This is a genomic window from Nocardia sp. NBC_01009 (genome assembly GCF_045208035.1).
Classification (GTDB): Bacteria; Actinomycetota; Actinomycetes; order Mycobacteriales; family Mycobacteriaceae; genus Nocardia.
The window spans coordinates 2120089-2350774 of the sequence record NZ_CP108695.1 but is presented as its reverse complement, the minus strand read 5'-3'; the positions used below and the strand labels follow the sequence as shown (position 1 = coordinate 2350774).

Below are 230686 nucleotides of genomic sequence, written 5' to 3'. Positions count from 1 at the left end.
AGCATCAACGGAAGTCGCGAGACTTCGCCTCGATACGCAGGTCCATGCGCTGCAGATGCTCGGCGACCACGCTGACCGCGCCTTCGGCGTTCTGGACGCGGCCGCGGATGAGAAGAGCAGGGGCGCCCTGGGCCAGGCGGCGGTAACGGGTCCACAGGCCCACCGAGCAGACGACGTTCACCATGCCGGTTTCGTCTTCCAAGTTGAGGAAGGTGACGCCCGCGGCGGTGGCGGGGCGCTGCCGGTGGGTGACGGCGCCGCCGACCAGGACTCGGGAGCCGTCGGGGACGGCGAGCAGGCCGGAGGCGGGGATGACACCGAGGGCGTCGAGTTGGGGGCGCAGGAATTCGGTGGGGTAGCTGCCAGGGGAGACGCCGGTGGCCCAGACGTCGGCGGCGGCGAGTTCGAGCTCGCTCATGCCGGGCAGGGCAGGGGCGGTGGTGGCGGCGCCGGTGCCGGGCAGACGGTCGGGACGTTCACCCGCAGCGGCGCCCGCCGCCCAGAGCGCCGCGCGGCGAGTGCTGCCGAGGCTGCCGAGCGCGCCCGCCGTGGCGAGTGACTCCGCTTGAGTGACAGTGAGTTCCACGCGGCCGGTGAGGTCGACGAAGGAGGTGTACGGCACCGACCCGCGGGCCGCGACAATGCGTTCGGCGAGGTCGGCGCCGATGTGGCGGATTGTCGCGAGGCCGAGGCGCACCTGGGTGCCGCGCTGCTCGAGAGTCGGTTCGGCGCGGCTGGCGTTGATGTCGGGACCGTGCACGAGCACCCCGTGCCTGCGGGCATCGGCGACCAGCGACTGCGGAGAGTAGAAGCCCATCGGCTGGGCACGTAGCAAACCGGCGCAGAAGGCCGCGGGATGGTGCAGCTTGAACCACGACGAATAGAACACGATCGAGGCGAAGCTCTGTGAATGGCTTTCCGGAAAGCCGAAATTCGCGAAGGCATAGAGCTTTTCGTAGATTCGGTCGGCGATCTCGCCGGTGATGCCGTGCAGCTCGCGCATACCCTCGTACAGCCGGTCCTTGAGTCGTTCCATGCGCTCCGGAGAGCGTTTGGAACCCATGGCGCGGCGCAGTTGGTCGGCCTCGGCTGCGGTGAAACCGGCGACATCGACGGCCATCTGCATGAGCTGCTCCTGGAACAGCGGCACGCCGAGGGTACGCGCGAGCGAATTCCGCAGGGCCTCATGGTCATAGGTCACCTCTTCGAGCCCGTTGCGGCGGCGGATGTAGGGGTGTACCGAGCCGCCTTGGATCGGACCCGGTCGAATCAGCGCCACCTCCACGACCAGGTCGTAGAATTTCCGCGGTTTCAACCGGGGCAGCGTGGCCATCTGAGCGCGTGACTCCACCTGGAAAACGCCCACCGAGTCGGCGCGCGACAGCATTTCGTAGACGGCGGCTTCCTTCAGGTCCAGCTTGTGCAGCTCGACCGTCTCCTCCTTGTGCTCGCGCACCATATCGATCATGTAGTGCAGTGCGGAGAGCATGCCGAGGCCGAGCAGATCGAACTTCACCAGATTGACCGCGGCGCAATCGTCCTTGTCCCACTGCAGCACACTGCGGCCGGGCATCCGCGCCCACTCCACCGGGCAGACATCGGCGATGGGCCGGTCGCAGATCACCATGCCGCCGGAGTGGATGCCCAGATGCCTCGGCAAACCCTCGATTTCGGTGGCCAACTCGAGCACCTCCGCGGGAATGTCGGTGCCGGTCTCGCCACCGACGCCGGTCCAGCGGCTCACCTGTTTGCTCCACGCATCCTGCTGGCCCGGTGAAAAGCCCAGTGCGCGTGCGGCATCACGCACCGCGGACTTGCCGCGGTAGGTGATCACATTGGCCACCTGAGCGGCATAGTCGCGACCGTATTTGGTGTAGACGTGCTGGATCGCCTCCTCACGGCGATCGGATTCGATGTCGACATCGATATCGGGCGGGCCGTCGCGCTCCGGGGAGAGGAACCGTTCGAACAGCAGATTGTTGGCGACGGGGTCGACATTGGTGATGCCGATCGCGTAGCAGACCGCCGAGTTGGCCGCCGAACCACGGCCCTGGCACAGGATGTCGTTGTCCTTGCAGAAGGTGACGATGTCGTGCACCACCAGGAAGTAGCCGGGGAACTCCAGCTTGTCGATCACGGCGAGCTCGTGCTCGATCTGCTGGTATGCCCGGGGATTTCCCGCTCGTGGACCATATCGGTCGGCAGCGCCCGCGAGTGTCAGCTCACGCAGCCACGACTTCTCGTCGTGTCCAGCAGGCACATCGAACGGCGGCAGCTTCGGTGCGATCAACTTCAGATCGAAGGCGCAATCGCGGGCGAGCGCCACCGCGTTCGCCACCGCCTGCGGACAGGCGGCGAACAGCTGCGCCATCTCCGCGCCGGAGCGCAAGTGTGCACCGCCGGTGGGAGCCAGCCAGCCTGCGATCTCGTCCAGGCTCCGGCGCGACCTGATCGCCGCGAGCGCCATGGCGCGGCGACGCTGGCCGGGTCCGGCGAAATGCGCTCCGGTGGTGGCCAGCACGGGTAGGCCGAGCCGGTCGGCCAGCGCGACGAGATGGGCGTTGCGCTCGTCGTCCTCCGGAATGCCGTGGTGGGTGAGCTCCACGCTCACCCGGTCGGCGCCGAACCGTGCCATCAGATCGCGCAGGGTCGCTTCCGCCTCGGCGAGGCGAGTGTCTCCCGCACCGAGGTCACGCTCGAGGGCTTGGCGGACATGGCCTTTGCGGCAACCGGTCAGGATGTGCCAGTGCCCGTCCGCCGCGGCGGTGAGCGCGTCGAGGTCGTAGCGGAGAATGCCCTTCTCCCCCGCGGCCATGTGGGCGGCCGCGATCTCACGCGATAGTCGCCGATACCCCTCTTGGCCCCTGGCGAGTACGAGCAGATGCGGACCGGCGGGGTCGGGCGAGCCGGTGCGCGGCGCCGAATCCGCGCCTACGGCCTGCGCCGCCGCCTGCCGCTGCGCACCGAGTGACAGCTCCGCGCCGAAGACCGTGGGCATCCCCCATTCCTTGGCCGCCTCTGCGAAGCGCACGGTTCCGTAGAAGCCGTCGTGGTCGGTGAGCGCGATCGCCGCCAACCCGAGCCGGACCGCCTCCTCCACCAGTTCCTCCGGCTGGCTCGCGCCGTCCAGGAAGCTGTAGGCCGAATGTGCGTGCAACTCCGCATACGGCACCACCGGCCCCTCGGCGGGTTCGACCGGCTCGGCCCGATACGCGCCGCGCTTGCGCGACCACGCCGGACTGTCGCCGCCGTCGCCGGGGTACATCGCCTCCGGGTTGGTCCGGCCGGGACGCCCGGACAGCACCCGCTCCAGCTCCGCCCAGGTTGGTGGACCATTGCTCCAACCCATGACATATCACCTCCTCAATTCTCGAACATACATTCGAAAGATTAAGAAGGGGCAACGGGCGGCAATCTCGGAGATTCACCCGTCGCCGCAGGTCAGCCAGCTGGCAGCGACTCTTTCGACGCGGCGGTCAGCGCGGCCCCGACCCGGTCGAGCTTGGCCCGGATCACGGCGCCGTAGGCGTCGTTGGCGAGGATGTCGAGATGGCCACGGGCGATGGCCAATTGCATACGGGCGGTGTCGAAGTCGCCGACGCGACGGTGACTGTCGGCCAGGCTGAGATACAGCGCGGGGAGGAAACCACGGAGCCCCTCGTCGAGCGGAACGCCGGGACCGAATACCGCGGCGAGCGCGCGCTGATCCCACAGCAGCGCCCCATCGGCGGCGTCCTGCAGATCGGCAAGATGATGCGCAATCAGGCAGCGGTGCAAGGGATCTCCGCCTACACCGATCTCGATCCACAATTCCTCGAGCAGCCGCCGGGCCACCTCCGGGTTCCCACTTCCGAGCCGCACCGCGGCAAATACTTCCGCCATCCGATCGTCCGCCATGCGCAGAGTATCGCACATATGTTCGAAGGATTCGAGATGCGTTCGAGCGTGAGCCCTGCTGTGACGGGGCCCACTTGGCAGGTAAACTTACTTAAGAGTAAGTTCGTGCCAAATCGACCTGCAAAGGAGCAGCGATGACCCGAGCATCCGCTGACGACACCAGCCCGCGCGGGCCGGCCCGGCGCAACCGCCGCGACCTCACCGGCCGACACATCCTCATCACCGGCGCTTCCTCCGGCATCGGCCGGGCGGCGGCACTTGCCGTCGCGGACAAGAAAGCCATCGTGTTCCTGCTCGCGCGCCGTGGCGACGAACTCACGACCGTGGTCGAAGAAATCAGGGCCGAGGGCGGCATCGCCTACGGATATCAGTGCGACATCACCGATTCCGAATCCGTCGACCAGGTCGTCAAGGCCATCCTCGACGAACACGGTCACGTCGACATGCTGGTCAACAACGCTGGCCGCTCCATCCGCCGCGCCATCCACCGCTCCACCGACCGGCTGCACGATTTCGAACGCACCATGGCGGTCAACTACTTCGGCGCATTGCGGCTCACGCTTGCCCTGCTGCCGCAGATGCGGGAACGCAAGTTCGGCCACATCGTCAATATCAGCAGCGCCGGTGTGCAGGTGGCCACCCCGCGCTTCGCCGCATATCTCGCGAGCAAGGCAGCGCTGGACAAGTTCACCGAGGTGGCTGCGGTCGAAACCATGGCCGACGGTGTCACTTTCACCACCATCCACATGCCGCTGGTGCGCACTCCGATGATCACCCCGAGCGGCGATCAGGGCCCGGCCGAGTCCCCGGAATGGGCGGCGGCCACCATCGTGCGCGCGCTCACCGAACGCCCCAAGCGCATCGACGTGCCGCTGGGCACCTTCGCCGAATACGGCGCCCTGCTCACCCCCAAGATCCGCGACCGCATCCTGCATCGCTATTACCGCGCACTGCCCGACTCGCCCGCAGCCAAAGGCGAGCAAACGGAATCCGACCCGGAGGAAATACCGGAAACCCTTACTCCCCAACGCGAGCCACGTCCGCAGTCGACGGCACGCCGCGTCACCGGCACCGCCCTGCGCCGCGCCGCCCGCTGGGTTCCCGGCACCCACTGGTGAGCGCTGCTGCGCCATCGCGCAGGGGGCGATGGCGCCGCAGCGATCAGCCCAGTACCAGGCACGGTTCCGGGAGATCGTTGCGCGCCTGCGCGCGGACGGCGCCCCACATAGCCATGCCGAAAAGGGGGTGTTGGCGGCAATGTGCAGCTGCCTGGCCTCCGCCCGTACGTTACCCGCCACTCGAGATTCGGCGATCTCGAGCGTTAATCGTCGGCGAGGAGCCGGATTTCGTCGGCGACCACCGCGGTCACCGGCTTCGGCGCCGCGCCACAACTGGCTTGACGTGGAGCGAAGGCCACCGAGCGTGCAGTCACACGCCAACGACGGCCATCACGGTGAGTGACCACTGCTGCGCCTGCCAGCGTCGGGGCGGCCGAGGCACTCGCCACCGTGGGGGTGGTCGTAGGCGCCACCGAGGCACCGGCCTGCGCGGAGGCCGACACAGACCCTGCCGAGCCCTCGACCAACGCAGAGGCCGACACAGACCCTGCCGAGTCCCCCACCGGCACAGAAGCCGACGCAGACTCCACCGAGGCACCCATCGGGCCGAAGGTAGTTGCGGTGGGCTCGAGTTGCACGGCGAGTTCGTCGGTAGCTGCGGAAATCTGTTCGCGCACAGCGAGTTCGGCGATCTGTTCAATGGGTTTGTAGCAGCTGCGGCCGCGAAGACCGGTCATCGAGACCTCGCCGCGAGTGGCGGCTTCGACCGCTTGCCTCGCACCGGCGGCATCGAGGCGGCCGTAGGTCAGGCCGGAGGGCAGCAGGACCACGGCGGGGGCGAAACGGTGGCCGCCGGTGTGCGAGCACTCCCACACGCGGCCGGGGTATTCGGCGGCCAGGCTCGCGGCGATCGGGCGGCCGAGCAGCGCACAGCATTGGTCGCGTTTTCCGTGGGCGCACACCAGGACAAGCGGATCGTCGACGGGTGCACCGATTCCCGGCGGCGGACCGTTGAGCAGGTGCAGATCCAGGTCGAGCAGCTGCTTCAGATCGGTGATCTCGAAGCGTTCGCACCACGAACCCTCTGGCCGTGAGCTTGCGATCAGAACCGTTCGGGCACCAGTGAATTCACTGCGCCCCGGCCGCCGGATCAGCGTCGGACGGACCTGCGCCGCCTTGGTGCGGGCCGCCAGTTCGGCAGTGATCTCCGGCCCGAGCACCTCGTCACCGATGACGTCACGGCCCCACGCGCCCGGCTGCTCGACGCACAGCCAGCCGGTCACCCGAGTCGCGGTGCCTGGCAATGGAATATCGACGGCGGCCGCCGCCGAACACGACATTCCCTCGAATCCGCTCATCGGCGCGTCACGACCCGTGCCACCTCAGCCCGGCTTCTGGCCATTAGTGCGCGGCGAGGAACGGGAGGACAGCAGCCTCGAATTCGCGGTAGCGGTCGCGGTGGATGCTGTGGCCGCAGGAGAACGCTGTCACTGTGCAGTCCGGGATGTCGGTGTGCACGATGGCCAGTTTCTCCGGGTCGACCATGCCGCCGGGGCCGCCGCGCAGCACCAGGGTCGGTGCGGTGATGTCACGCAACCGGTCCCACCATTCCGGGTTGGGTTTGCGGAATTGTTCCAGCGCGGTCCGCGTCATGGAACGGTCGAAGGCCAGCACCGCGCGCGGATGCCGGATCAGACTGGTTGTAGCGTGCCAGAGTTCGGGGATGGTCGGGAAGCGGCGGGTCAGCGTCACCTCTTCGTCGCCGGAGCGCAGCGGCAGCGGGCATTCCTCGATGACGAGACGTCGCACCAATTCCGGCCGTTCCTGCGCAACGCAGGACACCGCGTAGCCGCCGAGCGAATGTCCGACCAGGTCCACGGTGCTCAGACCGAGTCGGTCACACAGTTTCAGCACATCGGCGCCGAATTCGCCGAACAGGTAGGAGTCGGTGTGGGAACTGCGGCCGTGCCCGCGCAGGTCGGGGATGATCACCCGGCGGCCCGCCTGCACCAACGTGTGCGCGAACCGATCCCAGGTATGCCCATCCCCACCCATGCCGTGCACGAGCACTACCGGAACGGCATCGAGCGAGACCGCCCCCAAATCCCGGTAGGCGATCTGTACGTCATCGAGCACAGCCCGGCTCACGGTCAGATCCACGATCTCCGAGGATACCGAGGGCACCGGGCACCGACTCCCGACTTGTTGCAGGGATCACTCCCAGACGCACCATCGACCACACCGAGTCCCAGGAGCCCCTCCGCAACGGCCCGGGGCTTCGTCATCAGGATGAGTGCGGACTCACTACGCATGGCGATCGGTCGGCGCATCCGGCGGAAATCGGCTGGCGAGCGCTGCGCGGTCCAGGCAATACTTCGCTCCATGCCGTCCTTCGCGGATTTCGACCGCCGTAACTATCCCACCGTCGACGTCGCCACCGGATACGACGGGTGGGCTCCGACCTACGAGCAGACCGTCATGGACGAGATGGACCTCGCACTGCTGGCGCGGCTGCACCATCCGGATTGGGCGCGCGTGCGGCGCGCCGCCGATCTCGGCTGCGGGACCGGCCGCACCGGCGCTTGGCTGCGTGGTCGTGGGATCACGAATATCGACGGCGTCGATATGAGCACGGGCATGTTGGAGCTGGCCAGGACCCGCGGTGCGCACACCACGCTGGCGCAGGCAGACGTTCGTGATACCGGATTGCCCAGCGGTGCTTACGATCTGGTGATCTCCTCGCTGATCGACGAGCACCTGCCGAAACTCGAGCCCTACTACGCAGAGGCATGGCGGCTGGCCGCGCCGGGCGCTTCCTGCGTCATGGTCAGTTACCACCCCCAGTTCATGATGGTGACCGGGATGCCGACGCATTACACGACTGCATCGGGTGCGCCGGTCGCGATCAGCACCGAGTTGCATCTGGTAAGCGCGCACATGTCCGCGGCGCTGGCGGCGGGCTGGGTGCTCACCGAAATGGTCGAGGCACTTGTGGACGACGCCTGGCTGGCAGCCAAGCCCAAATGGGCGGACCTGCGCGGTCATCCCTTCACCATGGCCATGGTCTGGACGCGGCCCGGTCAGTCGTAAAGCCCTTCGGCGCGCCAGGTTTCGGAGTAGTAGATGAGGAGCAGAACGCGGACGTCGGCAGGTTCGCCTGCGAGTTGAGCCTGCGCGCGGGCCGCGACGCCGGCCGCGACGGTGGGCGATTCGGGCGTCCACCACTGCTCGTCCACCGGCCATGGTCCGGCCCAGCCCGCCAAGTGCCAATTCCGGCTCCCCCAGTGCAGGCGGGCCGGGTCCGCGGTGAACAGACCACGGTCGGTGACCTGGACCGGGGTACCGTCGGCCGCTTCCAGACGCACCGCGGGACGGTTCACCAGGATTACCGCGGGCGCGGGCTGGGGCATGCGGCCCGGCCAGGGCAGGGCCGGGTCGGTGGCGGGCACCGGCTCGTCGCCGAGCGCGACCATGGTGATGCGTTCCTCGGGGCCGCGACCACCGCTGAGCACACCGACCTGCACCGCCTCGCCGCCGAGCAGGCCCTGCACCCGGATCAGGGCGCGACGAGCCCGCTCGTCCTCCTCCCCGACCCCACCCCACAGCCCTAGCTGGAGCGCACCGGAGGCCACCACTTCGACGGGTTCCAGTCGCAGCAGCGTGATCGGCGCGGTGGGCCTGGCACCGTCGCGGCGAGTGAGCCAGCCATCCAATTGCCAGCGCACCCGGTCGGCGGTGCCCTCGGGAGTCAGCGGCTCCGCACACCGCCAGATACGCGAAAGTTGTTCGCCCGATTCAGTTTCCGCGAATACCGACAACCGGGTGCAGGACACCGAGGCCGCGGCGAGCACGGCGTGCAATCGGGTGGCGAGCATGCGACCGGCGAAGGCGGCCGCATCGATTCGATCGATCGGCGGATCGCAGCGGTACTGCACCGTCAGATCCGGCGGCGGACGACGAGCCGACGGCGGGCGCTCGGGCACGCCACGCGCGCTGCGGTGCGCGAGCACGGCGTCGGCGCCGAAGCGCGATCCGACCTCGACCGAGGTCAGCGCGGCAAAGTTACCGATCCGTCGTAGTCCCAAGCGGTGCAATAGATCGACCAGGTCGGCGCGCTCCGGCGCAGCCAAGCTCGGCTCGACGGCGAGCTCGGCTATCGGCAGTGGAGCAAGGTATCGCGCGCCGTCCCCCGGCGGCACGATCGCGCCGCGCCGTGCCGCGATCACCGCCGTGGACAGTTCGTCGGCGATCCCGACCTGAGCTTCCACCCCGACCGCGGCCACCGCATCGACCAGTCGCTCCGCGGCCACCTCCTCGGATCCGAAGAACCGCGCCGCGCCACGCGCACCGAGCACAAGCAGCCCGGGCCGCAACACCTCCACCCCAGGCACCGTCGCATCGACGGCCGCGACCACCGGCTCGAACAACCGTGCATCCCGATCCGGATCCGACTGCACGATAAGAAGATTCGGGCACCGCGCCTGCGCCTCGCGCCGCCGCAGCCCGCGCCGCACCCCTTCGGACCGCGCGATCGCCGAACACGCGACCACCTTGCCCGCGGCCAGCACCGCCACCGGGCGAGTCGCCGGAACCTGCGCCACGGCCGCCGCCGCAACCGCGGGCCAATCCAGGCACCACAGCGCCAGCACCCGCGAACCGCTCCGCACCCGGCCCGGCTGAATCACCGTGCCACGCCCCATGAATCGGCCGTATCGTCCGACCTCGCCCATCCGCGTCCGAGCGGCCCGACGCCCCGGTCCCGATGCGCCGGGCAGCGTGCGGGCCGGCACATCGGGCCGCGGCCATGCGTATCCGACCTCGCATCGGCGAGCGACACCACAGGCCCGCTCGGCTCACGGTGCCGCACCACGCACATCGGGCGTCACCTCACTTGCCGGATCTACCGCCCCGAATGACACACCCCCGAAGTACGCGCTCACGATGCCGCACCGCGCGTGTCCGGCGTTTCCACTGTCGCGTCGAGGGTTTCGAGCGACACCCATTCCACTCGGCCCGCGCGCGGGCGCAGCGCTATCCGACCGCGGCGAGGCGGTCCCGCCTTGCTACGGACATCGACTTCCAGGCATACCGAGCGGAGCCTGCCACGGCCCGCTCCGAGGCCCGCATATCCGGCGACCCTGGTGTCCAGACGAAGCGACGGATTGGCCCAGCCGCCATTGGTGACCACCAAAGTGGCTCCCTTATTGCGAGTGCGGGCGGCGATCACGCGAGCCCGAGCGGGCGGGACGGCGACGCCGCCGAGGCCGAGCACCACCAGATCGAGGCCGTCGAGCAACACTGCGGCCACCTCCACCGGATCGGGGCCGGGATCGGCGACGACCGCCAACCGCTGGAGCTGAGCGCCCATCTCGACCGCGGCGAGCAGACCGAGCCGTGGCACCCCGACCACCGCGGCGTGCCCACCGCCCTCGGTCACCGCGGCCAGCAAGCCCGCCAGCAATGAACTCGTCCCGTTGTAGGCCACGACCGAGCCCTTGGCCAGGCCGCCGTCGGGCAATAACTCCGCAAGAGCAGGCGGAACCGCAAGCGATTCACGGCGCAGTTCGGAGCCGAGCGGAATCCGCTCGGCCGCCGCCGCACCACGACCGGGTATCGCCGCCATTCGCCTGCGCAGCTCATCCAGCGTCGGCGCATCGCCACGCGCCACACCCGGTGGCGTCCGATCCCGCCCGACTCCCGTTCGGGATTCCGCATCCGCACCCATCTCTACCACCTACTTCCCACGATGGACCCGACGGCGAAGCATGCGGGGCAGCCCCCTTCCCGTCAGCGGAAGCAAGAGCCAGCACCGATCCAGCTATCGATCAGTATCGAATATACGTTCGATACCTTCTTAGTAGAAACCCACCCCTGGGATCCGTCAAGAGCACGCCGCGAGTACTGTCACGCGCACTGCGAGCCCGGCATAGACGAGCGCTGAAATCACCGTCCGTGGCTGGCGGACTCTCGACTCGAATCAGGCCAGCTACCACCGAATTCGGATACCCTGCACCCATGATCGATCGCCCCCGCCCCATTGTCGGCCCGGACTATCTGGTCGCCGGCCGTTACCGCCTGCAGTCGAAGCTGGGTGGAGGCGGCATGGGCGCAGTGTGGCTCGCGCACGACCGGCTGCTGAACCGAGAGGTCGCCATCAAGCAGGTGCTCTCCACCGCCGGCCTCGGCGAAGCGGAGGCGAACGCGATCCGCAGCCAGATCATGCACGAGGGACGGGTGGCGGCGAAGCTCTCGCACGAGCACGCCATCGCCGTCTACGACGTGGTGCTGGAAGCGGGTGAGCCATGGCTGGTGATGGAGCACCTGCCCTCGCGCAATGTCGCGAAGGCATTGTCGCTGGTCGACACGCTGCCGCCGATCGAGGTGGCGCAGATCGGCGCCCAGGTCGCCGATGCATTGGCCGCCGCGCATGCCGCGGGCATCGTGCACCGCGATATCAAGCCGGGCAATATCCTCGTCGCCGACCGCGGTCCGGTCGTCGGCATGGCCAAGCTCAGCGACTTCGGCATCTCGCGCGGCGCGGGCGAAGGCTCCGACGACCCGGACGGCGTGATCACCGGCACCCCCGCCTACCTACCCCCCGAGGTGGCGCGTGGCGCGCAGCCGACCGAGGCGAGCGATGTCTTCTCCCTCGGCGCCACCCTCTACACCGCGATCGAGGGGCAGCCGCCGTTCGGTCTCGACGACGATACCGATGTCCTCGTCACGCGCGCGGCGATGGCGCAGATCATTCCGCCGACCCGCAGCGGCATGCTCACCAACGCCCTGCTGCACATGATGGAACCCGCACCGCAGCGGCGGCCGACAATGGCCCAGGCAAGGGATGAAATCCTCACCGCCGCCTTCGGTCCCGGGACCGGGCCCTATATTCTCGGCGCTCCGGTGCGCACCGAGGACGGCACGATTCCGGCGTGGGCGGCGCGGAATTCCGCATCGGGACTGCGCAGTCCGCACTCGACGCCGCTGCCGCGGCCGCATCGCACCCAACCAGTGGGGGTGAGCGCACCGCCGCCGCAGCGCGCCAAGCCGCCGCAGCCGAGCATGGCACCGCTGGCGATCGCCGTCGGCCTCCTGATCGGCTTGATCATCATCATCGCCATTCTCATCGCGGTGATGTGAGCGCATTCAGTCGATGCGACGGCGGTGCGCCCAGCGGGTCAGCGCATTGCGATTGGACTGCTGGGTTTTGCGGAGCACGTTGGAGGCGTGCGTCTCCACAGTTTTCACCGAAATGAACAGGGTTTCCGCGATCTCGCGGTAGGTGTAGCCGCGCGCGAGCAGGCGCAACACCTCCAGTTCGCGCGGCGTCAGCGAATCCAGTTCCGGATCCAGCGGCGGCTCCGGGACCGGCGACTTGCCGGTGAACGAGTCCAGGACGAACCCGGCCAACCGCGGACTGAACACCGCATCGCCACCGGCAACCCGGCGAATGCCGTCGGCGAGTTCGGATCCCGAGATCGTCTTGGTCACATAGCCGCGCGCGCCTGCCCTGATCACCGCGATCACATCCTCGGCGGCGTCGGACACGCTCAGCGCCAAACACACCGGCCCATCCTCGATCCCGGAAAGCACCGCGACCCCGCCGCCCTCGGGCATGTGCACATCGAGCAGCACGACATCGGGCTTGGCGGTATTGATCCCGGCAACCGCCTCGGTCACCCCACCGGCCTCCCCGACGACCTCCATATCGGGCTCGCGGCTCAGCTCCGCCCGGACACCCGAACGAAATACGGCGTGATCATCGACGAGAAAGACCCGCACGGTCACCTACTTCTCCTCTAACTGTCGGTGGATCGCCCACCCTGACTGCCGACCGCCCTCGGGCTGCCCGCACTCAATCGGTACCACAAGACTCACCCGGAACCCCCGGGCTTCCTGATCCATCCGCGACAACCGACACACCAACCGCGCGGACTGCGTCACTTTCCGGGATGCACCGGCTGCCGAACCCGGTCTACCGTTTCGGCAGCGGTCGGCGCGGACGCGTCATCCTGATCGTCGTGACCACCGGAATCATTGCGCGGCATGATGATCCGCACCTCGGTGCCTCGGCCGGGGTTCGACAGAATCTCCACCTGCCCGCCGCGTCGTTCGATCCGGCCGCGGATGGATTTCGCCAGACCCTGCCGATCCTGCGGGATGGCCGCGATATCGAACCCGGTGCCGCGGTCGCGCACGAAGACGCTCACCTGGTGTGGCTCGGTCTCCGCGAACAGGTCGATATCCGGGACTCCGGCATGCTTGGCCGCGTTCACCAGGGCCTCCCGGCTCGCGCCGAGCAGGGCGGTGAAATGCTCCTTGGGTAGGCCCGCGCCGGTGTCGCCGGGATCCATCGAGACATCCCCGACGGTCACCGGGGTGACCTTCACCCCGTGCTGGTCCTCTACTTCACCCGCGATCGTGCGCAAGGCCGCGGCCAAACTCGACTGCGCGGGGCCGGCATCCTCGAAAAGCCACTTCCGCAGTTCGCGTTCCTGGCCGCGGGCCAGCCGGGCCACTTCCTGCGGGTCGTCGGCCTGCCGCTGGATGAGGGCCAGGGTCTGCAACACCGAATCGTGCAGGTGCGATGCGATCTCCTCGCGTTCCTCATTGCGGATACGGGCCGCGCGTTCGGCATTCAGCGCCCGCATCATGCGCAGCCACAGCGGCACCGTCAGCAGACCGGCCCCCACCAAGGTGACCGCCACCGCGATCAGCGCGGACCCGAGGGAACTCAGATCGATCCTGGCCAGCACCACCACACCGAGTCCGAGCACGATCAGCGTGACCCCCGCGACGATGCGCGACCAGGTCACCACCGACGGACGCGCGGGCAGCCCGAGCAGCGACCGCGGACCGTCGGTGTCGTATTCGCGCCACACCAGCGCCGCACCGACCGCAACCACCACGATCGGCATGATCACCTTCGCCGCGGTCCCGCTGAGCAGCCACGACACTGCGACCGCCAGCCCGATCCCGAGCAGCGCGAGCCCGATCCCCTGCCGGCGCTCCGCACCGGAAGGCCGATCCGCATCCGCACCGCCCGGGGTGAAGATCCACAACAACCCATAGCCGACGATGCCCGCCCCGGCCAGCGCAGACAGCAGCACAAACGCCATCCGCACCTTGAAAACGTCGATCCCGAAGTGATCGGCGATACCGCCCGCTACCCCGCCGACAATCCGCCCACCCGAGCGCCGCACCAGCCGCGGATACGGCGACAGCCCTGGATCGAACACCGGCATCGACCCCGATCCGCCGGGCACACCGAATCCCCGACCAGGGTCGAATCCCCGGGCAGGGTCATACCCCCGGGCAGCATCGAACCCACGGGCAGCATCGAACGCCGGCACAGACGGGTACATGCTTTCGATACTGACACGCCCCACCGACACCCGACCATCAGGAAACACCCTGATCTTCGCTGGTTGTGACTACAGGGCCGTTGCCGCATACCGGTCATATTCGTCACCAGCGGTGAGATCGACATGGTCGAGATGTGACAAGTGAGGTGGAAATCGACAGCGAGCTGCCCGCTGGGTCACGCTGTCGGCAGCTGGTCGCGGATATGCCTGGCCTGCCGCGAGTACAACGGCCAGCGCATCGCGACCAGATCGAGGATGGTCGTGATGAGCGTGGAGTCCTCCGGCAACGTCGGTGGTACCGGGGGCCGCAACAGATCCTCTAAATCGTTGAGGAAGCGGGCCGATTCGTCCTCTTCCATTCGAGCTGCGTCGCGAGTGATCCCCTCTAACTGCGATCGATCGCCCGACCGATAGGCGGCGATTCGCACCAGCACCGGACCGACAACCGGAACCAGCGCCACACCCAGGTATCCGATTGCCCGCACCGCTTCACTACGAACGGCGACATCACGCGAACCGACAAGCGGCAGAATGTCGGCAACAGCCGCACCATCACCGAGCTTGATCAATTCGATCAACGCACCGACCTGCCGATCAGGATCACCTGACATCAGCGCCGAATCGAGCGGGGAACTTCCGCCGTCCACCTGTCCTCACATTCTTCGATCACGGCCCGCCTCGTCATGATGTCCCGGTGGACAAACTTCTGGTGCTGATCAACGGATTGCCGGGCTCGGGCAAATCGACGCTGGGCCGGTCATTGGCCGCAGCGCTGGGGGCTCAGTTCCTGTCCAAGGACGTCGTGAAGGAAGCGCTGGCCGGCTGTGTCGACGATACGGTCGTCATCCCCGCAATCGGCGGGATCGCCATGGACGCGGTGTGGGCGCTCGCGCGGGCAACACTGACAACCGTTGTCATCGACTCGTGGTGGTTCAAACCACGCGACTTGCCATTCGCCGAGGCAGGCATCGAACAGACGCGGGCCGACCGCGCTGTCGAAGTGTGGTGCAACGTCCCAGCCGAGGTAGCAAGGGCCCGCTATGCGCGCAGACGCCGTCCAGCCCTGTATCAGGACCAGCAGCGCCTGGCCGACGACTGGCAGGTGTGGGCCGAGCAAGCCGAGCCACTCGGCATCACACCCACCGTCGTAGTCGACACGACTCAACCAATCGACTGCACCGCTCTTGCCCAGCGAATCGAGCTCGCAGCAAGTCCACGCCGGACGGGCTGAACGCAACCGGAGACCGATTTTCTCGACCGATCCGCAAGACAAAAGGCTGTCGGCACCGCGATGTATCGCCCTACCCGAACAGGGCCCGGCGTTGCCTGAACCGCTGTTTCGATTCGGCCCTGCCCACACAGGTGACGCGCTCGCCCGACGGTTCTACCGGGCCGTTTCCGTCCAGGTGACCGGCAGTTCGTGGACGCCGTAGATATTCATGTCGGTCTTGAGTTTGACCTCGTCGGCGGGAATGGCGAGCTCGAGGGTCGGGAAGCGACGCAGCAGTCCGTCGAAACCGGCGCGCATCTCGATGCGGGCCAGCTGCTGGCCGAGGCATTGATGGACACCGTGGCCGAAGGACAGGTGACCGCGGGCCTTGCGGTGGATATCCAGGGTGTCGGGGTTGTCGAAGCGCTGGGGGTCGTGATTGGCGGCCAGCAATGAGACAACGACAGTCGATCCCTTGCCGATTGTTTCACCGCCGAGTTCGATGTCCTCCGTGGCGTACCGATAGAAGATATCGGCAACGGACAGGTAGCGCATGAGTTCCTCGACAGCATCGGGGACCAGCTCCGGATCAGCGCGCAGTTCGGCCAGCTGCTCGGGGTACTCGAGGAGCGCGAAGGTGCCCAGTGCCAGCATGTTGGCGGTGGTCTCATGGCCCGCAAGCAGCAGCAGGAAGGCGATGCCGGTCAGCTCCTCGATGCTGAGGTCGTCATGGCGGGCCAGGTCGGACAGTATGTCTTCGCCAGGGGCGGCGCGCTTGCGCGTGACCAGTTCGGCCAGGTACGTGGTCATTGCGCCGAACGCGGCCATCTTCTCGTCGAGCGACTGGTCCTTGACCAAGAACTTGGCGGAGTTGACCTGGAAGTTCTCCCGGTCCGCGTAGGGGACACCGAGCAGTTCGCAGATCACGAGCGAAGGCACCGGCAGCGCGAACTCCTTGACCAGGTCGACCGGCGGGGTAAGGCGCGCCATCTCGTCCAGTTGCCGCTCGGCGATGTCGATGATCTGCTCTTCGAGCATTTTCATGCGTCTTACGGTGAAGGCGCCGGTGAGCTTGCGCCGCAGCCGGGTGTGGTCCGGCGGGTCCATGGCGATGAACAAGCCCGGCAGCTGCGGGGACGGCTCGGTGGCGACGGGCATACCGGGGGTCTCGTATGGCACGTGGACAACGCCGATGTCCCGGCGGGAGCTGAACCGGGTGTCGGCCATGAGCTGGCGGACCGCGTCGTAGCCGGTGACGAGCCAGCCTTCGTGACCGTCGGGGAAGACCATGGGACTGACAGGGCGAGCCTCGCGCAGCCGGGTGATCTCGCGGGGCGGGTCGAAGGGGCCCGCATTGCGCTCCATGGGGAGGCCGTTGGGGACGGGAACCGTTTGACTCATCGGGTTTTCCTAATCAGTTGGTAGGGATGGGTTTACCGGTCGTCGTGTCGGAGACGATGGTGATCGCGCCGGACGGACACACCTGGGCGGCCTCTCGGACGGCCGGCTCCCGCTCGGGCGCGGGTGTGTGGTCCAGCGGCACCACCCGGCCGTCCTCGGTGTCCTGGTCGAATACTCCGGGGGCGGTCAGTGCGCACATGCCGGCGCCGATGCAGCGCTCCCGGTCCACCTCGAGTTCCATCAGTTACCTCTGCTCCCGGGTGACCGGGAGGGAGCACACGCCGTAAATGCCATCGAGGATGGTCTTGTCCCTGTACGCCTTCCGCAGACCAGAGGCTGCAATTGCTGAACTATTCATATGAACACTGTCGCCAGCCCGGCTGATACCGACCTGATACCGACCTGACACGGTGTTCGACCCGGTCACATCGGGCATCGAATTGCTTGCCCGGCAACATGTTCCGCCTGGTGCCTCGGATGCGCTACCGCCGACTATCCGGCAGTGCAAGCAGCGGACAAATCGTTGGCCGCGACGCGTCTACTCTTCCGAGGCTGTGCTGGTCGTTGTTCGGAGCGGTTGTCATCCGAGGGGCGGCCCGCTGACTGCCCGTCGTCCACGGCAGAATGGTCCGGGTGCAGATCGGGATGCTTGGACCGCTCGAGATCCGAGTAGATGACGGCGGATTGATAGAAGTACCAGGTGCTCGATTACGGGCGCTGTTGATCGCCCTTGCGCTCGAACCCGGTCGCGTGGTCCCGAAAGCGACGCTGGTCGACTGGATTTGGGGTGAGGAGCCGCCCTCCGACGCGGCGAACGCCTTGCAGGCACTGGTCTCCCGACTGCGGAGGGTGCTGCCGGACGGGTTGCTCGACAAGCAGGCGGGCGGATACCGGCTGGCGGTGAAACCCCACGCTGTCGACGCCGTGCGGTTCGAACAGCTTCTCGACCAGGCCCGCGGCGGTGACGACGCGCAACGAGCCCAGCCGCTGCGCGAAGCCCTCGACCTGTGGCGCGGTTCGCTGATGCAGGACGTCGATGTGCGGGACAACGCGGCTGTCGACGCGGTCGTTGCCCGGTTCGAAGGGCTGCGCCTCGCCGCTCTGGAGGATCGATACGAAACGGAGATCCGCCTCGGCCGGGGTACGGAGATGGTCACCGAGCTGACCGAGCTGGTGGCCCGGCATCCGGTACGGGAACGGCTCGTCACCGCGCTGATGCGTGCGCTCGGCGCCGCGGGTCGTGGCGCCGAGGCACTGATCGTGTACCAAAGTGCACGGGAGGCACTCGCCGACACGCTGGGCGTGGATCCCTCACCGGAGCTGTCCGCACTGCACGTTGCGCTGTTGCGCGGCGAAGTGGGAGTGCGGGAGGAAGACCGCAGGACGAACCTGCGGGCCGAGTTGACCAGTTTCGTCGGTAAATACGCCGACGTCGCCGTCGTGCGCGAACTCATCGCCGACCATCGGCTCACCACGTTGACCGGGCCCGGTGGCTCAGGGAAAACCAGGTTGGCCCTGGAAACCGCGCGGACCCTGCTCGACGACCTGCCGGACGGGGCCTGGGTGGTGGAACTGGCGTCCGTCGGCGCGAATGGTGACGTGGCACAATCGGCGCTCGCCGCGCTCGGGCTCCGGGATGCGCTGCTCGGCGGCGCACCGAATGCGGAACCGATGGACCGGCTCATCGCGGCGATCCGCGAGCGCGAAACCCTGTTGATCCTGGACAACTGTGAGCACGTGATCGAGTCCGCGGCGGCGTTCGCCCACCGGGTGCTCGGGGAGTGCCAGCGGCTGCGGATCCTTGCCACGAGCAGGGAACCGCTCGGCATCACGGGTGAGGCATTATGGCAGGTCGAGCCGCTGGCGTTGCCGACCGAGGACGCGGACCCCGGCGAGATCGAGTCCTCCCCGGCCATTCAGCTGTTGTGGGACCGGGCCAGTGCGGTGCACAAGGATCTCGCGGCCGATGCCCGCACACTGTCGACAATGGCGCGCGTTTGCCGGGCGCTCGACGGGATACCACTGGCGATCGAACTGGCCGCGGCCAGACTGCGCACCATGTCCCTCGATCAGCTCGCCAACCGCCTCGATGATCGGTTCCGCCTGCTGACCGGCGGCAGCCGTACCGCGCTGCCGCAGCACCGGACGTTGCGAGCGGTGGTCGACTGGAGCTGGGAGCTGCTCACCGACGCCGAACGGATGGTCCTGCGCAGGCTCGCGGTGTTCGCCGGCGGCGCGAGCCTGGAGGCGGCCGAGCAGGTCTGCACGGGCGCGGGGGGCGGGCCCGAAGGGCAGGGGGACGGGAAGAACGCGGCGGTCGAGCAGTGGGAGGTGCTCGAGCTGCTGACCGCGCTGACCGAGAAATCGCTGCTGCGCACCGCGGGGGAAAGCGGGCCGCGCTATCGGATGCTCGACACGATCAAGCAGTACGCCCGGGACCGGCTCGTGGAGGCGGGGGAATCGGATTCGGCGCGCCATGCGCATCTCGCGTACTTCACCGGACTCGCCGACACCGCGGAGCCGCATCTGCGCCGCGCCGAGCAGTTGGAGTGGCTCGCCACGCTCGAGGTCGAGCACGACAACATCGCGGTTGCGATGCGCGGCGCGCTCGCGGCCGGCGACGCGACCGGGGCGCTGCGGCTCGCGGCGGCCGCCGGCTGGTACTGGTGGCTCGGCGGGCACAAGGCCGAGGGCCTGGAACTGATCACCGCGGCCGCCGACGCGCCCGGCGAGGTGGACGATGGGACCCGCGCGACGGTGTACGGGCTGGTCGTGCATTTCGTGAGCTCCGGACGGAATGACGAGTACCAGGTGGAGGAATGGATCCACAAGGCGTACCAGTTCAGCCGGGGCGGTCGGGCCGGCCATCCGACGTTGGGGTTCGTCGGCGCGTTGGAACGCATGTTGCAGGGGCCGGACGAGTATCTGCCCGCGTTCGAATCGCTGCTCACCGACGACGATCCCTGGGTGCGTGCACTGGCCCGGCTGCAGCTGGGCAAATTGCGGATTGTGCTCGGCCACGACGGGCGGGATGCGGACGCGTATCTCGAGCTGGCGCTTGCCGAGTTCCGGGCCCTCGGCGAGCGCTGGGGGATGTCGTTCGCGCTGACCGAGCTGGCGAATCGAATCGCCATGCGCGGCGAGTTCGCCGGTGCGTGCGAGCATCTCGACCAGGCGATCGCGGTGGTCACCGAGGTCGGCGCGATCGAGGATGTGGTCCGGATGCGGTCGCGGCAGGCTCAGCTGTACTGGCTGCTGGGTGATGCGAAGGCGAGCGCGGCCGCTATGTCCGAGGCGCAGCGCTGCGCGGATCAGGTCGCCTGGCCGAGCGCACTGGCCGAACTGGCCCTGGCGAAGGCGGAGCTGGCCCGCTGGAGCGGTGATACCGAGCAGGCATACCAGCAGATCGACGTCGCGACGACCATGCTGGGCAGCGACGCGGAGCAGGTGAACATCAGTGCGGTGATACATGACCTGCTCGGGTATCTGGCAAGCGGTCTCGACGAAGCCCGGGAACAACATGCCGCGGCCTTCCGGGCGGCAACCATGGCGGGGCACGCGCCTCTTGTCGCTCAGATACTTGTCGGGATCGCTGACCTGGCGCTCCGTGACGACCAAAACGAGCAGGCTGTGCGACTGCTCGCGGCGAGTGCCGGAGTACGCGGACTGCCCGATCGTTCCCAACCGGATGTGGCCCGGATCGAGCAGACAGCGCGACGTCGCCTCGGTGAAGCGCGCTTCACCGAGGCGACGAGGGAGGGTGCACAAGCGAGCTGGCGTGAACTCGTCGCGTCTACGCTCGCTTGTTGAACGTGGCACATGCGGTGTCCAGCCCGTCGGCTGTGCCGGCTAGGCCGCGTCGGCCGACCCGGCCTGCCCGCCGCCGAACACCTCCTCGACGAGTCGCTGCGTCGCCTTCTGGAACGCCGCTGCCAGCGACATTGCGGCGTCGTCCACATAGTTCAGCGACGCGGTCAGGGTCTTGGCGCCGTCGGGCGTGCTGTACATCAGCGCCGCGTGGCCCGCGATGCCGCCGTTGTGGGAGATGACGGTGCCGCCGTTCGGGCCCGCGTCCTGCACGAACACCCCCAGGCCGTAACCGACCTTGGATTCCGGCGTGCACATCTCGGCCAGCAGCGGGGCCGGCAGCAGCTCGCCGCCCATCAGCGCGGAGATGAACGTGTGGAGATCGCGGGTAGTCGAGATCATGTCACCGCCGCTGGAGATCCAGGAAGGGTTCTGGCGGGTGACGTCGACCGTCTGCTGCTCACCGGCGTCCTCGTACCGGTAGTAGGCGTGGGCGTGCGGCTCGGGGAGCTCCGGCTGGGTGGTCGGTGCCACGGTGTCCGACAGTCCGAGCGGCCCCAGAATCAGCCGCTGCATCTCCTCGGCCAACGAGCGGCCGGTGACCTTCTCGATCAGCAGCCTGGCCAGCACGTAGTTGGTGTTGGAATAGCTCCAGTCCGTCCCCGGCTCGAACCGTGCCGGCTTGGACAACGCCAGCCGCACCAACTCCTCGGGCCGGTAGGTCTTGAACCGGTTGTCCACCCACTCCTTGCCCGACCAGACGATCCCCGCCGCGACCGTCCCGTCGGGGTAATACTCGCCGGTGAAGTTGAACACCCCGCTGGTGTGCTGTAGCAGCATCCGCACCGTGATCCGCTGGTCCAGCCCGAACTCGGGCAGGTAGTCGGCCGCTGGTGTGTCCAGTGCGATCTTGCCCTCGGCCACCAGTTGCAGGACCAGGGTCGCGGTGAAGGTCTTGGTGTTGCTGCCGATCCGGATGTGCCCGTTGGTCGGCGGCTTCTCGGTCTCGCCCAGCTCGCGCACCCCGGCGCTGCCGACCCACTCGCCCTGCTCATCGTGCACGCGCAGCGACACCCCGGCGAAACCGGAATCGACGATCTCCTGGATGGCCTTCTGCAGCTCCGGGCGATCCTGTGCGGCGGTTGGGGATTGCATTTTCATGGTTCCGTTTCTCTCTGGTGTCACGCTCGGGCGAACAGCTCGCCGAGCACCTCGGGGTCGATGGAAGCTGGGTGCGTTAGGCGGCGGTGGCGTGCCGGATGATGATGTTGCCGAACGAGTTCCGTGCATCCACCCGCACGATGTCCGCAGTGTCCCGCGGTCGGTCGACCGGTCCCATCACGTTCTGCACGCTGCCGTGCAAGGTGTTGGTTTCCAACCGCACCGCACTACCCGGGCGGATACCCACCTCCAGCTCGCCCATCGAGGTTTCCAGCCGCAACACACCACGTGAGGCTTCGTCGATACGGATGTCGCCCTTGGCGGCCTTCGCGGTCACCGAACCGAGCGGGCGTTCGACGATGATGTCGCCGGCGGCGATCTCCAGGTCGCACTCACCGAGTCCACCGATGCCCAGCAGTCGGCCCACCGCGGCGGTGGCCTTCAGTCGAGAGCCGGTGGGCACCTCGATGGTCACCTCGATCGACGGGTTGCCACCGAACGGGGTGTAGGTCCGCCAATCCTTCGGCGCTGTCACCGTGAGGGTGCCGGCGGCGAAATCGACCCGGGTGTGCTCGGCGGCGCGCACGTCACCCTTCTTGGACTTATCGGCCGGTCGGACCTCGACGACGGTGTCGCTACGGTCGGAGGCGATGACCTGGACGTCAGCGGAGAGCACGTCGACGGTGAGGGTGATCGGTTCCGGGGTCGCGAATGCGGGCATGGCGGTACTCCTTCTAACGTGTGCAATGGGTGCGGTGTGTGAACTGGGTTCGTCCCGCATCGCTTCCGTAGCCCTGGGGGTTGCGGTTGCTGTGCTGTTGACAGGAGTTACTTTCACCGGCCGGGTTGACACCGACCTGACATCGACCTGACAGGCTCACTGACACGGTGTTCGGCCTGGTCACAGCGGACAAAGGCAGGGGTGGACAGGCACCGGTCCGTGTATTTCGCGGGATCATCGGCAGCGGTGCCGGCCCGACGCAACGCCCCACACCGGCGAAGGCACCTCATCGCAGAGGATCCGACCCTTCTCGACCGCGTTCAGCGCACGATGATGCCGCCTATTGCGTGTTTCAGTCGTTGGTTCAACGGGCGGGGATGCGGCCCAGGTCGCGGTCTTCGAGCCGGTAGCTGTCGCCTTTGAGGGACAAACCCGCTCCACCGCCCGAAGGGTTTGTTACTGGTCATGATCAGGGTGTTCGGGGATCCGATCATGCTCCAAGTACAGACCGGACGGTCCAAAAGGATCAGTGAATTTTTCAGGGTTACCCCCGATGTGCCGAAGTGCTGGTCAAGCCCACTATGGGAAACATGACGAAAACGAGCTTCGGCGATCAACTCCAGCAGATGTGGCACACGCGGCCCGTCCGCTTGCCGCGGCAAGGTCCGATCGCGGGCGTCGCGGCCGGTTTCGGGCGGCGCTACAACGTCGATCCGGTGCTGGTGCGGGTCGCGCTCGTGGTGTCGACGATCTTCGGTGGCGCCGGGATCGTGCTGTATCTGTTGGCCTGGCTGCTGCTGAGTGAAGACGGGGATCAGGCGTCGGCGGCGGAGTCGCTGTTCGGCAAGGGGCAGAGTTCGCAGTCCCAAACCAAGACCATCGTGTTGATCGTGGCGCTGGCCATCGCGGTGAGCACCATGGGCCCGGTCGGGGTCGGGCTGGCCGGCTCGGGGCTGATCAGCATGGCACTGATGCTGGCAGGCTGGTGGATGCTGCATATGCGACAGCCGACACCGCCGCCCGGCACCAGCGCATTCGACGGTTTCGTCGCCGACGGTGGCATCGCCGCGACCGGCTATCCCGGCACGGTGTTCCCCTCCGGATCCCCGCTGCGGACGAACACCGCTGACTTCTACTCCCCCGATGTCCCGTCGACCAGCGTGTACACGCCGTACACCAAGCTGCCGGACGCCTACGTCCCGGACACACCGGTTCAGCCCGAGACGACACCGGTTCCGCAGGACGAGGCGACCGCAACTCCGATTCAACGCAGCGCAGGCGCTCAGGCGCAGCGCGTAGCACCCGATGTGGTGCTGCTCGACAATGGCGATGCCGAGACTGTCCTGCTGGACAAGAACAACGCCGAGGCAGTGCTGCTGGACAAGACCACGACTGACACAGCGCAGCTCGACAAGAACGACACCGACACTGTCCTGCTCGACAAGAGCGGAGCCGAGACGGCCCTACTCGACAAGAGCGCCGACACGGCACTGTCCGACAAGAGCACGCTGTCACCACAGGGAGCGCCGTTCGCAGGCACATCTACGTCCGGCACCCAGTCGTCGAACTCCACGACACCCGAGGCGAACACCACGACCGAGACCCCGTCGTCCGACACCAGCGGTCCGGTACCTGAGACGAGGACGACGCCCGAAACAGGCGGCTCGCTATCCGGCTCGGGCGCAACGCCGTCGCTCGACAAGGACACGCCCGCCGACACCGACCACGCTTCGAACAGCGAGGTGCCCACCTCGGCACCCGTCCAAAAGAGCCTCGGCTCCGACGAAACTTCTTCCGGCACAAAAACTCCGAAGTCCCTGACCGGTCAGCTACCGACGAGGACCACGAGCGCACCGACCCACGCCGCCTTCGGCGACCGGACTCCGCCCTCCTGGGATCCGCTCGGCGTCGCCCCGCTCGCCTGGGATCTGCCCGAACCGACCCCCACCCGGACCATCGTCGCGCCGCCCCCGCAACGTCCACGCTCCCGACTGACACCAGTGGTGCTCGGCCTTGCCATCCTCGCCGCGGCGGGAGCAGGCGCGGCGGCAGCCTCGGGCGTGGACTGGATGACGCCGGGGCGAATCGCGGCGGTGGCGCTGGCAGTGATCGGCCTCGGCATGGTGCTCGGCGCGTTCCTGCGGCGCGGCTACGGCCTGCTGGTGGTGACCGCCCCGTTGGCCGGGTTCGTCATGCTGGCTTCGATGATCGGCCCGATCGAGTTCGACAACGCCACCATGGGTGAGCGCACCTGGGCGCCGGCCTCGATAACCGAGCTGAATGCGAATTACGCGGTGACCATGGGAGCCGGCACGCTGGACCTGCGGTCGCTGAATCTGACCGAGAGCCGCAGCGTAGATCTCGCGGTCAAGATGGGCGAGGCCAAGGTGCTGCTGCCCGCGGGCATGACGGTGCGCACCGTGTGCACCGTCAATATGGGGGAAGTCAACTGCCCCACCGGGATTACCGGCCCGAACACCCCCGGCGCACCGGTGCTCGATCTGAAGGTCAACGTCCGGGCAGGCAATGCGGAGGTGCGTCGTGGCTGACAAATCCGAGACCAACAACTCGACCGACCGACGCGGACCGTCCGCCTCGCTGCTGATCGTCGGCCTGCTCGCGCTCGCGGTCAGCGTCTGGGCCTTTGTCGGCCCGGCCTCGATGCCCGCGACCGGCGTGATCCCACTCGGCTGGATCGTGGTGATCGCCGCCATCGTCATCGGCATCCTGCTGGTGGTCTCCCCACGCAGACGCTGACCGACAACCGAACATGACCGACGACAATGACCCGTCCGCAAGACGGGTCATTCTTGTCGGACGACCGAGGAGAAAGCGATGACCCCAGACCCGTTCGACAGACCCGAGACCGACGACGAACCGACCGACCAGGGAACCCCGGTGGGACGGATCATCCCGCTGACGCCGACCCGGTCCTATCTCGGCGGTGGCATGCTGCTCGGCCAGTTCATCCTCGGCAGGCCGACGGGACCCACTGTGATGGAGTGAGGCGGCGACCGAACCACACGGTCGATCGGGCGCGACACCTTCGACGCGGGGAGTACGGCCGCCCCTCCCTCGACTGCGAACAGCCGTCACGCCACGCCACGAATTCTGCTGGGATCGAACGCGATCGGGACGGCGCGATCCACACGATCCGAACCCCATTGGGGTCGAACAGGATCAGGACCGCGCGGACCACACGATCCGAACCCCGCCGAGATCGAACAGGATCAGGCGCGCATCACTCCCACTCGATGGTGCCCGGCGGCTTGCTCGTCACATCGAGGACCACGCGGTTGACCTCCGCCACTTCATTGGTGATGCGGGTGGAGATCCGCTCCAGCACTTCGTAGGGCAGCCGAGTCCAGTCCGCGGTCATCGCGTCTTCGCTGGAGACCGGGCGCAGCACGATCGGGTGACCGTAGGTGCGGCCGTCACCCTGCACGCCGACCGAGCGCACATCCGCGAGCAGCACAACGGGGCACTGCCAGATCTGCCGATCCAGGCCCGCAGCCGTAAGTTCTTCACGGGCAATGGCATCGGCCTGCCGCAAGGTGTCGAGACGGTCCGCGGTGACCTCACCGACGATGCGGATGGCCAGACCCGGACCCGGGAACGGCTGGCGCGCAACGATTTCCTCCGGCAGCCCGAGCTCACGACCGACCGCGCGCACCTCGTCCTTGAACAGCAGCCGCAGCGGCTCGACGAGCTCGAACTCCAGATCGTCCGGCAGTCCGCCGACATTGTGGTGGCTCTTGATGTTCGCGGTGCCCGTGCCGCCACCGGACTCGACGACATCCGGATACAGCGTGCCCTGCACCAGGAACTCGACCGAGGGACCCGAGCCATCCGACATCGCGGCGCCCTCGGCGATCACCACCTCCGACACCGCATCCTCGAACGACCGGATGAACTCACGGCCGATGATCTTGCGCTTCTCTTCGGGGTCGGTGACGCCCTTCAGCTCACCGAGGAACTTCTCGACCGCGTCGACGGTCACCAGCTTGGCGCCGGTCGCGGCGACGAAGTCCTGCTGCACCTGCTCGCGCTCCCCGGCCCGCAACAGGCCATGGTCGACGAACACACAGGTCAGCCGATCACCGATGGCACGCTGCACCAGCGCGGCCGCGACCGCGCTGTCCACACCGCCGGACAGACCACAGATCGCGTGGCCGTCACCGATCTGCTCGCGCACCGCGGCGATCAGCGAGTCGGCGATATTGGCCGGGGTCCACGTCGCCGGGATGCCGGCCAGGTCGTGCAGGAACCGGCTGAGCACCTGCTGACCGTGCGGCGAGTGCAGCACCTCCGGGTGATACTGCACTCCCGCCAGCTTGCGGGCCCGATCCTCGAATGCGGCGACCGGGGCACCCGCACTGGTGCCGGTGACCTCGAAGCCCTCCGGCGCGTCGGTGACCGCATCGCCGTGGCTCATCCACACCGGCTGAATGGTGGGCAGGCCGCCGTGCAGCAGGCCGCCGTCGATACTGACTTCGGTGCGGCCGTATTCGCGAGTGCCGGTGTGCGCGACCGTGCCGCCGAGCGCCTGCGCCATGGCCTGGAAGCCGTAGCAGATGCCGAAAACCGGGATGCCGAGATCGAACAGCCTGGCGTCCAACTGCGGCGCGCCTTCGGCGTACACGCTGGAGGGACCACCGGAAAGGATCACCGCGAGCGGCTGCTTCTCCGCGATCTCCTCCACCGTGGTGGTATGCGGGATCACCTCGGAGAAAACACTCGATTCGCGGACCCTCCGGGCGATCAGCTGGGCGTACTGCGCGCCGAAGTCGACGACAAGGACCGGTCTCTGAGTAGCTGCCACCATCACAGTTTAATGAGGGCGCAAATCGTCCCGCGCACCCCCGCACCGCTGGTTATCCTCATGCTCGTGCCATTCGCCCGCGCGATCGACGCCGACATCCACTATGAGGACAGCGGCGGGCACGGTCCGGTGGTGCTACTCGCGCACGAATTCTTCATGGACCGAACGATGTTCGCGTCGCAAATGGCTGCGCTGGCACCGGAATTCCGCATTGTGTCCTGGGATGCGCGCGGCCACGGACGCACCAGGGACCAGGGATTGCCCTTCACCTATTGGACCGCCGCGCGCGACGCGCTGACGGTGCTGGATCACCTCGGCGCCGAACGTGCCGTGGTCGGCGGGACCGCGCAAGGGGGCTTCACCGCTTTGCGCACCGCGCTCATCGCACCCGAACGGGTGTCGGCGCTGATTCTCATCAGCACCGAAGCACACGGACCGACTCCCGAACAGTCGACGGCGACCCAGAAATTTCTGGACGAATGGTACGACGACAGCTCCAGGCAGGACGCGGTCGACCAGCTGGCGCACTGGTTGATCGGCGACGACGAGTGGTACCGATCGATCTGGACCAAACGCTGGCTGGTGCGCGATCGCCGTGGCATCGAGGTCGCGGCGGGCTGCCTGCTCGGCCGGGATTCGGTGCTGGACCGACTGCCCGAAATCTCCAGCCCCGCCTTGGTGATTCACGCCACCGACAGCGGCATCGCCCGCGACCGCGCCCAACAACTCACGCAGGGGCTGACCGGATCGACCTACGTCGAAATCGCGGGCGCGCGACTGGCCGTCACCATGACCCACCCGGAACCGGTGAACCATGCGATCCAGCAGTTCCTGCGTGAACGCACGGTTCCGACACGAGTTCGTTGAGCGCGACGCGCGTTCACCGCACCACACGGGGTCACCGGGCGAGTGGGGACGTCGGTGGTGATTGTCGCGGCTCTGTGGGTTGTGGCCGGCCGCGGCCGGTGTAGTCAGGGGCTCGCCGGCACCGAACCGGACAATCCGGTGAACACCGCGATGCGGCGGTTCCTGCGCGAGCGAGTGACCCCCGAGTCACGCACGCTGAACGAGCTTGACATTCGAGCAATCGAACCGCGCGTCCGATCAAGCGCGAACGCTGAGCCCGACCTTCTGGAATTCCTTGAGGTCGGAGTAACCGGCCTTCGCCATCGAGCGACGGAGTCCACCAACGAGATTCAGCGAACCGAACGGGTCGTCGGAGGGCCCGAACAGCACTCGCTCCAGGCTCGGCCGGACCACGTCGCCGTCCTCGCTGTCGACCCAGCTCTCGTCGACCGGCAACAGCGCGCCGCGCGGCACCGAAGGATGCGCGGCGGCCGAAGGCCAGTACCAGCCGCGGCCCGGAGCCTCGGCGGCGACCGACAACGGCACACCGAGCATGGCGGCATCCGCGCCACACGCGATCGCCTTGGCCAGCTGACCGGAGGTCGCGACGTCACCGTCGGCGATGACGTGCACGTAGCGACCACCGGTCTCGTCCAGGTAGTCGCGGCGCGCGGCAGCGGCGTCGGCGATCGCGGTGGCCATCGGCACCCCGATGCCCAGCACCTCCCCGGTGGTCGTCGCACCGGGGAAAGAGCCGTAGCCCACGATCACACCGGCCGCGCCGGTGCGCATCAGGTGCAGCGCCGTCCGGTGATCGCTCACGCCACCCGCGACGACCGGCACATCGAGCTCGGAGATGAAGGTCTTGAGGTTCAGCGGCTCACCGTCACCGACGTGCTCGGCGGAAATAATGGTGCCGTGCACGACCAGCAGGTCGATACCCGCCTGCACCAGCGCCGGAGTCAGAGCGCGGGCATTCTGCGGGCTCACCCGCACCGCCACCGTGACACCCGCGGCACGCACCTGCGCCACCGCGGCCGCCAGCAGATCCGGCTGCATCGGCGCGGCGTGCAGTTCTTGGAGCAACGCGACGGCCCGCTCGTAACCGCCCTTGCCGACCAGCTCGACCAGCTGATCGATCTTCGCCGCGACATCGGCGTGCCTGGCCCACAAGCCCTCGCCGTTGATGACGCCGAGCCCGCCGAGGCGGCCGAGTTCGATGGCGAACTCCGGCGAGACCAGCGCGTCGGTGGGGTGCGCGAGGAACGGGATCTCGAACCGGTAGGCATCCAGCTGCCAGGACAGCGATACCTGCTTCGACGAACGAGTCCGCCGCGACGGGACGATGTCGACATCATCCAGCTCGTAGGTACGCCGGGCGGTCCGGCCCATGCCGATCTCGACCATGTCGCGCACTGGCTGTTCTCCTTGTTTTATTTGCAGCGCCTGCGGCGCTGCGTGTTCGCGGCCCCCCTTGGTCTCGCTTCCGAGCGGCCGAGACTCGCGCCTTCGGCACATGCGCTTCGGCCGCTCGGAAGCGAGACCGGCCGCGAACTCTAGGGCTCGGTCTCGCTTCGCTCGGAAGACGTTGTCGTGGCGAGTGGGTGTGTTCGGGGTAATGCTCGCGACTTTGTTGGTTACTTGGGGGCGGTGGGTCCGGCGCTATGTCCTGACCCACCGTTTCGCTCGACTATTGGCTCGGCGCCGCAATGGCACGCGTGCCAGGTCCATCATGCACCGACCGACCGGTCCAGTACATTACCGTCGGGTCGACTAGCCGCGACCGGTGTAGTTCGGGGCCTCGACGGTCATCGTGATGTCGTGCGGGTGGCTCTCTTTGAGGCCGGCGGCGGTGATCTGCACGAACTGGGCTTCTTGCAGGTGTGCGATCGACTGCGAGCCGGTGTAGCCCATCGCGGCGCGCAGGCCGCCGACGAGCTGATGGATCACCTGGTTGACCGGTCCGCGGAACGGCACCCTGCCCTCGATGCCCTCGGGCACCAGCTTGTCCTCGGCCAACACGTCGTCCTGGAAGTAGCGGTCCTTCGAGAAGGACTTCGCCTGCCCACGCCCCTGCATGGCGCCGAGCGAACCCATACCGCGGTAGCTCTTGAACTGCTTGCCGCCCACCAGGATCAGCTCACCGGGCGATTCGGCCGTGCCGGCCAGCACCGAGCCGAGCATCACGGTGGACGCGCCTGCGGCGATCGCCTTGGCGATGTCACCGGAGAACTGGATGCCGCCATCGGCGATCACCGGAACGCCGTGCGGCTTGCAGGCGGCAACGGCCTCGAGGATGGCGGTGATCTGCGGCGCGCCGACACCGGCCACGACACGGGTCGTACAGATGGAGCCGGGGCCGACGCCGACCTTCACCGCGTCCGCGCCCGCCTCGACGAGCGCGGCAGCGCCTGCCCTTGTCGCGACGTTGCCGCCGACGATCTGGATGCGATCGCCGACCTCGGCCTTGACCTTGGTGACCATCTGCAGCACCTGTGCCTGATGTCCGTGCGCGGTGTCGACGATCAGCACGTCCACGCCGGCGTCGGCCAACGTCATCGCGCGCGACCACGCATCGTCGCCGACACCGATCGCGGCGCCGACCAGCAGGCGGCCGTCGCGGTCCTTGGTGGCATTCGGGTACTGATCGGTCTTGACGAAGTCCTTGACCGTGATGAGTCCGCGCAAGCGACCGCCGCCGTCGACGATCGGCAGCTTCTCGATCTTGTGCCTGCGCAGCAGACCGAGCGCGGCCTCCGCGGTGACGCCCTCCTGCGCGGTGATCAACGGCGCTCTGGTCATCACATCGGCGACGCGGCGGTTCTGGTCGACCTCGAAGCGCATGTCGCGGTTGGTGATGATGCCCACAAGCTCGCCGGTCTCATCCACGACGGGCAGGCCGGAAATGCGGAAGCGCGCACACATCGCGTCGACCTCTGCGAGGGTGTCGGTCGGGCGACAGGTCACCGGATCGGTCACCATGCCTGCCTCGGACCGCTTCACGGTCTCCACCTGCGCAGCCTGGTCGGCAGCCGCCAAGTTACGGTGCAGCACACCCATGCCGCCGGCACGCGCCATGGAGATTGCCATCCTGGCTTCGGTCACGGTGTCCATCGCCGAACTCACCAGCGGGGTGCGCAACCGAATCTCGCGGGTCAGCTGGCTGGAGGTCTCCACCGAGCTGGGGATGAGGTCCGAAGCGGCCGGTAGCAGCAGCACATCGTCGAACGTGAGGCCGAGCATGGCGATCTTGTTCGGATCGTCACCACCCGTATGGGGGCGGACTCCGATACGTTCGCCCGGTACGGGATTACTCATTCGGATCGACCCCTCCTGGACGTCGAAAGCGACCGACACCGATCGACCGGCGTCGCGCAGAACTGATGGGATGGATGGTGACGGCTCCGCCAATGGTCGGGTACTGGCCGGCGCCTTTCACCCATGGTATCTGTCCCGCAAACTCGCCCACGATCGCGGTGCGCGAGGGCGGCTGCGGCTCTGGTCAACTCGCGACGCGCACCCGCGAAACTCGACGCGCCGGCGAAACTGGCGTGGCGCATAGCTGGCGAAGACCCCCCTGTTCTGCGTACCGTGGGGGTGTGCGTGACCATCTACCACCTGGCTTGCCGCCGGATCCGTTTGCCGGAGACCCCTCCGACCCGTCCGCCGCGCTCGATGCCATCGAGCCCGGCGAGCCGCTGGATCCCCACGAGCGCCTTGCGGTCGAGGAGGATCTCGCCGATCTCGCAGTGTACGAGGCACTACTGGCGCATCGCGGTATCCGTGGACTCGTGGTCAGCTGCGAAGACTGCAGGCAGGATCACTACCACGACTGGGACATGCTGCGCGCCAACCTGCTTCAGCTGCTGGTCGACGGCACCGTGCGCCCGCACGAGCCCGCCTACGATCCGACGCCGGAAGCGTATGTCACCTGGGACTACTGCAGGGGCTACGCGGATGCCTCGATGAACGAGGCTTTCCACGGCGACGGATTCGACGGGTTCGACAGCTGACCCTTCCGTTTGCAACGGGGTCCGCACAGCCGAGCGAACAGCACGGGACTCGCACAGACGTGCTGTAAGCAACGACACAGACAAAAAGCCGACCGCCGGTCGGCGATCGGTTGATGTCTTTTATCGGTTGTTGTTCTCGAGCCTAGGTGGCGGGGCCTGCTCCGCCCGTTCCACCAGAACCTCCGGTTCCTCCTGTTCCGGTGGACCCGCCCGTTCCACCGGTTCCCCCCGTTCCGGTGGACCCGCCGGTTCCGGTTGATCCACCCGTCCCGGTTGATCCACCCGTCCCGGTGGGAACCACGACAGATCCGGGGTTGCTGGCCGACGGAGGCGTCGCGGGCTGCGTTGGCGGAACGGGCGGCTGGATGACCACCGTGGTCGGCACAACGGGGGGTGTTTGATCCTGCGTCGGTGGCGGATTCTGCGTGGGGGGCGTTGTCGGCTCGGCCGTGATCGGCGGAATCACCGGCGGCACAGTAGTCGACGGTTGGCCAGGAGCAGTTAGGTCCGCGCTCGTCGGCGGCTTGGTCCCCGAGGTATCCGGCGACTGCAGAATGGTCTGCTGCGGGTTGCCGGTCGTCGGCTTCGTACCGGAGGTGTCGGAGCTCGGCTTCGGCTCGGCGGGCCGCGTCGGCGTCGCCGTGATCGAGCTCGCGATATCCGGTGCCTTCTTGCGCAGCTCGGCGAGGACCGATTCCCAGCGCGCCGTCAGCTCACTCTGCTTATCGGTGTCGTTGACCTGAGTCACGTTCTGCCGAGCGCCCTCCAGCTTGGCCTTCGCCATTTCGGGATTACCCGAATCGAGCAGTGTCTGCGCCTCGGTCAGGTAGTCGCCGGCACGCTGAACCACGGTGGTCTGGGCCTGTTCGCTGAACACGACCTCCTTGACCCGCCATAGCGGATCACCGGGTTCGGCGTTGTAGGAGAACGCCGTCATACCGCCGATGACAAGTGCCAGTGCGGCAGCCGTCCCCGCGATCGGGCGAAGTAGCCGTAGTCGTCCGCCGGTCTGTGCGCCGATGCGGACTTGTCGAGCACCGATCTCCTGGTTGACCGCAGCCACGATTTCATCGAGGCTCGGTTCCCCCGGCATCGGCTCCGAGAACAGCTCGGCCCGCCAATCGGCCAACAGCGTCGCGAGCTGATACTCCTCCGCGCTGTCGGTCCGTACCGGACCATCGCTTGCGATGGCATCGATCAGCGCATCGTCGCGGCGTACCGCTGCGATGTCCACCGGACCGGTGTCACCGACGCTCTCGGCGTAGGGACCGCTATTTCGCGATCCAAGCCGCGCCTTCCAGTCGCCCCGACCGCGCTCGCCATCCCTAGCCATACATTTCACCTGCCCTCGCCACTTGTGACTTCAGTTTCGCGAGTGCCCTGTGTTGGGCCACCCGTATCGCACCCGCCGTACTGCCCACGGCGACTGCGGTTTCTTCCGCTGACAAACCCATGACCAATCGCAGGATCAGGATCTCCCGATGTTTCTCAGGAAGAGTCGCGAGCAGACTGTTCATCTGCCTGCTCGTCTCTGATTCGAGAGCTCGTTGTTCCGGACCATGGTCGGTGGATATGACATCTGGTACTTCGGCCATCGCCTCCGCCTTGTTACGGGCGGCGTTTCGATGAGCATCGGCGACCTTGTGCGAAGCGATTCCGTATACGAAGGCCATGAAGGGCCTGCCCTGGTCTTGATACCTGGGCAAGGCGGTCATCACAGCCAGACATACCTCCTGCGCAACGTCATCCGCAGAGAGTTGTCCTCGCTCCGCGGCGCCGATCCGCGCGCGGCAGTAGCGCACCACCAGCGGGCGGACCATTTCGAGTACCTGAGCTAAAGCGGATCTGTCGCCCTGCGCAGCCGCAGTGACGGCGAGGTCCAACTCTTCGCCCATGTTCGTCATCGTCAGAGAAATTCCTGGCGTTACAAGTGGCACGGTCGGGGATGACCAGTGCTTCCGCCGGTGGGGCGGAACGGATCTAACAATAGCTACACAATGCCGGGAGCCGGGCAACACGGGTCGCCTCCAGTGGAAGATCTAGGCAACACCTGCGAGCCGAAACCGCCCGCCACGCCGAGCAATAGCCGCGGCACATTCGGCGGCTTCGGTGCCGGCAGCGGTTGCTGCGTCGGCGTCGGCGGATACACCCGCACGCAGCATGGCGCATGCCCAGCGCAGCGGAAGCAACCCGTATTCGCGGCATTCGGCGGCGACCGCCTCGGCGAGGACGCACGCATGCTCGGCGTCGCCCCCGGCGGCGGCAGCCGCCGCGACCAGCAGCCTGGATTTGATCCGGTGCCGGATCGAGGGGCCACGCTCGGCCAATTCCACCGCGGCCTCGGCATGGGTGCGCGCGGGGTCGGCACGGCCCGAGGCAAGGGCGGTCTCCGCCGAAACCCAGTGCCAGCGCACCCAAGGCCGCCAGCGCAGCTGTTCGGGGTCGAGACCGTCGTGGCTGCGCCACAGCAAACGGGTGGCCAGCGTGAGCCTGCCGGTGCCGAGCGCATCGGCGGCGAGACCGGTCAGCGCATCACAGACAGCGTCGGTGCGGTCCGGGCCGACCCCGCTCCCGCCCTCGGCACGAGTGGGGAGGACGAGCGCCGCGGCCCGCCCGTCGGCGACCGCGGCGCGGGCATGCCAGCCGAGCTGGCGCAACAGCGAACCCTCGGTGCTCGCGGCGAGCGAAAGCAGCACCGGGTCGGTGGTGCGCGAGCGCAGTAACCGAAGTTCGGCGCGGGCTGCGGCGTAGTGGCCCCCGCCGCCGAGAATCACCGCCCGATGCCATGAATCGAGGGCGCTTCGCGGCACCGGCAACTCGGCAGCGCCGAGGGCACGACGATCGCCGAAAGCGGCGGCGGCGAGCGGTGTTGACTCGCTATATATAGGGATAGCTGGCGCGGACACGGCCGAACTCTATCGCGCGCCGCGAGCACGCCCGGGTCCCCGGAAACATCGCCGAGACATCCCGGCAACCATCCAGCATTTCGAATGCCAACATCATGTTTCCATCAGGTAAATCTCGTACGGGCAATCAACGGGCACGTGCGATAGGAATTCACATGCGTTTCGCGCAATTAACCTCAGCGCCCCGATTCCGCCATCTCCGATCCGCCGCCCCACCGGCCCCGATCGGCACTGTGACCGCCCCCACGACAGCCATAGCTCCCCAGGCATGGGGAGTCAGCCGCCGAAACCGCGCCCACCTGCGGATATACTCGCGAATCGAGCCAGACGGTTCGATGCGAGCCGTCGATCAACCGACCAGTATCACCAGAAGCAATGCAAAAAGTAAACACCGTAGAGGTTAAATTTCGCAGCCCAACATTTGGAAAACTACTGCGTCGAACTATTGACGGAATTTCGCGGCTGGACCTAACGTAACTCATCGCCACGGTCGGCGCCGCGCGAAATTACAGCGACCGCGAAGGGCGGGCCGATAGGCACGCCGCCGACCCAGCGCCGTGGCCACAACTGTTTGCAGAACAACTGCTCGACAACGCTGACGAGCTCGCACCACGAGGAGTTCACCATGCCCATGCCGACCCACCTTCCCGGACCGAACGCCGATGTCTGGGACTGGCAGATGAGAGGGTCTTGCCGCGGGCAGGATTCCGCGGTGTTCTTCCATCCCGACGGCGAACGCGGCCGCGCCCGCACCGCACGGGAGATGCGCGCCAAGGAAATCTGCCGGAGCTGCCCGGTACTGATGCAATGCCGCAGCCACGCCCTGAAAGTCAGCGAGCCCTACGGCATCTGGGGTGGAATGTCGGAAACGGAACGCGAGATGCACGCGCGCCGCAACCGCCGCCGCATGGCGGTATAGCCGAGTGCGCCACGCGGAATCCGATCCCATCCGCACGGCGCGGCGCGCCGAATCCCTAGCAAACGACCGACCAATACAACACCTTCGATCGCGTCGGCGCGCAAGCGGTAGCTGTCACCACCGATATGCCTGCCGCAGCAACGGCCAGAAGCCACCCAGCTGTCGGTTCGGCGTTTCGCAACACTTATCGGCGTGCCACGGCGTGGCCCCCTAGGAATCGCCCGGTGTGTCGAAGTCCCTGGACCACACGTAGATTGCCGCCACCCCACTAGAAGGGCAGTCATAGCGGCACGCTACGGTAGTGACCGATGACACAAAATGGAGCGTTGTGACAACGCGGCCGACGGCCGCAGAGGGCGACTCGTTCCGAAGAGAAGCCATCCCACCTCGTGTGGATTCTGCGGTATCGGCACGCGCAGCCGAAAGTATCGAGCTAGCCGCCCTTCTCGAGCGCTGCGGCCAGTCCGACCAGGAAGCTTTCGCCGAGCTCTACGACCGAACGTGTGCGCGCGTCTTCGGTCTGGTGCTTCGCGTTCTGCATGATCCCGGATATGCGGAGGAGACCACTCAAGAGGTCTTCCTGCAGATCTGGCGGACTGCGGCGAGTTTCGACTCGGCGAAAGGGTCGGCGGTGACGTGGCTGATGACGCTGGCCCACCGGCGAGCGGTCGACCGGGTTCGCGCCGAACAAGCCCATACCCAGCGCGAAGTCGCCTACGGGATAAGGGTTCTCGGCAACGAATTCGATGAGGTCACCGAAGAAGTCGAGCGAAGGCTCGAACAACAGGCCGTTCTCGAGGGTCTCGCCACATTGACACCGACCCAGCGAGAGGCCATCTCGCTCGCCTACTACGGCGGGCGAACCTACGCAGAGGTAGCCACCTATCTCGGCGTAGGGTTACCAACCGTTAAGTCCCGTATCCGGGACGGACTGACACGACTGAAAAAAAGTTTGGGGGTGACGTGAGATGAACGAAGTCCAGATCGATCTCGCGCACGCCGTCGCGCTCGCATCGATCGACGACGAAGACCATCACGCAGTACAAGACCTGCTCGATAGCGAGGACCCTGCCCTACACACGGAATTCCTCGCTGAAGTGCAAGAGACGAGAGACGTCCTCGCCGCATTTGCGGCGGTGACAGCTGTTCAGCCGCCCCCTGCCCTGCGTGGGCGGTTGCTCACGGCCATCGCCGCCGAGCAACCGCCCGTCGCCTCTTAGCGTTCATTCCCGGCGCCGCAGCGCATCGGGAAGAAGACGCGCGAACCAACGTTCGGTGCATAGTCGATTTCGGAAGCAACCCAGGAATTTCCCTGAACTCAACGTACGAAATCCATTGTTCTGTTCATAAAGTTCACAAACGAAGGCCCCCCGGAATGTTCCGGGGGGCCTTCGCATGTCGAACCGAACTCAGTGGCTGTGGCCGTGTCCATGACCGTGGTCGTGGGCCTCTTCGGCAGGCTTTTCCACCACGGCGCTCTCGGTGGTGAGGATCATCCTCGCCACCGACGCCGCGTTCACGACGGCGGAGCGGGTCACCTTGACCGGGTCGACGACACCGTCGGTGAGCAGGTCACCGTAGGTGAGGGTGGCGGCGTTGAAGCCTTCCTTCCCATCCGCGACCTTGCTGACCACCACGGAGCCGTCGACGCCCGCGTTGGTGGCGATCCAGAACAGCGGCGCCGACAGTGCGGTACGCACCACCTCGACACCGACCGCCTCGTCGCCGGAGAGCGAATCGCGCAGCTCGTCGAGCTTGGCGCTCGCGAGTACGAGCGCGGTACCGCCACCGGGGACGATGCCCTCGTCGACGGCGGCCTTCGCGGCGCTGACAGCGTCCTCGACCCGGTACTTGCGCTCCTTGAGCGCGGTCTCGGTGGCCGCGCCGACCTTGATCACCGCGACGCCGCCGGACAACTTCGCCAGCCGCTCTTCGAGCTTCTCGCGATCCCAGTCGGAGTCGGTGGCCTCGATCTCGCGACGCAGCTGCGCACTGCGGGCCGCGATGTCCTCGGCGGTGCCTGCACCATCGATGATGGTGGTGTCGTCCTTGGTGACGACGACGCGACGCGCCTTGCCGAGCACCTCGAGGCCTGACTCACGCAGCGTGATGCCGAGGTCCGGGTTCACCACGGTGCCCGCGGTGACGACGGCGAGGTCGTCGAGGAACGCCTTGCGGCGATCGCCGAAGAACGGCGCCTTCACGGCAACGGCCCTGATGGTCTTGCGGATCGAGTTCACGACGAGGGTCGACAGCGCCTCGCCGTCGACGTCCTCGGCGATGATCAGCACCGGCTTGCCGGACTCGGCGATCTTCTCCAGCAGCGGAAGCAGATCGGGCAGCGAGCTGATCTTCTCCCGGTTCAGCAGGATGAAGGCGTCCTCGAGCACGGCCTGCTGGCTGTCGGTGTCGGTGACGAAGTAGGGCGAGAGGTAACCCTTGTCGAACTGGACGCCCTCGGTGACGACGAGTTCGGTCTGCAGCGTCGAGGACTCCTCTACGGTGACGACGCCGTCCTTGCCGACGGTGGTCAGCGCCTTGCCGACCATGGCGCCGATCTCCTCGTCGCGCGAGGAGACGGTCGCGACTTGAGCGATGGCCTGCTCACCGGAGACCGGGGTGGCCAGCGCGAGCAGCGCCTCGGAGACCACGTCGGCGGCCTTGCCGATGCCAGAGCCCACCGCGATCGGGTTCGCGCCCGCGGCAATGTTCTTCAGGCCCGCGCGCACCAGCGCCTGCGCGAGCACGGTCGCGGTGGTGGTGCCGTCGCCCGCGACGTCGTTGGTCTTGGTGGCGACGCTCTTGACCAGCTGCGCGCCCATGTTCTCGAAGGGGTCCTCGAGGTCGATCTCGCGCGCGATTGTGACACCGTCGTTGGTCACGGTAGGGCCACCGAAGGCCTTCGCGAGCACAACGTGGCGGCCACGCGGCCCGAGGGTGACCTTCACGGCGTCGGCGAGCTTGTCGACACCGCGTTCCAGAGCCCGGCGAGCCTTCTCGTCGAACTCGATCTGCTTTGCCATAAGTCCTATTCCTTAGGGTTCCAGTGCTGAAACGACACTGCCCCGGCCCCGCTCAGGGGAACCGGGGCAGTGTCGTGACGACTCGATCCCGGCAATGGCCGGGCAGCACGGTCAGCCGACCGCGCGGAGCTCGGTCACTTGGTGACGACGGCCAGCACGTCGCGCGCCGACAGGATGAGGTATTCCTCGCCCTGGTACTTGATCTCGGTGCCGCCGTACTTGCTGTAGATGACGGTGTCGCCCTCCTTGACGTCGACCGGGATGCGGTCACCCTTATCGGTGACGCGCCCCTCGCCGACGGCGATGACGGTGCCCTCCTGCGGCTTCTCCTTCGCCGTGTCGGGGATGACCAGGCCGGAGGCCGTCGTCGTCTCGGCCTCGTTGGCCTGGACGAGGATCTTGTCCTCGAGCGGCTTGATGTTCACGCTCGCCACGTTGAGCCCTCCACTTTCAGGGGATATACGGTCGTCCGGAACTGTTGTCCCGGACCATCGGTGTCGTGTTGTTTCGCGCGACCTGCAAGCAGTCGCTAGCTATGTCGACCCCTGCGCATAGCCCCGTCGTCGCGGGTGCCGGGACACCTGCTCAGTGGTCGAACTGGCACTAAAGCACTACTCACAGTGCCGACTAGCACTCTATACATGAGAGTGCCAGCGCTCAAGGTTGGGTTGTGCCAATTCTGCCGGCGTGTCGGATCGGTGGCCGGTGTCACGCCATGCCGAAGGGCCTGAAGACTTCCCAAGAGATCAGCAAATCTGTAACGTTCGGGTAACGGATTGTGACACTATGGACGACGGTTGTTCTCCGCGCGCTGCGTTCATCACGAACCGGCGTCATCGGGGGCGCACGGAGAGCTATGAAACAACCAGCGTCACAGGGGAAGCCGAGCAGTACCCGGTAGTCCCAGCCGTCACAGTACAAGCGTTTGAGAGAACCAGCTTCACCAGAGGGCAAGACCACACGTGATCCATGGCTGGTCCCCGCGACCCATCCGGACGACGGGTCGGCCGGATCCCGAGTCCGAATCGCTCGCCATCCACGCGAGAAGTTCGGTAGTCCATTCGAGATGGTCAGCAGCACATGACCATCCGCTCGAAGGGAGGTGACATGCGAACATCACTCGGCATCTCCGCCGGGAACGAGGTCGTTTGCTCGGCGCTGGTCGCGACCGCGTCCAACGGCGCCCAGAATTTCGACTACCGCGTCGTTTCCGCCGACGCGGCCCACTCCGATCTCGGCGATCTGGTGGCGTCCTCGATCGAGCTCATGACGACCCAGCTACCGACCACGCAGCTGCCACACGACGTTGTGCACCCGGTGGGCGCACGGTTCGCCGGCGCGCACTCGATCGGGCTGGAATCGGCCTCCAGCCGGCCGCCGACCAGTGTCGCGGTCGCCTATCGCAGCAAGGAACAGGCCCAGCTGATCCGCGCGGCGACCGGCAAGCAGCGCGACCTGCGGCTGATCCCGGAGAGCACAGCAGCGCTGACCTACCTGCGCCACACCGGCCTGCTGGACCGCTATGAAACTGTCGCCGTCATCGACCTCGGCGCGTCCGGTCTCACCGTCACCGTCGCCGACCAGGCCGACGGCACCGTGCTCCGCAGCGAACGCACCACGGCGATCAGCGGCAATGCCGTCGACGAACTCATCTACCACCATCTGGTCGACCTGCACTACGCCCGGCGCGGCACCCGCCCGAACCGCGGCATGCTGACCAATCGCGGCCGCGCCGCCAAGGAACATCTGTCCATCGCGCCTGCTGTGACCATCGACCATGTCGCCGGGCAGCCACTCAAGCTGACACGAGCCGATTTCGAGGAGCTGATCGCTGATCTGCTGCGCGAGATCGGCGTCTACGCCGCGGCGGTCTTCGCGCGGGCGCCCACGTTCCCGCAGGCGGTCACGGTGATCGGTGGCGGGGCCAATATCCCCGCCGTGGTGTCCACGCTCTGCAATGAACTCGATATTCCCGTGCACACGGTCCCCGAACCGGAGGCAGTGATCGCCAAGGGCGCCGCATTGGTCGCCGACGCGGCACAGCCCGCGGTGTTCCCGGTCAACGCGCTCACCTCCGACGCGCCGGTCGGCACCTTCACCAAGGTGGTCGGCACCGTGGCCGGGGCCATCGTGGTGGTCGGACTGATCATCGGCTACGGCGTGAAGACCTTCGCACCGACCTCCGGCGACGACGTCTCCCCCGCGGGCACCACCAGCAGCACCCAGATGCCGTCGGCATCGGCGCCGGTTCCGCCGACACCGACCGGGCAAAATCGAGAGAGCACGAACCGGCCGAGCGGCAGCAGTCTCCCGTCCATCACCCAGGACCGCGGCCAGCCGACCACGCGAGCGAGCACCATACCGACACCCGCGAGCACCACGCCGACGCAGCCCACGCTGCGTCCCGATCCGAACCTGCCGCCGATCCCGTTCCCGGAGCTGCTCGGCCCGTTGTTCGGCAACCCGCTGGCCCCACCGGCAGGGTCCTCCTCGAACCCGGCGGAACACAGCCAGCCGGGAGAAGAGACCGCGGCACCGTCTACCGCGCCCACCCCACCGCCTCCGGCACCGACCCAGGACCCAGCGAAATCGCGGGTTCCGCTGCTGCCGCGAGCGAATTCCGGTTCCGCCGGCGGTAACTCAACGCAACAGTTGGTTCCAGCGCGCTAGCCGGATCCGCCGCGGCAGTCAGCCGACCTGGCTGACCGACACCGGCAGGCCGGGGTCCGTCGCCACCGTCAGCGGTGACGGCTTCGCGCCGCCGGCGATCACATGGGCGCCGAGCGCCGCGATCATCACGCCGTTATCGGTGCACAGCCGGGGTTTCGGCACCCGAAGCGTCAATCCTGCTGCCGCGCAACGCTCCTCGGCGAGCGAACGGATTCGGGAGTTGGCGGTCGCGCCGCCACCGAGGACCAGCGTGTCGACGCCGACATCCTGGGCCGCACGCACCGCCTTCATGGTGAGCACGTCGGCGACCGACTCCTGGAAGGACGCCGCGATATCGGGAATCGGCAGTTCGGCCGCGGTGAAACCATTGCGCTGGGCTGCCTCCACATAGCGGGCGACGGCAGTTTTCACACCGGAGAAGGAGAAGTCGTAGCGCGCATCGCGCGGGCCCGTCATGCCACGCGGGAACGCGATCGCCTTCGGATCGCCGCCGGCCGCCACCGCGTCGAGCGCGGGGCCGCCGGGGAAACCGAGCCCGAGCAGCCGGGCGACCTTGTCGAACGCCTCTCCTGCCGCGTCGTCGATGGTGCTGCCCAGCTCGACGATCGGCTCGGCCAGATCGGTGACGTGCAGCAGATGAGTGTGCCCACCCGACACCAGCAGCGCGACGCACGGCGGCATCGATCCGTGTTCCAGCGTGTCGACCGCGACATGTCCGCCGAGGTGGTTCAACGCGTAGAACGGCACATCCCACGCTGCCGCATAGGCTTTCGCGGCGGCCGCGCCGACCAGTAGGGCACCGGCGAGGCCCGGCCCGATGGTCACTGCCAGCGCGTCGGGCTTGGCGATGTCCGCGGCCGCGAGCGCCCTGCGCATGGCGGGCACGATGGCCTCCAGGTGCGCGCGCGAGGCGATCTCGGGGACGACGCCGCCGAATCGGGCATGCTGCTCGACACTGGAGGCGACCTCGTCGGCGAGCAGCTCACAGGTGCCGTCGTCGTGCCAGCGCACGATGCCGACTCCGGTTTCATCACACGAGCTTTCGACGCCCATGACGATCACGACAGCACCTCCCCGCGAGCCATGTCCCAGGCCGCACCCACGCCGGTCAGCGCGGGCCTGCGCATGGTGTAGGCGTCGGCACCGCTCGGGTGGTAGTAGTTCTTGCGCAGTCCGATGATGTGGAAGCCATGCTTGGCGTACATCGCGATCGCGGGGGCGTTGTCGGTGCGCACTTCGAGAAATACCGGTCCGCCGCGCTTGCCGGCCTCGGCGAGCAACGCCTCGAGCAGCACGGTGCCGATACCCGCGCGATGGCAGTGCGGGTCGACGCCGATGGTGTGCACCTCGGCCTCGGGGTGTTCCTCATCACCGAGCAGTGCGACGCCCGCGTAGCCGACCATTCGCCCGTCGTCGTCGCGGGCGACGATGTACCGGTTGTGTGGTGCGGCCAGTTCGGACCGGAACGACACCGCCTGCCACGGGTCATCTTCGGGGAACAGCAGTTGTTCGAGTTCGACACAACGCTCGATGTCGGCGCCGTCCATCGGTTCGATTCGGATCGACAGCACCATCACGCTCCCGTCCGGTCGAGCGTGCGGTAGCTGCGTTCGACCGCGTCCGGCCTGCGTAGATACAGCGGGACCAACGGTTCCGGCACAACATGCGCGAGCAACTCGGCAGCGGCCGCCTGCACCAGCCCGGCCGGGGAGGGGGTCTCCACAGGCAGCACCGGCAGATCGAAGAAGTCGACATGGGAGGCGGATCCGGCAATCACTGTGGCGTGCGCCGCATCCAGATCGCCCGGCTTGCTCACATCGGGTCCGGCGATGCGCACACCGTCGCGGTAGCGCGCCCAATACACCTCGCGGCGGCGCGCGTCGGTGACGACGAGCAGCTCACTGTCCGGCGTGAGGTCGGCCGCGGCGTCGGCGGCGATCGCGTCGAGGCTGCACACCCCGTACACGGGCAGCCCCAGCGCGTCACCGAATGCGGCGGCAGTTGCCATTCCGACTCGTAGTCCGGTGAACGGACCGGGACCGATGCCGACCACCACGGCGGCAATATCGGTCCTGGAACGGCCTGCCTCGGTGAGACATTCGAGGATCTGCGGCGTGAGCACCTCGGCGTGCGCGCGGGGATCGACCCGCACCCGGGAGGCGAGGGTGCGTACCCCAGCGGCAGTGTTGTTTCGAGCGACCTGCGACAAGTCGCTAGCGGCGACCTGCTCCAGTTCCACCAATCCCGCTGTAACGGCAGGTGTCGCGGTGTCGACGGCTAGTACAAGCATGATTGACCTAACGATACCGGTTGGTAAGTGCGGCCGGTGCGGAGCTACTCGAGAGCAACCTCGGCCGCCGGCTACGTATCAGTGCACCCATTCCCAGATCGCCGTGCGCACCTCGGAATCCGGTTCGCGCGACAGCAACACATACAGGTGATGCTCGGCCAAGTGTTCCACGACACCACTGCCCCACTCCACCACGACGACCGCCTGATGCAGATCCGTGTCGAGGTCGAGGGCGTCGAGCTCGTCCAGGTCGCCGCCGAGCCGATAGGCATCCACGTGCACCAGCGGCACCGGCGCGGCACCTTCGCGCTGCCCGGCACGGTGTTGCCTCGCGATGATGAAGGTCGGTGAACTGACTCGGCCCTGCACGCCGAGTCCGGCGGCGATGCCACGGGTCAGCGCCGTCTTGCCCGCACCGAGCGGACCGTCCAGCACCACCAGATCGCCTGCACCGAGTTGGGCCGCGAGTTCGCGGCCGAATGCCTCGGTGTCGGCGACGGTGGGCAAGACGCGCTGTTGCCGTTCAGCCACCGAGGACCTCCGATTCGGTTGCGGCTTGTTCGATAGCACCGGCGCGCACGAGCAGCCGGTCGAGTGCGGCGTTGACGATATCCGGGTATTGCAGGTGCGCCATGTGCGCGGCGTCATCCAGCCGGACGAGTTCACTATTGGGCAGCGCCGCGGCCAAGGCACGGGAATTGCGGAACGGGATCACCAGATCGTGGGTGCCGCCCAGCACCAGCACCGGTAGGTGCGCCAGCGTGGGCAGGGCCGCCGATTCGTCGTGCAGCTCGATCGCTTTCAGGAATTTCACGATCGTCTCGACTGGGGTCCGGTCGATCATCATCGTGGTGAACCGCGACAGCGTCGAGCTCACCGGCCCGTGATACGAGCTGACGTGCAGGATCGGGGCGATCACGTGCCGCGTGGTGGCGCGGCCCGCCTGGACCAGCGCGGGCGCGGTGTGCACGGCGAGTCGAAACCCGTCGACGGCCGGGTGGCGCAGAAGTTGAGCGATTCCTGCGGAGGTGACCTCCGCCGCAGCGGTGGACAGCAGCCCGATGCCGATCACCCGCGCCGCGAACAGCTCCGGGAACTGCGCGGCCGCGGCGAGTATCGCCATCCCGCCGAGCGAATGGCCGACCAATATGACGGGACCGGTCGACACGCGAGCCTCGATGACCGCCGCCAGATCGCGGCCGAGCTGGGCGACGGTGCAGCTCTCGGTGGTCGGGGTGCCGGAGCCGCCGTGCCCGCGCAGATCGAAGAACACCAGTCGGGCCCTTGCGCCCCAACGCTTTTCCAGATCGCGACGCTGGAAGTGGAAGGACTCCATGGTGTTGCAGAAGCCGTGCACGAAGATCACGGTGACCGGTGCGTCCGCAGGACCACATTCGCGGGTGGCCAGCCGCACACTGTCCTCGGTGAGCACGGCGCCGGAGCGGTCGTCGTCGAACAGCGCGAAGTTCTCGTCTCGGTATTCGTCGCGGCGCGCGGGCCAGAGCACTCTGGCGCCCATTCTGCGCAGAGCGTGCGTACCGGCGAGGGCGCCGACGACGCCCGCGGTCGCCAGCCCGCCACCCAGCACGGTGATGCGATGGCCCGCCGGCTTCTGCTGTCTCATCTGAGGCCGCCGACGTGTCGCCGGACCACGCGACCGCGCGGGGAGCACACGATCTCGTAGTGGATGGTGCCGAGCACGTCCGCCCAGTCCTGTGCATGTGGTTCGTCCCGGCCCGCTCCGAACAGGACGGCGGTGTCGCCCTCCACGACACCCGCCGCGTTGTCCCCCAGGTCGACGACGATCTGGTCCATACACACCCGCCCGACATTGGGGTATTGCGCGCCGCCGAGCGCGACCGCGAAACGGCCGCCGAGGTTGCGGAACACACCGTCGGCGTAGCCGGCCGGGATGAGCGCGACGGTGGTGTCCTGCGGCGCGACCCACTCGTGCCCGTAGGAAACGCCCTCTCCCGCGGCGACCTGTTTCACCAGGGCGACCCTGGCCTGGAATGTCATCGCGGGGCGCAACCCGAAATCGGAGATCTCCGGTACCGGCGATAGGCCGTACACCGCGATGCCGGGGCGCACCATGTCGAAAACCAGGTCGGGTCGGGTCAGCGCGGCGGCCGAGTTCGCCAGATGCACCAGTTCCGGTTCCAAGCCGTGTTCTTTGGCGGTCGCGATCGCCTCCAGGAAGCGGTCGCGCTGCACATCGATCATCGGATGCTGTGGCTCGTCGGCGTGCGCGAGGTGGGAGAAGATCGCCCGGAAGCGCACCACCTGCTCGTCGACAAGGCCGCGCAGCGCTGCGAGCACCTGTGGGTATTCGAGCGCCGAGACGCCGTTGCGGTTGAGACCGGTGTCGACCTTCACCGTCGCCGTTGCCGTCCGACCGGTGGCACGCGCCGCGGCCTCGACTGCCCGCAAATGCGCGAGCGATGTGACACCGAGCTCGATATCGGCGGCGACGGCGGCGCCGAAGTCGGCGTCGGAGTTGTTGAGCCAGCACAGAATCGGCGCGGTGATGCCCGCCGCACGGAGTTGAAGGGCCTCATCGATCGTTGTGACACCGAGTTCGGCCGCACCCGCTCCCAGCGCCGCCCGCCCGACCTCGACCGCGCCGTGGTTGTAGCCGTCGGCCTTGACCACAGCCATTACCGCGGCATCACCGGCATGCTCGCGCAGGATCCGCACGTTGTGCGCAATGGCACTCAGGTCGACAACCGCCTCCACTTGCGCATTCACGCTTGTCCGCCTCTCCGCGTCATCTGCCGGTCGTGGTGTGCATCGATCGTGCCATTGCGGGCCCGCGGTCGAGCACCTGGCCGAGTTCTCGACATATCAGCTGTGGATTACCCGCGTTCTGGTGATAACACGTGTCACTTTGGTCACCAGCGCAGCACGTGAACGACCCGCACGATCAACGTTCCTGATCGGCGTGTACGGGTTGCCCCATGATCACCGGCTCATCGGGGACTGGCGGACTGGGTCGTCGCTATGTGAGTAGTCGGAGTCCGACGTCGATGCGGCTTTGCCGCCGCGCCTCGTGGGCACGACGAGCACAGCGCACGGCGGGTGTGGGCGCGGCCGAACTTGCTGCGGCCGCGAGATTTCCGCAGCAGTCAGTACTCGCCGAGGGCGAAGGCGCGCAGGGTGCGGATGGCCGGTCGAACGTGCTGTAGAAGTGGGGTTGCCGAGGTGGGAGCTCCGGCGAGGTGGTTTTCGTGGGCAGCAAGGTTGGCGGCCAGGGCGTGTGCGCGGGCGGCGGCCGCGGCGGACCAGGCCGGGTCTCGGCCCGCGGCGAGGAGGGCGCCGATGATGCCGGAGAGGACGTCGCCCGCGCCCGCAGTTGCGGCCCATGAACCGCCTGCCTCGTTGACGAGCACTGGTGCGTCAGGGGCGGCGACGAGGGTAGCGCGGCCTTTCAGCAGGACGGTGACCTGCCAGGAATCGGCCAGCTCGTGGACTGCGGCAACCCGGTCCTGCCCCACCTCGTGTCCGGTCAGACGCGCGAATTCGCCAGCGTGCGGAGTCAATACGGTCGGTGCGGCGCGTCCGCGAAGCAGATCGGGATCGGCGGCAAGCAGGGTGAGGCCGTCGGCGTCGACGACGACAGGAAGGTCGGTCGCGAGTACTTCGGCGAGTCGTTTGTGTGCGTCGGTGTCGGTGCCCGCGCCCGGGCCGAACACCCAGGACTGGACCCGACCGGTGTCTGCGATGCTCTGGGCGGCAACCACTTCCGGGAAATGCGCAAGGACATCGGCCGAGCCGGTTCCGGCGTAGCGGACCATGCCCGAAGTCGCGGCGATGGCCGCGCCGGTGCACAGCACGGCCGCACCCGGGTACGTGCCGCTGCCCGCGCAGACGCCCGTGACGCCCTGCGTGTACTTGTCGTCGAGCGGTCCCGGTACCGGCCAGAGCGCACCGACCGACGCCGGATCCAGCGCCGCGAGGTTCGGCTCGGGCAGCCGTAAACCGATGGGCACCAGTTCGATTCGCCCGCAGTACGGCGCGGCGAGCACATGGACCGGCTTGTACGTGCCGAAGGCGACGGTGACATCCGCGCGGACCGCGGGGCCGGTGACGGCACCGGTGTCCGGGTCGACACCGCTGGGCAGATCCGCGGCGACAATCGGCGCGTCGAGCGCGGCAACGAGTTCCGCGGCGTTCGGACGCAGCGGACCACGGCCGGAGATCCCGACAATGCCATCGATCACCAGATCCGGTGCGCCGACGTCGCCGCGCAGACTCGACGCCGACGTTCTCGCACCACCGGCGTCGCGGACCCGACCGCCGGCCTTCCGAAGCGCAGCCAGCCCTCGGGCATGTGCCCGTTCGGGATTCAGCAACACAGCCGTGACGGCCACACCGCGACGACGCAGCATCGAGCCCGCCCACAGCGCGTCGCCGCCGTTGTCACCGGAACCGACCAGCAGCGTCACCGACCGCCCGGCGATCCCCCCGGTCCGCGCCCGCAACTCGCCCGCGACAACGGTCGCCAGGCCGTGCGCGGCGCGTTGCATCGGTACGCCGTCCGGGACTCGGGTGAACAGTTCGGCTTCGGCCGCCCGCACTTCGTCGGCGGTGAAGAATCCCCGCTGGGTGGACATGGATGCTCGCCTCCACTGCGTTGCTCGGGCACTGCTGCTGATCAGGCTCGGCCGCACAGGCACTGCGTAAGCCCGCACCGTCAGCAGACTACGCTTGGCCGTCATGCCGATGGTCAGCCGTGCGAGGTCCACTCAGGTCGTAGCCGGGCTCGGCCTGGCCGCGACGATGTTGCTGTCCGGCTGCGGCTCGGACGAGCCGAAATCCGCCACGGTGACCACAACGAGGTCGGCCAAGCCCGCCGCGTCGAGCACCGCGCCCGGCAAAAAGAAGTCCGCCGCGGTGACCGTCGATGCCGACAACATGAAGTTCTCCCCCACCGAGGTCACCATCAAGGTCGGCGACACGGTGACCTGGAAATTCAGCGACAGCGTGCCGCACAACGTGCAGGGCATCGGCGACCGGGCGATGGGCCTGAACAGCCCCATCTTCGACAAGGGCGAGTGGAGCTACACCTTCACCGCACCGGGCAACTACCGCTATCTCTGCTCCTTGCACCCGCAGATGCGCGGCAGCGTCACCGTCGAATAGCGCGAGACCCGCTCGCAGCGGACGCTTGTGGAGTAAGCAGGCCCGGCTGCCTATGTCGACTGCCCCAATTGAGCACAGCGATGCGAAAGGGCCGGCCGGATAGGCCGACAGCCCTGCCTACCGAACTCGGCTCGGAACTCGGCGAGCAGCCCGTCGCGCAAGCGCTGATCACACCGGCCTGGACACCCCGACTGTCCGGCCCACTGTCGACGCGGTGTTCATAGCCTCCACAGCGGCGACCAGTGGCGCGAGCTCCGGGTCGGCGGCGGCTTGACCCAATGCGGTCGACAATGCCGCGTCGTGGGTGGGGCGCGCCTGCTCGAGCAGTTCCTGGCCCGGTGGCGTGACATCGGTGTAGATGCCGCGGCGGTCGTCGGCGCACAGATAGCGCGTGAGCAGGCCGCGATCTTCGAGCCGGGACACCAGTCGGGTGGTCGCGCTCTGGCTGAGCACGACGGCGTCGGCGACTTGGTTCATGCGCAGATGGCCACCGGGCCCGTCGTGCTGACGGCTGAGCACGACCAGCAGTGAGAACTCGCGCACGCTCAGATTGTGACCGGTTTGCAGGGCGCGCTCGATATGCGCCTCGATCCGATCGTGCAGCAGCGACAGTGCGTACCAGCCATCTGCCAGGCCGGTCAGAGCGGCATCCGCGGTCATGGTGTTCCTCCTGCGTCGTGGTCGCAGTTCCAGAATAGACGAAATCCGCAATATCCCGCGCTTGCAATTAACACGCGTCTGCAACTATTGTTGACGCCTGTAAAGCTCAGGCGCAACAACAAGTGGAGGCTGCACCCATGCCACTCGCACTCCTGGCTCTGACCCTCGGGGCATTCGGAATCGGCACCACCGAATTCGTCATCGTCGGGCTGCTCCCCGACATCGCCGACACCTACGCCGTGTCGATCCCGACCGCGGGCCTGCTGGTCACCGGGTATGCCCTCGGCGTCGTGGTCGGCGCACCACTGATGACCGGGCTCGGCACCCGCGTCTCCCGCAAGCGCATGCTGCTGGGCATGTTGCTGCTGCTGGTCGCGGGCAACGTATTGTCAGCTGCCGCACCGACTTTCGGCCTCATGATGACCGGCCGGATCGTCGCCTCGCTCGCACACGGCGCCTTCTTCGGCATCGGCGCGGTCGTCGCGGGAAGTCTGGTGAACCCGGACCGCAAGGCAGGCGCGATCGCCACCATGTTCACCGGACTCACCGTCGCCACCGTCATCGGGGTGCCACTGGGCACCCTGCTCGGCCAGCATTTCGGGTGGCGGCTCACCTTCCTCGTGGTCGCACTGGTCGGGCTGGTCGGCCTGATCGGCGTCGCCGCGCTGGTCCCCGAGCAGCCGGCACCGCACGACGCCCGGCTACGCAACGAGCTCGCCATGTTCCGCAATCCGCAGGTCCTGCTGGCGATGGCGATGACGGTGCTCGGCTTCGGCGGCGTCTTCGCCGCGATCACCTATCTCGCCCCGATGACGACCGAGGTGACCGGCTACGCGGATTCCTCCGTCACCTGGTTACTCGTGCTCTTCGGCATCGGCATGTTCGCGGGCAACCTGATCGGCGGCCGCTACGCCGACCGCCACCTGATGCCGATGCTCTATGTCGCACTCGGCTCCCTCGCGGCCGTGCTCGCCCTCTTCGCCCTCACCGCCCACAGCAAGCCCGCCGCAGCCGTCACCGTGGTGCTGATCGGCGCCCTCGGCTTCGCGACCGTCCCGCCGCTCCAGAAACGTGTCCTCGACCAAGCCGCAGGCGCACCGACCCTGGCCTCCGCAGTCAATATCGGCGCCTTCAACCTCGGCAACGCACTCTCCGCCTGGCTCGGCGGCCTGGTCATCGCGGCCGGCTTCGGCTACACCGCACCCAACTGGGTCGGCGTCATCCTCGCCCTCAGCGCACTCGCACTGGCCGTGCTGTCAGGCAGTCTGGAACGCACCACCGACCGCCGGGAATCCACCACGCCGGCCGAAGTACTGGTGCCCGCCGGCCACCCCTGACCCATCTCATCTGCGAAAAGATCTGCGGCGGTGGCCTATTCGACGGTGACGGACTTGGCGAGGTTGCGGGGCTTGTCGACGTCGTAGCCGCGGGCCTGGGCAACCTCGGCGGCGAAGATCTGCAGCGGGACGGTCGAGAGCAGCGGCTGGAACAGCGTTGGCGCCGAGGGGATCTCGATGAGATCGTCGGCGAACGGGCGGACCGTGTCGTCGCCTTCCTCCGCGATCACGATGGTGCGCGCACCGCGGGCCTGGATCTCGCGAATATTGCTGAGCAACTTGGAGTGCAGCACGGCGCGCCCCTTCGGGGACGGCATCACCACGATCACCGGCAGCCCGTCCTCGATCAACGCGATGGGGCCATGCTTGAGCTCGCCCGCGGCGAAGCCCTCGGCGTGCATATACGCCAATTCCTTCAGCTTGAGCGCACCCTCCAGCGCCACTGGGTAACCGACGTGGCGGCCGAGGAAAAGCACCGTCGGCACGTGCGCGAGCTGCCTGGCCAGCGCCCGGACCTGCGGCCCCGTCTCCAACACCCGCTCGACCAGCTTCGGCATCGCCTCGAGCTCGGCGAACTCGCGGGCCACCTCGTCCGGATACTTGGTGCCACGCGCCTGCGCCAGAGCCAGCCCGACCAGGTAATTCGCGGCCACCTGGGCCAGGAACGCCTTCGTGGACGCGACACCGATCTCCGGGCCGGTCCTGGTGTAGAGCACCGCGTCGGACTCGCGGGGGATCTGCGCACCGTTGGTATTGCAGATCGCGAGCACCCGCGCCTTCTGCTCCTTCGCGTGCCGCACCGCCTCCAGCGTGTCGGCGGTCTCCCCTGATTGCGAGATCGCCACTACCAACGTCGACCGGTCCAAAACCGGGTCGCGGTAACGGAATTCGCTGGCCAGCTCCACTTCGACCGGCAGCCGGGTCCAGTGCTCGATCGCATACTTGGCCAGCAGGCCGGCATGGTAGGAGCTGCCGCAGGCGACGACGAAGACCTTGTCGAAGTCGCGCAGTTCCTGATCCGCAAGGCGCTGCTCGTCGAGCACGATCCGGCCGGAACCGGTCTCGTCGAGCGTGAAATGCCCGATCAAGGTGTCCGCGACGGCGCTGGGCTGCTCCTCGATCTCCTTGAGCATGAAGTAGTCGTGGCCACCCTTTTCCGCGGCGGCCAGATCCCAGTCGATGGTGAACGGCCGGGTGCGCCCGTTCGCGTCGTTGCCGTCGAAATCGGTGACCTGGTAGCCATCGGCGGTGATCACCACGGCCTGGTCCTGACCCAATTCGACCGCTTCGCGAGTGTGCTCGATGAACGCGGTGACATCGGAGGCGACGAACATCTCGCCCTGGCCGACACCCACCACCAGCGGGGTGGAGCGGCGGGCGGCGATAATCCGGTCCGGGTGGTCGGCGTGGGTGAAGACCAGCGTGAACGCGCCCTCCAGCCGGCGCAGCACCGCGAGCGCGCTCGCCACGAAATCACCTGCGGTCGGGCCCGCGGCGTACGCGCGGGCGACCAGGTGCACGGTGACCTCGGTGTCGGTGTCGCTGCGCAGCTCGACGCCTGCTTCCTCGAGCTCGCGACGCAGCGGCGCAAAGTTCTCGATGATGCCGTTGTGCACCACGGCGACCTTGCCGCTGTCGTCACGGTGCGGGTGTGCGTTGCGGTCGGTAGGCGCGCCGTGGGTGGCCCAACGGGTGTGGCCCATGCCGGCGGTGCCCGCGAAGCGCGCCACGCCGTTCTCGGCCAGTTCCGCCTCGAGATTCGCCAGGCGACCCGCCTTGCGTTCCACCGCGATCGCGCCCGACCCACCGAGGATCGCGACCCCTGCCGAGTCGTATCCGCGATATTCCATGCGGCGCAACGCGTCAACGACAACGCCGAGGGCGTCCCGGTACCCGACGTACCCCACGATTCCGCACATGGCTCACCAGAGTACTTATCGGATAACGTTCTCGTCGTGTCGGCGTCTGTGAAATCACTTCTGAGCACCCTGACCAGCAAAGGCCCGCATCGGGTGCTGCGCGGCAATCTGGCCATCGCAGGCCAGCCCGGGGTGGTGTACACGCCTGAATCGGGGCTGAGCCTGCCCGCTGTCGCGTTCGGCCACAGCTGGCTGACCAGCGCTTCGAACTATCGCGGGCTACTCGAGCACCTCGCGTCCTGGGGTTTCGTGGCGGCTGCCCCTGATACCGAGCGCGGGCCGATTCCGTCACATCTGGGCCTGGCCACCGATCTGCTCACCACGCTGGACATCTGCACTCGTGTCCGACTCGGTGACGGCACGATCAGCGTGCACCCCGACCGGCTCGCCCTCGCCGGTCATGCCATGGGCGCGGGCGCCGCGGTCATCGCCGCCGCGCAGCGCAAGGTCGCCGCGGTCGCCGCCCTCTATCCGGCGCCCACCGCGCCCTCCGCCGAGACCCTGGCCCCCGACATCGACACCCCTGCCCTGATCCTCGCGGGCACCGACATCGACTCCGTCAGCTCCAATGCCATTCCGCTCGCCACCGCCTGGGCCGGCCCCGTTGTCCTGCGCCAACTCGACGGCGCCTCCCATAACGGCATCATCGAAGGCCGCCGCGCCCTTGCCGCCCTCGGCGCGGGCAGGCACGAATCGAAAACCGCCCGCACCACCCGCGCCCTGCTTACCGGCTACCTGCTCCACAAACTCCTCGGCGACAAGACCTACGCTCCCTTCGCCGACCCCGAGGCGGTAATCCCGCACACCACAGTCATCGACCCCGACGCCCCCAGGAACGAGGAGAAGAAGCCGAAACTCTCGGTGGGTCAGATCAGCCAGCTCTTGCGGCGGTAGTACTCGCCCTCCGGATCGTCATCCTCGTCCACGGGGGTGACGAGTTCATGCGCTTTGCGAGCGGCGATCGACCGCGCGATCGCCTCCCGCTGCTCCCGAGCTTCGGCCTCGAGACGTTCCTTCTCTTCGGCCTCGGCGCGAGCGGCCTCTTCGGTTTCGGCGTACTCCTGCCAGAATTGACTCATCTCGGTGGCCAGGTTCGCCGAGAATTCCTGGTCCCGCCGAGCCGTCTCCTGCTTGATCTCCTCGAGTTCTTCTCGGAGCACCGACATCCGTCGAAGGCTCTCTTCGGCAAGGCGCTCGACCTCGGCAACGTAGTCAACCATCCCGACCCTCCTTGGTAATCACAGATTTTCGGTGCATTCGACCGGCATCACAGCGGCCCGGCCTCTGCCAATTCGGCACCGCTGTCGAATGGCGGTTGCGGCCCTTCGGACGCGGACATAGGAGGCGGGCGGTGCTCACCGTCTTCCTCCCGCCGCGGTGGCGGCGCACCGGCCGGAACACCGGGCTGATTCGGGTTCTCCGGCGGTGTACCACCTCCGGGAGCTGCGGGGCCGGCAGGAGCGCCGGGGCTGCCCGAGTTGCCAGGAGGGCTGCCCGGCGCACCCGGGCTGCCAGAGTTATCAGGGGGGCTGCCGGGGTTGTCCCCCGGCGGTGACGCCGGCTTCCCGTCTTCTCCCTTGGGCTCCCCGCTGGAGATGACCGGGTTTCCCTTCTCGTCCAGCTTCACGCTGTACTCGTGGGGTTTCCCGTCCGCGTCGGTCACGACCGCTTTCAATTGACCGTCCGGACCCATCTCGAACTTCAGGTGTTTGCCTGCCAGGTCGAATTCGGCAGCTGGTTTGCCGGCCTTCTTGTCGTCGGGCTTCTCGTCGGGCTTCCCGTCCCCGTCCTTATCTTCAGCCTTGGTCGGATCGATCGTCTTCTCGATCTGCTGCAGCGCCTGGTCGAGACCCTCTTTGATGGTGCCGCTCAGCGAGGTCAGTCCTTGACTTACCGCGCTGGCGAGCTGCGTCGCGATCGGCGACAGCGTGCTGGCGACCTGGCTGAGGGAAGCGAGACCTTGTAGCGAGTTGGTCGACGTCGGATTCGTAGAAGTCGGGGTGCTGGCAGGGGTCGTCGGAGTGCCCGGCGTACCAGGGGTGCCCGGCGTACCGGGAGTGCCCGGCGTACCGGGAGTGCCCGGCGTACCGGGAGTGCCCGGCGTACCAGGGGTGCTCGGCTTGTCCGAAGGCGCAGCAGCAGGCCTCGGATAAGCAACTTCGGCGACTTGATTCATTGCCTTCACGGCAATCTGATACTGATCCTTGAACAGCTTGTCGGTTGTCTCGCAGGCTGCGTTATAGCGGACAAGCTTGTCTTCTACGTCCTTCTTGAATACATCCTTGATCCAGTTATCACAAGCCTCCCAAGTCTTCTGCCCAATCCCTGTGCTTATATAGTTCTCATCCTTCAATTGACCGCTTCGGACGTCGAGGTCTTCGAAAACCCTACCCAACTTTCGGATCTGATCATCACTGATCCATTCGGTAGCACTGCGGACATCTATCATCAATTCGATGTCTTCGGGAGTCCTACCGCGAATCTTGATCTCACGCGTCCCACTTGCCCCGTTTTCAAGCAGCCCGAGCGTAATGTCGGCCTTCGTGTAGACAGACTTTCGCAACGGTTCCACCATCGCCGCGATAGCAACGGCAGCGACTCGCGCCTTGTTGATATCGTCGAGCGCAAGCTTCAGTTGATCGCCCATCATGGTTGTCGCCGCGGTGGCCGCTTCGCCCTGCCACATGTCGGTCATGCTCGTGAGTTGGCCTTGCTGGGCGTTGCGCTGTCCGTCCGCCTCGTTCAATGCCATGGTCAATTCCCACGCCGCGGTTTCCAGCTTGGGCAGATCCATACGACGCTGCTCGTCGTACTTTGCCTGCAGCTTGTTCAGATCGCCGAACTGCCCAGGCCCGCTGTTGAACGCTTTTTCATAGAGTGGAAGGAACTTGCGCCAGTACTCCAGACCGTGAACGCCATAGTCCAGGATGTCATCGATCTTCTTACCAGCATATTCGTATACCACAGTGCCGGCCCCTCACAATTCCGAGTTCGTCGGGGTGCTATTTCTTGTCGTCTGCAGCAGCGATCTGTTTCGCATGCTCTTCGACCGTGGTCGAGTAGACAACCACCGCAGCACCAACGGAGTCGGCAATTGCAGTCGCCGCCTCGGACCAGTTCCTGAGCCAATTACCGATCTTCTCGAAACCCCCATGAACGGCAATCCCCTCCTGTGAATAGTTTCGGCCGGCTTCGTCGTTACCGACACCGAACATTCGGTCGGTCACGCGCTTCGATTGGGTCTGCACCACGCCGGCCGATGTCCGAATATCGTTGGCCAAGTTCCCCAACTCGCCGGTGCTGACACCGAGCATGGATGCTCGGCTCGGCGTGCTGCTCATCTACACCCTCCATCTCGCTGCGCGTACACCGCGCTGCTGGATCCACCGCTGGTCGGCCAGTACCGCCATACTTCCTTCGACGCGTCCGGCCCACGTTCGGTTCCATCCAGTCCACCCCCGACCCAGACGAGGTCGCATCCAGCGAAACCTACTGGCAAGCACGGTCGCCTACAACCAGCCGAACCCCGTATGCATCTGCCCCATCGCCAGGACAACGAGCGGCTCCGGCTCTACTGACCGATCTTCCCGTGATCGGTGCGCACCCACCCCGAGGTGCCATCGGGGTTGTGGTGGAACTCCCATGCCGCATAGTCGCCGTCTTTTTCGACGACGGTGACCTGATCGGCGACGCCGTCGTGGTCATAGTCCGACCAGACCTGCATCGCTTCGGGACCGGAGGTGGTGACGGTGTCGAGAGCGCCGTCACCGTCGATGTCCTGGGTGGGGTGGTGCAGCTCTACCGGACCAAGTCCTTCCAGCGAGGAGGATGCGTCGACGCCCGGTAGATCCAGGCCCGGGAATTCGCCCGAGGTGACCATGACTCCTCCTCATCGAGACTCGCGTGATGGTGCGGCATTTCACCCGAATGGCGGGTATCGCTCCATCCTGTCATCCGCGAGTCCCGGTCGCAGCCCCCACGCCCTACTTGTTGAAGATTGTCACTTTTTGGGGATGATCAGCCACAGCACCAGATAGACGATGAACTGCGGGCCGGGCAGCAGACAGGACAGCACGAAAAGGAGTCGGACGACATTGGCGTTCCAGCCGAAGTATTCGGCGATGCCACCGCAGACGCCGGCGATCCAGCTGTTGGTGGTGGAGCGGGTGAGGCGGCGAGCGGGTGCGGTCATGGTCTTCTCTCTCTTGTGTCGATCTCGGTACTCTCCACTTTCCGCGCAATCGCCCGTCGGCACATCGGTCCCATGACCGATCCCGACCCTGATTTCTCCCCGGCCCACCCTCAGGGTCCACCCCGATCCGACCGAAAAAGCGGGCACGGCAGACTATGCAGGTGAGCACCACTCTGCATGCCCGCGGACTGTCCGCGGGCCACGGCGAACGCACCCTGTTCGAGGACCTGGATCTCACCCTGGCACCCGGCGACGTGATCGGTTTGGTCGGGGTGAACGGCGCAGGTAAGTCGACGCTGCTGCGCATGCTGGCCGACCGGACCAGCGCCACCGGCAGCATCACGCTGAGCCCGCCCGATGCCACCATCGGATATTTGGCGCAGGAACCCGAACGCGTCCCCGGCGAGACCGTGCTCGAATTCCTCGGCCGCCGTACCGGAGTCACCGCGGCGCAGCAGGCGATGGATTCCGCCGCCGAGCGCCTTGCCGACGGCGGTGCGGACGATTACACGCCGGCCTTGGAGCGGTGGCTTGCGCTCGGCGGCGCTGACCTCGATCAGCGCGCCGAAGAAGTCGCTGCCGACCTCGGCCTCGCCGACAGCCTCGCGAGCGGCCTCGACACTCCCATGACCGGGCTCTCCGGCGGCCAGGCGGCGCGAGCCGGACTCGCCTCGGTGTTGTTGTCCCGCTTCGACATTCTGCTGCTCGACGAACCGACCAACGACTTGGATCTGGACGGACTCGCGCGACTGGAGCAGTTCGTGACCGGCGTCCGCGAACCGCTGATGGTGATCAGCCACGACCGGGAGTTCTTGGCGCGCACGGTGAATCGGATCATCGAGCTCGATCTCGCGCAGCAGCAGGTCGGTGTCTACGACGGCAGCTACGAGTCGTACCTGATGGAGCGCGAGATCGCCCGCCAGCACGCCCGCGAGGCCTACGACGACTACGCGGACACCAAGTCCGGTCTCGAGGCCAGGGCACAGATGCAGCGCAACTGGCTCGAGCACGGCGTCCGCAACGCCCGCCGCAAGGTACGCGACCCGAAGAAGGTCGACTCCGACAAAGCGGGCCGCAAGATGCGCGCCGAATCCACCGAGAAGCAGGCCGCCAAGGCCCGCCAAACCCAGCGCCGCATCGAGCGACTGGACGTGGTGGAGGAACCGCGCAAGGAATGGGAGCTGCGGATGGAGATCGCCGCGGCGCCGCGCAGCGGATCGGTGGTCGCCACCCTGTCGAACGCAACCCTCACGCGCGGCGATTTCATGCTGGGTCCGATTACCACGCAGGTGGATTGGGCCGATCGCATCGTGTTGACCGGTGCGAACGGATCCGGCAAGTCGACGCTGCTCGCGCTGCTATTGGGAAAGATCCAGCCGGATAACGGAACTGCCGCACTCGGGTCCGGTGTAGAGATCGGCGAGGTCGACCAGGCCCGCGGCCTGTTCCGCGGAAACACGCCGCTGGCAGAGACTTTCGGTATCGAGATGCCCGACTGGCCGGACGCGGAGGTCCGCACCCTGCTCGCCAAGTTCGGCCTGCGCGGCGCGCATGTGACACGTGCCTGCGAAACCCTCTCCCCTGGCGAACGCACGCGCGCCGCATTGGCGCTGCTGCAAGCCCGCGGCGTCAACCTGCTCGTCCTCGACGAGCCGACCAACCACCTCGACCTGCCCGCCATCGAACAACTGGAGCAGGCCGTCGAATCCTTCACCGGCACCATGCTGCTCGTCACCCACGACCGCCGCATGCTGGACTCGGTCCACTCCACCCGCCGCTGGCGCATGGACAACGGCCGCCTCACCGAGGACTGACCAGCAGGAATTACGGCTTGCCGACTGCATAGGTATTCGAAGAAGCGATGCGCCGATGGTGCGGAATCGACCGCCCAGTGCGGCGCAGGCCGAGATCAGACCGACGCCACTCGCTTCGCGAGATCGTCGGCAAGCTGCTGTGCTCGGACCGGATCGGTGGCCTCGACCATCACCCGGACGAGTGACTCGGTTCCGCTGGGGCGCAACAGGACTCGCCCGGAATCGCCGAGAACCCGCTCGGCCTCCAACACTGCCTCGCGGACCTCGGCCGCGTTGGCGACGACCGACTTGTCGGCGACCGGGACGTTGATCAGAACCTGCGGCACCGTCTGGATCACCGATGCCAGGTCGGCGAGAGTGCGGCGGGTCCGTGCCATCCGCGCCATCAGTTTCAGGCCGGTGAGGATTCCGTCGCCGGTGGTGCCGAAGTCGGGGAAGACCACGTGGCCGGACTGTTCGCCGCCGAGGTTGAACCCGCCGCGGCGCAATTCTTCCAAGACGTAGCGGTCCCCTACTGCGGTGGTGCGCAGGGTGATTCCGGCCTCGCGCATGGCGATGTGCAGACCGAGGTTGCTCATGACGGTGGCGACGAGGGTGTCCTCGACCAGCTCACCCGCCTCGTGCATGGCAAGGGCCAGGATCGCCAGGATGGCGTCGCCGTCCACGATTGCGCCGGCGGCATCGACGGCCAGGGTGCGGTCCGCGTCGCCGTCGTGCGCGATGCCGAGATCCGCGCCGTGCTCACGCACCGCACGGCTGACCTGGTCCAGGTGCGTCGATCCACAACCATCATTGATGTTCAGGCCGTCGGGTTCGGCATTGATGGCGATCACCGTCGCCCCCGCCTCGCGGTAGGCAGCCGGCCCCACTTCGGAGGCCGCACCGTGGGCGCAGTCCACCACGACGGTCAGCCCGGACAGATCCTGCCCGGTCGCCTCGACCAGATGCTCGACGTAGCGTTCGTGGGTGCCCGCCACGCTGTACTGATCGGGAATGACCAGGCCGTGATCGCGCGCGCCGGATGCGTTGAGCACCCGTCCGATAGCGGCGCCGATCGGGCGCACCGGCGCCGCCTCGGCGATCAACGCTTCGATCCGGTCCTCGATCGCGTCGTCGAGCTTGTGCCCGCCCGCGGCAAAGATCTTGATTCCGTTGTCCGGCATGGGATTGTGCGAGGCGGAGATCATCACACCGAGGCACGCGTCGTACAGGCCGGTGAGATAGGCGACGGCGGGCGTCGGAAGTACCCCTACCGCAAGCACATTCACGCCCGCGGCGGTCAGGCCTGCGGTCACCGCGGCCTCCAGCATCTCGCCGCTGGCCCGGGGATCACGGCCGACCACTGCGAGCGCACGCTTCTTGCCGCGACTCAGGATCTGCGCGGCCGCGCCGGAAATCTGCAGTGCCAGTTCCGGACTCAACGACTCGTTGGCGAGCCCGCGGACTCCGTCGGTGCCGAACAAACGTCCCATACCTCGCCCCTCATCGGTTGCTCCGCGGCGTACGCGACGGGCCCCGGAGACGGTAGCCTGTGTCACCACGCCGGGCCCCGCAAACGCCGCAAGTTGTTGATACAGCACGAGAGCAGGCGCCCAGCCGTGCTGGAAGCCTGCTCTCGCACAGGTGCCGCGTCGACCGTACCGTCTCCGACATAACCAGGATGGCGGAAGACGGCGGCCGACGTAGCCAAAATCAGCGCTTCGAGTACTGAGGCGCCTTACGGGCCTTCTTCAGACCGTACTTCTTGCGCTCGACGGCACGCGGGTCACGCGTGAGGAAGCCGGCCCGCTTGAGGGCGGGACGGTCGTCCGGGGTGACCTCGATCAGCGCGCGGGCGATCGCCAGACGCAGTGCACCGGCCTGACCCGAGGGGCCACCGCCGACGAGGCGAGCGTAGATGTCGAAGGACTCCGCCCGCTCGACGGTCACCAGCGGCGACTTGACCAGCTGCTGGTGCACCTTGTTCGGGAAGTAATCCTCGATGGTGCGGCCGTTGAGCACGAAGTTGCCGGAACCCGGCACCAGACGCACGCGAACCACGGCCTCCTTGCGACGGCCGACGGTCTGCACCGGACGGTCGATCACGATCGGGGCGAAGGTGGCGGGCTCGGCCTCGTAGCCGTATTCCTCGTCGACGACCTCGACGTTGCCGTCTTCGGCAACGGTCTCCTCGGCGAATTCTTCGGTGTATTCCTCGGGCGCGGTCACTGGGCCACCTGCTTGATCTCGAACGGAATGGGCTGCTGAGCGGCATGCGGGTGCGTCGGGCCTGCGTAGACCTTCAGCTTGCTCGCGATGGCGCTACCGAGCTTGTTCTTCGGGATCATGCCCTTGATGGCCTTCTCCACGAGACGGTCGGGGCGGGTGTCCAACACCTGACCGACAGTGCGCGACTTGAGGCCGCCCGGGTGCCCGGAGTGGTGGTGGATCAGCTTGTCCGCCTTCTTGTTGCCGCTGATGGCAACCTTCTCGGCGTTGATGATGATGACGAAGTCGCCACCGTCGAAGTTCGGAGCGTAGGTCGGCTTGGTCTTGCCACGCAGCAGATTCGCTGCCTGGACCGAAAGACGGCCGAGCACTACGTCAGTGGCATCGATGACGTACCACTTGCGGGTCACGTCACCAGCCTTGGGGCTGTACGTAGGCACAGTGCTTCCCTGTCTGTAGTCGGTGTTGCCGGCCAAGCGTGCGGTCGAGGCGATTCCGGCGGCCGGTGGAGACCCGGACCTCGACGAACATTCCACACGCCAACGGGCCACGATACCAGCCGCGATAGCGCAAACCGAAACCGGTCAGATCGTGATGGGCGGGCCGGGGTCGGTGGCTCCCGGCGGGCCGGGCACCACGAAGCGCAGGGTGTCGATGCCAGGTTGTGCACAGTCCGGCTCGTCGGCGTCGCCCTCCGCGCCGCCGCGCTCCAGCGCACCGACCTGGTGTCCGCGCGCCGAGGCGACGCCCGGCCGGTGCTCGTTGGTGATCTGCGGGGTCAGCGTGCAGGAAGCCGATGCGAGCTGCACCGGACCGGCCTGCTCACCGTCGGACGGCATCGCCACGACGGCCAGCGCCACCGCACCCAGCACCACGTTCGCGCCGAACAGGTTGTCTTTGAGCTTGTTCCACCGCTTGCCCTTGCGCGCTTTGCCGTCGTCGTCCGATTCGGGCGGCGGCGGCTGCCACTGCCCGTGCTGGACCTGCTCCGGGCCGGTCTGCGGCGGCCTGTAGGGGTGACGCGGACCCAGCGGCGGCACCTGGGCACCGGATCCCGCACTGGGCGGCGGCGCGGGTGAGGGCGGCGCGCCCTGCGGGCGCTGTTCGTCGGGCTGCTGGCCGGGCGGCCTGGTGAAACGACTGCCGAGCTCGGCCAAACCCGGCGGCAGGCCGCGGGGAACATCCTCGCGCGGGACCCGGGTGGTCGCGTCTTCGCTCGGGTCCGGCGACCCGGCGGTCGGGTATCCGGCTCCGTACTGCACAACCGCGTCCCGTCGGGGCTGCGACTGGTCTGGACGGCCCTGCATCGCCTCGCCCTGGCGCTGCGCCGATTCGGGCTGACGCTGCGGTGGCTCCGCCTGACGTTGATGCTGCTGAGCCGCTTCGGCCTGATATTGCGCGGATTGCACCGGAGGCGGCGCCGACAGCTGCGGCCCGGCCAGCCGTTGCGGCCCCGGTTCCGCGTGCCTGCCCGCTGATTCCGGCTCCCCGTTTTCGTTGTCGGTTGCCAGCAGGTGCGCGGCGCCGAGCACCAGCGCGTGCATCGGATGATCGGCCACCTGCAACCGGTGCCCGAGATGATTCTGGAAGGCTAGCCGCAGCGCGTCGTTGAAGCACACATTGCCCGACAGCAGCACCGTCGAGGTGTCCGCGCCGATGGAGCGGGCCGCCGCCATCACCTCGATCACCACGTTGTCCGCAGAGCGGGCGTCACGCATCGATTCCGCGTTGACCATGACGTCGACCGATTCGGTCGGCTGCTCGTCGTCGCCGTGCACCGCGACAACCAGCATGGTCCTGCCGTCGGAGTACACGCCGGTGGCGCCGATACCGCGCGAGTTGCGCTCGTCGGGCGCGCGGACCAGCCCCAGCGCACGCACGTACCCCGACAGCGCGACACTCTCCGGCAGCGGCTCGACGGTGACATCGAGCTGTTCGACCAGTTCGGCGAACACCTCGACCTTCTCGTCGGGCCAGCCGTCCGGGAAGGGCAGGGCCACCACGTCGGGCTTACCGCGCAGGTATTTGCCGACGGCCGCGAGCGGGTTGTACATGCGAGCCCGCATCACCAGTTCCGCGGGCCAGGTCGCGCCCGCGATCACGATCTGCGGATGCCCGAGGATGTCGCGCACGTCGGCGATGGCCATCCCCAGATCCGGTCGCTGCCGCTCCACCCCGGCGGTGTGCAACCGCCCCGACGCATCCGCCAGCAGATACGCGGGCGGCGTATACGTACCTTCCACCTGCACCGGGCGGATCGGCGTGCCACCGCCGCCCGCAGCCACGGACACCACATCCCAACCGAGATGTACCGCCCCTACTCGCACCGTCACAGGCATAAGTGTGCCTGGTGCGCGTCCGACATGCGCGGCGCGTCGGCGCCGGCACGGGTACCGGCGGGATTCACGCCGCCGACTTCTTCAGCCGCAGCCTGCGCCAGGTGAAGATCGCCAAGATCACCGTGATCGCCACGAGCAGCGCGACGTCCAGTCCCCAGATGTCGGACTTGTGCTGCCAGAGCGTGTCCGGTTGCGCGTTGAGGAAGACCTCGCGAACATTCACCGTCGACGCCCCTGCGGCATATCCCCAGCGGGCCGGGAAAAGCCACGACAGCTGCTCCAGCACCACGCGGCCGGTGACCGGGATCAGGCCGCCCGCCATCACGAGCTGGGCCATGATCATCACCACGAGCATCGGCATCACCTGCTCGTTCGACCTGGCCAGGCTGGAGAGCAGCAGGCCGAAGACCACACAGCAGACCGCGGTCAACGAGATATCGATGTACAGCTCGACGCTGCCGTTGGCGATCACCGAACCCTCGGCGGGCGCCTTTTTACCCGCGAGGGTGATGCCGACGAGCACCGCCGACTGCAGGAACGCCGTGACGCTGAAAACGGCGATCTTCGCCATCAGGTACGCGGAGGGCTTCAGTCCGACCGCACGCTCCCGGAAGAAGATGGTGCGCTCACCGACCAGGTCGCGCACGGTGAGCGTGGAACCCATGAAGCAGGCACCGAGGATGAGCACCACCAACAGCTGCTGGGTCTCGCTACCTCCGGTCGGGGCGAAGGTGCCGTCCGGCAGCGCCGCGAGCGCGCCGCGCTGGAAGCCGTTCTGGCCGGGCACTACCAGCGACAGCACACCGAGAATGAACGGCAGGATCACCAGGAACGCCAGATATCCGCGGTCGGCGAAGATCAGGCGCACCTGCCGTCGCGCCAAGGTGGAGAACTGTTTGCCACCACTGGATTGGGGTGGGCTACCCGCATGCCCGGTCTGCGCGGGCGGCGGTGGCGGCGGCACAGCGGCCTGTCTGGAGCGGTAGGCGGCGAACGCCTGGTCCGGGTTCGCGGCGACCTTGGCGAAGATCTCCGCCCAGTCGCTGGTGCCGAGCGCGCCACCGACTCCGGCCGGGTGGCCACAGAAGGCCGTCTTGCCGCCGGGTGCGAGCAACAGCACCTGATCGCACATGTCGAGGCAGGCCACCGAGTGGGTCACCACGATGACAACGCGACCGGCGTCGGCCAGCTCACGCAGCATCACCATCACCTGGCGATCGAGGGCCGGGTCGAGACCCGAGGTCGGTTCGTCCAGGATCAGCAGCGACGGACCGGTCAGCAGTTCCAGCGCCACCGAGGCACGCTTGCGCTGACCGCCGGAGAGCCGGTCGACCCTGGTGTCGGCGTGCTCGGTGAGCGAAAGTTCTTTCAGCACACCGTCGATCACCTGCTGGCGATCGGCCTTGCTGTTGTCGGGCGGCAAGCGCAGTTCCGCGGCATAACCGAGCGCCTGACGCACAGTGAGCTGCCGATGCAGCACGTCGTCCTGCGGCACCATGCCGATGCGGGAACGCAATGCCTCGTACTCGGCGTGCAGGTTGCGCCCTTCGAAGGTGACCACACCGCCGGAGGGGTTGGTGGTGCCCGCGATCAGCTTGGACAGCGTCGACTTGCCCGCACCGGAGGGTCCGATCAGCGCGGTCAGCGTGCCGCGCCCGGCCTGCATATTGACATCGACGAGCAGCTGCTTGTTGCCCTCGACGGTGAACCCGACGCCGTGCACGTGCAGGCCCTGCTCGGCGACCGGCTTCTGCCGATGCACCAAAGTGCCCTGCTGGACGACGAAGTCGATATTGCCGATGGTGATGATGTCGCGCTCGCGCAGCACCGTGCGCTGCTCGCGGCGGCCGTTGACGAAGGTGCCGTTCGCCGAACCGAGGTCCTCGATCGTCAGCCCCTCCTTGGCGGCGACGAGGCGGGCATGCTTGCGCGAGGCCAGTGGGTCGTTGACGACGATCTGGTTGTCGGTGGTGCGGCCGATGTCGAGGCCGCCGGGCGGCAGGCGGTCGCCGCGGGCGATCTGCGAGGTGGACGGTCTGGCCCGCATCGGCGGCAGTGAGGAGGTGTCGGCCCTGGTCGTCATATTGATATTGAGCTGCTGCGACGGCACGTTCTGTGGCAACTGCCCCGACTGCGGCAACTGCGGGGACGGCGGCAGCTGCCCCGACTGCGGCGGTTGCCGCTGCTGCTGCTGGTGGTGGTGGCCCGGCGGCGGCGCCAAGTGGGTACGCGCCTGTCGGGGCGAGGGGACAGCGGGAAGCAGATGCAACAGTGGGCCGCTGATGGCATCACCGAGCCGAACCTGAGTCGGCCGATCGATCGAAACGGGCTGGCCGAGCCTGCGCGCATCCACGAAAACGCCGTTCGTGCTGCCGTTGTCGGTCAGCACCCAGGCACTCCCCTGCCAGGTCAGCGTCGCGTGCACTCGTGAGACGAGCGGGCTGTCGACGAACAGCGTCACTTCCGGCGCGCGGCCCATCGTGATCGGATTGCTCGAATCGAAAACCCGTTCGGTTCCATCATGGCGCACGGTGATGGTCTGCGCCCCCGGTGAAGACATGCAGCGGATACTATTCCATCACCCGGACATCGGCGGTGCCCCCGATGCGCCATTACCCCGATCCGGCGACCGATGTGAACGTCTTTCCGGCCGACCAGGGGGAGCCTTGCCGAAACTCCAAGCGACCGCGCTCTTTACGGCCGTCCTGTGCGCGGTGACGCTGTTGGCCGGCTGCACCCGTTCGGTGCAGGGCAGGGCGGTCTCGGTCTACGACGATCCATTCAAAGTGGCGGGGCTGCCGACCACCAGCGGACCGAGCGGACCGCGCGCCGGCGTCCCCGATACCGGCCTCACGGCAACCAACGGTGACGGCAGCACGACCGACACCCTCGCCCTCAACGCCGTCGACGATATCCAAACCTATTGGCGCGGCGAATTCGGCAAAGAATTCCAGGGCGAGTTCAAGCCGGTCGACAAGCTCATCTCCTGGAGCGCGAAAGCGCAGAAGAGTCAGGCTCCCGAGTTCTGTAAGGAAACCACCTTTCACCTCGTGAACGCCGCGTACTGCCGACTGGACAACTCGATCGGCTGGGACCGTTCGGTGTTGCTGCCGACCATGGAGGACACTTTCGGCAAAATGTCGGTGGTCATGGTGCTCGCCCACGAATACGGGCACGCCATCCAGAGCATGGCGAAGATCGTCGCGCCCAAGGACCCGGTGATCGTCAAGGAACAGCAGGCCGACTGCTTCGCGGGCGCGTTCATGCGGCATGTGGCCGAGGGCGGCGCCGCGCATTTCACCATCAACACCTCCGATGGCCTCAACTCGGTGCTCGCCGCAACGGTCGCGATCCGCGATGCCGACCCCGACGATCCGGAGAGCGTGCACGGCTCGGCCTTCGAACGGGTCACCGCGGTGCAGGTCGGTTTCACCGACGGACCCAAGGCCTGCAAGGCTATTGATATCAACGAGATCGCGCGGCGGCGCGGCAATCTGCCACAGAGTTTCACCGGCGACCAGGGCCGCGGCGAATACCCGATCACCAAGGAAAACCTGATCGAGCTGAGCAAGGCGCTCGCCGCGATCCTGCCGATCGGGCAGACGCCGACCTACAACTACTCCGGCGCGAAGATCGACTGCCGCGACGGCGTCACCACCGAACCCGTCTCCTACTGTCCCGCCGCGAACACCATCGCGACCGATATCCCGGAACTCGCGCAGCGCGGCACCTCCAACGCCGACATCGACAATCCGTTGCCATTGAAGGTGACCGGCGACTACAACGGCTATGTCGTCTTCATCTCTCGATACACCCTTGCCGTGCAGCAGAGCAACGGCCAGCAGCTGGTCGGCGCCAAGACCGGATTGCGTGCGGCCTGCCTGTCCGGGGTGGTCACCGGGAAACTCGCCCAAGCGGGGCGTCCGATCTCACAGGGCGATATCACCCTCGCTGCAGGCGATCTCGACGAAGCAGTATCAGGATTGCTGACAGACGGACTGGCAGCAAGCGACGTCCAGGGCCAGACCGTGCGGAGTGGGTTCTCTCGTGTCGACGCGTTTCGCGCGGGCGTCATCAACGGCGAAAAGACCTGTATGTCGCGATATTCGTGACCGCAGAACCGAGCCGCTGACCGTCCTGGCCGCCGGTCGGGGTGTGGCAGTACTCGTACGCGCAGTGGGCTAGCCGAAGGGCGGCGGGGCGGCGGGTTCGAATCGCAGGACGCGGTTGCCGATCAGGATCTCGGTGCCCGGCACCAGCACCAGCGGCTGATTCGGTGGCAGCCGCACCCAATCGCGGTAGCCGGGCAGGCGGGTGCGGGTGCCATTGGTGGATCCCCGATCCACCACGGACACATCCCAATTCACCAACATGATCTCGGCGTGCGCGCGGGACATGCCGCCGGAGGAGTCCTTGACCTCGAGCGGAATCAGGCCGCGCTGTGCCTGTTCGGAATGCTCGGGGTCACGCCCGAGCACGGCGTCTGCGGCCAGCATGTAGGTCATGCCGTCGTCGAGGATCAGCATGCCGAGCGGCGGACGGACCACCTCGATCAATTGCTGGGTCTGGTCGACCGGCATCCCGCACACGGTGCAGAACGCCGAGCGCGGATCGCTGGGATGGGCACGCGCACACTTGAATCCGAGCACTTTCACGGTGAGGACGGTGGCTTTGGCGGTGGCCTCCAGCCTGCGCTGCAGATCCGGATCCGGTAGCGGCGCCGGGTTGGTGCCACCTGCCTGAGTCGGCGCGTGGTGCGGGTCGATGCCGTGCTGATCTTGGGCGGCATCGAGCATCGCCGTCGACGCCTGTGTGCCGGTCGGATACGGGTCCGCATCCGATTCGGAGGCAGGCGCGGGCGCCGCATCGATGTGCGCGGTCGGCGGCGCGATGCGCCGATGGTCGGCGGTAGGTCCGACCCCGCCGGACCTACCGCGCACCGGATCCGACCAGACGATGGCGCCGCCTGCCTGTGCGATGCCCTCCACCAGCCAGCCGATCCCCCGCTCGGCGGGCAGCTCGGGGACGCGACCCTTGGCATCGTCGACGAACAATGCGACCGCCCGTGCCGGGACGCTCGCGACCCGATCGACGGTGAAGGCCGCGTCGCTGCCTCGATATCGCTCGACCGTGCCGTCTCCGGCGAGCACCGCAGTAACCGAACCGTGCAGGAAAATCGCCACCCCGCCGGTCTCGGCCGCGGAAAGCACACCGAAATCGATCGGCTCCCCCGGGCTGATCTGTTCGGCGTGCTTCATCAACCAGCGGGTGGCCTGCCGTGCCACCAGCGCGCCCGGCCCGGCGGGCTGCTGCTCGGCGGCCGTACGGATGAGCTCGGCGATCGATTCCAGGGCCAGCACAGCAGGTGATTGCGGAGTCGGCTTGCCCGGCCCGCGATGGGCGACGACCACCACCGCGCCCCCGACCCTGGCGACCGCATGACCTCCGGCGACGACCTCAACCTGCCGATCCTTCAACGGTATCGGCCCCCGACGGCTGTGGAGTGCGGGTTCGTCCTCACGACACCAGAGTATGGCAATACGAGCGACACGATCTATTGAACCTTCTGCGCGTGACTCCGGTAACTTCACATGTACAAACGGGAGGAATGAGGGGCCTGTCATGGTTCGGATTTCGCGCATTGCGCTGGCCGCGGCCTGTATCGGGCTGGCGGGTGTCGTGACCGGATGCAGCGTGCCGGGGACGCCGACCGCCGGGGAACTGGACGTCCGCAAGCTGGAAGTCGGCAGTTATCAGGTCGACCGTCACAAGTACCCACAGGACGCGGGCAGCAACGGGGCGCTGCTCGAGGGCATGCGGATGTCGGAGTTCGTAGTCCCGACCGTGCGGATCGACCCGGTGCTCAACTACGGGCGCGGCAGCACGCTGCTCGCCACCGCCGAGGATGCCATCGACTTCCTGGCCAACGTGTCCAAACCGATCCTGGAGAACCGCAAGATGATCGTCGGCTACGCCGCCATCGGCGCGGACCGGCCGGATCCGCCCGGTGAGAAGCGGCCGTCACCGGAGGCCACCGCCGTCACCAATGTCGTGCTCCGCTTCCCCGACGAGGCCAGCGCGAAGCTCGCCGCCAGGGAGCTGGAGGACACCGATCTCGCGGTCTCCCCCGACAACCGCAAACTCCAGTCGACGAAATTCCCCGACTCCTATAACCATTGGCGCCCTGGCGTTCCCACCATCGGCACCTTCATGGCCTACAAGGAATTCGTCATTTCGCTTTTCGTCCAGCGCCCGAAGGCCGACGGCCCCGACCTGTTGAGCTGGGTCGACAAGACCCTCGCCGCCCAGGTCCCCGCGCTGGACAAATTCCAAGCCACCCCACAGAACAAGCTCGGCACCCTGAAGGTCGACCCCGACGGCCTACTGGCCAGGGTCGCGGTCGCCGACCGCAAGGGACATACCCCCGACGGCACCAGCTTCACCATCTACGGAGCGAATTTCATGATCAGCTCCTCCGATGACGAAGGCGTCCGCAAACGCCTGATGGAGGAGACCGGTGTCGACCGCGTCGCCATCGTCGATGCCAGCTCCGTGACGCGGGTGCGCGATTCCGCCGCTGCCGAGAAACTCATCAGCGGCCTCATCGGCAGCGCAGGCAGTCAGTTCGACCCGATCGGCGCACCCAACGATGTTCCCGGCGCAAAGTGCCTGGAGCTCAATAGCAAAGGCGATCCGGACCGCGAATACAAATACCGGTGCTATGTGGCGTACAGGCAGTACGTCGGCGTGGTGACCAGCGACAAAGAGCCCGATGTCCGACAGAAGGTCGCGGCGCAATACGCGCTGCTCGCGAATAGTCTCTGACACCGCCGCACAGACTCCTACGGCGAGAAGCTGATCCCTGTGCGACCCGCGCGAGTGAAGTAGTATCCCGCGAGAACTGCGGGAACGCGGGGTGGGTGTGAGGCTTGCCGACGTCCCGTACGGACGGACGATGGCGAGGATCTGCCGGGACGGGGGAAGAATGAGGTTCAGAGGCGGGCTGGCCGCACTGATCACGGCGGCGGCCGTGGCAACCGTGAGTTGTTCGAGCGGTGTTTCGGGAAACCCGCAGCCGGGTCTGACACCGGTGGATGTGGCGTCGTTGAAGGTGGGGGCCTACACACCGGAGCCGATGGCCTACGAGCCCGACATCGTTGGTTACCCGGACATCCGGCTGATCGAGGCGCGCCGGATGCTCAATTACCTGGTGCATCCGTTCGAGATCGATAGCGACATCACCGATGTCGGCAATCTGAAGTTCATGTCCGACGCCGGGTCGATGATCGGCCCGAATTACGTTCCGGAGAAGTTCCGACCGGCCGCCGAGGACAACAACCTGCTCGCGGGCGTGTACATGTCGGCGATCAACTCCGATCTGCGCCATCGGAAAAAGCTGATCGTCTCGATCATGCGATTCCCGACCGACGCCGCGGCCGCGAAGGCCGCCGATCAGTTCCATCAGATCGCCAACGCCGACCCGGGACGCCACCTCATTCCGATCGCAGGCCGCCCGGATGCGAGAGCGTCATCCGCCGATGACATCGCGGCGCTCGCGTTCATCTCGCACGGGCCATACGTCGTTCTTGTGAATACCGGTATCCCGCGACCGAATCAGGATGCGATCGCCGATATCATCGGAAAGACCATAAGCAAGCAGATCGAGCTGCTGGACAAACAGCAGCCGACTCCGCTGGACGATATCCTCGATCTACCGTTCGATCCGGACGGCATAATGCGGTTGGCGTTGCCCAAAGCTCCGGACTACAGCGACCCGTTCTTGTCCGACGACGACTTCGCCGCCTTCCAGCCCTCCGGGGAGCTGCATTTCGAGCGAAACCCAGGCGAAATCAGCAAGGCATTCGAGGAGAGCGGGGTCGATCTGGTAGGCCGTCGCGGCGGGATCGTTTACCGCGCACGCGATCTCGCCGCCGCATTCCATCTGCAGTCGGCGCTGGTCAAGACCGGCAAGAACGACGAGGTGTTGAATCCGCCGCCCGGGCTACCCGATGCACGGTGCATAACACTCGACAACACCGACACTCTCAGATATTTCGACCAGCTCTGCGCCGTCGTCTACGGACGGTACGTCGGCGTTGTTGTCTCGAAAGCTCCGCTGTCCTCGCGAGTCGACACCGCGCTGTATCAGCGAGCCGCCGCGCAATACGCGGTGCTGGCGAAGGGGGCATGACATGTTGCGAACTCGAATCCTGTGCCTGACCATCGCCGCGACGCTCGGCGCGTTGACCGGTTGCGGCGACTCCGGTGGTAGCACCGACTCCCCCTCCTACGATGTGGCCACGCTCGATGTCGGCAATTATCCGACGGTGCCGCGCGATATCGAAGCGTCCCGAACAGAGCTGTCGGGTCCGCGCCTGGAGGCGGCCAGGATCGGTGACGCGGTTCCGCTTCCGATGGAAATCGACAGAAGGATGGTCTTCAAGCCGACGATTTATTGGGAGCGACGCATCACGCCCGCGGATCCCAGGGAGTTGCCCTCCATCGACAAGAAGGAGTTCAGCGATCTGACGCAGGGCCTGGTCGCGGGTTGGTTCACCCGCGCGCAACGTCGCGAATCCTTCCAGGGTTCGGCACTGCAAATGTTCACACTGCGCTTCACCGACGCCGCGCACGCCGAGACAGCCGCCACCCGCATTGCCGACCGGCAGCAGGAGACAGTGCCCGGCGAGCCCGTGTCGATTCCCGGAATTCCGGCGGCCAAGGCGAAATGGTCGGTGGGCAAACGCTATCTCGACGCCCAGCTCACCAAGGACGCCATGCTGCTGCTGGTCCGCGTCGAGGACCCGCTCACCGAACCTGTGAACACCGCACCGTTGGCCGAGCTTGCGCAGCGCGCCTTCGACAAGCAGCTCGAAGGACTGAAGGCCTACACCCCGACACCGGTCGACCAGCTCGAGTCACTGCCGATCGATGTCGACGGCATGCTGAGTCGTACGTTGCAACTGGAACGTTCGCCGACGGAGAAGGACGGCGGTGATCTGTCCATGGTCCTCGCGAAACAGGCGGCGCTGCACACCGAGTTCTATCCCGACCTGACCAAAGCCGCCTTCGAGGACGCGGGCGTCGATCTGGTTTCCTACTCCGATGATCGTGTGTACCGGACCAAGGACAGGGACGCCGCGGAGCGCTTGATCGCCGCATTCATCGATCAAGAAGCCAAGGGCTACAAGACGATCGATAGTCCACCTCATATGCCGGGGGTCAAATGCTTCGATCTCAAAGATCCGAAAGGCAATAACTACCGTTATCCGCCGGTGTGCTACGTGGCGTACGACCGCTATGTCGCGCGTATCGAAAACAAGAATGTGCAGCAGCTCCATCAACAAGCTGCCGCGCAATACAAGCTGTTGACTCAGGGGCGATAGGCAGTGCGGACTACCCGAATGACGGAGGCGGGTATGTGGCCCGCCCGGAGATCGACACCGGCTCGAGCCGCGATGGCACTGCTGCTCGCCGGGGCACTCGCGGTGGGTGCGAGCGCCTGTGGCTCAGCGGTGTCCGGAACCCCCACCCGGCCCCAGCCCGACCTGTCCCAGTGGGATGTCGGCAACTATCAGACCACACCGCGCGTGATCGGTAATGCCAAGAGCGAGCGCCAAGCTCGCGCCCGAGAGGCGCAACGGCTGGCCGACTTCGTGGCCCTGCCATTCGAGGCCGATCCGTCTTACGTCGAGGACGCGTGGCACATCCGTCCGCATACCGTGCTCAATCGAAAAACGATCGCCAACCTCGTCATCAACGACACCTTCGATACTGTCGCAGCGGATCTGGTGGCAGGCTGGGTCAACGCCTGGCAGACCGGCGGCGAACCCGAGGCCAAACGACGCACCCTGAACGTCGCGGTCCTGATGTTCCCGGACGCGAAGACCGCGTCGGAGGTCGGCCCCGCGCTCGAACACGACGACTTCACCTATAGCCGCGACAACCAGCCGGTCCCGATCACCAAACATGCGAACACGACGGCCCATTGGCGGCCCGACGTCTCCTCGATCGGTTCGTGGACCGTGCACGACCGGTACGTCATCTTCATCAAGGTCGTCGACGACACCTCCGCGCCCGACTTGCCCGCCCTGACGAATCAGGTCGAGCGGATGCTCGACGTGCAGCTTCCGCTCATCGATAAGTTCCAGCCGACGCCTGCCGGCGAGCTGCAGCACATCGCCCTCGATCCCTCGGGCCTGCTCGGACACACGCTGCCGAGCAACCCGGAAGCACCACTGCGTCCCGAACCGGACGGCCTCTACACCGGCCGTGGCGCCCTATCGCTGTTGCAGGCGGCTCCGACGTCGCTGACCAGACTGGCGGACGGCGAGGTCGACCTCGTCTCGTTCGGTGACGCCGTGGTGTTTCGCAGCCGATCCGACAAAGGTGCTCGCGCCCTGTGGAAACAGTGGCAGCCCTCCACCACCCTGGAACCGAATCAAAAGATGATCGAGGCACCGCCCGGGCTCGAGCAGCAGATCGAATGCTATGCGGATTTGGTCGGGTCCGGCGATAAGCAGGTTGTCGGCATGAACATCTGTTCCTTTCAGGTCGACCGATACACCGTGCAGGCCGCCTCCAAGCAATTGCAGGACCTCCATCAGAAGATCTCCGCGCAGTACGCCCTGATCACAAGTAACTGAGGCCGGATCGAGTGGCCGGGGGACCGCGGGCGCGAGCCCATGTTGCGGTGACTTGCTAGATTTCTCCGGAAGGCTCGCATGTCCGGGCGTTCGACATCGTTGAGGGAGGACCGAATGGCGTTGCGGCCCGGTGCAATCGTTGGCGGCTACCGGGTGCTTCAAGTCCTCGGCGCGGGCGGAATGGGCACCGTGTATCTGGCGCAGAACCCGATCCTGCCCCGTCGCGACGCCTTGAAGGTGCTCAGCGCCGATCTGTCCACCGACGACGAGTTCCGGGCCAGATTCGAGCGCGAGGCGAACCTCGCCGCCGGGCTCGACCACCCGAACATCGTCGCGGTGTACAACCGCGGCGAAGAGGCCGGACAACTGTGGATCGCCATGCAGTACGTCGAGGGCACCGATGCCTCGGAGGAGGCCAAGAAGGGGCCGTCGGTGATGACACCGCAGCGGGCCCTGCGGATCGTGTCCGAGGTGGGCAAGGGCCTCGACTACGCGCATCGGCGCGGGTTGCTGCACCGCGATGTGAAGCCCGCCAATTTCTTGCTCTCCGCCGCGGAGGAGGGCGACGAGGAACGGGTGCTGCTGACCGATTTCGGTGTCGCGAAGTCCGCCGACGACGGCCAAGACCTCACGGCGACAGGCAATTTCATGGCCACTGTCGCCTACGCGCCACCCGAGCAACTGGTGGGCACCACCCTGAACCACCGTGCCGACATCTACAGTCTCGGCTGCTCTTTCTTCAAGCTGCTGACCGGGCAGAACCCCTACCCGTCGACCATGCCCGCCGTGGTCATGATGGGCCATATGCATGAGCCGCCGCCGAAGTTGAGCGCGGTTCGCCCCGGTCTGCCCTCCGCACTCGACGGCGTGATCGAGACCGTGATGGCCAAGGACCCCGCGCATCGCTACGCGACCTGCCGCGAATTCGTCCAGGCGGCCGAGGCCGCGTTGTACGGCAACCAGTTTCGCGCACCGGAGGCCGGCTACTCGACCGACCCTCGGACACCGCTCACCGGTCCTCACATCCCCATCACGGGACCGTTCACCGACCCACGTGTACCCGTAGGCGGGTACCCCTCGCCGCAGCGCGAGGACACCGACCAGCGCCTCGTCGCGACCACGCGAAACGGCAACGGGCGCTCCCGCTCTCGCCGATTCCTGGTGCCGGCGATACTGGCGGTGATCATCGCCGCCGTCGCGGCAGGCACTTTCTTCTTCACGAGCCGCGGGTCGGATTCCGGCGGCGGTGACAAACTGGCCAATGCCCGCAGCGAAAACCCGCAATTCTCCGGGAAATCCGTTGTCGCTTTCAATTTCGGCAACTCCACGCTGTCGGCGGTGATCAATCCGAGCGAACAAGCCAAATTCCTGCAGAGCATCGGCTTCCTGTACAGCCCGAAGTACAAGGCGGTAGGCGATGAGAAATCGCCACGCGCGTTGTCGGTCAACGGCTTTACGCCGGATAGCGAATCCGACGTCGTCATCGTGTTGCGGTCCGACAGCGATGCGATGAACAGTGGCCTGCGCGGCCTGCCGAGCTCGATCCTGCAGACCAAAGGCAAGATCGTGGTGGTGGACGACCCGTCGACAGTGCAGGCCTTTCAAGTGTGGACCGCGCAATCCCAGGGTGTGCTGCTCGACAAGATGGTCCCCACCATCGCGAAAGTCGTGAAGTAACAGCACGCCATTGGTTCGTGCACGCCGCGTTGGGTTCTGGACACTGCTAGCGCCACGGCACGCCATTGGGTAGGGTGATGCGCAGCCAGCCCACTCGCCAGTTCAGGTGGTAGCGAGCACAGGGGGAAGGAGGGGAGCGCTGGCAGCGACCGACGCGGCGGCACCGCGGTACGAGACGTCCGGGGGGATCTCATCCAGGCCTTCCGTCCACGATGCAGCCGGTCGACAACGCGCACGCGACGAGACGCAATCCAAAGATCTTTTGTCCGAAACTGGATGGAACCGATCAGGCCTAGGACGCGTCCAAACATATGAACAGGTCAGCTGGCACCTGCAACGTTGACAATCAGTAGAAAGAGGAGGAGCCACCATGGCAGCAGGGCATCTTGAAGCTAGTCCAGAGTTGATCGCGCAGAAGGCGAAGGAGTTCCAGGAGCAGCACAACAGCCTGATGATCGCCATCCGGACGCTGAAGGCCGACGAGGACAACGTCACCAACGGCGCCAACTGGCAGGGCGCGGCGCGTGATGCGTTCAACGCATTCATGGAGCGCTACTACTTCCAGGCCGACAAGCTGAACGACAAGCTGATGGAGACCTCCGAGAAGCTCATCAAGGCCGGATCGTCGTTCGAGTCCCAGGACACCGACTTCGCCCAGCAGGTGCAGGCCCAGGTCTCCAGCCTCGACCTGCCGCCGGTCTAATCCCCCAAACTCGCACGAAAGGAACCTGAAAATGGCCGGTGCATCGCAGAATATCTCCGCTAACTTCGAGGGTGTCGCCGAGGGCGCGCGCCAGATCATCAAGCGTGCCGAAGGCATTCGGGACGAGCTGGAATCCTTCCACAAGAAGGTCGAAGAATTCGTCGCCCAGAACTGGAAGGGTGCGACCAACGATGCGTTCGCCGAGTTCCAGCGCAGCTGGCAGCAGCACGTCGTTCAGCTGAACACCACGCTGTCCGGCGCCGGTACGCTGATCGACAAGGGCAACTCGGAGCTTCAGGGCACGGACTCCGCGCTCGCGGGACTCTTCTGAGAGTACGACTCAGACCATTCGTGCCCCCGGCAGGTTCTGCCGGGGGCACGAATTTTTCGTCCGGTGTCGATGCCCGATGGGTTGATTTCCCCACGGGCACAACGTTTTACGGAGTCACCTGTTCCGAGGCCGCGAACTGTTCGCAGGCCGGCGCAATCGACTCCCACTCGCCGAGAAACTGACATCCGGTGCTGACCTGAAGCCCGTGCTCGACCAGCACATGCCAACGCACCGTGGAACCGTCACCCGGCCGTTCGATATAGGCGAGGCCCGACTTTCCGCCGAACACCTGGTCATGCTTCAGATCGGTCAACGCACCATTCGGCTTCTGCCGCATCTGCGCCTCGAGGCTCCTGGCCACCTGCTCATAACCGATCCCCGCGGCGACCGGCGTTTGGATCACGGTGATCCGCATGCGGCTGCCGTCCTCCGGTACGAGGTCGACGCGTGGCTTGCTCGGGTCGGGAGCCTGCGCGAGACGCCAGCCCGACGGTGTCTGAAAACGCACGCGCCCAACGGTTTCCGATGACGGTGTGCCTCCAGGCGGTGGCGTTGGCTTGCCGTCGGCCGTCGCTTGCGCGGTGGCGTGGACCGGCGCCGAAGGTCCCGCAGACACCGCGGGAGTGTCCTGCGAGCCGCCGAGGACGACGACCGCTCCCACCGCCGCCGCGGCGACCACCAGAACACCGGCCACCGCGGCGACCAGGTATCCGGTGCGGCGACGGTCGGGGCCCTGGACGGCGGCCGCACGCTGCCGAAGCGGCTGCATCCACTCCGCGGTCGGCAGCGCCGAGACAGCCTCGGTCCGATAGTCGGGGTCCGGCCGCGGCCCGCGCACCAGATCGGCGCCTGCGATCGGCCGCAGCTCGACGGCCGGTCCGGCGATCGGCGGAACCACCGAGCGGATCACCTCGAGTTTCACCGGATCCGAAACACCCACCACCTGAACGACATCGGCCGGGCGGCCCGCGAGCAGCCGGCCGACGAGCGCGGCAAGATCGTCGGCGGCCTGCGGGTCGGGGCCGAGGTCCGCCAGCGCGAGATTCGGTTCGTGCTCACATGATTCGACATGCGTGCCCTGATGGCTGCGCGCGACGGTGCTCGCGGTGGTCGACAGCGTGCCGAATTCCAGCACCACCGTACGGCTGCTGCGGTCGGCGCCCTCATCGGCAGCTACCGCGCGAACGGCCATGTCCTCGAACACAACATCGTTGGCGAAGCGGCGCAGTGCGGCCTCGAGAACCGCACGCCGTCGCGCGCCCCACTCCGTCGGACACGCGACGGTGACCCGGCCGCAGGGGGTGGCGACGCCGAGGTTCTGCAGCACGGTGCCGACGATCGCCGCCATCGCCTCGGCGACGGCGGGTACCCGTGGCAGCAGTGCGATCCGCTCCCCCGTGAGGAACTGGACGGCGGAGCTGACCTGGGTCGGCGGCGTCAACGGCTCACCGACGACCAGATTCCCGTTGCTGCCGAGCACAACCGACGGCGGCACATCCCAATGGGTGGCCGGACCGCACGCCCAGATACGCGTGTCGGTGACCACCAGGTCGACGACAGACATCACTCCGCCGCCGGCATCCACGCCAGCTGAATCAGATCCTCAGTGTTGCGCGTGACGTAGGTGCCGCGGCCCGGTGGCTTGGGGCCGGGACGGGTGGTGCCCATGAGCACGCCTTCGTCCTTGTTGCAGCTCATGATCAGGCCCGCCGAGCCGAGGTCCTTCATCCTGGCCAGCGTGGCCTCGTACATCGCGCGGCTCGCGCCGCCGGAGCGGCGGGCGATGATCAGGTGGAAGCCGAGGTCGCGAGCGTGCGGCAAATGCTCGACCAGCACCGACACCGGATTGCCCATGGAGGTGGCGACCAGGTCGTAGTCGTCGATGATGACGAACAACTCCGGTCCGCTCCACCACGAGCGATCGCGCAGCTGCTGCGGCGTAACGTCCTGCCCCGGCGTCCGCTGGGCGACATAGGCGGCGAGATCGGACATGTTCTGGGTGAATTGCGGCGCGGTCGATCCGTAACCCGCGAGGTACCCGTCGGGCACCAAACCGAGCATGGTGCGCCGGTAGTCGCCCAGGATGAAGCGCGCCTGATTCGGGGTGTTCGATGCGGCGATGCCCTCGACGAGCGAACGCAACAACGTCGACTTACCGGATTCGGTGTCACCGATGACGATGAAGTGCGGGCTCTCGTTGAAGTCGATGTAGACCGGCGCGAGCTCGGATTCGTTGATACCAAGGGGAATACGCATGTTCTTGCGGTCCGGGTCGACCTGCGACGGCCAGTTGCCCGCCAGCTGCAACAGTTGTTCACGCGGCAGCATCTCCGGCAGCATGCGGGCCGCGGGCGCGTGCCGGCCCGGCGTGAGACGGGCGATCGTCGCCACCGCCTCACCGACCGCCGCACCGAGATTGTTGGGGTCGGAGCTGCCGTCGATGCGGGGCAGACCGGTCAGCATGTGCAGGCATTCGGGTGTCATACCGCGACCCGGCCGCCCTTGCGGGACCAGCGCGGCGAACTTGCGGCCGAGGTCGGAGTCCATCGGGTCACCGAGGCGCAGCTCGATCCTGGTGCCGATCTGGTCCTTGAGCGCCGGACGCGCCTCGGCCCACCGCGCCAGTGCGATGACAACGTGCACACCGTACGAAAGACCCTGCACCGCAAGGTTCATGATCGGCTGCTCGAGCGGATCGAAGTCCTGGCGGATGGAGCCGAAACCGTCGATCACCAGAAAGACGTCGCCGAAGGGATCCTCGTGCGCGCCCGCAGCAGCCGGGCTGCTGGCGGGGTCCATGGCCCGCAGGCGGCGGAACTCGGTCATGGACTCGATGCCGAGCTGACGGAAGCGCGCCTCACGGGACCGGACGATGGTGCCCATCTCGGCGACCGTGCGCCGGACCTTGTCGTCGTCCAATCGGCTTGCCACCGAACCGACATGCGGCAACCCCTGCAGGCTGGCCAGCGTGCCGCCACCGAAGTCGAGGCAGTAGAACTGCACCTGCTCGGCGGTGTGGGTCAGCGAAAGCGCCATGATCATGGTGCGCAGTGCGGTCGACTTGCCGGACTGCGGACCGCCGACCACCGCGACGTTGCCTCGTGAACCCGACAGATCGACGACCAGTGGATCGCGGCGCTGATCGTAGGGCCGGTCGACAATGCCCATCGGGGCTCGCAACGTCGCGACGGCCGAGTACTCACCGGTGAGGATGGAGCGCGGGATGAGCTGATCGAGGGTGGGCGCCTCATCCAGCGGCGGCAGCCAGATCTCGTGTGCCGGACGGCCGTGGCCGCGGATGCGCGAGACCAGCATGTTCACGTTGGAGATCTGTTCGCCGTCGTCGGAGCGCTGCTCCGGCTCGTTGGCAGGCGTGGCCTGCAACGGAATCCGGTCGGCGGGCCGGAAGTCGACGTGGACGGCGGCGAACGGGCGTGCTTTCACATCGATTTCCCCGCCCGCGATCCCCGCACTGGTGACCTCGCGCTGCGAACCGCCGCCGACATACGGGCCGGAGACATAGGAGGCCTGGAACCGCTGGATCTCGCCCGAGTCCGACTTCAGGTAGCCGCCACCGGGAACGCCCGGCAGGTTGTAGGCATCGGGGACACCGAGCACCTGGCGAGATTCGTTGGCGGAGAAGGTCTTCAGACCGATCCGATAGGACAGGTGGCTTTCGAGGCCCTTCAGCTTGCCTTCCTCGAGGCGCTGCGAGGCCAACAGCAGGTGCACGTGCAGCGAGCGACCGAGGCGGCCGATCATCACGAACAGCTCGGCGAAATCCGGGTGCTGGGTGAGCAATTCGGAGAACTCGTCGAGCACGACGAACAGCGCGGGCAGCGGATCGAGATCCGCGCCCGTGGCACGGGCCTTCTCGTACTCGGAGACGTTGGCGAAGTTGCCCGCTTGGCGCAACACTTCCTGGCGGCGGTTCATCTCGCCCGCCAGCGCGTCCTTCATACGGTCGACGAGGTCGGCCTCGTCTTCGAGGTTGGTGATGACCGCCGCGACATGCGGAACGCCGTCGAGGCCGAGGAAGGTCGCACCACCCTTGAAGTCGACGAGCACCAGGTTCAATTGGTCCGGTGAATGGGTGGCGAGCAGGCTGAGCACCAGGGTGCGCAGAAACTCGGACTTACCGGAACCGGTTGCGCCGATGCACAATCCGTGCGGGCCCATGCCGCTCTCCGCGGCTTCCTTGATGTCGAGCTCGACTGGAAGACCGTCCGCGCCGACACCGAACGCGACCCGCAACCGCTCGCGACCGTAGCGTGGCCGCCAGGCGTGTTCGGGATTGAAGGTGCCGATGTCGCCGAGACTCATCAGCTGCGACCATGACGAGATCACCTCGGAGTCGTCGACCTCGACATCGCTGCTGCGCTGGGTCGCCGCGCGATACGGCGCGAGCCTGCGTGCCACCTGCTGGGCCTGCTGCGGGGAAATCCGGTCGATCAGCGCGAAACGTTCCTGGTTGCCGGTGGCGCCGCGACCGACGCACTCGCCGTTCTCCACGACCATCTTGATACCGCGCGATACCGCCAAACGCGGTGCGTACCCGCACAAGTCGATGAGCGTGACGCCCTCGTAGCCGGATTCACGCAGCTGATCGTCCTCGGCCTCGAGCAGACCGCCGTCGACCACGATGACGATGTGCACCAGGTTGACGTTGGCAGGCTGATTACGGGAATACCGAACGCGATTGGCCAGCAACGGATGCAGACCCGTCATGGCCTCGCGGATCGAGCCGTAGAACATGCGCTGGGTGCCGATGCCGTCCTGCGCGTCGGGGTGCTGAGTGTGCGGCAGCCACTTGGTCCACTCCCACTCGCGTGCCGTGTCCGGGCCGCAGACCACCGCGACGAGCACCTGGTCGGGCGCCTGGAACATGCACAGCTGCAACAACATTGCGCGAGTCATTTCCCTGGCTTCGACCCTATCGCCGTCCAGGGCGATGGTCGCGAAGCCCTTCACCGCGATCGCGGTCGGCAGGTCGGGGACCGTCGAGTGGGCGCGCACGAAACGGCGCAGCGACACCGCGGCGATCGGCTCGAGTTCCTCGACCGGACCGGTCTCCGGCGCGACCAGTCGCGTGGCGAGGCGCTGGCCGCCGATACCGATGCGGGCGTGGCAGAAGTCCTTGTCCCCCGCACGCCGCTCCCACATCCGGCTGGTGCCCGCCAGCATCCAGATCAGGCCGGGCTCCGGGTGGCTCCATTCGACGGAAGCGCGCTGCTGCCTTGCGGTGTCGTCGACGTCCCTGCGCACCTGGTCGAGATAGCGCAGATAGTCCTTGCGGTCCTCGTTCGCTTCGGCGGCCTTCTGCCCCTTGCCACCGCCCTGACCGGCGAACATGCCGACCATGGAGAAGACCATCATCATCGGGAACATCATGGTCATCGGGTTCGATGCGATGCCACCGCCCTGGGTGAACATCAGGGCCATCATCCCGACCATGCCGACGACCATCACGACCGGCATCATCTTGCTGAGCAAGCTGCCCGGCGTTACCCGGGGAATCTCGGGCGGCGGCTGCAAGGTGACTTCACCGCCGGGAGAACGCGGCATCTCTCGTCGCGCACGGCGCTGGAACCGGACGGTACTCATCAGACGAGAAATCCCCCTTACGCAGCTGTACTTCGGGCTCAGTGTAGAGCCGGCAGCTGACATGTCGTACAGTTCGACCAGCATTCTGCTGCCCGAACCGTGGGTTCGCAAGCTCGGCCCTTGGGTATGCCGGTTGCGGAAACACGAGGTAGAAGACGAGTTGGGGGAAGCTTGACGCACGCGCGCCTTGACCACATCGACGAAGAGTCCTCGCGCGGAATCGTCCGTGCACCGGACCTGGCTCGGGTGACGATTCTGGCCAAACACACTCAGGTGGATATGGCGATCCCGGTCGACGTTCCCGTCGCCCTGGTGATTCCGAGCGTTGTCGACATGGTCGCCCAGCACAGCCGCACCAACGATTTCGACAACGAGGGCGAACGTTTCGAGCCCGCAGAGTGGGTGCTCGCCCGCATCGGCCATCCCCCGTTTTCCAACTCGCTGAGCCTCGGCGAACACGGTGTCCGCGACGGCGAGCTGCTGATGCTCGAAAGTGCTTCGCACACAGCGCCGACACCGCTGTTCGACGACATCATGTACAATGTCGCGATCGCGGACACCGACCACTACCGCAGCTGGAGTCCGAAGGTCGCGCGACTCACCGGCTCCATCCTCGCCGCGATCACCATGATCGTCGGCTGCCTCGGTCTGCTGCTGGCCAAGGACGCGCTGCCCGGCTACGTGAGCGGGTCGATCGCGCTGACGGTCGCCATCCTGCTCGTCGTCGCAGGCATGGTGTTCAGCCGCATGTACGGCGACACCGGCACCGCGCTTGTGCTCGCCGGCTGTGCGCTGCCCGCGGCGTTCACCGCGGGCATGCTGCTGGTGCCCGACGATTACGACTGGGCGCACATCCTGCTCGGCTCGGTCCTGCTCGGCGCCACCGCGATCCTCGCGTGGCGCGTCACCGGTGTCGGGCTGGCGCTGTTCATCGGCGCGAGCACCCTTGCGGTGTACGCCGTTCCGGCCGCGATGGTCGGTCTGCTCACCGAGCAGTCGCTGCCCGCCATCGGCGCGGTCGCCGCCGCACTCGGACTCGGCGGTCTCTCGCTGGCGCCACGGGTTTCGATGCTGCTCGCCAAACTGCCGCTGCCGCCGGTGCCTTCGCCGGGCACCCCGATCGACCCGACCGAGGACGATCCGGACGACCACCGCGCGCTGCCGACCATGGACGCACTGCGGGTCAAGTCGGAACGGGCCCGCTTGTACCTCGGCGGACTCGTCGCAGCGACCACGCTCATCACCGTCGCGGGTTCGCTTGCGGCCACCGACCCCGACGCCGAAAGCCCCTACTGGCAAGGCATCGCGCTCGCACTCGTCTGCGCGATCGTGCTGATGTTCCGCAGCCGCACCTACGCGGGCGCCGAACAAGCCGTGGTGCTGATCGCGGGCGGCGCCGCCATCGTGCTGATCATGCTGATCGGCGCGAGCATCGGCATGGAGCAGCCGCTGATGGTCTTCGGCGCCGCGATGGTCATCCTGATCGCCGCGCTCATTCTCGGCATCATCATCCCGAACCAGTCGGCGACGCCGCCGATGCGCCGCGGCGTAGAACTGCTCGAGTACGCGTTCGTCGCTGCCGTACTGCCGCTGGTGTTCTGGGTGGCCTCGCTCTACTCGCTCGTTCGCGGGCTGTGAGCGCGACCCTGCGCGTTGCGGCCGTCGCCGTAACGCTCGGCCTGAGCGCGTCATTCGGGCTCGGCTCGGGGTACGGCGTCGCACATGCCGACCGGCCGCCCGCCGCCAATCCAGGTCTGGTACCGCCGGGCGACCCCGCCGCTCCGCCCGAAAAGACTGAGCGCCCACCGAATTCGAACTGTGCGGACGTCGGCACCGGCGGCGACGGGCCGTCCATTCCCACCGCTCAACGTTCACTCGACCTAGATCGCGCATGGAAGTTCTCCAAGGGCGCGGGCCAGGTCATCGCGGTCATCGACACCGGAGTGGCTCGGCATCCCCGGCTCCCGGGACTTGAAGCGGCAGGCGACTTCGTCGCCAATGTGGGCGACGGCACCGAGGACTGCGATGGCCACGGCACGCTGGTGGCCGGGCTCATCGCCGCATCTCAGGTGGACGGCCAGGGATTCTCAGGGGTAGCGCCAGAGGCGCGGATCATGACAATCCGGCAGACCAGCAAGATGTATCAGCAGGAAGGCCGCTCCAGGGAGAAGGCACCCGAGGCGTTCCCCGACAGCTATGGCGACTTGAACACCATGGCATCAGCCATCGTGCGGGCCGCCGACCGTGGCGCCACGGTCATCAATATCTCCGAGGTCTGGTGCGGAACGACCAGCCCCGACGCCGACAACAAGATCGGCGCGGCCCTCTATTACGCCACCGTGGTGAAAGACGTCGTCGTCGTGGTCGCGGCGGGCAATGTGGACGACAAATGTAAAGGCGACAACGAGGTAATAGATCCGCTCGCCCCGACCGCCGATCCATGGAGCAAGGTCAAGTGGAATATCAGCCCGGCCCGTTGGGACGACTATGCGCTCGCTGTCGGGTCGATCGATGCGAACGGCGCTCCATCCAAGTTCACGATCCCCGGCCCCTGGGTCGGCGTTGCCGCACCGGGCGAGAATATGACTTCGCTCGATCCACGCGGGAGCAGTACCGCCGTTACCGTCGCCGACCAACGTGGCCAGCAGAATCCTGTCAGCGGAACCAGTTTCGCAACGCCACTGGTGTCGGGCGTTGTCGCGCTGATTCGCGCGCGGTTTCCGGAACTGAGTGCGCGGGATGTCATCAAGCGCATCGAAGCCACCGCGCACGCACCGGCCGAAGGCTGGAACCAATATCTCGGGTACGGAGCGGTCGACCCGATCGCAGCGCTGACCAACGAGGTCACCAAGCCGCTGCCGCCCAAGCGCCCGAGCCAAGCCAAGAGCACCCAGCTCTCGGTGCCCGCACCGGCCCCACCACCTGATCACCGGGCCCGCAATGTCGCACTGATCGGCACCGGAATCATCGCGGCCGCACTGATTCTGGGCTATCTCGCATCGTTCCCGATCCGCCGCAGGTTCGGAGTGTCCAGCGACGATATGTGACGCCTGCGTCCGCCCGACACAGAAGAGGGTTCCGGTGTGAATCACCGGAACCCTCTTCAGTTTTCGAACGCGACGCGTTAGCCGCTCGACGGCCACACCTGCACGAGCAGCCTATTAGATGGGGTTGTAGCTATACGTCACCACATACAGCTTGTTCCCGTTCACGTCGATACCATCCTCAGCGCAATAGAAGTGCGGGTACGTGGCATGTGTTGCGTCCGGATCCTGGCGAGCGTCGAAGTCGGCCTGCTTGCGCGCGGCCTCGTTGACGCACTGGTCATACGGCATACCCTGTGCATTGGCCACCGCGATGCCCACAATTCCGGTCGCTCCCGCGCCCAGCACACCGATCGCTGCCGCGGCCGTAAGCGATGCGGCGGCCCGGTAGATCTTGGTCATTGTCAATCCCCTCTGTTGATCTCCTGAGCGGCGAAGGCCGCTTCGTGGACAAGCCGCGCTCAGCGGTGAATATCATTGTGTCGCTGCAAGATTCGCTGTCCCCAGCTTGCACACGAACCCACCGCTCTAAGACTCAGCCCGTCACTATCTTTTGACGTGCCGTGACCAAGATCGGTTCCATTGAATCCCAACCTTCTTCGGTCGGCCTGGCAGACCCGGTCGGCGCGTTGGTCGATGGCGCGATTGAGCTCGGCGCACAGAAGGTGCGTCGAGATGCGAACCGGAGTCCGCAGAGACCGCGGGCCAGAGCTCCGGTGTTACAGGTCCGTACCAGATATCGGAGCCCTTGCCGAACCCGGCTCACTTCGATGAAGCGACAGGCTGTTTCGCGGGCGACGGGTCCGGAGCAACGCCGTCGTGCGCGACCATCGCCTCTTCCCTGCCGAGGCTGGGGCCGGAGGCGAGCAGGCCGACGATCGGCCACGGTGCGGGTTCGGGCTTCACGTCTGCCTCGGTATCCATCCCGAGCGCCTTGGCCGAATCGGCGTTCTTGATGCCGTAGCGGACTCCGGTGTCGGCGATGTAGAACATGCTGTCCTTGCGGCGACTATCCGGTTCGATGCCGGTGCTCTGGATGAACGCGCCGGTGCCCGGCTTGATGTACACGGAGTCGGCGTTGGCCCCCGAACCATCCGCCTGCGCGAGCGGCACCAGTTTGGCCTTCTCCGGAATCGGCAGGGCCACACCGGTGATCACCGAAAGCTCGGCACGGTTGCCGTCCTTGTTTTCCGCGGCCGCGGCGATCGGCTTCCAGGACAGGCAGCCGACCGGCTGGTCCTTGGCTTGGATGATCGTCGGTGCGGTGTGCGGGTAGAGCTCTACGCGCAAAGTGTGCGAGACATCCGCATTGGTCTTGTCGATCTGATCGATTGTGGTGGTAGTCGCCGTGGACCGGTAGCGATTGCGGATGATCTTGGCGGTCAAGGGAGAAATCGGCTGCAACCCGTCCTGCAGGACCACGTAGTAGTTGCCGGGCTCGGTGGGTACCTCCACCACATCGCCGATCCGATGATTGGCGACCGAGTAGTTCACCGCCGCGCCCGGATCGTTGATCGGGGGCGGAATGATCGGCAGCACTTCGGGAATCGTGTTGAGCAGGCCCTCACCGATCGGGCGCGGAGCCATGCCGGTGATGTTCAGCGCGTCGGTGACGGCACGGTCGGTCATGTCGACTCTGGCCCGCCGGTTTTCGTACACGAGATACTCCGAGTCCTTGCCCTGCACCAGCAGGGCCTTGTCGCTGCCCATGACCGAGGCCTTCGCACCGAGCTCAGGGTCACCCGCGAGCACCGATGTGGTGAGGTCCTTGCTGCCATCGTTCTTCAGCTGATCGCAGACCGTCCAGGCGCGGCCTTTGCCATCCTTCTCGAAACGCAGCGAGGCGGGCGCACCGGGAATGCCGATCAGCTGGCCGCGTGGCTTCTTGCCGAGCTCGGAGTCCTTGACGACCGCGGGCTTGGCGGGCTCCCCCGCGGCCAGCCGAGCCGAAGCAAGATTCAGCGCGGGATGCACGACGTCATCGATGACGACATAGACGCCACCGGATTCTTTGCCGATCAGGATCTTGTTGCTGCCGATCTTGTCCTGCGGGCGCAGCAGCGCGAGCACGCCGCAGCCGGCAAGTACGACAACGGCCAACACCAGCCCGGCCGCGTACGCACGCGACTGCGAGCGCATCGGGTCGTGCAGCATTCGCACGTCCCTGCGGACCAGCGCATGCTCCATCCGCCGGACCAGGAAGCGATAGCCGCTGACCTGCCAGCGAGTAGTGGGTTTTGAAGGCATGTTTCCTCCCCCGAACAGTGCTCACGTTCGCGGAACACAGTACAGTTCCCGGGGACTCTTGTTCAGCTCGGCCGGTAGGAAACGGCCGATATCGGGTACTTGGGGGACGACGATGGCCGAATCTGCCGGCGCGGGACCACGCCCGCTCCTCGGGCGCATATCGCTGCAGAATCTGCTTGTTGCACAGGTGATCGGACTCCTAGCCGGACTGCTCGCGCTGCTCGTCGGACTTGCGGCGCTGCCCGCTCTCGCCGTGGCCGTCGTCGCCGCGCTGCTGCCGCTCGTCCCCGTTGCCAAACGGACCCTGCTGGACTGGATGAGCACCTGGTGGCGCTATGCCACGCGCGGTGACTACGCGATCGGCGACACCGTCGATTTCCGTGGCACCGATGGTCGTTCGCTCGGGCTTTACTGGGACGGGACTCGGGTTGTCACGGTTGTCGAGGTGCTCGCGCCCAAGGGTGGGCTGACCCGTATCGCCCGCACGACGGTGCACGCCTCGCACCTGCTGCCGCTCCCTGAACTGGCCAAATGCCTCAACCAGCACGACATCCTGCTCAGCGGCATCGACATCATCAGCCACGGACACCGCAGCCGCTCCGGCACGCCGGCGGGCAAGATCTACGAATCGCTGCTCGGGCCGCTGCCCGCCACCGCGCATCGCACGGTGTGGTTGGCCATCAGCTTCGACGTGATCGCCTGCCCGGAGGCCGCGGCCCGCCGCGGCGGCGGCAGCGAGGGCGCCTCGCGTGCGGTAACCATTGCGACACAACGCATTATGCGTACGCTCGAAGACGCCGACTGCAGCGCCCGCATTCTCACCGCGCCGGAAATCCGCAAGGCGGTCCTGCAGATCACCGCCGGTTTCGATCCGCGCACGCTGACCCACCGCTGGCGCTACGCGGAGATCGGCAACAGCGTGAACATCGGCAGCGCGGTCGACCCCAAGCGGCTCGGCTCCGACCTGCTCTCCCAGCTGTGGGTGGCGCCCTCGCGCGGCACCACGGTCGCGGTGCGGCTGCGTCCCGGTAGTTCGGCCGAGTCGGTGAGCATCGGCGCGGCCTGGCGGCTGACCGCACGCGAGCTGCCGGAGCGGACCAATCTCAAGGGCCTCATCTCGATGAACGGCCGCCACCGCGACGGACTGCTCGCCCATCTCCCGCTTGCCATCCCGGCTCTGGACGACACCGTGCCGGTGGCCGAATACCCGATCGATGTGATCGGCGCGCTGCACCTGCCGTCGTCGGGCTGCGGTCAGCTGATCGGCTCGGACGACGAGGCTCAGGGTGTCGCGGTGCGAATCGTCGGCACCGGCATCTCGACCGTCTATGTCGCAGGCGAGCTATATCTGGCGCAGCAGTTGGTGTTCCGCGCACTCGCGGTCGGCGAGCGCATCCTGATCCGCACCGATCGGGCGCACGCGTGGGAGAACCTGGTGAACACCATCGCCAACCCCGAGCGGCTCACCCTCGCGGTCGAAACACACCAGTCCGACGCGGGTTTCACGGCCACCGTGGTCGACGGGGTGCTCGCGCCTGCGCCGCACGCCGGTGTCACGACGATCTATGTCACCGGCGACCCGATGGGCTGGCCCGCCACCCGCCCCGACCTATCGATCCACCAGCCCGGCGCCATCGGCAACCACGTCATCCTGCGCACCGGCACCGCACAGGTCGACCTCACCCTGGTCTCCATCCCCCGCGAGGCCACCTATATCGGCCACCCGCGCGGCCGCCGCGCCATGGCAGGTAGTGCGGGATGAATTCGCGCCGGCGCGAATTCATCCCGCACTAGAGGCGTTGAGGTACTACCGGGATCGCTTCGCTCCCGGTTCGGTCAGTACGCCGTTCCCATCGCAGCGTGCACCTCGTCGAGGGTGTGGGTTGCCACCTCGTTGGCGCGGCGGTTCCCGTCCCGCAGAACACTGCGCACGTAGTCGGGATCGCGCGCGAAATCGCTGCGGCGTCGACGATGCGGAGCGAGGAACTCGTTGACCGCGTCGGTGGTGAACTTCTTCAGAGTTCCTGCCCCAGCATCGCCGATGTCATCGGCCAGGGCTCGTTCATCGCGGCTGGTACACAGTGCGGCCGTGGTCAGCAGCGCGGACACGCCGGGACGATTGACCGGGTCGAAGGTGATGAGTCGTTGGGAGTCGGTCGGGGCTCGGCGGATCAGGGCCGTCGTTTCGTCGGCGGTCATCGACAGTGCGATCGCATTGCCGTAGCTCTTGGACATCTTCCTGCCGTCGAGACCGGGAACTTCCGGTGCGGAGGTGAGCAGTGCCTGCGGTTCGGGAAAGACGTCGCCGTAGCGTTCGTTGAAGCGACGTGAGATCACCCTGGTCAACTCGACATGCGGCAGGTTGTCTTTCCCCACAGGAACCAGATTCCCCTTGCAGAACAGGATGTCGGCGGCCTGGTGAACCGGGTAGGTCAGTAGAAGTCCGCTCAGTGCGCGTCCAGATGCCGCGTGCTCTGCCTTGACTGTGGGATTGCGGTGGAGTTCGGCCTCGGTGACCAGGCTGAGGAACGGCAGCAGTAGTTGGTTGAGTGCAGGGACCGAAGAGTGGGTGAAGACAGTTGCCCGGCTCGGGTCCAGACCGGCAGCCAGATAGTCCAGGACGGCACTGTAGACGTTCTCCCGGACCTTTCCGATCGCGTCGCGGTCGGTGATGACCTGATAGTCGGCGAGGATAACGAACGTGTCCACGCCCAGACTGTGTAGGCGCATGCGTTCGGAAATGGTCCCGAAGTAGTGACCCAGATGCAGAGGGCCGGTAGGGCGTTCGCCGGTGAGGATGCGGTATCGGTGCGGGTGCTCGGTGACCGCGGCACGCAACTTGTCGCTGCGTTCGATAGTGGCGGAGAAGGTATTCAACGGACAGCTCCTGGATGGTCAGGGGGCTGTACGAACCTCGTTCAGGTCAGATGTGACATGCGGGCTGCGTACAGCCCGCGGACATGGTTAGACGGACTGCTGGAGCAGCCACCACCATGCCTGTCGGATGTCGATCACGCTGTAACGATAGCAACCACGCTGCCCACCTGGACACGTCAGCAACCTCATGACCCGCAACAGCTAGCCCGGGTGCGGATCGGTGGTGTGGCTATCCCGGGTAGGGGTCGGCAGTGCGGGCGGCACGCAATGTTCGGGCCCACCAGGCTAGTTGGCGAATCATGCGGTCGGCGGCGTCGATGGCGGCACCGTCGTGGGTCTCCCCGGCTGCGTCGAACTGCTTCTTCGCCTGATGGAAGCTGACCGACTCGCGGATGGAGACCATGTGGATTTCGGCGACTACCTGACGCAGCTGTTCGACGGCCCGCAGACCGCCGGAAAGGCCGCCGTAGGCGACGAAGCCGATCGGTTTGGCCCGCCATTCCCGTTTCGCCGTGTCGAAGGCGGTTTTCAGCGAGGCCGGATAGCCGTGGTTGTACTCGGAAGTGATCGCCACGAAGGCGTCGGCGGCGGCCAGCCTGGCGCGGTATGCCTCGACCGTCGGAGTATCGGTGAGATCGACCGGCAGCGGAGTCTCCCTGAGATCGATAACGCCCGTATCGAATTCGGGATTCGCCCGCACCGTCCGCAGGAACCAGTCGGCGACGACCGGGGCGAAACGCTCCGGCCGCACACTGGCCACGATCACTTCGAGCCGCAACGGGTTGTCCACAGCCTGAGCCTATCGCCGCAGCATGGCAGCGACGAGCGGCACACCAGAGTGAGCGCTACTCGACGTTTGCCGCAGCCATGAGCCCACTCATCGAGCTTCTGGTCCGAGGTAGAGCTGCTCGCAAGGAAGTCGAGGTAGGCCATCTGCGGTGCCGGGGACCACGGACACGCTGTCTATGTGACCAATCGAGGCCTACGCCCACGGTTGGCCTGCGAAAGTCACGAAATCATCAGCCTCACAGGTGTTCCCGTCAAGAGGGATCGAGTTCCCGTGTTGCGGCGGAGCATGTCCTATGTTCGGGTGGACCGATCCCCAGCCTGCAGGAGGCGAAATGATTCTGGTAACCGGTGCGACCGGGAACATAGGCACAGAGTTGGTTGCGCAGTTGAGTGATTCCGGGGAGCGGGTGCGGGCGCTGGTGCGGGATCCCCAGCGCGCGACGCTGCCTGCCGGTGTCGAAGCCGTGGTGGGAGATCTGAATCAGCCGGAGAGCATGGCCGAGGCGCTCGACGGCGTCGACGGGATGTTTCTGATGCCGGGCTATGCGGGGATGCCCGAGCTGCTTGCACGCGCGAAAAAGGCTGGGGTGCAACAGGTTGCCTTGCTGTCGGGTGGTTCGGCGGCGCTGGAGGATATGAGCAACGCGGTCTCCAGGTACATGACACAGTCCGAGCGAGATGTGCGGGAATCCGGTCTCGCGTGGACATTTCTGCGCCCGCGCTCGTTCATGTCGAACGCGCTGCGCTGGCTGCCGCAACTTGCCGTGGGTGAGGTGGTGCGGACCCAATTCTCCGAGGTCAGGGTGGCCGCGATCGATCCGGGCGATATCGCGGCGGTCGCCGCGGCGGCGCTCATCGGAGGCGAGCTGGAGGGACGCATCCTCGAGCTGACCGGGCCACAGGCGTTGCTGCCGGCCGATCAGGTCGCGGTGCTGGCCAGAGTGCTCGACCGCCCGCTGGTCTGCCAGAACCTGACCAACGAGGAGACCGTTGCGGAGCTGGAGGCGAGCATGCCCAGCGAATACGTCGAGGCGTTCGTCAGCTTCTTCATCGACGGCACACTGGACGAATCCAAGGTCCACCCGACGGTCCGCGAGGTGACCGGCCGCGACCCACACACCTTCGAACAGTGGGCCCGCACCCACGTGGCAGCCTTCGCGGCCGCGACACCGTGAGTGGAGCGGTTCGAATCTCGGCCCACTCCGCCACGCCGGCCTACGCGCTGCTCGGTCGGCTTACTCCACTCGATCGGCCCACTCCGCTCAGTCAGTCCACTCGGGGTACCGGTAGTAATCGCCGAAAGTCCAACTAAGTTCGATCTAGAGGTGCGCATGCTGCGCGAGTCGGCGTACCGCGCCGTCGACGAGCGCAGAACATGACAGCCGGCAAGGCCGTCCGTCGATGTCGGAATGGACCGCATCACTGTTGCGGGTGTCGAGAAATGATCGTTTACCGACAACGCCGTGCGCCGACTTCGGGCGCGCGATATGTGGTAGGTGAGTGCGTTTCTGCGGGTGGCCTCGGTGCGTGGCAGCGATGGGCGGCAGGTCAGCTCACCGGCGTCGAGGCGAGGGTTGCCAGGCGCCGTCGATCGCCGACCCCGACGCGGTCAGGCTGCCCGCAACCCCGGTCGACGAGGACCGCGACCGCGATGAGCCCCAGCGGAACCAGCAGACCGAAGATCTGCCAGCGTTCGGTGACCGGATTGCCGGGCGACAGCGTCCGCTCGGCCGGAACGGGCATGTGCAGCTTGCTGATCCGAGCGCGATCCCGCGGTAGCGATCTGAAATCTATCAACGCTAGACAAGCTAGCGGACTAATGTTACCGTTGCTCCAGTTTCTAGCGCTGCTAGAACTGCTGGTCGCTGACGCAGGACGCGCGGGACGCGGCAGGCAACAGCTTGTGCTTCCCGCACCCAACAACTTCCGGCTGATCGCCGGGGGCACACCTGATATCGAATTCACCGAGGAGTAACTGACATGACCTTCACCATCAATGAACAGCAGTTCCTCGCGGAGGCCGGGATCGGTCGGCTGGCCACAGTGTCGCCCGACGGCGTTGTACAGAACAACCCGACCAGCTATCGGGTGAACGCCGACGGCACGATCGACATCGGGGGCATGCGGATGCGTGCCAGTCGAAAGTACCGCAATGTCGAGGCGGGCAGCCGGGTGTCGTTCGTCATCGACCAACAGGTTTCATTGGAGCCATACGTGATTCGCGGCATCGAGGTACGCGGCACGGCCGAGGCGCTCGATGACGAGGAGCCACCGTTCCAACCCCAGGAACGCGCGGTCATCCGAATTCACCCCGAACGGGTCATCTCCTGGGGCATCGACGGCGGATCCTTCGACTTCACCAGTCGCGGCGCCGAGTAGTCAGGCATCGTGGGCGATCCACAAGAAAGGCCGTCACGTTGGTGCGCCGGCACGGTGGTGCGGCACGTTCGAAGGCCCGCAGAGTTGCTCTGCGGGCCTTCGACATATCTGACCTCAATCGAGCACGGGAGTTACGCCGAGGCCTGGTCCTCGGCGAACTTCGCCAGGATGTCCAGCGCCTCCTCGTCGAACTGGTCCGCCTGGTCGCCTTAGTCGCCGAAATTCCAACGAAGTTCGGGATGTGGCGGTCTCGATGTAGGCGGCCAGGTCGGCGCGGCCGGGCAATCCGGTGAAGGTGAGTAGGTGGATCGCGGCGCGCAGGTATCGGGAATCGGCTGCGCCGGTTTCGAGCAGAGTGCGCAGCGCGTCGGCGGTGTGAAGGAGTTCGGGATCAGCCGCGAAACCGTCTACAGCTACCTACGCACCGACACCACAGCATGGCCAAGGCCCGCGACGAAGGGTCGATTCGAGGGCAAACAGCCGAAACTGCCTCTCGCAGCACGGAAAACGATCCACCGCCGCTACCATGACCCCCCGACGACGACGCCAGCCTGGCCGATCTGGCCGACGTATACAGCGTCCACCGCATCGTCAGCCGAAACGCACCGATGGCGTAGATCCCTAGACCACAACCTCACCAGGCATAATGCCGAACTCCGTTGGATTTGCAGCGATTACTATCGGGAGCACTCCACTCGATCGGCCCACTCCACCGGAGGCGAACGTCCCTCGATCGACAACCTCTCGTTCGATGACTCAGGGCAGCTCGAACGGCAGCGTCACACCCCCGTGCACACTGCACTTCGCACAGGTGTCGGTGTGCGGAACAGCCGACACCGAGCGGCGGATCAGCTCCTTGAACGGGCCGAGGTTCTTCTTGAACTCGGCGAAGACGTCGGTGGCATGCACACCGTGGCCCTCCTCCATGCCCGCATCCAGGTCGGTCACCAAAGCGACTGCGGCGTAGCACATTTCCAGTTCCCGAGCGAGCACCGCCTCGGGATGGCCGGTCATGTTCACCAGTTCCCAGCCCTGGGCCGCGAACCAGCGGCTCTCGGCCCTGGTGGAAAACCGGGGGCCCTGCACGACCACCATGGTGCCCGACGACTTCATCGGAAGTTCATCGGTCGCGGATTTCGTTGCGGCGGCCCGCAATTCGTCGCAGTAGGGGTCGGCGAAGGAAACGTGCACACCGCCGCCGTCGAAGTAGGTCTGCGGCCGCCCCGAGGTGCGGTCCACCAGCTGATCGGGTACCGCGACGGTGCCGGGCCCCCAGTCCGCGCGCAGGCTGCCGACCGCACACGGGGCGAAGATCCGGCGCACCCCGAGCGAGCGCAGCGCCCACATATTGGCCTGGTACGGCAGCGTGTGCGGGGCGTACTCGTGCTGCTTGCCGTGCCGCGGCAGGAACGCCACCGGCCGACCCTCTACTTCGCCGATCGCGACCGGCGCGCTCGGCTTGCCGTAGGGGGTGTCGACCTCGACGGTGGTCGCCTCGTTGTCGAAGAAATCATAGAAGCCACTACCGCCGATGACGGCGATCGCGGGCCGGGCATGCGAACTCATGCACATGATTGTCCCGCCCGGCTCCGTGCGCCGGCCGGAAGGGTCCCCGTCCGCACCTTCGAGCACATCTCGGACGCCCGTCATGGCGTCGGCACCGTGCCGACCATCGCAGCGACGGCCCGCGAGGCGCCCGACGGGCCCGGCCGGGCGCTGACCTGACAAGTCACCCGATCCGTTGTACCCTAGGGGGGTATTAATCAGTTCAGGCCGGAGATCCGGCAGGCAGCGAGGAGACAGCCGGTGACACCCCACCCGTCGCACGACACCGCGGCCACCCAGGATCACGCCGCAGACGACCACTCCAGCCATGGCTACATCACGGCCAAGGACGACTACCTCAAGCGGCTGCGTCGGATCGAGGGGCAGGCCCGTGGACTGCAGCGCATGGTCGAGGAAGAAAAGTACTGCATCGACATCCTCACCCAGGTCTCCGCGATGACCAAGGCGCTGCAGGCAGTCGCGATGGGCCTGCTCGAGGACCACATCAGCCACTGTGTCGTCGATGCGGCGGTCGCCGGTGGCCCCGAGGCCGACGCCAAGATCAAAGAGGCCACCGACGCCATCGCCCGTCTGGTCCGTTCCTGACGGTCCGCTAGTGCGACATCGGCCGTGCCGGTGACAGCTTCGCAGCACGCGGGTCTGCGATCACCTCGACGCCGGCCTGTCGGCCGGATCGCAACAGCGCCAACGCGAAACACGTCAGTGCACCGACATTGACGACCGCGCGCGATGTTCCAGGCCACCCACGGGCCTTCGAACTCGGCGCGCACCGCGGCCGGATCCGCGATCGTCGCCGGATCACCCGCGGCGGCGAGCTTGTCGTTCAAGGGCACGTTCGCGCCGCTGTGGTGATGATCAGGAACATCACCAGTTGACATCCTCCCCGGTCTAAAGGCCGGGGATCCCTACCAACGCCGAACGGCGCTCTCGGCGGGTTCCTGCTTCAACACGCAGAGCCGGAACAGGTACCGGTCTTACCCGCGCTCCACAAGCGTTTCGTCTCTCCGCCTGCCCGGCGGCGAGAATGTTTCGTGCCGCGTTCACATCCCGGTCATGCACCACACCACACCGACACCTCCACAACCGCACCGACAACGGCTTCTTCCCATCGATCACCCCGCACTCCGAACACAATTGCGACGACGGGAAAAACCGGTCGACCTTCGCGAAATACCGCCCGTACCGTGCAGCTTTCTCCTCCAACATGCAAGTGAACATCCCCCACCCGGCGTCGTGCACAGATTTCGCCAGACGGGTCCGCGCAAGCCCCTTCACACACAGATCCTCGACGTACACCGCTTGGTTTTCGCGGATGATCGCCGTAGACAATTTGTGCGCGAAATCGCGACGCGTATCGGCCACCGTGGCGTGAGCCCTGGCAACCCTGAGCCGGGCCCTCACCCGATTACTGGAACCTTTCTCCTTGCGCGACAACGCTTGTTGCGATTTCCGCAACCTTCGTTCAGCCCGACGCAAGAACCTCGGTGAGGCGACGGTCTGTCCGTCGCTGAGCACCGCGAACGTCCTCAATCCAAGGTCGATGCCGACCTCGCAAACACCTTCGGGCAGCGCCTCGCCGGTGACCTCGACCACGAACGACGCAAAGTACCTGCCCGCACTGTCGGAGATCACCGTCACGCTCGACGGCTCGCACGGTAGCTCCCGCGACCACGCCACCCTCATATCCCCGATCTTCGGCAACCGCAGCTTGCCACCCTCGGTGACAGTAAAGCGGGCGTTGCGGGTGAACCGGATCGACTGACGATTGTCACGGCGGGACCGGAACCTCGGCGGCCCGACCCTGGCACCCTTCCGTTTCCCGGTGACCGACTGAAAGAAGTTGCGGTAGGCGGTATTCAAGTCCGCCAACGCTTGCTGCAACACCACCGAGGAAACCTCGCACAACCATGCCCGCTCGGGTGTCTTCTTCACCTCGGTGAGCGTTTTCGACAACTCCGCGTCCGAAATACGCCGCGCCCCGTCACGCCGCGCTTGCTCACGCGCCGCCAACGCATCGTTGTACACCACCCGCGCACACCCGAACGCCCGTGCCAGGCAGTCCTGCTGGCCCGGTGTCGGGTAGACACGGAAGTTGTACCGCAGCTGCACACCATGATCCTAAACATTGACGTATGGCTGATTACAGCGAGATTCGCACTGGCAGACATTGTGTTTTCGAGTGCGAACTAGTCGAGTTCAACGGGGAGGCGAACCACGTGCACCCTCTGGTGAACTTCCCGCCGAAGGTCGCGTTGCCGCGGCTGGTGAACTCCCTCAAAGGCGTGTCCTCGCGCAGGCCGCGCCAGAGTTCCCCGACCTGGTTCGGCACTACTGGCGCGCCCAAAGGCTGTGGTCGGGGTCGTACTTCGCCGGGTCGGTCGCCGCAGCACCGATCTCGGTGCTGGCCTTCACCACCACCCTGAAGGGCGGTGGTGAAGGCCACACCAGGTAGCAGACGAATCCGGCGATCGCCCAGTACCGCACTGCCGCGTCGCCGGAGCGCCAATTCCCCACCACCGCAGCGAGTCCGGCGACCAGCCCACCATGAACATGGTTATGAACAGCGGATTCGCAATAGCCACATTGATGTTCCGCATGACCTCGACGAATGCGGCGTCACCGCTGCGTTTCAGGCGAAGAGCCCGGCCATCAGTCCGGCCGTCACCGCCGCAAGAACCGGTGTGGTCGATCGCAAAGCCTTCATGACGCGGCTCAGCTCCTGCGGGCGGCCCTCATTCGGCATCCCAGACGCCGTCTGCCGCCGTCGCTTTCACGTACTCGGCGAAATCCCTTGGCGGACGGCCGAGACCCCGTTGCACGCCGTCGCCGAGATACGCATTGCGGCCATCCAGGACGGTGGTGAACAGGTAGCCGAGGAACTCGATCAGGTAATCGGGCACCTGAGCCTCGGCCAATGCCGCCGCGTAGTCCTCCGGCGACACCTGGACGTACTCGATCGAACGCCCGGTGGCCGCGGCGATTTCGGCAACCGCCTCGGCGAAGGTGAGCATGCGTGGTCCGGTCACCTCGTATATCTGGCCCGCGTGTCCTTCCTCGGTCAGCGCGGCCACCGCGAGATCGGCGATGTCATCGATATCGATGAACGGCTCGGGGACCGCCCCGACCGGCAGCACCAGCTGCCCGGCCCGCAGCGGGGCAAGGAACTCGCCCTCGCTGAAGTTCTGGGCGAAGAAGCTGGACCGCACCACCGTCAGGTCCAGCCCCACCTCGCCGAGTGCCTGCTCCGCGGCCTGCGCCTCCTCCTCACCGCGGCCCGACAGCAGCACCAGCCGCCGCACGCCCGCGGTCGCGGCCATCTCGCCGAAGGCGCGCACCGCCTCCGGGGCACCGGGCACCGCGAGATCCGGCTGGAAGGAGACATACACGGCGTGCACATCCAGCAGCGCAGGCGCCCAGCTCGCCGGGTTGTCCCAATCGAACGGCGGGTCGACGGAGCGGGAGCCGACACGCACCGGAGCCCCGATGGCCTGTAGCCGCTCGACGATCCGGCTGCCGGTCTTGCCTGTGCCGCCGAGCACAAGGATGTATTCGGAGTTCGTACTCATAGATCGGTGTTCCTCAATTCACGTGGACAACTGCCTTTTCAAGGATTAAGAAGGGGGGTCCTGGGAACAACGACGTGTTACGCAACAACCGTTTAGGCCCACTCAACGATCGATGGGAGGGCCATGGAACGGCACGAGATCGAAGCGTTCCTGACGCTGACGGAGGAGCTGCATTTCGGCAGAGCAGCCGAGCGGCTCCGGGTGTCGCCGAGCCGGATCACGCAGATCATCCAACGCCTCGAACGCCAAATCGGCGCATCGCTTTTCGAACGAACCAGCCGCAAGGTGACCCTCACTCCCATCGGGCAACTACTGCGCGAGGATCTGCTACCAGGGCACCAGCGGATTCAGCAGGCCATCCAGCGCGCGACCGCCGAAGGTCGCGGCGTCACCGGTGTGCTGAACGTCGGATTCAACGGCGCCGCCGCCGGTCAGCTGATTCTGGAGACGACCAAGCACTTCCGCGCGGCGCACCCCGGCAGCGAGGTGAATATCCGAGAGGTGCAGATCAGCGACGGCCTCGACGGCTGGCGCAGCGACGCCTTCGACATGGTGCTGATCAGCCGTCCGATCGATGAGCCCGACCTGGTCACCGGCCCGACCCTGATCAGTGAGGCGCGGATGCTCGCGGTGTCCTCCCGGCATCCACTGGCCCGGCGCGCCTCGATCTCGCTCGAGGATCTCACCACGGTCACCCTGCTGCAAATGCCGACGACGCTGCCCGACTCGGTCGTGCAGGACCGGGTCCCGTCACACACGCCGAGTGGCGCGCCGATCGCACACGGCAGGCGCGCCCAGACCTTCCAGGAAATCCTCACGCTCATCGGCGCGGGCGAGGGCGCTTTCATCGTCGGAGCCCAGGTCACCCGCTTCTACCTCCGACCGGACGTCACCTACCTCCCGTTCGACGACGCCCCGCCCGTGGAGTGGGGGTTCGTGTGGCGGGTCTCCCGGGAGACAGCCAGAGTCCGGGCGTTCAACGACGCCGCGATGGAAACGAGCAAGAACCGTCAGCACTGATCCCCGCAGTTGCGCAACGTGATGCTGCAGAACCCAGGCACGGTGGAACGAAATCCGGGTCGAGCAGCTGCACATATTTTCGACTGCCATGGGCCTCGATCAGTGGGCATATCGGTGGACCGCTGACACCAAACGGGGTCCCGGTAGTAATCGTGCAAAGACAACGGAGTTCGCGTAGCCGGGGTAATCACCAGTCGATGGGTTCCTGAGCGGTCATGTGCCGCACCGAGCGGAACGGGCGCGAGAGCCGGGTGATGACCAGTTCGTCACCGCGGCGCAGGTATTCGAAGCATTTGTCCCACTCCTGGCGGCGGGCGAGTTTGCCGGATGCCTTGTCCACCCAGATCCGTTCGCACCCGGCCGCGGTGAGCGCGTCGATCTGGGAATCGTCTTTCTGCCCACGTGTGGACACTCGTGCGTACCCGAACCGTGCCATGCCCGGAACTGTCCCATAAAGGGCTGACACCTGCGGTTCCGTCGCGTAGATACCGCACACGAGTTCTGACCCGAAACTGCTCGGCGGTGAACTGGGCGGATACGACGACCCGGTCGTGATGCCGTTGTGGGACAGAAACGATCATATTTGTCCCGCCGGTCGCTCCGGACGCTGGCTCGCGCTTTGATCACCAAGGCGCTCGTCCGCAATCCTTGACCTGGTCGATCGACGCGTAGACCAGATCCAGATTCCCTAGTTCCTGTTGCTGGCGTGTACATCGTCGATGCGAGGTGCTTTTCAACGCACGCTGTCTGGTTCCGTCAGCTCGCGGATCCGGTGTCTTGCCTTACGAGCCAAACCACCGGATGAGGCAGAGGCGATGGCACGCAGACAGGTGACTGCCTCATCACCACCGATAGCCGTGATCGCGTCGAGTGCAGCGCGGGAAGACTCTCCAATCCGCCACCCGCCCTTGAGGATCTGCTGACATAATCGGCGTGCGGTGTCTGTGTTCCCGACAATGCCTTGCGTATGCAACACCCATTTGTCACTGTGGGGGCAACCGGCCAACATCCAAGCCTTGTATAGGCCCCATGCGAACTCCGCCAGCGCCGCCGGATCCACCGTTTCCGCGACAACCCGAACTCCGGCGTATTGCCATTCGGGGCGGCATATCGCCAGCATCGTGCAGAAGTCTTCCACCGCAGATTCCGGCAGCGCTGCGCTGCCGTCTGCTAGCAAGATGGGAGGAAGCAGGCCAGGTACGAGCCACGTCGGCAGTCGAGGAATCCGACGGGGCAGCGACAGTATCGCATCATCGCCCACCATCGTGGTGATGGCTGCGCGGGCCTGCTGGCCGTAATCTGTTGCGGCGCTGTCGATTGCGCTGCGGTGACCCATTTGGGCAATAGTATGGAGTGCGTGCTGTGCAAGCATGCGATCGCTACCTTGTCGACCCAGCGCAATCGGAATCAGGTCTGCTACAGCGGTGTCGGCATGCCGTCGCCACCAGGTGAGCGCGGCATGATGGGTCCGGCGGAAACCGAGGCAGCGCATCATCAGCACGGCGACACGACTGCCGTCGATGGGCTCCATGACCATAGCCATCCGTGACGGATGTTGCGCCATCGTCGCGACAACCGCATCGAGGGCATCGGTGCCGAACCTTCCCAGGATGCGTTGAAAAATCCCATGAGAGTGGACTCTTCGCGGGACTTGGAACTCACGAAGGATCGGACGCGCGATGTCGTCGGATATCAGTGCGAGGGCGAAGGGCTCCTGGTCCACATCCTTCACAGAGCGACGGTAATCTTCGATGTCCCGGGCGTTGCCGACCACCTCGAGCAAGTCGTGTTCGTACCACCTCCCTCCTGTTACCCGCATCGCGGCCCACCGCTCCCGTTGACCTGGCCGCCAGACGAGCCGCAGCGGGCGGTCGGGGCGTTTTTCGAGAGAAAGGCGCTGTGTCGACGGAGATCTGCGATGCCAGGGCGGCGCAGCCAGGACATCCGACAGTTCGTGCGGTTCGGCGTTGCGTAGATGTCCGGATTTACCACTCTGGTGGGCCGACGCATCGCGAATGGACCGCTGTTCGCGACTTTCAAGCGCCTGAACAATGTGGGCGGATGCCGTGTGGGCGGGATCGGCTGACAGCAGCCTCATCGCACGGCGCGGGAACCGGCTCGCAGATCTGGATAGTGCGCAAAACACCAACCCGTTATCGGCGCGAGCCTGGAGTAGTTCCATCGCGACATCGGTCGGAAAACGGGACAGCATGTCGGCGAGTTCGCCCGTGGAGCGTTGGCGAGCGCCCCAACCGTAGGGTGCATGAAGCCTGGCATCCAGCATCGCGGCGATGACGTCGGCGGCAGCCGGACCTACCTGAGTCGCGATGTTGTGCACATGACGGAAAAGGGTTGCTGGCTCCACCACTTCGGTGATACGAGTGAGTTGCTCCGCAGTGGTGGCGGAAGCCGCTAGAAGGGCAAGCGAATCCGAATCGGACGGAAATGACGAAGCCCCGAAATCGTCGCTGTACCAGTGCTGATGCCGCTCGGGAGGTGAACTGCACACCTTGTCGATCGGCATCGCCTCAAGGTCTGCATCGATCCAAACCTGTTCGGTCGGAAGCAGATACGACGTGGCGACCCGGACCCACAGGTCACCGATATGACCGGAAGCCCCTCGACCACCGGCAACGCCGCGCAGCGTACCCAAGCGTTGGACGGTGGCCCGGTAATGCTCTTCGGATGCAGTCGCCAGGTGCGCCCGAACCCGCCGCAGCACGTTGTACGCGCGCAATGGTCCTGGATCGTTCGGCTCGGGCACGGTCAGATGGATAGGATTCCACGTACCGCCCCCGGATCCCGATACGACCGAGCTCGACACTCCGACGCCGGATATCCATACAGCTGCTTCCGCCGCGAAATCGAGCCCGTACTCGGCCACCCACGTGTCAGCTAGACTGCGCGGCTCCGAGTGCACGAGAGCGCATACAACAGCCGCGCCTTTCGCGGATACGCGTGAATCGAGAAACTCGGTCCCCGCCTCGGAAAGCCAATACGCACCACCGCGGGGCGGGCACGCCAGAGCACCTTCGATCACCTGGCGATACGGGGCGAGCTCGGTGGGTGTAACTGGTGTTCGCGGTCGAAACGTTAACTGTCGTGTCGGGCCCAGCCCCCGAAAAGGCGCTGCCCTGGGCCACCATTTCGCCGGAACAGTCCATGAGTCCTCATCCAGCCGATCCTGAGGTTCGGCCACACACATCCTCCAATTTCACCCACCGGAAACGACCAAAATTGGCTCGGACACTCGGTCACGGCCAACGAGAGACGTCGCTCGCTGAAACGTATACGTCACGTATCACATGCCGTCGCCGCAGCCTATGGCATGGCCAAATTCCACGATCTCCCATCAATGGGCACCGATACGGTCTTGCGAGTTCTCTGCAACACCCACCGTGGTTATGAGCCGGACGTGCCCGATTTTCAACGCGCAGGGGTCCCGGACAGTCGAGATACGCAAGTGTTCCGCGGCATGGCAACCACGACAAAGGATCTCGACATCTCCGAACCGCTCACGCTCGACGGCGATGCGCTCGATCTCGGTGGGGGTGGCGCGCTCATCGGCTACGGCCGCGTGTCGACGCGCGATCAGAATCTGGACCGTCAGATCCACGCCCTCACCGCAGCGGGATGCCAGCGGATCTACAACGCCACATCTGTTGTTTTTGCGCCGTTACTACCGCGACCCCCAAACCAGGGTCTACCACCCCTCCCACTTCGAGCACAGATGGCGTAGTGCGCTGGACGAAACCGGCGCCCGCCCGACTACCCCATTTCAACCGTGTCTGCGCCGATATACCGCTGCCGCACCGGGATGCAGTGGTACCGAGCCAGTTCCGATCAGTGAACGAGCATCCAGGAATTGGGTGCCTGCTGCCTCGGCCGGGACCAGCGCGTCGGCGTAGGAAAGCAGCAGGTCGACGATCGCCGCTGCGGCATCGTCCGGCAGGGACGGCGCGGCGAGCAGCAGATTCGCGACGCCCACCGTGTGCACCGCGGGGCCGCCGGGATAGGCATCGGCGGGAATCTCTACACGGTCGTAGAGATAGCCGAACCGCTCTCGCATCGGCACAGCCAACTCACCCAGGTCAACCAGGCGCATCCGCCGCGGCACCTCGAGCGCACTGGTTGGCACGCCGCCCGCCCAGAGCAGCGCGTCGATTTCATCGGAGTCCAACGCCGCCACCGCGTCCCGCAACGGCCGATGCGCAATCGACACATCCACCGCCGGATCCAAGCCCGCGGCCCACAGCAGCCGCTCGCCGGTGACCGCGGCACCCGAGCCCGCGGCCCCGAGGTTCACCCGGGTGCCGCGCAGGTCGGCGACGTGGTGAATCGGACTGTCCGCCCGCACCGCGAGCTGTAGGTAGTTCTCGTAGACGCGCCCGAGCGCCAACACCCGATCGCGCTCCCCCACCGAATCCGACAGCGTCAGCGCCGCATCCACTTCGCCCGCGGCAAGGCGTGCCAGGTTCTCCTGCGAGCCCGAGGTCGTCACCGGTTCGATCCGCACCCCGCCCGCTTGCTCCGCAACAGCCGCGAGCAGCCGTGCGAACGCGTGATAAAGCCCACCCGCCTCACCGGAAGCCAACCGGACGTTGACACCACCCGCATCCGTGCCGCACCCCGAAATCCCGGCAACGGCCCCGAAAGCCCCCAGCGCCAAGAAGTTCCGACGCCGAATCACCGCTCGACCACCCTCGGTACCCGGATGCGGATCGCGAGGCCGTGCGGGTCGACCGGCTCGACGGTCAACGTGCCGCCGCGGGCCTGGGTCAGGGCAGCGGCGATCGGGAGACCGAGGCCAGAGCCACCCGCGGGTGCGGTGGCGCCGCGATAGAAGCGGGTGGCGAGTTTGTCGATCTCCTCAGGGGCCACTCCGGCACCGTCGTCGCGAACGGTCACCGTCACCCAACCGGGCTCGGTATCGACGGTAATCGTCGTATGCGTGCCGGAACCCGCGTAGCGGCACGAATTGCTCAGGGGCACATCGAGTATTTGCGCAAGGACGTCCGCGGGAACCACAACCTCCGCGCCATTTCGATCAACCTGCAAGTCGGTCGAACCATCGTATCCAACGACCCGCGAGCTGCTGGTCGCGTGGGTTCCAGCGCCCGGCACACGGCTGGCGACGTCGTCTCCAACCACCGGCAAGCGACTAGCGGCTTGGTTTCCAGCGACCCGCACACGGCTGGCGGCATCGTCTCCAGCGACGTCCACACCGCCAGCGACATCGTCTCCAACACCGCCGGCGCCGATGTTCCCACCGACCCCCACACGGCCGGCGGCATTGTTTCCAGCAACCCCCACACCACCAGCGACATCGTCTCCAACGCCGCCCACACCACCGGCGCCAATGTTCCCACCGACCCTCACACCGTCAGCGGCACTGTTTCCAGCAACCCCCACACCGCCAGCGGCTTTGCTTCCAGCAACCCGCACACCACCAGCGGCATCGTCTCCAACGACCGGCTCGACCCGCGCACCCAGTTGCATGCCCGCACTCTCGAAAGCGGAATACCAGGCATCGATCCGATCAGCGACTACTTGGACTGCGTCGCAATGGTTTTCGGTGCCACCGGTGGCGCGTGCGGCTTCGAAGGCGGCAGGGGTTTCGGCTACGGCCAGGCTGAGTAGGCCGTCGAGCAGCGCGGTCAGACGTTCGACCTCGGCACTCGCGCGATGGAAGGTCGCGGTCGCCACCGCCGGGATGGCGGGCTCCAGCGAATCGAGACGAATTGTCAAAGCGGCCAGTGGGTTACGCATGGCGTGGGCGGTGTCGGCGACGAGCTGACGTTGGGCGTCCGCCGAGTCGGCGACCGCGAGCGCCATGGCGTCGAACGATTCCGCGACGGCCCGCATTTCGGGCGGCCCGCCGTGGCGGCGGGCGATAGAGGGTGCGGCTACTTCGGTGCGCGGTTTCGGCAGTGTCGCGGTCAGGTCAGCGACCGCATGCGACAGCGCGGCCAGCGGTCGCAGCACCCAGCGGCTCAGAGTCAGTGCCAGCAGCGTGAACACCGCCATGGCGACGACAGCTCCCGCCGCGATCACCGCCCACGCCTTCGCGATATCGGCGCGGGCCCGCGCGGTGGACGCCTCGATCACCACGGCGCCATTGACCTGCACGCCGGTCCCGACCGGCCGCGCGACCAGCATGGTCGGCGCGCCCCACGGCGTCAGCCGGTCGATCGGCTGCGGCCGTTGATTGCGGCGCGCGGCGGCCACCGCGGCGACGATGGCGGCATCATCGATATCCACGGCCGCATTGACCGTCGGTGCGCCGCGCGCGTCGACAACGAGCACGGGCTCGTCGTAGAGCTCGTGGTAGCGGCCGACTTCCTCGGCCAGCGCACGGACATCCCCGTCCGCGGCCGCGACATCGGCCAGGGTGGCCAACCGATCGGCGTCGCCGGAACGGCCGAGCACCAACTCCTGGGTCCGGCTGGTGGCGAAGGTCAGCGACAGTGGCACCGCGAACGCGAGCACCGCCAGCGCCGCGAACACTGTCAACGCGATCAGTAGCCGTCGACGCATTCCGGCTCCGCTCTCCGGCTCATTGTCCCCACCGATAGCCGTAGCCGCGGATGGTGGTGATCAGACCGGGCCTGGCCAGCTTCGCGCGCAGTGCGGTCATGTGCACGTCGAGCGACCGCGACACCGCGACGAACGCGTCACCCCAGATGCGGTCCATCAGTTGCTGGCGACTGACCGCGGCGCCCGGCCGCTCGACGAGCACCTCCACCAACTCGAACTCCTTCTGCGTCAACGCGATCGGCGTCCCACCGACCTCGACCACCCGCGCGGCGAGATCCACCCGCACATCCCCGGTCACCACCTCCGCGCGCGTCGGCTCCGCTGCCACCGCCGCGCGCCGCATGACCGTCTCCAGCCGAGCCATCAACTCGGCGATCCGCGGTGGCTTCACCAGGTAGTCGTCGGCACCGCCGCGCAGCCCGCGCACGATGGAACGTTCGTCGCTGCGGGCGGTCAGGATCAGCACCGGTATCGAGCTCACCTCACGCAACTGCCGCAGCACCTGCAGCCCGTCGGCGTCGGGCAGGCCGAGATCGAGGATCACCGCGTCGTAGCCGCGATGCGCGATCAGCAGATCCGCGCCCCTTCGCATGCGCTCGGCGCGGTATCCGCGGGTGTTGAGCGCCTCTACCAGGGCGTCGCCAACACCGTCGTCGTCTTCGACCACAGCAAGCCGCACGCGCCGATCCTCCCACAGGGGACGATCGGCGCGTGCGCGCATAACCTCGTTGGCCACGGCCGTCAGGCGCGCGCAGGCGTGAGTTCCCGTTGTTCATCCGGCGCGGACGTCGTGTCCTCCGCCGGTGCCTCGGCGTCGATGGTCGACTCCTTCGACGTTTCCCGCATGAAGTAGTACGTGATCAGCGAGATACCGATGCAGCCCGCGACGTACCAGAAGAACAGCGACTCGTGGCCGGCCTTCTTCAGCGCGACCGCGATCATCTCCGCGGTGCCGCCGAAGATGGCGACCGTCAGCGCGTACGGCAGCCCGACGCCGAGCGCGCGGATCTTGGTCGGGAACAGCTCGGCCTTCACGATCGCATTGATCGAGGTGTAGCCGGTGATGATGACCAGCGCCAGCATCATCAGCGCCCACGCGGCGATCGGGTTCTTGGTGTGGGCGAGCACGGTCATGATCGGCACGGTCAGCAGGGCGCCCGCCACACCGAAGAACATCAGCAGCTTGCGTCGGCCGATCCGGTCCGACAGCCCGCCGGCCAGCGGCTGCAACACGACGAACACCAGCAACGCAATGAAGTTGATCCACGCCACCGTCGGCTTGGAGATGCCGGAGGTGTAGATCATGAACTTCTGCATGTAGGTGGTGTAGGTGTAGAAAGCCACGGTGCCGCCCAAGGTCAGGCCCATCACAAGCAGGCACTCCCGGGGGTACTGCAGCAGCATCCGCAGCGAGCCACGCGGGGGCGCCGACGTGCCGCTCGCGGCCGCGGTGTCTCGACCCCGCCGCGAAGCCGTCCCGGTGGCCGTGTCGCTCCGCTCCGCCACAACGACGGCCTCGAACTGCTCGGACTCGTCCATGCCGCGCCGCAGCCACATCACCACCAGCGCACCCGACGCGCCGATGACGAACGGAATCCGCCAGCCCCAGTCGTGCATCTGGGCGTTGTCGAGGAACTGCTGCAGGACGATCTGCACACCCAGCGCGACCAACTGGCCGGCGACCAGGGTGACGTACTGGAAGCTCGAGTAGAACCCGCGCTTGCCGGAAGAGGCCACCTCCGACAAATACGTTGCGCTGGTGGCATATTCACCGCCGACCGACAATCCTTGCAGCAGCCGCGCCAGCAGGAGGATGATCGGGGCGGCGAGTCCGATCGTCTGATACCCGGGGGTCACCGCGATCAGCAACGAGCCCGCCGCCATCACGCTGACCGACAGGGTCAGCGCCGAGCGGCGACCGAACCGGTCGGCGTAGCGGCCGAGTAGCCAGCCGCCGATCGGACGCATCAGGAAGCCCACTGCGAACACGGCGGCGGTCGACAACAGCTGTGCCGCTGGATCATCCGTGGGGAAGAATGTTTTCGCGAAGTACACGCTGAAAGCCGCGTAGACATACCAGTCGTACCACTCGACGAGATTGCCGATAGATCCGCGAAGCACGTTCGCAATCACCCGGCGCTCGCTTGCAGGCTGTGTCGTAGTCACAAGATCTCCTTCATCGACGCATCAGCGCGTCAGCTGGGATCGAGTGTGTCTGCTGTCACAGTCGCCAGGGAATGGTCCCCGCGGGTTCCTTACAGTCTCTTAGGACGATCAGCTCGGCGAAATTTCCTGGTCGCGGGCTACCGCCTGGATGCGCAAGATCGCTGCCCGGCTCGGCTACATCCGCGTCGATGCAGCCGAGCCTGCCCCGATACGCGCGGCAACTCTCGAGATCCCAGTAGCCGGCGCGTATCACACACCGGGCGATTCTGATCAGCAGCCATCCTGGATGTAGGTCAGATCGTTGGTGTATCCGACCGGGTACTCGACCCGAACGCGTCGGCGGCGGAGTCTCCGCCGCCGATCGCACCTCCTGCGGTAGCGATAGCTACCGAATTACCCACGGAGCCATAGCGATACCAGCAGCTCAGGCCATGGCCGATAGTTCAAACATCAAAATTTCAGATGTGCAGGCACGTCTCAGGACAGTGCGGCAAGCTCCGGCGCCAGTGCGCGCAGTGTCTGCTGAGGGTCGTCGTCGAGCACCTGCACCACAACATGATCGGCGCCCGCGCGCAGATGCGCGGCCAGCTGATCGGCAATCGAATCGGCGGCGCCATGGGCGACCAGCGCATCGTAGAGCCGGTCGCTGCCCGGCTTGGCGAGGTCCTCGTCGGAGAACCCGAGGCGACGCAGATTCGCGACATAGTTCTGGAGATCCAGATAGAACTCGACGCGCGGACGAGCCGTCGCGCGCGCCCGCACCGGATCCGTGTCCAGCACGACCTTGTGCTCGGTCGCCAACAGCGCGTCCGCGCCGAGCACCTGCCGAGCGCTCGCGGTGTGCGCAGGGGTGACCAAGTAGGGCAGCGCGCCCGCGGTGCGATCCGCCGCCAGCTTCAGCACCCGCGGGCCGAGCGCGGCGAGGGCACGCTGCTGCTTCGGCACTCCGGCCTCGTCCAGCTCGTCCAGGTAGTCGACGAGCGCGTCATAGGGCTTGCGGTAGTTGCCTGCGTGTTCCGGATGACCGGCGCCGAGGCCGAGCAGGAAACGGCCGGGAAAACGCGCCTCGATCCGATGGAACGACTCGGCCACCTGCTTCGCGGGCGCGGACCAGATGTTCACGATGCTGGTTGCCACGGTGATCGACTCGGTCACGTCCAGCAGCGTCTCCACCTCGGACAGCTCCGCGGGCGGCGAGGACCCCAGCCATAAGGTGCCGTAGCCGAGCTCCTCCAACTCCCGCGCCTGCTCGGGGTCGAACCCCATGTAGCCGCGCCATACGCCGAACCGTCCGAGCTGCTCGATAGCCATATCTGAAGCGAACGGCCATGAGGTGGCGCCTATTCCACCCGCCGCGATCCGTATTCAGACCTGGCACTCACCCAGGGAGAGTGCTAAATTTGTCGGTGCACAGCTTCCGGCGCTCACCGCCGTGGTGAGTGTCACCGACGGCGATGGAGGTGATTGCTGTGCTGAGGTTCGATCCGTTTCATGACATCGATACTGTCGCCCGCCAATTGCTGGGCGAAGCCGCTGGTACCACCCGTGCTCCACGATTCATGCCGATGGATCTGTTCAGGGCAGGCGACCATTACGTGCTGAACGCCGACCTGCCCGGAGTCGACCCCGGTTCGGTCGACGTCAGCGTCGACAACGGCACACTCACGTTGCGCGCACAACGCAGCACGCCCAGCGACGAAGGCGTCCAGTGGATTGCCTCCGAGCGCTTCGCGGGCACATTCATGCGCCAGCTCTCGCTCGGCGAGAACGTCGATGCCGACAAGATCAGCGCGACCTACAACAACGGCGTGCTTTCGGTGACGATCCCGATTGCCGAGAAGGCGAAGCCGCGCCGCATCGAGATCTCCGGCTCGTCGTCGCAGCCGAAGACCATCGAAGCGGGTTCGTCGTAACAGACCTGCCTCCCGCTCCCGCGCCGTATCGTGCTTCGCGGTGCGGGAGCACCCTTTTCACGACTCGAGCATGAACACCGCATGCTGCTGGATGGTCAGCAGATCCGCGGCGCGATCAGGTGGGCGGCGGCCCCTGCGACCGGATCCGATCAGTCGCCGCAGCAGCCCTCATCCGGCACTGGGACCGAACGCATTTCGCGAGTCTGGGCATTGCGAGCGGCGAGGTCGGCGTCGGCCGGATAGTCGACGGCGATCAGGCTCAAGCCGTGCGCGGGGGCGACAGTGACCGAGCTCGAACGCTCGGTTTCGTTCAACAGATCGGCAACCCAGTCGGGCGTGCGCCGTCCCTCCCCGACAGCGAGCGCGGCGCCGACCAGACTGCGGACCATCGACCAGCAGAAGGCATCGGCGCTGACGTAGGCGGTCAGTGCGTCACCGTCGCGCTCCCAGTCGTAGCGCTGGAGTTCACGCACCGTGGTCGCGCCGTCACGGCGGCGACAGAATGCGGCAAAGTTATGCAGCCCGAGGAGTTTTCGCGAGGCGTCGCGCATGGCGTCGACATCGACGTCGGACCGGCAGGCGACCACGCTGCGCGCCTGCAGCGGTTCGGCGCCGTAGGGCGCGGTGGTCAGTCGATAGGCGTAGTGCCGGCGGATCGCGGAAAAGCGGGCATCGAATTCGGGCGGTGCAACGCGAGCGGCCTTGATACGCACATCTTTCGGCAGAAAACGCGCCATCCGATGTACCAGCTTCCCGGCATCGAACTCGGCGGTTGTATCGAAGTGCGCGACCTGCCCTTCGGCGTGCACGCCCGCATCGGTGCGGCCTGCGACGGTCAGCTGCACGGGCTCGCGGTACACCTTGCTGAGCGACTCCTCCAACACGCCCTGCACGGTGCGCAGCCCGGGCTGACGCGCCCAGCCGGTGAAATCGGTGCCGTCGTAACTGATATCGAGGCGCACGCGAACCGCTGCGACGGCCGGCACCGGAGCCGGTACTGCCGCACCCGGTCCGAACTCAGCAGATTTCTGCTGACGCTGAACTGAATCCCGTGACGGTTCAACAGAATCCATCGAATCCTCCACGTTCACAGCGATCTCCTGGTCGAACCGAACGAGCCCGCCGACCCAGACTGCGGGTGGCGGGCTCGTTCACGAAACACGGCCTCAGGCCTTGTCGTCGGCCTTCTCGTCGGCGGCGTCGGCAGCCGGGGCCTCGACGGTCTCGGCGACAGCCTCGTCGGCGGTCTCCTCGACAACCTCGGCGACAGGCGCCTCGGCCTTGGACGCGGCAACGCGGCGAGCGCGGTCGGCCTCGTTGGTCACGGTCTTCTCGCGAACCAGCTCGATGATCGCCATCGGCGCGTTGTCACCCTTGCGGGGCAGCGTCTTGGTGATGCGGGTGTAACCACCCTCGCGACCCTCGAACGACGGGCCGATCGTGGCGAAGAGCTCGTGCACGACGTCCTTGTTGCGGATCACCTTGAGCACCTCGCGACGGTCGGCAAGAGTGCCGGCCTTCGCCTTGGTGACAAGCTTTTCGGCGTAGGGGCGCAGCGCCTTGGCCTTGGCCTCGGTGGTCGAAATACGACCGTGCTCGAAGAGCGCCGTCGCCAGATTGGCGAAGATCGCCTTCTGGTGCGACGCCGACCCGCCGAAGCGAGCACCCTTCTTGGGCTTGGGCATTGTTTGTTCTCCTTGTGTGAGGCCGAGCCGGGGTGCCTACCCCAGCGGCCTAGAGCTGTTCGGTCTCGGCGTAGTCCTGCTCGCCGCCATCGGTGTCACTGAACGTGCCGCTGTCGCTCCACGTTCCAGTGCTCGCGTCGTAACCCACCACGGAAGAAGGATCGAACGACGCCGGGCTGTCCTTGAGCGAGAGGCCGAGCGCATGCAGCTTGACCTTGACCTCGTCGATGGACTTCTGGCCGAAGTTGCGGATGTCCAGCAGGTCCGACTCGGTGCGGGCAACGAGCTCGCCCACGGTGTGCACACCCTCGCGCTTGAGGCAGTTGTAGGACCGGACGGTCAGGTCCAGGTCCTCGATCGGCAGACCGAACGAAGCGATGTGATCCGCCTCGGCCGGCGACGGGCCGATCTCGATGCCTTCGGCCTCGACGTTCAGCTCACGGGCCAGGCCGAAGAGCTCGACCAGGGTCTTGCCCGCCGAAGCGAGCGCATCCCGTGCGGTGATGGAGTTCTTGGTCTCCACGTCCAGGATCAGACGGTCGAAGTCGGTGCGCTGCTCGACACGGGTGGCCTCGACCTTGTAGGTCACCTTGAGCACCGGCGAGTAGATCGAATCCACCGGGATCCGGCCGATTTCCGCGCCGGAGGCCTTGTTCTGCACGGCAGGGACGTAACCGCGACCACGCTCGACGACGAGCTCGATCTCCAGCTTGCCCTTGTCGTTCAGGGTGGCGATGTGCATGTCCGGGTTGTGCACGACAACACCAGCGGGCGGGACGATGTCACCGGCGGTGACGGTGCCCGGACCCTGCTTGCGCACGTACATCGTGACCGGCTCGTCCTCTTCCGAGGACACGACCAGGCCCTTGAGGTTCAGGATGATGTCGGTGACATCTTCCTTCACACCGGGAACCGTGGTGAACTCGTGCAGGACGCCGTCGATGCGGATGCTCGTGACCGCGGCCCCCGGGATCGAGGACAGCAGGGTACGCCGCAGCGAGTTGCCGAGGGTGTAACCGAAGCCCGGCTCGAGCGGTTCGATGGTGAACTTCGAGCGGTTCTCGGCGACGACCTCTTCGGTCAGCGTCGGACGCTGTGAAATCAGCATTAGGAATCATCCTCCTGTACGGGCGCCCACTATTTGACGCCCACGTTCTGGGGGTTGTGTGTGGTCGCAAGCGGTCGCTTGCGACCACACACCAGCAGCATTGAAGCCGTGCGCGATGCCGCCCAGGGAATCCAGGACGGCTCGCCGAATGACTACTTGGAGTAGTACTCGACGATCAGCTGTTCCTGCAGCGGCACATCGATCTGAGCGCGCTCCGGCACCTGGTGAACCAGGATGCGCAGACGGCCCGGGATCACCTGCAGCCAACCGGGAACCGGACGGTCGCCGACGGTCTCGCGAGCAACCTGGAACGGCAGCGTGCCGAGCGACTTCTCCTTGACATCGATGATGTCGTACTGGGTCACCTGGAAGCTGGGCACGTTCACGCTCTTGTTGTTGACCGTGAAGTGGCCGTGGCTGACCAGCTGGCGAGCCTGACGACGGGTACGCGCGAGACCCGCGCGGTACACCACGTTGTCCAGTCGGCACTCGAGCAGACGCAGCAGGTTGTCACCGGTCTTGCCCTTGAGGCGGTTGGCCTCCTTGTAGTACCGGCTGAACTGCTTCTCCATGACGCCGTAGGCGAAGCGAGCCTTCTGCTTCTCCTGCAGCTGGAGCAGGTACTCGCTCTCCTTGATCCGCGCGCGGCCATGCTGGCCGGGCGGGTAGGGGCGACGCTCGAACGCCTGGTCGCCTCCGACGAGGTCGACACGCAGACGACGCGACTTGCGGGTGATGGGGCCTGTATAACGAGCCATTTGTTATCTAATCCTTTCCCGCTAGACGCGACGCCGCTTGGGCGGACGGCAGCCGTTGTGCGGCTGCGGGGTGACATCGGAAATCGTGCCGACCTCGAGGCCTGCGGCCTGCAGCGAACGGATCGCAGTCTCGCGACCCGAACCCGGGCCCTTCACGAAGACGTCGACCTTCTTGACGCCGTTCTCCTGCGCCTTGCGGGCAGCGTTCTCGGCGGCGAGCTGCGCGGCGAACGGGGTCGACTTGCGCGAACCCTTGAAACCGACGTGGCCCGACGACGCCCAGGAAATGACGTTGCCTGCCGGATCGGTGATCGACACGATGGTGTTGTTGAACGTGCTCTTGATGTGCGCGTGGCCGTGCGGGACGTTCTTCTTTTCCCGGCGACGCGACTTCTGGGTCTTCTTCGGGCCGGAGGCCCGTGACTTCGGAGGCATCGGTTATCCCTACTTCTTCTTGCCGGCGACGGTGCGCTTCGGGCCCTTGCGGGTACGAGCGTTGGTCTTGGTGCGCTGGCCACGGACGGGCAGACCACGACGGTGGCGCAGACCCTGGTAGCAGCCGATCTCGATCTTGCGACGGATGTCGGCCTGCACCTCGCGGCGCAGGTCACCTTCGACCTTGAGCTCGGGCGAGCTCTCGATGTAGTCACGCAGCTGCGTCACCTGATCGTCGCTGAGGTCCTTGCTGCGCAGGTCCGGGCTGACGCCGGTCGCCGCGAGGATCTCCTTGGAGCGGGTACGGCCGATGCCGTAGATGTAAGTCAGCGCGATCTCCATGCGCTTTTCGCGCGGGAGGTCAACGCCCATGAGACGTGCCATGTGGCAGGTTCCTTAACTGTTGCGGAGGTCTGCTCCCTGTCCGTCCCCTCGTCTTGGTGGGGCCCCGGCCTCCGAACCGGGGGTTGGCACGCACACCTTCGGGCATTGAGATCCTCGACAGTTTGTCGAAACCATCGCTACCCGAAATTCCGCAGTGTGCGGCTGGAGCTGGGAGTTCTTCTTTTGTGGCCAAGCCGATCAGTGATCGGTGCCCGGCTGGTGATCGACTACGAAGAGCCGGATCAGCCCTGGCGCTGCTTGTGGCGCAGGTTGTCGCAGATCACCATGACCCGCCCGTGACGGCGGATCACCTTGCACTTCTCGCAGATCTTCTTGACGCTCGGCTGAACCTTCACGTCCGTCCAATCTTCTTATGGTTCACACGGGTGTGAACACAGTTTTTCCCCAGCCGACGGCTGGGGAAGTCTCTGTGGGCGAGCCTTGCGGCTCATGTGGTCGCGCTGCACCCGCATCGGGAGCGGGCGCGATCACTTGTAGCGGTAAACGATGCGGCCGCGCGACAGGTCGTAGGGCGAAAGCTCGACGACCACACGGTCCTCGGGGAGGATACGAATGTAGTGCTGCCGCATCTTCCCGCTGATGTGCGCGAGAACCTTGTGACCGTTCTCGAGCTCGATCCGGAACATCGCATTGGGCAGCGGCTCGACAACTCGACCCTCGACCTCGATGGCCCCGTCTTTCTTCGCCATGTCCTCCGCGATCCTGGTTTACGCTCAAACCTGGTTTGATTGCTTCGTGTCTGCTTGTATGAACCCGTCGACAAACGGCACGGTGGCATGCAAACAGTCGGCGCATAGGTGCACCGCCGCTCCAGCTTACCGGGCGGTACCGGATCCGGCAAAAATGGCCCCTTAAGAGCCCACCGACCGGGGGAAGTCCCTATGAAACGACGGCAGGCATCCTTCGCGTAAACTGGCCGCTGTCCAGGAATCGGTCCAGCAGATCCAAGGGGGATGGGTGAGCGAGCGCAGCGAGCGAGCCATGGACTCAGCGCCCCCGGGCACGGCGCAACCGAGCGTTAGCGAGGAGGCGCCGTGAGCCGTAATAACGACAGCCTCCCCATGCTTCCACCGTGGCTATCCGAGAGCGAAGTCACACAGGTCGGCTACGAAGCACCCGTACAGAACCTGCCACACCAAGAACTCATCGACGAAACGCCCCGGCGCGGCCGTTTCAAGTCTCGCTCCCCCGAGAGCGATCGCTCGGATCCCAATCCCGCACGTCGGGACAAACGACGCAAGGGATGGCGTAGGGATAAGGACGAGCACAGCGAGGGGCAGCAGCAGGATCAGCTGCCGCACACCGGCTCTCCCGAGCCGTCGCGTGGTCCCGATTTCCAGCGCGGGCCAGAGCAGCAGCGCGGGCCAGAGCAGCAGCGCGGGCCAGAGTTCCAGCATGGGCCCGAGTTCCAGCGCGGTCCGGAACCGCAGCCTGGATCGCAATCGCAACCAAACCCGCACCGCCAGAACGACTCCTGGCCGCCGCAGCAGCGCGAGCAGGCGCCGAGCCAACTGCCGCCGCACCCCGACAACTCGTGGCAGTCGGCACCGCTGCCGACGCGCAACCCGAGCAGGCCGTCGGAGGGCTTCCAGCCGCTCGGCGCACGGCCGGTCGACGGGCCCCGAGAGCCACCGGCCTCGACCGAGTCCACGGTGCGCTACCAGCAGCACCCCGATCTGCCGGCGTCTCCACCGAGGCCGGATCCCGCTGCGGCACAAGCGTTGTCGCCATCCGCGCTGTCGCAGCCGACGGCCGGCGAGCAGCCGGTTGCGCCGGCCGACCTTTCGACACCGTCCGCCGAACTCCATGGCGTGCCGACGATGCCGGAACCCGATGGGCCGCCGCCGTGGCTCGCCGGACCCGGTTCCGACCACCGCCGTATGGAATTCGAGCCGGGTGCCCCGAACATGGGTCCACGCAACCTCGCAAGCCCAACGGCTCCCCCGGTGCACGGACCCGAATCGACCGTCGCGCCCGAGCACGGCAGCCACGGTTTCGAACCCGAAGCACCGAACACCGCTCCTGCGGATGCTGCCCACGGATCAGCCACTGCCACAACACAACCACGCAACGGCGAACTCGGCGCGTCCGACATCTCGCAGCACGATGGCCCGCAGTCGGCGGTTCCACACAGCACGGACGGTCCGCCACCGTGGCTGAGCGGCGAGCGCGCCGATGACGGTCAGCAGGTTGCCGAGCAGCCGTCCGCGCCGGTGCGGCATCGCCCCGAACTACCTCCGCCCCCTGATGAATTCGCCACGCGCGAGCCGGTGGACAACGAAGTATCGGTCGCCGGAACCGGTGCCACGCCCATAGCGTCGGCCCAGTGGCCGCAACCGCACGGCGCCATCTCGACACTCGACCAGAGCCCCAACGCTTTCGAGCCGTCGACCGCACGCCCTGCCGCACCGGAGTCTGCGGTGCGGGGCCGCCACCGACTCGCGTCGGAGATCGACGCCGACGAGGCGGCCGCCGAGCCCAACGACCGGTCACAGACCCCGATGCCCGGTCAGCAAGCAGCATCCGACCGGCCGATGCCGCAAGGACCGGGTGAGCCGTGGCAGAACCCGGCGGCGCTCGGGCAACCGACGCCGGGCCCGCCGCCTCCGACCGGATACGCCCAGCCTTCGATGCCGGCACAGGCACCGACCGGGGAACCATGGCAGAACCCGACCGGATACGGGCAGCGCCCCCCAGTGGGGTCACCGACACCGGGCGGCGGCCATTGGGGCCCAACAGGATTCGAACAGCCACCGGCCGGGACGCACGCACCGGACCAAGATCACCCTGCTCCGTACCCCCCTGGCGGCAATCAGCCGACCCCGCACGCACCCGGTAACGCCCAGTGGCAGAACCCAGCAGGATTCGGACAGCCACCAACGGGACCGCACACCCGCGATCAACCGATGCCGCAGGCACCGGGCGGCGGCCATTGGGGCCCAACAGGATTCGGGCAGCCACCGGCCGGTCCGCGCGCACCGGAACAAGATCGCCTTGCTCCGCACCCTCTTGGCGGCGACCAGCCGACGCCACAAGCACCCGCAAACGCCCCGTCGGGATTCGCGCAACCCACAGGACCGTACGTACCAGGCAGCGCCCCAACAGGATTCACGCAGCAAACCCCTGGACCGCACACGTCGGTCGGCGGTCCAGCGGGGTTCGGACAACCACACACCGGAGCACCCGCACCGGCCGGCGACCCAGCAGGATTCGGACAACCACACACGGGACCGCATGCAGCTGGCGGCGGCCAGTCGACGCAGTCGACGGGCAGCGACCAGTGGGGCAATCCGGCCGGCTCGGGACAGCCGCCAGCGGTACCGCAGGCACCGGTCGGCGACGGGCAGTCACACGCACCGGGCGGCAACCAGCCACCGGCAGCGGGTAGCGAGCAGTGGCAGGGCGCGGCGAGGCAGGGGCCTCCAGTGGGGTCAGGCTCGGATACCGCGGGGTGGGGACAGCCGCAGGCCGGGCCGCATCCTGGAGCGCCTGCGCAGCAGCACCACCCGGGTCAGTACAACCAGCACATGCCGCAGCCGTCGCTCGACGATGTTCCGTTGCGGCGGGCCAAGAAAGCGCCGGGTAGCGGCTGGCGCAAGGCCGTGCACCATGTTTCCGGCGGTGCAATCAATCCGGGGCTGTCCGCGGAGGAGATGCGGCTGCAGGAATTGGTCGCACGAATCAGGCAGCCGGTGCGCGGTGACTACCGGATCGCGGTGCTGTCGCTGAAGGGCGGCGTCGGAAAGACCACCACGACAATGGGTCTCGGGTCGATCTTCTCGTCCATCCGTGGCGACCGGGTGATCGCGGTGGACGCCAACCCGGACTTCGGCACCCTCTCGCAGCGGGTACCGCTGCAGACGCGGTCGACGGTGCGTGATCTGTTGCTGGATCCGGCGATCCAGCGGTACTCGGATGTGCGCAGGCATACCTCGCAGGGCACGAGTCGACTGGAAGTTCTTGCCAGCGAACGGGATCCAGCGGCCTCCGAAGCGTTCAGCGACGACGAGTACCGTGCTGTCGCCCGAATCCTGCAGCGGTTCTACAACATCATCCTCACCGACTGCGGTACCGGGCTCATGCACTCGGCCATGGGCGGGGTGCTCGATCTGGCGCACTCCCTGGTGCTGATCTCCTCGGCCGCGATCGACGGAGCTCGCAGCGCGGCGGCAACGCTCGACTGGTTGTCGCTGCACGGCCACGATCACCTGGTCCGCAATGCGGTGGTGGTGATCAACCTGCCGCGCGAGGGATCACCGAATGTCGGCATCCAGCAGCTGCGCGAATACTTCCTGTCGCGCTGCCGTGCTGTGCATGTCATCCCCTTTGACGAGCATCTGTCGGAGGGCGCCGAGATCGACCTGCATCGCCTGCACAAGACCACCAAGCGCGCGTATGTCGAACTCGCCGCGACCGTCGCCGACGAATTCAGCGTCGATCACCGCCGCTACCGAAACTGATCGCTCACCAGGACAGCCGGGAGGCTCGGATATCGGCAATGCTCCTGCCACGTCGACGACGGAAGAGGCTGCGCAGGGTTCCCGCGTTGAGATATCCGACCTTGGCGGCCACCGAATCGATGGTCAGCGGGGTGGTTCGCAGCAGGTGCGTGGCACGTTCCAGCCGTATCTCGTTGACGAAATCCCTTGGGGACATCCCGAGTTCGGCATGGGTTGCGCGTTGCAGGCTGCGTTCGGTGACGCCGAGCCCCTGTGCCGCACCGGAAATCAGGAACTGCTCGGCCAGATGGTCACGGACCCAACGTTCGAAGGCCGCGACCAGCGAATCACCCCTGGCGATCACCTCGGGTACCGCGAAGTCGGCCTGCGCATTTCGGTCGCCGAACGCCAGGTATTTGGCCACCAATTCGGCCAGTGCCGGACTCTTCGCGGAGATCAGGGACAAGGCCAGATCCAGATGCGACAACGCCGCGCCCGCCGTGGTGACCTGATCGCCACGGCACAGGATCCGGCCCTCGTCGAGAACAATTCGCGGATACCTACGGCGAAAAGCCGGGCCGAGCCACCAACTCGTCGTCGCTTGTGAACCATCCAGCACACCTGCCTCGGCCAGGAAGAAGGTGCCGGTGCAGGCCGCAGCCAAGTGGACTCCGGCTCCGCGCGCTCGCGTAATCAGATCCAGCACAGGCAGATTGGGTGCCGAAGAGACCATCCTGATCAGGGTTTCGGCATCCCGCACGTTCACCGCGGGAACGATCATCAGATCGAATTCGCCGGGTAGGTCGGCCAGCGGCATGGTGGGCACGAGGTAGCCGTTGCCCGATCGCACGCTCTCGCCCAGTGACACGGTCCGCACGTTCCAGGGGTCGACGGAGGCTTCCCATTCGCCGCGCAGCGCGTTCGCAGTGTTGAACGTTTCCAGCAGGGCGGCGAATCCGAAATCGGCCACCCCGTCGACGACGAATACCGCGACATCCATGTCGCCTACAGTACTGAATGTGTCGTTTCCGACACTCGAAGATCTGTGATGTGCGCCCTAATGTTCCTGACGACGCCGAACCCGGCAGTCGTATCCTGGCCATCTCACGGCGGAGTTTCATGACGATGATCGCAACCACCGGCATCCACCATGTTCGGCTGACGGTGACGAACCTGGAGCGTTCCCGCACGTTCTACCAGGATGTACTCGGTTTCGAGATCGCCGCGCAATCGCCCGGCAGCCCGGAGGATCCGCAGGTGCGCGCCGATCCGGCACAGCTCTACGGCGGTGTCGTTTTCCAGACCAACGGGATGCTGTTCGGCTTGCGCCCCGTGGCGTCGACCACCGACCGGTTCGACTCCGAGCGGGTCGGGCTCGATCACCTCAGCTTTGCCGTGTCGTCGGTGGACGAGCTGGCCGACACGGCCGCCCGGCTGGACGCCGCCGGGATCGAACACGGCGAGGTCACCGCGCTCGACGCATTCGGCATCGCGATCCTGTCGTTCAGCGACCCGGACGGTATCCATCTCGAACTCACCGCACCGCTAGGGAGCACCCAGACACCGCCGGTATCAGTGGCGTCGTAGCCGACTGGTTTCACCGTCATGTATGTACTGCCGGAACAACTCGAAGCATCGTCGATCAGGCTCGGGCGCTGCGACATTGCGCCCGATCACCTGACAGCAGCCAGCGCGCATCGGATCATGCAGACCCACGCACATTGGATGGGATCACCGTGTGCCCAACGCCGAGCTGCGTTGAACTACCTGGTGCGCACGGGACGTTACGTGCTCGACTCACGGCGCCGCCATCTGCAGGTATCGTTCCAGCATCTCGAGGCGCCCCTGGACTTCCAATGTGACTGTGCAGCTGCGGAAGAGTTCGCGACGATACTGGACAGAACCCGCACCGACCTCGAAGTCGTCATCGACCGAAACGTGCACCCCGACATGCCCCCGCTGCCATGCGCGACACTGTGGTCGGCATGACAACGGGCGCCCAATGTGTCACCGGCACTTGGTGATCAATGCACCGGACGGGTCACCACTCCGGCAAGCGCCTGCGGCCCGCCTGGATATCGCGAACCAGATCGTCATAGGCGTCGGCGAGTTCCGCAAGATGATGCCAGGCGCAGTGCAACCGTTCATTGTGCGCGTCCAGCGTCATCAGCGCGTGGTGTGCACGGACCGAGGATTCGGCGATGCGGTCGATAACCGCGCCGACGGTCTCGGTGTGCAGCGTGGCGCCGAGCCGATGCTGCGGGACGCTGCGAGCCACCCAATCGTCAATGGCCATTACCAATTCGGTTCTGCGCCGATCGATTTCGAGCACAGTAGCCGGATCGGTCGGCACCGAGCCGCCACGCCCCACCAGCCGGCGCTCGTGCAGCACCGCAAGGTCACGGGCGAACCAGAGCAGCGGGCCGCCGACCACGCGGTGCCCGCGACACGCCCGAACAAGTAGATCAGAAGTAGGCAGTAGTCCGAGGGTCAGTGACTGCACTGCCGAGTCGACACACCGCGGTGTGTCGGGGAGAGCCATAACGACTGTCGAAATCTCCGAACCTGCCACGTTGCCTCGCCGTTCGTCGCCGCACAACACCGGATCAGGACGTTCATTACAATAAACCTCTGAAGGCACCTGTCAAGCGTTACCGGGCCGTAGGGAGTCACGAAGAGTATACTTCGTTACCTGCACGACTGACCGAGGAGCATGATGGCGGACGGTCCGACGTATCGCCGGATCGCAGACCTCCTGCGCGAGGAGATCCGCGCAGGCAAGTGGCATCCGGGTGATCGACTGCCCAGTCACACCGAGCTGGCCGATCAGATGGAAGTCTCGATCACGACTGCTCGCAACGCTATTCAGGTGCTTGTCGCCGAAAATCTGGTCTATACAGCTACTTCCCGTGGGACGATCGTGCGAAGCCAGGAGGTGCTGGAATCGGTTGTCACCAACCATATCCGGCCGGATCGCCCGCAGTCGGCGCACGACATTTTCGAGGAGATCGCGCGGGCGGCGCATCGGGAACCCGCCAAGGAGTTCAGCGCCAGGATGGAACCGGCCAGCCCGCAGGTCGCCCTGTGGCTCGGCGTGTCGGAGGACTCGTGGGTGCTGGCCCGAACGGTCGTTCAGTACCTGGACAACGAGCCTTGGTCGTGGGAGGTCAGCTTCTACCCGAGGGACCTGGCCGAGAGCACCGGTATCGACTCACCGCACGATATCCCCGAGGGCACGACCAGGCGGCTGGCCGATCGCGGCCACGCCGAGACCGCGCACCGGGACACCCTGGCCGCCAGGCCCGCCAGCGCCGAGGAGGCCATCGTCCTCGGTGTCGCGACCGGGACCATTCTGCTCGATCACCTGCGGATCGGCGCCAACAACGAGCGGGTCACCCGCGCTACCCGGCACCGGTCGATCGCCACGCGCAACAGACTCGCCTACGAACTCGGCGACGACGCGGGCACCGCGGTCATCCGACGCGCGCTCGGCACCTCCTACAGGCCAGGCATTTCGTTGCCATGACGACCGTGATTCGCCAGGCGACCTTCGGCGATCTCGGCACGATCTGCCGCCTGCGGGTCCAGCGCACGTCATGGCTCACCGCGCGCGGCTCCGACCAATGGACGGTGGCCGGCCGTGGGCTGCCCATCGAGATCTTCGCCAGGGCGGTCGGCCGAGCACTGGAAGCGAGCGAAACCTGGATCGCCGAGGTCTCGGGCGAACCGGCGGGGACGATCACCGTCAACCACCACGCCGACATCGGACTGTGGTCGCCATGGGAACTGGCCGATGCGGTGGTCGTCCACTTCATGATCGTCGACCTCCGCTTCGCCGGCCAGCGCGTCGGTGACCGACTACTAGCCCACGCGGGCATGCTCGCCCACCGCCGACAGCGCACCTGGGTCCGTCTCGACGCCTGGACCACCAACAACGACCTACACGACTACTACCGCCGAGCAGGCTTCCGCCTGGCCCGCATCGCGGGCCCGATGGCCACCGGCCCTTCCGGCGCACTCTTCGAACGGCGCGCCGACAGTTGGAATTACGAAGCCGCCGCGCCGAATCCGGCCACCGGGCAGCCGATCGCAGAAGTCGCGCTCGAGGCTGCGCAGCCCGCTAATTGACGCCGAGCGTCACAATGGCGGCAGATGCGCGATCTGCACCATTTCCTGCCCCCGCGAACGGGATACGAGGATACCGCGCCCCGGCGGCAGCTTGGTCGGACGGACATCACCGATGATCTTTCCTTCGTCCTTGGGTCCGCTCATGATCAGCGCGTCGACCGACAGGTTCTTCATACCACCGAGCACGTGGTCATACAGCGCTCTCGATACACCGCCGGTGCGGCGGGTGACGATCAGGTGCATGCCGATGTCGCGGGCCTGGGGAAGGTACTCGAGGAGCGCGAACAGCGGGTTGCCGTTGGAGCCCGCGGCGATCATGTCGTAATCGTCGACAACGATGTAGATTTCGGGCCCGCTCCACCAACTGCGCTCACGCAGCTGCTGCGGTGTGATGTCGGAGCCCGGGATGCGCCTGGATAGATACCGGGCGAGCTCATTGAGCATCGGACCGGAGGTCTGTGACGAGGTGGAATAGCCCGCAAGCTGGTCCTCGTCGACGACGCCGAGCATGGTGCGGCGGTAGTCGATCATGATGATCCGCGCTTGCTCGCTCGTCGAGTTCTCGGTGATGCCCATGACGATATTGCGCAGCAGCGTCGTCTTGCCGGACTCGACGTCGGCGAAAGCCATGAAGTGCGGTTCGGCACCGAAATCGAGGACGAACGGGTCCAATTCGTTCTCGCCGAGCCCGACGACGACCCTGGTCGGGCCGAGTTCGATATCGTGTTCCTTCGCGATCTTCAGCACCTGCTCGCGGCTGATCTCGAGTGGCAGCATCCGCACCTCGGGTGCGCGCCTACCGCGATACAACTGCTCCAGCTGTGCCTTCGCCTGGCCGACACCGTCGGCCAGGGTCTGCGGATCGGAGTCGGAGTCCAGTCGCGGCAGCGCGATGAGCAAGTGCAGCTCATCGGGCGTCAGGCCGCGGCCCGACCTGCCCACTGGCACCAGACCCGCACTGCGCCTGCCCATTTCGGAGTCGGACGGGTCACCGAGGCGCAGCTCCAGCCGGGTGCCGATCTGATCCTTGACGTTCGGCCTGATCTCCGCCCAGCGCGAGGCGCCGAGTACCAGGTGGATACCGTAGGAAAGGCCCTGTGCCGCAATGGCGTTGATCTGCGGTTCGAGAGTGTCGAATTCCTCGCGTACCACGGCCCAGCCGTCGATGACGAGGAAGACGTCACCGAACTGGTCGGCGGCGAACGGATCGTTCGGCGCGGCCTGGGTGCCATTGATCAGTCGCGCCTCCAGCTGGGCGTACTTGCGCCGCCGGAACTCGACCATGGATTCGATGCCCAGTTCGCTGAATCGCTCCTCGCGCTGGCGCATCAGGCTGGTCAGCTCCGCGATGGTGCGGCGCACCCGGTCGCTGTCCAGCCGACCGGCCACCGATCCGACGTGCGGCAGTCCCGACAGGCCCGCCAGGCTGCCGCCGCCGAAATCCAGGCAGTAGAACTGGACCTGCTCGGGGCTGTGGGTGGCTGCGGCGGCCATGATGATGGTGCGCAGGGTCGTCGACTTCCCCGACTGCGGACCACCGACGACGGCGACATTGCCCTGGGCGCCTGCCAATTGGATGGTCAGCACGTCACGTCGCTGCTCGTAAGGCTTGTCGATGACGCCGATCGGCAGCCACAGCTGACCGTGCCGGTTGACCGGAGAACGCCAATCCGGGTCGGGCAGCAGCATGTCGACCGTCGGTGACTCGTCCAGCGGCGGCAGCCACACTTCATGCGCGGGACGGCCGTGTCCGGTAAGACGTTTCACGACCACTTGGAGCAACGTCTCCGGAATGCCCTCTTCCTCGGGCGTTTCCGAGGGCGACGGCGGAAGGTCGGGCAGACCGACGCGCACCGGCTCCGATTCGGGCCGCGCCCGCGCCTCGACCGGTGCAGCAGTGAACACCGTCGGCGACTGCCCACCGAACAGCCTGCCGTCCACCTGCCTTGCGCCACGCGGTGAGACATAGGGACCCGATACGTAGGTGGCGTTGAACCGCAGCGGATCGTCGGCATCGCTCTTGAGGTAGGCGGAACCGGGAACGCCGGGCAGGTGATAGGCGTCGGTGATGCCGAGCACCGCGCGAGACTCGTTGGCGGAGAAGGTGCGCAGACCGATGCGGTAGGACAGGTGCGAGTCGAGTCCGCGCAGCTTGTTCTCCTCCAGCCGCTGTGATGCCAGCAGCAGGTGCACGTGCAGCGAACGACCGAGGCGGCCGATCATCACGAACAGATCCGCGAAATCCGGTTTCTGCGAGAGCAGTTCGGAGAACTCGTCGACCACCACGAACAATGCGGGCAGCGGGTCGAGAGCCACCCCTGCGGCGCGCGCTTTCTCGTAATCGGTGACGTTGGCATAGTTTCCCGCCGAACGCAGCAATTCTTGGCGGCGGTTCATCTCACCGGCGAGCGCATCCTTCATCCGGTCGACCATCGAGAGCTCTTCCTCGAGGTTCGTGATGACCGCGGCGACGTGCGGCAGCGAGTCCAGACCGAGGAAGGTCGCACCACCCTTGAAGTCGACGAGCACCAGGTTCAGTGCGTCGGGAGAATGCGTCGTCACCAGCGAGAGCACCAGCGTGCGCAGGAACTCCGACTTGCCGGAACCGGTTGCACCGATGCACAACCCGTGCGGCCCCATGCCGTTCTCGGCGGATTCTTTGATGTCGATGTCGACCGGCGTCCCGTCCGGCGTCACCCCGATGGGTACCCGCAACCGCTCACGGGCGGTGCGTGGCCGCCAGACCTTCGCCGGATCTATCTGCGCGGCATCCGGAATCTTCAGCAGCGCCATCAGTCCGGGGTCGGCGCGGGTGTCATCGCCGAGGCTGACGATCTGCGCCGCGGTGGCGATCCGGTAGCGGGCCAGATCGCGGGCGAAGGCCTCGGACTCGGCGACGCTCACCGCATCGGCGGTGGCGAATTTCTCGGTGCCGCTGGCACTCTTGGCACTCACCTCGCCGCCCGCGGTCACCAGTTGCAGACCGCGGCGCGCGGCGAGGCCGTTCTCCGGCGCGGTCAGATCGAGCACGGTGACCGAGTCCAGGCCCGATTCGCTGATCAGCCGCTCGGTGCCGTTGACGTATCCGTCATCGATCACGACGACCAGTTGCAGCCTGCCCTGCGTCGGCTGCGGATTGCGCATGAAGCGGCCCCGCTCGAGCAGCTCCGAGGCCAGTGCCGTCTCCAGTTCGGCCAGCGACCCGTACATCATCCTCGCCGAGCCGACGCCATCACGAACAGTCGGATGTTGCAGGTGTGGAATCCATTTCGCCCATGCCCAGGCGGGCCCGTCCGGATCCGCGCAGACGATGGCGATCGCGACATGATCGGGGCCGTGAAATGCGGTGAGCTCCATCAACATGGCGCGCGCCAGCATTCTGGATTCTCCCGGAACGCCACCGATATTGATGGCGGGAAACGCGCGCAGCGAGACCGCGGTCGGCAAGCGGTGCACCACCGAATGGGTGCGCACGAACCGGCGCAACGCGACCGTCGACACCGGCTCCAGATCCTCGAGTGGACCGGTCTCCGGCCGAGCCAGCTTGGTCGCCAGCCGATGACTGCCGACCCCGACCCGCACGTGTCCGAAATCCGGGTCGGCCGGGCGGCGCTCCCACATGCGCCGGGTGCCGATCACCGACGGCAGGTCGATCGGTTCGGGATGGCTCCAGATCAGCGCTTCGAGCTGCTTGCCGCCGGTCCGCCTGACCTCCCTGCGCATCTGGTCCAGATACCGGAAGTAGTCCTTGCGTTCTTCGTTGAGTTCGCTTGCGCCCTTGGGCCCTTGGCCCCGCATCCCCATCATCATGCCGCCCATCGACATGAGCATCATCATCGGGAACATCATCATGAACGGGTTGGCGAGCAGGCTGCGTCCCATCATCACCATCATCGCGATCATGCCGACGACAGCGACCACCATGACAACCGGCATCAGCTTCATCAGCAGCGGGCCCGGCACGGCACGTTGAATCTCAGGCGGCGAGTTCAGGGCTACTTCGCCGCCGGGCGCGCGCGGCGGTGCGATGCGCGGACGACGCACGAAACCTTCGGTAACCATGGGTTCTACCCCTCTGTCGCGTCGGAATCGAGGTCGGCGACGGCGCGTTCGCGCCGGAACGGAATCGACACCGCGGCACCGAGTCCCAGCACCACCAAACAGGTGATGGAACCGATGACCGCAATACGGCGCGGCAGCGGATCAGGTCCGGGCGGGCGCACCGGTGCGGCGATCGGGCGGGGCACATCCGCACCCGCGCTCACCGGTTGGTCCGGCAGCTGCGCGGTGAGCGCGGCCAGTGGATCGATCAGGCCGTGGCCGATCCGGTCGTCGCGCCCCTGCCCGGGGGCCAGCGCGGTGCGGGTGATCCGGTCGATGACCTGACCCGCGGTGAGTTCCGGGAATCTGGCGCGCACCAGCGCCGCGAGCCCGGAGACGTAGGGCGCGGCGAAACTCGTGCCGTTGATGGGGCGCGGGCCTTCCTCGGTTTGCGCGCTGTCGACCAGTCCGGTGCCGCCCGGCTTGCTGTCGAGCGACACGATCTCTCTGCCGATCGCGGCCGCACCGACCCATGGTCCGTGCAGTGAGATCGGGGTGGCCTTGCCGTCGGGGTCGACCGAGGCCACCGACAGCACGTAGGGCTGGAACCAGGCGGGGCTTGCAATGGTCTGCACGCTCCCCCAGCCCGACCCTTCGTTCTGCTTCTCGCACGCGCCGCCGGAGGTGATGTTGCCTGCCGCGGCCACCACGACCACGTTGCGTTCATAGGCGTATCCGACTGCGGCGCCGAGTGTTGCGTCCGCGGTGTCGCCACCGGCCGGGGTGCACGCCACCTCGGAGATATTGATGACGGTGGCGCCCATGTCGACGGCGCGAATCACCGCCGCCGCCATGGTGAGCACGTTGCCGTAGCCGGAGCTGGCCACCGCGCCCGGCGTCTTGTCGTTACGGCGGTCCTTGGCTTCGTAGGCCAGGCTGTACTGGCGAATGGTCAGGATCTCCGCGTCGGGCGCGACACCGGAGAAGGCGTCGTCGGGACTCGGCCGGGCCGCGATGATGCCCGCGACCAAGGTGCCGTGACCATCGCAGTCGGCGGTGCCGTCGGTGTCGGACACGTAGTCACCGCCGGCCTGTAGCGCAGGCAATCGGGGATGCCGATTGACTCCGGTGTCGATGACCGCGACCTTCTGGCCAGCGCCACGACTGAACTGCCAGGCCGCAGGCAGCTCGAGCACCCGCTGAGCCAGTGGTGCGTCGACCGCGGCGCCACGGATGTTCAGCGGTTCGCTGCACAACTGTTTCTGCTCGGTCGGCTCCGGTGGCGCGGCCCTGCCGCTGAGCGCCTGCGCGATGCCGAAGGCGCCGGGGTCGATCGCCGGCGGTGGCACCGCAGCGGCCGGAGCGGCCCACCCGAACGCGGATACACTGAGTATCGCGGCGGTGCAAGCCATTCCGAGCGCGCGAGCTGTCATAGATTCCGGGCCATCGAATACACGCCCATGATCCAGAGCACCAGCGGTATCACCGCGACGATCAACAGGTACTCGACGATCTCCATGGCCCGCCTCGTCACCGGCGTCACCTCGAGGCGCGGACCGATCACCCCGAAGACCAGCACCCCCGCCGCAAAGGCAAGCAGCAGCATCCCGGTGAGCAACACCAGGTCCGCATCGCCGAGCGCCAGCCCGGTGACGAGCCCGAGCACGATGAGGCAGCCGCCCGCGATCAGCACGCAGGCCTGGACCAGATCGGCGAACGAACGACCGCGCAGGGCGAGAATCACCGCGGCGATCACCGCGAGCGTAATGCCCTGCCAGCGTGCGGATCCCAGCGGATCGGCCGCACCGAGCGCGCCGAACACCGCCGCGAGCGAGCAGCCGACCAGCATGCCGGTCTGGTAGTTGTTGGCCGCGCGCGCCCGCTGACCGAGTCCGGCGGCCGACGGCAGTGCGGTGGCGCCGATCGCGCCGATACCCTCGATGGTCGGCCGCTGCTCGTGATCGGCGGGATCGATCGCGCCGCCCGCGGTCGGCACCGGCGGCACCGGCAAGCGCGCGAGCACTGCGGCCAGCCTCGGCACCATGGAAATCATGGTGATCGCCGCAACCAACGCTGCGGCCGCGATCTTCGGCAGCGCCGGGTCCCACACCATGCGCACCAGCGCGGCAACGCCACCGAACAACGCCGTTGTCACCGCCGCCGCGCACAGCGCGCCCCCCGTTGCGGTGGCACGGTAGACGACAGCGGCAGCCACGATGGTCGCCGAAAAGCCCAGCAGCAGATGGGGACTGCCGATCCGGCCCGGCACGAACAGCACGGCGCCGCCGAAGAACAGCAGCAGCGCGCACAGCGACAGCCAGGTGGCGGTCAGTTGGTCACGGTACTTGCGTGCTGCGATGACCGCGGCCACGGTGGCGATGATCGCCACCCCGGTCGCCAGGAACGGCGCGGCGAGTCCACCGGAGTGCGCGCGTCGCGCGGCGAGCAGTGCGATTGCCAGCACCACGGCAACCAGCGCAGTGATCAGGCCGGTCCACCGCGCGGCGGCAGGTGACCAACCTCGGAAGTCGTCGGCGGTGAGCCGCGACACCGCATCGATGACATCGTCGAACAGCGCGGGCGACTCTTTCGCGGTGACCGAGCGCAGTACGAGCAACTCGCCGTCGTACACCTCGGCCTCGGTGAGACTTCGACTGGGCGCGATGGCATCTCGGCCGAGTCGGGCCAGGGTCCAGTGCTCGGTGTGCAGCGGGGTGTCCCCGTCGTCGCTCTCGATGACATCGGGGTTACGGGACTCGATGAGTGCGACAAGATCACCGATGAAAGTGGCGATCGGCACCGTCGCGGGTAGTCCGACATCGAGCTGGGTATTTCCGCCGATGACGGAGACTCGGCACAGTTCGGGTTCAGCGGCTCGCGAGCCACTGCTCATCGGCTCGGTCAATTGCTGAACGACCCCAACTCATTTGTGAACGACCCAGACACTTGCTTCAGCAGCCTACCTGTCGAACCAACTCAAAACTTCGGCTTCGCACCTACCGCGCACTCGTTGTGCATAGGCGGCGATGTGGTTGTCGCACACGTTGCAACGTACTGGCAGCAAAACCTAATGTATCGGACGGGCCGTGCGCATGCGATCGCTAAGCTGAATCGAAAGATGAACTCAGTCAATCGTTCCAACCAAAAATAGCTCCAACAAGACTTCGGGGTTCGACTGCAATGACGGGCAATCGCCAAGCACAACGCGCCTTCGACGCCGGAATCCTGTCGCTGGGTCTGACCATCGATGGACAGGAATCGGCCCGCGACCTCGAGTACGCGAAATTGGCTTTTCAGCGGGCCACCGAATGGGATCCGACCATGTGCGATGCGTGGCTGGGGCGCGCGGCGGCGGGCGACGTGACCACCGAGGTCCTCTACAACCTGTACAAGACCAGCGGCACAACCCTTTTCCGGGAGCAGCGCAGGCTCGGGCTCGCGCCGCGCGCGCTGGCAGGCCGCTTCCTTGCCGGTCTGTACATCGACTATCCGCTGGCCGGCTACACCGAGATCTGGTTGGCGCAGGCGGCGCAGCTGATCGCCGACCGGGAGTACGACGAGGCCGAGCGAGTGCTCGACGAGCTGGCCACGCATCGCAGGTCCATGCTCTCGGACACCGATCGTGAGATCGACGATCGGATCAGCGCCTATATCCGCGGCGTCCTGCACTTCAATACTCAGCGCTGGCCGGATGTCATGGCCGTGCTCGCGGGCTCCGCCGAGTGGGACGACACCTACCTGGCGGCAGGCGCGCACGTGATGGTCGGCTCGGCGTGTGCCCAGCTCGGTCTGTTCGGCGAGGCGATCCGCAGGATGGAGCAGGCCGAGTCCGGCCCTATCCCGGCGGCGCGGACCACCGCCATGTTCTGCCGCGGGTTATGCCTGCGCGAGACCGGCAATGAGGAAGAAGCGCAGGCACTGTTCGAGAAAGTGTATTCGCAGGCACCGGATTTCGCCGCGAACACCGCGGCCATGCGCGACCGCACTTACCGCATCACGGTGACGAGCAAGGAATCGATCGACGCGCGCACCAATCGCTGGGATCCCGCCTCCGCGCCGTCGGTCGAACAGCTGCAGAGCGCCGACGCCGAGGACCGGGCCAAGCGGATCCTGGCCGAGGCGCGCGCCGAGCTGGACAAGCAGGTCGGCCTCGCCTCGGTGAAGACCCAGGTGGCCAAGCTACAGGCAACGGCGCAACTGGCCAAGATCAGGACCGAGAAGGGCATGGCCAGCATGGCCCGCGGCAATCACCTGGTCTTCACCGGTCCGCCGGGCACCGGCAAAACGACTATCGCCAGGGTCGTCGCCAAAATCTATTGCGGTGTCGGCCTACTGAAGACCGACAAGGTGGTCGAGGCCAAGCGGATGGACTTCGTCGGCCAGCACCTCGGCAGCACCGCGATCAAGACCGACAAGCTGATCGACACCGCGATGGACGGCGTGCTGTTCATCGACGAGGCATACACGCTGATCCAGACCGGTCTATCCGGCGGTGACGCCTTCGGTCGCGAGGCGGTGGACACGCTGCTGGCCAGGATGGAGAACGACCGTGATCGCCTGGTGGTGATCATCGCGGGCTACGACGGGGAGATCGATCGGCTGCTCGCCTCGAACGACGGTCTGTCCTCGCGTTTCGCCAAACGCCTGCAGTTCCCGTCCTACACACCGGCCGAACTCGGCGAGATCGGCAAGCTCATCGCCGCAGCGCGTGACTCCGAATTGTCCGAAGGCGCGGTCGAATTGCTGGAACGCGCCTGCGAAGACCTGTACAACTCCGAGCGCACCGATCAGAGCGGGCAGCCGCGACGCGGCATCGATCTGGCAGGCAACGGCCGGTTCGTCCGCAACATCATCGAGGCCGCGGAGGAAGAGCGCGAGTTCCGCCTGGCCAACGACGATTCGCTCGACCTGACGGCCGTCGACAGGTCCGTGCTGATGCGCATCGAGGCGCCCGATATGGAGGCGGCACTGAGCGCCGTGCTCGCCTCGCTCGGCGTTGCCTGACCGACCGATCGACGACCCGCCTCCGGGTTACTTTGTCGTGGTGACGGTATCGCGTTCGACCAGCGCGTCCGGCTTGGACAGGGTGGGTCCCGCGACGAGTCGACCGATGATGGCTCCCGGAGCCAGGCGCGGTTCCGTGCCGAGGCCCAGCACCTGGGCGGTCTCGATGTCCGGTATGCCGTAGCGGATTCCATTGTCCGCGACGTAGAACATCGGGCCGCGGCGCAGGCTGCCCCCTTCAGTGCCGGTCACCTGCACGAATTCACCGGACGACGGCGGAATGTAGGCGGCGTCCACCCGATCGCCGGTGCCGTCGGCAGTGGCGAGCGGCACCGGTTTGGCGGAGTCGGCAAGTGGCAATGTGGTGCCGAGCAGCAGTGTCGCCGCAGCGCGGTCGACCGGTCCGTCGATGGCATCCTCATTGCGCTGCTGGGTCTTCGACCAGGCGACACAGGCGACCGGCGCGTCCTCGGCCGACGCGATCTTCGGTGTGTTGGCCGGGAAATCGTCTACCGGAATCCGGTGCAGCACCGGCATGTTGGTCAACACGTCCGGCGGCACCGATTTGATTTCGCGCATGCCTTGGGAATTCGCGCTGCGGATCACCTGCGCGGTGAAGTCGGAGATGCGCTGCACACCGTCGGCGAGCACCACATACAGCTCCGAGCGATCGTTGCGGCCGACACCGCCGACCGCGACGACGCCACCGACCGGTACCTCGGACAACCGCCCCGGCCCGGGCTGACCTGCCTGCGGAATGTCCGGCGGCGTCAGCGGTGGCACCGCGGTGACAGCGTCCAACAGGCTGGTTCCGATGGGCCGCGGCTTGCGCCCGGCCAAGGTCATCGACCGAGCCATCACCGAGTTCGCCGGGTCGAGTTCCGCACGCTTGCCGTCGTAGATCAGATAGGTCTTGTCGCCGCGCCGCACCAACAGGGATTCTTCGGCAGCGGCGACCCGAATATGGTCGTCCAGCACGGGTTTTCCCGCAAGGACCGTGGTGCGCACGCCGGTGGCCGACGCCGCGCTTCCGGTGATCGATAGTTCGACCGACTCGCACAGCGACCAGTCCGATCGGTTGCCCTGCCGCGACCCGGGCAAGGCCGCGGGCGCACCGGGAATGCCCAGCATCGGCCCGCGCGGCAGCGCAGCCAGCTTGCTGTCTTTGACCGAGTTCGGCGACTCACTGCTGCCGCTGATCAGCCGGGCCGAGGCCAGATTGAGCACCGGATGCAGCGTCTTGTTCTTGTCGGCGTCGGTGACGACGACATACAGCGCGCCACTTTCCTTGCCCATCACGATGTTCGCGTCGCCGATGGAGCCCTGTGGACGCAGGAAAGCCAGGATCGCCGCGCCGGCCACCACGAGCAGGCCGAGGATGGCGCCGACGAACATCGACCTGAGCTGAGAGCGCATCGGATCGTGCAGCATCCGAACATCGCGACGCACCAGTGCGTGATCCAGGCGCCGGAGCAAGAACCGGTATCCATTGACCTGGGCCTTGGTGGTCAGCTGAGCCGGCACGTGGCCTCCATCGAACTACGTCTCCATCCAATTGCGCTCTCGAAATTCACTGTATCGGCTCGACCACTCGCACCGCCAACGCCTTTGCGGCGCGGTACTGTTAGCGAAACAGACCCCACGGCCGACAAACTCAGGCCACCACCGGTATTCAACCCAGGGGCTAATTATCGTGAGCGAGGCCGTCCACGTGCAGCAAACCAACTCCGGTGAATCAGTGGAAAATTCAGTGAACTCACAATTACGTGACCCTGAATTCTGGCTGTTTCGGCAGATGCCATTGCGGCTCATCATCCCTATCGCGCTGGCCGCCGCCGCGGCGGCATGGATCGCGACCGCGTTCGACTTACCAACCATAGCCGTGGTCACTATCGGCGCGGTGGTTTTTCTCGCAGGCGCTGCGCCGGTGCGGCAAGGAAATCCGCGCACCCTCGCAGGGATGCTCGGGCGCACCGTCACTTTCCGCTGGCACCGCGCGCGGTCGAAGCCCGTCGACAGCAGCGCGGCGGCATTGGATATGCCGCTGCCCGAGGGGGGCAGTTACGGCGTGCGCTGGGACGGCGATCTGCTGACTACGATGCTGCGCATCGACCCGCCGCCGGACGCGCTGACCCTGCTGCGGCGCGGCTCGCTCTCTACCGACCAGGTCCTTCCGCTCACCGAGATCGCCCGCTGCCTCGGCCAATTCGACATCAGCCTGGCCTCGATCGATGTGATCAGCACCGGGGCGCGGACCGTCGGCGCAGGTGCGGTCGCCCAGCTCTACGACCGCATCCTCGGCCCGCTGCCCGCCATCGCCCACCGGACGGTGTGGCTGGTGCTTCGCCTCGACCCGCTGGCCAATGCCCAGGCGGTGGACAATCGCGGCGGTGGCGGCACCGGCGCGCTGCGCACTGCGATCATCGCGACCCGCCGCGTGGCCAATCGGCTCGCGGCGCGCGACATCTCCGCTTCGGTGCTGACCGCAGTGGAGATGAACGCCGCGGTGCGCACGCTCACCCGCGGCACGACGATCGACGAGTTGACCGAAACACCGAAATCGCTTGTGCACGACGGCGTTCACCTCACCAGCTACGAGATCGGGCCCGAGTTGATCGGCTCGCATGGCTTCGCCGACATCTGGGCGACGCCGAGCCTCAGCACCACTGTGACTGTTCGACTGCGGCCGGGCTCGACCCGTGCCGCCGCAGCACGCGGCTCCGCATCGCCGCCGGTCATCCTCGGCGCGCTGGTCCGTTTCGATACCGCCGCCGAACCGCTCGACCCGCCCGTACCCGGGCTGCGCACCCTGCCGGGGCAGCAATCGAGGGCGCTGCTCGATTGCCTACCCATCCGCAGCGGGCACGGCGCCAGGGGCGCGGGCGACTATCGCGGCCCGCTGTCCGCACTCAGCGGGATCGCGGTGCCCACCGCAGGCTGCGGTCAGCTGATCGGCGCCGACGACCTCGGGCATGGCATCGCCGTGCCGCTGATCGGTGACGGCACCCGGCATCTCGAAGTCGTCGGCGAACTGGATCTGGCCCAGCAGGTGATCCTGCGGGCCATCGCGCTCGGCGCGCACGCCGTCGTGCACACCGACCGACCCGACGCCTGGCATTCCATGGTCGCGAATGTCGATGCACCGCATCTGCTTTCGCTGGCCCCGCGCTATACCACCGCGAGTCAGCACCCGACGCCGGTTCCGCAGTCCGGCACGCCTTTTCCCGCGGCGACCGTCGTGGTCTTCGACGGCATCGCGCCCACCGCGCTGACCGGCGGCGCGACCATCGTGCATGTGCGGCCGCCCGGGCAGCCGGCCGGACAATTCGATGCCGACGTCGTGTTGACCCAGGACCCCGCGGCACGCAACCTCATCACGGTGCGCACCTCCGCCGCGAGCGCGACCGTCAATATGGTCACCACGCCGGACGAGATGCGCTACATCGGCGAATCTCTCACCGCGGCACGATAACCCGACACGACGCAGCTCATACCGCACGCGGCCGACCGAGAGCAGGCTGCTCCCGGTCGGCCGTTGCCGTACCGCTCGGACGCCGTGGCCCCGATCGCGGGCGAGAGCGCGGTGCAGTGCGCTCTCGACCGCGGCCGGGTGGCCGGATCGCCTCGATCAGAGACCGGCGAAGCCGTCGCCGATCTTGCCGTCGGTGCCCAGAGCGCGGTGCAGTGCGCTCTCGACCGCGGCGGCGATCTTGTTCAGGACCTGGAGCATGTGCTCGTGCTCGTCGGTCCAGCCCTTGTAGGTCTTCTCGAACTCCACCAGGGCGGCGTTGTCCTGCCAAGCCTTGCGCAGGTTGTTGCCCGCGTCGTTCATGTCCTGCGAACGGTCGATGAGGGCCTGACGAAAACCCTGCAGGTCGTGGAACAGCGTGACCATTTTGGCCTTGCTATATTCCATTGCTCCATCTGCCATGATGACATTCCTCCAAATATGAATTGCCTGGTGCCGCTGTACCGCTCAGAGGCGGATCATCTTGAACTCGTCCTCGCCCTCGGCGTCGGTGCGCTGGAACTGGACGGTGCCGGTGCCAACCTGCTCGCTGATCCGGTCGAGCCGGTCGTTGAGCACCTTGGCCTCGTCGTCCCACATGCGCGATGCGTCCATGAACGCCACGCGCGCATCGCCGGACCAGCCGGTTGCCGAGTGCACTTCGTCGGAAATCTGCTGGAGCACGAACTTCATCGCCGCTACCGCGTCCGCCATGTCGCCTTGGGCGCCTTTCGCGGTCGCATGATCGGCGTATACACCATCACCCATGATCAAACCTTTCGTATCGTGATTCGAATACCCGGAAACGATGCCGGTCGGCATCGCCGGAAGGTTGGCGAGCTACTGCGCGCCCTTCGGGTCTACTGCGGCAGCCACCTTCCCCCGGGCAGTGATTCGATCAGAGCCGAAATCGCTTGCGCGATACGGTGATCGGTGCCCGGTGTAACTGTGGACCACACTTGCCGGTCCGCCGCGATCCCGGGCGCGGCCACAATGCGACCGCGTCCGGTGTCATACACCGCGACCGCGCCGGGCGGTCGGGTGGTCTGGCCGTCGAGATGGGCGTAGGCCACGATCTCGGCGAAGCTGTGGCAGGAGGCGAAGGCCATCCCGTAGGCGACGGCGTCGCGATCGGCGACGCCGAGTGCGTAGACGGCATCGGTGAAGTCCGCGGAAGTCTGTGCCGCCGCGAGGCGTTCGCTCAGCGCACTCGACGGCGCGCTGAAATTCATCACATCCGCGGGCTCCCCCGGTCCGAGCGCGGCCAGCAGCGGACGGATGAGGGCGGCGCCGGAGCCGTCGGCCCACACCGCCCCGATGTCGAAACTGTCACCGGCGCGCACCGCGAGCGCATGCTGTTCGGCGCGCCTGGCCAGGCAGATCCTCGTCGAATCGATGCCGGTGAAGATCCGCGCGACGAGTTCGACATCCGGCTGCGCCAACGTATGCAGTGCGGCCGCCAGGTCCGGATCGACCTCGCCGTCGGAGTCGATCACACCGGCGCCGACGAGCGCAGTCACCGCGCGCTGCTGGGCCGCGGTCCACTCGGCGAACGAATCCTGTTGCGGTGCCATCGAAAGCACCAGCGGCAGGGTCTGCACGCCGAGCCGGTCGGCCACCGCGAGCAGTCCATCGTTGGTCATCGTTGTCACGGGGAACCTCCCGTGCCGGCCCGGCCCGCGGCAGACGCGGGCGGTTCGGGTGCACCGAGTACCGCAGGGGCGGCAACGACTCCGAGTTCGGGGCCGAGCGCATCGACGCCCGCATCGGACGCGCGTGACTGGTACTGCTCTTCCTCCTGCGCCATCGCCGCGCCGGGCGCCATGGCTCCCGGCACCATCGGCATCGCGGCCGCACTCGACGTCGACGCCGGAACCGGCTGCGGAGCAACCGTTTCCACCGGCTCGTTGATCGGTGCAAGCACCGGCGCACGGTAGGCGGTCAGCACCCGAGGCGGCGCGACGGCGCCGAACCCGCCCGGCAGGAACATCCCCGGCGCAACGGCGGGCAGTGCGGCCGTCGTCGCGGCCTCGGCCACCGGCGTAGTCGTCTGCTCGGCTTCCAGCGCGGCGGGTGTCGCGATCACCGGCGGCTGCTGCTGAATCCACGGTGTCGCCAGCGGCTCGGTGGCCGCCTCATAGCTGCGCATCACCCTGGAGGCCGCCGCCTTGGCCAGGTCCGCGTCCGCATCGTGTTCCGCGGCCACCGCGCGCAATGGTGCGCCGAGCGCGCCGGTGACCTGCTCCAGCATCCGCTGCACGGCCTGAATCGCTTCGATCTCGGCGGTGTGCGGCATGGTCAGCCTGGCGAGTTCATACGCAGCGGCTTGCGTCTGGGCGTGCACGGCATTGTTGCCCGCGGCCGTCGCCGCATCCGTCAGCCATTCACGCAGCATCGAAATGCGGTCCAGCACCGGACCACTCGTGGTGGACTGCCATGCGCCGCGTATCGATGCCACGATCAGTTCGTATTCCGCGACCGCAGTACCGAAACTCGCGGCCAGTCGGGCCCACTCCGCGCCCGCCTCGGCCATCGGCACCGCACCCGGCCCGGTGGAAATCTCGCGCGCCAGTCGATCCGGCTCGCGAGCTTCCCACACCACCCCGGTGAAGCCGGGCTGCGGTGGTTCGATCATTGCTGCTCCGTGTGATGATCCGCCGTCACGCCGCGCCTGCGCCGAAATCGGCGGCGCTGTCGCTTTCGGCGCGCCCGAACTGCGCCGCCTGGGTGCGCAGTGTCGCGGCCAGCTTCCTGATTTCCAGAATTCCCGCGGACGCGCTCTCGGTGTACGAGGAGGCGACATCGCTCATGGTCTGCGCCGCGCGCACCGACACCTCGTCGAGCCCTGCCGACGGAATGGTCAGCGACGTCGCACCGGAGCGCAGATCTCGCTCCAGCCGATCGGCCAACCCGTCGAGCCGGACGGCGGCATTGCGCGCCGCCACCGGGTCGAACACCACTCCGTCGAAATCCACACCGCTGCTTGCCATGGCAACCTCCTCCAGATCCGAACCGTGCCGCACACCCCTCAGAGCGTGAGTTCCTTGTCGGGCGGCGGTTCGGACGCTTGCTCGGTCGCGCCGACCACCGGCAGCGAGACCCCATCGATATCGCCGACGACCTCGTCGCCGTGTTGCCCGGAAACCAGGAAGCCGGGCAGGTCGCTGCCGGCGTCTCCGGCGCGGCTGCCCGCGGCCCCTGCCGCGCCGTAGGGCATCATGCCCGGGCTGCCCGGCGCGGACCCGCCGGGACGAACGCCGCCCCCGGGTTCCATTGCGGACGAGCCAGTTCCGAGGCTCGACGCACCCGGCAGCGGACCCATGCTCGCGACCCTGGTCCCCGAGTACGGGCTCAGCGGCGTCGAGGCCGCGGCCACACCGCCGATGCCGCCACCGCCGATGCCGCCACCGCCGAAACCACCACCGCCGAAACCACCACCACCGCCACTTGCCTCGGCCTTGGCCGCGTCTTCCTCGCGTGCTTTGCGGTCGGCTTCTTCTTCGGCCTTCGCAGCGACATCGGCCGGTTTGGGTGCGAGCAACTGCGAACTCGCGGTTGCCAACTGGCTCGCGGTCTGCACGCCGGTGGTCGCCAGCGTCATCAGCGGCGTGAGCATCTGCATCATTTGCGCCATCTGCTGCGCCGAGTCGACGCCCTTGGGTGCGTTGGTGACCTTCACCTTCTGACCGGTCTGCGTCATATTCGCCGAGTGCCCGGTCATCTCGACCCGAGTCTTGGCGACCACGGCGGTCGCTTCGGTCAACGCCTCGGTGCTTGCGGCCACCAAGAACAATTGTCCACCAGGGGTGCCGAGCAGCGGCGCCGCGGCGGTCATGGTGGCGAGGTATTTCGCGATGATCGCGGCGAGCAGCGCCCCACCGGTCGCGACGGAAGTGGCGGCGGTGCCCAGCACCGCCTTCTCCTGCGTGCCCTGCGCGGCGACCTTCCCGCCGTCCTCCTGGGCCTGCGTGGCCTTCTCCGCGGCCTGCATCGCGGCCATGCCCTGCCACATCGACATCACGGTCTGAACCGCGGTGGCGCCCAGCGTCATCGCGGTCTGCAGCGCGGTGGTGATGCCCGAAAGCGCCTGTGTCGGGTCGGTTCCGCCGCCTGCGCCCGCGCCGAGCGCGCCGGTGCCGAAACTGCTTGCCAGATCGGTGAGTGGCCGGGCAAGGGCCGAAAGATCGATGACGGGCAGCGGCGGTAGTTCGGGCAGCGGTGGCAGGCCGGAGATTTCCGGCAGCGGCCCGAGCCCCATGTCCTTCAGGATGTCGTTCACAGGTCGGTCGATCAGCGGCGCGAGCGCACTGCCGCGCAGCAGATCCACGATCGTCGGGTCTAGTGGCGGGTTCATCAGGCGCTGCCGGCGGCGCCGAATTCGGCGATGGAAGCCGCTTCGTTCACCTCGTACGCGGTGGCGCCCTGATGCGCGGTCAACGCGGTGCCTGCATGCACCGCCGCGAGTTCGAACACCGAGGAGACATGATTGCTCTGCGCATAAGCGAAGGACATCAGGAAGTCCTGGCCGATCAGGCCGAAGACCGGCACGGCCGCGGCAATGGTCGCTGTTTGGTCGAATGCCCCCGCCGTGGCGACTCCGGTCGCCATCGCTACCGCGGCATCCCCGTACCGGCGAATCGCATCAGGTGTTGCCACGAGTTCGCTCATCGTAATCCCCGATCCAGTAATGCAATTGACCAACTATTTAAAGATACCAACCGATCTGCGCGAATCGGTAGGAAGTTTTCAGTAACAATGATGTAATTCCGTAGACAGCGGATGTCTACTCGGCGACCTCCTCGTTGAAGGCGGTGACGATCTCGCCACGCAGCTCGAAGGCCCGCCGGGCGGCCGCCGCTGCCGTAGCGACCAGCGTGGTCTCGAATTCAGCCGGTGAAAGCCGTGAAATCGCCTGTGAGAATTCAAGATTCAGTAGCGCGCCATCGCCGTCGACCTCGGCGGTGATCGACCCGTCCTGCGCCGTCTCACGCGCCCGGACCGCCGCCATGTCTTCGGCGAGTCCGCGCATTCGGTACAGCCGTCGCTGCACACTGGCCATCAGTTCGTCCATCGTTTCGTACATGCTCATCGACCTCCGCCCCGGTCTACACCGATCGCAGCCAGCTGCGCGGCTCGGTCTCGTACTCCTGCTCCTCGGCAATCTCTTGGCGGGCCACATCTTCCGAGGTAGGCAGCCCGAGCAGGGCGAGCATGTCGCCCGACATCCCGGCCGCCTCCAGTTCCGCCCGCCGGATCAGCCCCGCCCGGTTGGCCGCCTGTTTGCACAATCGAAGCACCTCGGCGGCCAAACCGCCGGGGTCGCGGCGCAATTCCGCGGGATCGACCGAAATTCCCAGCGGCAGACCCTGTTCGGTGGTGCGCACCGATATCGCACCGCTTCGCGAGGTCGTGGACCAGCCGTCCGAATTTGTTTGCTGTTCATCCATTCTGACACCTCTCAGATCCGCTCATCCTTGATCGCGCGCACAATCGCGGCAATCCTGGTGTTGATCATCAAGATCATTCTTTTGCGATCGGCGGCCACCGCAAGCGGTGGATTTTGATCATCGATCACATATCGGCCGTCTTCTTCAAGATCACGCCAACCGATTCGATAGCGGGTAATACCGCGCGGACCGAACAGTGAACGGCCTTGGACGATATCGATGACGCCGATACTCGGGGTCGGCGTGTCCAGAAACCGTTGGGCACGCTCGGCGAACGAATCGGCGAACGAATCGTGCACGGCCGACGCACCGTAGGAATAGTCCATATCGTCACTGCCCGGCTGTGCTGGCAGCGCGATGTCGGACAGCCGACCGGGATCGGCCTTCGGCATCGCATCTACCACCGTGTCCGCCAGCGCTACGGCATCGCATTCGGTGACTGTGAAACCGCTGGAGTCCCAATACGTCACACCGGGCTGCGCGGCCACGAGGTATCCGCGATCACCACGTCGGACCGCGAGCATGCGCAGCAACGCGGCGGGCGTGCGCGGCTCGCGCCCGTCCCAGCCGCTGACCGCTACCCACACGTCCGGGCGCACGATCGCGGCAAGCGGATCGTCGAAGGACCTGCCCAGCCGGTGCCGCACCGCACTCGAGGCCTCGGCCTTCTGCCGCTCGAATTCGTCGTGCCGAGGCACCGTCGTCGTGAAGTAGAACGGCCACGGCAGACCCTCGCCCTCCTCGGCGAACCAAAGGGCGTAGAACTCGAGGTCGGTGAACTTCCAGGTCCGAATCATTTCTCCACAACAGGTTTGGCGACAACGGGTGCCGCACCGAGCGCCTCGTCGAGGTGCTCGATGGAGTCCAGATAGTCGGCGCGCTTGTGTTCCTTCTGGCCGCCCTGGTTCGCGCCCTGGCCTGCGGGGCCCATGCCGCCGGGCGCACCGGGCGCGCCTGGGCCCGTGGCCAATCCGGCACGACCGGCCGCCGCGGCCGCGGCTTCGGTGAGCGCGGCCCGCGGGAACAGCTTGGCGCTCTGTGCCGCGGCGTTGGTCAGACCCGCGCCCGCGCCGGCACCGCCGCCACCAGCGCCGCCGCCGCCCTTGCCCGCACCGCCGCCACCGGCCTTGAGCGCGTCCTTGCCCAGCGCCGACAGCGCGGACGGCAGGCCGGACAGTCCCGAAAGGCCCGCTGTCTGCATATCTTTCGCCATGGCCTGCTGCGCCGCCGCCATGCCCTGTTCCACGGCTTTCTGGGCGGCGTCCATGCCTTGCTGCATGCCCTGCTGCACCTGCTGCACAGCCTGATCGACGGCTTGCTTGCCGGCTTGCTGCTGCGCCTGCTGCTGTGCGATGCGCTGTTGCTCGGCGTAGCGCTGCTCTGCGGCCTTCTGTTGCTTCTCGTATTCGGCGTTGCGTGCCTTCGCGTCCTTCTCCGCCTGCTGCTGCGCCTTGTCGAATGCCTTCTGCTGATCGGCGAGAGCCTGCTGGGACTTCTTGAAGGCGGCTTGCTGGGCGGTGGTGGAGGCGGTTCCGTTGCCGCCCGTGCCACCGCCGTCGCCGCCGGGACGTTCGGTGGTGCGCGGGTCGGGCTTCGGCATCTGAATCCCGGTCGGCGGGGGAAGCACCGGAAGCACCGAACTGGCGTCGACGCCGGGCTTGTACCAATTCCGGAAGGTGTCCTGGGCGCGACGGACCGCGGCGTTCTCCTCGTCGATCGTGGGGATCGCGTACTCACCGTTCGCGCCCGGCTGCGGCATTCCGGCCTTCATCACGGCCGTCCACACCGAGCCGTCCAACAAGAGCTGACCGATCTTGCGCATACTGACGGTGAGCTGGCGGCCGGTGCCGACGAGCCGATCGACAGCGCCCTTGGCGGTGTCGGCGCCATCGCCCTTCCACTCGGTCTTGGTGAGTCCGTCGATACTGCTGCCCAGGGTGGAGAACGCCATCTCCAGCCGGGACGCCATTCGCCACCAGTCCCCACCCATCATCACGAGGCCGTTGGACTTCTCGTTGAGCGCGTACCACATCGCCACCGAGTTATCCCAGGTCATGATCTCGGGCGGTTCCATATTGGTGTTGATCGTCTGGGTGGCAGGCCCGTTCGCCGCAATCGCAGGGGGCCCGCCGTACTTGTCGCCCCCACCCCACTTCGGCATTTCGGGATCGGCGTCGATCCACTTCCACCCGTTGCCGGGATCGTACTTGCGCATCATCATCTCGCCTGCGACGGCTGCGGCGGTCAGCGCGGTCCCTTTGCCCTTCAGATTCTTCAGCTCTTCGAACGCTGCCTGCGAGGCATCCTCGGTGTTCTTCACCATGTGTCCGGCAATGATGAATGCCTCGGCCAGATCTTCCAGCGACTTCTTATACGCAGGCAGGGTCTTGTCGATCAGTTCGACGCCGACATCCTGAAAGGCGCGCGAGAGAATTTTGCCTGAACCGAGACTGCCGAAGTGGTCGACATGCTCCATGTCGGTGTACTGCGACTTCTGTTGCGCCGATGCGGATTCCCCATAAGGACTCTTGAAGTCACCTGCCGCGACATCGAACACGGCAAGAGCGTCCGCCACGAACTGGGCCGCCTTGGGCGCCGTGTCCGGCTTGATCGTGAACACACCGTTCTTCGCCTGGTTTTTCAGGCCCGACCACGGGTTGTCGCCGCTACCGGCCATCGAACGACCTCCTGCCTAGCTCGACGTCGCCGCGCGCCGCGGCACCCGCCCATTTCTGCACGTCCCGACACCGATCGGCCGCGAGCTGTGCCGCGCGAATCTGCTCGGCTCCGGAACCCCGATCATCCCACGAACGAGTCGATCGGCCGGTGACCGAATCGTGATATTGCCGGGAATGAGGCGCGTAGCGAATATGCTTGGCGCGCTGCGTCCCTGGTGGGCGCGGCCGCGCTCGATGTGCGCAACAATCGGGCATATTCGCACCTTTCCTACCTGCTTACGTCGTTCCGATCGGATCGGCGTCCTGCGACCAGACCTGCAAGCCCTGGCTGCGTCGTTCCTCCCGCGTGCAGAAGTCATTGATGGTGCCGAGGAAGTCCTTCGAGCTGACGGGATCGGCAGGATCGTCGGCCGCGGTCGCGATCGTGAACTCGGTGAGCTGCAAACGCTGCGGGCCGCGTTCGACCGACAGGTGGGCGAGGTAGTTTCGGCGCGACTTCCAATACCGCACCCGCGTCTGGTCGTCGAGTGCGATCGCGGTGGCGCCGGACTGCACGACAAAGCCGGTGCGATCGGCGTCGACGTAGAACGCGACCGTCTTGCCGAAGCATTTTCCGAGCAGGCCCGCAGTCGGTTTCGCCGACTCCGGCCGCAGGGACTCCACGATGCGGCCGGTGCCGGTCGCATACAAGACCCACTCGAATCGATCGCTGCGGGTCAGCCAGATCTGGTCGCGGGTCATCTACCGCACCCCCAGCAATCGGTTGACGCGCCTGCTTGTTCGTCCCGCACCCTTGATGATGTCCACCGGTGTCTTGCCCCTCACGTCGTGTAGGAACTCGTAGGTCGGCCCGACCGGATCGTTGTAGTGCCCCATATTGCGCCGCTCGGCCCAGATATTGAAGATCCTGGGTAGCTTCGCACGGGTGGCCAGCTTCATCTCGTTGCGCTGGTCGATGGCCCAGCGCGCCACCGTCTCCGGATCCTCGCCCGCCTCGACCCTGGCCAGACCGTCCACAGTGATCGCCCGTGTCGCATCGACGTAGGCCTGCCTGGCCGCGCCGATACCTCCCAGGGTACGGATCCGGCGCCACCAGCCACCGCCACAGGCCGCGAGCCCGAGCGGATCCACCCAGGTGTGCGGATTGTGCACGTACGCTGTCGCGCTGACCGGATTCGGTTCCAGGCCCAGCGGATCCGGTGCGGTGTAGGTGGCCGTCACCGGGTGGTAGTAGCGGTGGCGGTTGTAGTGCAGGCCGGTTTCGGCATCGTGGAACTGGCCCGCGAACCGCAGGTCGGTGGCCGCGCTGCCGTTCCAGTGCGTGCGACCCCAGAGCGTGCTGGTCGACCATCCCGCGACCGCGCCCGTGTCGGGGTCGAGCAACTCGGTCGGGGCGCCTGCGAGATCGGTGACGATGGCGTAGAACTCGGCATCGAGATCGTCCGCGTCGCTGTGCCGGTGCTGGGTCAGCGGCTCGCCGGTGTCGGGGCGATAGGTCAGGCACCAGCTCGTGCCTGCGGCAGCACGCGACGAATGGTGCTGGTACACCAGGTCGTCGCCGTCCCAGCCGAACACCACCGAGGCGAGGACCGATCCGGTGCGCTCGGTGTGGGTCTTGGCGACGCGGCGACCGAACGGGTCGTAGGCGTAACGCCAGATGGAGCCGTCCGGAGCCGACACGGTCCGAATCTGTCCCGCGGGAGTGTGGGTGAACTCGAATATCTCGGGGAGCCGCGATATTCGGGGGCGATAGCTGCGCACGAGACGGCCCGCGGCGTCGTACCGGAAGCGGCGTCGGCCCGCCGTGCGGACCAGGGTGCCGGTCGAGCTGACATCACCGGCTACCACCGGGTCGTCGCGATCGATGGGTGCGGTGTCCCGCGCCAGGGTCAGCACGCCTGCCTGGTCATAGGAGTAACGCTCGGCGACCGTCGGCGTCGCGTCGACGCCGGACAGGGCGGTCACCGCTGTCACCCGCCCGACCGGGTTCACCTCGAAGCGGCGCGGTCCGCGCAGCACATCCTCGACGCCGATCGCGTAGCCGTCCGCGCGATAGGACCAGTCTCGCCCTGCCACAATGCCGTTCGGGTTCGAGGCGTGCTGCGCGACAATGCGATCTCGCTCGTCGTAGCGGCGAGTCATGCGGGCGGCGCCGATACCTCGTATCGTCTCGTTGCCAGCGGGGTCGTAGCCGAATCCCATGACCCGCGCGGGTCCGGAGCCGTCCGCGGTGGCAGCGCTGACCAGCAGGCCGGTGTCGTCGTAGTCGAATACGGTGCGCCAGGCCCGGCCGGCCACCGGCGTTTCGACCGTCCGCGCGATCCGCTTGCCCGCCGCGTCGTAGGCCGTGCCGACCACCACATCGTTGATCTGCTCGGCGACAACGCGGCCGGTTGCGTCGCGTGAAATCCGCACCACCGCATCGCTGTTCGCCGCCTCGACCAGATCGCCGTGCCGGTCGTAGCGGTACACCGCGAGACCGTCCTCGGTGCGTTCCTCCGCGAGCCTGCCCGCCGCGTCGAAGACGTACGCGGTGGTCTGCCCGACGGCGTTGGTCGCGGCGCACACCCGCCCGGCTCGGTCGCGCTGATACGTGGTCCGCGCGCCGTTGTAGTCGGTCTCGGCGATCATCCGGCCCGCGGTGTCGTATTCGTAGCGCCACACCAGTCCGGCCGGGTTGGTCACCGAGATGATCTGCAACTGGGTGTCGTAGCCGATGCGCAGCCGAGCACCGTCCGTCGTCGTCACCCGCAGCGGGGAATCCAGCACGGTGTAGGCGGTCGTGCTGATGTGCCCGGCTTCGTCGGTGCCGGAAACCTGATTGCCCTCGCGATCGTAGGTCCAGGACAGCACGGTGCCGTCCGGGTTGCGCTGTTCGAGCGGCTTGCCGTCCACGGTCCAGGTGTGGGTGGTGCGGCGGCCGAGCGGGTCGGTGACGGCCGTTATGCGCGCGAACGCGTCGCGCTCGTACTGCCAGACCTTGTTGCCCGGTGCGGTCACCCGGATCGGGAGACCGGATGCATCACAGCCGATTTCGGTGATCAGTCCGGTCGGGTCGGTGATCCGGCGCAGCACCGCCCCGGTCGGGCGGTATTCGTAGTCGTAGCGGGTCAGCGCACCATCCGGGCCGAGAGTCGCGATGGTGTTGCCTGCCGCGTCGGCCCGGTGGGTCCAGGTGCGACCGCCGGGGCCGGTTTCGCCGACCGGCTCGCCCCATGCGCCACGACGCACAGTGGTGGTCGCGCCGTCGGGCCCGGTCACGGCGGTGATCAGGCCGTAGCGGTTCCGCTGGTAGATGACGGTGGCGCCGGTGGGGTCGACCTGACGGACCAGGTGATGGGCGGCGTCGCGCTCGAAGATGCTCACAGCGCCTGCTCCGTCGATGATCTGCCAGACGTCGCCGCGCACATCCGTACGGAACACCGACAGCCGGACCCGGCCGAACGTCGGATCATCGGGCACCGCAAGCGGATCCAGCGCGGCTGGGCCTGCGGTTCGCAGTGCCGTCGCCACCGGCATGGCTTGCAGCGCGTCCAGCTCGGCCTGGACTCGAGCGTCCGACATCGAGCGGGCACTCGTCGAAACATCGAGCGGCCGCACGGTTTCGATCAGTGCCGCCCACCCGCCGCCGGTGGCCGCGTCGGTGCCGTAGACATAAGAGTTGGCGTAGACGCCGCCCGTGCCGATCTGCGCGACACAACGACCGGCGGCGTCATAGCGGTGGTGGTAGGAGATGCCGTTGCGGTCGGTCCACGAGGCCAGCCGATGCGCGTTGTCGTAGGTGTACCTGCAGGCATGTCCGGCATGATCGACGACCGCGAGCAGATCGCCGTCGTCCGAGTATCGATACCGCGCAAGCGGAATCGACGTGCTGCCGGATTCGATCGACAGCGCTGTCACGCGGGTGGCGTGCTGATCGGCGACCATCCGAAGCCGGGTGCCGCCGGAATGCCGGACTGTGTGCACGATTCCGCGTTCGTCCGCCTCGAAGAGCACGCTGTGCCCGGTGCGATGACGGTATGCCGAGATCGGCACGATCGTCGGGCCCGCGGCCTGCCCACCGATCGCGAGACCGAACTCTCGGGTGACGCCGTTCGACGGGTCGGCGATGCGATACCCGTCGTCGCCCAGCGACAGTGGCCAGCGGGGGCCGGACGCGGGCAGTACCTCCACACCGCCGGGCATCGCGAACGGATAGCTGAGCACCGCGCCGTCGGCACAGACCAGCACGATGCCGTGGTCGTCGATCTCGAGCCGCTCGTCCAGCGCCGACAACCAGCCGGGTCCGAAGTGACGGCCGAGTCTGCGGGACGAAACGTGAGTGCGCCGCAACTCGAACGGGAAAACTCCCGCGATGCGCGCGTCGACACGGTCGAGCAGCACGTCACCGGAGGCCATATCGACCGGTTCGCCATCGGTGCACCGGTCCGCGGCGGGAGTCGAGGCCGAGTCACCCGCTGTCTCAGCGGTTTCCCGGCCGGTCATGGTCTCGACACCCGGACCGGGGCCGGCCGCCGCCTGCTCCGGTACGACTTCGCCCACCGCGGGAGTGTCCGCCGTACCGCCGGGGACGGAGGCGCTTCCGCTCGGCGGTTCACCCGCGTACGGCCATGCCGTGCCGGTGATCATGCCGTTGGTCTGTATCTCGGCCAGTCGCCGCAGCGCACCCGCCACCGCCGTTGGCCGGTGGCCGAGTTCGCGCAACATGGCCGCGACGTCTGCCGGGGCGACTGCGCGCACTTGCGCCAGCAGTTCGGGCGGGACCGGCTTGTCGAGCGCCTCGACGACAAAGGTGAACCGGGTGCCGAGAAACGGCAGGTCGACGCGCGCATCCGGGTCGTCGGACAGAATCAGGTCTTCGTCGGCCACCACGAACGAGGTCGGCTGCTCCGGGAACGAGAAATCGTTGTCGGCCGTGATGGCCAGATCCTTGACGGTGCCGTCGGTGGCCTGGCGGTCGCATTCACCGGCAATGTAGTCCCGGATCGCGGTCTTGAATCGCTCGATACGCGAATATGCCTGGGGGGCACGCGCTTCGCCGAGTCCAGGGACGAAGAACTGCAGCGACCCAGGCCCGCGACTTCCGGTCCACGCAACGGTCGGCGGAACCTGATGAAATTCGAGCATCTGGTCGAGTCGATAGGTGCCGACCTCACTGGCCACCGGCCCGGCTTCCGGCAACTCCATGCCGGGAATCGGCTCCCGCTCCCCTGGTCGGTACACCGCTTGCGCACCGTCGGCGAAATGCACGATAAGGATCTCGTTGAGGTGGAAGTGCCCCGTGTCGAGCACCTCCTCCCGGACGACCGCACCGTGGCCGAGCAACTCCTGTTCCGGTGCGCTCATGGTCCACCCGGCCGCACCCGCCTGCGGGGACACCGGTATCTCCGGCACCTCGGATATCGGCTCCGGCGACAGATTTCGGGCTACATCCACGCCCCGGTCTCTGGTGGTCTGCGCCACATCCGGGATCGGCTCCGGCTCTGGAGACGCCTGGACCGCGGTCTGCGAAGGCCCGACCGCCGACGCTGGTTCCGGAGCCGCCCGAACCGGGACCTGCGCGGGCGCTCCCCAGGTCTGCCAGACTTCCGACCACAGGTCCTCGACCTCCCACTCGGTCGCCCAGTGCTCGATATAGGCGAGGTCGAGGTCGTGCCCCGCCGCCAGGATCGATTGCACGTCGGCGCGATCCTTCGGACGCCACCAGATCAACTTGAAGACCAGCGCGTCCTCGACCGAAATACGCCCGTTCACCGCGCGATTCAGCGCCTCGTGCTGGAACGGGGTCTCGGCCACGATCAAATCGACGGGGAAACCCTTGCCGCGCACGAACACCAGATACGGGTCCGCGCCGGGACGTTCGGCCTTCGGCGCGATCTCATAGCCCTCCTCCCGTAGGCGAAGATGCACATCGTTGAGGGCACGCACGAGGAAGTCCACATCCCGCAAAGACCGCGGAGTGGATCGATAGTCGTTGAGCACCAGCCCGCCGACCAGCATCGGCTCGACGCCGAGCGCACGCAGCTTCGCGGCGAACGCGTCGGCATACTCGGCCAGCGCCCGAAGCGAGTCGGGCGCGGCAACCTCGACGGTGGCGGGCGCCACCGCGCCATCGGGCGCGGTTTGTCCTGGCGGTGCGGGCCCGCCGGGGCCGGGTGCGGCGACCGTGCGGTCGCGCGGTTCGGGCGTCGGATCGTCGGTGTGGCCATTGGTTTGACCGATATTCGATTCCGGGCGAACATCCGGAGCGTGGGTGGCGTTGGGATGCAACGGGTTTCCGGCGGCGTCGTAGTAGATGCCCCAAGTGCCCTTGATCTCGCCCACCGCCACACCCTCCGGATACGGGCGCGGCGCACCGTTGCGCTCATCGTGCGCGACGACGTCGCCGTTTTTGATGGTCAGCACGTAGGCATGGGCCCCGACACCGTACCGATCGACCGGGCCGTGGTACTCGTCGACGACCAGTACCGTCGCGCCTTCACCCCGATCACGCAACTGGTCGATGATCTCGGCATGCGAGCGAGCGCGGCGCAATCGGCCGCCCGCGTGGGACTCCAGCACTCCGGCCGACCAACCCGAAGGTCCGACCCTGCCCTGCAGCACCCGCGCCGCGGTGCTTCCGGTCAGCATGATGACGGTCCGGACAGCAGCGGGCGCACAGTCGTTCACCACGGCATCAGGGACAGCGAGACCACGCTCGGTCAGGACCGCGCGCAGCCGATCCGGGAAGTCGGTGACGATCCCCGCGACACCGAGATCGAGCTGTCGGCGCATCTCCGCCGGTTCATTGACCGTGTAGGGCACCACCGAGAGCCCTTGCGCCTGTCGCATGAGTTCCGGGGTGACCATGGTGCGTTCCGGTGACAGCATTGTCGCGCCCGCGGCCACCGCGGCCGCGGCGATATCGCCGCCGAGGGTGTGCGCGGCACCCATCCGCTGCGCGGCGAGCCCGCGCAGCCGCGACCACGACGACACGCCGGGGCGCTGTCCGGTCCAGGATTCGGTGGCGGTGCGCGGGCTGACCAGCGCCACCCGCGCTGCCCGCGGCGCCAGGTCCGCGGCGTGGGTCAGCACGCGCCAGTCGAAACCGAGGATGCGGTAGGGCACCTGGTGCTCGTCGAGCACCCGCACGCTCGCCGCGACCAGCGCACGCACATCCTCGTCGCGCCAGGACGGATCGGTCTTGATCTCCACCGACAGCGTCACACCGTGCCCGGCCACCAGCCGGGCCACCTCCGCCAACGACGGAATGTGACTGCCAGGGACCGCGGACTGGGTCTCGGCGTAGTTTTCGTGCACGACGCCGGTGTCGAGGGTGCGGATCTGCTGGTAGGTCAGCTCGCGAATCGCCCGCCCCACATACGGATACAGTGGATCGCCCGGCGTGATCGGCGCGGTGTCGTGCACGGTGGCCGCGTCGATGTGCTGCTCGTGATGGATGACCGGAATACCGTCCTTGGTCGCGCCCACATCCAATTCGATCGCGTCGACACCGAGTTCCATGGCCTTGCGAAAGCCGGGAAGAGTGTTCTCCGACCACAATCCGCGGCCACCGCGATGACCCTGCACTTCCGGACGCGGCGCGGCCGTGCCCTCCGCGATATCGCTCGGCGCGGGCACGGATACGCTCTGCTGTCCTTTTCTTCTGGTGGCATCATCGATCCGCCCCGGCCAGTGCGCGCCGGTGATCATGCCGTTGGTCTGGATCTCCCGCAACCTGCGCACCGCGCCGTCGATCGCCTCCGGTTCGATAACCGGTGTGCCCAGCCGGGTGGCGAGTTCCATACCCCGCCTGCGCAACTGCGCGGCGAGCTGCTCGGCGGGCAGTGCGTTGGCCCGTTCCAGGGCAAGTGGATGCAGTGGTTGGTTCAGCGCGTCGAAGACGAAGCTGGATCTGATGCCGACCTTGCCACTCGCGTCGATCGGGAAGGTGTGCTCATTGTCGATCGCGCCCATCCGCTCGGGACCGAGTGCACCGGCATCGACTTCGCCCCGCTCTGTCGTGGCCTCACCCTGCCCCGCGGTGACCTCGCCCCGCCCCGCGGCCTGCTCGGTGGTGACATAGCCGCCGTGATTGCGGTCCCGGCTGCCGCCGACGTAGTCCTCGATCGCCATCATGCTGCGCGCGAGCCAGGAGTACTCCTCGATCGGCCGTTGCGGATCGAACGGTAGGACCCGCTGCAGTGATCCGGGACCACGGAACCCATTCCATGCGACGGTATCGGGGACGATATCGAACTCGAGCATGCGGTCCAGGTCACGGAAGCCGACTTCCCGGACGATAAAATCCGAAGGCGGGACCGGGATCTGCCCCGCAGTCTGCCCAGCGACCGGCTTGTACACCCAGACACTGCCGTCGGCGAACTCGACGGAGTACACCTCATTGTCCGGTGAGCCCGGCCCGCCACGCAGCAGCTGCCGGCGAACCGGCGGCCCCGTCGGCGCGACGGAATCCGGCTCGGGCACTGCCGTCCCCGCCATCGTCGCAGCAGTGCCCGAGGCGGACTCGTCCTCATCCGCAAGTGCGGTATCCGATCCAGCCGAAACCGAATCCGGCTCGGGCGCAGAATATTCCGGTATGGCTGCACCAGGCTCAGAACGCACATTGCCCGGTGCGACTGCCGCATGGCCCGTTTCGGTCGGAACGGCCACCGGGGTGCTTGCGTCCGACACCGGTGCTGCCGTTCCCCAGGACTGCCATACCTGGGCCCACAGGTCGCCGACTTCCCACTCGGCGGCCCAGCGCTCGATATAGGCCAGGTCGAGGTCGTGCCCTGCCCGCAGTATCGACTCGACGTCGGCGCGGTCTTTCGAACGCCACCAGATCAGTTTGAAGACCAGCGCGTCCTCGACGGTGATGCGACCGTTCACCGCACGATTCAGCGCCTCGTGCTGAAACGGCGTCTCGGCGACGATCAAGTCGACAGGGAAACCCTTGCCGCGCACATACACCAGATACGGTTCCGCGCCGCGCCGCTCCAGTTTCGGCTCGATCTCATAGCCCTCCGCACGCAGGCGCAGGTGCACGTCATTGAGGGAGCGGACGAGGAAGTCCAAGTCGCCGGTCGGGCGTGGGGTGGCTCGGTAGTCGTTGAGCACCAGCCCGCCGACGAGCATCGGCTCGACACCGAGCGCACGCAGTTTGGCGGCGAATTCGACCGCGTAGTCGGCCAGATCTTGTAGCGAATCACCGCTGGGCGTGACTGGTTCCACGGCGGCATCGTCGCGACGCTGCGGCTCGGACGGATCTTCGGGTGTCTGGCCGATGCCGACGCCACGGTGGACGGCGGGGTCGGGTCCGTAGACGTCGGTGGGGCGCACCGGATCTCCGGCCGCGGTATAGAAGATGCCTGAGCTGCCCAGCACCTCCGGCGCCGACTGGCCCCACCGATATTGTTGCGGCCCGGCCGTATTGCGGTCGTAGACGCGAACGGTGTCGCGGTCGTTGATCATCACGTAGGCGTGCGCGCCGACGCCGTGTTCATCGACAGGACCGCGATACCGATCGACCACGAGCACGGCCGCGCCGTGACCCATCCCGAGCAGCCGCTCAGCGATATCGTCGCGGGTTCCGACTGCCTCGAGACGACCGCCCGCATGGTTCTCCAGCGCATCGGGCAGCATGCCGCCGGGGCCGATGTCGAGCACCGGCAGGTCGAGCACATCGGTGCGTCCGGATATCGCACGGAGCCAGGCGCGAATCAGCTCCAACGCCCATGGTGCACAAAGGTTGTCGTGCAGTAGAGGTCGACCGGGCTCGGCGAGCGCTGTCGGCGCGACCCCGAACTCGGCCAAGCTCGCCTCGATCGCGCGCAGTGCCTCGTCCAGGGCCGCGTCGGCCCGCCCGGTCGCGGAGTCCAGCCCTTCGGCCGCGGCCCGCCCTGCCGCGCTCGTCGCCGCGATCGGCCAGGTCGCGGCCGACGGCTCCACCGGCGATGGTTGCGGACCGGCTCTCGGCTGCGACCCGGCCGCGCCGGGAACAGCGAGTCCGCGATCGGTCAGCGCCGCACGCATGCGGTCCGGAAAGTCGGTGACGATCCCGGCCACACCGAGCTCGATGAGGCGGCCCATCTCGACCGGGCTGTTGACCGTCCACGGCACCACCGGCAGACCGACCGCACCGGCCTGGCGCATGAGCGCCTCGGTCACCATGGTGCGTTCCGGCGACAGCATCGTCGCGCCCGCCTCGAAGGCCGCCCTTGCGAGATCGCCGCCCAGCGAACGGGCACGTCCCGCGGCCTGCGCGGCCAGCGATCCCAGCCGGCTCAGCCGTGGCACGCCGGGGTCGCGGCCGAGCCAGGCGTTGGTCACCGTACGCGGTGCGACCAGCGCGACCCGGTCCACCGACGGCGCCAGTTCCTGCGCCGCGGTCAGCACCCGCCAGTCGAAGCCGAGCAGTCGATACCGGACACCATGCCTGTCCATTGTCTCGACGGTCGCACGGACAAGCGCCTCTACCTCCGCGGTGCGCCACTTCGGATCGGTCTTGACCTCGATGCACAGTGTGCCGTTCCAGCCGGAAGCCAGCACCAGCTGCGCCACCTCGTCGAGTGTGGGCACCCGACTGCCCGGTTCGGCCTGCTGGGTCGACGCGAACGCGCTGTTGACCACGCCGGTGTCGAGGGTGCGCACCTGTTCGAGGGTGAGTTCACGAATCGGCTTGCCCACGTAGGGGAACTGCGGGTCGCCGGGTGCCGCGGGCGCGGTGTCGTGCACTGTTTTCGAGTCGATGCGCTGCTCGTGGTGAATGACCGGGGTGCCGTCGGCGGTCAGACCGACATCGAGTTCTATAGCGTCGACACCCATGGCCATTGCCTGCCGGAACCCTGGCAGCGTGTTCTCCGCCCACAGCCCGCGACCGCCACGGTGGCCCTGTACCTCCGGCCCCGATGGCAAACCCGATGTCGCGGCCGATGGCAGCGGCGGCAACCGGTAGTCGAACGCGCCCACGACGGGAGCGGGCCTGCTCGCCTCTGGATCGTTCGGACGACCGGCGACCCGGCGCTGCAGCCAGGTCGGCTTGTCCACGCCAGGACGGTGCGCAACCTGCAGCACGGCATCGCCGCGCCCGACCGCGATCAGCGCGAAGTTGCCGAGCGGCTCGGTCGGCATCCGCAGCGCCTCGTCGAGGAACTGCCAGTACTGGCGGTGTGTTCGCAGACCGTCGGAAAACCTGGGCAGATCGGGGAATTCGGCGGCTATGCGGATCGCGCCGAAACGCCAGGTGGACGGGTCCATGCCCTGCCCGCGCCCGGCGAACCGCCCGAGCTGACCCGGCGTGTTGGCACCGAGCCAGGTCACCGGGTCCGCGGATCCGGCCGCGTCGTACACGTTGGCCACCCGGAATTCGTCAGCATGCCGCAGCGGACCCATGCCGGGCGATCCGAGCAGGATCACATCGATGAAGGCCCCGATGTCCGCGAATCGGTCGCCCGCTGCCGCGTAAGCCGTTGTGGTGGAGCCGAAGCTGTGCGCGAAGAGCCGATGGAAAGGCACCGGAGCGCCGTCGGCCGACTGCGCCTGCAAGACTCGGGTCGTATGGAAGCCCCAGAGGTCGCGCACCAGCAGTCGGCCGCCCTCCACCGCAGGCTTGGGCGACACGGTTTCGGTCATCATCGATCCGCCGCTCGGCGCGTCGTAGCCGAGCCATGCGATCGACAGCAGGTTCGCCTCCGGCGCCAGTCGCGCGGCGACCTCGTAGAGATTCCAGGAGTTGGTCAGCCTGCCGCTGAGCCGTTGCAAGGTGGTGGTGATGCCCGGGATCTGCCAGAGGTCGATGTCGGCGCTGTCGGCATTTCCGAAGGCGACCACGGCCCGGCCTTCACCACCGAATTCGGTGGCGTCGAAGGACATCACCTGCACCGGTGGCGCAGGCACGAACGGTGTCATCGACCGCGCCTTGCGCTCGGCCCGTAGCAGCGCGCGATGGGTGTAGACCAGGTTTTCCAGCTGCAACCGCTCGCGCGCGCTCAGTTGTTTCAGCCACTCGCCGAGGTCGGTGCCTGCGGTGTACCCGGCGCGGAAACCGGCCAGGTCGCGGGCGATGCCGAGCCGATTGGCCGGGTCCCGCTCGGTGAAAGGAATACCGTCGGCGTTGCCGAGCTGGTTCGGAAACACCCGCCGCACCGCGGCCTGCTGCCGCGGGCCGAGCGAATGCCACCAGCGGTGGTTGATCTGCGTACGCTCGAGTGTCTTGGCGACGACCTCGTCGTCGGCGTACTCGGGATGCAGCAGTTCCTGTACGTCACGGACCGGACCGGACGGATCGAAGGCACTGCGCGCCAACGCGATTTCCCAGGCATCGGGTGGTGTCGCGGGGGCGAGAACATGCTCCAGCTCCCGTCGATAGTCCAGATCCTGTTGCGTGACGCCGGGGCGGACCTCATGGCGATTGTCCGGGCGGAACGAGGAAGGCGACCCGTTCTCGATCGCCGCGAAGCTGGCCTCGATGTCGCGCACCGATACCACCTTCGGCGCCCAGAAGGACTGCCGGTCCGGCAGCACCCTGGCGCGCTCCGGATCGACCGGTCGCGAGGCGATCCGTTGCCACAGCGTCGGTTCGCCCACCGCTGGCCGATGCTCGGCACGCACCGCATCGGCACCGCGACCCACGGTGATCAGGCCGATATTGAGCAGTGCCTCGGTCGGCTCCCTGGTCTCCAGGTCGGCGAACGAGTTGTAGCCCTGATGAACTCGCATGCCGCTGCGGAACTCCGGCGTGCGCGGCGGCTCCGCGGTGACGCGGACCGCGCCCCAACGGGCATTCGACGGGTCGGCGCCGAGCCCACGGTTGAAGAACCGTCCGCGCCTACCCGGCTCGTCGGCGCCGAGCTTGGCGATCGGATCACGATGCGCGGTCAGCACATAGACGTTCTGCGCGCCGATCCCGAACTGGCGGGCGTGCAGCAGCGGCCCGGCACCGGGTGAGCCCGACAGGATCACTTGGTCGATTTCGCCTCTGACATCCGATTTTCCGGAGGGACGCCCGAGTCGGCCGCCGACACCCGCGTGGCTGAGGGTGGTCGAGCCGTAGCTGTGCCCATGCGCGGTGAGCAGCTGCGGGTACGGTGCGAACCCGGGCAGGCCGGCCTGGAACCTCCTGGTCGCGTTGTAGGCCGCGATGTCCCGGGCCACCACATACCCGCCGACCTCGGCGAAGATCGGATTCGCCGCCTCGGGTGGCGCGGTCGGATGGTGGTAGCCGATGTCGATGATGGTCGCGGTTTCGATGCCGGGGTCGAGCCGCGTGGCCAGCTCGTACTGCCCCCGCGCGAAGGCAGACCGATACAGCAGCGACAGCAGTGTGGTCCCGTATCCACCGATTTGTCTGGTCACCACGGAAGCTGTGTCGGCGTTGCCGATCGACACGGAGACTCGGCCGTTGCCGCTGTAGGCCGACTCGTCGAACGCGACAAGCTGCACCTCCGGCGAGCCGATCATCTCGTTCGCACCGCGTTCGATGGCGGCCAGATGGTTGCGGGTGTTGATCAGGTTGCGCAGCTCGGTGCGTTCGGCGTCGGTCAGCACGGTGCGGAACCAGCTCATGATCCCGAGCTGGGCCGGCTTGCGAGCCAGGAAGCGTTCCAGGCCGCGGGTGACCGCCAACCGGTTCGCCACATCCCGCTCGCCATAGGAGACGCCGTCGGTGTTGCCGACCAGCTTCGGATGCACCCGCACCATTGCGGATTTCTCTTGGGCGGACAGCGAATGCCACCAGCGTGCGTTCGCAGTGGTGCGGGCGCGCGAATCGGCGACCGGATCCGCACGCGGCACCGGGCGCTGCAGGATCGGGAACTCCGCAGTCGGCCCGAACTGCGCCTGCAGCTTGGCTTTCGCGCTCGTGACGTGTGCGAGCTCGGCGCCGGTGACCGGTGGCCAGTCCACCGGCAGGGCGGGGCCGAGGTGCCGCGGGTGCGCGCGGGGAGCGCTCGGCGCAGCGGGTCCTGTCGTTCCGTCGCCGGTTTCGGCGGGTGAGCGGGACACCGATTGTCCGGCACCGTGTTCTGCCGCGATCTTGCCGAAAGTCGCCAATGACGGCGATGGGATCCTGGTGTCCGGGTCGGCGGAAAGGTAACGCCCGAGTATCGAGGATCGCGAGCCGGGTGCGGGATCGACGGTGATCCGCCTGATGCCCGTGCCGGCGCGCGGCTGCCGCGACGCGCCGCCGCGGCCGAGTCCCATACTCGGCCATGACGCGCCCGGCGGGCTCGGTGCGGGGCCGACGACGGCCACGCTGCCCCGTTCGAGGCCGTAGGTCGCCGCGTCCGGCACCCGGAACGAGCCGCGCGGATCCGACATCGTCAGCGTGCTGATCTCACCGGCCAGCCGAGCATTCTCGGCGGCGGCGCTCGCGGTGGCCGCGCCGGGACCGTAGCCGAAGACATGATTGGACGGCAGCTGCGGATCGGGCAGATGCTGCCGGGCGACATTGAATCCGGCGATCTGCTCGCGCAGCAACCCGGCCGCCGCCTCGGGTCCGATCGCAGCGGCGCCGGGCACGTCGTAGCGGTAGGCCAGGATCGAGGCCACCCGTGCGTCCGGATACTGCCGAGAGGTCGTCTCGTAGTGGTTGCGTGGATAGACCACATCTTCGGGCAACGACCCGGCGCCCGAATTTCCGTCCAACACATGCCAGGACACCGAGGTCGCCCTGTCGACATCGCCGAATGCGATCACGACTTCGCCATTGCCGTAGGACAGCAGCAGCACCGGCGGATGGTGCACGTCCGGATGCATCACCTGGGCAAGCTGATCGGCGCGGTGCAGCGCAGTGCGCGTATCGATGATGGCGCGCAACAGTTTCGGCTCACCACTGCCGAATTCCGGATTGACCAACTGGCCGCTGCCGAGCCGCTCCGGGCGACGCGCACGGAAGGAATAGATGTCGCGTTCCAACGCCAGCCGGTTGGCGGCGTTCTTCGCTTCGCCGGGAAGACCCTTGGCATTGCCCACTTCGGCGGGGTGAACTTCGATCATCGCTTCCTGCCGCGCCTGACCTAGCGAATGCCACCATGCGGCGTTCTTGTCCGCCAGCGCCTTTGCCTGAGCAACCGCCTCGCCCGCACGGTCCACCGGCATCAAGTCTTTGGCTGATCCGCCCAGTTGGCGCACCGCGTCCTCGGCGTAGGCCTGTGTCTCCACACTCGGTGGGCGGGGCGGTTCGGCTGCCGGACGCGCACCTGCCCGGGTGTAGGCGAAATCGACGCCCGCCATTCCCGCCGGCTTGCCCTCGAGCGGGATCGCGGGGCGACCATCGGGACCGTAGACGATGCCGTACACCCCGGCCACATTCGAATGGTCTTGCCCCCACTGGAATTCGTATTCGTAGGCGCGGTGTCCGTCGAATTCGCGCACCATCACCACATCCGGTCGACCCTCCGGCCGGAACAGCGTGAGCTGGTGCGCACCGACCTTCATCGGCCCGTGCACACCCTTGAATTCCACCAGTCCGAGCACCGATCCACCGGTATTCCGGACCAGCGTCGCTGCCTCGTCCAACGATCGGAACCCGCCGGGATGCCAATCCGCGCGCGCTGCGGTGGCGATCTGATCGGAGCTGAAACCGACCGCCTTGATGCCGGCGCCGTCACCGCTGAGCGGCAGGATCCCGTCGAGCCCGAGTACCTCTCTGCCGTACCACAACCCGTATACCGCACAGCTTTTCGGCGCTTCTCCGGTGCGCAGTGTCAGCGGTCCACCGGTGCCGGGCGGACGGGTTTCGAGCGGCGCTTTCGCGAACTCCTCCGCCAGCGAACCGGTCGAAGGGAACTGCTGGCGTTCGAGCGCGCCTGGACGTTGCGCAGCCTCGCCCACCGCGGGACCGGGCGTCGTCGTGTCGGGTCCGGCCCGCTGGTTGCTCTCGGCGGGGGTTCGCTCCGCGCCGGGATTGTTCGGGCGCTGATCCAGCTCTGCGCCACGGGATTGCGGGTCGGCGCTGCGTTGTTCGGGTGCGACATCGGCGCCACGCCCCGCCGGGGCCACATCGGTACCGCGCCGCTCCGGTGCGACATCCGCGCCACGGTGCTGCGGCACGACATCAGCGCCACCAGGCTCGGCACCGCCCCGGCCCGGCTCGGGCGCGACACGCGGCTCCACCTGTGCACCGGGTTGCCCCGTCGCACCAGTGCGCCCTTCCGCTTCGACGCCGGAACGGCCCGGTGCCGGTTGCTCCTGTTGTCCAGTAGCGAGATTCGCAGTGCGATCGCCGCCCTCGGCGTTGTTCGCACCGGCCCGCGGTGCGCTCTTCTCGCCCGACTGCGGGGCCGTGCCATCCCGCCCCGGTCCGCCTCGGTCCGGTACGGAAGGCCGAGCACCGCGTTCTGCTGGCGGCGCGGACTTGCCGCCATCAGTGGGTGCAACGCCCGCACCACGATCGGTAGGAGCCACCCCGGCTCCGCGATCAGCGCCGGTCCTTGCTCCCGAATCTGCCGATCTGGCACCGGTTTCCGTCGCGGTGGGCCCGCCTCCTGCGTCGGTTACGCCGCCGCCCTTCGCCGCGTCCCATTCGGCACGCAGCTTATTGAGCTCGTACAGGTCGACAGGTTTGCCCGCTCCAGCAGTTTTGACCGCCCGCTCATACGCGTTGTTGACCTCGCGGTCGAATTCCTCGCCGGAGGAGGTCTTCGGCTTGGGTCCATCGCCCGCAGTATCGGGATGAATCTCGCGCATCATGTCGCGATAGATCTGCTTGGCCTGCTTGGCCGTACCGTACTCGGGCACATGCGATGACCCGTCACCACCACCGCGCGGCCGTGGCCCACCGTCGGGCAGCCCCTCCCCGGTACCTCCCAGCGTCGGTCCGCGGCCTTCCTTCAGCCCGACTTTCGCGCCATGCATACCGCCCAGCGCCGCACCCACCACCAGCAGCTGCGGATTGAATGTCTTGTCGATCTTGTTCCAGTCGAAATAGCCGTGCGCCAGCTGGTTTCCGACCTGATAACCGACGCCGCCCGCGTACATACCGAGGCCGCCCGCCGCACCGCCGGTCATTCCGCTGAGCAACCCCCGCAACCCCGGCGACAGCGCAGTACGACCGAGTAGGCGGGACATGCCGACACCCACCGGTGCGCCGAGGAACCCGCCTGCGCCCCACTCGACGCCCATCTTCAGGGTCTGCCCGAGGTCATAGCCCTTGTCTCGATGGTCCTCCAGGATCTGGCCGGTCTGAATCGCAAAGTCGAATCCGGCGCCCGCCAGGCCCATCTTCACCCCGGCCTTCGTCCCGATCTTCAGGCCGGTCTTCAAACCCTCCTTCAAACCGGCCAGCGTGATCTGTTTGAAGTACGGCTTGAGCAAGTTCTTCAGACCGACCTTGCCTGCCTCCAGCGCGAGGCGCTCGGCACCCTCACCCGCAGCGATGGCCAAAGCCTCACGGCCGGCGCCCAAGGCAAGCGGCACTCCGGCCTCACCCCAGGGCCACGCCGCGATCAGTGCGATGACCGTATAGGCGGTGATCCCGGCGAAGCCTGCTTCGAGGCATTTGGTGTATTCGAGTTCGGTGCCACCGTTTCTGGTGTACGCGCCGAGCTCCTCCATGGCCTTTGCCGTCTCCTTGATGGAGACAGGGCCGGCGAACAGCTTGCCGAACTCGGTGGCGGCCTGAACAGCACCGTCACCGGTGTAGACCTTCTGGGTGCGATCGGTGACAGCCTTAAGTTCCGGTTCGAGCTTCCGCAATTCCTCGGCCGCCAGCTTCCACGCGTCGCCCAAGTCGAACAGGTCGTCCTCGTCACCTTCCGGATAGGCCTGACCGAAATTCAGCGCACTGAGAATCCACGACGGAATCCACTCCCACAAGGAGGTGATCGCAGACATCTCAGATCACCGCCGCACCACTGATATCCGGATTCACCAGCCCGACTCGGCAACATTCGGCTGCGCCGAGGGCGGTTCGTCGTGATTGAACTGCTCGACGCTGGTGAACTCCAACGCCGTGGCGGCTTCATCGGTGAGTTCGGCGCGGGCACGGGCCCGCGCGGCGGGTGGTTCGGTGGAGACCTCGGGTGCGGTCGGGATCATGTCCTGCACATCAGGCATGCCGGGGATGAATTCCGAAAGCCGCGGCAGCCGTGACTGTTCTCGCGTCAGTTCGGCAACCATCTCTTTGGTCCTGCGGTGGACCTCGGCCGCGGCCTCCTGTGCCGCGGTCGTGACCGCCTTCGCGATCTCGGGGTAGGTCAGATCATCGACGTCTGCGGAGAAACGCGTCTCGATGACAACGCCTTTGGCATTGACAACCACGGTCACCCGCTTGCCCGCCGCCGATGCCGACGCCATGATCTGGGCTTGTCGATGCTGCGCGCGCTGAATCGACTTGATGCCGGCCTGGACCGAATCCATCAGATCGGCCAACCTGGCTTTCGCCGCCTCGTTCGCCACTCCACGTCTCCTGCCTCGCCCCCGCTCGCGCGTCCGACGTCGCTGCGATGTCTACTCGCGGAAGGTCGATTCGTTGAGGACGTCCATGGCATCGAGCAGGTCGGCGCCGCCCTGCAGGCCCTCCGAATATGACTGCAACAGCTTGATTCTGGAGTCGAGGACACCGGTGAGGTTCTCATCGGAAGGCTTGTAGCCCTTGTCGCCCGCGAAATGGTCGCCGAATTCGTCGGAGCCCCACTTCCCCCAGTGCTTGCTCCGTGCGGCGTCCAACGTCGACAACACGTTCTGGATATGCCCGGCAGCGGTATCCAGGTCGCCGGCGATGTGGCGCAGCTGTGGGGAGGTCACCTTCACTTCGTCAGCCATGCCAAATCCCTCACCGTGCGTCAGAACTCAACTCAGGTGATCATCGCACAAACGTCATGTGACACGAAAGGGAATCAGCCGCGAAACGCAGGATTCGATTCGGAATTCCCGGATTTCGCTCCGAATCGGTCAGTGCCGCAGCCCGATCGGTTCGAGACCGTGATCAAGCCTGAACGGAGCCGTGCCGCTGTTGGAATCGCCGTTCGAATTCGGTGATGTACACCGTTGGCGCTACCGATGACGAAGACTGTTCCAGTACACCGTCGTCGGCAATGTAGAAGATCGCGCGGCCGATCGAGATCTCACCGGGCCGGGTCGGCACGTAGACCATCCAGCCCACGTTGATCCGGTCCGCGCGCAGATCTTGCAGCGGGTAGCCGGTGGTGTCCATGCCCTGGTCCAGGATGAACTGCCGCACCTGCGCGATCGCGTCTTCCTGCGGCATCGGTTCCGGCAGCGTCATGGTCACCCCGGCCAGCATGAGCTGGTAGAGGGCGCTGTCGATGTCGAAAGTGCTGTCCGCGCCGAAGACACCGACGATCGTGTCACGTGTGACGACACCGACCTCAGCGGCCGACACCAGGGTGGCGACCGCAGCACGCTGCTGGTCGGTCAGCTCGTCGGCGACCAGGCCCGAGACCACGTCCACCACGGTCTCGGTGCTCCAGACTCCCGGAATCGCCGCGGCGAGCTGATCCGAACCCGGCGAGTCGCCGCGATACCAGTTGCCGCCCTCCCACCAGTAGCAGAACGACAGCAGACCATTGGCCGCACGGGGATTCAGCACCGGGTTGGCCACCCATTCCGGTGCGCCCGCGTAGACGTCGGGCAGCGGCTCGTCCCTGTTGTAGGCGGCATCCAGCTCGGGCGCGTTCCACACACCGCCCGACAGCACGGCCCGTCCGCCCGGCAGCGCATAGAGTGTCGAGCCGCTACGTTTGGCGCCCTCGAACCAGTTCAATGCGGGCAGCACCCGCGGTCCCCACTCTGATCCGGCCGCGACGAACGCTGCCGCGATCACCGCCCAGCGCGCCGACATAATGGGTAGCGCTGGAAAATCCCGCTCGGACAACACACCTCGCACACCGTTCTCCCGGTCGGCGCGTGCCTGTGCGGCCGCGACCTGCGCTGGGCGCGACTGCCGGTCGCCGTGACCGACGTAGGCGGCCAACCACACCGGCAACGAATCGTGCGGGTACACCTCCATATCCGCCAGGTACACCTCCGGTGGGAACAGCTGATCATCCGGAAACGGTTCGTCGCCGTAGTCGTAGTCGACCTCGATCTCGCCGGCGCTCGACAACGTCAGCAGCAGCCGCCACCACGGCCCGTCACTGAGCTGCGCCGAAACATGCCGCTGCTCACGAACCAGTGCGAGCACCTCATCGGTCGGCTGCACACGCGCCGAGCGCTGCTGATCGTCGGCAAAGACCACCTGCGCCAATTCCGCGTCGGTGGTCAGCACGAACACCGCCTCCAACTGCCGCCACCCGCGCGGCCCCAAAGTCGCAAGGCTACGGGCGATCTGGTGGCTGACCTGCTTGGCCCGCTCCGCGACATCGACCGTAGGCGCACTCTCGACCAGCGAGAACCCGACATCAGGATCGTCGCCCGCCTGCTCTTCGAAGGACTTCATGAACTCGGCCATGAAGTCCGCATCGGTGTCGGGGGTGGCCTCGGGTGTGGGGCTGACCGACGCCTGGTCATCGGGTCCACGATCAGCAGACGCCCGTTCATCGGGTCCACGACCAGCAGACACCTGGTCATCGGGTCCACGACCAACTGACACCTGGTCATCGGATGCACGACCAGCAGACGCCCGTTCATCGGATGGCTGCTCGATAGGCGCGCGGTCGTCGAAAGTCTGACTGTCAGAGGTCCATCCGACGGGCGTCCGATCGTCGGATCCGCGGTCGTTGAATGTTCCGTCGGCAGCAAGTCCGCCCGTCACATCGGCGTTGTCGTCACCCGGCTCGGCTGCTGCCTCCACACCGTGTTCGCCCGGCGGCACCGCGCCTGCCCCCTCGTGTCCCGGATCCGACTCGTCGCGGGCCTGGTTGTCAGGTACCTCGTCGCCTGGTCTGGTCACGTCGCCGCAGTCTCCCTCATCTGCGCACCGCAGGCGGCCCCACGCGGGAGGCACCGCTGTGCCCGAGAAGTATTACCGCTCCCATCCTGGCACAGCGGCCCTGCAAACGACCGCCGAACCTCGGCAGGACCTCCGCCCGGGGTACAGCAGTTTTCGTGAGTGAGTGGTATCTGATTGCGGCGAACGACGAGCAGGAGTTTCGATGGTGTGCCACTCGGGGCGATGCTTCGAGATCTGGTCAGCGGGTGAAGATTCCGGCGCGACCTCCTCCGGCGTCTCATCCGGGTGGGGCGCGCTCGGCGGATCCTCCTGCGGATGCCGCAAGCCGCCGCCGTCGGGCGTAGGTTCGACAGCCGCTTCGCTACCCGAACCACGACGATCCAGGTTGGATTCGGCAGCACGAATCGAGCCGTCGTGATGAAAACGCCCGGCTAGTTCCCGCCGACTACGACGATCCGCGGCGGGTCACCATCGACCACGCCGACGCGGCCATCGAGCCGGCCGGCACCTTCCTCGGCGAGGGCTTCGCGCTCCATCCCCTGTGCCACCAGCTCGTCCAGCCACGCAACGTCGGCCCCCGCCTGCTCGAACCGCTCGGTTGCCCGCGCCAGGTCGGCCGCAGAACCGCTGGCGAAGTTGTCGAAGCTCTTGGACCCGTTCTCTATGTTGGTAACCACTTTCTCGCGCGCCACCTGATAGTCGTTCTCGCCCTCGGAGAACTGGTGGCCGAGCTTGTCCGCACCCCATGTCGCCCCGCGCCCGGCCAGCGCGGCCTCCAGTGTGACAAGCACGCCGTCGACGCGATCGCGAGCATGCCCGGTCTTCAGCGCGGCCTTCTCGAACAGGTCCGCATCATGCTTCAGGTCATCGGCCACCGCGTCGCTCCTGATGTTCGGATACTGCGATTCGACGATGACACCCATCGACGACGCACCCGTTGCCCCGAAATGAACGGGGAGGGCCGTGGCAATGACGCCGAGCTCGGTGACGGGTGGCAACCTCGCTGCGCGCCGGATGGTTTCGGACCGCGATCACCAGCGCACGCTGCCCGCTTTTGTGGCAGACTCGGCGGGCATGGATGCGGCCGATCGACGACCGTACGCGGAAGGTTGATGCGGGAGTTGGGATCGCGATGGATCTGAGCTCGATCGAGCGCCGAGTGGCTGCGGATCGAGGGGCGGCGAGAGACCGGTCGATCGAAGCCCAGCTGCGATTGGCCACGTCGTTGGTCGAATTGGCCAAGGAGTTGGTCGCCACGAAGAACGGCTCCGGCCGTGACCGGACCGCCGAAGCCTTGGCGCCCGCACAAGAAGCAGTCGCCATTCGGCTGCACTGGCTGACCGCCGGGCAGGTGTCCGCACAGTTTGCGGGCGAGGTGCAGGACGCGCTGCGCGTGTTCGAACAGGCCGCTCGTCACATCGGCCACCGCGAACTGGCGGCAAGCACTATCCGCAGCGCCTGTGGCGCCTATCGGCAAGTGGCGCACACCCATCCGCAGGCGGCTGGCGTGTGCGCCGACGCGCTGTCGAAGTGCGGTGTGTGGTTGTGCAGGCTGGATCCGAAGACCGCTGTCGCCGCGTCCGAGGATGCGGTGCGGATTCGCAGCAGGCTGTTCGCGGCGAATCCGGATCAATCCGGCAAGTACCTCGCCAGTCTGAGCACGCTGCTGCGCACCCTCATGGTCGGCAGACAGCGCAAGCAGGCCATCGCGATGTATCGCGAGCGATATGCGGCACTGACCTCGCCCGAAATGACGACACAACTGCGCCAGACGCGCATCGAGGACATCGACCTCACCGTCAAGTCCTATAGCGCGCTCGCGAAGCTGGATTGCCCGACGCTCGAACGCGCCGGACGGCTGACCCAGCAGCAGATCCTCTACCAAACCGCGGGCGACCTCTCCACGATCGAAGAGATCAACTGGAAACTGGCCCTGGTCGGCATCAAGCCGTTGACCCCCGGCGCGATGCCCGATCCGCCGTCGCGGCCGGTCGAGATCGCCACGACCTTCGGGGCACTGAGTGTGCGCTGTTCGGCCGGTGACGCCGTCGCTCAGGTCCGCGCCGCGGTCATCGCCGCGTATGCGGCCGACGGTGCGCAGCCCGCGATCGGCTCGACCCATCTCGGCGGCGTGGAAATCATCTGGAGCGCAGCCGATCTCGAACTGAATTCGGCGACCGAGCTGGGCGATGACATGGTGCTCATCGAACAGCCCTACCCGGGCTCGGTGACTGTGATGAGCCTGAAGTGGGAGCTGGCGAATGTCGGCAGACATCCACTGGCGCTGCAGCTTTCGACCCGCTGGCCGGTGATCAGCGTGGCCGCCACCGAGAACATGGCCTATGAACTGTGCCGGTACGAGGGTGGCAAGGCCACGCAGTACGCCGCCCTCGGCCGACCGAGCGGACAGGCGCCGCTCGACGAGCCGCTCGCGCCCATGGATTTCGCGACGCTGGCCGACTACGGCGCGGACTATGCGTCCGAAACCCAGGTCCGCGCCGCATTCGGCAATTCCCCCATGTTCGCCAAGCTGACCCACCTGCCTGCCAATGGGATTCGGCAAACCGCCGAGACAGTGCCGCACACCGACCTGTTGTTCTTCAAGAAGGTGAAAACTCCCGAACCGAGCTGAGACGGCACACCCACCGCTGCGTCGGCCGGACCGCACGGCATGATCACCGATGTGCGAGTCCTATTACAGCGAGTGTCCGCCGCCCAGGTGACAGTCGACGAGGAGATCGTCGGCCGGATCGATCCTGCCGCCCACCATGCGCCCCACGGGCTGGTCGCCTTGGTCGGCGTCACGCACGGCGACACCGACACGACCGCGAAAGCCTTGGCGGACAAGGTGTGGCGGCTGCGCATCCTCGACGGCGAGCGCTCCGCCGCCGACCTGGTCGCACCCATCCTGGTGATCAGTCAGTTCACCCTTTACGCCGACACGGCGAAGGGCCGCCGCCCCTCCTGGAACGCCGCCGCACCCGGTGCGGTCGCCGAACCCATCGTCGACGCGTTCGCCCAGGCATTGCGCGATCTGGGCGCCACCGTCGCCACCGGCCGCTTCGGCGCCCATATGCATATCGACCTGACCAACGACGGACCCGTCACCGTGCTCTTGGAGGGCTGATGCCGGCTCACGCGGACAGCAGCCAGTCGGCAATGTCGGCGACGACCTCGGCATCCACGTGGTGGGGCCGGGTGTAATCCTCGGGCAGCGACGGACCGGTCCCCGGGAACCAGAGATGATCGTCGGCGGGATAGGTGCGAATGGTCACCTCCGCGCGGTCCGCGAGTCCGGCCTGCCATCCGGCCAGGTCGTCGGCCACAGTGACCTGATAGTCACGCTCGCCCTGCAGAATCAACATAGGCTTGCGCAATGTCGCCGCGACCGCGACCGGGTCGTAGGCCCGCAGGTCCAGCCAGTATGCGGCCGACATGCCGAACGGCAGCCGCACTGCCGGCGTCGCCGGTGAAAGTTCCTGGCTGTCGACCATTTTCGCCTGTTCGATGGCCGTCTCGAGCGGTGGCAACGCCGCGAGTGCCGCCGGATCGATCTCGGCGAGGCGCCGAAGGACACGCACGATGGACCACTGCATCGGCTGCGTATCACCGGAAAGGATCACCACGCCCGCCACCGATGGCGCTGCCGCGGCCACCCGCGGCGCAAACTTTCCGCCCATGCTGTGTCCGACCATGAACACGCGCCCGGCATCGATGGCCCGTAGCCCGCTCAGCATCTCGATCGCCGCGACCGCGGCCGGCACATACTCGTCGCTCGGTGTGAATTCGGTTGTCGCAGCGACCTTCTCCGCATGTGCGAAAGTGGCCTTGTCGAAGCGCAACACCGCTATTCCGCGGCTCGCCAACCCCCACGCAAGATCCTTGTAGATCTTGTTCGGCCCCACAGTGCCATCGGCGTCGAACGGCCCACCGCCGGCCAACAACACCACCGCGGGATGCGGACCGTCGCCATGCGGGATGCTCAGCACGCCCGACACTGCGAATTCCCCGGACCCCACGGTCACCGCCCGCTCATCGAAGACCTCGGGATTCGCATACTCCGGCGCCTGCCACGACGGCACATCCGTGACGGCCGACTCGGGTCCATTCATCGTGTCCTCCACAACCCTTGAGCATTCTCAACTTTGAGAACGGTATCATAAGTGAGAACATTCGGATATGGACTCCCTGGAGCTGCTGGTCCACCCGGTGCGATTGCGGATCGTGCATGCAATGTCGGGTGGCCAAACCCTGACAACGGCACAACTGTGCGCCCGAATGCCCGATGTCTCGAAGGCCACCGTCTACCGCCACGTCGACCTACTGGCAGGCGGCGGCATCCTCGAGGTCGACAGCGAACAGCGGGTGCGCGGCGCGGTCGAGCGCCACTACCGGCTGCGCAGGGAACGCGCGGTGATCGACGCCGACACGGCCGCATCGGCGACCACGGACGACCATCGCAGGATCTTCGCCGCCGCGATGGCTACGCTGCTCGCGGAATTCAACTCCTACCTCGATCGTGCCCAGGCGAACCCGACCGAGGATTTGGTCGGCTACCGGCAACACGCCGTGTGGCTCGACCACAATGAGCTCGTCGACCTGATTTCGGTGCTGCGTGCCGCGATCATCCCCCGACTGAAAAACCCGCCCGCACCGGGCCGTTCGCAGTACCTGCTCAGTCCGATCCTGTTCCCGATCGACGAGCCCGAGGTGACCACCGAGGTTGCGCCGGCTGGAAAAGCACACAAGACCACGTAGTTTCGGCGCGAACACCGGACAACCGATCAGGCGACGGCCGTGCGCTGTGCACAGGCTGAATCGTGGAGTAGCCCAGACAAACCACACGATCGGGCCAGGCCGATGCCGGCAAGCACGGCCGGGACCTCCAGCCAGCACGATGGCCCGGAATACCACCGGACAGGCAAACTCGAGGTCCTATGGTGGAGGGATGGACGGCGAACTACACGCCCGTGCGGCCGCCTCATTCGGCGCACAGGCCTCCGCGTATGCCGAACATCGTCCGGACTACCCCGCGGCAGCAATTCATTGGGCTCTGGAGCCGCTCGGGCGTCAGCACTCGCTCGTGGTCCTCGATCTCGGCGCAGGCACCGGCAAGCTCACCGCAGGTCTGCTCGGTGCAGGAGCCGAGCCGATCGCCGTCGAGCCCGATGCCGAGATGCGCAGTGAACTGATTGCGCGTTACCCCGACGTGACTACGCTCGCCGGTGCCGCGGAGTCCATTCCGCTGCCGGACAATTCGGTAGATGCGGTGCTTTCCGGACAGGCATTCCACTGGTTCGACCAGGAGCGCGCCTTCCCCGAGATCGCCAGGGTGCTGCGCGACGGTGGCGTGTTCGCCGCACTCTGGAACACCGACGACAGCACGGTCGACTGGATCATCGGCCTGCAGGCGGTCTCCCGGCCGAGAGTCGCAATTCCGCCACCGAAGCCTGGTGACCAGCTCCCGAAGCACTCGCTGTTCCTCGACTTCGAGCGAGCCGAATTCCCGCACGCACAGCGGCGGACCGCCGAATCCCTCACGACCACAATCGGAACCCACTCGCACACGTTGGTGATCACGGCACCGGAGCGCGCCGAGCTGCTCGGCCGAATCCTCGACTACCTGCGCAGCAGGCCAGAGACCGCCGACGGCGAATTCGACGTGCCCCTCGTCACCGACGTCATCCGCGCCGTCCGCAGGACCGAAACCCCGGCGCCCCAGCGCAAATGAAGCGCTACGCCATCCGGATCCGCCGCAGCCCAATGGAATTCGAGTAGTTCCCTACTCAGGTGAGTAGTCGACGATGCGACATACGATTTCTACATCGTCAAAAGTTCATCTCGAACAGGGAAAGAAAACCACTGACACACCACAGCGTTCGAACCGACTGCTCGACCGAAAGGCGAAGCCGGACGTGCAGACGCGGGTGGAAGGAACGACGTCACCGATCCAGCGATGAGCTGGGGTATCGCCCGGTGACACCGGCTGATCGACCACTGTGTCGACGCGGGTGTCGCGAGGCGTAATCGCCCTGCGGACTACCCGCGGCGTCGGTGCGTATCGGGCCTCGCCGCGTAGCGTCCACCCGCCCTCGGTCGTCGATGTCGGTGCACCCCAACGTCGGAGCGCCCCGAATGTCGACGCTTTGTCAGTGTCGGTGTGCCCTGGGTATCGGCTCGCCGGGTCCGTCGTCGATGTCGGCGGATGATCGACATCGGTGCACCGTCAACGTCGGGGCATCGGTCGATGTGCCGCTTCATCATTGTCGAAGTGGCGCCGATCTCAAATCTCTGTCGATGTCGGAGCGTGTTCGATGTCGGAGGATCGTAACTTGTCGATGTCGAGGCACCGCAAAAGTTCGGCGCCGCATAATGTCACGACGCCACCAATGTGGGGCATCGTCGATGTCACTGACGCCAACGTATTTCACGGTCAGTCGGCCACCGGGGCCGGTCGGTCAGCTATTCCGGACGCAACGTCAGAATGCGCGGTCCGTCTTCGGTGACGGCAACCGTGTGCTCCCAATGTGCGGCACGGCTGCCGTCGATGGTCACCACGGTCCAATCGTCGCCGAGCACCTTGGTCTGGGTGGTGCCCAACGTCAGCATCGGCTCGATCGCAAGGACAGATCCGACAACGAGTTTCGGCCCTCTACCCGGGTCGCCCTCGTTCGCGAGGAACGGATCCATGTGCATTTCGCGGCCGATGGCGTGCCCGCCGTAACCGTCGACGATGCCGTAGGCGCGACCGTGCTTTTCTTCCGCGGCGCGGGTGCCGAGCTCGATGGCATGCGAGACGTCCGTCAGCCGGTTACCGGGCAGCATTGCCTCGATACCGGCCTCCATGGACAGCTTGGTTGCCTCGCTGAGCAGCCGATCGGCGTCGATGATCGGGCCGACGCCGAACGTCCACGCCGAATCACCGTGCCAGCCGTCGAGAATCGCGCCACAGTCGATGGAGACCAGATCGCCGTCGGTCAGGATCTCATCGGCGGTCGGAATCCCATGCACCACACGGTCGTTCACCGATGAGCAGATCGAACCGGGGAACCCGTGGTAGCCCTTGAAGGATGGCACCGCACCCGCATCGCGGATCACCTGCTCGGCGACCTCGTCCAGCTCCAGGGTGCTGACACCGGGCTTTGCGGCATCGCGCACCGCGACGAGCGCGCGGCCGACGATGGCGCCTGCCGCCGCCATGGCGTCCAGCTCGCCCGCGGTGCGGAACGGCACCACCTTCTTGTTCTTACGACCGAAAACCATGACGGTTCAGTGTCCCATCGCTGGTGCGGTAAGCGGCATCAGTGGCCGAGTGCGCGCAATGCGCGGGCGTTGACCTCGTCGACCTCGCCGACACCGTCCACGGTGACGACCAACCCGTCGTAGTGCTCCAGCAGCGGCTCGGTCTCGTCCCGGTACACCCGGAGCCGGTTGCGGATCACGCCTTCGTTGTCGTCGGCGCGGCCACGGGCCAGCATCCGCTCGACCACGGTGTCCTCGGCAACGACGAAGCACAGCACCGCGTCGAGCTTGGTGTCCATGTCGGCGAGGATCTTCTCCAGCGCGTCGGCCTGATCGACCGTGCGCGGGTAGCCGTCGAGCACGAAACCGTTGACGGCGTCGGGCTCGGCAACGCGGGCCTCGACCATGCGGTTGGTCACATCGCTGGGCACCAGATCGCCGGCGTCCATGTACTTCTGCGCTTCGCGCCCCAGCGGGGTCTGCTGGCTGATGTTCGCACGGAACAGGTCTCCGGTGGAGATGTGCGGGACGCCCAGCTTTTCCGAAAGCAGGACGGCCTGGGTGCCCTTGCCTGCACCCGGCGGACCGAGAAGTACAACTCTCACTTGAGGAACCCTTCGTAATTTCGATTCATCAGCTGGCTCTCGATCTGCTTCACCGTGTCCAAGCCGACGCTCACCATGATGAGCACCGCGGTGCCGCCGAACGGAAGGTTCTGCGCACCACCGGACGAGCCGATGTCGAGGAACAGATTGGGCAGCACTGCCACTAGACCGAGGTAGATCGAGCCGGGGAGGGTGATGCGGCTCAGCACAAAATTGAGATAGTCGGCGGTCGGCCTACCGGGGCGGTAGCCCGGAATGAATCCGCCGAACTTCTTCATCTCGTCGGCGCGTTCCTCCGGATTGAAGGTGATCGCGACATAGAAGTAGGTGAAGAACACGATCAGACCGAAGTAGATCGCGATGTACACCGGGTTGCCCGGATTCACCAGGTATTTCTGGATGATCTCCTGCCACCAGCTCTGATCGGTCGTCCCCTTCGACGTTGTCAGCTGGGCGACCAGGTTCGGCAGGTACAGCAGTGATGACGCGAAGATCACCGGGATGACGCCTGCCTGGTTGACCTTCAGCGGCAGATAGGTCGAGGAGCCACCGTACATCTTGCGGCCGACGACTCGCTTGGCGTACTGCACCGGAATCCGGCGCTGGCCCTGCTCGACGAAGATGACCGCGCCGATGATGGCGAGCGCGGCGGCGCAGACGAGGCCGAAGACCAGTGGGCCACGGCTGTCCAGAATGCCCTTGCCCTGCGACGGGATACGGGCGGCGATACCGGAGAAGATCAGCAGCGACATACCGTTGCCGACGCCGCGCTCGGTGATCTGCTCACCGAACCACATCACCAGTGCCGCACCGGCGGTCATCACCAGCACGATGATGATCATGCCGAAGATGCTGGTGTCGGCCAGGATGTCCTGCTGGCAGCCCTGCAGCAGCTGACCGCGGGCCGCGAGCGCGACCAGACCGGTGGCCTGCAGGATCGCGAGGGCGATCGACAGATACCGGGTGTACTGCGTCATCTTGTTCTGGCCTGATTGGCCTTCTTTTCGCAGTTCCTCGAACCGCGGGATGACCACGGTCAACAGCTGAATAATGATGCTGGCCGTGATGTAGGGCATGATGCCGATCGCGAAGACCGACAACTGCAGCAGTGCACCACCGGAGAACAGGTTGATCAGCTGGTAGATACCGCCGGACTCACCGCCGGACACCAGGTCGATACATTCCTGGACGGCCTTGTAATCCACACCGGGGGACGGCAGCGCGGCACCCAAGCGGTACAACGCGATCAACCCCAGCGTGAAGAGAATCTTCCGCCGTAAGTCCGGAGTCCGGAAGGCCGATACGAAGGCGGAAAGCACAGATCCTCCTGGCGAACGACATGGTCATGCCATGGATATTTCAGCGATGTCCTGGTCGGAAGGCGCCGGTATCCCATGACGAGGCTTGGCAGACAACAATTGAACTCTAACAGTGGCACCGGACGAGCCTTCACTCGTCCGGTGCCACTCTGTGCAGAGTACCGTCAGCCCAGCTCGGTGACAGTGCCACCGGCCGCGGTGATCTTTTCCTTGGCGGCACCGGTGACCTTATCGACGGTCACCTGGACCGCGACACCGATCTCGCCGTCACCGAGAATCTTGACCAGCTGGTTCTTGCGAACCGCGCCGGCCGCAACGAGCTCGGCCTTGCCGATCTCGCCACCCTCGGGGAACAACTTGGCGATCGCGCCGACATTCACAACCTGGTATTCCGTACGGAATCGGTTCGTGAAGCCCTTGAGCTTGGGCAGCCGCATGTGCAGCGGCATCTGCCCACCCTCGAAGGAGGCCGGAACATTCTTGCGAGCCTTGGTGCCCTTGGTACCACGACCCGCGGTCTTGCCCTTGGAGCCTTCACCGCGACCCACCCGGGTCTTCTCGGTCTTGGCGCCGGGAGCCGGACGCAGGTGATGCAACTTGATGGTCATGTCAGACCTCCTCAACTGTTACGAGGTGGCGCACGACGTTGATCAGCCCACGGTTCTGAGGATTGTCCTCACGAACCACGGTCTGGCGGATCTTCCGCAGGCCGAGCGTGCGAAGGCTCTCCCGCTGGTTCGCCTTGGCGCCGATCGACGACTTGATCTGGGTCACCTTGAGATCCGCCATTACCTGTGACCTCCCGCTGCCTGAGCGCGCGCGTGCAGCATGCCCGCCGGAGCGACATCCTCGAGTGGCAGGCCACGGCGAGCCGCGACCTCTTCCGGACGCTGCAGCATCTTGAGCGCGGCGACCGTCGCGTGCACGACGTTGATGGCGTTGTCGCTACCGAGCGACTTCGCCAGAATGTCATGAATGCCAGCGCATTCCAGCACGGCACGAGCCGCGCCACCGGCGATCACACCGGTACCGGGCGAAGCCGGACGCAGCATGACGACACCGGCCGCCGCCTCACCCTGAACCGGGTGGACGATGGTGCTGCCGATCATCGGGACGCGGAAGAAGCTCTTGCGAGCCTCCTCGACACCCTTCTGAATGGCCGCAGGAACTTCCTTGGCCTTGCCGTAGCCGACGCCGACCAGACCGTTGCCGTCGCCGACGATCACGAGGGCGGTGAAGCTGAAGCGACGACCACCCTTCACGACCTTGGAGACGCGGTTGATCGCGACGACACGCTCGAGCTGGTTCTTCTCGGCCGCGTTGTCGCGACGATCGCCGCCACCGCGACGATCGCCGCCACCGCGACGGTTGTCGCGGCCGCCCTCGGGGGCCGCACCATTCTGTCCGGCGGGTCCGCTGCCGCCGTCACGCCGTTGACGTCCCGGCATCAGACGTTCCTTCCGTAAATGTTTGCAGTCATCAGAACTTCAACCCACCTTCGCGAGCGGCGTCCGCCAGCGCGGCGATCCGGCCGTGGTAATCGTGACCACCGCGGTCGAACACGACGGCCTCGACACCGGCAGCCTTGGCACGCTCGGCCAGCAGCGCGCCGACCTTCTTGCCCTTGGCCGACTTGTCGCCGTCCACGGCGCGCACATCGGCCTCGATCGAGGACGCGGCGGCAATGGTCTTGCCGACCGAGTCGTCGATGAGCTGTGCGTGCAGGTGACGCGAGGAGCGGTTGACCACCAGGCGTGGACGCTCGGTGGTGCCGACGACCTTCTTGCGCAGACGGAAGTGACGACGCGTCTTGGACAGCCGACGCGTGGTCGACACATCCTTGCCGCGCGGGACGCGCTTGGCCTTCTGGTTTTCGGTTTGCGCCATGATCACTTACCCGTCTTTCCGACCTTGCGGCGAACGACCTCGCCGGCGTAGCGGATGCCCTTGCCCTTGTACGGGTCGGGCTTGCGCAGTCCGTGGATCACAGCGGAGATCTGGCCGACCGCCTGCTTGTCGATTCCGGACACAGAGAACTTGGTGGGCGTTTCCACCGCGAAGGTGATGCCTTCCGGGGCCTCGACCGGGACCGGGTGGCTGTAGCCGAGAGCGAACTCGAGGTTCGAACCCTTGGCCTGCACGCGGTAACCGACGCCGAAGATTTCCATCTTCTTCTCGTAGCCCTTGGTCACACCTTCGACCATGTTCGAGACCAGGGTGCGGGTCAGGCCGTGCAGTGCACGACTCTGGCGCTCGTCGTTCGGACGGGCGACCTCGAGCTGACCGTCCTCGCCCTTGGCGACGGTGATCGGCTCGGCGACGGTGTGCGACAGGGTGCCCTTGGGACCCTTCACCGACACGGTCTGGCCATCGATGGTGACATCGACGCCCGCGGGAATTGCGATGGGCTTCTTGCCGATACGCGACATTGTCCTACCTCCCCTTACCAGACGTAGGCGAGGACTTCCCCGCCTACACCTTGCTTGGCCGCCTGGCGATCCGTGAGCAGACCGGTCGACGTGGAGATGATCGCCACGCCGAGGCCGCCCAGGACCTTGGGCAGGTTGGTGGACTTTGCGTACACACGCAGACCCGGCTTCGAGACGCGACGCAGGCCCTGCAGGCTGCGCTCACGGCTGGGGCCGTACTTGAGGTCGACGACGAGGCTCTTGCCGACGGTCGCGTCCTCGGTCCGGTAATCGGCGATGTAGCCCTCGCGCTTGAGGATCTCGGCGATGTTCGCCTTGAGCTTCGAGTGCGGCGCCTTCACCTGATCGTGGTACGCCGAGTTGGCGTTGCGCAGACGAGTGAGGAAGTCTGCGATCGGATCAGTCATGGTCATGTTTTTGACCGTTTACCTTTCTCGCAACGGTTCCCATGCAAGAGCCCGAAGGACCCGTGGGCCTATCACGAAGTTGGGGTTAGTTTCCCGTCGTGACCCCGCTGGCGCCGGGACGACGGAAGTTGGTGGTGGCTACCAGGAGCTCTTGTGCACGCCCGGCAGCTCGCCGCGGTGCGCCATCTCGCGAAGGCAGACACGGCACAGGCCGAACTTGCGGTAGACAGCGTGCGGACGACCGCAGCGCTGGCAACGGGTGTAGGCGCGGACGCCGAACTTCGGCTTGGCCTCGGCCTTGATACGCAGTGCTTTCTTGGCCATCGTCAGTTCTCCTTGAACGGGAAGCCGAGGTGCTTGAGAAGGGCGCGGCCCTCTTCGTTGTTCGTCGCGGTGGTCACGACAGTGATGTCCATACCGCGCGGACGGTCGATGGAGTCCACGTCGATCTCGTGGAACATCGACTGCTCGCTCAGGCCGAACGTGTAGTTGCCGTTGCCGTCGAACTGCTTCGGCGACAGGCCGCGGAAGTCGCGGATACGGGGCAGCGCGATGGAGACCAGGCGGTCGAGGAACTCCCACATGCGGTCGCCACGCAGCGTGACCTTCGCACCGATGGGCATGCCCTCACGCAGCTTGAACTGCGCGATCGACTTGGTCGCCTTGCGGACCTCGGGCTTCTGACCGGTGATCAGTTCCAGATCCTTGATGGCGCCGTTGATCAGCTTCGCGTCACGGGCGGCGTCACCGACACCCATGTTGACGACGACCTTGACCACGCCGGGGATCTGCATCACGTTGGCGTACTCGAACTCGCCGTTCAGCGCGTCCTTGATCTCGGCGCGGTAGCGCGCCTTCAGGCGCGGCTGGGTCTTCTCAGAGGTAGTCATGTCAGATGTCCTTCCCGTTCTTACGGGAGATCCGGACCCGCTTGCCGCTCTCCTCATCGGTGCGGTAACCGACACGGGTCGGCTTGCCATCGGAATCGACGACCATCACGTTCGAGACCTGGATCGGGGCTTCCTGGGTCACGATGCCACCGGAGGAGGCGCCACGCTGGTTCGCGGAGTCCGCGACGTGCTTCTTGATCCGGTTCACGCCCTCGACCAGGATCTTGCCGGTCGCCGGGTAGGCCTGAATGACCTTGCCCTTGGCGCCCTTGTCCTTACCCGAGATGACGAGCACGGTATCGCCCTTGTGCACCTTCATGTCAGAGCACCTCCGGGGCCAGCGAAACGATCTTCATGAACTTCTTCTCGCGCAGCTCGCGGCCGACCGGGCCGAAGATACGGGTGCCACGCGGGTCGTTGTCCGCCTTGATGAGCACGGCGGCGTTCTCATCGAACTTGATGTAGGAACCGTCCGGGCGGCGGCGCTCCTTGACGGTGCGCACGACGACGGCCTTGACGACCTCGCCCTTCTTGACGTTGCCGCCAGGGACAGCGTCCTTGACGGTGGCGACGATGATGTCGCCGATGCCGGCATAGCGACGTGACGAGCCACCGAGCACGCGGATGCAAAGAATTTCCTTCGCACCCGTGTTGTCGGCGACGCGCAGTCGCGACTCCTGCTGAATCACTTCAGCCTCCTTGACCTGGATGTATACGCACGCCGGATTGCCGACCCGACGGGCATGGTCCTGCTGCCACCCGAACGCGCGCCTGCCAGCGGTTATGTGGATCTCGGTGACCCAACCACTGGGGGTTCACGGCCGGATTGCGGGCATAGCTCCCGCAGGCAACCGGTTCAGTGTAGGGGAATCCGCTGGTCATCCCAAAATCGGGTCCATTTCGGCAACCCTGACATTCAGCTGTGAAACCCCTGCCGATCAGTGCTCGCGAGCCCTCTCGTTACTACCCTCGGTCCTGGGCATGATCACCAAAAGTGCCACCTGTATTCGATATCGCCGCTGGAAGAGGGGTTTCTTGAGTTCGTCTGCCGGTCCGTTTCGATTCGATCGTCGAGCTTTCCTGATCGCACTCGGAGTGATTCCCGCCACCGCGGTTCTGGCGTCCTGCTCCAGGGATGCGGCGTCGCCGCCGACCGGGGTCGACATGAGCGGTGCCGACCAGGCGATTCGTCCACAAGACGATCTATACCGGCACGTCAACGGGACTTGGCTGCGCGATTATCAGCTGCCGGCGGACCGGCCGTCGTATACCTCGTTCGACGAGGTCCGCGACCGTGTCCAGCAGCAGTTGCGCGAGATCGTCGACAGCATTCGCGACCCGAAGCCAGGGTCGGCCGAACAGCAGATCCGCGATCTCTACGATGCCAGGCTCGATCTCGACGAGATCGAGCGACTGGGCAGCACTCCGCTTGCCGACCTGTTTGCCGCGATCGACGGCGCCGCGACCAAGGCAGACCTCGCCCGGGTGATGGGCGCGCTGCCGGTCGGCGGCCTGATCGGGCTCGGGGTCGCGGTCGACCAGAAGAACTCCGGCGACTACATCGCCATGATCAGCCAATCCGGCATAGATCCGACCATGGGCGAGCAGTACTACCGGAAGCCCGAATACGCCGAGCAGCTGGCGGCCTACCGAACCTATCTGGAGCGGATCGCCGCCGGTGCAGACTTCCTCGATCCGTCGGGCACGGCACAGCGCGTGCTCGCGCTGGAGACCAGGATTGCCGCCGGGTATTGGGACGACGTTCGGCTGCGCAATCCCGACGCCACCTACAACCTGCTCGGCTGGACCGAATTACCTTCGCTCGCACCACAATTCGACTGGGAACCGTGGCTGGCGGGTAGTACCGACCGGCCCAGGCAGCTGTTCGACAAGGTGGTGGTGGGGCAGCCGTCTTTCGTCGCAGCGGCGGGGCAACTCTGGGCCGAGGTCGACATCGCGAGCTGGCGGGAATACTTGCGCATGGCCGTGGTAAAGAAATTCGCGGCCGAACTACCCGAAGTCATCTCCGCTGCCGCCTTCGACTTCATCGGCAAGGCGCTGCAAGGCCAGCAACAGCGTCAAGAGTCGTGGAAGGACGGGATCGACACCGTCGACGACACGCTCGGCCAGCCGCTCGGGAAACTCTATGTGGGCAAGTACTTTCCGCCGATCGCCAAGGAACGGGCGCAGGCGCTCGTCGCCGATCTCATGGCCGCCTATCGGGACAACTTCACCAACTCGTCGTGGATGTCGCCGCCGACCAGGGCTGCATCGATCGCCAAACTGGACAAGATCGTCGCGAAGATCGGCTATCCGGACACCTGGATCGACTACTCCGGACTGCACATCACCAGGGGCAAACTGATCGAATCCCTCCGCGCGGCAGAAACTTTCGAGCGCAAGCGGATGTTCGCGCGACTCGGCACACCGGTCGACAGGGCCGAATGGGCCATATCGCCGCAGACGGTGAACGCCATGTACGACCCGAGCGCCAATGAGATTTCGTTCCCCGCCGCTATTCTGCAGCCACCGTTCTTCGACAAGGATGCTCAGGCGGCGGTCAACTACGGCGCGATCGGCGCGATCATCGGTCACGAAATCGGTCACGGCTTCGACGACCAAGGATCGGAATACGACGCCGACGGCAACCTGCGCGACTGGTGGACCCCGGCGGATCGGGCCGCGTTCGACGCCAAGACCGCGCAGCTCATCGCGCAGTACAACGCGCTCGTTCCCGTCGGCCTCGATCCGAGAAAGCACGTCGACGGCGCACTCACCGTCGGCGAGAACCTCGCCGATCTGCGGGGACTGAGCATCGCGCTGGCGGCCCTGCGGATCGCGGGACAGCACGACGGCACCGGCGACCCCGACTACCCGACGCTGTTCCTGTCCTGGGCGCGCATCTGGCGGGACAAGTCGACCGAGCAGCGGCAGCAACTGCGCCTGGCCATGGACGTCCACGCCCCCAATGAATTCCGATGCAATCAGGTGATCCGCAATATCCCCGAGTTCTACCGCACCTTCGGCGTCACCGCCGCCGACCGGCTGTTCCTGCCCGAGGACCAGCGGGTCACGCTCTGATACGCCGGGCCCGCGCCACCGGAGACAGGTAGCCTCGGGCAAGCAATATCGCGCCTGACGAGGATGCGGGACACCGCATCGGGAGAGGAATCCTCGTGACATCAAACGGTCGTCCCGGCCAGCTGGACCGTCGTGCCTTCCTGGTCGCGCTGGGGGTCGTACCGGCCGCCGTCGCGTTGGCTTCGTGCTCGAAGAACCACAACATGCAGCTCACCGGTGTCGATCTGGGTGGCGCCGATGGCGCTATCCGGCCGCAGGACGATCTGTATCGGCACGTCAACGGCAAGTGGCTGCGGGAGTACCAGCTGCCGCCGGACAAGGCCGCCGTCGGTGCGATCAGCGAGGCTTCCGACCGCACGTTGGACCAGTTGCGGGCGATCATCGAAGGCATCGAGGATCCGAAGGCGGGCTCGGAGGCGCAGCAGATTCGCGACCTCTACGACGCGCGCCTCGATCTCGACACGATCGAACGGCTCGGGATGACCCCGCTGGCCGATCTGTACGCCAAGATCGACGGCGCCGCGACCAAACCGGACCTGGCCAAGGTGATGGCCGAACTGCCCATCTCGGGTCTGATCGGCATCGGTATCGGCATTGATCGCAAGAACTCCAACGCCTACATCCCGACCATCAGCCAGTCCGGCCTCGGCCTCAGCGAGCAGTACTACCGCAAACCCGAGTTCACGACGCAGCTCGCGGGCTACAAGACCTACATGGAAAAGATGGCCGCGGCCGCGGGCTTCGCCGATCCGACCGGACTGGCGCAGCGGGTGGTCGACCTGGAGGCCAAGATCGCGGCCGTGCATTGGGACAGCGTGCGCAATCGGAACACCGACGCCACCTACAACCTGATGAGCTGGTCGGAGCTGACCGCGCTCGGACCGCAATTCGACTGGGAGCCCTGGATGGCGGGCAATACCGACCGGCCGCGCCAGCTGTTCGACAAGATCGTGGTTTCCCAGCCGTCGTTCGTGACGGGGGTGGCGCAGCTGTGGGCCGACGTCGATATCGCTGTCTGGCGGGAGTACCTGCGCACGAGCGTGACGGCGAATTTCGCCCGCTTCCTGCCCAAGGCCATCGCCGATGCGCGCTTCGATTTCGTCGGCAGGGTGCTGAGCGGGCTCGACGAACGCCCAGAGCTGTGGAAGTCGGCGGTCGGCGTCGTGGACGACAATCTCGGCGACCAACTCGGCAAACTGTATGTCGCCGCGCACTTTCCGCCGGAGGCCAAGGACCGCGCCAAGGAAATGGTCGCCGACCTCATGGCCGCGTACAAGGACAACTTCACCCATTCCACCTGGATGTCGCAGCCGACCAAGGAAGCGTCCATCGTCAAGCTCGACAAGATCGAGGCCAGGATCGGCTACCCGGACAAGTGGGACGACTACTCCGATTTGAAGATCACCAGGGGCAAGTTGATCGAATCCCTGCGCGCGATCAATGCTTTCGAGTCCAAGAAGGCCTTCAACCGGCTCGGCACGCCCGTCGATAAAGCCGAATGGGGCATGTCGCCGCAGACGGTGAACGCCTATTACTCCCCGACGAATAACCAGATCACCTTCCCGGCCGCTTATTTGCAGCCGCCGTTCTTCGACAAGGACGCCACCACAGCGGTCAATTACGGTGCGGTCGGGGCCACCATCGGCCACGAGATCGGGCACGGCTTCGACGATCAGGGCGCCAAGTACGACGCCGACGGCAACCGGCGCGACTGGTGGACCTCCGAGGATCTCGCCGCGTTCGAAGCCAAGACCAAGCAGTTGATCGACCAGTACAACCCGCTTGTCCCGGAGGGCCTCGACCCCAAGTACCACGTCGACGGCGCGCTCACGGTCGGCGAGAACCTCGCCGATCTGCGTGGGCTCCAGATCGCGCTGGAGGCCTACCGCATCGCGGCGAAGCGGGAAGGCGAAGAGCCGGACTTCCAGCAGATGTTCTTCTCCCATGCCCGCAGCTGGCGCGAGAAGCAGACCGAGGAAGCCACCATCAGTCAACTGCAGGACACCCACTCTCCCAACGAATTCCGTTGCAACCAGGTGATGCGCAACCTCGCCGAGTTCTACAAGACCTTCGGGGTGAAGGAAGGCGACAAGTTGTTCATGCCGGAGAACCAGCGCGTCAGTTTCTGAGCGCTTCGCGGCTATCCAGCGTCCGACGAGCAGCCCGGCAGCACGCCGGGCTGCCGGTTTTCGTCGCCTGTGGTTGACCGAATCTCTATGCACCATCGGCGATTTCGAAGCGAAGCGAGCCTTCGACCGGCTGGGTACCCCCGGTCGAGAATCTACGCGTCGGAACCTGAACGCTGTGCAGTTCGGCCTATCGAGCACCGAGCGCGGCAGGCGTGCCGGGCTCCCGTGTTCGCCTAAGCCCTCGAGGGCACTAGCTTTCGCTGCCTGCGAGTAGTCCGTCGACCAAAGCCCGCAGTCCGTATTCGTAGGTATCCACCGCGGTGAGCTCGACCCAGCGCGGACCGAGAGCGGCTAGGCGGGGCAGGGTTTCGGGGTCGAGGTCGACGAAGACCGATTCGCGGTAGGTGGGACGGCTTTCGGCGGCTCGGCGCTCGGATTTGGCGCGAACTATGAGGTCGCCCGCGGTGTAGTGCCAGATCACGCGGTAGGCCTGCACGGCCCGATCGGGACCGAGGCCGCTCGCGATGGCGGCATCGATGATGGTTTCGCTGATCCAGAGTGCCGAGACGCCGAAGAGGTCGTCGGAGACGAGGACCTCGACGATCCACGAGCGTGCGGCGAGCACCTCGTGCATTGCCCTGGCGGCGACCAGGATTCGCTCGCGTGGCGCATCCGGCAGTGGCGGCCAGACCACCTGGTCGGCGTAGTCGTTCAGCAGCAGCCGCAGTAGGTCTTCCTTGTCGTGCACGTGGTGGTAGAGCGCCATCGGGGTGCAGGCGAGTTCCGTGGCGAGACGACGCATCGTCAGCTTCTCGACGCCATCGGCATCGATGACCGCATGGGCCGCGGCGAGGATCTCCGGCAGGGAGATGCGCGGGGGCCTTCCGGTGCGGTTGTGCTGCGGCGACGGGTTCGGCATGAGGTCCATCATCGCCCATCGCCGAACGGATGTGTGGACACGGGGCCGCTCTGGCGTTAGTTTTTATACGTGTATAAAAATTTGAGTGGGCGGCCGGGAGTCGCCTTGGCGGCCGTGGCCGTCGCGCAGTTCATGGTGGCCCTCGACATGGCGGTCGTGAATGTCGCGCTGCCCGCAATCCGCGCCGATCTGGGATTCGCGCCGCTCGAGCTGGCCTGGGTGGTGCACATCTACGCGCTGACCTTCGGCGGGTTTCTGCTGCTCGGCGGCAAAGCGTGCGATCTGTTCGGACGGCGAAGGTTGTTCGCCGCCGGGCTGGTCGTCTTCGGAATCGCCTCGATGGCAGGCGGTTTCGCACAGGCGCCGTGGCAGCTGGTGGCCGCACGCGCCGTGCAGGGCATGGCGGCGGCGGGGGTTGCGCCCGCCGCGCTTGCCACCCTGACCACCACCTTCACCGAAGGGCCCGCCCGGATGCGGGCGCTCGGCGTGTGGAGTGCGGTGAATGCCGCGGGCGGCGCGATGGGCGTGCTGGTCGGCGGGCTGCTGACCGAGTACGCGAACTGGCGCTGGGTAATGCTGATCAATATCCCGATCGTCGCGATCGCGCTCGCGGCGGTGGCGGCGGGCGTGGCAGCCGATCGTCGCGACCACGCCGCAGGCCGCCTCGATGCGCTCGGCGCGGTGCTCGCGACCGCGGGCATCGGCCTGCTGGTGATCGGGGTGGTGCGCACCGATCACTACGGCTGGACCTCGGGTGTCACGATTGCCACGCTGACCGCGAGCGTCGTCGTGCTGGCCTGCTTCCTTGCCGTGGAGGCGCGGGTCGCCACTCCCCTCGTTCGCCTCGGACTGTTCCGCAGTCGCTGGGTCACCGGCGCGAACCTCTTCGTATTCCTCGCCGCCGCAGGACAATTCTCCGCTTTCTACCTGGTGTCGCTGTATATGCAGCAGGTGTTGGGGATGAGCGCGGGCGCGACCGGCGCGGCCTTCCTGCCGTTCTCGCTGACCGTGATCATCGGCACGGTGGTCGCCACCCGGGTCGGCGCGCGACGCTCACCGAAGACCGCACTCATCGGCGGCGGCCTGCTCACTGCCGCGGGCATCGGCTGGTTCGCGCTGATCAGTCCCGATGGCAGCTTCGTCACCGACGTGCTCGGCCCCTCGCTGGTCGGCGGCTTCGGCCTCGGACTGTGCCTGGCTCCGGTCGCCGCGGCGGCGACCATGGGCGTTGCGGGACAAGAGGCGGGCATGGCATCGGGCGTGTTCAACAGCGCCCGACAACTCGGCGGCAGCGTCGGCGTCGCCGCGCTCGCCACCATCGCCGCGAGCCGCTCCGGTACCCGCGTCGATCCCGCCGGACTCAACGACGGCTACGCGCTCGCCCTCGGTATCGCGGCACTCGTGTTCGGCACCGCCGCCCTTGTCGCCGCCGTGGTCCTGCCGGCCGCCCACCGCGTCGCCCCGAAAGCGCCTCTGCACGAAGAACTCTCCCCCGCACGTCCATAGCAGTACCCGAGGAAGGAAAACCCATGAGCCAGACACCGATCGACCTGTTCGACAGCGGCCTGCACTTTCGCCCCGACGGCAACGTCCGCGCGGGCGAACGTCGAATGAGCACCGGCTCCGACGGCTGGCAGCTCGCCACATTCCATGTCGAGACCAACGCCGATGTGCACGCCGACCACTGGGAAGTCCACCCATCCTCCGAAGAGGCGGTGTGCTGCCTATCCGGAGCGATGCGCCTGTACCTGCGACCGGAACACCCCGGCGACGCCGAGACCATGGTCCATCTGACCGCCGGCACGGCTTACGTTGTGCCACGCGGCCGTTGGCACCGCATCGAACTCGACCAACCCTCCGACATCATGTCGATCGGGCTGCGCGGCAGCACCCGTCGAGAACCGGTCGCCAGATCGGTAGCCGAGTAACTCTCGACAGGAATCTCGCTGACTATCGAACGAGGTCCGCGAAGCTGATCTCGCCGAGCACGACATGCTCGAGCTGCAGGAATCCATCGCGATGCAGCCGATGCAGCCGATACTCGGCGGCATGGGCGTCGAGCCTGAACTCGCGGACCTCTTCGATGTCGTACTTGGTGTCGAGTGCGACGACCAGGTAGAGCGGAATGCCGGCCCGGGCGTATTGGGCCTTCTTGTCCAGCAAGTCTTCGGCCGCGGTGGACGGAGACGAAACCTCGACCACGATCAACGCATCGCCGGCCTCCGGCTTCGCGCCGCGTTCGGGCAAGCACCGGTACACCGTCACATCGGGCCGACGGAACGTGAACTTCGGCACTCGCCACAACACCACATCTATATCGGTCTCCACCCGGATGCACGGCTCAGTACTCGGCAGCTGCTCCATGGCGCCTGCCAGTCTGCGTGCTACCCGATTGTGCTCGGGTACAGGGGACTCGCAGACAATCACATGCCCGTGCACAACCTCGATCTCGCGCGCCATAGCCTCGGGCAGCTGACGGTACTGCTCCTCGGTCATCTCGTGCGGCAGGTGGCCGGACGGTTCGATCGTCATGGTGGCAGCCTACCCAGGCGGCAACCCGATGCGTTGCCGCCCGAGGACCCTGGTCGGCCTAGTACCCAGCCGGACTTCGTGATCATGGCGTGAGTCGGGATCGGTGCTGGTAGTGGCTGCGTCGGGCGCGATCACTTGTCGGGTGTGCCTGTCAGTCGGCGATGCGTTTGTCAGAACCTTCGGTTGTCGGGGCGAGACACGTGCTGTGCGGAAGGCACCCGTCACCACCGAGATCGTTGCCTCTTCTGTCGGATTATGTATCCGTCAGCGCAATTGGTAGTCAATGGGTGGACTCGGGTCCGTGCTCGGGCGCGGCCTGCAGTTCGGACGCGGCGGCGGCCATCAATGCGTCGCGGTCGCGGCTCAACGGAGGATAGATACGCCGGGTGTTGATGGCGCGCTTGGTGTCTTTGGCCTCCTCGCCGCACGCGACCACGTGGCGGTCCCAGCCCTCGGTATACACCGCGCCTGCCGGTCCCAGATCGAGAACCGTTACATACCAAGGGATCCGCAATGGCTTCACTGGCTTGCCCAGAAGATCGCCGATGACGTTGTATCCGGCCCATCGGCCCATCGGGCGGCTGTGCTGGCAGGACATCACCGACATATGCTCGTCGTCCATTTTTGCGGCGGCGACGTCACCGGCGGCGAATACCCCGGGCACACCGCAGACCCGCAGATAATCGTCGACGGGGAGTCGACCCAGCCGGTCGCAGTCGACCCCGAACTCTGCGGTCAGCGGGTTGGCCCGCATGCCGGCACACCAGACGACGGTGGCGGCGGTCACCACTTCACCCGTGGAGAGCGTGACGGCACGCTCGTCGACGGCGACGACCCCGACGCCCAACTTGGTCTCGATCCCGATGTAGGCCAGCGCCGCCTCGATGACCGGTCGCGCCGATGCGCCCATGTCCGAGCCGACGAACGGGTTGCGGTCGATCAGGATGACCCGCGGTGCGACGGCACGCGTGGCAAAGGCGTCGGCGAGCATCGCGGGCAGCTCAGTCGCCTCTTCGATCCCCGTCAAACCTGCCCCGACGACGACTACTGTCGTGGCCGCCGGGTCAGCGGGGCCCTCGCCGAGCCGGCGCAGGTGGGCTTGCAGTCTGGTCGCTGCGTCATGGGTGTCGATGTCGAAACCGAACTCCCGCAGGCCAGGGATATCGGGCTTGACCACCTGGCTGCCCAACGCGAGCACCAGCCGGTCGTAGCCGTGAGCGCCCGCGGTGGATTCCACGACCCGCGCCAGAGCATCGATCGCCGTCACTTCGCCGATGATGTGCTGGATTCCGACCGGATCGAGAAGAGCGCTCAGCGGGATGCGGGATGTGCTCAGATCGGTCTCATAGTCGCGCACGCGGATGTCGTGGTACGGCGTGGAACTGATCATCGTGATATCGACGGTTCCGACCGCCACACCGAGCTCGTCGAGCCGCCGGGCCGCCGCGAGCGCCGCCCACAGACCCGCAAACCCGGACCCGAGAACCACGACATGCGAAGGATCGGTCGCTGCAGCGCGCTGCACATCGTCATTCTAACTAGGCTGACCGATACTGGGCACCGCCAGGGACACGCCTGGGCGAAAGGGGTTCAAACGATGAAGTCTGTTCGGATACCCCGTGGCTGGGCACTGGCCGCGGTCGTGGTGCTCGTCGGTGGGCTGGCCCTCGGAATCGTCACCTACGGGCCTTCGAGCAACGACACAGAACCCGGCAGCGGCGAACCCGTCACCATCGCCCACGCACGCGGCACAACCACAGTGGAAGGGTCTCCGAAAAGGGTTGTCGCGCTGGGTAATCAGTGGATGGATACCGCCTTGGCGCTCGGGGTGACTCCGGTCGGCTATATCGATACTGCTGCGACGGTGCCCAACTCGACCCCGCCGTGGGAGCCCGACTCGCTACGTGGCGCGACGGCGTTGAACACCACCGGCAATATCGCCGCGCAGGCCGCGGCGCTGAAACCGGATCTGATTCTCGTGGACGGGCTGCTGGCCGATCAGCAGTCGTACGACGAGCTGTCCAAGATCGCACCGACGCTGCCGGCGCTGAGCAACGAGACGGTCGTGCCATGGCGGGATCAGGTGACCGCGCTCGGTGCGGTACTGCGTAGGACGGATCGGGCGAGCAAGGTCATCGCCGATGTGGACAAGAAGGTCGGGACCATCACGCAGGCGAACCCGGGACTGAGGGGCAAGACCGTCGCGAGCACCTGGCTGGCGAGCCCGGCCCAGCTGATAGTGCTCACCGACCCGAACACCGTCGCCGGCCAGATTTTCACCCAGCTCGGCCTGGGCATTCCGAAGAACCTTGCCGACCAACCGGCCAGTCAGGGCAGGCTGGCACTGGCGCCGGAACGCGTCGACGAACTCACCGCGGATCTGCTGCTGGCCGGCTACTCCCCCGGCATGGACGAAACCTACCGTCAGCTGCCGGGTTTCCGTGAGCTGCCCGCGGTGCAGAAGGGCGCTGTCGCGTTCTTGACCATCCAAGAGCTCGGCGGGGTCAACCAGCCGACCGCGCTGTCGGTGCCGTATCTGCTCGACAAGCTGCAGCCCGCGTTCGCCAACGCCGCCAAGTAAGCAATGCCCGCGCCCGGGGCGCAGTGTCAGCGCGCCGGGACCGGCACCGTGACCTCGGCCGGCGCGGCCGCCTCGGCAAGCTCGACGCCCTCGTCATGGACGTACTTGTCGCCCGCTAAGTAGGACGCGGCGGCGGCAAGGAACATCATCACGGCCGCCGCGACGAACACGACGATCAGACCGGAGTGGAACGGCCCGGTGAGTAGTTGCGGGAAGAACTCCTGGCCGGTCAGGGTGCCGGCGTCGACACCAGGCTTACTCAATTCGCCGGAGGGGCCGAGCAATTCCTGAATCGGGTTGAAGCCGAGGAAGGCGGCGAACATGCTGGCCACCGGGGGCATCCCGGCAAGCTGGGCGGCGGCGTCGGCCGAGACGCCCTGCGCGCGCAGCCCGGAGTCGAGCGCCGCGGGCAGACCGGCGGCGAGGCCGACGACCATGAGGGAGAAGAAGATTCCCATGGACAGGGCGTTGCCACCATTGAAGAGTGTGCCGCGCATGCCGGAGGCGGCGCCGCGCTGGGCGGCGGGGACGCTGGACATGATCGCGGCAGTGTTGGGCGAGAAGAACAACCCGCTGCCGATTCCATTGATCAGAATGATCAGCGCGAACAGCCAGTAGTCGAAGTCGACCGGGATCACCAGCAGCAACAGGAAAGTCAGCCCCGCGATCACGGCACCGCCGGTGGTGAACAGCCTCGCGCCGTAGCGATCCGACAGCCAGCCCGAAATCGGTCCTGCGGCAAGGAATCCCACGGTCAGCGGCAGCAGGTAGATACCTGCCCACAGCGGGGTCGATTCGAAGTCGTAGCCGTGCAACGGCAGCCAGATGCCCTGCAACCAGATGATCAGCATGAACTGCATGCCGCCGCGGCCGATGGAAACCATGAGGTTGGCGAAGTTGCCGAGGCCGAACGTCCGGTTGCGGAACAAGGCCAGATTGAACATCGGATCGGCGATCCGACTCTCCACCACACAGAACACCCCGAGCAGCACGATGCCGCCGATCACCGCCGACAACACCCACGGGCTGTACCAACCCGTGGCATGCCCACCGTAGGGCTGGATGCCATAGGTGATGCCGGTGAGCAGCGCAGTCAGGCCGAGCCCGAAGAGGATGGTGCCCGCCCAGTCCACCGTGCCTTCCGCGCGCACACCGACCTCGTGCAGCGACCGGTAGGACCAGACGGCGCCGAGGATGCCGATCGGGACGCTCACCCAGAACACCGCGCGCCAGTCCCACTCCGAAAGCACGCCGCCGATGAGCAGGCCGAGGAACGAACCGGCCACCGCGGCAACCATATTGATGCCGAGCGCGGTGCCGCGCTGATTCGCCGGGAAGGCGTCGGTGAGAATCGCCGAGGAGTTGGCCATGAGCATGGCCCCGCCGACACCCTGCACGACCCGCCAGACGATGATCCACATCGCCCCGGACCCGCCGTCCCACGGATCGAAGGACAGCGCGATCGCACAGAGTGCGAACACCGCGAAGCCGAGGTTGTAGATGCGCACGCGTCCGAAGATGTCGCCGAGCCGCCCGAACATCACCACGAGCACGGCCGTCGCCAGCAGGTACCCCATCAGAATCCAGAGCAGGTAGCCGACATTTCCCGCATCGAGCGGGTTCAGACCGATACCGCGGAAGATCGCGGGCAGCGAGATCAGCACGATCGACGAATTGATCGCGGTGAGCAGCACGCCGAGGGTGGTGTTGGTCAGGACGATCCACTTGTAGCGCGGATGGTCCCGGTCGTAACGCAACCGGCGGCGGATGGTTCGGACATCGCCGAGGTCGAGATCGGTGGATGGATTCGTCACGGCGGCCCCTTGCAGAGATATTAGCTTCGCAAACTATATAGTTAGCCGATGTAACGATCAAGTCGCGGTCCCACCCTTCGGACGCGCACCCACTCATCGAATCCGGGGGCAAGATAGGTTAGCCTTGGCTGACTTAAGGCTGGTGGCTCGAAGGAGTCGAGTCGGGGAAGTTCCTCGACGAAGGAGGGTTCAACGATGAAGTCTGTTCGAGCATCCCGCAGATGGGCGCGTGCAACGGTGGCCGTGCTCGCCGGGGTCCTCGCCCTCGGCGTCACCGCATGCGGATCGTCGAGCGACGACACCGGCTCGGGCGGCCCCTCGGTCACCATCACCCACGCGCGCGGCGAGACCACCATCGAAGGCACCCCGAAAAAGGTTGTCACCCTCGGCAATCAGTGGCTCGACACCGCGCTGGCGCTCGGCGTGACTCCGGTCGGCTACATCGACAATGTCGCGGTCGCCTCCAAGAGCACACCGCCGTGGCAGCCGAAAACCTTGGAGTCCGCGAAGGCTTTGAACACCTCGGGCAACCTGGCCGAGCAGGTCGCCGCGCTCGAGCCCGATCTCATCCTGGTCGACACCTTCATCGCCGACCAGAAGACCTACGACGAGCTCTCGCGGGTCGCGCCGACTCTCCCCGGCCTGACCAAGGAGGCCGTCACCCCGTGGCAGGAGCAGGTCAACGCGCTCGGTAAGGCACTGCACAAGCAGGACGACGCGACCAAGGTGATCGCGAAGGTGGACGAGAAGATCGCCGCGATCACCACGGCGAACCCGGGTCTGAAGGGCAAGACCTTCGCGAGCACCTGGCTGGCCGGCCCCACACAGCTGATGGTGCTGACCGACCCGAACGACGGCTCGTCCAAGGTGTTCAGCCAGCTCGGCCTGAGCATCCCCAAGAACCTTACCGACCATGCTGCCAACCAGGGCCGTCTCTCACTCTCGCCCGAACGCGTCGACGAGCTCACCGCCGACGTGCTGCTGGCCGGCTACTCCCCCGGCCTGGACGAAAAGTACCGGCAGCTGCCCGGATACGCCGAGCTGCCGGCGGTGAAGAAGGGCTCCGTCGTATTCCTCACCACCCAGGAGATCAGCGCGGTGAACCAGCCGACCGCGCTTTCGGTGCCCTACATCCTCGATAAGCTCGAGCCTGCCTTCGCCACAGCGGCGAAATAGGCAGCGCGCCAGTCCCATCGGTTCCACTAGCGGAGGTTCGCGGTTTTGCCCGCCGTCACTTATCCCGACCAGACCAGATTCGCGCTGCGTGACGGTGTCACCTGCCTGACGACCCCGGCCGGCGCGGTGCTGCTGAATCCGCCGCGTAACGAGAAGCTGACCGGTCTGGCCGCCGGTCAGCTCCAGGCGCTCGAGACGCTGAACCGGGGACCGGCGACGGTGTCGGAGATGTCGGCTGCCGCGGGCGGAGACGATGTCGCCGGGCTGATGGACCGTCTCGCCGACGCCGGCTGGCTGTCGGTCACCGTGCGGGACGGCGGACGCGACCTCTACACCATCCGCCCGTTCGGACAGCCTGCGCCGCGACCGACGACTCCTCTCTCATGGTCGGCGACGCTGTCGAAATTCGCGGTGCTGCACCGGGATTCCGAAGGCTTCGTGCTAGAGCACCCGCAGGCGTGGTGCGATCTGCGCATCCACGATCCACGGCTGCTCGCGTTGCTGGACGGACCGGGCGCGGCCGACGCGAATCTGCCGGTCGCCGTGAAATCGCAGTTCGCCGAGGATCTGCACTGGTGCGGATTCCTGGTGCCGGACGCGGACGCGGAGGACCGTGAATTCAGTACGCGCAGTTGGAGTCTGCCCGACCTGTGGTTCCACCGGCGCAGCACGCTCGGCGAGCGCACCGTCACCTGGGAGCATTTCGGCCCGACCAAGTGGGCGAAGGGACAGTTCCCGCAGCCGCCCGCGCGCAAGGCCAGCTATCCGGGCGAGGCGGTGGCGCTGAGGGTCCCGGATCTGGCGGTGACGCGGGCCGAGGATCCGACGCTGACGGCCGTCTTGGAGGACCGGGTTTCGACCAGGGCCTTCGACGATGCGCACCCGATCACCATCGACCAACTGGCCGAATTGCTGTACCGCACAGCCAGAACCCGCAGCACCCAGCCCGTGGGCGAGGGTGAGGAACTGGTCTCACGGCCGTACCCGTCGGGCGGCAGCGTCTACGAACTCGAGCTCTACCCAGTGGTGCGCAATGTCGACGGACTGGCACCGGGGATGTATCACTACGACTCGTTCGAGCATGTGCTGCGCCCCGTCGCCGCTGCGGATTCGCCTGCGGTGACGCGACTCTTGAAGTCCACGTCGGCAACGTTGGCCCAGGGCGCCGAGCCCCAGGTACTCATGGTCATGGCGGCCCGTTCCGGCCGGGTGATGTGGGCCTACGAGCAGGTCGGCTATGCCAACATCCTCAAGCACGTCGGCGTACTGATGCAGACGATCTACCTGACGGTGACCGCCATGGGGTTGGGCACGTGTGCCCAAGGTTTCGGCGACACAGCGGCTTTCGCGGCCGCCGCGGGCGTGGACGAGTTGGCGGAGTGCAGCGTCGGCAGCATGATCATCGGTTCCCCGGCGCCGCGCTGAATCGCCGCGAATCCAGTAGGACTACAACGAACGAGGTCCCAGCGCCCAGGCGCTGGGACCTCGTTCGTTCGTCGTGCAACAGCCTCAGAGCTGGGCAAGAACCTCCTCGTCGCTCATGGCCGCGATATCCAGGTACAACCGTGCGACCGCGGCCAGTCGATCCGGCTCACCACGCCCGGCTTCCCGATCCACCAAACGAGTGGCGAGTCCGGCAACCGTGCGGGCCGCAAAGATGTCCGCGACCAGCGCGTGATCGACATCGAGCCATTCGCGCACCCAGGCAATAACCGTGGTGGCAAGCACCGAATCACCTCCGAGCCCGAAGAAGTCGTCGTACACCCCCACCGAATCGACGCCGAGTACCCCGGCGACAATATCGACCAACGCCGCCTCGATGTCATTGCCCGGGACGCCGACGTGGGGATCTGCGGCGTCGGGTTCGAGCAGCGCTACCACCGCCCGCCGGTCCAGCTTGGCGTTGGCGGTCAGCGGCATCTGTTCGAGGAATTCGATCCTGGTCGGAACCATGTAGCCCGGCAACAGATCCGACATCGCGGTGGTGATATCGCCGATCTCGTCCGGATCACCCGCGATCGCGGCGACCAGCTTGGGCGCGCCCGTACCGACCACCGCCGCAACGGCATGCCGGACCCCGGGCACAGTGCGCAACGCGCTCTCCACCTCGCCCAGCTCGACCCGGTAGCCGCGGATCTGCACCTGATGATCGGCGCGGCCGAGGAATTCGACGGTACCGTCGGGCCAGTACCTGGCCATGTCGCCGGTCTTGTACCAGCGGACACCTTCGAATTCGACGAATCGCTGCGCGGTTCGCTCCGGATCATTGCGGTAGCCAGTGGCCACATTCGCACCGCCGACCCAGAGTTCACCGGGCACCCAATCCGGGCAGTCCCGCCCCGACGGCGCGACGACCCGGCATCGGACATTGCGCAGCGGAACACCGAACGGCACCGTCACCCAGTGCGCGGGGGGTGCACCGACGAACTCGCAGACGGTGCTGTGAATCGCGGTCTCGGTCGCGCCACCCAGTCCGGAGAATCGGCAGCCCGGCACCTGGCGGGCCAACCGGCGAGCCAGATCGGCGCCGACCCAGTCACCGCCGAGAATGACCGCGCGCAGTGAGTCACCCAGGTTGCCCCCACCGATCTGCAGGATCGTGTCCAGCATGCTCGGCACACAGTTGATGATCGAAACCCGGTGGCGGCGAAGTAGTTCCACCCATGTGGTCGGCTCGACACGCTGGTGCGGATCGACGGCGACCACCGCGCCACCCACCGAGAGCAAGCCGAAGATGTCATAGACCGAGAGATCGAATTCCAGCGCGGACAACCCGAAGGACCGATCGGCGCTGCCCACATCGAACCAATCGTTGATCGCATCGATAATATTCATCGCCGCGCGGTGCGGGACCTCGACGCCCTTGGGCACGCCGGTCGAGCCGGAGGTGAAAAGCACGTAGGCGATCTGTTCGGTATCCGGACAGACCGGCCCGTCGAGCGGTCGCGGATATGTACCGGCCGCGCCGATCGGCACGCACGGGATGGGAGCGCCCATATCCGCACCCTCGACCACCAGCGCGGCGACAACCTCACCGGTGCGCAGGATTTCGGCGCGGCGACCGACCGGCTGATCGAATCCGATCGGCACATAGGTCGCACCGACAGCGAGTACGCCGAGCACGGCCAAGATCTGGTCCGGCCCCTTGGGCAGCTGAACGGCGACGGCGTCACCGAGGCGTACCCCTTCTGCGTGCAGGGCGCCCGCGACGGCAAGCGCTCGCGCGGCCAGTTCCCCGTAGCTCCATGCGCCTGCGCCGTCGCCGAGCCCCCACACCACTGCGGGAAGATCGGCATCGGCCGCGGCGTGCTCGAAGAAGCCCTGGTGCAGGCAGCGTCCGCTGACCGGTCCGTCTGTCGCGTTGACCGCGGCACGCACCTCGGCCTGGGCGACCGGCAGCCGCACCGCGGCCTCCGCGTTCCAGCCCGTTTCTCCGTCGGCCAGCCGGGCGATCGCCTGGGTGTATCGCCCGAACATGGCGTCGATCATGCCTTCCAGGAACGCCGATTCGCGGACGTCCCAGTTGAGCAGCAGGCCGCCGCGGACCTCGGTCACCTGGGCGTCCAGCAGCACCTGCGGCCCCTGCGAGATGATCCACACCGGTTCGCCGAAAGTCTCGGTGACCTTGTCTGCGAACAGTTCGCCGAGGTTCAGCGCGCTGGTGTAGACAATCGGGGCCAGCACCGGCTCACCCTGGTACCTGCCCAGATCACGTAGCACCTCGAGCCCGGAATACGCAGTGTGCGCACCACTTTCGTGCATGCTCCGCTGCAGCACACGGGCCCGGTCGGCTACCGACATGTTCTCGGTGACATCGACCTCGAGCATGATCGAGGAGGTGAAGTCGCCGATCACGCGGTCGATATCGGGATGCACCGGTTCCCGGTGGAACAGTGGCACATTCAGCAGGAACCGGCTCTGCGCCGACCAGCCACCGATGGTTTCGGCGAAGACCGCGGCCAACGCCATGGCCGGGGTGATGCCACGCTCGTGTGCGGCGGCGAGCAGGCGCTGCTTGGCCTCCGGCGCCAGCCAGTGGTCGTAGCGAACGGTGCGGTGCGGGGCGGTGCGCTCGCCGACCGGGACGGTCGGCAGCTCGGGTGCGCCCGGCAGCTCGGACAGCCGCCGCTGCCACCACTGCCGGTCGCGCTCGCGTGCTGTGGTGTCTTCCTGGCGTTCGGTGCGGTAGCGCCGGAAGCTGTAGCCCGGAACCTGCGGCGTCGCACCGTGATACAACTCGGCCAGGTCGGAGATCAGCAGGCGGTAGCTCATTGCGTCGCCCGCCAGCATGTCGACATCCAGGTGCAGCCGGGTGCGGTTGGCATCGCGCAGGGTGAGCGTGATGTCGACGACCTGGCCGTCCTCGATGGCGAGGCGCTGATGGGTCTTCTGATCGCGCAGTTCGGCCAGCACAGCCTCGGCCGCCTCGGGCTCGTGTTCACGCAGGTCTACGACCGAAAACACGGGCCTACCCGGCGCGGGCATGGCCTGCTGGGTGCCGTCCGGCAGGAATCGGGTGCGCAACATCGGGTGCGCCGCAAGCAGTTCGGCCACGGCCCGCTCCAGCCGCTCCGGATCGATTCGGCCGCCGTCGAATTCGACGTAGAGGTGGGCCGCGACACCGCCGAGCTCCTGCTCGTCGGAACGGCCGATCCAGTACGCGTGCTGCATGCCCGCCAGCGGGAAGGGATCCTGCTCGCCGACCGTGGACGCGGCGACCTCGGCAATCGGCTCGGGCGCGGGACCGGCCACCTCGCCCGCGCCGAGCAGACCGTGCCAGGACGCCACCGTCGGACTCGCCGCGAGCTGGGCGAAATTGATATCGACCCCACGTTTGCGCCAGCCACCGGCCAGCTTCATGGTGCGGATCGAGTCCAGACCCAACTGGATGAGGTCGTCGTGATCAGCGATATCCCCTGCGCCGAGCCCGATCTGACTCGCCACCGCGGCCCGGATCTCCTCCTTGTCGATCCCCGCCGTGCCGATTCCCTCGGCGTCGTTCCCCCGCTGCTGTGCCGACTCCATTCCGCTAACACTCCTTGTCTGCCGCCGCATCCGGCGGATCGAGACTGCTCAGGGGTAGCTTAGCTTACAAAATAGGGTTGCCTAACCTTCGTAAGGTAACCCTATTTTCGATATGCGCGCGCTCGCCGCACAGCACACCGTCGCCCGTGACCTGGCCCGGGGCCATTCCCGTGCCAGTGGCGCAAGCGAGTTCACCGACTCGGGACCGCGTGATCGCGGACCGCCACACTCGCACGCTGCCACTCTCGCGACAGGGCAAGAAGGTTGCCGATGTCGGTGGACAGATCGCCACCGACGGCGTGGAAAACTCCGAATGCGGGAGCGGAACCGCTCGGCACCGCACCGCCGGCCTTCTCGTTTGCTGCATGGGCGAGCAGCCGGGCGTAGTCCGAGATGCTCGCATTCTCGTGTCTGATTTCCGGCGGTGCGTACTGCCGCAGGTGCAGCAGGGCGTCTCGGATCTCGACGATCATTCGATACAGCCGAGTGCTCGGCTCGAGCTGTCCGGTGTCGGCGGACCGCAGCGCTATCTCCGGAATGGTGTCGGTGAGGTCGCGCCACAGGGGGTGCAGCGCACGCAAGTCCCGACCGGTGCGATCCAAGCCGAGCCGTACCAGGCCCAGATTCAACAGCGGTACCGCCGTCACGGCCGCAACCAGGAGACCGAATCCGCAGGACAGCACACCCCATTGCGCCGCAGGACCGACAGGTGCCACCCGGTCGCCGAGTTGCAGCAGGCTCAGCGCCGCAGCGTAGAACCAGCCGATCGCGAGCGTCAGCAGACCGCCATAGGCGAATACCTCGCGCACGCCGCGCTGGATGCGTAACTCCCGCAAGCACGCTCGCGTCAGGCGTATGCCTGCCGCGACCGTGGGCAGATTGAAGATTGTCCAGTAGACGATCGCAGGTAACCAGAAGCCCGGCCAGGGGTGGTCCTCCGGCAGACCGATCAACACGACCACGCAGCCCGCGAGCGCGGCGGTGAGGTCGTAGCGCCACTGCCGGTGCTCGGCGATTGTCGGGTCGGCGCCGCCGAACAGTCGAGCGAGGCCGTACAGATTCGCCAGCGTCAACGGACAGACAGCCAGAAAGATCAGGTGAGCCATGGCGTGTGCGCCGCACGCAAATCCGGCCTGGGCGATGAACATGGCGATGCTCAGCCAGGCCAGTGCGCGGTTGATCAGTCGGTTCGCCACCGTGTCGTGCAGGAGTATCCAGCGCGCCACGGCGACTCCGCAGACTGCTGCGACCCCGAGGACCACGAGCCACGTCGGCGCCGGCCTGTACATCGGGCGCCCCCACACAGATTGCTCGGACTGATCGGTGTGGTCCGATCCTATGTCATCGAGGAAACCGCCGGCGCCCCTCCGGCCCTGCGGCGCATGCCGAATGGCCGGTCGAACACCAGAGGATCAGCGTTCGAGGGCGGCAGCCAGCGCGGCGATGCTGCGCTGCCAGAGGTGGGTCAGGCGGTTGGCCTCCGCGGCTGTGAACAGGGCATCGCTCCAGCGCCAGTTGGTGCTGAGTTGCGGACCGTCCGGCGTGGTTCCGATGGCCGCGATGACGTCGAGGGCGTAGCGCAGCGGCAGGTCCGGTTCCGGGCCGAGCGGGAGCGCCGCGTTGCGCGGGCCGGTAAGCAGCGACCATGGTTGGCCAGTAGTGCCGCTGAGGTCGACCCGGCCCAGGTAGTTGAACTCGACCTGAGGTTCGGCCGCCGTCAACAGTTCCGGCGTGCGGTTGAGGTAGCGGAGCAGGCCGTAGTCCAGGCCCTGCTGCGGAATCGCGCTGAGGTGCGCGGTGACCGAATCCAACAGCGCCCGTGCGGCGTTCGGATCCGCCTCGGCGCGGGCCACATCGATCGCCGCCGCGCCCACACCGAGCCGGACCGGGAACACGCTGGTGAACCAGCCGAGGGTGTTCGCGGTGTCGGTGTCGGTGTCGAGGACGGCGTCGGCGCGACCGTGGCTCTCCAATGCGATGAGCGCACCGGAGGTCGGATCCTGCTCGCGCTCTCGCCGCCACGCGGCCAGCGTCATGGCCAGCGCGGCAAGCAGGAATTCGCGGACGCCCTCCTCCTTGGTCAGGGTGGCGAGCACGCGCTTGGTGACCTCGACCGACGTTACCGCGGAGGTAACCCGCAGCGAGGACCAAGTGTCGGCGGCCGGGACCGGATGCCGGGCGCCGAGCGCAGGATCCGGATCTCGGACCTGCCCGGCCCAATAGTCGCGCTGAGCAAGCACTTCCGGCTCTGCGGCCCGCTGCCACATCAGCTGCGACCAGCGGCGGTAAGAGGTGAACTCCGGCAACGTCTTCGGAGCGGCACCGGATTCGACCGCCTGCCACGCCTCGGCAGCACCGCCGAGCATGATGTGCCAGGAAACGACATCGACCGCCAGGTGATGCACCGCCAGCAATAGGATGTCGCCCTGCTCTACGCCGGTGAACCAGACGGCCCGGACCATGTCGCCCGTGCGCGGGTCTATCTCGTCGGTCACCCGGCGCGCAGAATCCGCTATGGCCGTATCGATCTCGGCATCCGTAGCACCCGCCAGATCGACCCTGGTCAGTAGATCGGCGGCGCGGACGGTGCCGGGTTCGCGAGTAACCAGGCGCGGCCCGTCCGGGGTGTCCACCAGCCTGGACCGCAGCGTGTCATGCCCGTCGAGCAATGCCTGGAGCACGGATTCGGTTACCGCACGGCCTATTCCGGCGGGCACCTGGAGCAGCGCGGTCTGGGTGAAGCGGCGGAAGTTGCCGTGCTCGTACATCCAGGAGACGATGGGCAGCGGCAACACCTCGCCGTAGTCGCCGCCGTCGGCGGGTCCGGCGACGACCGCCGCGGTGTCGACTGCGGCGCCGAGTTCGCGGATGGTCGGGGTGGCCAGCACCATGCGCGGGCGCAGCACGATGCCACGCCTGCGGGCCTTGTTCACCAGTGAGATGGCGACAATACTATCCACGCCGAGCGCGAAGAAATCGTCGTCGATGCCCGGGACCTGGCCGTCGAACAGCTCGGCGAAGACCTCGCACAGGGTGCGCTCGGTATCGGTGGTCGCGGCTATGGCGCTTGTGGTCGCACTACCGGACAACGCCTGCTCGGCCAATCGGTCCAGTGCGTGGCCGTCGAGTTTGCCGTTCGCGTTCACCGGCAGATCGGCGAGCACTACGATCCGGGCCGGAACCATGTACGCGGGCAAGCGTTCCGAGAGGGCGGCACGCAATCTGCCGGTTTCACCGTCGCGATCTGCCCGGCAGACAACGAATCCGACGAGACTCGCGCCACCTGCGCGGCGCACCACGGTGACCGCGGCGGTGTCGACGCCGGGCAGCCTACGGAGTGCGGTCTCGATCTCGCCGATCTCTATGCGATAGCCGCGGATCTTCACCTGAGCGTCGGCGCGTCCGAGGTAGGCGAAACCGCCGTGCGTGAGCCGTCGCACCATGTCACCGGTGCGATACATGCGCTGTCCCGGCCGGAACGGGTCGGCCACGAAACGGTCGGCGGTGACGGCGGGTTTGCCGATGTAGCCGCGCGCCAATTGCGGGCCGGACAGGTACAACTCACCGACCACGCCATGCGGTACCGGCCGCAGCATGGAATCGAAGACATAGCCGGACATTCCGGCGTTCGGGATGCCGATCGTCGGCGTCGCGAAATCCCCGACGGGGGCGACCACGGCCTCGACGGTTGTCTCCGTCGGCCCGTAGCAGTTGTAGACGGCGGTGCCCGACAGCGCCCGCAGCCGCGCCCACAGCGCGGTATCGATCGCCTCGCCACCCAGTGCCAGCACCGGCAACTCGCGGTCGAGCAGCCCGGCCGCGGTGAGCTGCGCGAGCATCGAGGGCGTGGTGTCGATCATGTCGACGGCATGCTCGGCGATGCCTTCGACCAGGCGGTGCGCATCACGCATCTCCTCCGCATCGAACAGGTGCAGCGCCTGGCCTCCCAGGAAACCCACCATCGGCTGCCAGGAGGCGTCGAAGCTCAGCGACCAGGCGTGCGCGATGCGCAGCGGGCGGCCGAGCCGGGCCACGGCCGGACGATAGAAACGGTCGCGATGATCGGCGAAATAGCTGGTCACCGCTGCGTTCGTGCCCGCTACGCCCTTCGGTTCACCGGTCGATCCAGAGGTGAAGATCAGGTAGGCGCAGTGCTCCGGGTGTCGAGCCACCGTGGGTGCGACCGGTTCGCGTCGCGAAATGCGTTCGGCTACGGCGGGATCGTCGAGTACCAGTGCGGACAGCGCGGGAATGATCTGCCCGCGGCAGCTGGCCACGGTGAGGGCAAGCACCGGCCGCGCTTGGCGCAGAATGGATTCGATCCGAGCGGCGGGCAACGAGATATCCACCGGGACGTAGGCGCCGCCCGCGCCCAACACGGCGAGGATCGCGATGATCGACTGTGCAGAACGCGGCAGCACCAGAGCCACTACGGTTTCCGGACCGACGCCGTGTTCGGTCAGCTCCGCGGCCAATCTGCAGGCCTCGCCGTGCAGACCGGCGTAGGTGTAGCGCTCCCCCGCGGTGGTGGTCAGCGCCGGCGCATCCGGCGTGGCCAGGACCTGCCGCTCGAACAACTCCCACACTGTGGCCATGTTCGGAGCTTCTGCCGTTGCGGCCGTTCGGAATTCGATGTGCTCCGCCGCAGTGAGGATATCCAGGCCGTCCGGGGTAGCTTCGCCGATCGCGGGCAGTTGCCGCAGCACCGCGCACATCCACTCGCCGATTTCCGCGGCCGAGAAATGCGGCAGCGCTTCGGGAATGGCCTCGATCAGCACAAGCAGATCGCCGTCGCTCAAATGCGACACCACCGTCAGCGGATAGTGCGCGAGGCTTTCCATCTCGATCGGCCGGAAGCGTGCGCCATCGGGCGCGGTGACCTCGCGGATGGCATCGTCGATGGGCGCGTTCTCGAAGACGAAGAGCGTGTCGAACAGCGCTCCGTACCCGGCCGCACGCTGCACTGCCGAAAGGCTCAGATAGCCGATATCGCGCATGGCGGCCGATTCCCGCTGCAGCCGCGCGCACTGCTCCAGCACGGTGGCCGTGCGATCCAGATGGTGGACCACCGGCACCGTGTTGATGAATAGCCCGACCATGCCCTCCACCCCGGCAAGCTGCTCGGGCCGACCGGAAATGATGGTGCCGAAGACGATGTCGCGACGGTCGGTGAGCCTGCCGAGCAGCACGGTCCAGGCGAACTGAACCACGGTGTTCAAGGTCAGCCCGTGCCCGCGCGCCCACTGCTGCAGGCGTGTGGTCTCCGCCGCGTCCAGGCGCACTGCGGTCTTCTCGGGCACTGTGCCCCGGGCGGCGGTAGCGCCGTCGGCGATCATCAGCGGACCACTGAGCCCGCCCAGGTACCGGGCCCACTCGGCGGTGGTGGCCGCGGTGTCCTGCGCGCCGAGCCAGCCGATGTAGTCGCGGTACGGACGCGGGTTCGGCAGGCCGTCGCGCGAACCACCCGCCTGGTAGACCGCGAGCAGTTCGGTGTAGAACACCGCGACCGCCCAGCCGTCCATCAGGATGTGATGCACGGTGAGAATCATCCGGCGCATCGACTCGCCCGGCACCGCGAGCAGCACGACGCGCAGGGCCGGGCCCCGGCTCAGGTCGAAGGGGCGGCGGCGCTCCGACTCCGCGATCGCGTCGAATTCGGTGGGCCGCGCGGTCCTTTCGGACCACGGCATCTCGGCGTGCGCGGGCACGATCTGCACCGGCTTGGGCACGTCGCGATCCCAGAACGCGGCGCGCAGGTTTGGATGCCGGTCCAGCATGGCCTGCGCGCTTCGGCGCAGCAGCTCGACGTTCAGCGGGCCGTCGATGTCCACCACGAACTGCATGGTGTAGAGATCGATGCCGTTCCCGCTCATCCGGGACAGTGAGAACAATCCCTCCTGCAGCGGGCTGAGCGCAAGGATGTCCTCGATCTGCGGCGGAGCGGCGGTCACGACTGTGCCTGCCAGGAGGCGGTGAGCGCGGCCAGGGCGTCGGCATCCAGGCCGGACGCGCTCATCGGCGCGTGCTCCTGTTGTGCCGCAGCTTCCGAATTCGACTCGGCCGCAGGCTGATCCGCGGCCGCATCGACCGCGGCGGCCAGCTCGGCCACCGTCATGTATTCGAAGACCAACTGCGGGGTAAGCGCCAGGCCGAACGCGGCGGCCCGGGCCGACCACTGGATGGAGATCACACTGTCGCCGCCGAGCGCGAAGAAATTGTCGTCGGGATCCACATCGGTGATGTCGAGGAGCTCCTCCAGCAGCGCGATCAGCGTGCGCTCGGTCTCCGCCGAGCCGCCGGTGGCACTCCGCGGAGGATCCTCGGCCGCCGCGACCGGTGGCGCCAGCAGCCGTTCCAGGTCGGCGACCGGCAGCACCTCGAGCTCGGTTACGGTGCGATCCGGTGCGGTGGCGTACGCGTCCAGGGTCGCCGCCAGCGCGTCGGCGATGAGCCGGGCGGTCGCCGGATCGTAGAGATCGGCGTTGACCACGACCCGCACGTCCACGCCGCCGTCGGCGGTCACATTCAGACTCAGGTTCAGGTCGAGGAACGAGATGTCGAAGTCGACCGGCAGCACCGACACCGTCGTCGCGCCCGCCACGGTGAGCTCGCACGGACGCGGCGCCCAGTCCGCACCTCGGAAGTGGATCATGCTCTGGAACAGCGGATTCCGGGACCGCGAGCGCACCGGGTTGAGCGCTTCCACCAGTCGCTCGATGGGCAGCTCCTGGTGTCCGTGGGCGTCCAGCACCACATCGCGGCTGCGCGCGATCGTGTCGCCAAGGGTCGGATCCCCGGACAGATCGTTGCGCAGCACGAGCATGTTGGCGAACAGCCCGAACATGGCGCCGGTGGCCGGTTCGACCCGGGACGCGACCGGGGTGCCCAGCGCGATGTCGGTGCCGCCGCCGAGCTTGTGCAGCAGGGTCGCGACCACGGCCTGGTAGACCATGAATTCGCTGACGCCGCGCTGTTCGGCGAGCGCCGCGAGGCCGTCGCGGCGGGCCGCGGGGAGGGTGAAGGTCGCCACCTCGCCACGCTTGCCGAGCACCCGTGGGCGCGGCCGATCCGGCGCCACCGAGATCTCGTCGGGCAGCCCGGCGAGCACACCGCGCCAGTGCTCCAGCTCGGCCCGGCCGAACGGACTCGGCGCGCCGGTCTGGCCCGGGTCGAACGCATCCCGTTGCCACAGGGTGTAATCCGCGAACTGTATCGGCAGCGGCGCCCACTGCGGCGCCTGCCCCTCGGACCGTGCCCGGTAGGCCGCGATCAGATCGTCAAGGAAGATGCCGAGGGAGGCGTGGTCGGCGACGATGTGGTGCACCAGCAGCGACAGCACATGTGTCCGCGGGTCGAGCACCAGCAGAGTCGGGCGGATCAGCGGCTCGGACTCGATCACGAACGGGTAGCCGCGCAGCCGCGCCAGCTCGGCGTCAAGGCCGTCCGGCGTGGTCTCTACGATCCGCAGCGGCACCTCCAGCTCCGGATGCACGAGCTGGTACGGAACACCGTCCTGCTCCGGGAAATTGGTGCGCAGCGCCTCGTGCCGGGCCATCACGTCGTTGATCGCGGCAGCCAGCGCGGGCGCGTCCAGCGGGCCGTCGAACCGCATCGCGAACGGCATGTTGCCGACCTCGCTCGCGCCCTCCATCCGATACTCGAACCACATGGCCAGCTGCGAGTAGGACAGCGGAATCCGTTCGGGGCGTGAGGCTTCGGTGAGCAGCGGGCGCTGCGACACCGGCCCTGCGGCGGGCGCTGGTTCGGTCTCGGCACGTTCGTCGGAGTCCATCGCGTCGAGGTCGATGCCGAACTCGTCGCGGAACTGGGCGACCAGCCGGGCCGCGAGCTTGGCCGGTGCCGGGGTGTCGAAGATGACGCGCACGTCCAGCTCGACGCCGAACTCGGCCCGGATCTGCGCGACCAGCCGGGCCGCGAGCAGCGAGTGACCGCCGAGTTCGAAGAACGAGTCGTCGGCGCCGACCCGCTCCAGCGTGAACAACTGGGCGTAGACCGCGCACATTCGGCGCTCGGTCGCCGTCGCGGGCTCGCGGTAGCTGCGCGCCACGGCGGGGGTCGGCGCGGGCAGCGCCCGCTTATCGAGCTTGCCGTTGACGGTCAGCGGGATCTCCGGGATGACCGCGAAAGCACTGGGCACCATGTACTCCGGCAGCATCGCCACCGCGTGCTCCCGGACCTGCTCCAGATCGACTTCGGCGGAACCGCTTTCACCGGTCGCGGGCACCACGTAGGCGGCCAGCATGGGTCCGACGGCGGGGTCCTCGGCGACGATCACGACGCAGTGCCCGACCGTGGGATGGGTCGCGATTGCGGCCTCGACCTCGCCGAGCTCGATCCGGAAGCCGCGCACCTTGACCTGCTCGTCGGCGCGTCCGACGAACTCCAGCTCACTGAAGGCATTGCGGCGCACCAGGTCTCCGGAACGGTACAGCCGCTCCCCGGGGTTGAACGGATCGGCGACAAAGCGCTGGGCGCTCAGCGCCGCGCGCCCCAGGTAGCCGCGGGCCAGCTGGGCGCCGCCCAGGTAGAGCTCACCGACCACCCCGGCGGGCGCCAGCTGCAGCGCGTCGTCCAGCACGTAGGTGTAGACATTGCGGTTCGGAATGCCGATCGGCACCACGCCGGTGCCCTGCGGTCCCTCGACCGACATGTGGGTCGAGCAGACCACCGCCTCGGTCGGACCGTAGTGGTTGCGCAGTTCCGCGTCGAAGATCCCAGCGAACTTGTCGGCCACCTCGCCGGGCAGCGCCTCACCGCCGACCGGAACATGCCGCAGCGCACGCCATTCGCTCACCTCCGGCAGTAACAGGAAGGTGCTCAGCATGGACGGCACCATGTGCAGCACGGTGACGCCGCGGCGGGTGATCAGGTCGGCGACGTAGCGGATGTCACGGAACGCGTCCGGCTTCGGCACGATCAGCCGCGCGCCGAGACCGAGGGTGACGAAAATGTCCAGCAACGAGGCGTCGAAACTCACCGAGGACGACTGCAGCAGCCGATCCTGCTCGGTCATCCCCCATTCGGCGATGAAGCCCTCGATATGCTCGGCAATCGCGTGGTGCGGCACCGGGACACCCTTGGGCTTGCCGGTGGAGCCGGAGGTGTAGATAACGTAGGCGAGATGCCCGGGCAGCAGCGGTCGCAGTCGGTCGGCATCGGTAGGTGCGGCGGCCGGCAGGTCGGCGGCGGCCGATTCGGCGGCGTCCAGCTCCACCCGGCCGAGCACCAGGCGGGGCCGGGCGTCTTCGACCAGGTAGTCGATGCGATCGTCAGGGTAGGCGGGGTCTATCGGCAGGTAGGCAGCGCCGGCCTTCATGACGCCGAGCAGCGCGACGATGAATTCGATCGAGGTGCTCATGCGCAGCCCGACGATGTCCTCGGTGCCGATGCCCTGGTCGATCAGCCAGTGCGCCAAGCGGTTCGCGCGCCGGTGCAGCTGCGCGTAGGTCAGCTCGGCGGTGTCTGAGACCAGTGCGAGGGTGTCCGGCCGATGCGCCGCGGCGGATTCCAGCAGCGCGACCATGGTGGTCGCAGGCGCGGCCACCAGCTCTCCGCGCGACTGCTCCAGGATGGTGGCACGATCGGCCGCGCCGAGCATATCGAGATCGCCCAGCCTCCGGCCAGGTTCGGCCAGCGCGCTGTCCAGCAGCTGAACGTAGTGCGCGAGTAATTGATCGACGAGCGGTTGGGCGAGCACGTCGGTCTGGTACTCGATTTCGAGCAGGGCGGCCGCCGGATCGAGCACCACGGCCAGCGCCAGCGGCACCTGCGCGGTCGGCGCGCCGAGCTCCAGCGCCCGCGCGGTAACGCCGTCCAGGGCGAATCCGTCGGCGCTCTTGCGCACGCTGAACCCGAGGCAGACCAGCTGATCCATGCCGTCCCGGCCCGCAATCCGCTCCGGATTCGCCTCGCGGACAACGCGATCGATGCCGACATCCTGGTGCGCAAAGCCACCGAGGCAGGTTTCGCGCACCGCGTCGACGAAGGTAGCGAAGGTGTCGGCGGGACGTACGGTGGCACGCACCAGCAGGGTGTTGCCGAAGTAGCCGATGAGGCGCTCGGCTGCGGCGCGGCGCGCGGTGACCGGGATGGAGACCAGGAAATCCGGTGCGGCGGTATATCGGTGGATCAATACGTCGAACGCGGCCAGCAGCACCATGAACGGGGTCGCGGACCACTCGCGGGCGAATGCCTCCACCCGGGCGACGAGTTCGGCGGGCAGCGCGCGGGTGCGGCGCTCGGCCTGCTTGGACGGCGCGGCGGCAGCCGAGCCGGGGAGCTCCAGCGGCTCGGGCAGCGGGCGCAGCGTGGAACGCCAGTAGTCGATATCGGCCTCGGCGGGTTCGGCCGGACCGTCGAGCACCTCGACGGCGACGAATCGACCGGTGTCGCTCACGCTCTCACGCCCGTTGTAGGCCGCGTTCAGCTCAGTGAAGAACACCGCCCAGGAGTCGTCGTCCCAGCAGATGTGGTGCACGACCAGCACGAGCACGAATTCCTCCGCACCGGTACGTGCCAGCGTGACCCGAAGTGGCAATTCGGCAGCCAGGTCGAAGGGCCTGCCGAACTCGCGCCGGGCCAGCACCTCGATCCGCCGCTCGCGGCCCGATTCGGGCAGATCCATCAGATCGTGGGACTGCCAGTCGATCTCCGAGGTCTCCTGGAACACCTGGTACGGCTCGCCCTCGGCGTCGACACCGTAGGTGGTGCGCAGGATGTCGTGCCTGGCGACCACGCCGTTGACGGCGGCGCGCAGCCGGGCCTCGTCCAGCGCCCCGGTCAGCCGGTAGGACACGCAAATATTGAGAGTGGTGTCCGCGGCGTCCCTGGTCTGCAGGAACCACATCCGGCGCTGGCCCGCGGAGAGCGGGTAGCGCTCGCCTGCGCGGATCTGCGGGACCGGGCTCGCGGCGGAATCCGCTGCGGCCAGCCCGCTTTCGCGCAGGCGCTGCTGCATGAGCAGCTTGCGGCGGTCGAGCACGGAGAGGTTCGTGCCATCGGTGTGCGACATGAATCTGCCCCTAGCCCTAGTTGGTGTTCTCTGCCATCAGCAGCACGACATCGTTTAGCGATGCGCCGCCCAGAATCGCTGCGACCGGCAGGTCGCGGTCCAGCTCCGCCTTGATCCGCTTGCGGAAATCCAACGCCTGCAGCGAATCCAGGCCGAGCGCCACCAACGGGACAGAGCCGTCGATGGATTCGGTGCCGTCGGTGCCCATCACCTTGCCCAGCTGCCGCAGGACCTGGTCGGACAGCGAGACATCGACTGCGGCCGCCGCACTCGACTGCTCGGCAACGGGCTGCGCCGCGACGGCGTCTGCCACCGTCAGCGCCGGCGTGAGCAGCTCCACCTGTGCCAGTATGTCGGTCAGCAGCGGACCCCAGCCGACCGCGGAGATGATGTCGGACAGCTGCGCCCAATCGGCGGCCATCACGAGACGGTTTCCGGGCCGGCCGATTTCGGCATGTTCGGTGAAACCGACGGCGAGGGCATCGCGCGGGTCCATGGAGACGCCACCCGCGGCGGTGATCCGGTCGAGGCCCACCGCATGCAGCGGTCCTTCGAGATCCCAGATTCCCCACTGCACCGCAACAGCATTCGTGCCCGAGAACCGCAACCGGGTCGCCAGCACGTCGAGCATCCGATTGACGGTGGAGTACAGAATCTGTCCCCGGCCGCCGAAGATGGCCGCCGCGGAAGAACAGATGATGATTCGGCAAGCGTCGGCAAGCGGAAGTAGCCGGAGGAGATGATCGGTGCCGATGATTTTCGAGCTCGCCATCTCGAGCACCTTCTCGGTGGTGATATCGGCGAGTTCGGCGCCCACATAGTTCACCGCGGCGTGTACGAGCATGGTGGCAGGCGTGGCCATGTGGTCGGCGGCGAGCCGTCGCACGCTGGATTCATCGCTGACATCGCAGGCGGCGACGATCACTTCGGCACCGATTTCCCGGATGGCCCGCAATCGACCCGCGACCGCCTCGGTTTCGCCCGAGCGGCTCAGCAGCGTGATGCGCTCGGCACCGCGACGGGCGAGGTATTCGGCGAACTTCAGGCCTAAAGTCCCAGTGCCGCCGACGATTACGACGTGCTCGAGGTCTCGGGGGTCCGGCGTCTCGGTCGGGCGCGCGGAATCCACTTCGAGCCGCTTGGCGTAGAGCCCGCCGCCGCGCAGCGCGAGTTGCGCCTCGTCCTTGGTGTGCAAGGCGCGCACGATGGTCGCGGCTCGCGCCGCATCCACATCGCCTGCTCCCAGATCGAGATGACGGAACGCGGTACCGATGTTCTCTAGACCGATGCAGCGGAATCCGGCGGACACCGCGCCGTGGAACAAATGCGGCGCGGGATCTTCGGCTACCACCGACTCGCCCCCGATGGTCACCAGCCAGCAGTCAACGACGGTCGGGTCGATGGCGGGCAGCCACCGAGAGGCGTAGAAATCGGAGAGTTCGTGGACCGCGGCGGGTGCGTCCTGGTCCGGGAGTTCGGGCAGCAGGACGACAACCGAGTTGTAGTCCGCGATGGCCGCAGGCTTGTCCGGGTCGTAGACCGTCGCGCTCGCGCCATGGTTGTACGCCGCGGCGCACACTGCCGCGGCCAGTTCGCCGCAACGCCCGGTGTGGTCGACGACCAACAGGCTGCGCGGCGACACCAGGGACCGACGCTCGAGCCGTACCCAGTTCTCGGCAAACCGGGTCGGGCGCTGACCGTGGTCGGCTTCGGTTGACTCGCTCGACACGGTCGCCGATTGGTTCGGGGCCCACAGCTGCTGGCGTTTCATCACCGTGTTCGGGAAATCGCGCAATGGTAGTTCCACTGTGCTCGAACCGGATTCGGCGCGCAGCGCGTCCCATCGGTAGTTCAGGTCGTGCACCGCCACGGTGGCCACGTTCCTGGTGAACTCCCGCAGCCCTTCGGCGGTGCGCAGCGAAGTGCCGATGACCCGGAAGTCCTTGGCGGGCACCGACTCGGGCACCAGGGTCAGGTTCTCCTGCAAGGCCAGCTGCAGCATAGGATGCTCGGCGATCTCGATCAGGGTGTCCACCCCGTCGGTCGCCGCCGCGACTACCGCGCGATCGAATCGCACCCGATTGCGCAGGTTCCAGTACCAGTAGTGCCGATGTGTCAGGTCGGGCGTGATGGGAACGCCGAGCGTCGCTCCGTAGCTGGGAATTTCGGTGACCGCAAAATGGCTGCTGCTCATCTCGTCGTTGAGCACGGCCTCCAGATCGCTCCGGTACTCGCTGACAATCGAGGTGTGCGCGGGATACGCGACCCGGATCTCCTTGGCGAACTGACCGCGCGAGTTCGCGAGCGCCACCATCTCGACGATGGTGGCGCGGTCACCGGAGATGGCCAGAATGTGCGGGGAGTTGATCACCGACAGCTCTGCCCAGCCGGAATGCCTGGCCAGCAAGGCCTCACAGTCATCGCGATCCATGCCGAGCACGGCCATCGAGAAACCACCCGGCGACATCCGGCCGACCAGCTTGGCGCGGTGGGTCACGGCCAGCACCGCATCTCGCAGCGTCATGATGCCCGAGACCGCACCAGCCGCCAGCTCACCCTGGCTGTGCCCGATGGTGGCGCCCGGCGTGACACCGGCCGCACGCCACATGGCGGCCAGGCCGACCATATGGAACATCAACGCAGGCTGAACTTCCCACACCGTGTCGTCGAACCGGCCGGCGTGCCCGAGCAGGTAGTGCAGGGGCTTGTCGTCGCCGAACCGTTCCAGGTGGATCGCGGCACACTCGTCGATCGTGGCCCGATATTCCTGCGACATCTTGTAATACAGTGCCCCCATGCCGGGCCGCTGACTGCCCTGGCCGGGAAATACGAACCCGACCCGGCGGGCGGTGGCCGCGCTGTCCCCGGCTATCACGGCAGGATGCGTGGCCTCCGCTAGGAACGCACTCAACGCCTCGAGCAGTTCCTCGCGGGTGCGCACCAGGGCGAGCACCCGATGGCGGCGCGGTGTGCGTGTTCGAAATAGCATGTCCGCCAATTGATTTGGGGATACACGATGATGACCCTCGAGGTAGCGGAGGATCGCGGCGGCTTCGGCACGCAACCCGTCGGCCGTATCGGAGGACAGCAACACCGGGATGGTGCCGTCCGGCATCTGGTAGCTAGACATCGGAATCCTCCTCCAGCGCCGGCATGCCGATGATCGCGTGCGCATTCGTACCCGCGACGCCGAACGACGACACGGCGCCGTAACGCATGCCGTCAACCGGTTCCCACGCATCGAATTCGACGGCCAGCTGCAAACCGGTTTTATCCCAATCGATTTCGGTCGTCGGGTTGTCACTCCACAGCGTCGGCGCGATCTGGCCGTTGGCGCCGCACAACAGCACCTTGATCAGGCCGAGCACCCCCGAGGCGGCCTGGGCGTGACCGACATTGGATTTGACCGAGCCGAGCAGCGCGCGACCGGACCCGTATGTCCTGCTCAGCGCGGTCAGCTCGAGCGGGTCTCCGACCGGTGTCCCGGTGCCGTGGCCTTCGATCAGACCGACCAGCTCCGGCGCGATGTCGGCAACAGCCAGCGTGTCGCGGACCAGACGTTCCTGGGCGGCGGCACTCGGAACGGCCAGCGGTGCACCCTTGCCGTTGTGGTTGATCCGCGAACCGAGCAGGCGGCCGTAGATCCGGTGCCCCAGTTCGCGAGCCCGGGATTCAGGCTCCAGCACCACAACTCCGGCGCCCTCACCCCAGAGAGTGCCGGTTACGTCCGCCGCGTAGGGACGGCAGTGGCCATCCGTAGCCAGCGCATTGTTCTTCGAGAACTCGTAGAAGGCGCCGGGTGAGCCCATGACGCACACCCCACCGGCCAGCGCCCAGTCGCACTCCCCCGCACGAATCGCGGCGGCGGCCTGATGAACCGCGGTCAATGAGGAGGCGCAGGCCGTGTCCACACTGACCGACGGCCCGATCAGACCGAGTCCGTGCGAGATCCGGCCCGCGACCGCGCCGAGGGCGGTACCGGTCACCCGGTAACCGCTGTACTCGTTGACGCTTGCGACGCCGGGCCCGTACTCGGTGGCGGAGACACCCATCCACACACCGGCCTGCATGCTCTCCAGCGCACCCGGATTGAGTCCGGCATGCTCCAACGCCCGCCAGGCGACCCGCATGCCCACCCGCTGCTGCGGGTCCATTGCGACCGCCTCGCGCGGGGTGATCCCGAAAAACATCGGATCGAATTCCGTGGCGCCATCGAGGAACCCACCGGCGTCGCGCACCGGCGACCAGCCGTCGATCCGGCCCAGCGAAAGCAACTCCTCGACCGGCCATTCCCGATTGCGCGGGAACGGGCCGATCATCTCGCGGGACTCCGCGAGCATCGACCAGAAGGCGGGCAGCGTGTCGATCCCCCCGGGCGCCTCGACGGCCATTCCGACGACGACGATCGGATCGTCGGTTGTGGATGTCCTCATCATGTCCTCTGTGTGATCGCTACGCGACTGTGCTGGTCTGCGGCACAAGCAGTTCCGCGATGCCGTCGAGATGGTCGCCGATGTAGAAGTGGCCTCCCGCGAACAGCGTCACCTCGAGATCCGCGCTGGTATGCGCCGACCACGCGTACAGATCGCGCGGCGTGACGAACGGATCCTCGTCACCGCCGAGCACCTGCAGCGGGACGTCGACCCGGACGTCGGCGGCGCACGAGTAAGCGTCGAAGGCCCGATAGTCGGCCTTCATCACCGGCAACGCCATCCGCATGACATCACGGCTGGCCATGACATCCGCGTCGGTGCCGTTGAGCGCGGCCAGGTGGTCGAGGAGTTCCTCGTCCGTGGTGGGATGCCCAGGCAGGTCGGCGATCCGACCGGGCGCGGCCGCGGACGATGCCGCGAGCAGTCGGACATCCACTCCCGAAGTCTCGGCGAGGCGGACGAATTCGAAGGCCACGATAGCGCCCATGCTGTGCCCGAAAAGGGTGAGTGGAGCGTCCCGATGCTGCGGTGCCGAGAGATATCCCTCGAGCGCACCGGCGGCCATCTCGGGAAGGGTCGCGGCGGCAGGTTCGGCCGCCCGGTCCTGGCGACCGGGGTATTGCAGCAGCTGCACATCGAAGTGCGCACTCAGCGCCTTGGAGAACGCACGATACGCGGAGGCCCCCGCACCAGCGTGCGGGCAGATCAGCAGTGGTGGGCAATCGGCCGAACGGGGTTTGTGGAACTGTCGGATCCATCCGAGACTTGCTGGCATTTCTCACTCCTGCGCTCCCGCCGGACGATCGTGAGCGCGGAAAATTCGCGCCACCAATCGCCACTGCTATCGGCGGCGTACAACACCCCCCACACTCGCTGCACTAGCTGATATGTGGTCTGAAAATCGGTCGCCCGATATTAGCGTAGGCTACCCTAATTATTCTACGACTGTCGCGTGGGTCACCGTCTCATTGGTCGGTGAGATAACCCCCGCGCGCGAAGAATTCGCCCCCGGAGTGCTCCACGCCTGCGGCCGTTCGAATCTTGGCGATCACCAGGCCCCGGTTCGCGCCGCGATGCGCGTCGAGACCGGCGACGACCGCGCCGCCGCCCTCCTGCACGATCACCCGGCCTGGGGTGCCGCCGTAGCGCGCCTGTGAAACCTCCGCTTCGAGCACCTCGATCCGTTCGCCTCGATAGAACGTGTAGGCCCGCGGGTACGGTTCGGACAGCGCGCGGACAAAACGCTCCAGATCGACCGCCGACCAACTCCAGTCGATCAGGCTGTCGCGCTCCGAGCGCTTGTGAAAGTACGTGCGCTCCGCCGTGTTCTGCGGTCGCCAGATCGCGGTGCCGGATTCCAGCGCGGCCAGCGCCTCGTGCACCGCACCAGGAATCATCTCCATCCCGCGCAGCACGAGTTCGGTGCCGGTGTCGGCGGGACCGATGGGCAGCGAACGCTGCACCAGGATGTCTCCGGTGTCGAGGCCCTCGTCCATGCGGTGAACCGTCAGACCGAATTCGGATTCGCCACTGATCAGCGCCCAGAGCACCGGGGAGAATCCGGTGAACTTCGGCAGCAGCGAATCATGCAGGTTCAGGGTGCCGTGCGGCGGAAGGTTGTAGAGCTCCGCGGGCATCCAGGTGTACCAGCTGTTGACCACGATCACGTCGGGCTCGGCCCGCTTCACCAGATCGATGGTCTGCGCATCGGCCCGCTCGGTGAGGTGCACCGGAATTCCGTGTTCGCGCGCAAGCTCCTCGACCGAATCCGACCATATCGCCTTGTAGGACTGCGCACTGGCCGGATGGGTGACCGCGAGCACCACCTCATGGTCCGAATCAATCAGGGCTTGCAGAGTTTTGCGCCCCCAGGTCTGGAAGCCGAACGACACGACACGCATGAACCGAACCTCATCTCAACAATAGTAAGGGCAGCCTACCCTACATTGCCGTCGGGTTGCTCAGCTGGCCAGCGCGCTCACGTTCACACGCGCACGAGCCGAGGAACGCACGGGAGCGGTGCGCAGCACGCGATCGGAAAGCTCGCCGAGGCAACTGAGATTCGGGAAACCGGGCCCCTGCGCCACCGCGGCCATGCTCGGCAGGTAGAGCTTGGCACCGAGGCCGGCGACAGCGAGGTCGTAGCCGATAGCGGACTCGATCCTGGACTGGGTGAGCGGGCCGCCGATGGCGAGCTCCAGCAGATCCTTGGCATCGGCGTCGATCAGGTCGAGGAACCACAGCGGCTGCCCGCCGGTCGCGTCAACCACCAAGTCGAAGTTGTGCACCTGGTCGGCGCGCAACTCGTTGCGCAGCGTCAACGCCACGCCCTCACCCTGCTCGACGATGCGGGTCACGCGACCCTGCAGATGATGAACGCGGCTGTCGCCCAACAGACTTTCCTGCACCCGAACGGAGAACACGCCGCGGTCGGTGCGCCGGATGACATCGCGCCGCTCCTGCATACTCAGCGCGCTCCACTTGTTCGGATCGCTGTAGAGCGCATTCTCGAAGAAGCTTTCGCCGCGGGTGTACAGGGTCGCCATCGGCGAGATCACCGAGATGGTCAGCATCTCGTGCCGGACCAGTTCGTCCAACGCCGATCCCGCCGTCTCACCTCCGCCGATGACCGCCGCACGCGAACAGACCGGAAGCCGACGCCTACCGGCCAGATCCCAGAATTCGGCGATGCTGAGCACGCGCGGATGTTCGGCGAGCGCCTTGGTGCTGCGCCCTGGACCCGTGATCATCAATGCGTCCGCGTCGATTTCGGTCATGCCGCCATCGGCGTCGGCGACCGATACCAGCCAACCCTCGACCGCCGCATCCGGTCGCTGCCTGATCGAACCGACAGTGCCGAGCACCAATTCCAGATCGATCTCGCGCGCCACCCACTGCAGGTATTTGGCCCAAACATGGTGCTGCGGACTAGGTCTGCCGCGATCGATCCATTCGGCATAGGTGCCGTGCTCGACCAGGAAGGCGGCCCAGCTGTAGGCCATCATCGCCTCGTTGATCGCGCCGTTGTGGCCGCGCGCCCAAGTGGAGTGGTACGGGAAGCCGATGTCCTTCTCCGGGCTCGTGCCCAGCCGGTGCCGGCCGTCGGTCCAGCCGCCGCTGGGCAGCCAGTTGCCACCCACCGCGTGCGCCTCGACCACGATCACGCGCGGCGCGGGTAATCCGAGTTTCCGCAGTACATGCGACTTCGCCGCCACCGCTAGGGCTTTGGGTCCCGCACCGACTACCAGAAGGGTCTCCACTCCGCTCTCCCACTCTCTCGCGAGCGCCGTGCCCGTTCGTGTTGTGTTCGCGAACACAGCCGCAAACTCGCCCCCATATTTGCATAGGCTTACCTTATATTGCTGTACGGGTGCTCGGGATCACCGAAGCACCCAGCCCCGAAAGATTGGACGAACACCCATGCTCAGCACCGCACGCAAGAAGGTCGTCACGCTCGCAGCCACCGCGCTGATCGGCGCTTTCGCCACCGCAACCGTGGCGACGCCGGCCATCGCGGCGCCGCTCACCGCGCCGCTGCGGGCCGAGGCCCCTGGCACCGGCGAGCTGAAAGCCAAGCTGGCGCTCGCGATCAACACCGGTGCGTCCCGCGCCGCCCGCGCCGCCGAACTCGAGGCAGGCGAGGCCGGACTGCCGCTGCTCGACCAGGTCGGCGGGGCCATGGCCGCCGCGCCGCCCAGCTTCCGGTGGACCATCCTCGGCCCGGTCAGCGTCAACGGCGACACCCTCAGCGCGAAGCTGCAGACCGCCGTCGACGGCTTCGACCCGTTCCAGTTCAACCTCACCTGGCGCCAGCTCGACGGCACCTGGAAGCTGACCCGCGAATCCGAGTGCACGGTGGCCAGTGTCGCGTTCCTGCCCTGCAGCCTGTGATGAACGACGCCTCGTAATACCCGGCGCCGCAAGGGAAAGCGGCCACCGAACGCTCGGTGGCCGCTTTCGGTCGCTCGGCCGCGGTGACAGGTAGCCCGCGACAATCAAGTGTCGTTAGGCTAACCTTAGTCGCATGGGCAAGGGATTCAACGGAGTACTGGTCAAGGCCTGGGGCGGCGATGATTACCAGCTCACGGTCACCTCGACCGAGTACCTGACCGACACATTCATCCGGATCGGCTTCACCGCGGGTGGACTGCTCGCCGACCACCCGGTGCACCCCACCCAGTGGGTCAGATTGTGGATTCCGGACGAGACCAGCGACAAGCTGCACCACCGCGGCTACACCCTCGTCGATCCGGATCCTGCAGGCGACAGTTTCTTCATCGAGTTCGTGCTGCACGACGGACCGGCGACCAAGTGGGCGCAGCGGGCCGCTGTCGGCGACAAGCTCGACGTCACGGTGCTCGGGTCCAATTTCACACTGCCGGAGGCCACTCCGAGCGAGTACATCGTCTTCGGCGACACTGCGTCACTGCCCGCGATCAACTCACTGCTGGAGGCTATCGGCGACACCCCGGCCCGCGTCTGGCTGGAATGGCAGTACGAATCCGACCGGACCCTGCCGCTGCGCAACAAGCCGCACCACCAGGTGACCTGGATGCAGCGCATCGACGACGGGCGTCTGCTGCGCGAAAAGGCACAGGAAATCGCCTGCCCCGGTGATGCATTCGCGTGGGTCGCCTGTGATGGTGCCAGCACGCGCTCGATCGTGAAGACCCTCAAGACCACCCACAACCTGCCGAAGACGGCCATCAAATACCAGGCCTACTGGAAGTAGTTCCGCACGGTTGTCCGACGCCGCATCCGCTTCGCCTAGCGGGTGCGGCGTTTCATGTATCTCGATCCCATCCCCGGCATCGTCGACGGTTGCAGACCGCCACCGACGCACCATGCGGCCGACGAGATTCTGGTGGCGTTCCTTGTCCAACCGCGTGGTGCGCAGGCCGCGGACGTCTCGTCTGCGGCCGCCGAGTGAACTCGGGCATCCACGACCCGGTCCGCCGATAGTCGCTATGCCGGAGCCGGTTCCAGCCGCCAGCCGGTGGCACGCGAGCGCTCGTTCCAGAACTCGGCATATCGGCCGTCTGCCGCGAGCAGTTCGGCGTGCGTACCGCGTTCCACGATGCGACCGCCGTCGACGAACAGGATCTGGTCGGCGTGCGCGATGGTGGTCAGCCGATGCGCGACAACGATCACCGTCTTGTCCCTGGTGAGTTCGTGCACTCCGCGCACAACGACTGCCTCGCTGTGCGGATCGAGCGCGCTGGTTGCCTCGTCCAACAACACGATCGGCGCGTCCTCGAGCAGTGCCGCGCGATCGAAACACGCTGGCGCTCACCGCCGGAGAGCGCCACGCCGCCCTCGCCGACGCGGGTGTCGAAGCCATCGGGGAGCCGGTCGACGATCTCGTCCGCCCTGGCCGCCTCGGCCGCGCGCCGCACCTCGGCGTCGGTGGCCTCCGGCCTGCCGATCCGAATGTTCTCGGCCACCGACTGATCGAAGAGATAGACGTTCTGGAAGACAAGGGACAACTGATCCAGCACGACGACGGCCCCCTGGTCCGACTCTTCATCGAAATCTGGGCAATCGCGGCCGCCGAACCCACGATCCGGGATGTCGTCACGACATTCTACGCCGAATACACCCACCAGGTGGCCGAATTCATCCGACACCATCAGCCCGAGTCGGATCCCGCCACCGCCCGCGCCCGCGCGGAAACCTTCGTCGCACTCATGGAAGGCGCGACACTGATGCGATCGGGCATCGCGGCGCACCGATCCCCCGCCACCGACGACATCATCCGGACTGCCGCGGTCACCCTGCTCACCGGAACCTCCGCCACTCCGAGGTGAACGAGCGGGATACCGGAAGGGGTTGTTGCACCGGGGTACTCGTGGTGTCCATGCACGAAAACTGCATCGGGCCCGATGCTTTCCGGTGTTCGACGCAACGCGGAAGCTTATGTGAACGGCAGGCCATACCGCCTACCCGAACCAATGCCGCTCGTTACGTTTTCCACCTATAGCAATACGACCCAACGGAATTCGATCAGTGCCGATCGCCACCCGCCTGTGGTCGCGAGTATCAATAGGTGGAGTTGTGAAAATGTTCGTTACGCAAATCATTTCGACTATTGCCGATTGCCGAACAGATCCCGGCGAACTCACCACAGGCGAGGCTCATCGCGCGATGCAGGTCCACCTGTCCTGCGGCGTGGATGTGTGCAAGGTTCGCCGCAGGGCGCGCCGGACCCTGGTGGAGGCCCGCCTGATGGTGCTGGACGAGCGCGCGGAGCCGTAGCCGGGTCGCCGATGGAATCGAAGACGGCACGCCGGCGTTACCTACCGTCATGACCACCACAGAATCCGATCGCTCCACCCCCGTCGTCGATCCCGGCACCACCTTCGGCGCCAAGGTCGCCGCACGCCTCGACAGCGAACAAGTCATCTGGCTGACCACCGTCGGCGCCAGCGGAACCCCGCAGCCGAACCCGGTCTGGTTCGGCTGGGACGGCGAGGAATTTCTGTTCTTCAGCCAGCCCGACAAGCCCAAGCTGCGCAATATCGCCCGCAATTCCCGGGTCTCGCTGAACCTCAATGCCACCGAAACCGGCGGCAATGTCGTCATCCTCACCGGCACCGCCCGCGTCGACGAATCGGGCGCCACCGCGGAGGAGATTGCCGCCTATACCGAGAAATACACCAAGGGCCTCGTCGATATCTCGATGACCGACGAAGAGTTCTTCGCCGAATACTCCGTCGCCGTCCGGGTCACGCCCGACCGCCTGCGCGGATTCTGACCCGGTTTCGGGTATCACCATCCGGACCGCTCTAGCGAGCCGACTACTGTCATTCCTGATGAGAAGGAGGCAGCAGCCGCCGTTGCCCAAGCGGTACGGCCTGGATCCGGCCCGCCTCCGCCTGCCGGAGGAGGGTGATTGGGCGACCGTTCGTGACCATTTGGTCGAGCGGCTGCCCCGGGTGCCTGCGGCCAGAATCGACCAACTGCTGCGCGAAGGCGGCATTGTCGATCTCGAGGGTCCGCTCACGCTCGACGCGCCGTATGTCCCCGGTGGTGCGGTGTGGTTCCACCGTGACCTGCCCGACGAGACCACCGTTCCCTTCGGCATCACCATCGTGCACCGCGACGACGACCTGCTCGTGGTGGACAAGCCGCACTTCCTTGCCACCATTCCGCGCGGTCAGCACATTCTGCAAACCGCGCTGGTTCGGCTGCGCCGCGAGCTCGAGCTGCCCGATCTGATCCCGGCCCATCGGCTGGACCGCGTCACCGCGGGCCTGATTCTGTTCATCGCCAATCCGGCGCGACGCGGCGCGTATCAGACGATGTTCCACAAGCGGACCGTCCGCAAGGAGTACGAGGCGATCGCGCCCTACGATCCCGCGCTCGAGCTGCCGCGCACGGTGCGCAGCCGCATCATCAAGGAAAAGCAGGTGCTCGTCGCGCAGGAAGTGGCCGGTGAGCCCAACGCCGAAACGCGGATCGAACTGCTGGAGCACCGCGACGGGCTCGGCCGCTATCGGCTGCGCCCGCTGACCGGTCGCACCCACCAGCTGCGGCTGCATATGAACGGTCTCGGCATCCCGATCCTCGGCGACGATTTCTATCCGGTGCTCACCGACAAGCCGGTGGACGATTTCACCAAGCCACTGCAATTGCTCGCCTCGTCGCTCGAGTTCACCGACCCGATCACCGGCGTGCCGCGCCGCTTCGAAACTACGCGCACGCTACAGGCCTGGACGGACCCGAAAGCATGGGCTGACTGAAACGCGTTTCAGTCAGATCGATCACAGATCTTCCCAGGCCGACGCGGATAAGTAGACTGAGCCGGATGCTTCAACAGGACTCCGAGGAAGCGGCCCCGCCCGGCCACACACTGCACGCGTACATCGACGTGGCCGTCGTTGTGGTCGTCCTGGCAGGCACCAATCTGATCGCCCACTTCACCACGGCGTGGGCCAGCATCGTGACCGTCCCGGTCGCCGCCCTCGCGCTGCTGGCGCTGGTTCGACGTCGCGGACTCGGCTGGTCCGAGCTGGGACTCTCGCCACGACACTGGCGCCGCGGCTCGATATACGCGCTGGCCGCTGTCGGCCTGGTGCTCGCCGTCGTCGCGGTCGGTGCGATGCTGCCGATGACCCGTCCGTTCTTCCTCGCCGACCGCTACGCCACCATCTCCGGCGCGCTGATCGCATCGATGATCGTGATCCCACTGCAAACGGTGATCCCCGAGGAACTGGCATTCCGCGGCGTGCTGCACGGCACCCTCGATCGGGTCTACGGCGCCCGTGGCGTCTTCGCCGCGGGCTCACTGCTGTTCGGCCTGTGGCACATCGCCTCGTCCTTCGGCCTGACCTCGGGCAATCGGGGACTGAGCGGATTCATCGGCGGCGGCGTCGCCGGCCAGATCATCGGCATCATCCTCGCCGTCGCGGCGACCGCCGCCGCGGGCGTGGTGTTCACCTGGCTTCGCAGGCGCAGCGGCAGCCTGCTCGCCCCGATCGCCTTGCACTGGTCGGTCAACGGTGCGGGCGCCCTCGCGGCCGCCATCGTCTGGCACACCACACTCAGCTGATCGAGCTACATTGCGAAGATGCCCCTAGGACACCTCGGCATCAACGTCGGCGATCTCGTTGCCGCCCATACTTATTACGACGCACTCATGCCGCTGCTCGACTACGAGCCGTTAGTGCACGATGACACACAATTCGCCTACCGCCCGAGCAATGGCAAGGTAGGCACCTTCCTGTTCTTCTATCCCGCCGAATCGTCCGGCTATTCGCGCGCACACCCCGGACTTCAGCACCTCGCCTTCATGGTCCCGACCCGCGCGGCTGTCGACCGCGTGCACACATGGGCCGCCGCCCGCGGCGATGAAGTCGTCCATACTCCACAAGAATTCCCGCAGTATCCGCCGCCCTACTACGCCACATTCTGGACCGACCCCGACGGCATCATGCTCGAGGCGGTCTGCCACAAGAACGTGTGATGGGGGCGCCGATCGCTCGCATGATTCGAATGGGTGGCCGCTCTCGATTCGAGCAGGTGTTCGAGCGTCGGCATTGACCTCGGGGAGATGTCGGTTTAGTCTCACTGCGATCACACATATGTTCGAGCAAGTAGGTCTCACGGTATGACACCTGCTCCCGGGAAGGCTCGCGATGCGCGACGGACCGTCGACCAATAATTCCGAGATCGCCAGTTCCGAGATCGACGCATTGGCGCAGCGCGTTGCCGCCGCACGTGGCAAGTTGCCGTTGCAACACGATGCGGCGCTGTTGGCGGTGCTGTCCGATGCAGAGATCGCGGCGGAACGCGAACTCGCGGAATGGGTTCGGGCCCAGCGGCGGGGGCAGCGGCGGCGGGCAGTCGAGGACGAGCTCGCGGCCGAGGAGCGCGACCGGCGCACCGCGGCCGCCATCAGGAAGTCCGACGACGCCGACGCGCGATGGCATCGGCGGGCGCTCGCGGCACGGCGACGGGTGTCGAATCAGGATGCGCGGCTTGCCCAGCTGTACCGGCGCGCGGAATGGTCGTCGCGGGCACTGATCGCGGTCGTGGTGCTCGGCATGGTGTGGGCCGGGGTCAACGTGCAGCACAACCTGGTCCCCAGCGGCGATATGACCGACCCGCTGTACTGGTTGAGCTACGGGATCGAGGCGATGATCTCGATCCCGATCATCACCATCATGGTCGCCGCGACGACGGCCGCGCGATGGGGTCGTGAACTCGCCCGCGGCAAAGTCATCTTCTTCGAGAGCGCATTGCTCGGCACCACTATCGCCTTGAACGCCGGCCCGCATCTGGCCGCGGGCGCGCTCGGTCGCGCCGCCGAGTATGCGATCGCGCCGGTCATGGTCGGCGTCGTGATCTGGCTGCACGCGTGGGTGTCCGGGCGCTATGCGGTGCTGATCGACAGCGCACCGGTGGTCGAGTCGAACGACCTGCCCGGAGTGCAGCCGAGTCACCGTGTCACCGCCGACACCGCCGTCCCGGTCGCGGCGATCCCCCGGGACGAGCCAGCCGACCTGCTGGAATTACTCGCGGCACGCGATCTCGAAGCGCTGATCGAGCCGACAATCGAACCCCACGCCGAAAACACGGGATCCAGCAGCAACAATGATTCGGCACCGGCCGAGCTCGATCCGACCATCGGCTACCCGCTGCACGCGGTCCCGCTCCCCCGACGCAATGGCCATCAGGCCGCGGCGCCGAGCTCCGCGGCTATCGACAAGGCTGCGACCGATTCGGCTGAACTCCGTAAACCACCGTCCCGCAATGGGGTCGAGCGCCACGGACATACTGAACAACCTGCCACTGCCGAGAGTCCAGTAGCAGCCGACAGCCGGAAAGCGCAGTCCCGCAACCACACAGAGCGCGTCGAGCCCACTGCCGACCAGGAGCGGCCGACTCGATCCGAGCGCAAACCACAGCGCAACAACCACTCCGAGCGCAACACCAGCACGGAGCGCCCCGCAGACGAGGACACCGACGAGGCCCATCGCAGCAGCCCGCAACTCCGCGCCGAGAGCACCACAGACGCTGAACCGTCCATCGCCGGCGACCTCCCGCGCCGTAATTCTGTCGACGTGATCAACGAAACCGTCCAAGCGCTCTCCGCCGACTCCCTCGTATCCGAAACAGACGAGATCGTTGCCGAACTCGACGACGTCGAAGTATGGGCAGTAGCACGGGAAATCGCCGACCGCGGCCTCTCCACCCTCCCGGTGGAACAAGTCGCCGAGATCCTGACCCTCGCCGACCAATCCTGGACGCCGATGGGCATCGGCAACGAGGTCGGTCTCCCCCGCGCCGTGGTCTCCCGAGTCCTCGACTCCGCCCGCAAGGTCCGCCGCCCCTACGCCGTCAGCTGATCGCTGAGACGCCAAAAAGGCCGCCCATTCCGAACATCCGAACAGACAGCCCTTTCGCCGCGACTGTCAGCGCCGCTCCCGGTGGTCGACCAACCTCGAGTTCGACCCCCACTGCCGACCAGAGCCTGCTGCACATCGGCGAGCTGGCGGCATCCTTCCGTCACGGTCGCCGAGTCCTCGACTGCGTCCGCAAGGTCCAACGCCCCTGCGCCACCTGCCGATTGCACAGTCTGCCGAACGCTCAGACGAAGGAAGGGCCGCCCGGCTCGGATGTTCCGAGCGGACGGCCCTTTTCGTTCGTGATTACCTACGCCACTCCCCGGTGTTCGACCAACCCCGGTTCGATCCGCCGCTACCAGCGGGAACCTGCTGGGCGTCGTCTCGGCGCGGGGCGTAATAGTCGTCAGATGGCGAGCTCGCACTACTCTGCTTCGCACCTCGATCACCATGACCCGGCCACCAGGCCCGGTGGCCGAGCAGCGCGGTGACCGCCGGGGTGAAGAACATCGCCATGATGAAAGCGGCGACGGCAATGCCGACCGAGATGGCGAAGCCCATCTGAGACAACACATTGTTGCCCGCCAACATCATCGAGGCGAAGGTCCCCGCCAGGATGACGCCCGCCGCGGCGATGGTCGGGCCGGTGTGGTGCACGCCGAGCGCGGCGGCCTGGCGCGGGTCGCGGCCCTCGCGGGCCTCTTCCCGCAACCGGGCGACCATCAGGATGTTGTAGTCGGTGCCGAGTGCGACCACGAACAGATACATGATCACCGGAAGGGTGAAGATCAGGCCCGAATTGCCTTGGAAGTGCTGGAAAACCAGCACCGCGGCGCCGAGGGTCGCGGCGAATCCGAGGAATACCGAGGCCATCAGGTACCACGGTGCGACCATGCTGCGCAGCAGCAGCGCCAGCACGATCATGATCAGAATGGCCGCCACCGGGAACACGACGGTGTAGTCGTGGTTCATCGCATCCTGGAAATCGACGAAGACCGAGGTGATGCCACCCACGACGGCGGTCGTGCCCGCGGGCGCCGCAGCATGTGCGGTGTCGCGCAGCGGACCACGAACCGTGTCCAGCGCGGCATCCGATTCCGGCGCGGAGCTCAGCGTCACCTGGAATTCGGCGACCGCTCCGTCACTCGACGGATGCGGCTCCGATACCTGGCCGACGCCCGACACACCGGCCAGCGCGGCACGGTAATCCGTGAGCTGAGCGGCGGTCAGTGCACCGCCCTCCGAGTGCAGCAGCACATCCGAGGGCTGAGTGGCTCCCGCCGGCATGCCCTTGAGCAATTCCTTGCTGTAGACGGCGGATTCGGAGGTGTCCGAGGTCGAACCCGAGCTGAGATCGAAGGTGGGGTTGAAGCCGAAGGCAAACACGCCGAGTGCGACGAGCAGGCCACCGGAGACCACAGCGAACGCACCGGGACGACGCCCGAGCGCCGCGCCGACCGCGGCGAAACGCGCTCCCTTCGGCTCCACCTGCCACGCCTTCGACGGCCAGAACACCTTGGTGCCGAGCAACGAAACAATCGCGGGAACGAGGGTGAGTCCGGCCAGCAACGCCACCGCGACCGCGATCGCCAGTGCCGGACCGAGCGCACGGAACATGCCGAGGGTGGACAGCGTCAGCGCCATGAACGCGATGATCACCGCGCCCGCTGCCGAGGTGATCGCCTCACCGACACGGGTGACGGCACTGACCATGGCGGTCTTCGGATCCTCGCCTGCCCGCAACCTTTCGCGGTAGCGGAACATCAGGAACAGGATGTAGTCGGTGCCGACGCCGAACAGCACGACCAGCAGGATGGCGTTGACCGAACTGTCCACCTTGAGGTCGAAAGCCTTGCTCACCATGGCAATCAGGCCGCCTACGGTGCTGGAGACCCCGCCGATCACGATGATCGGCAACAGTGCGATCACCGGGCTGCGGAAGATGATCAGCAACAGCACCAGAATCAGCACGATAGTGGCGATGCCGATGATGGCCATGCCCTTCGCGCTGGATTCCGTCTGGTCCAGCATCTGTGCCGCCTGACCGGTGAGGCCCGCCTTCAGATCCGTATCCTTCAGCTGCGCCTGGAGCGCGTCACGCAGCGATTTGACCGCATCGCTCTGCGTCGTGTCACCTGCAGTGGTGACCTTCGTCATCTGCACCGCGGCAATCTGCACGAGCCGATTCTCGGCAGGCGGCGCGGGCTGAATTCCGGTGATGTCCTTGATCTTTTCGTCACCGAGCTTTGCCGCGATCGCCGCGACCCGCGCGGCGTTCTCGTCGTTCAGCGGCGCATTGTCGGCCCGCTTGAACACGATGATCGCCGCAGGCGCCGCACTCTGCGGAAAGGCCTGCTGCTGCAACTGCATCGCTTGAATCGACTCGTAATGCGAGGGCAGGAATTCGGATTGGTCGGTGGTCGAGGTAAGTTTCGGCGCCGAGGCCACCACCGCGATCACGATGAGCAGCCACGCGCCGATCACCTTCCACGGGTTGTGGACGACCACGCGTCCCAGTCGAGCGAACATGTCGGAGAAGTCCTTTCGAGACTTAACGGTCAGACCCTGGCAGTTCAGACGTCGAGATCTTGGGAATACGGATGCTCGGTCACGTCGGCGAGTATGCGGTAGATCTTGTCCGGCACCCGGTCGCGCAACTGTGCGAGCGAGTCCACCACCTCGACCGTGAAGTCACCCCGACCCAACCCGTCGGCGCCGAGCATCCCGCGCCAGTTCTTCCAGTTCTTCCAGTCCTTGAACCAGTCGGTCGACTCGGCGAGGTCCGACCATTCCGACCGCTGAACATGCACCACATACTTGCCCTTACGGCTCAGGTAGACCCGAACCGTCTCGATCCCGGACTTGCTGTACTGCCGCGATTCCCCGACGAGCCGACCGAAGAAGCGCTGCCGCCTGGCACCACCGGGCCCGACCTTCAGCACCACCTCAACGAACTCCTCCGAAGCACCCTTGTGCAGGTCGATCCCCTCGGCCGCCGACTGCTCCTCGGATGCGGCACTGGACGGCTTCTGCGTATCAGTGGACATATTCCCCTCATTTCATAAATCAATGCGCAAATGTGCATCGCAGTATCGACGGCGGCACCCATCGACCCCGTCGCGGTTCATTGATCTGCTGTTTCCGGAATGCCAACCTTCGAATCACCCAGCATTCCGCCTGGACTCACTATAAGTAGATGTATACGTATAACGCAACCCTGCCGCGCAACCAGCCGCCCCGAGCCACGCGTCCTCGACCCACGAGTGGCACACCATGGTGGGCCCTCACGGTTTTTGCCGCAGCCATGTGCCACTCACATTGCGGGTTCGGGCCGGAGCGCAGGGGCTCAGGTGGTCTTCTCGAAGGCTCGGCGCGCAGACTCCTGCTGCCGTATTGCGCTGTGCCGCTCCGCGACACCGAGCAGCAGCGCCAGTCCCACACCGGGAATGAGCCCGAGGGCCGCGGACGCCCCGAATCCGGCGGCGAAACCGCCCGCGTCGATAGCGATGCCCGCGACCGAACTACCGACGCCGTTGCCGAGAGTCATTGCCGCGCCGTGCCAGCCGATGGCCTCACCGCGGCCGGATTCGGGCACGATTCTGCTCAACTGGTCGACGGATGCGGTGAGGGTCGGTGCGCACAGCAGGCCGGCGAACAAGCCCGCCGCACCGAGGAACACCGGCCCACCCGCGAAAGCCATCGGGATGGTTGTCGCGCCGAGGCCCGCGAGTAGCAGAAACGTCGAAATACGCCGGCGCAGTAGGCCGTAGACGAGGCCGCCGACCAACGAGCCGAAGCCCCAGATCGCGAGGATCACGCCGAGCCAGCGCTGCGCACCGAACTCTCGGATGGCGGAGACGAAAGTCAGCTCGGAGCCCGCGAGCACTGCTACGGCGGCGCACGCGCCGACACACAGCGCCACGAACTCGAAACGGAACCACCCGCGTCGCGCAACCGGAGTCGCGTCCGAGCAATCCTCGTCGGCAGACCGCAACGGCGGATTCAGCAGCCACACCAGGACGCCCGCGAGCACCAGGCACATCTGCACACAGAACAACACGACGGTGGTGGACCAGACGGCCGTGGCGCCGACACCGAGCACCGGCCCGACCATGAACGCGGCCTCCACCGACACCGATTCCAATGCGAGCGCGGGCTGCCGGTTCTGCTCGGTCGTGGCCGCGATGACGGCCTGGCGCACCACCGTGAAGACCGGAATGTCGAACAGTCCCGCGACCGCGGCGAGCACCAGCAGCGGAACGTAGTCGACGAACGGCGCGAAGGACCAGCACACCGCACCGACCAGGATCGAAGGCAGGATCGTGCGCCGCAGCCCCAGCCGATCGAGAAACCTGCCGCGCCAGGGTCCGCTCACCGCGACGCAGACGGTGACGATCGCACTCAGCAGGCCCGCCTGAACGTAGGAGCCGTGCAGCGTCTGCACGACATGCAACGCGAGCAGCACGGACCCCGCGAAGAACGGGATTCGAACCAGCGCACCCAGCAGTAGCACATTGCGCACCGCGGAGCTGGAAAGGACCTCCCGATAGGACCGCACCCCATCGAGCCTTGCACGCCCGCCGGTCAGCCCGCCAGCAATTTTTCCATCACCATCGGGTTTCCGGAAAAGATTGTGCGGCAACGCGCCCGGGCGACTGCCGTAACAACGACGAAGGCCCGCCTCCCGAACGGGAAGCGGGCCTTCGACCGGTGCACTCAGTTTCTCGAGATAAGGCTTACTTGGCCTTCTCGAGGACCTCGACCAGACGCCAGCGCTTGGTGGCCGACAGCGGACGGGTCTCCATCAGCTGAACGCGGTCACCGACACCGGCGATCTCGTTCTCGTCATGCGCCTTCACCTTGGAGGTGGTGCGAATGATCTTGCCGTAGAGCTTGTGCCGGTTACGGTCTTCCAGCTCGACGACAATCGTCTTGTTCATCTTGTCCGAGACAACGTAGCCGACACGTACCTTGCGGCTGTTGCGCTCTTCCTGCTTCTCGCTCATGCCGCATCTCCCTTGCCAGCGGGTGCCGTGGCCAGACCGAGCTCGCGCTCACGCATGACCGTGTAGATCCGCGCGATCTCGTGACGAACGACGCGCAGCCGACGGTTGTTGTCCAGCTGACCCGTCGCCATTTGGAAGCGCAGGTTGAACAGCTCTTCCTTCGACTCACGCAGGCGGGCGACGAGCTCCTCTTCGGTGAGCTCGCGGAGCTCTGCGGCCGGTGTTCCGGTAGCCATCAGAACTGCTCCTCCCTTGTCACGATCCTGCACTTCATCGGGAGCTTGTGCATCGCGCGGCGCAGGGCCTCGCGAGCGGTCTCCTCATTGGGGTAACTCATTTCGAACATCACGCGACCGGGCTTGACGTTCGCGATCCACCACTCCGGCGAACCCTTACCGGAACCCATGCGGGTCTCGGCAGGCTTCTTGGTGAGCGGGCGATCCGGGTAGATGTTGATCCAGATCTTGCCGCCACGCTTGATGTGGCGGGTCATCGCGATACGAGCCGACTCGATCTGCCGGTTGGTGACGTAGGCGGGCTCGAGAGCCTGGATGCCGTATTCACCGAACGCGACCGACGTGCCGCCCTTTGCCATTCCGGAACGACCCGGGTGATGCTGCTTCCGGTGCTTGACCTTCCGTGGCATCAACATGCGTCAGCCCTCCTGCTTTTCTGCCGGAGCGTCGGCAACCGCAGTGGCGGTGGCTGCACGCCCGGCCTCAGTGCTGGTCGCGGTGGTACCGGCTGAACCGGACCGACGCGGGCGGCTCGGCCGCTCACGACGCTCGCGGCGGTCGCCGGCCGCGGGCGCGGCCGAAGCCGTGACCTCACGCTTGCCACCGACGATGTCGCCCTTGTAGATCCAGACCTTCACACCGATACGACCGAAGGTGGTCTTGGCCTCGTACAGGCCGTAGTCGATGTCCGCACGCAGCGTGTGCAGCGGAACCCGACCCTCACGGTAGAACTCCGAGCGCGACATTTCGGCGCCACCGAGGCGGCCCGAGCACTGCACGCGGATGCCCTTGACGTTCGGCGAACGCATGGCCGACTGGATGGCCTTACGCATCGCACGACGGAACGCCACACGGTTGGAGAGCTGCTCGGCCACACCCTGGGCAACGAGCTGCGCATCCGACTCGGCGTTCTTCACCTCGAGGATGTTCAGCTGCACCTGCTTCTTGGTGAGCTTCTCCAGCTCCGCACGGATGCGGTCGGCCTCGGCGCCACGGCGACCGATGACGATGCCGGGACGCGCGGTGTGGATGTCGACGCGAACCCGGTCCCGGGTGCGCTCGATCTCGACCTTCGAGATTCCTGCCCGCTCCATGCCGGTGGCGAGGAGCTTGCGGATCTGGACGTCTTCCTTCACGTATTCCGCGTACTGCTTGTCCGCGTACCAACGCGACTTCCAGTCGGTGGTGATACCGAGGCGGAAGCCATGGGGGTTGATTTTCTGTCCCATTTACTTTGCCCCTCCCTTCCGGCGGTTACGAGTGGATCCACCGGCGGTGGGCACGCTCTCGACCTCGATGGTGATGTGGCTGGTGCGCTTCCGGATCCGGAACGCCCGACCCTGTGCACGCGGCTGGAACCGCTTCATGGTCGCGCCCTCGTCGACGAAAGCCGTCGAGATAACGAGCGTGGCCGGGTTGAGGCCGAGGTTGTTCTCGGCGTTCGCCGCGGCGCTCGCCACGACCTTGGCAACCGGCTCGCTCGCGGCCTGCGGCGCGAACTTCAGGATCGCCAGTGCGTCCTCGACTCGCTTGCCGCGGACCAGGTCCACGACACGGCGAGCCTTCATCGGGGTCACGCGAACGTGCTTGGCCGTTGCGCGAGCCGTCGGGTTCTGAGTTTCAGTCGTCATCGCCGCTTGCTCTTCCGGTCGTCCTTGACGTGGCTCTTGAACGTCCTGGTCGGCGCGAACTCGCCGAGCTTGTGCCCGACCATGTTGTCCGAGACGAACAC

Annotated in this window: 189 protein-coding genes and 2 pseudogenes (1 of these 191 cut by a window edge); 65 read left to right on the top strand and 126 right to left on the bottom strand. The window is 66.6% G+C overall.

From position 1 onward, the window contains the following. Positions 1-4 precede the first annotated feature (4 nt). Both OHA42_RS10310 and OHA42_RS10305 read right to left on the bottom strand, forming a co-directional pair. Positions 5-3349, bottom strand: a complete 3345-nt coding sequence (locus tag OHA42_RS10310) for an error-prone DNA polymerase (protein WP_406236533.1) — start codon at positions 3347-3349, stop codon at positions 5-7. A 92-nt stretch (positions 3350-3441) separates the two neighbouring features. Then, positions 3442-3897 (bottom strand): hypothetical protein, encoded by a 456-nt coding sequence (locus OHA42_RS10305; protein ID WP_406236531.1) that lies wholly within the window; start codon positions 3895-3897, stop codon positions 3442-3444. A gap of 134 nt (positions 3898-4031) precedes the next feature. Here OHA42_RS10305 and OHA42_RS10300 point away from each other — a divergent pair, with 134 nt between their 5' ends. Further along, the gene (locus tag OHA42_RS10300) at positions 4032-5015 is read left to right on the top strand and encodes an SDR family NAD(P)-dependent oxidoreductase (RefSeq protein ID WP_406236529.1); all 984 of its coding nucleotides are present in this window, start codon (positions 4032-4034) and stop codon (positions 5013-5015) included. Positions 5016-5218: 203 nt separating this feature from the next. Here the strand turns inward: OHA42_RS10300 and OHA42_RS10295 are convergent, their stop codons facing one another. Then, positions 5219-6313, bottom strand: a complete 1095-nt coding sequence (locus OHA42_RS10295; protein ID WP_406236527.1) for a sucrase ferredoxin — start codon at positions 6311-6313, stop codon at positions 5219-5221. Positions 6314-6356: 43 nt separating this feature from the next. After that, on the bottom strand, positions 6357-7115 hold the full coding sequence (locus tag OHA42_RS10290) for an alpha/beta fold hydrolase (RefSeq protein ID WP_406236525.1): 759 nt from the start codon (positions 7113-7115) through the stop codon (positions 6357-6359). A gap of 222 nt (positions 7116-7337) precedes the next feature. Here OHA42_RS10290 and OHA42_RS10285 point away from each other — a divergent pair, with 222 nt between their 5' ends. Continuing rightward, on the top strand, positions 7338-8045 hold the full coding sequence (locus tag OHA42_RS10285; RefSeq protein WP_406236523.1) for a class I SAM-dependent DNA methyltransferase: 708 nt from the start codon (positions 7338-7340) through the stop codon (positions 8043-8045). Here OHA42_RS10285 and OHA42_RS10280 read toward each other — a convergent pair. Both OHA42_RS10280 and OHA42_RS10275 read right to left on the bottom strand, forming a co-directional pair. Further along, positions 8036-9655 carry a DNA polymerase Y family protein gene (locus OHA42_RS10280; RefSeq protein ID WP_406236521.1) on the bottom strand — a complete coding sequence of 540 codons (1620 nt, stop codon included), beginning with the start codon at positions 9653-9655 and terminating at the stop codon, positions 8036-8038. The two genes, OHA42_RS10285 and OHA42_RS10280, sit on opposite strands and share 10 nt — an antisense overlap. Positions 9656-9891: 236 nt before the next feature. Further along, complete coding sequence (locus tag OHA42_RS10275) at positions 9892-10680, bottom strand: hypothetical protein (RefSeq protein WP_406236519.1); 789 nt, start codon at positions 10678-10680, stop codon at positions 9892-9894. Between the two features lie 290 nt (positions 10681-10970). Between OHA42_RS10275 and OHA42_RS10270 the strand changes: the two genes are divergently transcribed. After that, entirely contained in the window at positions 10971-12092 is a 1122-nt protein-coding gene (locus OHA42_RS10270) for a protein kinase domain-containing protein (RefSeq protein WP_406236517.1), read from the top strand. Between the two features lie 6 nt (positions 12093-12098). Here the strand turns inward: OHA42_RS10270 and OHA42_RS10265 are convergent, their stop codons facing one another. The 3 genes from OHA42_RS10265 to OHA42_RS10255 all read right to left on the bottom strand — a co-directional run bounded on the left by OHA42_RS10265 (position 12099) and on the right by OHA42_RS10255 (position 14964). Then, entirely contained in the window at positions 12099-12734 is a 636-nt protein-coding gene (locus tag OHA42_RS10265; RefSeq protein ID WP_406239257.1) for a response regulator, read from the bottom strand. A 158-nt stretch (positions 12735-12892) separates the two neighbouring features. Beyond that, positions 12893-14197: a PspC domain-containing protein gene (locus OHA42_RS10260; protein ID WP_406236515.1), complete on the bottom strand. Its 1305-nt coding sequence runs from the start codon at positions 14195-14197 to the stop codon at positions 12893-12895. 296 nt (positions 14198-14493) lie between these two features. Further along, complete coding sequence (locus tag OHA42_RS10255; RefSeq protein WP_406236514.1) at positions 14494-14964, bottom strand: hypothetical protein; 471 nt, start codon at positions 14962-14964, stop codon at positions 14494-14496. 47 nt (positions 14965-15011) lie between these two features. Here OHA42_RS10255 and OHA42_RS10250 point away from each other — a divergent pair, with 47 nt between their 5' ends. After that, positions 15012-15548: an AAA family ATPase gene (locus tag OHA42_RS10250; protein ID WP_406236512.1), complete on the top strand. Its 537-nt coding sequence runs from the start codon at positions 15012-15014 to the stop codon at positions 15546-15548. Positions 15549-15701: 153 nt separating this feature from the next. Here the strand turns inward: OHA42_RS10250 and OHA42_RS10245 are convergent, their stop codons facing one another. After that, positions 15702-16928 carry a cytochrome P450 gene (locus tag OHA42_RS10245; protein ID WP_406236510.1) on the bottom strand — a complete coding sequence of 409 codons (1227 nt, stop codon included), beginning with the start codon at positions 16926-16928 and terminating at the stop codon, positions 15702-15704. Between the two features lie 13 nt (positions 16929-16941). Beyond that, positions 16942-17169 carry a ferredoxin gene (locus OHA42_RS10240; protein WP_406236508.1) on the bottom strand — a complete coding sequence of 76 codons (228 nt, stop codon included), beginning with the start codon at positions 17167-17169 and terminating at the stop codon, positions 16942-16944. A gap of 383 nt (positions 17170-17552) precedes the next feature. On the opposite strand from OHA42_RS10240, the gene OHA42_RS10235 reads away from it, so the two are divergent. Next, positions 17553-20738, top strand: a complete 3186-nt coding sequence (locus OHA42_RS10235; protein ID WP_406236506.1) for a BTAD domain-containing putative transcriptional regulator — start codon at positions 17553-17555, stop codon at positions 20736-20738. A 39-nt stretch (positions 20739-20777) separates the two neighbouring features. Here the strand turns inward: OHA42_RS10235 and OHA42_RS10230 are convergent, their stop codons facing one another. Both OHA42_RS10230 and OHA42_RS10225 read right to left on the bottom strand, forming a co-directional pair. Further along, positions 20778-21890: a serine hydrolase domain-containing protein gene (locus tag OHA42_RS10230; RefSeq protein ID WP_406229450.1), complete on the bottom strand. Its 1113-nt coding sequence runs from the start codon at positions 21888-21890 to the stop codon at positions 20778-20780. A gap of 82 nt (positions 21891-21972) precedes the next feature. Further along, positions 21973-22617 carry a DUF4097 family beta strand repeat-containing protein gene (locus OHA42_RS10225; RefSeq protein WP_406236504.1) on the bottom strand — a complete coding sequence of 215 codons (645 nt, stop codon included), beginning with the start codon at positions 22615-22617 and terminating at the stop codon, positions 21973-21975. Positions 22618-23198: 581 nt separating this feature from the next. On the opposite strand from OHA42_RS10225, the gene OHA42_RS10220 reads away from it, so the two are divergent. The 3 genes from OHA42_RS10220 (at position 23199) to OHA42_RS10210 (ending at position 25623) form a co-directional block, all read left to right on the top strand. Further along, on the top strand, positions 23199-25166 hold the full coding sequence (locus OHA42_RS10220) for a PspC domain-containing protein (RefSeq protein ID WP_406239255.1): 1968 nt from the start codon (positions 23199-23201) through the stop codon (positions 25164-25166). Then, positions 25159-25374, top strand: coding sequence for a hypothetical protein (locus OHA42_RS10215; protein WP_406236503.1), 216 nt, complete (start codon positions 25159-25161; stop codon positions 25372-25374). The genes OHA42_RS10220 and OHA42_RS10215 overlap by 8 nt, the downstream gene beginning before the upstream one ends. 78 nt (positions 25375-25452) lie before the next feature. Then, positions 25453-25623 carry a hypothetical protein gene (locus OHA42_RS10210; protein ID WP_406236502.1) on the top strand — a complete coding sequence of 57 codons (171 nt, stop codon included), beginning with the start codon at positions 25453-25455 and terminating at the stop codon, positions 25621-25623. 235 nt (positions 25624-25858) lie between these two features. On the opposite strand, the gene guaA is transcribed toward OHA42_RS10210, so the two are convergent. Then, positions 25859-27442, bottom strand: coding sequence for a glutamine-hydrolyzing GMP synthase (gene guaA / locus OHA42_RS10205; protein ID WP_406236499.1), 1584 nt, complete (start codon positions 27440-27442; stop codon positions 25859-25861). 9 nt (positions 27443-27451) lie between these two features. On the opposite strand from guaA, the gene OHA42_RS10200 reads away from it, so the two are divergent. Next, the gene (locus OHA42_RS10200; RefSeq protein WP_406236497.1) at positions 27452-28306 is read left to right on the top strand and encodes an alpha/beta fold hydrolase; all 855 of its coding nucleotides are present in this window, start codon (positions 27452-27454) and stop codon (positions 28304-28306) included. A 237-nt stretch (positions 28307-28543) separates the two neighbouring features. Here the strand turns inward: OHA42_RS10200 and OHA42_RS10195 are convergent, their stop codons facing one another. After that, positions 28544-29701 (bottom strand): GuaB3 family IMP dehydrogenase-related protein, encoded by a 1158-nt coding sequence (locus OHA42_RS10195; protein ID WP_378687692.1) that lies wholly within the window; start codon positions 29699-29701, stop codon positions 28544-28546. 357 nt (positions 29702-30058) lie between these two features. Next, positions 30059-31603, bottom strand: a complete 1545-nt coding sequence (guaB, locus tag OHA42_RS10190) for an IMP dehydrogenase (RefSeq protein ID WP_328409426.1) — start codon at positions 31601-31603, stop codon at positions 30059-30061. A gap of 281 nt (positions 31604-31884) precedes the next feature. On the opposite strand from guaB, the gene OHA42_RS10185 reads away from it, so the two are divergent. Next, a complete protein-coding gene (locus tag OHA42_RS10185; protein WP_011207424.1) occupies positions 31885-32298 on the top strand; it encodes a DUF5319 domain-containing protein in 414 nt (137 codons plus the stop codon). Positions 32299-32440: 142 nt separating this feature from the next. Here the strand turns inward: OHA42_RS10185 and OHA42_RS10180 are convergent, their stop codons facing one another. The 3 genes from OHA42_RS10180 to OHA42_RS10170 all read right to left on the bottom strand — a co-directional run bounded on the left by OHA42_RS10180 (position 32441) and on the right by OHA42_RS10170 (position 35204). Next, complete coding sequence (locus tag OHA42_RS10180; RefSeq protein ID WP_406236494.1) at positions 32441-33631, bottom strand: anti-sigma-D factor RsdA; 1191 nt, start codon at positions 33629-33631, stop codon at positions 32441-32443. Further along, a complete protein-coding gene (locus OHA42_RS10175) occupies positions 33624-34202 on the bottom strand; it encodes a sigma-70 family RNA polymerase sigma factor (protein WP_328409422.1) in 579 nt (192 codons plus the stop codon). The genes OHA42_RS10180 and OHA42_RS10175 overlap by 8 nt, the downstream gene beginning before the upstream one ends. 135 nt (positions 34203-34337) lie before the next feature. Further along, positions 34338-35204: a hypothetical protein gene (locus OHA42_RS10170; RefSeq protein ID WP_406236492.1), complete on the bottom strand. Its 867-nt coding sequence runs from the start codon at positions 35202-35204 to the stop codon at positions 34338-34340. Positions 35205-35829: 625 nt separating this feature from the next. Here OHA42_RS10170 and OHA42_RS10165 point away from each other — a divergent pair. The 3 genes from OHA42_RS10165 to OHA42_RS10155 all read left to right on the top strand — a co-directional run bounded on the left by OHA42_RS10165 (position 35830) and on the right by OHA42_RS10155 (position 37343). Continuing rightward, positions 35830-36123: a WhiB family transcriptional regulator gene (locus OHA42_RS10165; RefSeq protein WP_040704593.1), complete on the top strand. Its 294-nt coding sequence runs from the start codon at positions 35830-35832 to the stop codon at positions 36121-36123. Between the two features lie 391 nt (positions 36124-36514). After that, entirely contained in the window at positions 36515-37090 is a 576-nt protein-coding gene (locus OHA42_RS10160; protein WP_406236490.1) for a sigma-70 family RNA polymerase sigma factor, read from the top strand. Between the two features lies 1 nt (position 37091). Beyond that, positions 37092-37343 carry an RskA family anti-sigma factor gene (locus OHA42_RS10155; RefSeq protein ID WP_406236489.1) on the top strand — a complete coding sequence of 84 codons (252 nt, stop codon included), beginning with the start codon at positions 37092-37094 and terminating at the stop codon, positions 37341-37343. 189 nt (positions 37344-37532) lie between these two features. Here OHA42_RS10155 and groL read toward each other — a convergent pair whose 3' ends face one another. Together groL and groES are read right to left on the bottom strand one after the other, a co-directional pair. Continuing rightward, positions 37533-39146, bottom strand: coding sequence for a chaperonin GroEL (groL, locus tag OHA42_RS10150; RefSeq protein ID WP_406236488.1), 1614 nt, complete (start codon positions 39144-39146; stop codon positions 37533-37535). A gap of 134 nt (positions 39147-39280) precedes the next feature. Continuing rightward, positions 39281-39580: a co-chaperone GroES gene (groES, locus tag OHA42_RS10145; RefSeq protein ID WP_014981824.1), complete on the bottom strand. Its 300-nt coding sequence runs from the start codon at positions 39578-39580 to the stop codon at positions 39281-39283. A 673-nt stretch (positions 39581-40253) separates the two neighbouring features. On the opposite strand from groES, the gene OHA42_RS10140 reads away from it, so the two are divergent. Next, positions 40254-41816, top strand: coding sequence for an Hsp70 family protein (locus OHA42_RS10140; protein ID WP_406236486.1), 1563 nt, complete (start codon positions 40254-40256; stop codon positions 41814-41816). A gap of 18 nt (positions 41817-41834) precedes the next feature. On the opposite strand, the gene tsaD is transcribed toward OHA42_RS10140, so the two are convergent. The 7 genes from tsaD to OHA42_RS10105 form a co-directional block, all read right to left on the bottom strand. Beyond that, positions 41835-42878, bottom strand: a complete 1044-nt coding sequence (tsaD, locus tag OHA42_RS10135) for a tRNA (adenosine(37)-N6)-threonylcarbamoyltransferase complex transferase subunit TsaD (RefSeq protein WP_406236484.1) — start codon at positions 42876-42878, stop codon at positions 41835-41837. Beyond that, positions 42875-43384: a ribosomal protein S18-alanine N-acetyltransferase gene (gene rimI, locus OHA42_RS10130; protein ID WP_328412748.1), complete on the bottom strand. Its 510-nt coding sequence runs from the start codon at positions 43382-43384 to the stop codon at positions 42875-42877. The genes tsaD and rimI overlap by 4 nt, the downstream gene beginning before the upstream one ends. Before the next feature lie 5 nt (positions 43385-43389). Continuing rightward, positions 43390-44106: a tRNA (adenosine(37)-N6)-threonylcarbamoyltransferase complex dimerization subunit type 1 TsaB gene (gene tsaB, locus OHA42_RS10125; protein ID WP_406236483.1), complete on the bottom strand. Its 717-nt coding sequence runs from the start codon at positions 44104-44106 to the stop codon at positions 43390-43392. 78 nt (positions 44107-44184) lie between these two features. Then, complete coding sequence (tsaE, locus tag OHA42_RS10120; protein WP_379058631.1) at positions 44185-44637, bottom strand: tRNA (adenosine(37)-N6)-threonylcarbamoyltransferase complex ATPase subunit type 1 TsaE; 453 nt, start codon at positions 44635-44637, stop codon at positions 44185-44187. After that, on the bottom strand, positions 44630-45730 hold the full coding sequence (locus tag OHA42_RS10115; RefSeq protein WP_406236481.1) for an alpha/beta fold hydrolase: 1101 nt from the start codon (positions 45728-45730) through the stop codon (positions 44630-44632). The genes tsaE and OHA42_RS10115 overlap by 8 nt, the downstream gene beginning before the upstream one ends. Next, a complete protein-coding gene (gene alr, locus OHA42_RS10110; RefSeq protein ID WP_406236479.1) occupies positions 45727-46854 on the bottom strand; it encodes an alanine racemase in 1128 nt (375 codons plus the stop codon). The genes OHA42_RS10115 and alr overlap by 4 nt, the downstream gene beginning before the upstream one ends. A gap of 377 nt (positions 46855-47231) precedes the next feature. Next, complete coding sequence (locus tag OHA42_RS10105; RefSeq protein ID WP_406236477.1) at positions 47232-48719, bottom strand: NAD(P)H-hydrate dehydratase; 1488 nt, start codon at positions 48717-48719, stop codon at positions 47232-47234. A gap of 103 nt (positions 48720-48822) precedes the next feature. On the opposite strand from OHA42_RS10105, the gene OHA42_RS10100 reads away from it, so the two are divergent. Beyond that, positions 48823-49248 carry a cupredoxin family copper-binding protein gene (locus OHA42_RS10100; protein WP_406236475.1) on the top strand — a complete coding sequence of 142 codons (426 nt, stop codon included), beginning with the start codon at positions 48823-48825 and terminating at the stop codon, positions 49246-49248. 168 nt (positions 49249-49416) lie between these two features. Here the strand turns inward: OHA42_RS10100 and OHA42_RS10095 are convergent, their stop codons facing one another. Continuing rightward, a complete protein-coding gene (locus tag OHA42_RS10095) occupies positions 49417-49908 on the bottom strand; it encodes a MarR family transcriptional regulator (RefSeq protein WP_328409395.1) in 492 nt (163 codons plus the stop codon). Between the two features lie 137 nt (positions 49909-50045). Here OHA42_RS10095 and OHA42_RS10090 point away from each other — a divergent pair, with 137 nt between their 5' ends. After that, positions 50046-51245, top strand: a complete 1200-nt coding sequence (locus tag OHA42_RS10090) for an MFS transporter (RefSeq protein ID WP_406236473.1) — start codon at positions 50046-50048, stop codon at positions 51243-51245. A 35-nt stretch (positions 51246-51280) separates the two neighbouring features. Here the strand turns inward: OHA42_RS10090 and glmS are convergent, their stop codons facing one another. After that, positions 51281-53164: a glutamine--fructose-6-phosphate transaminase (isomerizing) gene (glmS, locus tag OHA42_RS10085; RefSeq protein ID WP_406236471.1), complete on the bottom strand. Its 1884-nt coding sequence runs from the start codon at positions 53162-53164 to the stop codon at positions 51281-51283. Positions 53165-53200: 36 nt separating this feature from the next. Here glmS and OHA42_RS10080 point away from each other — a divergent pair, with 36 nt between their 5' ends. Continuing rightward, positions 53201-54058 (top strand): dienelactone hydrolase family protein, encoded by an 858-nt coding sequence (locus OHA42_RS10080; RefSeq protein ID WP_406236469.1) that lies wholly within the window; start codon positions 53201-53203, stop codon positions 54056-54058. Here the strand turns inward: OHA42_RS10080 and OHA42_RS10075 are convergent. From OHA42_RS10075 to OHA42_RS10055, 5 genes are all read right to left on the bottom strand, one after another. Then, the gene (locus tag OHA42_RS10075; protein WP_406236467.1) at positions 54031-54384 is read right to left on the bottom strand and encodes a hypothetical protein; all 354 of its coding nucleotides are present in this window, start codon (positions 54382-54384) and stop codon (positions 54031-54033) included. The two genes, OHA42_RS10080 and OHA42_RS10075, sit on opposite strands and share 28 nt — an antisense overlap. 47 nt (positions 54385-54431) lie before the next feature. Beyond that, positions 54432-56129, bottom strand: coding sequence for a WXG100 family type VII secretion target (locus tag OHA42_RS10070; protein WP_406236465.1), 1698 nt, complete (start codon positions 56127-56129; stop codon positions 54432-54434). A 37-nt stretch (positions 56130-56166) separates the two neighbouring features. Further along, positions 56167-56505, bottom strand: a complete 339-nt coding sequence (locus tag OHA42_RS10065; protein WP_406236463.1) for a hypothetical protein — start codon at positions 56503-56505, stop codon at positions 56167-56169. Between the two features lie 230 nt (positions 56506-56735). Beyond that, complete coding sequence (locus tag OHA42_RS10060; protein WP_406236461.1) at positions 56736-57044, bottom strand: DUF6802 family protein; 309 nt, start codon at positions 57042-57044, stop codon at positions 56736-56738. 120 nt (positions 57045-57164) lie between these two features. After that, entirely contained in the window at positions 57165-57356 is a 192-nt protein-coding gene (locus tag OHA42_RS10055; protein WP_406236459.1) for a PspC domain-containing protein, read from the bottom strand. Between the two features lie 155 nt (positions 57357-57511). Between OHA42_RS10055 and OHA42_RS10050 the strand changes: the two genes are divergently transcribed. Then, complete coding sequence (locus OHA42_RS10050; RefSeq protein WP_406236457.1) at positions 57512-59170, top strand: ABC-F family ATP-binding cassette domain-containing protein; 1659 nt, start codon at positions 57512-57514, stop codon at positions 59168-59170. A gap of 95 nt (positions 59171-59265) precedes the next feature. Here the strand turns inward: OHA42_RS10050 and glmM are convergent, their stop codons facing one another. The 5 genes from glmM to OHA42_RS10025 form a co-directional block, all read right to left on the bottom strand. Further along, positions 59266-60642 (bottom strand): phosphoglucosamine mutase, encoded by a 1377-nt coding sequence (gene glmM / locus OHA42_RS10045; protein ID WP_406236455.1) that lies wholly within the window; start codon positions 60640-60642, stop codon positions 59266-59268. A gap of 220 nt (positions 60643-60862) precedes the next feature. Then, a complete protein-coding gene (rpsI, locus tag OHA42_RS10040) occupies positions 60863-61378 on the bottom strand; it encodes a 30S ribosomal protein S9 (protein WP_406236453.1) in 516 nt (171 codons plus the stop codon). Next, the gene (gene rplM / locus OHA42_RS10035; protein ID WP_406236451.1) at positions 61375-61818 is read right to left on the bottom strand and encodes a 50S ribosomal protein L13; all 444 of its coding nucleotides are present in this window, start codon (positions 61816-61818) and stop codon (positions 61375-61377) included. Before rplM ends, rpsI begins: the two co-directional genes overlap by 4 nt. Before the next feature lie 144 nt (positions 61819-61962). Beyond that, entirely contained in the window at positions 61963-63717 is a 1755-nt protein-coding gene (locus tag OHA42_RS10030) for a hypothetical protein (protein ID WP_406236449.1), read from the bottom strand. Positions 63718-63781: 64 nt separating this feature from the next. Beyond that, on the bottom strand, positions 63782-66277 hold the full coding sequence (locus tag OHA42_RS10025) for an FHA domain-containing protein (protein ID WP_406236447.1): 2496 nt from the start codon (positions 66275-66277) through the stop codon (positions 63782-63784). Positions 66278-66383: 106 nt separating this feature from the next. Between OHA42_RS10025 and OHA42_RS10020 the strand changes: the two genes are divergently transcribed. Beyond that, positions 66384-67829, top strand: a complete 1446-nt coding sequence (locus OHA42_RS10020; protein WP_406236445.1) for a metallopeptidase — start codon at positions 66384-66386, stop codon at positions 67827-67829. A gap of 69 nt (positions 67830-67898) precedes the next feature. Here the strand turns inward: OHA42_RS10020 and OHA42_RS10015 are convergent, their stop codons facing one another. After that, positions 67899-69194: an FHA domain-containing protein gene (locus tag OHA42_RS10015; protein WP_406236443.1), complete on the bottom strand. Its 1296-nt coding sequence runs from the start codon at positions 69192-69194 to the stop codon at positions 67899-67901. A gap of 145 nt (positions 69195-69339) precedes the next feature. Between OHA42_RS10015 and OHA42_RS10010 the strand changes: the two genes are divergently transcribed. The 7 genes from OHA42_RS10010 to OHA42_RS09980 all read left to right on the top strand — a co-directional run bounded on the left by OHA42_RS10010 (position 69340) and on the right by OHA42_RS09980 (position 77074). Then, on the top strand, positions 69340-70542 hold the full coding sequence (locus OHA42_RS10010) for a hypothetical protein (RefSeq protein WP_406236441.1): 1203 nt from the start codon (positions 69340-69342) through the stop codon (positions 70540-70542). A gap of 160 nt (positions 70543-70702) precedes the next feature. Next, a complete protein-coding gene (locus OHA42_RS10005) occupies positions 70703-71908 on the top strand; it encodes a hypothetical protein (protein WP_406236439.1) in 1206 nt (401 codons plus the stop codon). Position 71909: 1 nt separating this feature from the next. Then, positions 71910-73103, top strand: coding sequence for a hypothetical protein (locus tag OHA42_RS10000; protein WP_406236437.1), 1194 nt, complete (start codon positions 71910-71912; stop codon positions 73101-73103). A 72-nt stretch (positions 73104-73175) separates the two neighbouring features. Next, positions 73176-74363, top strand: a complete 1188-nt coding sequence (locus OHA42_RS09995; RefSeq protein WP_406236436.1) for a hypothetical protein — start codon at positions 73176-73178, stop codon at positions 74361-74363. Between the two features lie 114 nt (positions 74364-74477). Then, positions 74478-76040 (top strand): serine/threonine-protein kinase, encoded by a 1563-nt coding sequence (locus OHA42_RS09990; RefSeq protein ID WP_406236435.1) that lies wholly within the window; start codon positions 74478-74480, stop codon positions 76038-76040. Between the two features lie 370 nt (positions 76041-76410). Beyond that, positions 76411-76743, top strand: a complete 333-nt coding sequence (locus tag OHA42_RS09985) for a WXG100 family type VII secretion target (RefSeq protein WP_406236433.1) — start codon at positions 76411-76413, stop codon at positions 76741-76743. Positions 76744-76774: 31 nt separating this feature from the next. Beyond that, entirely contained in the window at positions 76775-77074 is a 300-nt protein-coding gene (locus tag OHA42_RS09980) for a WXG100 family type VII secretion target (RefSeq protein WP_406236431.1), read from the top strand. A 106-nt stretch (positions 77075-77180) separates the two neighbouring features. Here the strand turns inward: OHA42_RS09980 and OHA42_RS09975 are convergent, their stop codons facing one another. After that, positions 77181-78638, bottom strand: coding sequence for a type VII secretion-associated protein (locus OHA42_RS09975; RefSeq protein ID WP_406236429.1), 1458 nt, complete (start codon positions 78636-78638; stop codon positions 77181-77183). Next, on the bottom strand, positions 78638-82678 hold the full coding sequence (gene eccCa / locus OHA42_RS09970) for a type VII secretion protein EccCa (protein WP_406236427.1): 4041 nt from the start codon (positions 82676-82678) through the stop codon (positions 78638-78640). Before eccCa (OHA42_RS09970) ends, OHA42_RS09975 begins: the two co-directional genes overlap by 1 nt. A gap of 171 nt (positions 82679-82849) precedes the next feature. Here eccCa (OHA42_RS09970) and eccD (OHA42_RS09965) point away from each other — a divergent pair, with 171 nt between their 5' ends. Next, the gene (gene eccD / locus OHA42_RS09965) at positions 82850-84316 is read left to right on the top strand and encodes a type VII secretion integral membrane protein EccD (protein ID WP_406236425.1); all 1467 of its coding nucleotides are present in this window, start codon (positions 82850-82852) and stop codon (positions 84314-84316) included. After that, the gene (gene mycP / locus OHA42_RS09960; protein ID WP_406236423.1) at positions 84313-85725 is read left to right on the top strand and encodes a type VII secretion-associated serine protease mycosin; all 1413 of its coding nucleotides are present in this window, start codon (positions 84313-84315) and stop codon (positions 85723-85725) included. Before eccD (OHA42_RS09965) ends, mycP (OHA42_RS09960) begins: the two co-directional genes overlap by 4 nt. 114 nt (positions 85726-85839) lie before the next feature. Here mycP (OHA42_RS09960) and OHA42_RS09955 read toward each other — a convergent pair whose 3' ends face one another. Continuing rightward, a complete protein-coding gene (locus OHA42_RS09955; RefSeq protein WP_406236421.1) occupies positions 85840-86124 on the bottom strand; it encodes a hypothetical protein in 285 nt (94 codons plus the stop codon). A gap of 360 nt (positions 86125-86484) precedes the next feature. Further along, entirely contained in the window at positions 86485-87969 is a 1485-nt protein-coding gene (eccB, locus tag OHA42_RS09950) for a type VII secretion protein EccB (protein WP_406236420.1), read from the bottom strand. Between the two features lie 112 nt (positions 87970-88081). Here eccB (OHA42_RS09950) and eccE (OHA42_RS09945) point away from each other — a divergent pair, with 112 nt between their 5' ends. Further along, positions 88082-89731, top strand: a complete 1650-nt coding sequence (eccE, locus tag OHA42_RS09945) for a type VII secretion protein EccE (protein ID WP_406236418.1) — start codon at positions 88082-88084, stop codon at positions 89729-89731. Between the two features lie 74 nt (positions 89732-89805). Here eccE (OHA42_RS09945) and trpS read toward each other — a convergent pair whose 3' ends face one another. Continuing rightward, on the bottom strand, positions 89806-90846 hold the full coding sequence (trpS, locus tag OHA42_RS09940) for a tryptophan--tRNA ligase (RefSeq protein ID WP_406236416.1): 1041 nt from the start codon (positions 90844-90846) through the stop codon (positions 89806-89808). A 229-nt stretch (positions 90847-91075) separates the two neighbouring features. Beyond that, a complete protein-coding gene (locus tag OHA42_RS09935) occupies positions 91076-91636 on the bottom strand; it encodes an NADPH-dependent FMN reductase (RefSeq protein WP_406236415.1) in 561 nt (186 codons plus the stop codon). 331 nt (positions 91637-91967) lie between these two features. On the opposite strand from OHA42_RS09935, the gene OHA42_RS09930 reads away from it, so the two are divergent. Further along, positions 91968-92810 carry an NAD(P)H-binding protein gene (locus OHA42_RS09930; RefSeq protein ID WP_406236413.1) on the top strand — a complete coding sequence of 281 codons (843 nt, stop codon included), beginning with the start codon at positions 91968-91970 and terminating at the stop codon, positions 92808-92810. Positions 92811-93183: 373 nt separating this feature from the next. Here OHA42_RS09930 and OHA42_RS09925 read toward each other — a convergent pair whose 3' ends face one another. Then, positions 93184-93378: a hypothetical protein gene (locus OHA42_RS09925; protein ID WP_406236411.1), complete on the bottom strand. Its 195-nt coding sequence runs from the start codon at positions 93376-93378 to the stop codon at positions 93184-93186. 85 nt (positions 93379-93463) lie between these two features. Between OHA42_RS09925 and OHA42_RS09920 the strand changes: the two genes are divergently transcribed. Both OHA42_RS09920 and OHA42_RS09915 read left to right on the top strand, forming a co-directional pair. Further along, complete coding sequence (locus OHA42_RS09920; protein ID WP_406236410.1) at positions 93464-93610, top strand: hypothetical protein; 147 nt, start codon at positions 93464-93466, stop codon at positions 93608-93610. 5 nt (positions 93611-93615) lie between these two features. Continuing rightward, positions 93616-94014, top strand: coding sequence for a PPOX class F420-dependent oxidoreductase (locus tag OHA42_RS09915; RefSeq protein WP_378674272.1), 399 nt, complete (start codon positions 93616-93618; stop codon positions 94012-94014). 756 nt (positions 94015-94770) lie between these two features. Here the strand turns inward: OHA42_RS09915 and OHA42_RS09910 are convergent. Beyond that, positions 94771-95580 carry an S-methyl-5'-thioadenosine phosphorylase gene (locus OHA42_RS09910; protein WP_406236408.1) on the bottom strand — a complete coding sequence of 270 codons (810 nt, stop codon included), beginning with the start codon at positions 95578-95580 and terminating at the stop codon, positions 94771-94773. 240 nt (positions 95581-95820) lie between these two features. Here OHA42_RS09910 and OHA42_RS09905 point away from each other — a divergent pair, with 240 nt between their 5' ends. After that, positions 95821-96165 (top strand): metal-sensitive transcriptional regulator, encoded by a 345-nt coding sequence (locus tag OHA42_RS09905; RefSeq protein ID WP_406236406.1) that lies wholly within the window; start codon positions 95821-95823, stop codon positions 96163-96165. Between the two features lie 144 nt (positions 96166-96309). After that, the gene (locus tag OHA42_RS09900) at positions 96310-96432 is read left to right on the top strand and encodes a hypothetical protein (RefSeq protein WP_406236404.1); all 123 of its coding nucleotides are present in this window, start codon (positions 96310-96312) and stop codon (positions 96430-96432) included. 36 nt (positions 96433-96468) lie between these two features. Here OHA42_RS09900 and OHA42_RS09895 read toward each other — a convergent pair whose 3' ends face one another. Then, positions 96469-97689 carry an RNA-guided endonuclease InsQ/TnpB family protein gene (locus OHA42_RS09895; RefSeq protein WP_406236402.1) on the bottom strand — a complete coding sequence of 407 codons (1221 nt, stop codon included), beginning with the start codon at positions 97687-97689 and terminating at the stop codon, positions 96469-96471. 23 nt (positions 97690-97712) lie between these two features. On the opposite strand from OHA42_RS09895, the pseudogene tnpA reads away from it, so the two are divergent. After that, positions 97713-98032: pseudogene (tnpA, locus tag OHA42_RS09890) on the top strand (IS200/IS605 family transposase). A gap of 280 nt (positions 98033-98312) precedes the next feature. Here tnpA and OHA42_RS09885 read toward each other — a convergent pair. Continuing rightward, positions 98313-99146: an NmrA family transcriptional regulator gene (locus OHA42_RS09885; RefSeq protein WP_406236400.1), complete on the bottom strand. Its 834-nt coding sequence runs from the start codon at positions 99144-99146 to the stop codon at positions 98313-98315. Between the two features lie 123 nt (positions 99147-99269). Here OHA42_RS09885 and OHA42_RS09880 point away from each other — a divergent pair, with 123 nt between their 5' ends. After that, positions 99270-100166, top strand: coding sequence for a LysR family transcriptional regulator (locus OHA42_RS09880; protein ID WP_406236399.1), 897 nt, complete (start codon positions 99270-99272; stop codon positions 100164-100166). Between the two features lie 187 nt (positions 100167-100353). On the opposite strand, the gene OHA42_RS09875 is transcribed toward OHA42_RS09880, so the two are convergent. Further along, positions 100354-100602: a recombinase family protein gene (locus tag OHA42_RS09875; protein ID WP_406236397.1), complete on the bottom strand. Its 249-nt coding sequence runs from the start codon at positions 100600-100602 to the stop codon at positions 100354-100356. A 297-nt stretch (positions 100603-100899) separates the two neighbouring features. Further along, positions 100900-103050 carry a hypothetical protein gene (locus OHA42_RS09870; protein WP_406236395.1) on the bottom strand — a complete coding sequence of 717 codons (2151 nt, stop codon included), beginning with the start codon at positions 103048-103050 and terminating at the stop codon, positions 100900-100902. Positions 103051-103641: 591 nt separating this feature from the next. Here OHA42_RS09870 and OHA42_RS09865 point away from each other — a divergent pair. After that, the gene (locus OHA42_RS09865) at positions 103642-103905 is read left to right on the top strand and encodes a recombinase family protein (RefSeq protein ID WP_406236393.1); all 264 of its coding nucleotides are present in this window, start codon (positions 103642-103644) and stop codon (positions 103903-103905) included. Between the two features lie 39 nt (positions 103906-103944). Here OHA42_RS09865 and OHA42_RS09860 read toward each other — a convergent pair whose 3' ends face one another. The 5 genes from OHA42_RS09860 to OHA42_RS09840 form a co-directional block, all read right to left on the bottom strand. After that, positions 103945-104856, bottom strand: coding sequence for a TAXI family TRAP transporter solute-binding subunit (locus OHA42_RS09860; protein WP_406236392.1), 912 nt, complete (start codon positions 104854-104856; stop codon positions 103945-103947). Continuing rightward, on the bottom strand, positions 104853-106703 hold the full coding sequence (locus OHA42_RS09855; protein ID WP_406236390.1) for an ATP-binding protein: 1851 nt from the start codon (positions 106701-106703) through the stop codon (positions 104853-104855). The genes OHA42_RS09860 and OHA42_RS09855 overlap by 4 nt, the downstream gene beginning before the upstream one ends. Positions 106704-106722: 19 nt before the next feature. Next, positions 106723-107382: a response regulator transcription factor gene (locus tag OHA42_RS09850; RefSeq protein ID WP_406236388.1), complete on the bottom strand. Its 660-nt coding sequence runs from the start codon at positions 107380-107382 to the stop codon at positions 106723-106725. 62 nt (positions 107383-107444) lie between these two features. Next, on the bottom strand, positions 107445-108869 hold the full coding sequence (locus OHA42_RS09845; protein ID WP_406236386.1) for an MFS transporter: 1425 nt from the start codon (positions 108867-108869) through the stop codon (positions 107445-107447). A gap of 477 nt (positions 108870-109346) precedes the next feature. Further along, on the bottom strand, positions 109347-110180 hold the full coding sequence (locus OHA42_RS09840) for an LLM class F420-dependent oxidoreductase (protein ID WP_406236384.1): 834 nt from the start codon (positions 110178-110180) through the stop codon (positions 109347-109349). Between the two features lie 158 nt (positions 110181-110338). On the opposite strand from OHA42_RS09840, the gene OHA42_RS09835 reads away from it, so the two are divergent. Further along, on the top strand, positions 110339-110782 hold the full coding sequence (locus OHA42_RS09835) for an Hsp20/alpha crystallin family protein (protein WP_406236382.1): 444 nt from the start codon (positions 110339-110341) through the stop codon (positions 110780-110782). A gap of 149 nt (positions 110783-110931) precedes the next feature. Here OHA42_RS09835 and truA read toward each other — a convergent pair whose 3' ends face one another. The 8 genes from truA to infA all read right to left on the bottom strand — a co-directional run bounded on the left by truA (position 110932) and on the right by infA (position 115862). Then, positions 110932-111855 (bottom strand): tRNA pseudouridine(38-40) synthase TruA, encoded by a 924-nt coding sequence (gene truA, locus OHA42_RS09830; RefSeq protein ID WP_406236380.1) that lies wholly within the window; start codon positions 111853-111855, stop codon positions 110932-110934. A 93-nt stretch (positions 111856-111948) separates the two neighbouring features. Then, entirely contained in the window at positions 111949-112467 is a 519-nt protein-coding gene (rplQ, locus tag OHA42_RS09825) for a 50S ribosomal protein L17 (protein WP_406236378.1), read from the bottom strand. 49 nt (positions 112468-112516) lie between these two features. Next, positions 112517-113575 carry a DNA-directed RNA polymerase subunit alpha gene (locus OHA42_RS09820; protein ID WP_040686662.1) on the bottom strand — a complete coding sequence of 353 codons (1059 nt, stop codon included), beginning with the start codon at positions 113573-113575 and terminating at the stop codon, positions 112517-112519. Positions 113576-113727: 152 nt separating this feature from the next. Next, the gene (rpsD, locus tag OHA42_RS09815) at positions 113728-114333 is read right to left on the bottom strand and encodes a 30S ribosomal protein S4 (RefSeq protein WP_328409306.1); all 606 of its coding nucleotides are present in this window, start codon (positions 114331-114333) and stop codon (positions 113728-113730) included. A 21-nt stretch (positions 114334-114354) separates the two neighbouring features. Beyond that, positions 114355-114768: a 30S ribosomal protein S11 gene (gene rpsK, locus OHA42_RS09810; protein WP_040731638.1), complete on the bottom strand. Its 414-nt coding sequence runs from the start codon at positions 114766-114768 to the stop codon at positions 114355-114357. Between the two features lie 9 nt (positions 114769-114777). Then, positions 114778-115152 carry a 30S ribosomal protein S13 gene (gene rpsM, locus OHA42_RS09805; protein ID WP_014981767.1) on the bottom strand — a complete coding sequence of 125 codons (375 nt, stop codon included), beginning with the start codon at positions 115150-115152 and terminating at the stop codon, positions 114778-114780. A 242-nt stretch (positions 115153-115394) separates the two neighbouring features. After that, positions 115395-115508, bottom strand: coding sequence for a 50S ribosomal protein L36 (gene rpmJ / locus OHA42_RS09800; RefSeq protein ID WP_011207363.1), 114 nt, complete (start codon positions 115506-115508; stop codon positions 115395-115397). A gap of 132 nt (positions 115509-115640) precedes the next feature. After that, positions 115641-115862 carry a translation initiation factor IF-1 gene (gene infA, locus OHA42_RS09795; RefSeq protein ID WP_003418601.1) on the bottom strand — a complete coding sequence of 74 codons (222 nt, stop codon included), beginning with the start codon at positions 115860-115862 and terminating at the stop codon, positions 115641-115643. Between the two features lie 2217 nt (positions 115863-118079). Between infA and OHA42_RS09790 the strand changes: the two genes are divergently transcribed. After that, positions 118080-119633: an AAA family ATPase gene (locus OHA42_RS09790; RefSeq protein ID WP_406239253.1), complete on the top strand. Its 1554-nt coding sequence runs from the start codon at positions 118080-118082 to the stop codon at positions 119631-119633. A gap of 4 nt (positions 119634-119637) precedes the next feature. Here the strand turns inward: OHA42_RS09790 and OHA42_RS09785 are convergent, their stop codons facing one another. Further along, on the bottom strand, positions 119638-120612 hold the full coding sequence (locus tag OHA42_RS09785) for a GlxA family transcriptional regulator (RefSeq protein ID WP_406236353.1): 975 nt from the start codon (positions 120610-120612) through the stop codon (positions 119638-119640). A gap of 119 nt (positions 120613-120731) precedes the next feature. Here OHA42_RS09785 and OHA42_RS09780 point away from each other — a divergent pair, with 119 nt between their 5' ends. Next, complete coding sequence (locus OHA42_RS09780) at positions 120732-121199, top strand: VOC family protein (protein WP_406236351.1); 468 nt, start codon at positions 120732-120734, stop codon at positions 121197-121199. A gap of 454 nt (positions 121200-121653) precedes the next feature. Here the strand turns inward: OHA42_RS09780 and OHA42_RS09775 are convergent, their stop codons facing one another. Then, positions 121654-122115 (bottom strand): DUF4254 domain-containing protein, encoded by a 462-nt coding sequence (locus OHA42_RS09775; RefSeq protein ID WP_328409295.1) that lies wholly within the window; start codon positions 122113-122115, stop codon positions 121654-121656. A 210-nt stretch (positions 122116-122325) separates the two neighbouring features. Here OHA42_RS09775 and OHA42_RS09770 point away from each other — a divergent pair, with 210 nt between their 5' ends. Further along, complete coding sequence (locus tag OHA42_RS09770) at positions 122326-123138, top strand: GntR family transcriptional regulator (RefSeq protein WP_406236348.1); 813 nt, start codon at positions 122326-122328, stop codon at positions 123136-123138. Then, positions 123135-123740 carry a GNAT family N-acetyltransferase gene (locus OHA42_RS09765; RefSeq protein ID WP_406236346.1) on the top strand — a complete coding sequence of 202 codons (606 nt, stop codon included), beginning with the start codon at positions 123135-123137 and terminating at the stop codon, positions 123738-123740. Before OHA42_RS09770 ends, OHA42_RS09765 begins: the two co-directional genes overlap by 4 nt. A 9-nt stretch (positions 123741-123749) precedes the next feature. Here OHA42_RS09765 and eccCa (OHA42_RS09760) read toward each other — a convergent pair whose 3' ends face one another. Genes eccCa (OHA42_RS09760) through eccD (OHA42_RS09750) form a run of 3 tightly spaced genes read right to left on the bottom strand, consistent with a single transcriptional unit; the run spans position 123750 to position 130674 of the window. Then, entirely contained in the window at positions 123750-127802 is a 4053-nt protein-coding gene (eccCa, locus tag OHA42_RS09760; protein ID WP_406236344.1) for a type VII secretion protein EccCa, read from the bottom strand. A 5-nt stretch (positions 127803-127807) separates the two neighbouring features. Next, positions 127808-129193, bottom strand: a complete 1386-nt coding sequence (gene mycP / locus OHA42_RS09755) for a type VII secretion-associated serine protease mycosin (RefSeq protein ID WP_406239251.1) — start codon at positions 129191-129193, stop codon at positions 127808-127810. Between the two features lie 17 nt (positions 129194-129210). Continuing rightward, positions 129211-130674, bottom strand: coding sequence for a type VII secretion integral membrane protein EccD (eccD, locus tag OHA42_RS09750; RefSeq protein ID WP_406236342.1), 1464 nt, complete (start codon positions 130672-130674; stop codon positions 129211-129213). Between the two features lie 287 nt (positions 130675-130961). Here eccD (OHA42_RS09750) and eccA point away from each other — a divergent pair, with 287 nt between their 5' ends. Next, positions 130962-132785: a type VII secretion AAA-ATPase EccA gene (gene eccA / locus OHA42_RS09745; RefSeq protein ID WP_406236340.1), complete on the top strand. Its 1824-nt coding sequence runs from the start codon at positions 130962-130964 to the stop codon at positions 132783-132785. A 27-nt stretch (positions 132786-132812) separates the two neighbouring features. Here eccA and eccB (OHA42_RS09740) read toward each other — a convergent pair whose 3' ends face one another. After that, positions 132813-134309, bottom strand: a complete 1497-nt coding sequence (gene eccB / locus OHA42_RS09740; protein WP_406236338.1) for a type VII secretion protein EccB — start codon at positions 134307-134309, stop codon at positions 132813-132815. 226 nt (positions 134310-134535) lie between these two features. Here eccB (OHA42_RS09740) and eccE (OHA42_RS09735) point away from each other — a divergent pair, with 226 nt between their 5' ends. Then, entirely contained in the window at positions 134536-136257 is a 1722-nt protein-coding gene (gene eccE, locus OHA42_RS09735; protein WP_406236336.1) for a type VII secretion protein EccE, read from the top strand. Between the two features lie 156 nt (positions 136258-136413). Here eccE (OHA42_RS09735) and OHA42_RS09730 read toward each other — a convergent pair whose 3' ends face one another. The 17 genes from OHA42_RS09730 to OHA42_RS09650 form a co-directional block, all read right to left on the bottom strand. Further along, complete coding sequence (locus OHA42_RS09730; RefSeq protein ID WP_406236334.1) at positions 136414-136701, bottom strand: WXG100 family type VII secretion target; 288 nt, start codon at positions 136699-136701, stop codon at positions 136414-136416. Between the two features lie 60 nt (positions 136702-136761). After that, entirely contained in the window at positions 136762-137061 is a 300-nt protein-coding gene (locus OHA42_RS09725; protein ID WP_406236332.1) for a WXG100 family type VII secretion target, read from the bottom strand. Between the two features lie 92 nt (positions 137062-137153). Beyond that, positions 137154-137936 (bottom strand): ESX secretion-associated protein EspG, encoded by a 783-nt coding sequence (locus OHA42_RS09720; protein WP_406239250.1) that lies wholly within the window; start codon positions 137934-137936, stop codon positions 137154-137156. A gap of 5 nt (positions 137937-137941) precedes the next feature. Beyond that, positions 137942-138928, bottom strand: a complete 987-nt coding sequence (locus OHA42_RS09715; protein ID WP_406236330.1) for a PPE domain-containing protein — start codon at positions 138926-138928, stop codon at positions 137942-137944. A gap of 25 nt (positions 138929-138953) precedes the next feature. Next, a complete protein-coding gene (locus tag OHA42_RS09710) occupies positions 138954-139283 on the bottom strand; it encodes a PE domain-containing protein (RefSeq protein WP_406236328.1) in 330 nt (109 codons plus the stop codon). Between the two features lie 38 nt (positions 139284-139321). Next, a complete protein-coding gene (locus OHA42_RS09705) occupies positions 139322-140647 on the bottom strand; it encodes a hypothetical protein (RefSeq protein WP_406236326.1) in 1326 nt (441 codons plus the stop codon). Further along, positions 140647-140949 carry a hypothetical protein gene (locus OHA42_RS09700; RefSeq protein WP_406236324.1) on the bottom strand — a complete coding sequence of 101 codons (303 nt, stop codon included), beginning with the start codon at positions 140947-140949 and terminating at the stop codon, positions 140647-140649. The genes OHA42_RS09705 and OHA42_RS09700 overlap by 1 nt, the downstream gene beginning before the upstream one ends. Before the next feature lie 127 nt (positions 140950-141076). Beyond that, positions 141077-141382, bottom strand: coding sequence for a YbaB/EbfC family nucleoid-associated protein (locus OHA42_RS09695; protein ID WP_406236322.1), 306 nt, complete (start codon positions 141380-141382; stop codon positions 141077-141079). 16 nt (positions 141383-141398) lie between these two features. After that, positions 141399-141740, bottom strand: coding sequence for a hypothetical protein (locus OHA42_RS09690; RefSeq protein WP_406236320.1), 342 nt, complete (start codon positions 141738-141740; stop codon positions 141399-141401). Positions 141741-141751: 11 nt separating this feature from the next. After that, positions 141752-142537 (bottom strand): ESX secretion-associated protein EspG, encoded by a 786-nt coding sequence (locus tag OHA42_RS09685; protein WP_406236318.1) that lies wholly within the window; start codon positions 142535-142537, stop codon positions 141752-141754. Further along, positions 142534-144417, bottom strand: a complete 1884-nt coding sequence (locus tag OHA42_RS09680; RefSeq protein WP_406236316.1) for a hypothetical protein — start codon at positions 144415-144417, stop codon at positions 142534-142536. Before OHA42_RS09680 ends, OHA42_RS09685 begins: the two co-directional genes overlap by 4 nt. Positions 144418-144694: 277 nt before the next feature. Continuing rightward, positions 144695-145159 (bottom strand): hypothetical protein, encoded by a 465-nt coding sequence (locus tag OHA42_RS09675; protein ID WP_406236314.1) that lies wholly within the window; start codon positions 145157-145159, stop codon positions 144695-144697. After that, entirely contained in the window at positions 145160-162232 is a 17073-nt protein-coding gene (locus OHA42_RS09670) for a glycerophosphodiester phosphodiesterase family protein (protein WP_406236312.1), read from the bottom strand. It lies immediately after the preceding gene. A gap of 33 nt (positions 162233-162265) precedes the next feature. Continuing rightward, positions 162266-162796 (bottom strand): YbaB/EbfC family nucleoid-associated protein, encoded by a 531-nt coding sequence (locus OHA42_RS09665; protein WP_406236310.1) that lies wholly within the window; start codon positions 162794-162796, stop codon positions 162266-162268. Between the two features lie 51 nt (positions 162797-162847). Next, positions 162848-163162, bottom strand: coding sequence for a hypothetical protein (locus tag OHA42_RS09660; RefSeq protein ID WP_406236308.1), 315 nt, complete (start codon positions 163160-163162; stop codon positions 162848-162850). A 163-nt stretch (positions 163163-163325) separates the two neighbouring features. Then, the gene (locus OHA42_RS09655) at positions 163326-165251 is read right to left on the bottom strand and encodes a hypothetical protein (protein WP_406236306.1); all 1926 of its coding nucleotides are present in this window, start codon (positions 165249-165251) and stop codon (positions 163326-163328) included. A 431-nt stretch (positions 165252-165682) separates the two neighbouring features. After that, positions 165683-166174 carry a hypothetical protein gene (locus tag OHA42_RS09650; RefSeq protein WP_406236304.1) on the bottom strand — a complete coding sequence of 164 codons (492 nt, stop codon included), beginning with the start codon at positions 166172-166174 and terminating at the stop codon, positions 165683-165685. Positions 166175-166410: 236 nt separating this feature from the next. Between OHA42_RS09650 and OHA42_RS09645 the strand changes: the two genes are divergently transcribed. After that, entirely contained in the window at positions 166411-167883 is a 1473-nt protein-coding gene (locus tag OHA42_RS09645; RefSeq protein ID WP_406236302.1) for a hypothetical protein, read from the top strand. Positions 167884-167934: 51 nt separating this feature from the next. After that, positions 167935-168378 carry a D-aminoacyl-tRNA deacylase gene (dtd, locus tag OHA42_RS09640; protein WP_406239248.1) on the top strand — a complete coding sequence of 148 codons (444 nt, stop codon included), beginning with the start codon at positions 167935-167937 and terminating at the stop codon, positions 168376-168378. Positions 168379-168385: 7 nt separating this feature from the next. Here dtd and OHA42_RS09635 read toward each other — a convergent pair whose 3' ends face one another. Further along, complete coding sequence (locus OHA42_RS09635; protein ID WP_406236299.1) at positions 168386-169363, bottom strand: alpha/beta hydrolase family protein; 978 nt, start codon at positions 169361-169363, stop codon at positions 168386-168388. 67 nt (positions 169364-169430) lie between these two features. Here OHA42_RS09635 and OHA42_RS09630 point away from each other — a divergent pair, with 67 nt between their 5' ends. Beyond that, a complete protein-coding gene (locus tag OHA42_RS09630; protein ID WP_406236297.1) occupies positions 169431-170009 on the top strand; it encodes a helix-turn-helix domain-containing protein in 579 nt (192 codons plus the stop codon). Between the two features lie 190 nt (positions 170010-170199). Beyond that, the gene (locus OHA42_RS09625; RefSeq protein ID WP_406236295.1) at positions 170200-170982 is read left to right on the top strand and encodes a class I SAM-dependent methyltransferase; all 783 of its coding nucleotides are present in this window, start codon (positions 170200-170202) and stop codon (positions 170980-170982) included. A gap of 731 nt (positions 170983-171713) precedes the next feature. Here OHA42_RS09625 and map read toward each other — a convergent pair. From map to rplN, 13 genes are all read right to left on the bottom strand, one after another. Beyond that, complete coding sequence (gene map, locus OHA42_RS09620; protein WP_406236293.1) at positions 171714-172514, bottom strand: type I methionyl aminopeptidase; 801 nt, start codon at positions 172512-172514, stop codon at positions 171714-171716. 38 nt (positions 172515-172552) lie between these two features. Beyond that, entirely contained in the window at positions 172553-173098 is a 546-nt protein-coding gene (locus OHA42_RS09615; protein WP_328409234.1) for an adenylate kinase, read from the bottom strand. Beyond that, positions 173095-174417 (bottom strand): preprotein translocase subunit SecY, encoded by a 1323-nt coding sequence (secY, locus tag OHA42_RS09610; RefSeq protein WP_406236290.1) that lies wholly within the window; start codon positions 174415-174417, stop codon positions 173095-173097. Before secY ends, OHA42_RS09615 begins: the two co-directional genes overlap by 4 nt. Positions 174418-174581: 164 nt before the next feature. Continuing rightward, on the bottom strand, positions 174582-175025 hold the full coding sequence (rplO, locus tag OHA42_RS09605) for a 50S ribosomal protein L15 (protein ID WP_406236288.1): 444 nt from the start codon (positions 175023-175025) through the stop codon (positions 174582-174584). A gap of 1 nt (position 175026) precedes the next feature. Continuing rightward, positions 175027-175206 carry a 50S ribosomal protein L30 gene (rpmD, locus tag OHA42_RS09600; RefSeq protein ID WP_062983142.1) on the bottom strand — a complete coding sequence of 60 codons (180 nt, stop codon included), beginning with the start codon at positions 175204-175206 and terminating at the stop codon, positions 175027-175029. Further along, the gene (gene rpsE, locus OHA42_RS09595) at positions 175206-175865 is read right to left on the bottom strand and encodes a 30S ribosomal protein S5 (RefSeq protein ID WP_406236286.1); all 660 of its coding nucleotides are present in this window, start codon (positions 175863-175865) and stop codon (positions 175206-175208) included. The genes rpmD and rpsE overlap by 1 nt, the downstream gene beginning before the upstream one ends. Positions 175866-175896: 31 nt before the next feature. After that, a complete protein-coding gene (rplR, locus tag OHA42_RS09590; protein ID WP_328409226.1) occupies positions 175897-176304 on the bottom strand; it encodes a 50S ribosomal protein L18 in 408 nt (135 codons plus the stop codon). A gap of 2 nt (positions 176305-176306) precedes the next feature. After that, positions 176307-176846, bottom strand: a complete 540-nt coding sequence (gene rplF / locus OHA42_RS09585; protein WP_328409224.1) for a 50S ribosomal protein L6 — start codon at positions 176844-176846, stop codon at positions 176307-176309. Positions 176847-176860: 14 nt separating this feature from the next. Then, complete coding sequence (rpsH, locus tag OHA42_RS09580) at positions 176861-177259, bottom strand: 30S ribosomal protein S8 (RefSeq protein ID WP_014981717.1); 399 nt, start codon at positions 177257-177259, stop codon at positions 176861-176863. A 132-nt stretch (positions 177260-177391) separates the two neighbouring features. Continuing rightward, positions 177392-177577: a type Z 30S ribosomal protein S14 gene (locus OHA42_RS09575; RefSeq protein WP_188829844.1), complete on the bottom strand. Its 186-nt coding sequence runs from the start codon at positions 177575-177577 to the stop codon at positions 177392-177394. 2 nt (positions 177578-177579) lie between these two features. Beyond that, entirely contained in the window at positions 177580-178143 is a 564-nt protein-coding gene (gene rplE, locus OHA42_RS09570) for a 50S ribosomal protein L5 (protein WP_328409221.1), read from the bottom strand. Between the two features lies 1 nt (position 178144). After that, on the bottom strand, positions 178145-178462 hold the full coding sequence (gene rplX / locus OHA42_RS09565; RefSeq protein ID WP_328409219.1) for a 50S ribosomal protein L24: 318 nt from the start codon (positions 178460-178462) through the stop codon (positions 178145-178147). A 1-nt stretch (position 178463) separates the two neighbouring features. Continuing rightward, complete coding sequence (gene rplN / locus OHA42_RS09560; RefSeq protein ID WP_040686591.1) at positions 178464-178832, bottom strand: 50S ribosomal protein L14; 369 nt, start codon at positions 178830-178832, stop codon at positions 178464-178466. Between the two features lie 346 nt (positions 178833-179178). On the opposite strand from rplN, the gene OHA42_RS09555 reads away from it, so the two are divergent. Both OHA42_RS09555 and OHA42_RS09550 read left to right on the top strand, forming a co-directional pair. Next, positions 179179-181224: a M13 family metallopeptidase gene (locus OHA42_RS09555; protein WP_406236281.1), complete on the top strand. Its 2046-nt coding sequence runs from the start codon at positions 179179-179181 to the stop codon at positions 181222-181224. 95 nt (positions 181225-181319) lie between these two features. Then, positions 181320-183353 (top strand): M13 family metallopeptidase, encoded by a 2034-nt coding sequence (locus OHA42_RS09550; protein WP_406236279.1) that lies wholly within the window; start codon positions 181320-181322, stop codon positions 183351-183353. Between the two features lie 250 nt (positions 183354-183603). Here the strand turns inward: OHA42_RS09550 and OHA42_RS09545 are convergent, their stop codons facing one another. Then, positions 183604-184272, bottom strand: a complete 669-nt coding sequence (locus OHA42_RS09545) for a TetR/AcrR family transcriptional regulator (protein ID WP_406236277.1) — start codon at positions 184270-184272, stop codon at positions 183604-183606. 69 nt (positions 184273-184341) lie between these two features. Between OHA42_RS09545 and OHA42_RS09540 the strand changes: the two genes are divergently transcribed. Continuing rightward, a complete protein-coding gene (locus OHA42_RS09540; RefSeq protein WP_406236275.1) occupies positions 184342-185778 on the top strand; it encodes an MFS transporter in 1437 nt (478 codons plus the stop codon). A gap of 23 nt (positions 185779-185801) precedes the next feature. Further along, positions 185802-186200, top strand: coding sequence for a cupin domain-containing protein (locus tag OHA42_RS09535; protein ID WP_406236273.1), 399 nt, complete (start codon positions 185802-185804; stop codon positions 186198-186200). Positions 186201-186222: 22 nt separating this feature from the next. On the opposite strand, the gene OHA42_RS09530 is transcribed toward OHA42_RS09535, so the two are convergent. Both OHA42_RS09530 and OHA42_RS09525 read right to left on the bottom strand, forming a co-directional pair. Next, on the bottom strand, positions 186223-186804 hold the full coding sequence (locus tag OHA42_RS09530) for a Uma2 family endonuclease (protein ID WP_328409206.1): 582 nt from the start codon (positions 186802-186804) through the stop codon (positions 186223-186225). A gap of 280 nt (positions 186805-187084) precedes the next feature. Further along, a complete protein-coding gene (locus OHA42_RS09525; RefSeq protein ID WP_406236272.1) occupies positions 187085-188329 on the bottom strand; it encodes an NAD(P)/FAD-dependent oxidoreductase in 1245 nt (414 codons plus the stop codon). A gap of 72 nt (positions 188330-188401) precedes the next feature. Here OHA42_RS09525 and OHA42_RS09520 point away from each other — a divergent pair, with 72 nt between their 5' ends. Beyond that, complete coding sequence (locus OHA42_RS09520; RefSeq protein ID WP_406236270.1) at positions 188402-189385, top strand: ABC transporter substrate-binding protein; 984 nt, start codon at positions 188402-188404, stop codon at positions 189383-189385. A gap of 26 nt (positions 189386-189411) precedes the next feature. Here the strand turns inward: OHA42_RS09520 and OHA42_RS09515 are convergent, their stop codons facing one another. After that, entirely contained in the window at positions 189412-191199 is a 1788-nt protein-coding gene (locus tag OHA42_RS09515) for an MFS transporter (protein WP_406236268.1), read from the bottom strand. Between the two features lie 195 nt (positions 191200-191394). On the opposite strand from OHA42_RS09515, the gene OHA42_RS09510 reads away from it, so the two are divergent. Both OHA42_RS09510 and OHA42_RS09505 read left to right on the top strand, forming a co-directional pair. Continuing rightward, positions 191395-192375 (top strand): ABC transporter substrate-binding protein, encoded by a 981-nt coding sequence (locus OHA42_RS09510; RefSeq protein WP_406236266.1) that lies wholly within the window; start codon positions 191395-191397, stop codon positions 192373-192375. Positions 192376-192420: 45 nt separating this feature from the next. After that, entirely contained in the window at positions 192421-193800 is a 1380-nt protein-coding gene (locus OHA42_RS09505; RefSeq protein WP_406236265.1) for a SagB family peptide dehydrogenase, read from the top strand. Positions 193801-193884: 84 nt separating this feature from the next. On the opposite strand, the gene OHA42_RS09500 is transcribed toward OHA42_RS09505, so the two are convergent. From OHA42_RS09500 to OHA42_RS09460, 9 genes are all read right to left on the bottom strand, one after another. After that, the gene (locus OHA42_RS09500; RefSeq protein WP_406236263.1) at positions 193885-197400 is read right to left on the bottom strand and encodes an amino acid adenylation domain-containing protein; all 3516 of its coding nucleotides are present in this window, start codon (positions 197398-197400) and stop codon (positions 193885-193887) included. A 191-nt stretch (positions 197401-197591) separates the two neighbouring features. Next, positions 197592-198626: an MAB_1171c family putative transporter gene (locus tag OHA42_RS09495; protein WP_406236261.1), complete on the bottom strand. Its 1035-nt coding sequence runs from the start codon at positions 198624-198626 to the stop codon at positions 197592-197594. A 186-nt stretch (positions 198627-198812) separates the two neighbouring features. Continuing rightward, the gene (locus OHA42_RS09490) at positions 198813-203351 is read right to left on the bottom strand and encodes an amino acid adenylation domain-containing protein (RefSeq protein WP_406236259.1); all 4539 of its coding nucleotides are present in this window, start codon (positions 203349-203351) and stop codon (positions 198813-198815) included. Next, positions 203348-208432 carry an amino acid adenylation domain-containing protein gene (locus OHA42_RS09485; protein WP_406236257.1) on the bottom strand — a complete coding sequence of 1695 codons (5085 nt, stop codon included), beginning with the start codon at positions 208430-208432 and terminating at the stop codon, positions 203348-203350. The genes OHA42_RS09490 and OHA42_RS09485 overlap by 4 nt, the downstream gene beginning before the upstream one ends. 16 nt (positions 208433-208448) lie before the next feature. Further along, on the bottom strand, positions 208449-211562 hold the full coding sequence (gene nbtC / locus OHA42_RS09480; protein WP_406236255.1) for a nocobactin polyketide synthase NbtC: 3114 nt from the start codon (positions 211560-211562) through the stop codon (positions 208449-208451). Then, positions 211555-212865 carry a polyketide synthase gene (locus OHA42_RS09475; RefSeq protein ID WP_406239246.1) on the bottom strand — a complete coding sequence of 437 codons (1311 nt, stop codon included), beginning with the start codon at positions 212863-212865 and terminating at the stop codon, positions 211555-211557. Before OHA42_RS09475 ends, nbtC begins: the two co-directional genes overlap by 8 nt. 19 nt (positions 212866-212884) lie before the next feature. Then, positions 212885-213640, bottom strand: coding sequence for a thioesterase II family protein (locus OHA42_RS09470; RefSeq protein WP_406236253.1), 756 nt, complete (start codon positions 213638-213640; stop codon positions 212885-212887). A 190-nt stretch (positions 213641-213830) separates the two neighbouring features. Then, positions 213831-214766, bottom strand: a complete 936-nt coding sequence (locus OHA42_RS09465) for a methionyl-tRNA formyltransferase (protein WP_406236251.1) — start codon at positions 214764-214766, stop codon at positions 213831-213833. 60 nt (positions 214767-214826) lie between these two features. Then, positions 214827-216125, bottom strand: a complete 1299-nt coding sequence (locus OHA42_RS09460) for a SidA/IucD/PvdA family monooxygenase (protein ID WP_406236249.1) — start codon at positions 216123-216125, stop codon at positions 214827-214829. A gap of 160 nt (positions 216126-216285) precedes the next feature. Between OHA42_RS09460 and OHA42_RS09455 the strand changes: the two genes are divergently transcribed. The 3 genes from OHA42_RS09455 to OHA42_RS09445 all read left to right on the top strand — a co-directional run bounded on the left by OHA42_RS09455 (position 216286) and on the right by OHA42_RS09445 (position 217795). Beyond that, positions 216286-216756 carry a hypothetical protein gene (locus tag OHA42_RS09455; RefSeq protein WP_406236247.1) on the top strand — a complete coding sequence of 157 codons (471 nt, stop codon included), beginning with the start codon at positions 216286-216288 and terminating at the stop codon, positions 216754-216756. A gap of 133 nt (positions 216757-216889) precedes the next feature. After that, positions 216890-217597 carry a siderophore-interacting protein gene (locus OHA42_RS09450; RefSeq protein ID WP_406236245.1) on the top strand — a complete coding sequence of 236 codons (708 nt, stop codon included), beginning with the start codon at positions 216890-216892 and terminating at the stop codon, positions 217595-217597. A gap of 54 nt (positions 217598-217651) precedes the next feature. Next, a complete protein-coding gene (locus OHA42_RS09445; protein ID WP_406236243.1) occupies positions 217652-217795 on the top strand; it encodes a hypothetical protein in 144 nt (47 codons plus the stop codon). A gap of 35 nt (positions 217796-217830) precedes the next feature. Here OHA42_RS09445 and OHA42_RS09440 read toward each other — a convergent pair. Next, positions 217831-218363, bottom strand: a pseudogene (locus OHA42_RS09440) (ATP-binding cassette domain-containing protein); the annotation flags it as partial. Between OHA42_RS09440 and OHA42_RS09435 the strand changes: the two are divergent. The 7 genes from OHA42_RS09435 to OHA42_RS09405 all read left to right on the top strand — a co-directional run bounded on the left by OHA42_RS09435 (position 218313) and on the right by OHA42_RS09405 (position 223715). Beyond that, positions 218313-218672, top strand: coding sequence for a TetR family transcriptional regulator C-terminal domain-containing protein (locus tag OHA42_RS09435; RefSeq protein ID WP_406239244.1), 360 nt, complete (start codon positions 218313-218315; stop codon positions 218670-218672). The pseudogene OHA42_RS09440 and the gene OHA42_RS09435 sit on opposite strands and share 51 nt — an antisense overlap. Before the next feature lie 253 nt (positions 218673-218925). Beyond that, the gene (locus OHA42_RS09430; RefSeq protein ID WP_406236241.1) at positions 218926-219120 is read left to right on the top strand and encodes a hypothetical protein; all 195 of its coding nucleotides are present in this window, start codon (positions 218926-218928) and stop codon (positions 219118-219120) included. Between the two features lie 49 nt (positions 219121-219169). Continuing rightward, entirely contained in the window at positions 219170-219619 is a 450-nt protein-coding gene (locus tag OHA42_RS09425; protein ID WP_406236239.1) for a TIGR03667 family PPOX class F420-dependent oxidoreductase, read from the top strand. A 58-nt stretch (positions 219620-219677) separates the two neighbouring features. Further along, positions 219678-220607, top strand: a complete 930-nt coding sequence (locus OHA42_RS09420; protein WP_406236237.1) for an RluA family pseudouridine synthase — start codon at positions 219678-219680, stop codon at positions 220605-220607. 65 nt (positions 220608-220672) lie between these two features. Beyond that, positions 220673-221416, top strand: coding sequence for a CPBP family intramembrane glutamic endopeptidase (locus tag OHA42_RS09415; RefSeq protein ID WP_406236235.1), 744 nt, complete (start codon positions 220673-220675; stop codon positions 221414-221416). 18 nt (positions 221417-221434) lie between these two features. After that, the gene (locus tag OHA42_RS09410; protein ID WP_406236233.1) at positions 221435-221830 is read left to right on the top strand and encodes a VOC family protein; all 396 of its coding nucleotides are present in this window, start codon (positions 221435-221437) and stop codon (positions 221828-221830) included. Between the two features lie 172 nt (positions 221831-222002). Further along, on the top strand, positions 222003-223715 hold the full coding sequence (locus tag OHA42_RS09405) for a hypothetical protein (RefSeq protein WP_406236231.1): 1713 nt from the start codon (positions 222003-222005) through the stop codon (positions 223713-223715). A 303-nt stretch (positions 223716-224018) separates the two neighbouring features. Here OHA42_RS09405 and OHA42_RS09400 read toward each other — a convergent pair whose 3' ends face one another. The 9 genes from OHA42_RS09400 to rpsS form a co-directional block, all read right to left on the bottom strand. Continuing rightward, positions 224019-226241, bottom strand: coding sequence for an MMPL family transporter (locus OHA42_RS09400; RefSeq protein WP_406236229.1), 2223 nt, complete (start codon positions 226239-226241; stop codon positions 224019-224021). Between the two features lie 44 nt (positions 226242-226285). Then, positions 226286-226759 (bottom strand): EXLDI protein, encoded by a 474-nt coding sequence (locus tag OHA42_RS09395; protein WP_406236227.1) that lies wholly within the window; start codon positions 226757-226759, stop codon positions 226286-226288. Between the two features lie 299 nt (positions 226760-227058). Then, complete coding sequence (locus OHA42_RS09390; protein WP_406236225.1) at positions 227059-228270, bottom strand: MFS transporter; 1212 nt, start codon at positions 228268-228270, stop codon at positions 227059-227061. A 178-nt stretch (positions 228271-228448) separates the two neighbouring features. Next, complete coding sequence (rpsQ, locus tag OHA42_RS09385; protein WP_328409158.1) at positions 228449-228718, bottom strand: 30S ribosomal protein S17; 270 nt, start codon at positions 228716-228718, stop codon at positions 228449-228451. Continuing rightward, positions 228715-228954, bottom strand: a complete 240-nt coding sequence (gene rpmC / locus OHA42_RS09380; RefSeq protein WP_328409156.1) for a 50S ribosomal protein L29 — start codon at positions 228952-228954, stop codon at positions 228715-228717. Before rpmC ends, rpsQ begins: the two co-directional genes overlap by 4 nt. Further along, the gene (rplP, locus tag OHA42_RS09375; RefSeq protein WP_067519522.1) at positions 228954-229370 is read right to left on the bottom strand and encodes a 50S ribosomal protein L16; all 417 of its coding nucleotides are present in this window, start codon (positions 229368-229370) and stop codon (positions 228954-228956) included. The genes rpmC and rplP overlap by 1 nt, the downstream gene beginning before the upstream one ends. A gap of 3 nt (positions 229371-229373) precedes the next feature. After that, positions 229374-230183 carry a 30S ribosomal protein S3 gene (gene rpsC / locus OHA42_RS09370; RefSeq protein ID WP_328409153.1) on the bottom strand — a complete coding sequence of 270 codons (810 nt, stop codon included), beginning with the start codon at positions 230181-230183 and terminating at the stop codon, positions 229374-229376. Then, positions 230184-230585, bottom strand: a complete 402-nt coding sequence (gene rplV, locus OHA42_RS09365) for a 50S ribosomal protein L22 (RefSeq protein ID WP_328409152.1) — start codon at positions 230583-230585, stop codon at positions 230184-230186. Further along, a protein-coding gene (gene rpsS, locus OHA42_RS09360; protein WP_019045020.1) for a 30S ribosomal protein S19 crosses the window boundary here: on the bottom strand, positions 230582-230686 show its final stretch. 177 nt of this gene lie beyond the right edge of the window; only the last 105 of its 282 coding nucleotides appear in the window; its start codon lies off the right edge, out of view — the gene reads right to left on this strand; it ends in the stop codon at positions 230582-230584. The genes rplV and rpsS overlap by 4 nt, the downstream gene beginning before the upstream one ends.

Coding starts and splice junctions, on each gene's coding strand:
- OHA42_RS10310 (WP_406236533.1), bottom strand. CDS start 3,349: ATGGGTTGGAGCAATGGTCCACCAACCTGGGCGGAGCTGGAGCGGGTG.
- OHA42_RS10305 (WP_406236531.1), bottom strand. CDS start 3,897: ATGGCGGACGATCGGATGGCGGAAGTATTTGCCGCGGTGCGGCTCGGA.
- OHA42_RS10300 (WP_406236529.1), top strand. CDS start 4,032: ATGACCCGAGCATCCGCTGACGACACCAGCCCGCGCGGGCCGGCCCGG.
- OHA42_RS10295 (WP_406236527.1), bottom strand. CDS start 6,313: ATGAGCGGATTCGAGGGAATGTCGTGTTCGGCGGCGGCCGCCGTCGAT.
- OHA42_RS10285 (WP_406236523.1), top strand. CDS start 7,338: ATGCCGTCCTTCGCGGATTTCGACCGCCGTAACTATCCCACCGTCGAC.
- OHA42_RS10280 (WP_406236521.1), bottom strand. CDS start 9,655: ATGGGGCGTGGCACGGTGATTCAGCCGGGCCGGGTGCGGAGCGGTTCG.
- OHA42_RS10275 (WP_406236519.1), bottom strand. CDS start 10,680: ATGGGTGCGGATGCGGAATCCCGAACGGGAGTCGGGCGGGATCGGACG.
- OHA42_RS10270 (WP_406236517.1), top strand. CDS start 10,971: ATGATCGATCGCCCCCGCCCCATTGTCGGCCCGGACTATCTGGTCGCC.
- OHA42_RS10260 (WP_406236515.1), bottom strand. CDS start 14,197: ATGCCGGTGTTCGATCCAGGGCTGTCGCCGTATCCGCGGCTGGTGCGG.
- OHA42_RS10245 (WP_406236510.1), bottom strand. CDS start 16,928: ATGAGTCAAACGGTTCCCGTCCCCAACGGCCTCCCCATGGAGCGCAAT.
- OHA42_RS10240 (WP_406236508.1), bottom strand. CDS start 17,169: ATGGAACTCGAGGTGGACCGGGAGCGCTGCATCGGCGCCGGCATGTGC.
- OHA42_RS10235 (WP_406236506.1), top strand. CDS start 17,553: ATGGTCCGGGTGCAGATCGGGATGCTTGGACCGCTCGAGATCCGAGTA.
- OHA42_RS10230 (WP_406229450.1), bottom strand. CDS start 21,890: ATGCAATCCCCAACCGCCGCACAGGATCGCCCGGAGCTGCAGAAGGCC.
- OHA42_RS10225 (WP_406236504.1), bottom strand. CDS start 22,617: ATGCCCGCATTCGCGACCCCGGAACCGATCACCCTCACCGTCGACGTG.
- OHA42_RS10220 (WP_406239255.1), top strand. CDS start 23,199: ATGGGAAACATGACGAAAACGAGCTTCGGCGATCAACTCCAGCAGATG.
- OHA42_RS10210 (WP_406236502.1), top strand. CDS start 25,453: ATGACCCCAGACCCGTTCGACAGACCCGAGACCGACGACGAACCGACC.
- guaA (WP_406236499.1), bottom strand. CDS start 27,442: ATGGTGGCAGCTACTCAGAGACCGGTCCTTGTCGTCGACTTCGGCGCG.
- OHA42_RS10200 (WP_406236497.1), top strand. CDS start 27,452: ATGAGGGCGCAAATCGTCCCGCGCACCCCCGCACCGCTGGTTATCCTC.
- guaB (WP_328409426.1), bottom strand. CDS start 31,603: ATGAGTAATCCCGTACCGGGCGAACGTATCGGAGTCCGCCCCCATACG.
- OHA42_RS10180 (WP_406236494.1), bottom strand. CDS start 33,631: ATGGCTAGGGATGGCGAGCGCGGTCGGGGCGACTGGAAGGCGCGGCTT.
- OHA42_RS10175 (WP_328409422.1), bottom strand. CDS start 34,202: ATGACGAACATGGGCGAAGAGTTGGACCTCGCCGTCACTGCGGCTGCG.
- OHA42_RS10165 (WP_040704593.1), top strand. CDS start 35,830: ATGCCCATGCCGACCCACCTTCCCGGACCGAACGCCGATGTCTGGGAC.
- OHA42_RS10155 (WP_406236489.1), top strand. CDS start 37,092: ATGAACGAAGTCCAGATCGATCTCGCGCACGCCGTCGCGCTCGCATCG.
- groL (WP_406236488.1), bottom strand. CDS start 39,146: ATGGCAAAGCAGATCGAGTTCGACGAGAAGGCTCGCCGGGCTCTGGAA.
- OHA42_RS10140 (WP_406236486.1), top strand. CDS start 40,254: ATGCGAACATCACTCGGCATCTCCGCCGGGAACGAGGTCGTTTGCTCG.
- tsaB (WP_406236483.1), bottom strand. CDS start 44,106: ATGCTTGTACTAGCCGTCGACACCGCGACACCTGCCGTTACAGCGGGA.
- OHA42_RS10115 (WP_406236481.1), bottom strand. CDS start 45,730: ATGAGACAGCAGAAGCCGGCGGGCCATCGCATCACCGTGCTGGGTGGC.
- OHA42_RS10105 (WP_406236477.1), bottom strand. CDS start 48,719: ATGTCCACCCAGCGGGGATTCTTCACCGCCGACGAAGTGCGGGCGGCC.
- OHA42_RS10100 (WP_406236475.1), top strand. CDS start 48,823: ATGCCGATGGTCAGCCGTGCGAGGTCCACTCAGGTCGTAGCCGGGCTC.
- OHA42_RS10095 (WP_328409395.1), bottom strand. CDS start 49,908: ATGACCGCGGATGCCGCTCTGACCGGCCTGGCAGATGGCTGGTACGCA.
- OHA42_RS10090 (WP_406236473.1), top strand. CDS start 50,046: ATGCCACTCGCACTCCTGGCTCTGACCCTCGGGGCATTCGGAATCGGC.
- glmS (WP_406236471.1), bottom strand. CDS start 53,164: ATGTGCGGAATCGTGGGGTACGTCGGGTACCGGGACGCCCTCGGCGTT.
- OHA42_RS10075 (WP_406236467.1), bottom strand. CDS start 54,384: ATGGTTGACTACGTTGCCGAGGTCGAGCGCCTTGCCGAAGAGAGCCTT.
- OHA42_RS10065 (WP_406236463.1), bottom strand. CDS start 56,505: ATGAGCAGCACGCCGAGCCGAGCATCCATGCTCGGTGTCAGCACCGGC.
- OHA42_RS10060 (WP_406236461.1), bottom strand. CDS start 57,044: ATGGTCACCTCGGGCGAATTCCCGGGCCTGGATCTACCGGGCGTCGAC.
- OHA42_RS10055 (WP_406236459.1), bottom strand. CDS start 57,356: ATGACCGCACCCGCTCGCCGCCTCACCCGCTCCACCACCAACAGCTGG.
- OHA42_RS10050 (WP_406236457.1), top strand. CDS start 57,512: ATGCAGGTGAGCACCACTCTGCATGCCCGCGGACTGTCCGCGGGCCAC.
- glmM (WP_406236455.1), bottom strand. CDS start 60,642: ATGGGACGTTTGTTCGGCACCGACGGAGTCCGCGGGCTCGCCAACGAG.
- OHA42_RS10030 (WP_406236449.1), bottom strand. CDS start 63,717: ATGCCTGTGACGGTGCGAGTAGGGGCGGTACATCTCGGTTGGGATGTG.
- OHA42_RS10025 (WP_406236447.1), bottom strand. CDS start 66,277: ATGTCTTCACCGGGGGCGCAGACCATCACCGTGCGCCATGATGGAACC.
- OHA42_RS10010 (WP_406236441.1), top strand. CDS start 69,340: ATGGTTCGGATTTCGCGCATTGCGCTGGCCGCGGCCTGTATCGGGCTG.
- OHA42_RS10005 (WP_406236439.1), top strand. CDS start 70,703: ATGAGGTTCAGAGGCGGGCTGGCCGCACTGATCACGGCGGCGGCCGTG.
- OHA42_RS10000 (WP_406236437.1), top strand. CDS start 71,910: ATGTTGCGAACTCGAATCCTGTGCCTGACCATCGCCGCGACGCTCGGC.
- OHA42_RS09995 (WP_406236436.1), top strand. CDS start 73,176: ATGGCACTGCTGCTCGCCGGGGCACTCGCGGTGGGTGCGAGCGCCTGT.
- OHA42_RS09990 (WP_406236435.1), top strand. CDS start 74,478: ATGGCGTTGCGGCCCGGTGCAATCGTTGGCGGCTACCGGGTGCTTCAA.
- OHA42_RS09985 (WP_406236433.1), top strand. CDS start 76,411: ATGGCAGCAGGGCATCTTGAAGCTAGTCCAGAGTTGATCGCGCAGAAG.
- OHA42_RS09980 (WP_406236431.1), top strand. CDS start 76,775: ATGGCCGGTGCATCGCAGAATATCTCCGCTAACTTCGAGGGTGTCGCC.
- OHA42_RS09975 (WP_406236429.1), bottom strand. CDS start 78,638: ATGTCTGTCGTCGACCTGGTGGTCACCGACACGCGTATCTGGGCGTGC.
- eccCa (WP_406236427.1), bottom strand. CDS start 82,678: ATGAGTACCGTCCGGTTCCAGCGCCGTGCGCGACGAGAGATGCCGCGT.
- OHA42_RS09955 (WP_406236421.1), bottom strand. CDS start 86,124: ATGACCAAGATCTACCGGGCCGCCGCATCGCTTACGGCCGCGGCAGCG.
- eccB (WP_406236420.1), bottom strand. CDS start 87,969: ATGCCTTCAAAACCCACTACTCGCTGGCAGGTCAGCGGCTATCGCTTC.
- eccE (WP_406236418.1), top strand. CDS start 88,082: ATGGCCGAATCTGCCGGCGCGGGACCACGCCCGCTCCTCGGGCGCATA.
- OHA42_RS09930 (WP_406236413.1), top strand. CDS start 91,968: ATGATTCTGGTAACCGGTGCGACCGGGAACATAGGCACAGAGTTGGTT.
- OHA42_RS09925 (WP_406236411.1), bottom strand. CDS start 93,378: ATGCCCGTTCCGGCCGAGCGGACGCTGTCGCCCGGCAATCCGGTCACC.
- OHA42_RS09915 (WP_378674272.1), top strand. CDS start 93,616: ATGACCTTCACCATCAATGAACAGCAGTTCCTCGCGGAGGCCGGGATC.
- OHA42_RS09910 (WP_406236408.1), bottom strand. CDS start 95,580: ATGAGTTCGCATGCCCGGCCCGCGATCGCCGTCATCGGCGGTAGTGGC.
- OHA42_RS09900 (WP_406236404.1), top strand. CDS start 96,310: ATGTTCCAGGCCACCCACGGGCCTTCGAACTCGGCGCGCACCGCGGCC.
- OHA42_RS09885 (WP_406236400.1), bottom strand. CDS start 99,146: ATGAGTACGAACTCCGAATACATCCTTGTGCTCGGCGGCACAGGCAAG.
- OHA42_RS09880 (WP_406236399.1), top strand. CDS start 99,270: ATGGAACGGCACGAGATCGAAGCGTTCCTGACGCTGACGGAGGAGCTG.
- OHA42_RS09875 (WP_406236397.1), bottom strand. CDS start 100,602: ATGGCACGGTTCGGGTACGCACGAGTGTCCACACGTGGGCAGAAAGAC.
- OHA42_RS09865 (WP_406236393.1), top strand. CDS start 103,642: ATGGCAACCACGACAAAGGATCTCGACATCTCCGAACCGCTCACGCTC.
- OHA42_RS09855 (WP_406236390.1), bottom strand. CDS start 106,703: ATGCGTCGACGGCTACTGATCGCGTTGACAGTGTTCGCGGCGCTGGCG.
- OHA42_RS09840 (WP_406236384.1), bottom strand. CDS start 110,180: ATGGCTATCGAGCAGCTCGGACGGTTCGGCGTATGGCGCGGCTACATG.
- truA (WP_406236380.1), bottom strand. CDS start 111,855: ATGGATTCTGTTGAACCGTCACGGGATTCAGTTCAGCGTCAGCAGAAA.
- rplQ (WP_406236378.1), bottom strand. CDS start 112,467: ATGCCCAAGCCCAAGAAGGGTGCTCGCTTCGGCGGGTCGGCGTCGCAC.
- OHA42_RS09820 (WP_040686662.1), bottom strand. CDS start 113,575: ATGCTGATTTCACAGCGTCCGACGCTGACCGAAGAGGTCGTCGCCGAG.
- rpsD (WP_328409306.1), bottom strand. CDS start 114,333: ATGGCTCGTTATACAGGCCCCATCACCCGCAAGTCGCGTCGTCTGCGT.
- rpsK (WP_040731638.1), bottom strand. CDS start 114,768: ATGCCTCCGAAGTCACGGGCCTCCGGCCCGAAGAAGACCCAGAAGTCG.
- rpsM (WP_014981767.1), bottom strand. CDS start 115,152: ATGGCACGTCTCATGGGCGTTGACCTCCCGCGCGAAAAGCGCATGGAG.
- infA (WP_003418601.1), bottom strand. CDS start 115,862: ATGGCGAAGAAAGACGGGGCCATCGAGGTCGAGGGTCGAGTTGTCGAG.
- OHA42_RS09790 (WP_406239253.1), top strand. CDS start 118,080: ATGCCGCAGGCACCGGGCGGCGGCCATTGGGGCCCAACAGGATTCGGG.
- OHA42_RS09785 (WP_406236353.1), bottom strand. CDS start 120,612: ATGGATGTCGCGGTATTCGTCGTCGACGGGGTGGCCGATTTCGGATTC.
- OHA42_RS09780 (WP_406236351.1), top strand. CDS start 120,732: ATGACGATGATCGCAACCACCGGCATCCACCATGTTCGGCTGACGGTG.
- OHA42_RS09770 (WP_406236348.1), top strand. CDS start 122,326: ATGATGGCGGACGGTCCGACGTATCGCCGGATCGCAGACCTCCTGCGC.
- OHA42_RS09765 (WP_406236346.1), top strand. CDS start 123,135: ATGACGACCGTGATTCGCCAGGCGACCTTCGGCGATCTCGGCACGATC.
- eccCa (WP_406236344.1), bottom strand. CDS start 127,802: ATGGTTACCGAAGGTTTCGTGCGTCGTCCGCGCATCGCACCGCCGCGC.
- mycP (WP_406239251.1), bottom strand. CDS start 129,193: ATGGCTTGCACCGCCGCGATACTCAGTGTATCCGCGTTCGGGTGGGCC.
- eccD (WP_406236342.1), bottom strand. CDS start 130,674: ATGAGCAGTGGCTCGCGAGCCGCTGAACCCGAACTGTGCCGAGTCTCC.
- eccA (WP_406236340.1), top strand. CDS start 130,962: ATGACGGGCAATCGCCAAGCACAACGCGCCTTCGACGCCGGAATCCTG.
- OHA42_RS09730 (WP_406236334.1), bottom strand. CDS start 136,701: ATGGAATATAGCAAGGCCAAAATGGTCACGCTGTTCCACGACCTGCAG.
- OHA42_RS09725 (WP_406236332.1), bottom strand. CDS start 137,061: ATGGGTGATGGTGTATACGCCGATCATGCGACCGCGAAAGGCGCCCAA.
- OHA42_RS09720 (WP_406239250.1), bottom strand. CDS start 137,936: ATGACCAACGATGGACTGCTCGCGGTGGCCGACCGGCTCGGCGTGCAG.
- OHA42_RS09715 (WP_406236330.1), bottom strand. CDS start 138,928: ATGATCGAACCACCGCAGCCCGGCTTCACCGGGGTGGTGTGGGAAGCT.
- OHA42_RS09710 (WP_406236328.1), bottom strand. CDS start 139,283: ATGGCAAGCAGCGGTGTGGATTTCGACGGAGTGGTGTTCGACCCGGTG.
- OHA42_RS09705 (WP_406236326.1), bottom strand. CDS start 140,647: ATGAACCCGCCACTAGACCCGACGATCGTGGATCTGCTGCGCGGCAGT.
- OHA42_RS09695 (WP_406236322.1), bottom strand. CDS start 141,382: ATGAGCATGTACGAAACGATGGACGAACTGATGGCCAGTGTGCAGCGA.
- OHA42_RS09690 (WP_406236320.1), bottom strand. CDS start 141,740: ATGGATGAACAGCAAACAAATTCGGACGGCTGGTCCACGACCTCGCGA.
- OHA42_RS09685 (WP_406236318.1), bottom strand. CDS start 142,537: ATGATTCGGACCTGGAAGTTCACCGACCTCGAGTTCTACGCCCTTTGG.
- OHA42_RS09680 (WP_406236316.1), bottom strand. CDS start 144,417: ATGGCCGGTAGCGGCGACAACCCGTGGTCGGGCCTGAAAAACCAGGCG.
- OHA42_RS09675 (WP_406236314.1), bottom strand. CDS start 145,159: ATGACCCGCGACCAGATCTGGCTGACCCGCAGCGATCGATTCGAGTGG.
- OHA42_RS09670 (WP_406236312.1), bottom strand. CDS start 162,232: ATGTCTGCGATCACCTCCTTGTGGGAGTGGATTCCGTCGTGGATTCTC.
- OHA42_RS09660 (WP_406236308.1), bottom strand. CDS start 163,162: ATGGCTGACGAAGTGAAGGTGACCTCCCCACAGCTGCGCCACATCGCC.
- OHA42_RS09650 (WP_406236304.1), bottom strand. CDS start 166,174: ATGGGTGTCATCGTCGAATCGCAGTATCCGAACATCAGGAGCGACGCG.
- OHA42_RS09635 (WP_406236299.1), bottom strand. CDS start 169,363: ATGAATGGACCCGAGTCGGCCGTCACGGATGTGCCGTCGTGGCAGGCG.
- OHA42_RS09630 (WP_406236297.1), top strand. CDS start 169,431: ATGGACTCCCTGGAGCTGCTGGTCCACCCGGTGCGATTGCGGATCGTG.
- OHA42_RS09625 (WP_406236295.1), top strand. CDS start 170,200: ATGGACGGCGAACTACACGCCCGTGCGGCCGCCTCATTCGGCGCACAG.
- map (WP_406236293.1), bottom strand. CDS start 172,514: ATGGTTTTCGGTCGTAAGAACAAGAAGGTGGTGCCGTTCCGCACCGCG.
- rplO (WP_406236288.1), bottom strand. CDS start 175,025: ATGACCATCAAGTTGCATCACCTGCGTCCGGCTCCCGGCGCCAAGACC.
- rpmD (WP_062983142.1), bottom strand. CDS start 175,206: ATGGCGGATCTCAAGGTGACCCAGATCAAGTCGTCGATCGGCGCCAAG.
- rpsE (WP_406236286.1), bottom strand. CDS start 175,865: ATGCCGGGACGTCAACGGCGTGACGGCGGCAGCGGACCCGCCGGACAG.
- rplR (WP_328409226.1), bottom strand. CDS start 176,304: ATGGCGCAAACCGAAAACCAGAAGGCCAAGCGCGTCCCGCGCGGCAAG.
- rplF (WP_328409224.1), bottom strand. CDS start 176,846: ATGTCGCGTATCGGCAAGAAGCCCATCGCAATTCCCGCGGGCGTCGAT.
- rpsH (WP_014981717.1), bottom strand. CDS start 177,259: ATGACCATGACTGATCCGATCGCAGACTTCCTCACTCGTCTGCGCAAC.
- OHA42_RS09575 (WP_188829844.1), bottom strand. CDS start 177,577: ATGGCCAAGAAAGCACTGCGTATCAAGGCCGAGGCCAAGCCGAAGTTC.
- rplE (WP_328409221.1), bottom strand. CDS start 178,143: ATGACTACCTCTGAGAAGACCCAGCCGCGCCTGAAGGCGCGCTACCGC.
- rplX (WP_328409219.1), bottom strand. CDS start 178,462: ATGAAGGTGCACAAGGGCGATACCGTGCTCGTCATCTCGGGTAAGGAC.
- OHA42_RS09545 (WP_406236277.1), bottom strand. CDS start 184,272: ATGCCGAACCCGTCGCCGCAGCACAACCGCACCGGAAGGCCCCCGCGC.
- OHA42_RS09535 (WP_406236273.1), top strand. CDS start 185,802: ATGAGCCAGACACCGATCGACCTGTTCGACAGCGGCCTGCACTTTCGC.
- OHA42_RS09530 (WP_328409206.1), bottom strand. CDS start 186,804: ATGACGATCGAACCGTCCGGCCACCTGCCGCACGAGATGACCGAGGAG.
- OHA42_RS09520 (WP_406236270.1), top strand. CDS start 188,402: ATGAAGTCTGTTCGGATACCCCGTGGCTGGGCACTGGCCGCGGTCGTG.
- OHA42_RS09510 (WP_406236266.1), top strand. CDS start 191,395: ATGAAGTCTGTTCGAGCATCCCGCAGATGGGCGCGTGCAACGGTGGCC.
- OHA42_RS09500 (WP_406236263.1), bottom strand. CDS start 197,400: ATGGAGTCGGCACAGCAGCGGGGGAACGACGCCGAGGGAATCGGCACG.
- OHA42_RS09485 (WP_406236257.1), bottom strand. CDS start 208,432: ATGTCGCACACCGATGGCACGAACCTCTCCGTGCTCGACCGCCGCAAG.
- nbtC (WP_406236255.1), bottom strand. CDS start 211,562: ATGTCTAGCTACCAGATGCCGGACGGCACCATCCCGGTGTTGCTGTCC.
- OHA42_RS09475 (WP_406239246.1), bottom strand. CDS start 212,865: ATGAGGACATCCACAACCGACGATCCGATCGTCGTCGTCGGAATGGCC.
- OHA42_RS09470 (WP_406236253.1), bottom strand. CDS start 213,640: ATGCCAGCAAGTCTCGGATGGATCCGACAGTTCCACAAACCCCGTTCG.
- OHA42_RS09465 (WP_406236251.1), bottom strand. CDS start 214,766: ATGCGTGTCGTGTCGTTCGGCTTCCAGACCTGGGGGCGCAAAACTCTG.
- OHA42_RS09455 (WP_406236247.1), top strand. CDS start 216,286: ATGCTCAGCACCGCACGCAAGAAGGTCGTCACGCTCGCAGCCACCGCG.
- OHA42_RS09450 (WP_406236245.1), top strand. CDS start 216,890: ATGGGCAAGGGATTCAACGGAGTACTGGTCAAGGCCTGGGGCGGCGAT.
- OHA42_RS09445 (WP_406236243.1), top strand. CDS start 217,652: ATGTATCTCGATCCCATCCCCGGCATCGTCGACGGTTGCAGACCGCCA.
- OHA42_RS09430 (WP_406236241.1), top strand. CDS start 218,926: ATGTTCGTTACGCAAATCATTTCGACTATTGCCGATTGCCGAACAGAT.
- OHA42_RS09425 (WP_406236239.1), top strand. CDS start 219,170: ATGACCACCACAGAATCCGATCGCTCCACCCCCGTCGTCGATCCCGGC.
- OHA42_RS09420 (WP_406236237.1), top strand. CDS start 219,678: ATGAGAAGGAGGCAGCAGCCGCCGTTGCCCAAGCGGTACGGCCTGGAT.
- OHA42_RS09415 (WP_406236235.1), top strand. CDS start 220,673: ATGCTTCAACAGGACTCCGAGGAAGCGGCCCCGCCCGGCCACACACTG.
- OHA42_RS09410 (WP_406236233.1), top strand. CDS start 221,435: ATGCCCCTAGGACACCTCGGCATCAACGTCGGCGATCTCGTTGCCGCC.
- OHA42_RS09405 (WP_406236231.1), top strand. CDS start 222,003: ATGCGCGACGGACCGTCGACCAATAATTCCGAGATCGCCAGTTCCGAG.
- OHA42_RS09400 (WP_406236229.1), bottom strand. CDS start 226,241: ATGTTCGCTCGACTGGGACGCGTGGTCGTCCACAACCCGTGGAAGGTG.
- OHA42_RS09395 (WP_406236227.1), bottom strand. CDS start 226,759: ATGTCCACTGATACGCAGAAGCCGTCCAGTGCCGCATCCGAGGAGCAG.
- rpsQ (WP_328409158.1), bottom strand. CDS start 228,718: ATGAGCGAGAAGCAGGAAGAGCGCAACAGCCGCAAGGTACGTGTCGGC.
- rpmC (WP_328409156.1), bottom strand. CDS start 228,954: ATGGCTACCGGAACACCGGCCGCAGAGCTCCGCGAGCTCACCGAAGAG.
- rplP (WP_067519522.1), bottom strand. CDS start 229,370: ATGTTGATGCCACGGAAGGTCAAGCACCGGAAGCAGCATCACCCGGGT.
- rpsC (WP_328409153.1), bottom strand. CDS start 230,183: ATGGGACAGAAAATCAACCCCCATGGCTTCCGCCTCGGTATCACCACC.
- rplV (WP_328409152.1), bottom strand. CDS start 230,585: ATGACGACTGAAACTCAGAACCCGACGGCTCGCGCAACGGCCAAGCAC.